Genomic DNA, 230,686 nt, shown 5'->3' on the forward strand with positions numbered 1-230,686 from the left:
TAATGGTGGGGGAGGCGCATTCTTCCTTGTATTTTTACTATTAACTTTATTTATAGGTATGCCGCTTCTTATAGCTGAATTTGTTATTGGACGTAGTACACAAAAAGAGGCAGTTACTGCATATAAAGTATTAGTGCCAAATAGCAAGTTATATCCTTGGATTGGTCGTATGGGAGTTGTTACTTGTTTTAGTGTACTATCTTTTTATAGTGTTGTAGGTGGATGGATTTTACTTTACTTATACTATAGTGTGACAGGAAGTTTCTGGAATGGAGTGACTGATTATGGGCAATTATTCGGTGAGACGATTTCAAATCCAGTAAGCGCGATTGGAGCGCAATTTATCTTTATGCTTTGTACGATTTTTGTTGTAAGTAAAGGTGTAGAGAAAGGGATAGAAAAGGCAAGTAAGTATATGATGCCGCTATTATTTATTTTATTTATTGCGATTATTGTTCGTGCGTTAACACTTGATGGTGCTATGGCTGGGGTAGAGTTCTTCTTAAAACCAGATTTTTCAAAGCTAACAGCAGATACGATTTTATATGCGATGGGACAATCGTTCTTCTCGCTAACAGTTGGTGCCTCAGTAATGGTAACGTATAGTTCCTATTTGAAGAAAGAAGAACATTTAGCGAAATCAGCAACATCTATTGTAAGTTTAACTGTTTTTGTTACAGTACTTGCAGGATTAGCGATTTTCCCGGCGATTTTCGCGTTAGGTGTTAAGCCGACTGAAGGGCCAGGGTTACTATTTATCGTCCTTCCAGCAGTATTTGCGAAAATACCATTTGGGCAATTTTTCTTCATTATGTTTTTAGTGCTATTCTTCTTTGCGACGTTAACATCTGCGATTTCCATGCTTGAAATTGTAGTAGCATCTGTTGCGAAGGGGAATGAGAAGAAGCGTCCGTCAGCATCATTGTTAATTGGTATTCTAATTTTTGCAGTTGGAATTCCGTCAGCTCTATCGTTTGGAATTATGAGTGATGTGAAAATATTTGAGAAAACATTCTTTGACTTAGTCGATTTCTCGGTAAGTAACGTATTATTACCGTTAGGGGTACTAGCCATTTCGCTATTCGTACCAAATAAAATGAGTAAAGAAATGTTAATGAAAGAATTAGAAGTTACGGAAACAAAAGGGAAAACATTATTTAATATTTGGTTCTTCTTACTTCGTTATGTTATCCCAGTAACGGTAATTATTGTATTTTTAAATGCGATAGGCGTATTTAAAATGTTTGTATAATAAAAAGACGGAGATTTCTCCGTCTTTTTATTATGTTGGAGGTGTATTTAATAAGCGATGATATGCTTTGTAGGCTGTGATGACTGCGAGGAACGATCCGATTAAAAATAACGCTGAACCGCCAAACGTAAACAACCGACCAATATACGTTTCTCTAGCTTCTTCTATTTCTTGTAGCAATTGTGTATTCATAGTTGATCACCCCGTAAACTATAGGCATTTAGTTTAGTCTATGTAGAAAGCCTATATTGTGTGAAGTGGAAATAAAAAACTCGGTATGCACCGAGTTTTTTATAATCCGATATAAGGAGATGGATCAACTGCGTTTGTCTTACCGACATTCCATTCTCCAAGGTGAAGTTCGAAGTGTAAATGTTGTCCGTATGATTGGCCAGTATTCCCCATAAAACCAAGTTGAGTGCCTTGTTTTACAGTTTGTCCATTTGATACAGAACGGCTACTCATATGAGCATATACTGTTGTGTATGTTTTTCCGTTAATACGGTGAGATAAGTACACAACATTTCCGTAACTAGATGATAATTCTGAGCGAATAACAACGCCATCTGCAGCGGCAATAATGGGAACGGTTCCTGAAGCAGCGATATCGATTCCTTTATGGTTATCTATAGAGCGCACGCCAAAACCAGAAGTTTTTGATCCAGCTGCTGGTTTAATAAATCCACCGATGTTTGTATCGTGTGGTGTTGGAGCCGCTTGAGCAGTTTGAGCAGATGTAGTAGCTTGTTTACGAGTTTCTTCTGCCTTGCGAGCTTCCTCGGCTTTACGAGCTTCTTCCGCGCGTTTTTCTTCTTCAATTGCCTTTTGAACAGCTTGACGCTGATTTTCTAAAATGCCTTTAGATTCTTCTAATCCTTCAATCTCTGAATCTACTTTTGTTACTTTCGTATGTAGATCGCTAATAAGAGTTTGTTGCTGTTGTTGGTTATTTTGTAATTCTTGTTGTTTTTGTTCTAATTTTTGCTCAGATTCTTTCAGTTGTTGTTCTTTTTTTTCAACAGCCTCTTTTTCTTTCGTCACAGCATCTTGGTCAGTTGTTTGTTTTTTCACAATATCAGTATCGTTGTTTAAAATTAAACTGACAGAGTACATATTATCAACAAGATCAGCAATGTTTGCAGAATTTGTTAATACTTCTGTAATGATATTTGTGCGAGGTTTTTCTTGCATAGATTGCAGTCGTTGTTTAATAACTTCCTGACGTGTATCTATGTTTGTTTGTAATTGCTCTATATGTTTCTTTTTCTCAATAATTACTTGTTGTGTTTTACTAATTTCTTTTTTTGTATCGTTTAACTCAGCTTCGTTTTTATTAATAGAAGTAGTTAAGTCATCGATTTTCTTTTGTAATTCTTGAATTTCTTTTTCTATTTGTTCTTTCTCAGCTGATTTATTTTGTAAGTCATTTTGTTTTCCTTCTAATTCAGATTGAATATTAGATAATTTATCTTGATTCGTTTCAGCATATACAGGTGAAAGTAACGGAGAAACAAAAATCGTTCCTGCTGCTAAAACACTAAACGCTGCAAATTTCTTTTTCATTGTTGTCTAGCTCCTTTCCCTATGAATGTTATATCTCATAAGAAGAAGAGTGTCTATCGTTGTAATCATAATGTAAAGAAAATTTTATAAAGTTGCTAAGTTTTGTCGGAATTTAGCATTTTTCAACAGTAATTGTAATGGTGATTTTATTTTTTAGTTTGCGTAACAAAGGTGTATTCTAGATTTTATCTGTGAAATAAAGGGAAAAGTTGCGGTTTTATATAGTGAAATTTAAGTTGAAAAAACACTAAAATACTAGTAGGGAATCGTTCTCATGTTAGGTTTTCTGACATGGGATTTCTTTTTGTCAAGAAAATTATTTGTGTTCAGGAAAAGTTATTTTGTTGTCAGATTTTAAATTTTGATTTATGATTTTTAACAGGGACAAAATGTATTGAATTGTCGAATAATATGTAATACTCTTAATTTCGAGTTTTATAGAGATAGAATGAGAGATAGAGTGACACATCGAAGAGGGGGTTACAACAAATATGAAAAGAATAGGACTTGCATGGCAAATATTAATTGGTCTTGCGCTAGGTATTGCAGTTGGGGCGATTTTCTTTGGCAATCCGGCAGTGGTGAGTTATTTACAACCAATTGGTGATATTTTTATCCGATTAATTAAAATGATCGTTGTACCGATTGTTGTAGCAAGTATTGTTGTTGGGGTTGCTGGTGTTGGCGATGTTAAAAAATTAGGTCGACTAGGCGGAAAAACAATTCTTTACTTTGAAATTATTACAACAATTGCAATTATTGTCGGTCTATTAATTGCGAATATTTTCCAACCAGGAAAAGGCGTAAATATGGAGCAGTTAACAAAGACAGATATTTCGAAATATACACATACGACAGAGCAAGTACAAAGTCATTCATTTGCAGATACATTTGTAAATATTGTTCCAACAAACATTGTGAAGTCATTAGCTGACGGAGATATGCTTGCTATTATCTTCTTCTCTGTATTATTTGGTTTAGGTGTAGCGGCAATTGGTGAAAGAGGAAGACCGGTTCTTCAATTTTTCCAAGGTGTAGCTGATGCAATGTTTTACGTAACAAACCAAGTTATGAAATTTGCACCATTTGGTGTGTTTGCACTAATTGGAGTTACAGTTTCTACATTTGGTCTTGCTTCATTAATTCCATTAGGGAAATTATTAATTGTAGTATACGGGGCAATGATTTTCTTCGTGGTGGTCGTATTAGGGATTACAGCGAAAATATTTGGGATTAACATTTTCCAATTCTTCAAGATTTTAAAAGACGAGCTGATCTTAGCATATTCTACAGCGAGTTCAGAAACAGTTTTACCGAAAATCATGGAGAAAATGGAGAAGTTCGGTTGTCCGAAAGCAATAACATCTTTCGTTATTCCGACAGGTTATTCATTTAACTTAGATGGATCAACTTTATATCAAGCAATTGCGGCTATTTTCTTAGCGCAAATGTACGGTATTGATTTATCTATTACACAACAAATTACATTATTACTTGTATTAATGGTTACATCAAAAGGTATCGCAGGTGTACCGGGCGTATCGTTCGTTGTATTATTAGCGACACTTGGTACAGTAGGTATTCCACCTGAAGGTTTAGCGTTTATTGCAGGTATTGACCGTATTCTAGATATGGCTCGTACAGCAGTTAACGTTGTAGGTAACTCTTTAGCAGCTGTAGTTATGTCTAAATGGGAAGGTCAATATGACGCTGAAAAAGGACAAGCCTATTTGAAAGAAATTTCTAATAAACAAGCAGCTTAATTATAATTTGAACAAGCTCTCACATAATATGTGGGGGCTTTTCTATATAGAAGGGAAGCGGACGTAATGAAACGTAAATATGGTGACGGTTCTTCGTGGAAGCGATTAATAGAAAAAGATTATACGGTTAAGCAAATAGAAGAGGGAATGCTAGGAATACTGGAAATAAAAAAGGTGAGAGAACCTAGTTGTAAAGAATATGATGATAAGGAGCTTTGTATTGCTGGTAATCAGTATACGTGGATTCAATATTTCATAGACGGGAAAAACTTTGCGATTACTGCTATGTTAGATGATCAGAAAAAATTAGTGCAATATTATATCGATGTGGCGAAAGAATATGGAATAGACGACCGTGGTTTACCATATTTTGATGATTTATATTTAGATGTAGTGTTATTACCGAATGGTAAAATGTATATATTGGATGAAGATGAGCTAGAGGATGCTTATAAAAGTGGCGATGTTACAAAAGAAGAGTATGAGTTAGCATGGTACACTACGAAATGGATCATAGCTGCAATAAAAAATAGTGAATTTTATTGGATTTCAATATTGGAAGAAGAAATCGAAAAGTTAAAATGAGTGTTGTATTCAAATTTTTGTATAATTACCAAAAAAATCTATACAAAAAATAATTGACTTTTGTTTTGTAAGCGAGTAAAGTTAGGGAAGAAATTATTATTAAAAAGTAAATATGAAACCTTCTTATAAAGAGAGGCGGAGGGACTGGCCCTACGATGCCTCGGCAGCGGACTCGATTTCAGAGTGCTGTGCCAAATCCAGCAAGCATATGCTTGAAAGATGAGAAGAGCGTTTCTTATAGATGTATAAGACCTCTTCTTGTTGGAAGAGGTCTTTTGTTATTCATTAGAAAAAGGTTGAAACTAGGGAGAGATGGTACTTTGAAAGAAACGAGAGGAAATGGTTTGGCATTATTACCACTTGGGATATTTTTGGCGCTATTTATTGGTTCTGGAATTATTACAGGTGATTTCTATAAATTGCCGATACTTGTAGCAATTTCAATTGCTGTAGGAGTCGCTTTAGCGATGAATCGTAAAGAAAGTTTTCATGTAAAAGTGGAACGATTTGCTAAAGGTGCAGGGAACCCAGATATTATGATTATGGTTCTAATTTTTGTACTGGCAGGAGCGTTTTCTGAAACAGCAAAAGGAATGGGCGGCGTTGATTCTACAGTTAACTTAGCGCTATCCATTTTACCGCAAGGATTTATCGTAGCTGGTATTTTTGTTATAGGGGCATTTATTTCATTAGCGATGGGAACTTCAATGGGAACAATTGCCGCATTAGCACCGATTGCTGTAGGTATTAGTGGGCAAACTGATATCTCAATTGCGCTTGCGATGGCTACCGTTGTTGGCGGGGCGATGTTTGGTGATAATTTATCATTTATTTCAGATACAACAATCGCAGCTGTACGTTCACAAGGAACAGAAATGAAAGATAAGTTTAAAACGAACTTTTTAATTGTATTACCAGCGGCTATTATTACAATTGTACTATTAGTAATTCTTACTTTAGGAAGCGACACGCAAGTTAAAGCGCATAGCTTTGACTGGATAAAGATTTTACCGTATGCGGGAGTACTTATTACAGCGCTACTTGGCTGGAATGTACTTATTGTATTAACTGGTGGAACTGTACTATCTGGGGTTATCGGTCTTTTAGATGGCAGTTACACGTTAGAGAGTTTCTTTAAAAGTGTAACGACTGGAATGGGCGGTATGATGGAGTTAGTATTACTTGCTATTTTAATTGGCGGTATGGTCGAATTGATTCAATATAATGGTGGCATTCAATATTTAATGAATATTTTAACGCGTAACATTCGTTCAAAAAAAGGAGCGGAGTTCGGTATCGCTGGTTTAGTAGGTATGACGAATATGTGTACAGCGAATAATACAATTTCTATTATATTTACAGGTCCGCTTGCGAAAAACATTGCAGATCAATATGAAATTGATCCTCGAAAATCAGCGAGTGTATTAGATCTTTTCTCATGCTGTGTGCAAGGATTAATTCCGTATGGTGCGCAAATGTTAACAGCAGCAGGATTTGCGGCGTTATCTCCGATTGAATTGTTACCATATGCGTTTTATCCGATTTTAGTTGGAGTATGTGGAATCAGTTCTATATTAATTGGTTTCCCGCGGTTTTCTAAAGTAGCGGAAAAGAAAGAGCATCATAAAACAGCATAATGAAAATGAATTTTATGAATCGTAACGAAAGCCGTACAGAGAATGTTCTCTGTGCGGCTTTTTATGTGCGGAAAAAGAGTGAATGATCCTATCCTACCGTATGTTTTTACAAAAGGCTGAATGCAACTCGGTCTTAAGTCTGAGTCGAAAACGGTTCTTAAGCTCGTTATGGAAAAAAGAAAAAATAGTTAAGATAAGAGTATCAAATCGAAGGGAGGCAAGCACAAGATGAAACAATTTCTAGCGTTTATCGCGGCTGGTATTTTAGCTTTAATTGCTCTTGGCAGTCTTGCTGGTATTATAGGATTCGCAATTGGAGCAGGAGTTGTGTACTGGAGCTATAGATCATTTGTGCGAGCACAATCATTTTTTGGAAAGTTAGCTTGGGGTATTGTTGGTTTAATCGGCTTGTCCATCGCCCTTTCTCATTCCCCAGCATTAATCGGTATTGCAGCATTAGTAGTTTTATACTACGGATACCGTGAGTGGAAAAAAGAAAAAGATGTAGTTGTTGATTCTGCTCCAGAAAGTTCTAAACCATATAGCAACTTTGAAGATGAGTGGAACAAGTTAATGAAAAACTAATATAAAATAAATCAAATTTATAAAGTAGAAGAGAGGAAGATTATAATGAAACAATCTTTATTCGGACGTGTACGCGATGCCATTTTAGCAGATTTTCATAATGTGTTAGATGAGAAAGAAAGAAAAAATCCAATCGCTATGTTAAACCAATATTTACGCGATAGTGAGCGTGAAATAACAAAAATTGAGAAGTTAATTCAGCGTCATAAAACATTAAAATCTAATTTTGCTCGTGAACTTGAGCAAGCGCGATATTTCGTTAATAAAAGATCAAAGCAAGCAATCATTGCTCAAGAAGCAGGTGAACTACAACTACATGAGCGTGCTTTAGAGGAAGTAGCTTATTATGAAGGGCAAGTAACTCGATTAGAAGAAATGTATGCAGGTGTTGTAGAGCAAATTGATGAGTTAGAGCGTCGTCTTTCTGAAATGAAAAATAAATTAAAAGAAATGCACGCAAAGCGTATGGAATTAATGGCACGTGAAAATATGGCGCATGCAAATCGCCGTATGAATACTGCGATGCATAAAATGGATGAAAATAATCCTTTCTTACGATTTGAAGAAATTGAGGATCATATTCGCGACTTAGAAACTCGTATGAATGAGGAACATGAACGTGACACATTTGATATGAAGATTGCAAAGCTTGAGCGTGAAATGAAGGAAAAGAATGATGTATCGTTAACGAAAGAGTTAACAAAATAATAGTAGTATATTATAAAACAGGCTTATGATATAGTGATAGGAGAAAAGGTATTGGAAAGCAATGCCTTTTCTTCTATGTATATGTGACAAGAAGGGGGGAGCTGAAATGAAGAAACATTTTTCAAAAACACAATTAATGGGGATGCTCCTCATCATATTTGGATTTGGTCTTTTTCTTGATATGATACTTGGACATTTTGAACCAGGTGGTCTCATTTTTGCATTTATTATGCTTATGTTTGGAAGGCATTATCGTAAAAAGAATCGTTATGTACGGGGAAATGTATTTTTATTTGTTGGTGGTATCGTATTTTTATTCTTCTTATTTTCATCAGCAGCATTTGTTCTTGTCGTATTCGCTTGTTTAGCTTTAATTGGTTATCAATTGATTCAACAAGGGCATAAGCAAAAGGCAATGAAGGTTGAAATTAAAGAAAAAGGGATTATAGACGAAGAAAAGCAAATATATCGTACAGAACCATATTTGAAAAATATGTTTGTAGGTAATGTACGAATGATGGATCATATTTATGAACTTGAAGATATAAATGTTCAATATGGTGCTTGCGATGTGGAAATAGATTTAACAACTGCTATGATTCCTGAAGGAGAAACTGTAATTGTTATTCGAGGTGTCGTTGGTAATATTCGTTTATATGTGCCATATGATATTGAACTTTCTTTAAATCATTCTGTTATTGTCGGACGGGTGCTCTTGCCAGGACATGAAGAGACAGGGTTTAACCGCAATGTTACATTTAGAACAGAGCAGTATAAAGAGGCTCCTCGTCGTATTAAAATTATTTCTTCGCTTGTCGTAGGCGATACGGAAGTGAGGAAAGTATAATGAAGAAACAAAAAAATATTTCGTGGATGTATATTCGTTATTCTATGTTGTCCTCTGTTAGTATCGCACTCATTTGTACAATTGTATATGTATGGAAGAGCGAGCAACAAGTGTATGATTTACTATGGAAGGAATCCATTGCTTCTGTTCCAATTGGCTTGTTTATTATGACTACAAGTTTACTTATCGGGGGAATTGTAGGATATGCAATCGGTTACTATATAGAGCAGCGTATACAAGGGTTAAATACGTTTCTATTTGAAGTAGAGCGAGGGAATTTTCCGAGCGATGTTTCGTTTACTGCAGATGATGAATTTCATGAAGTGGAACGAAAAGTAATCGGCCTTGCTCGTCGATTAGAGGAGCAAGCTGGACTTTTTCAAAAAGTAACGAATGAACGAGCTCATTGGAATGAAGAGATGAGACAAGAAGCGATTTCCCAAGAAAGGCATCGATTGGCGAGGGAGCTGCATGATTCTGTAAGTCAGCAGCTTTTTGCAATGTCGATGATGATGTCGGCTATTAATGAACAAGTAGCTGAATTTCCAGAAACGACGAAAAAGCAGTTGCAGCTCGTTGAAAATATGGTTGTAAATGCACAATCAGAAATGAGAGCATTGCTTCTTCATTTACGCCCAGTACAGTTAGAAGGTAAGAAGCTAACAGAGGGGATAGAAGAGTTATTAACAGAACTTTCTAGAAAGCAACATATGAAAATTGAATGGTTAATTGAGCCAATAGAATTGAAAAAAGGTGTAGAAGATCATTTATTCCGCATTGTACAAGAGGCGCTGTCTAATACTTTACGGCATGCGAAGGCAAAGAAAACAGAAGTGCGTCTTCGAAAAATTGATCAATATGCAATTCTAAAAATAATTGATGATGGCGTTGGATTTGAAGTGGGAGTTAATAAAGCTGGTTCATATGGTTTAAGATCAATGCAAGAGCGTGTTCATGAAATTGGAGGGACATTAAAAGTGCTTAGTTTTCCAGCTAAAGGTACGCAAATAGAAGTGAAAGTACCGATTATGATTGAGAGAGGGGGAGAATCATGATAAAAGTATTACTAGTGGATGATCATGAAATGGTTCGAATGGGTGTATCAGCATATTTATCAACACAGCCAGATATTGAAGTGGTTGGAGAAGCTGAAAATGGAAGAAAGGGTGCAGAGTTAGCTTTGCAATTAAGACCGGATATTATTTTGATGGACCTTGTCATGGATGAGATGGATGGGGTTGAAGCAACACGGGCTATTATTCAGGAATGGCCAGAAGCAAAAATTGTAGTTGTAACGAGTTTTTTAGATGATGAGAAGTTGTACCCTGTAATTGAGGCCGGAGCGACAAGTTATTTATTAAAAACATCAAGAGCGAGTGATATAGCAGACGCTGTACGAGCAACTTATGACGGAGAAACGGTATTAGAGCCAAAAGTTACTGGTAAAATGATGTCTCGTATGCGTCAGAAGAAAGAACAACCTTTGCATGAGGAGTTAACAGAAAGAGAGTCTGAAATTTTGTTATTAATTGCAGAGGGGAAAAGTAATCAAGAGATTGCAGATGAATTGTTTATTGCTCTCAAAACAGTAAAGACACATGTGAGTAATATATTAAATAAGCTTAATGTAAGTGATCGTACACAGGCGGTTATTTATGCATTTAGACATCAATTGACGAAATGATAAAGTGAAACTAATAATCAGTGGGGTTATCCCCACTGATTATTAGTTTGTAACGAATCTTTTTATTGACGTTAATAAATGTAAGCGTTATCATTGAGTTGTTAACAGTACATACAAAGGGGAGAATGTATATGTTAGTTCAAACTATATTTGGCATGGATAAGTCTAAAAACCTAGGGGATTATGTGAACGCATTACAAGCGCTTTGTGAACAATATAATGTTGAAACAGATAAAATTGCAATTGTTGAGGCGACAGAAGAGTACTATTTATTTTTAGTAAAGCAAGAAGAGTGCTATGATGTTGTCAAAGTAGAAACGGTGGATACAAATATCGACTATTATACGAAAGCTTATAAAATAAGTAGCTTTAATCATACTGCTTATCAAATGTAAAAAAACTCCCATTCGGGAGTTTTTTTAGGATGCTTTTACTTTGTGAGATTCGTTTAGTAAAGGAACTTTTTTTGCACCGCTTAGCTTAGCGATTGTAAGGCCAATAAGCGCTCCGGCTAGTGCAGGTATTAGCCAGCCAATTCCTTCATTATATAAAGGGATAAACTCAAAATATGGTGTGATAAATGAAATGGAAATACCACCTTGTTTTAATCCATCAAATACGCTTACAATTGCTGCTCCAATTAAAGCACCTACATAAACAGAGCGATACCCACCGAAATATTTATGAAGCAACGATAGTAGAACAAGTACAATTGCAATTGGATATACGACAAGTAGAATTGGAACAGAGATAGCAATAATTTTTGTTAAACCTAAGTTGGCAACTAATAATCCTAATGCGCAAATGATGCTAGCGAACGTTTTGTATGAAAATGTAGTCAATAATGTTGAGAAGTATTGACTACATGCAGATACAAGTCCAACACATGTTGTTAAGCAAGCGAGTGTAACGATAAGAGATAATAGAAGCAAACCGTATGGACCGAATAACTGTTGTACGATGACAGTAAGTAATTGTCCGCCATTTTTTGCGTATCCGAGAGAGACACTAGTTGCACCGAGCCAGCCAAGTGCACCATATACAAGTACGAGACCGGTAGCGGCAATAAGCCCTGCTTTTGCTGTTGCGATGGCAATGGATTTACGATCCTGTACACCTTTAGAACGAATGGCATTTACAACGATAATTCCAAATGCAAGTGCCGAAATGGTATCCATCGTTAAGTATCCTTCCATAAAGCCTTTGAAGATTGGAGAAGTTTGATACTCTTGCATTGCTGGTCCTGATTGCCCGAGTGGTGTAAATACACTTTTAACAAATAACAAGAAAATAGAGAGTAATAAAATAGGTGTTAAAATATTTCCGATGCGATCGACAAGTTTAGATGGATTTAAACTAAGCCAAAATACGATAGCGAAGAAAATGACCGTGTATAAAAATAGTGCTAGGCTACTAGAGCGAATTGTTTCTGGTAAGAAAGAACTAACACCCATTTCATAAGCGACATTTGCAACGCGTGGAATTCCCATAGAAGGACCGATTGCGATATATACAACTACAGTAAAGAAAATTCCGAATAATGGGTGAACATGACTTGCAAGTTGTTGCATACCATTTCCTGATAAAGAAATTGCAATAACAGTTAGTAATGGTAAACCGACTCCTGTTAGTAAAAAACCAATCATTGCCGGCCAAAAGTTTTCACCTGCATTTTGTCCAAGCATGGGAGGGAAAATTAAATTACCTGCCCCAAAAAATAAAGAAAATAGCATAAGACCCGTGAAAAAAATATGTTTTTTTGATACAGTGTTCATTGTTTTTCCTCCTTTTTAAATTCATTTGTAAGAACACAAAAAACTCGTCCCTAAAGAAAGGGACGAGTTATATTTACCCGCGATACCACCCTAATTTATACATGTAGAAATGAGTCTATATGTATACGGCTTTACAACGTACAACATGATACGTGTTCCTTGTAACGGGGGACAGCCGGTAAGAACTTACTGTAACATTCGGTTCTACTTCTCGGAGATGATTTTCGGCTACGCACTGAACGTTGGCTTTCAGCAAATCGCCAACTCTCTGGGGGACAGTCCTATAACGTACTCGTTCTCGTCAATGAATTTTTATTCAAGTATTCTGACAGTATTGTCACATGTTTTTTTTTGAAAGTCAACATTTTTTTGAAAGGTACATTTACATACAGAAATATAGAATGTGATTTTCGTTGTTGTAAAAGGAATGGAGAATTGTAAAACGGGAGTAAAATTTTGTGGAGAATTGTAAAATGTATAGAGAAAGTTGATATTTATAGGAGTAAAGAAGGGATTGTTTGAATTTACAGAGAATAATACAACAATCCACTTGCTGGAAAGAACAAACCAAAAGAGGTGACTGAAATGCTTGCGATGGGAGTATTATTTGGCATTATTGCTATAATTGGTTTTATGTGGTTATATTATTCGCGTTCGTTTAAACAAGCAGAAGTTTTACTCTTTCAAAAAGGTAGTTTGTTGACAAATCAGTCTAGATATTTAGTATGTCCGAAGTGTGGAAGTGCACAGGCCAGAAGTGGAGGATATCAAGAGTGTTGCAAAATTAGATTATGAAAGAAGGAAGCCTCACATTATTTTGTGAGGCTTCCTTCCTTACTATTTCATGGCGCTCCAAATCGTCCACCGATCTCTTTCGATAATAGGAGATACGTTTTGCAAGGCAGTCTGTACTTGTTGTAGAAGTTGAGAAAGTTCATGATCTGTTAATTCGAATAGAATAGATCGACCTGTTCGAGGTGATAAATCGTGTAGCAATGCTTCTACAGAATCATGTGTTTTTCGTACTTCCCATTGTGTTTGAGTGGGGAATACGTGAAGAAAATATTTTTGTAATTCTTGTTGTATCGTGGTGGTTTTTGGACGTCTTTTGGATTCAACTTCAATGAGTTTTGGAAAGATAGAGAAAAAATATCCACGGATGTGTTCGGGGCTTCCAGGAATTGTACAATCTTCAATGGTTCGGTCTTGTACAATAAGTACACCGTTTTTCTTTAATATACGAGAAGCTTCACGTAGAAATGTAGGAATGTCGTGTAAATGATGAATAACTGCGCGCGAAATAACAATGTCGAATGTATCATTAGGATATGGGACGTTATGTGCATCACCGTGAATGAATGAAATATTTGAAAAACCGCTACAATTTTCTTTTGCAGCTTGTAATATTTCTTTTGAAAAATCAAGTCCAACAACACTTTCTGCTCCCATAAGAGCAAGTTCTTTCGTATAAATTCCGCCACCACAGCCGATATCAATAATTTGCTTGTTTTGTATATTTGTAATACTTTTTATCATTTCTCCCCAAGAACTATGGGCGTTTCGCTGTGCGTATGTGTATTTATTATTTGCATCGTGAAAATTAATGGACATGAAAAAGACCTCCTTTCAATGCTTAGTATAGCGTATTTTATAGTGTGTCACGTTTTTGTTTTTTGTATGAAGATTATAAGGATTTCTTATTATAAAAGGAGGATTCAATTGAAAAGGAAATATGTATTGTTAATGGTTGCTATGTTACTAGCATCTTGTAGTCCAACTGAGCCCAAAAAAGAAACAGAAAAAATAGAAGAGACGGTGAATGAAGTGAAAGAAACGATAGGGGTAACCGTTATACAAAAAAAACATAAAGAGAAAAAGTTACAGGAATCAGAAGCAAAGTTAGTAATAGACATTATGGATAAAGCTGAGAAACAAGAAATAACAGGAAGCTTCGGTGAACCTGAATATGAAATACAAATTAGTAGAGATGGGAGGAAAGAAACATATTATGCATGGCTGAGAGGGGAAGATAGACGAGGGTGGATACAACATAAGAAAGCTATGTATATGCTGAATAAAAAAGATACAGAAAAGCTCTTGGCTATCTTTCCAAATGTTTCAGAACAAATAGAAGATGAGAAGCAGGTAGATCCTTTAACGGAAGTAACAAAAAAAGATTTGCAGATTACCGCGTTTCATATTAAAGCAGGAGATCAAAAAGTGAATTATATGGTACGGTATACGATTTCACAATCACTATACAACAAGTTAGAGAAGGGACAAGAGTATTATTTGCAAGTCATTTATCCGGAAAAAGTTCAAAAATTAATTGGAGCAAAAGAAAGTGAGGAAGTTTCAGGTGAAAAGGTAAAGGAAGGGTATAAACAGTATGAATTACATGCTACTGTTCCGGTGAAAGATGCTTCAGAATCACAATTAAAGTCATTAGAAACATATTATGAAAATTATGATTTGAAAATATTAAATAGTAAAAAAGAAAAAATAGGTGTTTTTCAAAATATCATTCAAATTGTTAAAGAGTATGGTGAAAAAATGAATTTGCAAAGATAAAATGAAACTTTAATTAGCCCTTACGGATTGGTATAAATGTAAATTCGTAATGGTTATATGGCCTTTCCTAGGAAATGATAATAAAGAGGGGAGGCCCCCCCTCTCTATTACTTTGCTTTTGCAGATGGCTCATTCATTGATTTTCGTGTAATAAGAAAAGAAATCATAAGAGCAGAAAGGACGATAAGAGCAATAAATACGTGATTTGGCAACAAATCTAATAATAATACGTAACTAGCGGTATAAAAAATAAGAGTTGAAGCTAAAAACGATAGAGCGCCTATTATGAGAGATTGTAAATTCATTCGTAAACACCTCCTTTTATTTATATTTTTGGCTAAAAATGGATTATATAAACATTATTTCTAACAATAGAAAAAAATATTTCATAATAGAGAAAAGAACAAGCTTTGATGAATATGATTCGTTAATGAGAGATAAAGGAGAAGGATATGAAAAATAATAAAAAAGGATTATGGGGAATTATTGTTGCAATAGGGCTATTTTTACTTTCTAAGTTAAAGTGGGTATTTGCAATTTTTAAATTAGCAAAATTTTCAACGGTATTTAGTATGTTACTATCACTTGGTGCATACGCAGCTATATATGGTTGGAAATTTGGGGTAGCGCTCATTTATTTGTTGTTTATTCATGAAATGGGCCATTTATGGGCTGCGAAAAGAAAAGGTATACCAACATCGCCAGCAATATTTATTCCATTTATGGGCGCTCTTATTGGGATGAAAGAGATGCCGAAAAATGCGAAAGATGAAGCTTACATCGCCTATATGGGGCCTCTTTTCGGATTGTTGTCATTTTTACCTGCAATTCCACTTTATATAATAACGAAAGAGCCATTTTGGGCATTAATTATTTTACTTGGAAGTATGATTAATTTCTTTAACTTGATTCCAGTTTCTCCATTAGATGGTGGGCGGATTATCTCAGTTGTAAGTACAAAAATTTGGGGAGCGGGCCTTATTGTATTGCTCGGTTATTCCATTTACTTTAAAAGTATTTTGGGAGGATTTATTTTTATTATCGGTTGTATGGAATTATATAGAGTATTAAAGCGAGATGAGCCAATAAAGGAATTAGGATATAGAATTGATGGAATGAAAGGATATGTTGCAAGGCTTAAAGAGGAGTTAATAGAAACTGGTGGAGTACATCGAAATATATATATGATGCAACATGAAATAAATGTATTAAGGCAAAAAGAACGAGAGAAAGAATTAAAAACAGGAGAACTTCAAAAGATTGAAGTGTTAGAGTATCTTTTACGAAAGTTTGAGCCACTTGATTACGTCCCATATGAAGATGAAAAAGAAACACATACCATTCATATAAGAGAAGCATTTGAAATGTCAGAAAGAAAGTTACAGGAATGGGATGCGGAAAAGAGACAACAGGAAAACTATTACAAAGTGGATATGAAAACGAAATGGACGGTATGTGCTTGTTATATCGGATTAATGGCTATACTCGGTTATACAGCTTATGAAGGATATGTTATTTTACAAGAGCATTTGCCAACGAGAAATGCATAGAAAAATATTGTCGAAATGATAGGAAGGATTTATACAGGAATTAGATTTCTACGAGAGAATGTTACAAGTATAGTACTACATTGTAATATCTTTAATAGAGAAGGAGTTCTGTATATGAAGAAATTGTTACGTGTATTCGGGATTATTATCGTGATGATCATTGCGAGCTATAGTCTTATGAAAGTGCTGCTACATTATGCGAATAAGCCTGCTGAGGTAAATACAATAGCTCAAATAGAAGATGTGCAAGAAGAGACAAAAGTGCTAGATTTTATTCGTATGACACATGAAAGCTATAATAATTTCTTAAATTATGGTAAAGCAGAGAATTATACAGACGGGGACTGGAACCAATTTAAACAATGGTTTCAACAACAAGAATCGTCTTTAAAAAATATACATACAGAAATAAAGAATGAAAAAATAAAACGAGATGTAAATAGAAGCTATGAAATTGCAAAAAAAGGTGTGGAACTTCAAAAGATTGAGTATGTAGTTTACGCACATCGTGTATACCATGACTTAGATATTATCGTAAATAAATATAGAGGTGAGACGAACATCTGGGGTTATACAGAATTTGGAGATGGGAAAGATATAAAGGTAATTGAACAAGCTATTCAGTCTAAATAATAAGCTAGCTAGAAATTCTAGTTGGCTTATTTTTTTTGTAAGTGTAATGTTCATATATTTTTCACAAAAACAATGTGTTAATAGTGATTAAAATCACAATCCGTATTATACAATTCAGTTAAACTAAAAACAGTTAAGGAAATAGAGGAGTGGGATACAATGTTAAGTGAAAAAACAATTGAAATCGTAAAGTCAACAGTACCATTATTACAAGAAAAAGGCGTTGAAATTACAACGAGATTTTATGAAATTTTATTTTCGGAACATCCGGAGTTATTGAATATTTTTAACCATACAAATCAGAAAAAAGGAAGGCAACAACAAGCGTTAGCGAATGCCGTTTATGCAGCTGCAACGTACATTGATAATTTAGAAGTTATTATTCCAGTTGTAAAACAAATTGGTCATAAGCATAGAAGTTTAGGTATTAAAGCAGAGCATTATCCAATTGTAGGTACATGTTTACTACGTGCGATTAAAGAGGTCGCAGGCGCACCTGATGAAGTGTTAAACGCATGGGGAGAAGCTTATGGTGTCATTGCTGATGCATTCATTAGCATTGAAGCAGAGATGTATGAAGAAGCGGCACATAAAGAGGGCGGATGGAAAGATTTCCGTAACTTTGTAGTTGTTAAAAAAGTGAAGGAAAGCGATGTTATTACGTCATTTTATTTAAAACCTGAAGATGGAGGGAAAGTTTCTTCATTCATCCCAGGACAATATGTAACGGTTCAAATAAAAATTGAAGGTGAAACATATACACATAATCGTCAATATAGCTTATCAGATGCCCCTGGAAAAGAATATTATCGAATTAGTGTAAAGAAAGAAAAAGGTGTAGATACACCGGACGGTAAAGTATCAAATTACTTACATGATCATGTAAAAGAAGGCGATATGTTACCGGTAAGTGCACCTGCAGGAGATTTCGTGTTAAATATGGATTCAACATTACCAGTTGTACTAATTAGTGGTGGGGTAGGTATTACACCAATGATGAGTATGCTAAATACGTTAATTGAACAAGATTCAAAACGTAATGTATGTTTTGTTCATGCAGCATTGAATAGCAATACACATGCAATGAAAGAACACGTTGAGGCAGTAGATAATGAATACGAACAAGTTAAAGCATACACTTGCTATTCGGCACCAACTGAAAAAGATCTGGAAATGAAAAACTTTGATAAAGAAGGTTTCATTGAAGCTGAATGGTTGCAAACGATTATTCCGACAACGGAAGCGGAATTTTATTTCTGTGGCCCCGTACCATTTATGAAACATATAAATGCTGCACTAACTGATTTAGTTGTGAAACAAGAGCATATTCACTATGAATTTTTCGGTCCAGCAGCAAGCTTACAATAGATATAATTTGAATAAGCAAAAAAACGAGGTATTATTTTACCTCGTTTTTTATTTGTTCTCGCAATAGTCGATTTACCGTTTCACGGCGTATACCAATGAGCTGACCAATTTCAGTTTGCGTTAATATTTCATATATAGGAATGTCACCTAAATATAGTGTGAACCATTCTTGTAAGCGATGAAGACGTTCTTTTGGAGAGACGGTCGTCAATTGATCGATACGCTGCTGCATCATTCTTAATTTTGATTGTAATTGCATAGCGATATTTGCATACGATGCAGGATTCGCTTGAAGTTGATCGTACCACTCGTTACTATTTATAGGTTCAACTTCTGTTTTCATTAAAGCAATTGCTGTACCGTGATATTCCTTCGGTGAAATTAAAGAATGATGAGGTATTGTTTCTCCTGGAACGATAATGTTGAATAGAAATGGTGTTCCATCTTCTTCTATTCTTACCACTTTTAATAAACCTGTTTTTATAAAATATAAAGGACCATCCTCGCCTTGACGGAATAGTACATCTCCTTTGTGTAGAATCAATGTTAGCCCCCCATTTAAACATTTCTATTACTTTTATTTTAGCGTATATGTATACAGACGATATGTTTTTTAACAGCAATTTCATTGACGAAATATATGCTATTACAGTAGTATACTATTTAGTGTGTAATAGTACTAGCAATGAATACGCTGTAGGGGGTTTAGTATATTGTTAGATGCGATAAAAATGACGGATATGAGAATTCCGGCGAATGCTATCATTCATGTAGAAGAGATGAAGGGTGGAGTCGTGTTATCCGTTGAAGTGGACGGCCAAATTATTTATACGATGGCTTATGATGAAGAAACAGATAGTTATGCTGAATTATATGATCGAAACGATAAGAGGGCGTGCCAAGTACATGAGGATTTTATGGGATGGTCACTTCTTCACTAAAAAGATGTCAATATGACATCTTTTTTTATTAAACCGATAGAATATACAAAGAAATGAAATATAAGGATAAAATTTGTAATAAATGATTTTGCATTGTTAGCACTTTGTAACTGCAAGTAAACTATTTTTTCGCTATCATAAAGATAACAGTCGCAGTTATAGGAGTGGTCAACGTGAAGAAAGTACATATTTCTAATTACATGCTATTATGTGTTTGTTTCATTTTATTTGTTCTCTTAGGAGGATTTTTATATTCATGTGTGTAAGAAAAAACGCATTCTAAAAAGAACACGTTATAAAAAAGAAGTAATGATTAATCTAGTTCCGAGAATAATTAATGTGATGCGTAATAAATTAATTACGGCGTTACCGCTTAATTTTGTATTAATATACGCCCCGATTTTTCCGCCAATCCATGCACCAGGAATAAGAATTAATGCGTAAATCCAGCTGACATTTCCAAGGGATATGTGAGTTGCAGAACTTACAATTGCTGATAGAAATACGATGAACATCGAAGTTGCTACAGCAATATGTGCTGGGAATGCAAAAAGTAGCATCATTGCTGGAACAAGTAAGGCACCGCCACCAATTCCGAATAAACCAGATATAAAACCAACTATAAAGGCGATAAAGATAGCGAGAAGCGGTGGGAATTGATAGTGAACAGTGTTTCCTTCGTTATCTGTAAAAGAGCGCTTAATTACAGTCATATTTGATAAAGAAAGGGGTTTTAATTTGTCTCGTAACATAAGAAGAATGGAGACAAAAATAAGGAAAATCCCAAAATATAAAGAAAATGTATCTTGGTTTAAAAATTTATTTGCCCACGAGCCGATGATACCACCAGGGCCACTCCCGATAAATAAAATAAGTCCACTTTTGTAATCTACTCGTTTATGCTTCATATAAGTAAGGGTGGAAGATAGTCCTGTAAAAACGACTGTTACCATTGAAGTTCCTACTGCAAGTTGTGGTGATAGGCTGTGTAATCCGATTAATAACGGAACAATAATAATTCCGCCGCCAAGTCCGACTAGACTTCCTACTGTCCCGGCGATTAGTCCGATGAAAAGTAACATGATGTATTCCAAAATTGCCAACTCCTCTATATAACTTATCCACCAATTATTATACACGCTTTTTCATGGGAAAAAGCTTTGTTCACAAAAAAGTCGTCTTCCTAGAAAAATAAGGAAGACGACTTTTAATTAAAAGATTAAGTGCAATAAAGAGTAAAATAAAGCAGCTAAAGAAGCTGAAATAGGAAGTGTAATAACCCAAGTAATTAACATGCGTTTTGCAGTTCCCCATTTTACACCTTTCACACGATGAGAAGCACCAACCCCTAAAATAGAAGAAGAGATAACGTGCGTCGTACTAACTGGTAAGTGAATGAATGTTGCCCCGAAAATAACAAGAGATGATGATAAATCGGCAGCTACACCATTTACAGGACGAATTTTCATAATTTGTCCACCGACAGTTTTAATAATTTTCCATCCACCGACAGAAGTACCAAGACCCATTGCAATCGCACAAGATAATTGTACCCAGAACGGGATGTCGCTAGAAGTATGGTAGCTATTAGCCATAAGAGCCATCGTAATAATTCCCATTGCTTTTTGCGCATCATTCGTACCGTGTGTATAAGCTTGTAATGCAGCAGTGAAAATCTGGAACAAACGGAAATTTTTGTTCGTCTTCGTTAGATTGAAGTTTTTAAAGACGACTTTAAAAATACTGTATACAATATAACCGATAACAAAAGCGATAATCGGTGAAATGATTAAAGCCTCAAGAATTTTTATGAAACCTTTAAAGTTTAATGAACTAAAACCAGCAGCAGCGATAGCTGCACCTGCGATCGAGCCAATGATTGCATGCGAAGAACTACTTGGAATACCGTAGTACCAAGTAATTAAATTCCATGCTATTGCCGCAAGTAAAGCAGCTAAAATTACAAGAGAACCATTTGGTAAAGCGAATGGATCAACGATATCTTTTGTAATCGTTTTTGCTACACCTGTAAATGTCATTGCACCTAAAAAGTTCATAATAGCTGCCATAACAATTGCATGTCTAGGCTTTAGAGCTTTCGTTGAAACAGCCGTTGCAATAGCGTTTGCTGTATCGTGAAATCCATTGATAAAGTCAAAAGCTAAAGCGCAAATGACTACTAAAACGGTCAGTATCAAGAGTGTATCCATGATCAAACTCCTTACGCGTTCTTCATAATAATTGTTTCTAGTACGTTTGCAACGCTTTGGCAGCTATCCGCTACTTCTTCAAGCTCTTCGTAAATCTCTTTGTATTGAATAATCTTAATCGGATCTTTTTCACGAGAGAATAAGTGTTTAATCGCATGACGGCGAATATCATCACATTGTGATTCGTAATCCTTAATCTTAATCGCATTTGTACGAATGTCGACTAATTTTTTGTTAGACATTAATTCAACAGAGTTTGCAATTTCAATCGCACATTGATTAATTGCTTCTACGAATTTAATCATGTATTCATCAGCTTCTGTAATAGAATACATTTCGAATAGACCAGCACTATGATCTAATCCGTCTAATACATCATCCATACTCATTGCAAGTTGTAGGATGTCCTCACGTTCAATAGGAGTAATAAACGCTTTGTTTAGCTCCATAATGATTTCGTGAATAAATGAGTCACCTTTTGACTCATACTCTTTCATGCGCATAGAAAACTCTTTTAAATCGCTAGCATTTTTAATTTTATACTCCACGAAAAACTGCGCGCCTTCTTTTAAATTTTCGGAAACATTCATTAACATTTCAGAAAATTTATCTTTTTTTGATTTAAAGACCATTATTAGTTACCCCCACAAAAGTAATATATGTAAAATATATTGGCTAGTCAATTCTAACAAAAAACTGTCGTTTTTTAAAACATTTTATCGAAAAGTTTACAAAAACTTAACATAACTCTTATTGTTGTATTAATAATATTAATAATCAATATTGAATATCTTACTTGTAGAATGTCCTTTTCTTGCAAAAAGTATGAATGTGAAAGAAAAGCTTTACACTACAGGAAAGACTACGTTATTATAATAAATTTAAAAGGAGGTATATTCTTCCTTTTGAAAAGAAGAGTGTAAACAAACGAAGGAAGTGAACGAATGAAATTGAAGAACACTCATTTTAAAAAAATGCAGGAGTGGTTCAATAAGAGAAAGAAACTTCGTAATTCATTAATTGTATTAGGAAGTTTACTTGCTACTCTATTTATTGCTATAAATATAATAATTTCCATTCAAGACATATCTGAATTAAAACAAGCTGTTCCGCAACCGACCTTAATTTATGATGCAAATAATGAAGTTGCGACTAAATTAGCTTCTTCTAAAACAGAAGGCGTTAAAAGGAAAGATATTCCTGACGTTATGGTTCAGGCAATTGTTGCAGTAGAAGATAAGGAATTTTTTAACCATCATGGTATTTATTACAGTGGAATTATAAGTGCAGTTTTTAAAAATATTACAGCAGGAGAAGTTGTAGCGGGGGGGAGTACAATTACACAACAACTTGCGAAAAATGTATTTCTAACACAAGACCGCACATACTCTCGAAAAATAAAGGAATATTTTTTAACAAAAAAAATAGAGCGTACGTATACGAAAGATGAAATTATTGAAATGTATATGAACCAAATTTATTTTGGTGAAGGTGCTTGGGGGATAAAAAGGGCAGCTAAATCTTACTTTGATAAAGAGGTAAAAGATTTAACAATTTCAGAAGCGGCAACGATTGCAGGATTAATTAAAGCACCATCTGCGTATTCACCTTATAAAAACTTTAACAAGTCAATTGAAAGACGTAATGTCGTATTAAGTTTAATGAAAGAGCAAGGGTATATTTCTGACGAACAGTATAATAAAGAAAAAGAGAGCGGTCTTGTATTAAAACGTGGTGTGGATGATAAATACAAGGGAAAATACTCTCAATATGTAGACTATATTGTTAGAGAAGCGATGGACAAGTACGAATTAACACAAAATGAAATTTTAGCGGGTGGTTATCGTATTTATACAGAGCTTGATCCGAAAAAACAACAGGCTGTAGAAGATGTTGTGAATAATGATAGTTATTTCAAGGATAGTGGCTCAGACCAACTGATGCAAACGGGTGTAGTTCTTATGAACCCAAAAACAGGTGGTGTACCAGCTTTAGTTGGAGGAAGAGGGCCGTATCAATTTTTACAGTTTAACCATGCAACCCAATTAAAAAGACAGCCTGGCTCAACTTTAAAGCCCCTAGCCGTATATGTACCGGCGTTAGAGCAAGGGTATGAAGTATACGATATATTGAAAGATGAACCATTTAATATTAAAGAATATAAACCACAGAATAGTGATCATACTTTTCACGGTGATGTGACAATGTATGAAGCTGTGGCAAAGTCGTACAATGTTTCGGCTGTTTGGCTATTAGAACAAATTGGATTAGATAAAGGATTGAAATCTTTAGAGCGATTTGGTATTCCATTAGTGCCAGAAGATCGTACGTATCCGATCGCTTTAGGCGGTATGCATGTGGGGACATCTCCATTTGTAATGGCTCAAGCGTATAGTACATTTGCAAATGATGGTGTCCAAGTGGAAGCTCACGCGATTAGAGAGATACAAAATGCTGAAGGAGAAACGATTGGAAAGTGGTATAAGAAAGAGACACGAGTGACAAGTGAGAAAATTTCTCAAAAGATGACATATTTATTAAAAGGTGTTGTCGAAAAGGGAACGGGCGAAAAGGCGAAAGTTAATAACGTTGATACGGCAGGTAAGACAGGTACTACTCAAATTGTAAATGGACCAAGCACTGGTGCAAAGGATTCATGGTTTGTAGGATACACACCAGATTTAGTAGGTGCGATTTGGGTAGGATATGATAAAACAGATAGCGATCATTATATTCCAGGGGGCAGTCAAATTACGACAACAATGTTCCGGGATATTATGAAAAAAGCGAATGCCAATCCAGCTCAAAAAGCATTCCAGTTATCGCTCATATCTGAGGCGGATTATAAAAAACAATTGAATACAATAGACGAGGAAAAACGAAGAAAAGAAGAAGAGAAAAGAAGGAAAGAAGAGGAACAACAACGAAAAAAAGAACAACAAGAGTGGCTGGATAAAGTGAAAGAATGGATTCCTTCATTTTGGTAAAAGAAAGAGGCGAATAACGAAATTCGCCTCTTTTTTGTATGAAAAACAAAATGAAACTCTAATTGGTGGGGACTTTTTCTATTCCTACTAGTTATTAATTCATATCTATTGAGATACACGATATTACTCGTTAAGTATAATGTTCGTACTGCCATAGGATTCGGAATCGTATGTGACGATTATTTTGCCTTTACTAATAGGTTCATAAGGTAATTCTTCTTCGTAATTACCATTATTTTCATTGTGGATAGAGAGTGTAATTTCATCAATGTCTTTATTTGCATATTGATCTTTAATCGTTTCAGCGACTTGAAGTAACGCTTCGGAATTAGAAGCTTCCGTAATAAGCATTCCTTTTATAACTTTTTTTTCATTATTTGTGGCATTGGAATAAGGGATGTTGCTTTGTTTCGTATAAAAAAGTTTGTATGGAACAGTTTTTCTCTCTGCTTTTGATATAGTGGAATATTTTAGAGTTAAAAAAAATCCTACACATAAAATAATGCATACCATAAGAGCAAACCCAATGCGTATTAGTGACATAACTCTCATTTTCATCCCTCTTTCATATCTTTGACTTCACTACTTATCATACAAAATGAGGATTAAGATAGAGTAAATTTGAGGTAAAGAAACGTAAAGAAGGAGCACTTATCCTCCCAAATAAGTGCTCCTTTTTATATAAAGAGAGATTTAATAGACAATCAAAAACCTATTACTTATAAAGGTGCTTGGTCATTCCAAAATATTATTGGAAATTGTGGTTAGTAAATTCGGAAGATGGAAAGTATAGCAGTTGTTTCGCCTGTGTTAGGGATAGAAATAGTATTTGCTGTAGGCTGTACAGAAATTGTTGTGCCAGCTGTTAAAGTAACAATCGTTGAGAAAGAAACTGCACTACCGATAACGTTAGTTGAGAAATTACGAGTAGGTGGTTGGCCGTTAAATGAAAGACCGAAGCCAAATGGTGAAGAACCTGGGAAAGTTGTAGATGCAGAGAAACTAATATCATATACACCAGTTTCTAAAACAGTTAGAGTATCAGAACCATTAAAGGAGATATTTGCTAATTCAAATGTTTCATTAAATTGTATATTGCTTCCCGGTGATACAGTTTGTGCAATTGTGTTTCCTAATACAGCTGTAGTTACAGGAATTGGAGTACCCGTTGGTCCTGTTGCGCCAGTAGCACCAGTAGCACCAGCTGGTCCTTGAATACCTTGAGGTCCTTGAGGTCCAGTAGCGCCTTGAACACCTGCTGGTCCTTGAGGTCCAGTAGCACCAGTAGCACCAGTAGCACCTGTTGCTCCTCCGCCTCCAAGGCAACCTGATCCGTATTGAACTAGGATAGTTTGGATCTCTGTTATGAGTTTAACTAATTTGTCAATCGTACAACAATCTACTTTGAATAACTTAGCGATATACAATAAATAATTAAGCAGGCTTTGTAGCTCAACGTACAATGCTCCGCATGAGAAAGATGTTGTTTTTAAAATAGTTAATAGATTAGCAATAATAGAATTTCCAATTTGTTTTTGTGCTGGAGATAAATCTAAGCAATTAAGGAATTTTTGTAGGTTATTTAAGGCAGCGATTAAGTTATCGATATTATTTTGAGAAGGGTTTTGAAAGACAGCTTGAATAGCTTGACCAAGAGCTTGAAGAAGTCTAACGAATTCTGTAAGTTTGGACTTAGAAATGTTAATATGACTACAAGCTCTGACTTCGCAACAATCATTACCATAAAATACTTTTCCTTTATTTTTATTGTTTATCTTTTCATTCCTTTCTTTCATAGAATCAATAGTCATTACTATATATTAAAATGAAATTTATACTAAATTTGTGATGGACAAACTACTATTTCTAAAAAAATAAGTAATTGACCTAACTAGCAAAAGATAAGTAAGGTATAGGGAAGGTTTTGTATAATGTAAAGAAGAAAAATTCAACATAAAAAACTGCATGCTAATTGTTGGGAATGTTGAACAATTGGCATGCAGTTCGTGGATTGATTCTTTATTTGTATTGATTTAATTTTTCAATGGCTGTTTTAGGTAAGATTGGAATTGAAATAGTGAAAGTTGTACCATCTTCATTACTAGTCATTTTTAATGTACCGTTATGATTTTGGATGATTTTCTTCGTTACTGACAAGCCCAGCCCTGTACCTGAATCTTTTGTTGAGAAGAACGGATCAAAGATATATTCTTGAATGGCTGGAGGAATACCAATCCCATTATCAGTGAAAGTAATACGAGCAAAGTTATCTAGGCGATAACTAGTGATTTGGATAGAAAGTTTTTTTTCACCTTGAGCATCGACAGCGTTTTGAAATAGGTTTAAAAAAACTTGCACAAGTTCGTGACGATCGATATGGACTAATACATCATCTAATTCGGTAGAAAAATTATAATCAATTGAAATGTTATGTAAAAAGACTTCACTAGCTAGTAACTGTTGAATATACTCACGTAAAAATGTATTAATGGGAAAGGGTTCTCTTGTAAATTCGCGTGTTTTTGAAATAGATAAAAATTTTGTAATAATACTATTTGCGCGATCTAATTCAGGAATGAGTAAGTTTTTAAATAGTTCTTTATTAGATGGAGAAACACTTTCTTGTAAAAATTGTAAATAACCTCGTACGGTTGTAAGAGGATTACGTACTTCATGTGCAATACCAGCTGCGATTCGCCCTGCTAACGAAAATTTTTCTGCATCACGTTCTGAGTTTAAATAATGAAAGACGCTAATAACTCTAAAAATCTCTCCGTTATAATCACGAATAATTCGGTTGTTTAAAATGCCATAGTTTTTGTCTAAAACTTCTTCATTATATATTTCTGTGCCAGTTCTTAATGTTTCAAGAGCTTTAATTTTCTCTTCTGGCAATTTTAGTAGTTGTTGAATGGGTTTTCCAATTATATCATTTCGTACTACACCAAAATCATCTGCGGCAATTTGATTACATAAAGTTATATTTCCTTTATTATCAACAAAGGTTACATGATGTGAAAAAGCATCAAAAATATGAACAAAGTATGTTTCAAGTTGTTCAAATAAAAATAATGAATCGCAAGTAAGTTGAAAATCAGCTTCTTTATTTTCTTTTCGTATGCCTTGAATAGAATGAGTCGTTCTCGTTTTCTTTATTTGTAAACCAATATGTGGATTTTTGTATGTGAAATGATGTGGTAATTGATTCACAAGTTCTTCATAAAAACGCACTTTATTTTCTAATTCTTCTATTCGTTTTTCATAAGATACAATATCATCGTTTGGAAGCATAAATAAATAACCCCTCAATTTAAAAATTCTTCCATCTAGTATATCATATTTTTATACGGATACTCTGAAAGAAGGGCTACTTAATGAAATTGATTAGTCGAAGTGTTTAGGAAGTGAGTAGAATGAATAGAAGGTGAAGTGAAAAAGGGAGGGATATAGTTGCTTTTCATTGGAGTAACAGGATGGGGAGATCATGCTTCTTTATATATAGATTCCTATGAAAATAGAAATAAATTACGAACATATAGTGAGCATTTTCCTATTGTAGAAGTAGATAGTTCATTTTATGCGATGCAACCCACACGAAACTATACAAAATGGGCAATGGAGACACCGAAAAATTTTTCTTTTGTCGTAAAAGCATATCAAGGGATGACGGGGCATATGAAAGGTGAAATTCCTTTTTCTACGTTTGACGAAATGTTTGATGTATATAAACAATCTATTCTTCCTTTAATAGAAGCTGGTAAATTAAAAACGATTTTATTTCAATATCCACCATGGTTTGATTGTAAAAAGAAAAATGTAGATTTTCTTCGATATACGAAAGAAAAAATGGAAGGTTTGCCATGTGCTATAGAATTTCGGAATCAAACATGGTTTTATCCGGAAATGAGAGATAAGACGCTACAGTTTTTGGAACACGAGAAATGGATTCATACCATTTGTGATGAGCCACAGGCCGGGATAGGTTCGGTACCGCTCGTATTAGAAGTAACAAATGCAGAGATGGTGTTAATACGTTTTCATGGCCGAAATGTTCATGGCTGGCTTGATAAAGGAGAAAATTGGAGAGCGGTTCGTTGTTTATATCGCTACAATAATAAAGAATTAGAAGAATGGGTAGAAAGACTAGAGCAATTAAAAAAGAAGGCAAATGACATATATGTACTATTTAACAATAATTCGGGCGGAGATGCAGCAGATAATGCGAAACAGCTTATGAAAATGATGAACATTACATATGGTGAGCCGAAGCCCGAACAATTAAATTTGTTTGAATGATAATAAACAAGAAAGGCACTGTACAAACAGGGGGAATGTACAGTGCCTTTCTATATGAAAAAGAGGGGTAACAATGTTACTGAGCGTTTGGTTGATTCATCAATTGTTGGCTTCGTAATAAATGATAATGGTTATCATTATCATTGTCAATGGTTTTCCGAAAAATAAATAAAAAACTTTTTATGAGATATTAAAAGTAGGTAGATTTCTAAAAAGTATGGGTAACGTAAAGTAGTTTTTTAGGGGATTTAGTAAATCACTGATAACGTATCAAAAAAAAGAACAGCAATTAATGCTGTTCTTTTTCAGTGACGAATTGTTGTAAATCAAAAGGAGTTATCGCTTGGATAAATTCTTTTGAGATAAGTGTTTGAACAAGAGTGCTCTCAGAAATGGAAGCACCTGTTTTCTTTTCATAAGATTGTTTTAATAAATCAAGTTTTTCAGCCGTTTCTTTCGGTAATTCAATTGTTAATGTGTTCATAATTTCTCCCCCTTACTATTAGAGTACCACTACAATATAGGAGAGACAAGGGAAGAGAATGTGAAACATAAAAAAGGTTACCATTTATAAATGGTAACCTTTTTTATGTATAAGAGTTATTAAGCAATACCGATATACTTTAAAGTTTTTGATGGAGTACTATGATCAAAGAAGTGTTGTAAAAATGCGATATCAACACCTGATTTGTATGCACAATATCCCCAAGTTTTTCGAAGTGTATGTGAGCTAATCCCTTCTAATCCAACTTCTTTTGCAGCTTTGTTTAAAATGTACCATGCATGTTGTCTCGTAATAGATTTTGTTCCTTTTTGAGACTTTAATAATGGTTCATTACGTTTCCAAGTTTTACGTTCTTTCATGTAGTCTTCGATCGCGTGCTGTAAGTCTTCATTTACAGCAAACCATTTATGTTTCTTTACTTTTTCATTGTAAAATAAAATGGAATGGCGAACATTTTCATTTTCATCGATTACATCACTAACTTTTAATTGTAAGATTTCACTTACTTTTAAGCCAGAATTCACAGCTAATACGAATAATAAGCCATCACGTTTCGAAGATTGTAAAAGTATATTTTTGATAGTTTCTAATTGTTTTTCATTTTGAATTGGTTGTCCTGCTTGTTTCATTTCACGCACTCTCCTCTTTTATATGTGTAAAGGAAAGGATTAACTTGTTTCTTACTATAAAGGGAGAGTGTGAATTTCATGTGAACTCCTAGTGAAATTAAGACAAATTATTTGACTTCTTTTACTTTTTGTAAATTAAAGTAGAATACAACACTATTAGTCGTGTTATATACACCGTAGTCGGCGTGGTGGAGGTCTAATATGTTTTTTACAATAGATAATCCGAGACCAGTACCACCAGTATGACGGCTACGAGATGCATCTAAACGGTAGAAACGATCCCAAATTTTTTCAAGACTTTCTTCTGGGATAGGGTTTCCTGTGTTTTCGATTTGTACTTTTACTGTATTTTCCATTTCTAAAACAGTGACTTGTATTTTTTCCCCATCTGGCGTATATCGAATTGCATTGCTAAGTAAGTTCACAACGACTTGTTCAATACGACTACGATTCGCTTGAACAAATATAGAAGAGTCTACATCTATGTTCACTTGTAAATGCTTTTCTTCCATGCTAAATAATAACTTTGTATAGACTTGTTGAATTAATTCACCGATCGAGAATGTCGTCATATCTAGTTTGTACGTACCTGATTCTAATTTTGCTAATTCTAACATTTCAACAATAAGTCTGTTCATATTTTCGGTTTCTTCTAAAATAACATCTGTGTAATACGTCGTATCTTTACTAACGCCATCTTTAATTCCTTCTGCGAAACTTCTAATTACACTAAGAGGTGTTTTTAATTCGTGTGATACACCAGAAATGAATTCTTTTCGCGTTTTCTCTAATTGACGTTCACGTTCAATATCTTGTTGTAATTTTGTATTGGCAACATTTAATCGATCGATTCGGTCTTTTAAGTTTACAGATAACGTATTAATACTACCGGAAAGCCCGCCAATCTCATCGTCTGCTGTTACAGGTAATTTCTCGCTAAAATCAAAATTGGCCATTTTCTTTGTAACGCGATTCATTTTAATTAATGGCTTCACAATGATTTTTGAGTAGTAGAAGGATAATAAAATAATTACGAGAAATACGATGATTAAGGCATAGACATAATAATCCTTTAAAACGAGCATCGCCTCATTAACAGGTTGTAAAGATGCTATCGCAAAAGCGTATTCTGTAATTTTTCCATTTTCCACAATAGGTTTTACAAAGATGCTATTTTTTATATTCTCTTCACCATCTAGTAGAAAATAGCTTAATTGGTGCGAGTTAGCAGTGCCATTTCTAATAATGTCTGCAAAGTATTGAACGGCTTGTAATGTTTCAAAATCATTTGCAAGACGAACATCCGCTTTGGATGGAAGCTGTAACTTAGAAACAATACCAGTAAACTCAATTTGAGTCACAGTTTTAGAGCGGCTTGTAAGTCTATTTTTAGCAGGATTGCCATTAATGGATTGAAAATCTGAGTTGATATTTTCGTTTTGCCATCGATTATAGTTTGTTGTCAATTCTAGTGGTGTTATGGTGGAATCTTGTACAAAACCGACGACGTTTATCATCCCATCTTTTTTCAATCCTAAGTTTTCGAATTTATTATATTCTTCGGGCGTTAAAACATTATTGAGTGGAATGGAATATGCTTTATTATTTTTAGGGTTAATTACATCAATGTAGAAATTATTGTCACTTTTAATAATGCCGTTCGTATTTAAAAACTGCATTTCAGCATTTGTTTTATTATGAAACTCTTGTTTTAGTTTTCGAATTTCCTCATAAGTTTTACCACTTTTTTCGTAAGTATCTACGAAATCCTCAAAAGCAGTTTGAACTGTTTTTACTTTTTTATTAATATAAAATTTCTCTAAAAATAGAGATTGTCCTAGGAAAAATAGGAGGAATATGATTGTAAATAATGTCGATGTTAATAAAAATAGTTTAAAAACGATACTTCTGTTTTTCACTGCGTCACCTCTTGTGAGAAATACTGTAAATGATTTCTTTATTATAACAAACGTTACAAAAAAGTAGAGGAGAAAATCTGTCTCTTTTGAAAGTAGTTTTTAATAAAAAGTCATATAAAAAGAACTCGACAGACGTATGACGAGTTCTTTAATGTACTATTATTGAATTGCTGCATCTAAAGCAATTTCAATCATTTCGTTAAATGTAGTTTGACGCTCTTCAGATGTTGTTTCTTCACCAGTAAAGATGTGATCGCTTACTGTTAAGACAGATAACGCATTTACACCGTATTTCGCTGCTAAAGTGTAAAGAGCAGTTGTTTCCATTTCTACTGCTAGTACACCGTAATCTCCAAGTTTTTTAACTATGTCCATGCTTTCACGATAAAATACATCTGCTGTTAAAACATTACCAACACGAACGTGTAAGCCTTTTTCAGTTCCAGCATCGTAAGCTTTCTTTAAAAGGTCAAAGTTTGCAGCTGGTGCAAAATCAAAACCTGGGAATGTTAAACGGTTCATATTAGAATCCGTACAAGCTGTCATTGCAATAATAACGTCACGTACTTTTACGTCTTTTTGAATAGCACCGCAAGTTCCAACGCGAATTAAATTTTTAACTCCATAGCTTTGGATTAATTCGTTTACATAAATAGAAATAGAAGGAACACCCATACCTGTACCTTGAACAGATACACGTTTTCCTTTATAAGTTCCAGTGAAACCTAACATACCACGCACGTTATTATAGCATGTAACGTCCTCTAGAAATGTTTCCGCAATATATTTTGCACGTAGTGGATCACCAGGTAATAGAATAGATTCAGCAATTTCGCCTTGTTTTGCTTCAATATGTACACTCATGAATAGTCCTCCTTATAATGTATTGATAGAAATCAATATCATTTGCATTATACACTACGAATCCTTTCAATTAAAATCTTTTTATTATTTGTAATATGTGCAAAACAGGAGGATTTCATAAATCATAATCTAGAATATATATGTAAGAAGTTTTGTATGAACAGAGACAATAAAAATGGTAGGTGATCTTTTGAAAAATCTTGTCATTGGACTTGTTGCTTTGCTATTTATTGTAGTAGGCGGATTTTACATAAAAAAGTATCAGGAAACTACAGAGACTGTAGGTGATGTTCAGGAAGTAAAATGGGATGTGGCATATGGAAAAGGAAATGAGAAAGTAGATATTTCATTTCAATTACTAAATAATAAAAATAACGAAGTTCGTGGTGTGAATGATGAAATTCAGGCAGTTATTGTAGACGGACAATTAAAGCATGTACAACAAATGAAACCTACATTTGCAGGGAATGGATCATATAAGGTCTCTTCCAAAATAGCGAAAGATGACAGATATACAATATTTTTATATGAAGATAAAAACAAATCTATGAAATCATTTGCGAAGAAAGACTTTGGGAGAGAAGTAGAAGAGAAAACTAAGAAAAAAGTAAGATTTCCAATTGATAGTGTGCTAACAAAAAAAATAGGTGAGTATGAAGTTTCTCTTTTATTTGGTGCATTGCATCCGAATGAACCAGCGACGTTAACATTTCAATTCCAAGCGAAAAAGGGAGAAAAGTTGAAATTACATTCAGAGAGGGGCGAAGTGGAGGCGCTTTATATTGTGGATGACGCGAGAGAAAACTTTTTATACGCAATACCTGTTGATACAGATGAGCAATTACAATATCGCATAACATTCCCTGTAGAAGGGACGTATAAAATATGGGGAGATTTCTATATAAATGGTAAGAAATATGAAAAAGAATTTATTGTACAAGTTCAAAAAAGAAAAAACAGCTAAATGCTTAGCTGTTTTTTCTTTTTCCTATTAACTTTGTTACTGAGAGCATTGTAATTGGTAAAGAATGATTCTTTCTAAATGCTAAATATTTACCGCTCCATGCTGGTTTATATTTTTCTTTAAAATGTCGTAACCCGCTGAAACTATACGTATATCGAACATTATTAAAGATGGCAGCAGCAACTCGCTCAGACCAGAAAGACTGTGTCGATAAACCTACATTTGAAAGTGGTGCCATACCAATATTAAAGGAATGGTATTCATTTTCTTTTGCCCACTGGAATAGGTGGATGAAAATTGCATCCATAATGCCGCTAGGCGCATCTGGATAATAGCGCATTAAATCAACAGACAATGATCCGTCTTGATATACGGGCATAAATGTCGTGAATGCAATGATTTTTCCATCTGCATCAGATAATGTAGCGATAGGTGCTCGGCTAATATACTCATGATCAAAGTATCCGAGTGAAAAACCTTTCTCTTTTTTTCCGCCGAGCCACGCATCTGAAACTTTTCTTAGCTCTTCAAATAATTCGTTTGAGAACGGCGGCTGATGAATAGAGAATGTATAGCCTTCTCGTTCAAAACGGTTGAAAGTCGCTCGCATACCGGCACGTTTTTTTCCTGTTATTGTAAATGTGTTCAAATCAACGACAGCTTCTTCACCGAGCTTAAAGAAGTTATAACCGAAATCATGATATAAACTCATCCATTTACTTTCGATTTGGTAGAATACACAAATGTATCCAAATCGATCAGCCTCAGCTAAAAACTCTTGTAACACAGTACGGTAGGAGGAAGGATCTCCAATTGGATCCCCTAGCACAACAAGACGTTTTCCAGTTATAGAGAAGAGAAGGAGCGCTTTCCCATCACTACTGAAGAAGAATTGTTTATCTCCTAGAAATCCTAAATGACTAAGTACATTTCCATTATGCTCATCTAAAAAGTTTTGCAATCTTTTATCATTAGCTGGTTGCCCGGGAAATTCATTTCGATAACGATTGGCAATGAGTGAACCAATCAGTAAAAATGTAGGAACGAAAAAGGCAGCTGCTAATGCACTTCGTTTCACTTGCGTAATATTACGAACAACAAAATCGGGTTTAAAAGCCTCTTTTGCACCTGCAAATAAAATACCTAAGTTCTTATATAAATATAAAGTTACAAGTAAGAATATAACAACTTTTACCATATCAGAAAGTGAGACTTCCATTTTCTCGCGTACAAATCTTTTACGAAGCATATATAATACAGCGAGTACAATTAATAAAATAAACGTTTCTTCAATATCAATCCCTTTTAGCGTATTAAAGATGGCTGCTCCGATTAAAGAAATAATCGTCATATAGTAAGAACGTTTTGTTCCATAATATATGCCTCGTGAAAGGATCAGGAGGAGAATACCGAATGTTAGTGATAAGCTAAAAGAAAATTGAATAAGATGTTTTGGAGCTAGAATATGTAAGGCGTGTGCTCTGTTTATACTTGTCGGTAGAATGGTCGATAAAATAACCATAAGTCCAGCAAATACTGTTAAAGCAGCAGAGGCCCATGAACCTAGTTTCCCTAAAAAATCACGTTGCAAAGTCCATATAACACCAGTTGTTTCTAATGCAGGCGCAATAAAAGGTTTATCTTCAAACTTTTTAATGGCCACGCCTGTCATTTCAAAAGCTGCAAAAATAAGGCCAAGGCAGAAAGGTAAAATGTAATAGACGAGGCGATACAATAACATAGCAGGTAGTAATACGCCTGTATCAATGCCGTACTGTCCGAGCCCAGTTAAAAAGACAAGATCGAATGAACCAAGTCCTCCAGGTACAAGACTAACAACACCAGCTAAAGCAGCAATTACATACACACCTAAAAACTTTTGAAATTCAATATCGATACCAAATAATATTAGTATGACGTACATAACAATACCGGCAGATACCCACTCAACTAATGAAACTAATGAGTATAAAACAGTTGGATTGTTCTCTTCTTCTCCTTCTTCTTCTTCTTGTCCTTCGGTTTGCTTTGGTTTTCTATTTTTTAGTTTAGAAAAGCCAATGTATATAGGAACGAAAAGGGCGAAGAAGATAAGAACAGGCCATAGCCACGGTTTTTCATGCAAAATAAAACTCGTGTCTAATATTCCAATAAGACCGAGGAAAGAAAGAATTGCTAGTCCGTTAATAAAAGCAGTTGTCATCCAGGCGATGCTTTTAATAAGTTTGCCATTTTCTTTTATGTATGGACGATAAAGCATTGTGCGTACACCAGCTCCAACGAGACCACCAAATCCAATGAATCCATTTAAAGTATTAGCAATCCATGAGATGCGAAAAATCTTTTGGACTGGTATATCAGCTTTTACATAACGAAGCATAACATAGTCATAAAAGAACATTGTTGATACGGCAAATGCACCAAGTGTAACTGCTAAAAAGACTCCTCCGGTTGGAATGTTTTTAATTGTATTGATTGCTTCTAAAAAAGAAATGCCTGCTAATTCTTTTTTGGCTTGAAAGAATACAATTGTTAATACAACAAATGGGAAGATAATTTTCCCGATTTGTAAGAAACGTTTCCATGAAAACGACATAAATACAACTCTCCTTGTATAAGAAAACTGAGACAATAATATTATTATGACAAACTTCAAGAAAAATAAAAAGGTAAATTCCTGTATAAGGAAGCTATTTTTTATGACGGTTATATTTAAAAGAGTATTTCGTTTGTCAGAAAATTAAGTTAAAATGAATTGAAAGAAGGAAGAGAGGGGAAGTAGATGATTATAACAGGTTATGCGGGATATGAGTTAGAGAAAGAAAAGCCTAATACATCAGAAGATTTCTTTAATAGATCTGAAGTGACATATATATTAAATGATAAAGAAAGAACCTTTTCCGTTTTATACGTACGGTATTTTGAAGAAGTTTTACAAGAAATTACTCCTTTTGAAGGAAATCCAGTATGTAAAGTAGAAGAACAAGACATATATTTACGGGATATTGTAGCGATATGTTGTTTACTGAAAGAGAATGAACTTCGCATGCAAAAACGTTTGTATTTAAATAATATAGAAGAATTCCAACAATATTTTGATACGGGAACAGTGGTGAAAGTACAAGAAATATTGGCTGAATTACATAAAAATAAAAGAGTAGAAATAGCGTGAAATGGCAAAGGAGAGGGAAAAGATGTCTAATCTAATGGTTGAAAATCAAACAGAACAAGTTTCTATGTTTTTAGAAGATGTTATTTACTTGATAACCAATTATGTAAATTATCATACGTTGCCTTCTTTATTAGAAGAGACACCAGCAGGGAATGAACAATATTATAAAGGGTTATTAGCGTCAATAAGACGTCTTCTCGTTTTTTGTGAAGAAGGACATGATGCATGTTTTGTTTTGTTAAATAGCCAGCCATTTCGAAAAACAGCAGCTGAAAAAATTCTATATAAAATTTATCATCAAGTAATTGCAGAGTTTTTTTCACCAAAGAGTGATCATTGGTATGAGAATAGTCGGTCTGCTTATACAGGGAAAAACTCCATCGTTTTTCAACAAACGCCACCTGCATCTATAGAGCAGGTGATGAAGAGTTTAGAAGGTAAATTTCAACTGATGCGTGAAGAACTAGAATATTATGAGACGGATTATCAAACAAAGATGTTACACAAATATTAATGGCGAACAAGAAGCTAAGGGGACTTAGCTTCTTTTCCTTTTGTACAGTTATATAAGGGATTTCCTTTGAATATATTTAAGGGGATAGCATTAAGGAGGTGTAACATGAGTCAGCAAGGTGTATTTACAGATTACTTTCATGAAGTAGAAAACTGGTGTGAAAGTGTTCTTCACGTATTAGATAGCCGTGCAATGGAAGTGTATGATGTCCATATGCTTGCTTATAAAATTCAAACGTTATTAGACCGTATGAAAGAGCATGAATATGATACAGATGCAGAGTTTATGTATGAAATAAGTGATGATGTAGAGCATATTCAGCATCATCTGCAGGAAGTGTTCGTGCAGGGAGAAGAGGAATATGAACTATATGAAAGAGGGGATAGTGAACGAGCTGTTCCCATTGGGGGACATACACTTCCACCATTACCTTATCCGTATAATGCGTTAGAACCGTATATTTCTAGGGAAATTATGATGTTACACCATGATAAACATCATCGCAGTTACGTGGAAGGATTAAATAAGGCAGAAAAGATGATGGAAGAAGCGAGAAAAACAAATCAATTTGATCTAATTAAGCATTGGGAAAGAGAAGCGGCTTTTCATGGATCAGGTCATTACTTACACACGATATTTTGGAATAACATGAAAAAAGGTGGTGGCGGAAGTCCAAGAGGGGCTCTTTCACAACAAATTGAACAGGATTTTGGGAGTTTTTTACGTTTTCAAAAACATTTCACAGAAGCAGCTTCTAAAGTGGAAGGATCAGGATGGGCGATTCTTGTTTGGGTGCCACGATCTGGAAGATTAGAAATTTTGCAGAGTACACTTCATCAATTATTTACACAATGGGATACGATACCGCTTCTTGTACTAGATGTATGGGAGCATGCGTATTATTTACAATACCAAAATCGAAAAGATGAATATATTAAAAACTGGTGGAATGTTGTCAATTGGCCTGATGTAGAAAAAAGATTTGAAAGTGCGAAACAAATTGAATGGACACCGTATTAGACGCAGGTTCTCTGCGTCTTTTTTATCCGCATTTAACGGGCAGTAAGACCCCACCTCAAAATTCAGCGAAAGCAAAGAAGTTAGGTGGGGGGGTCGGGCTGATAATCAGTGGGGGATGAACCAAACCCCCACTGATTAAAGTTTCACTTTATTGGAAGGAGAAGGAGATTTCGTTCATATTTTAAAAGGCCAAGCATACACTTGTACAAAAAGTGCCAAAAGGACGTGGGGGGAAATATGAGACGAATTTGTGTAATAATCACGCTTCTTATTATGTATGCAAGCGTTATGCCAATTCCTACATATGCAAAGATAAACAGTAATGTCAGTGCTCGAAATGCTGTATTAATGGAGCAACAATCAGGTCGTGTATTATACGGAAAAGCAGAACATGAGCCGCAAAAAATTGCTAGTATAACAAAAATTATGACAGCCTTGTTAGCTGCTGAATCAGGAAAAATGAAAGAAATGGTATCGGTTAGTAATGAAGCGGTGAGAGTAGAAGGATCAGCAATTTATTTAAAGCCTGGACAGAAAGTGAAGTTAGAGGATTTAGTATACGGACTCATGCTTAGATCTGGTAATGATGCAGCACAAGTAATTGCTGAAAATGTAGGGGGGAGCATAGAGGGGTTCGTATATTTAATGAATGAAAAGGCGAAACAAATTGGAATGAAAGATACGCACTTTTCAAACCCACATGGTTTGGATGGAGATGGATCCCATTATTCGTCGGCTTATGATATGGCACTTTTAACGAAGTATGCAATGGGGAACGAAACCTTTAAGAAGATTTTTGGAACAAAAACGTATAAATCAGATTCATGGGATTATCCGTGGAAAAATAAACATAAACTTGTGACGTCTTATTATGAATTCGCAACAGGAGGAAAAACAGGTTTTACAAAGAAAGCAGGACGGACACTTGTTACAACAGCATCAAAAGATGGACTAGATCTAATTGTCGTAACTTTGAGCGCTTCTAGCGATTGGGATGATCATATGAATTTATTTGATAAAGGTTTTGAACGTTTCAAGCAAACGAACGTTGTAGGACAAGGAGCTCTTGCTGAAATAACTGAAAAGAAATATGCCAATCATGTTTATACGAAAAATAGTTTTGCGGTGCCATTAACTGAGCAAGAAAGAAAGGATGTCGTATTAAAAGTTGAACTCGATAAAAGTGCAAAACTTAAGGATGGCGTAAAGGTTGGAAAGACAGAAATTTATGTTGGCAATGAGAAAGTTGGAGAACGGAATTTATTTTATAGTAAACGAAAGTTAGTAGCTACAACGGGAATGTACTGGAATAATGTGAAAGAAATTTTTTCTCATATGATAGGTGTTGGGAGCGATGGTTAATCTCGTATGGGTAGCGATGGCAGTCATAGGGATCATATATGCCATGATAAATGGAACGATGGAAGCAATAAATAAAGCTGTATTTGACGGAGCAAAAGACGCAGTAACAATTTGTATAGGCCTTATTAGTGTATTAGTATTTTGGCTCGGTTTAATGAAAATTGCAGAGGAAGCAGGGTTGTTAAAAAAGTTAGTGTCACTTTTTATGCCAATCGTAAAAAGGTTGTTTCCAGAAATACCGAAAGATCATCCGTCAATGGGATTTATTTTATCGAATATGATGGCGAACTTTTTTGGGTTAGGTAATGCAGCAACCCCTCTTGGTATTAAAGCGATGGAACAATTGAAAGAGTTAAATGGAGGGAAGGATTCGGCGAGCCGTTCTATGGTGACGTTTCTCGCATTAAATACATCAGCGATTACTTTAATTCCTACTACTGTTATTTCGATTCGAATGACGTATGAGTCAGCGAATCCTACTGAAATTGTTGGAGTAACATTCATTGCACAAGTACTTTCTATGATTGGAGCGATTTGGATTGACCGCTATTTTTACCGAAGAAGGAGTAGGAAGGGGCGGAAAAAATGAGTATTGTCAATACGATATCATTATGGGTAATCCCTTGTGTAATCGGTTTTATCCTTTTATATGGCACGATAAAGAAAGTGCCGACGTATGAATCGTTCGTTGAGGGGGGAAAAGAAGGAATTCAAATTGCAATCTCCATTTTACCGTTTATGGTTGGAATGCTTGTATCTATTTCCATATTTCGAGCTTCAGGTGCATTAGATGCAATGATATCAGTAATGAAGCCGATGTTAGATTTCATTCATGTCCCAGCAGAAATTGTTCCGCTAGCACTTATACGCCCTATTTCAGGCTCTGCTGGTTTAAGTATAACGACCGATTTAATTGCCACATATGGGCCAGACTCGTTTATTGGAAGGTTAGCTTCTACGATGCAAGGAAGTACAGATACGACTTTTTATATTTTAACAGTATACTTCGGAGCCGTTGGAATTAGAAAAATGGGAGATGCATTAAAAGTAGGACTTTTTGCCGATTTGATCGGGATTATTTGTTCCATTGTGTTTGTTTCTTTAATGTTTAAGTAATACTATTCATTTTTTATGCTATTTCGCTTATAATACGTATACGACCACTATTAAGGTGTTGCTTAATAGTGGTTTTTTTATGCGGTATTTTTGACAAAATGATGAACTTTTATTGTGAGAAATATGAAAAAGATGGACAATAATAAAAGGTAAAAACATGATTTGACCTTTATATGTTTATTATCATCGCTATGTTGTTTAAGTAAGATGAAGCGAAAAGCCGTCAAGCGTATGCGGTTGCCAAGTCTTTCTAATGTAAGGTAAGATAAATTCGAGGTGAAAAAAAGAAATGGAACGATTACAAAAAGTGATTGCGCAAGCAGGTATTGCATCGAGAAGAAAGGCTGAGGAATTAATTCAGCAAGGAAAAGTGAAAGTGAATGGAAAAATAGTGAAGGAGTTAGGAACGAAAGTAACTCCTCAAGATAAAGTAGAAGTAAATAACATCCCTCTTGAAAAAGAAGAACCTGTTTATTTTTTACTATATAAACCAACTGGCGTAATTTCAAGTGTATCAGATGATAAAGGAAGAAATGTTGTAACAGACTTTTTCCCAGAAATTACACAACGTTTATTCCCAATCGGACGCTTAGATTATGATACGTCTGGCGTATTATTAATGACAAATGATGGGGACTTCGCAAACGTATTAATGCACCCTAGATATAAAGTTGAAAAAACATATGTTGCAAAAATAAAAGGTCCACTAACAGGTGAGAAAATTCGCATGTTAGAACGCGGTGTTATGTTAGAAGACGGAAAAACAGCACCAGCGCGTGTGAAAATCATTTCTTGGGACAAGCGTAAAGAAATGGCGATTGTACAATTAACAATTCATGAAGGACGTAACCGTCAAGTACGTCGTATGTTTGAAGCGTTAGATTGTAAAGTAGTGAAACTAAAGCGTGAACGCTATGCTTTCTTAGAAGTAGGAAGTCTGCGACCTGGTGATGCAAGAGAATTGACACCGCATGAGGTGAAACAATTACGTGCATTGGCTTCTACAAAGCCTCGCTAATCGATATTGTGAAAATTTCACCAGTGGAATGCTCCGCTGGTGATTTATTAAAAATACATATATTCATCACTCGTCGAAGAGAGGGGAGACAATATGAAAAAAAATCGCTTATTATTTCGTGTTATTATTCTGCTCATTTTAAGCGGTGCTGTAGGATTTACACTTTATCAAGGGTATTTCACTAAAGAAGAGAAAATGCAAATTGGAAAAGAAGCACCTAATTTCGTTGTAACAGATTTAGAAGGAAAGAAAATTGAATTAAAAGATTTAAAGGGAAAAGGTGTATTTTTAAACTTTTGGGGAACTTGGTGTAAACCTTGCGAGAAAGAAATGCCCTATATGAATGAATTATATCCAAAGTATAAAGAAAAAGGCGTTGAAATTATTGCGTTAGATGCAGATGAAACAGATATTGCTGTTAAGAATTTTGTAAAACAATATGATCTTAAGTTCCCAGTCGCAATTGATAAAGGTGGAGAAATTATAAAAACGTATGGAGTAATACCATTACCAACAAGCTTCTTAATTGATAAAAATGGTAAGGTAATTCAAGAGATTAAAGGTGAACAAACGATAGAACAATTGGAGGAGTATTTAAAGAAAATTACTCCGTAATAAAGAAAGCCTTTACATAAGAGGTGCTTACCTATAGCACCTTCGGTTTAAAAATTCTGAGTATTGTGGTAACTTAAGGTTAGAATAAACAATAGTACACATAGATACAGGGGCGGTGAGAGTGTTGAAAGAAATTAAGTGTGAATGTGGACATGTGAATCCAATAGGAACCGTTTTTTGTGAAGCTTGCGGGAAACCATTTGAAAGCAATGAAAATGTAAAACTATTGGATATGCGCTATGAGGGGAGCGCTCGGAGATCTCTCACGCAAACAAAAACGATTGTCGATAAAATTTGGAGCTTCTTCTCTTCTGTAAAAGTGGGTGTATGGCTCATTGTAATTACTTTAGCTGCATCGGCGATTGGAACTATTTTTCCACAAGAAATGTACATAACTCCAGGGGTTGCACCCGCTGAATATTATAAGCAAGAATACGGATTTTTAGGGCAATTATACTACCAATTAGGATTTAATAATTTATACGGTTCATGGTGGTATATGATTTTAATTGCTTCAATTGGTATTTCACTTGTGATATGTAGTTTAGATCGTGTCATTCCGCTTTATAAAGCTTTAAAGAAGCAAGGGGTGAAAAGACATCCTAGCTTTTTAAAGAGACAAAGATTATACGGCACTGGTACACCGCAAGATGGTGATTTGGAAAGAGTGCAGATGAATTTAAAGAAAACGAACTATAACGTGAAAGTGGAAGACGGTAACATTTTAGCTGAAAAGGGACGGTTTTCACGCTGGGGTCCATATGTGAATCATATCGGTCTTATTATCTTTTTATTTGGTGCAATGCTTCGTTTTTTACCGAGTATGTACGTAGATGAAACACTTTGGTTACGTGATGGCGAAACGAAAGAAATACCAGGAACGGATGGTCAATATTATTTAAAAAGTGAGAAGTTTATAAAGGAAGTTTATGATAAAAGTAAGGACAAGGAAGTTTTTGATGAAGCAATTGACCGTGTAGGTGATAAAATGATTGCAAAAAACTTCCAAACGAATGCCGTATTATATAAAGCGGTAGGTGAAAAGATAGCTGGACAAAAACCGAAATTTGAAAAAGTAAAAGAAGTTAAAATTCGAGTAAATGAACCGCTGAAATTTGATCAATTTGCTGTTTATCAATTGAGTTATAGAGAAAATGAATTTAAAAGTATGTCCTTCCGTTTGCAAAATAAAGAAAATAATCAAAAGTGGGGACCAATCAAAGTTGATTTAACGAATCCTACTGAAAAATATGATTTAGGAAATGGCTATTCTTTAGAACTATTAAGCTACTTCCCTGATTTTTATTTTGATGAGAGTGGAAGACCAAATACAAAAACAAAATTACCGAACAACCCTGCATTTGTGTTTAAAATGTTTACACCTGAAACACCGGATGGTGAAGTGAGTTTTGTTGGTATTCAGCAAAATATAGAACCAGATGGGAATAACAAATATAAAATGTCGTTTGCAGGTGTGGAAATGCAAAATGCAACAGCGCTTACTGTAAGGAAAGATTTAACGCTTTGGATTCTCGGTATTGGAGGATTTATATTTATGGTTGGTGTCATTCAAGGGATGTATTGGAATCATCGCCGTATTTGGATACAACGCGTTAATGATGAATGGTGGATTGCAGGACATACAAATAAAAATTGGTTTGGTTTAAAGAAAGATATTGAAAGAGTACTAGAAGGTACAGCAATTCCGCAGCCAAGCGATAAAGTAGTCGATAAAAAAATTAGTTAAGGTGGGGAAACGATATGGTGCAAATAAGTAGTAACTTTCTCTTTACCGCATTTATTTTATATTTAATTGCCACTCTATTTTTCGGGGGAGCGATTAAAGAAAAAGGTCACAAATGGGCAAATGTAGGAATAACGATTACAATTTTAGGGTTTATTGCACAAACAGTATATTTTGTTACAAGATGGATTGCATCAGGACATGCACCAGTTAGTAACTTTTTTGAGTTCGGTACGTTTTTCGGCATGATGCTTGTCGGAGCATTTATTGTCATGTATTTTATGTACCGCGTAAGTATAATCGGACTCTTTGCATTACCAGTTGCGCTTTTATTAATTGCATATGCGAGTATGTTTCCGAGGGAAATATCTCCACTTATTCCATCTTTAAAAAGTAATTGGTTACATATTCACGTGACGACTGCAGCAGCAGGACAAGCAATCTTAGCGATTAGTTTTATAACGGGCGTTATGTATTTATTGAAAAATGTAGATCAATCAACGAGAAGCAAACGTACATTTTGGTTAGAAACGGTTGTATTCACACTTGTTTGTACAGTTGGATTTATTGGAGTAACAACGGTATTTTCTAGTATGAAATATGAAGCGAAGTTTCAATGGATTGATAAAAATGAACAACAAGTAGAGATGAAGTACAATCTTCCGGCTTTAGTGGGGCCGCATGAAGGAAAGTTATTGACAGAAAATAAATTAGAACCAAAAGCTGAAGTTCCAGCGATTGTAAATGCGAAAAAATTAAATACTGTAATTTGGTCAGTTTTAGTTGGAACTTTACTTTATATCGTATTAAGACTTGTTTTACGGAAACGAGTATCAGCGGCGCTTCAGCCGTTAGTAAAAAATACAAATAGTGATTTGTTAGATGAAATTGGATATCGTTCTATTGCAATTGGATTCCCAGTTTTCACATTAGGTGCATTAATTTTCGCCATGATTTGGGCGCAAATAGCGTGGACACGTTTTTGGGGTTGGGATCCGAAAGAGGTTTGGGCACTGATTACTTGGCTCTTTTATGCGGCGGTATTACATTTACGCTTATCAAAAGGATGGCACGGAGAGAAGTCGGCATGGTTAGCGGTAATTGGTTTTGCAATCATTATGTTTAACTTTATTGTAGTAAACTTAATTATCGCGGGTTTACATTCATACGCATAGAGAAATAAAATAGGAGAGTGTATGTCACTTTCCTATTTTATTTTTGTCAACTTTTCTTCTTTTTTGAGAAAAACATGACAAAGTAGCGGTTGATTTTGTAAAATGATGTCGAGGACATTATATACTGTTCAAAAAAAATACATAGTTTTGGAAAAAAATTGAACAAACTTTATTATTCTTGTGAAGCATAATATGGAAAGTGAAACATTTAGAAGATTGCTTAAATAAACGAGAATAGCGCAACATAATAGTGTAGAAGGGTAGGTGTGAACCGTTGTGGTAAAAGTACGCAACGGGTAAAAATGGAAAATGAATCAAGAATTTTAATTGTAGACGATGAGGATCGTATTCGTCGTTTATTGAAAATGTATTTAGAAAGAGAACAATACACAATTGAAGAAGCAGATAATGGTGATACAGCTTTAGAAATGGCGTTACAAAATGATTACGATTTAATCCTATTAGATCTTATGATGCCTGGTAAAGATGGTATTGAAGTGTGTAAAGGGGTTCGTGAGAAGAAAGCGACGCCAATTATTATGTTGACAGCGAAAGGTGAAGAAGTAAACAGAGTACAAGGGTTTGAGGTAGGAACGGATGATTATATTGTGAAACCATTTAGCCCACGTGAAGTAGTGCTTCGTGTGAAAGCGGTCTTACGCCGTTCTGTACCAACAACATTCTTTACACAAGATACAACAACAAAAGATGTTACTGTGTTCCCTCATTTAACAATTGATAATGATGCACACCGTGTTACAGCAGATGGTAATGAGGTGAACTTAACGCCGAAAGAGTACGAATTACTATTATTCTTAGCGAAAGCGCCTGATAAAGTATTTGATCGTGAGCAATTATTAAAAGAAGTATGGCAATATGAATTCTTCGGAGATTTACGTACAGTTGATACGCATGTAAAGCGTTTACGTGAGAAGTTAAGCAAAAAATCACCAGATGCTGCGAAGATGATTGTTACCGTTTGGGGCGTAGGTTACAAGTTTGAGGTTGTGAACGACTGATGCTCTGGAGAAGTGTAGTAGGGAAGTTATGGATGACCATATTACTTCTCGTTTCGTTTGTGCTTGGATTTGTTGCGATTTTACTTTCGCAGTTTTTTAGAACATATTATGTTGATATGAGTGAGGCTAGGCTTCAAAAAGTTGCAACAAGTATTACGGAGTTAATTGAAGAAGGCGCCGATGTAAAAACGATTGAAAATATCGCGTACAAATTCTCTGATCCACTTTCAAGGATTATTATTGTAGAAGATGGTAAAGAAATATCTTCTTCGCCGAAACAAGAAGGGTTAGTCACTCTTACAATGGATAATTTGAAAGAAGATAAAGAATTAGCGGCTGTTTTTACAGACAAAAAAGAAATTAAAAATAACATTAGAAAAGCTTCTAATAGTAGAAAGAATAAGAACACTGAAAATGATATTATGATTGTCGGAAAGCCAGTGCAGTCAAAAAATCAAAGTGCAGTGTTCGTATATGAATCTTTACAAGTGCCGATACAAGGCATGGAGAGAACGACTGATTTCATATTCTTATCAGCAGGGATTGCGATTATATTAACAACTTTCTTTGCATTCTTCTTATCTACGCGAATTACAGCACCACTCCGTAAAATGCGTGAAGTTGCTTTTGAGGTGGCGCGTGGAAAGTTTGATGCGAAAGCCCCTATGGTATCTCAAGATGAGATTGGTGAGCTTGCAACGGCTTTAAATCAAATGGGAAAACAGTTGAAGTTTAATATGAATGCCCTGCAGCAAGAGAAAGAACAGTTAGCTAGTATTTTAAGTAGTATGGCAGATGGGGTTATTACGTTAAATCAGGAAGGTGAAGTTGTTGTAATCAATCCGCCAGCTGAACATTTTCTGCAAGTTTGGCAAGAAGAAAAAGAAGTTGAATTAAGTAAAAAGCTACCTTCTGAGCTTGTTGAACTATTCCATCTCGTTGTAGAAAGCGAACAACAACAAGTAGTTGAAATCAATTTGCAAAAAGGTAACTATGTAGTACTTATGACGCCACTTTACAACCAAACGAAAATTCGCGGAGCGGTAGCCGTATTGCGTGATATGACGGAAGAACGCCGTCTAGAGAAGATGCGCCAAGACTTTATTGCAAACGTATCACATGAACTTCGTACACCGATGGTAATGCTTCAAGGGTATAGTGAAGCAATATTAGATGATATTGTGCAAACGAAAGAAGAAATTAATGAATTTGTTCAAATCATTTATGATGAATCCGTTCGTTTAGGTAAACTTGTAAATGAATTATTAGATTTAGCGCGTATGGAAAGTGGTAATGTAGAGTTACATATCGGTGAAGTAGATATTCATCCTTTCGTTGAAAAAATAGGCCGTAAATTCCAAGGGATTGCAAGGGATAAAGAAGTCGAATTAACGGTTGATTTCAAAAATTCAATTGAGCAATATCCGTTTGATGCAGATCGTATGGAACAAGTATTGACGAATTTAATTGATAACGCAATTCGTCATACGAATGCAGGCGGACATGTAACGCTTGTAATTGATACGAAAAATAATGGACTTATTTTTGAAGTGCAAGATTCGGGCGCTGGTATTCCAGAAGAAGATATTCCATTTTTATTTGATCGTTTCTATAAAGCTGATAAAGCAAGAACACGTGGGAAAAAAGGTGGAACAGGACTCGGACTTGCGATTGCAAAAAATATTGTGCAAGGTCATGAGGGGAAAATTGCTGTTTCAAGTGTTGTTGGAGAGGGAACTATATTCTCTGTATATTTACCAAATCGTATAATTTAGATATGTGTTTTTAAAGTTGATAACGAATAAAGTTCTACTGTTTTTTATTTTTTTGTAAAATCAATTAAATAAATTATAGTAGAACTTTTTTCTATCTTAGTCCAATGAAGAATAATAAGAGGAGTGTCGTAAAGCGATGAAACTATATACGAAAACAGGAGATAAAGGGGAAACAAGTGTGATAGGTGGCAGAGTGGATAAAGATGATATTCGAGTTGAGGCATATGGTACGATAGATGAGGCGAATTCTCATATTGGATATGCGATGACGAAGCTACAAGGTGGGTCTTTTGAAGATATTTATAATGAACTTGAAAATATTCAACATGAACTATTTGATTGCGGAGGAGACTTGGCGATAGTAGCAGGAAAAATTCCGTATAAAGTAACGATTGAAATGGTCGAAAGCTTAGAAAGAAGGATTGATTTGTATATAGAAGAAGCACCGCCTTTAGAGCGCTTTATTTTACCAGGTGGAAGCGAGCCGGCAGCTGCTATTCATATTGCACGTACGGTTGTAAGGCGGGCGGAGCGATGTATCGTGTCTTTGCAAAAAGAAGGGGAAATAAATGAAGTTGTTTTAAAGTATGTAAATAGATTATCTGATTATTTGTTTGCAGTAGCTAGAGTAATAAACGCTCGATTACAAGTAAAAGATGTGGAGTATAACCGCAGTGCAATCGTTTTTCGTGATAAAAATGAGAAGGAAGTGGAGTGATTCACTTTCTTTTTTTGTATACTTTTTTCTGTAATATACCAAAATAGAGAGGGTATAGTGGTAATTAGAAAACGGAGGATGTATATGAAAGTGTTAAAATGTGGCGTCATGTTATTGACAGTATTATTTTTATCTCAATTACATGTGTACGCAGAGGGAAATCGATGGACATGGCCTGTTGAAGGACAGATAAGTGATTATTTTGGGACAAGGCACGGAAAACACTACGGTATAGATATAGCGGCACCGATCGGCGCGCCTGTGGCAGCTATTCAAGAAGGTAAGGTAACGAAGTCTTATTATTCAAGTAGTTACGGAAATGTTGTATTTATTAAACATGGAGAATATGAGGCTGTGTATGCACATTTAAATAAGAGATATGTAGTTCAAGGGGAAGATATTTCAAAAGGAGAAATAATTGGAGAAGTAGGAAATACAGGAGAATCGAGAGGTGCACACTTACATTTAGAAGTTCATCAAGGAAGATGGACGATGGCGAAAAACAATGCGGTGAACCCATTGCTTGTTTTACATGAACAAAGAAATCAAGTCGTTTCCTCATCGTTATATGTCGTTCAAAAAGGGGATACTTTAGTTAGTATCGCACGAAAGTTTAGTATGTCAGTTAAGGAAATTAAAGAAAAAAATGGGCTTCAGCAAGAGCTCATTTATCCGAACCAACAATTATACGTAAAGTAAAAAAGAGCTAGTTATAAACTAGCTCTTTTTTTACCAAAAAATAAAGACACATATAAATCCAGAAATAGCTAAGTAGCTATATAAGTAAAATACTTTCGTTCTTGTTTTTTCGTTTGTTCGAAATAATACAATGGTTGGTTCAATTAAACCGATTGTCAAACAAAGTAAACCAAGAAGCATACAACCAATTGAAATGGAGTACAGGGCGATTTGTGGTGCTTGAAATGGAATCATCCATTTTAATAAAAATGCAATAAGTGCAGTGTAGCAAATGCTGCCGATGTATTTATTCAATGGTGCATTAGAACGAAAACCTGGAAGTTTTTTTAAGAAAGAGCGAGAAACAACTTCAGTTTGTAAAGATGTATGCTCTTCGATTATTTTTTGAGCTTCTTTTCCTTTTTGGAAAAGGGATAATATCCAGTTTCGCTCCCCTTGGAAAATAAATTGAGAAGTTGTTAAATAATGATCCATCTTCACTTTATTCCAACTCTTCCACGGATGACGCTCACATAATTTTAATTTACTTTCTGTTTTTTTATCATACTGATAAATACTGATGCCATCTTCATCGAAAGCAGCATAGTATGTCTCGCTTGAGAATGTGCCTAAATCAATTGGGCAGTAGAAAAGTAATTCTTTTTTTAAGTAAAAGTATTCTTTTCTCAAGTTTTTTTTCATTGCTTCTCGAATAGAGTGTCTCTTTTCTTTCTTCATGACATTTCCTCCATAATCCAGAAAATGTTCTTATCTTAACAATTCAACATCTTATCACTTTTAAGTATATATGACTAGGGGATTGATAGGAGAAACGCCGAATACTAAAAAATCTGGGGTGTATTGTAAAATATAATGAATAGTCTTGGTTATATAAAATTAATAACTTATTTTTAATAAGTTACACTTTTTTTGTTCACAATACAATCATGTTGTTGTATAATAAAATGGAAAATAGAATATCGGTCTATCTTCGGGGCAGGGTGAAAATCCCGACCGGCGGTGATGAACTATATGTGATTTTGTTCTAAGCCCGCGAGCCGTTAAGGCAGGATTTGGTGTGATTCCAAAGCCGACAGTATAGTCTGGATGGGAGAAGATGGAGGTTCAAGCGTTCAAAAAAGATATGGATTTGAACGTCTGTTTGATGTGCCTTAAATTCTCCCTTTGTGTAAAACACAAAGGGTTTTTTCGTTCTATGAAAAAGTAGGCATAGCAGAACCTTTCCACTTTCCATGAGATGATCGATGGAAAAGGAGAGAGAAAGATGAAACAAAAAAACAGTGTAGTGCAGATGGTGAGTGTAGCGATGCTAAGTAGTATTGCATATTTACTGATGATGTTGGATTTCCCATTCCCAGGGCTTCCGCCATTTTTAAAAATTGATTTTAGTGATGTACCAGCTCTAATTGCTGCGATTATTTTTGGGCCAGTTGCAGGGATAATTGTAGAGGCGATAAAGAATATTTTACATTACGGGATTCAAGGGAGCTTAACGGGAGTACCAGTTGGAGAAATTGCTAACTTTATTGCAGGATGTTTATTTATTGGACCAGCAGCTTTCTTATTTAGAAAGTATCGTACTGTTAAAAGTTTAACGACAGGGTTAATGCTAGGGACAATTACAATGGCACTAATTATGAGTGTATTAAATTACATCATCATATTCCCGGCTTACACTTGGTTTTTAAATTCACCAGCTATGTCTAGCGAGGCTATAAGAACAACGGTTGTAACGGCGATCTTACCATTTAATTTGATTAAAGGAATTGTTGTGACAATTGTATTTGTAGCGTTATTCTCACGCCTGAAAGTCTGGGTGTTTGCAAAAATGAAAAATGCATAAAATATAAAATGTGAAAAAAACCAATAGTAGTATGGAACTACTATTGGTTTTTTTATTAAGGAGAATGAAAATAGAAAACAAAAAATACCCCTCAAATGAATGAGGGGTATTTTTTGAAGTTAATAAAAGACTATTCGAATTTTAAAGCATCGCCGTCGAATGATTCATCAGCAACTTTGATTGAGTCAGTTGGACAACCTTCGAATGCATCCATCATATCTTCAAGTAATACATCTGGAATTTCAACGATACCTTGGTTATCATCTAATGTTACGAATGCAATACCTTCATCATCATAGTCGTAAATGTCTGGTGCAGCAGCGCCACAAGCACCACATGCGATACAAGTATCTTTATCAACGATTGTATATTTTGCCATCTTTTTTCCCTCCTGATAATATGTATGTGAAAAGTTCGCCATAAAAATTATAACCTTATTGTAAAACGGTTTTTAAAACTTTTCAACATAAAATTATAATGATAATGCTTATCAATTAGAGTGTCAACTGATTTTTGCATTATGTCATAAGATTTTCAAAATACGTAAATGTTATTTCGTTTGGTACAATAGAATATATACAAGTATATAGTACCGATATGATAAGTTTAATGAATAACGGTAGATAGTGTTATATCAAAAAGCAATTAAGTTAGATTGAAGGGTGGAAGCGGTAATGCAACTACAATATACTTTATTGTATTGTTTAAAACAATTGAATGGTGAAAGGACCGTTTCTTCTATTTATTATTTATTAAAGGGAAAACGTTCTTCGCAAACGTTACAAGATGGAAATATGTTCCGGATTTCTTTTTTGTTTGGAATATATAAATCGTTAAATAGAACTGAGTATGATCGTGAAGTTGCAAAGTTATTGCAAGCAGATTTGATTCAGGAGATACATGAAAATACATATTTGTTAACACCTAAAGGTAAAATGCAGTTATATACATGGGAGGAAGTGTATGCTTTTCCAGCGCATTTACATGGTTTGCACTATGGTGAACTAGGTGAAACATTTTGGAAAAGATTATCTTTAGTTATTCAGACTATATCTAATTTACAACAGAATAATACGAAGTTTATTCCTATTCAACAAGATACAGAAATAATGGTGTGGGTGAAACGTTTTTTAACAGGTATGCCGTATAGGCGAAGTGAATTGGCGAAAAGATTGTGGGGAGAAATACATAATCTTTTAGGTAAATGTAATGTGGTAGAAGCGACGATTGTAACATATAGATTAACAGGATATGAACGTATCGGTTGTACATTGCAGCAGTTAGCGGAAATTACGAAACAAGATATATTCAGGGTGTACTTTTTATTTTGGGGTACAATTCATTTCCTTATACAAGAAGTTCGGGATAAAGAAAATGAATTTCCATTATTAGCTGAGATTATTTCTTATCCAAATGAGAGGGCTGAATTATTTAGTTTATCAACGAAAAAAACATATAATTTTTGGAAGCAAGGGCGCTCTTTAGAAGAAATAGCGACAATTAGAAATTTAAAGGTTGCAACGATAGAAGATCATTTTGTTGAAATTGCTTTGCGAGAAAGAGATTTTTCTATCGAGATGTTTATGGAAAAAGACAAAATAGATAAAGTAACAAAAGTAATTGACACATTACAAACACGTAAGTTGCGTGAGTTGAAACAAGCGGTTGGAGAGGATATCTCTTATTTTGAAGTTCGTCTTGTATTGGCGCGGATGGAGGGTATAAATGAAACTTGAGGAATATTTATATAGGTGGTTTGGATATTCTGAATTTCGTCCAGGTCAAAAAGGAGTAATTACAGATTTATTAGAAGGAAAAGATGTTATAGCGATGCTTCCGACCGGAAGAGGGAAGTCTATGTGCTATCAACTTCCAGGGTTAATGCAAGAAGGAACAGTACTTGTGGTATCACCATTATTATCTTTGATGGAAGATCAAGTTACACAATTAAAATATGTTGTGAAAAACCGAGTGATAGCATTTAATAGTTTTCGGACATTACATGAAAAAAGAGAAGCGATGAAAAAATTAGCCTCATATAAATTTATTTTTGTTTCACCAGAAATGTTACAGTCGGAATTGTTAATAAGAGAATTGAAGAAAGTTCATATTTCATTATTTGTTGTCGATGAGGCCCATTGTATTTCGCAATGGGGTTATGATTTTAGACCGGATTATAAAAAACTAAATGTAGTCATTGAGAATATCGGATCTCCTACGGTGCTAGCATTAACGGCTACAGCGACGAAAGATGTACTCCGGGATATAGCAGAAAGTCTAGATTTGCAGAATGTGACGCAGCATGTATACTCTATTGATCGCCCAAACATTGCAATGGAAGTACAATTTGTGGAGACGATAGAGGAGAAGAAAGAAGCGCTTTTGGACCAGGTTATGTATTTGCAAGGACCAGGGATTGTATATTGTTCAAGCAGAGCGTGGACAGAACGTTTAACGGAATATTTAAGAGGAAAAGGCGTTACTGGTGTTGCTTTCTATCATGGTGGTATGGAACATGAAGAGCGTATGTTAATTCAGCAGCAATTTATGAATGACCAGTTGCAGCTAGTAATATGTACAAGTGCTTTTGGTATGGGAGTTAATAAGTCGAACACGAGGTATATTATTCATTTCCACTATCCAACTAATATAGCTTCTTATTTACAAGAAATCGGAAGAGCTGGAAGAGATGGTGAACCGAGTATAGCTATCTTACTATGTAGTCCATTAGATCACGATTTACCAATTTCAATCATTGAAGATGAATTGCCAAGTCAGTCACAAATACAATTTTTATTCTCTTTACTACAAGAAAGAATATTTCAAACAAAAGAATTACCAATAGAAGAGGTAGAAGAAATTTGTTATAATGCAGCAAGATTTAATGAACAATATTGGCGTTTCATCCGCTACCATCTAGAGCGGCTTGGAATTATACAACAGCGAAAATTAATGTTAGAGAGCTTGTCAGATGAAATTATGAACAGATTAATAGCTGAAGTAGAAATAAGGCTACGTAGTAAATATAGTGAGCTAGAAAACATGAAATCATGGATACAAGTGAAAGGATGTAGACGTGAATATTTGTTGCAACAGTTTGGTTATAGAAAAGAGGAAGAGTTGAAGAATTGCTGTGACTATTGTCATATTACAAAAACAGATTATAAAAAAAGACAAGCGCAACAATCGGATTTCGACTATAATTGGGAAACAGAGTTACAAAAGCTTTTCGGTCTAGAAAAGATGGGGGAATGATGAACATTCAAAGGCATAATATTGAAGATATGAGTCCGAAAGAAATAAGGCTAAATCTGTATATCACACAGTTCATTATTATTGGTATTGGTTGTTTACTAGCATATGTATTATTCCGAGATATAAAATCGGTGTATAGTCTGTGGAAATGGGAACCGATGTCTATACTTATAATGGGTGGCTTGTTAGCGATTGGTATTGTGTTATTAGATTATGTTGCAATGCGAGTACTTCCAGAGTCTTGGTTTGATGATGGTGGTATTAACGATAGGATGTTTCAAGGAATGTCAGTTATGCATCTACTCGTTATTACGTTCATTATCGGCTTTGCAGAAGAATTTTTATTTAGAGGTGTAGTACAGACACACTTTGGAATTGTAATAGCGAGTTTAGTATTTGCAGTGTTACATATTCGATATATAAAAAAGCCATTTTTGTTTTGTTTCGTCTGTTTCATTAGTTTTGTCTTTGGTTATGTATTTGAATGGACAGGGAATTTGTTTATAACAATCTTTGCACACTTTCTTGTAGATTTTATAATGGGACTCCAATTAAGAAAATAAATGGAAGGTGGTGGTGAACAACATGAGGAAACGAATTCCTGATTTTGAAGAGGAATTAGAAGTTGAGCGAGTGGAAGAAAAAGAAGGTTTACCGCCGCGTAGTGAAATTCATAGAAATAAAGAGAAAAAACAAAAGTTTAAAATGAATCATATTTTCGTCCGAGTTTTAACATTTCTATTCATATTACTACCAATTAGCATTTTATGGTATACAGATAAATATATTCAGGTGAAAAGTGATGGAAATAACGCTGGGAAAAGTGCATTTGAGGTCATTTTCTTTGATTCAGCTAAATCTGAGTCTGAAGCATCGTCTGAGAAAATCGTAACGCATACGGTGAAAGAGGGAGAAACTTTAGAAAGTATAGCCAAGCAATATTTTTCAGATGAAACTGGGATCGAAGTAATTAAAAAGTATAATGATTTACAAGAAGATGAAGTGAATGTAGGGCAAGAATTAAAAATTCCGATAAAAGGTAAGTCCACAAAACAAGAGAGTTAGTAAAACACTTACTATAAAAACTGAGGATTATCTTTATGAGGAGGGGAGTAAAAATATATGATATGGATTATCTTATTAAGTACTCTCATATGTATTGGTATTATATTTCTTCTTGTAATGTACAGAGAAGCAATGCGCGATACTGTATTGGAACATACTTTAATATTTGAAGAGTTTCCGGAAAGTTTTCAAAAAGTAAATGTATTTTTTATATCTGATATTCATAGAAGGCTCATTTCAAATTTGTTAATTGAACAAGTAAAAGGAAAAGTAGATCTTGTAATTATAGGTGGTGATTTAGCGGAAAAAGGTGTCCCTTTATCGCAAATCTCTGCAAATATACAAAAGTTAAGAGCGATAGCTCCTGTATACTTTGTATGGGGAAATAATGATTATGAGATTGAATATCATGAATTAGATGCGTTGTTATTAGAAAACAATGTGAAAGTTTTAGATAATACAAGAGTTGTATTTGAGTCTGAATTAGGAGAGAAAATTTGTTTGCTTGGTGTAGATGATGTTGGGGTGAAACGTGATCGTTTAGATTTAGCGTTGGCTGATTGTAAAGAAGAGGGTTTTCGCATATTAATTAGCCACAACCCTGATATAATAAATAAAATGTCTGGAAAAGAACAAATTTCACTTGTGTTAAGTGGACATACACATGGAGGGCAAATCCGATTATTCCCATCTAAAAAACATTTAAGAGGTGGTGTATATAAGCATTCAAGTGCGACTCTTTTTGTTAGTAATGGCTATGGAACAACGTTGATTCCACTTCGTTTCCGAGCGCCTGCTCAAACGCATATTATTACGTTAAGGGGAGGGAAATGATGCCAACTCTAGACGGAAAATATAACATAAAAGCTGTTTCGAATATAATTGGAATTCCGCCGAGTACGCTTCGTGCATGGGAAAGACGATATCAAATGATTGCCCCAAAGCGGAATCATGCGGGGCATCGATTATATACAGAAGAGCATATTCAAATTTTGAGATGGTTAATGGACAAGGTTTCTTCCGGCATGATGATTGGACAAGCAGTTCAATTATTAGAAGGGAATCGTTTGCAGAGTGATGTTCAAAAAGAAATACATTACGATAGAGAAGTTGTTTTAGTGGACGATTTGCTACAAGCTTTGTTAAAATTTGATGAAATTACAACTTCTGCATTGTTAAACGAGGCTTTTAGTATTTATGCAACAGAAAAAGTTATAGCAAGTATTGTTCTTCAAGTGTCAAATAAATTGTTAACGTTAAAAAATAATAATGAAGTTACAATAGTGCAATTCCAATATGTCGTATCATTTTTACAAACTCGTCTTGGGATGGTGTATCATAATGCATCATCGTTTTCTTCTATACACAAAGTAGTCGTGTTAGAAAATAATATGTTGAAAGGGTTTGTTTTCTCAACGTATTTACGATTAAAAGGATATGAGGTGATATATATTAGGTCAAGCTTAGCGGAAGAACGTATTTTGTTAGCTGTTGAGCAAATGCAACCTACATATGTAGTAGTCTCTTTTGATGATGGACGAGAACTTAAGAACGCGATGAACAATGTGAATTTGTTACAAGAAAAAAATGAGAACTTTTCTGTTGGGTTTATAGGAGAAATAAGTGCTCGAGATCAGTTGAACATTCAAACAAACCTAATTGGTGATACGAAAGAAGAATGGGATGATTGGTTAAAAATGTTAGAATAGTTGTTCGAAAAGAACCATCTATTTTCTATTTCATATAATAAAAATTATATTCATTGGTTACGTAGGGAGGGTATGAGATGAGGCTGGAACGATTAAATTACAATAAAATAAAAATTTTCTTAACATTTGATGATTTATCTGAACGAGGATTAACGAAAGAAGATTTGTGGAGAAATGCACCGAAAGTACAGCAATTATTTCGTGATATGATGCAAGAAGCAAATAAGGAATTAGGATTTGAAGCGGATGGTCCGATTGCAGTTGAAGTATTTTCTCTACAAGCGCAAGGAATGGTCGTAATTGTAACGAAAGAACATCAGGAAGTCGATACAGATGATGAGTTTCGTGACGAGTTTATTGAAATGCAAGTGACTCTAGATGAAAGCGAGCATATACTTTATGAGTTTGCCACACTAGATGACGTAATTAACCTGTCGAATCGTTTATATAACCTTGATGTAACTGGCGGAAAATTATATACGTGGGATGGGCGTTTCTATCTTTGGATGGAAGAAGAAGAGCAAATTCAATTACTGAAGGCAGATTTTATAGCTATTTTAGCGGAATATGGTAATCCGTCTACAGCAACTATTTATCGCCTAATGGAGTATGGTAAAGAATTAATGGATTCTCAAGCAATTGAACAAATACACAATTACTTTGTGAAAAAACAAAACCTTAGCTAATAAAACAAAGCTAAGGTTTTGTTTTTTATTTTATTTAAATGTATATATGTAAGTAAAATAAAAAATATTTAAATATTTAAGTATTTTACTTTTCTAAAAGCGATAAAAGGACTATAATAATAGTGAAAACGCTTGCAATAGAAGATAGTTTGTATATATTTGTTAGCGTTTTCTATTGCATTCCAAATTTAACGGTGTATACTAGGCAATGAAGGTTTACTAAACAAGTGAAATTACAGGGGGTTTACTTACTATGGTAGCCGAAAAGGGAACTCAAACAAAAGCACAACAACAAAGGGAACAACATTTTGAACTATTGAATTCAACACAAATTGTTATCAGTGAAGCGTTAGAAAAATTGGGTTATCCAAACGAAGTATATGAATTATTAAAAGAACCAGTTCGTATGATGACAGTGAAAATACCAGTTCGTATGGATGACGGGACTGTTAAAATATTTACAGGATATCGTGCACAACATAATGATGCTGTTGGTCCGACGAAAGGTGGAATTCGCTTCCATCCGAATGTAACAGAAAATGAAGTGAAAGCACTTTCAATCTGGATGAGTTTAAAATGTGGTATCGTTGATTTACCATATGGCGGAGGTAAAGGCGGAATTATCTGTGACCCACGTGAAATGTCATTCCGTGAGTTAGAAAGATTAAGCCGCGGTTATGTACGAGCAATTAGCCAAATCGTAGGACCGACGAAAGATATTCCAGCTCCAGATGTATTCACAAACTCTCAAATTATGGCGTGGATGATGGATGAGTATAGCCGTATTGATGAATTTAACTCACCAGGATTTATTACAGGTAAACCACTTGTATTAGGTGGATCACATGGACGTGAAACAGCAACGGCGAAAGGTGTAACAATTTGTATTCGCGAAGCTGCAAAAAAACGTGACATTGATATTAAAGGTGCACGTGTTGTTGTTCAAGGATTCGGGAATGCTGGTAGCTTCTTAGCTAAATTTATGCATGATGCAGGTGCGAAAGTTATTGCAATCTCAGATGCTTACGGTGCATTGCATGATCCAAATGGATTAGATATTGATTATTTATTAGACCGTCGTGATAGCTTCGGTACAGTAACAAAATTATTTAATAATACAATTTCAAACAAAGAATTGTTAGAACTTGATTGCGACATTTTAGTTCCAGCTGCAATTGAGAACCAAATTACAGAAGAAAATGCTAATAATATTAAAGCGAAAATCGTTGTTGAAGCTGCAAATGGCCCAACAACATTAGAAGCAACTAAAATTTTAACTGATCGCGGCATTTTACTTGTTCCAGACGTATTAGCAAGTGCTGGTGGTGTAACGGTATCTTACTTTGAGTGGGTACAAAATAACCAAGGTTACTACTGGACTGAAGAAGAAGTAGAACAACGTTTAGAAAAAGTAATGGTAAGATCATTTGATTCTATTTATGAAACAGCACAAGTTCGTAAAGTGAACATGCGTTTAGCAGCGTACATGGTCGGTGTTCGTAAAATGGCTGAAGCAAGTCGTTTCAGAGGTTGGGTATAATATTATAACGTGAGAAAACGTGATTCCTTTCAAGAGAATCACGTTTTTTTTTGTTGAAGTATTATGGTGAGATGTTGTATATGGAAAATGAAATGATGGAACGAGTAGAACAATTAGAAGAAAAGGTTAAGAGGTTAGAGGGAGAATTTGCGAGAACGACGAAAGCTGAGAAAACAAGTATCGTTCGGGGAAGGACTGCTGTTTTTAATATTTGGTGCGGTTGTAGTAGGGCCGATTATCGCCTTTGTAATCTCAATTCTTATTTGGTTTGCTGAAAAATAAAAAAGAAAAATAAAAAGAACGCTTGTTCTACACGAACAAACGTGCTATACTTTCCTTAGATAAACAAAACGGAAATGATTTTAAGGAGAGATAAATGATGAAAATGACAGTAGACCAAAGATTTATGATGCCAGCGGATGTTGTAGAGCGAGTGGAAGTATTAAGAAACAAACAAAGTAAGCGCGGCACATTATTACAATCAGTAAATAAATTTTTCGGTTTAGATACGAAAGAAGATTGTGTTTGGTTTTACGGTTTTTATGGAGTTGCTGTGAGTATTTTGTTATTTATGGTATTCACATCAAATATTTTCGATTTTCTCTTCGCGTAAGAAATATGCGATAAGGACATTGCTACCGAATACATATATAAAGAAGTAAAGTAATCTTCTGAAGTGGGAGTTGGTAGTAATGGCGATGTTTCCTATAGAGCGTAACTATATTGGGTATGGAAGTTCGAGACCTGGAATTCCTCTTTCTAAAGTAAGGTTTATTGTAAGTCATGATACGGGGAACCCTGGTAGCAATGCGATCGGGAATCGGGATTATTTTAATGAAATACAACCGAAAGCTTCGGCACATACATTTATAGACGATAAAACAATATTAGAAATTATCCCCATAAATGAAGTTGCCTATCATGTTCGATATGGTGTGCCAACAGATAATGACTTATATGGTTATGATGCCAATAAGGCTGCTATAGGAGTGGAACTTTGTTATGGTGGTGATGTTAACTTTTGGGAAGCATATACTCGTTTTACGTGGTATCATGCGTATTTATGTCAAAACTTTGGCTTGAATCCGAAAAAAGCTATCGTATCACATAAAACACTTGACCCAGCTAGAAAGATTGATCCTGAAAATGTATTAGGGAAACAAGGTATTAAATTTCAGCAGTTTTTAGCAGATGTCTATCGGATGTACGTTTCGTTTAGATGACAAATATATGAAAAATGAATACAATAAAGATAGGTGCCTACTGCTGTAAGTAGGTTTTTTCTTGTTTTTATAAATAGTGTATTGGTAAAAGACTAGGAGTGAGCCAGGTATGCAGAAAGAAATAGCTATCATAATTGGAGGCGGTCCGTGCGGATTAGCAGCAGCAATTTCGTTGCAAAAGGTAGGGATAAATCCGTTAGTAATTGAAAAAGGAAACATTGTAAATGCGATTTATAATTATCCAACTCATCAAACATTTTTCTCTTCTAGTGAAAAATTAGAAATTGGTGATGTAGCTTTTATTACGGAAAATCGTAAGCCTGTTCGAAATCAAGCGCTTGCGTATTATCGTGAAGTAGTAAAGCGTAAATCTGTACGTGTAAATGCTTTTGAACGAGTGGAGAACGTTCAAAAAGATGGGGAAGTTTTTCATGTTGAAACAACAAAGCGTGATGGAAGTAAAGAAATATATATAGCGAAATATGTTGTTGTAGCAACTGGATATTATGACAATCCAAATTATATGAATGTTCCAGGTGAGGAATTGAAGAAAGTAGTTCACTATTTTAAAGAGGGACATCCTTATTTTGATCGAGATGTAGTAGTTATAGGTGGAAAAAATTCGAGTGTAGATGCTGCGTTAGAGCTTGTTAAAGCTGGTGCGCGTGTAACGGTTTTATATCGCGGAAGTGAGTATTCACCAAGCATAAAGCCATGGATTTTGCCGGAGTTTGAGGCGTTAGTTCGAAATGGTACAATCCACATGCATTTCGAGGCTCATGTGAAAGAAATTACTGAACATACGTTAACGTATACAGTTGATGGCGAGGCATATACAATCCAAAATGATTTTGTATTTGCGATGACTGGTTATCATCCTGATCATAGCTTCTTAACAAAGATGGGTGTTCGGATTGATGGAGAGACAGGACGCCCAATTTATGCAGAAGATACGATGGAAACGAACGCTGAAAATATTTTCATTGCAGGTGTAATTGCTGCTGGAAATAATGCAAATGAAATATTTATTGAGAATGGTCGATTTCATGGAGATGCGATTGCACAAACCATTGCAACAAGAGAAATATAAAAAGAAGCTGTCGAAATAAACCTCGACAGCTTCTTTTTTAATCATGCATAAACATACTTTGGATTGTTTCATGAGAATTTGTATTCTCTAATGCAACTAATAATTTAATACGTGCTTTTTGAGCATTTAAACCGTATGTGAATACAATACCCATATCTTTTAATTGTTTGCCGCCACCTTCATATGAATATACATCTTGAACGATGCCGTTGAAACAGCGAGAAACTAATACGACAGGAATTCCTTTGTTTATTAATCGTTCTAGACTAGGAAGTGTTCTTGGAGGTAAATTCCCTTGTCCAAGTGCTTCAATAACAATCCCGTCTACTGGAAGATTTTCAATTGCTGCTAACAATGTATCGTCCATACCAGCGTACGCTTTTAGAACGACTACATTTTTAGAAACTTTATTTACTGAATATGTTTCGTGATGTACTAAAGCATGGTGGAATACAACACCACGTTTTGTTACCATACCAATTGGTCCATATTGTGGACTTTGGAATGTTGCTACATTACTTGTATGTGTTTTCGTTACATTTGTAGCGCAATGAATTTCGTCGTTTAATACGACTAATACGCCTTTTTCAGCAGCTTCATTACTACTAGCGACTTTTACAGCCGATAAGAAGTTATATAGACCGTCAGCGCCTAATTCATTGCTAGAGCGCATTGCACCTGTCACAACGATCGGGATAGTTGCCTGTACTGTTAAATCTAAGAAATAGGCAGTTTCTTCTAATGTATCCGTACCATGCGTAATGACTACGCCATGAATGTTGTCTTGTTTTACTCTTTCATCAATGATGACTTGTAATTGTAACATTTCGCTCGGTGTCATATGAGGAGATGGTAGATGGAACACATCTTCAACGATTAAATCAACATCGCCTTCTAAATCAGGAATAAATTTTAAAAGAGGATTTTTTTCACCTGGTTGTACGACCCCAGTTTCTTTATCTTCCTCCATTGCAATTGTTCCACCTGTGTGTAAAACTAGGATTCTTTTCAATGCTTATACCCCTTTCAAGTAAAAAAATACATTTAGAACATAACATGTTTTGAGTAAATTCGACAATGGAAATGTATAAAAGTATGCCTCGAAAATGACAATAAAATTAACTACTATATGTACGATGTATAAAATCACGAAACGAAATGTGCAAATATAGTATAGGAGGGAGCCATTACGTTGAAAAAGATGGAGAGAATTCTTATTCGTATATTAATAATACAATTCATTTGTCTTTCTGTTGTGCAATTGTTATTTATACATAAGTCATCAGTAAAATATTTATCTAAAATTGTTTATTATGAAGGTGTCATGGTAAAAAACAAAGCAGAAATCTTACAGGTGAATAGGTAGTTTTCATTTTCTTCTATGAAGGATTATGCTACAATAATTGAGGATTTAATGACGTGAAGCAAATGAGAAGAAGCAGGAGAATACCTGCTTTTCGTTTTGTTTTATAAGTGAAAAAATGAGGTGTTACAATGGATAAACGAATTTCAATTGCTATAGATGGTCCAGCAGCTGCTGGAAAAAGTACAGTTGCGAAAGTAGTAGCGAAGAAGCTTGCTTACGTTTATATTGATACAGGCGCAATGTATCGTGCGATTACATATGCAGCCCTTGAGAAAAAAGTGGACATTGAAAATGAAGAGCAGTTAATGGAAGTTGTAAAAAATGTGAAAATCGAGTTTCAGCAAGGAGAAAATACACAACTTGTATTTTTAAATGGACAAGATGTTTCGGAAGTCATTCGTACCCCAGAGGTTACGAATCGAGTATCGATTGTGGCAAAACATCGACTTGTTCGTGAAGAAATGGTACGTCGTCAACAAGAGTTAGCGGAAAAAGGCGGCGTTGTAATGGATGGCCGTGATATTGGTACACATGTGTTACCAGATGCTGAAGTGAAAATCTTTATGCTTGCTTCTGTTGAAGAAAGAGCAGAAAGAAGACATTTAGAAAATATGAATAAAGGTTTCGATTCTAATTTAGAGCAGTTAAAAGATGAAATTGCTCAGCGTGATAAATTAGATTCAGAACGCGAAATTTCTCCTCTCAAAAAGGCTGATGATGCATTGGAATTAGATACAACTTCTTTATCAATTGAAGAAGTTGTCCAAAAAATTATGAGTATTGTTTCAGGGGTGTTTGCGAAATAAAGAAAGGGGATAGCCTCTTTCTTTTTTTGTTTCTATAGAAATGTAAAGGATACGTGAATTATGAGTCTCTTTTCTTGACAAATAATCGAATTTGTAAGAAGTTAGTAAAAGAGAGAGAAAACTTTCAGAATATATTCGCTATTATATTTCAAAACATACTTTCTTCAAGATGATTTTGCTGTATACTATTTATATAGGTTTAATATATTTTCTAGTGAAATGTATGAAACCTCAGTATGTGATGATAAATTCTTAAACATGCAAATGAAAACAATTGTTTTCATTTCGTATATACATAAAAAATGCTTTGTCAATTCTGTAGGGAGGTATTTCCATGGTAGAGAAAATGAATGAAGAAGTTATGGATTCAAAAGAATTACAAGTTGGTGACGTTGTTACAGGTTCTGTAACGAAAGTTGAAGAGAAACAAGTGCTTGTAAATGTTGGATACAAAACAGATGGCGTAATTCCAATTAGTGAATTAGCTAACGTTCATATTGAAAAAGCAAGCGATGTTGTAGAATTAGATCAAACACTAGAATTAAAGGTTATTAAATTAGAAGAAGATGATCTTGTCTTATCTAAACGTGCTGTTGATGCAGAAAAAGCATGGGTAGAATTACAAGAGAAATTTACTTCAGGTCATGTGTTTGATGTTACTGTAAAAGACATTGTGAATGGTGGATTAGTTGTGGACCTTGGTGTTCGTGGTTTTATCCCAGCTTCACTTGTAGAAGTACATTATGTAGAAGATTTTACTGACTATAAAGGCAAAACATTAGCTGTGAAAATTGTTGAATTAGACCGCGAAAAAAATCGTGTAATTCTTTCACATAAAGCAGTAGTAGAATTAGAACTAGATTCTAAGAAAAAAGAAGCAATCTCTTCATTAAAAGAAGGAGACGTTGTTGAAGGAACAGTACAACGATTAACTGATTTTGGTGCTTTCGTAAATGTTGGTGGTGTGGACGGTTTAGTTCATATTTCACAAATTTCACACGAACGTGTAGAGCAACCTTCTGAAGTATTAGAGCAAGGTCAAAAGGTAAAGGTTAAGGTGTTATCTGTTGATGCTGATACACAACGTATTTCTTTATCAATTAAAGCAGCTCAACCAGGACCTTGGGAAAATGTTGCTGGCGAACTAAAAGCTGGAGATATTCGTGAAGGAGTCGTAAAACGTCTTGTTACATTCGGTGCGTTCGTTGAAGTTTTACCTGGTGTTGAAGGCCTTGTACACGTATCTCAAATTGCAAATCGTCACGTGAAAAATCCAAATGAAGTATTGGAAATGGGACAAGAAGTAAAAGTGAAAGTGCTTGAAGTCCATGTAGCAGAGAAACGTATTTCTTTAAGTATAAAAGAAGCGCTTGAGGAAAATAATGTAATTGAAGATTACAGTCAGTATGAACCAAATGCTGATTCTGCTACTTTCCAATTAAGTGATATTATTGGTGAACAACTGAAAAAATTAAAGAAATAAAGAGGGGTACAAGTGGTAAGGGCAAAACGTAAATTAGATCATATTGAATACGCTCTTTCTACTGGTCAGTCTCGTACGCATGGCTTTCATGATATTGATTTTGTGCATCAAAGCTTGCCAAATTCAAATTATGACACAATAACATGTGAAACAAAAATCGGCGAACTTGCACTAAGTTCGCCGATTTTTATCAATGCGATGACTGGTGGTGGAGGAGAGAAAACGTTACATATTAATGAGCAATTAGCATATGTAGCGAAACATCATAACCTTGCTATGGCTGTAGGTTCGCAAATGGCGGCGTTAAAAGATGAAAGTGAGGCTGCTTCTTATAAGATTATCAGAAAGGTAAATCCAAATGGTATTTTCTTTGCTAATTTAGGTAGTGAAGCAACTATCGAACAGGCAGAGCGTGCTGTTGATATGATTGAAGCGAATGCATTGCAAATTCATTTGAATGTCATACAAGAGTTAACGATGCCAGAAGGAGACCGTGACTTTACTGGTGTACTTCAGCGCATTGAGAAAATTGTTTTAAATAGTAAAGTTCCTGTCATTGTGAAAGAAGTTGGATTTGGGATGAGTAAGGAAACAATGCAACAGTTAGCGAGCGTAGGTGTAACGGCAATTGATATTGGCGGACAAGGTGGTACGAATTTTGCTGCTGTTGAAAATGAAAGAAGACAGCGAATGCTTTCTTATTTTAATAACTGGGGCATACAAACAGCTACCTCGATTATTGAAGCAACCTCTACAAAAAATAACCTCTCTTTTATTGCATCTGGGGGTATACAAACAGCGCTTGACGTAGCGAAAGCAATCGCATTAGGAGCGAATACAACTGCGTTTGCGGGTTACTTTTTACGTATTTTAATACAAGATGGTATCGAGAAGTTAGTGGATGAAATTGATCTTCTACATACAGATTTGAAATTTATTATGACTGCTCTTGGCGCGAAGACGATAGAAGAGTTACAGGCTGTACCTCTTGTTGTAAAGGGCGAAACATATCATTGGTTAACGCAGCGTGGTATTGATACGACGCATTATAGTAGAAAATAAAAAATCAACCGTTTGGTTGGTTTTTTTGTTTTCTATTCGTTTTAGTAATAGAAAGAGAGGAATGAAATTGATATTCTAGAAAAATGAAAACGTTCCTGTATGTAAATAGTATCTTGTGAAAGTTGCGACTGAAAAATGTAAATAATGTGCTATTGAATTATTGAAGGAGGTTTGATTGTGTCAAAAGAAAAGGGTGTGGATAAAAATGAAGCGTAGAAAGTTTTGTATAGGAAATGTTATTTCGATATAAATATGAAGAAATATGTAAAAGACGGTTTCGTACAATATCGAAACCGTCTTTTTGTATTCATTAGTGCTGATTCTGCTTACGAGCTTGCTCTGGTGTATCCAGTCCAGTAGCCCCTGGATATTGTAGTGATTGGTCACGGTCAGATTCAACGCGGCGTGATTCTCTTAGTTTTCGTTCTTGACGATCTTTACCCATAATAAATAGCACCTCCTTATTAAAAGTGTTGGTGTTATATGAAAAAACTATGCGTGAAGAAAGTGGATTAACTTTCATAAAAAGTTCCCATAATGGAAAACATAGGAGGTGAAATGATGGAAGGGAGTACTTTTTATTTTATAGCTTGGATAGGGTGGGTCGTCGTAACTTTTCTGATGAAAAAGGATTCTATTCGGTGGAAGGTAAGCGCTTGTATATTGATTTTTATTATTTGCTCTCCGTTACATGTAAAGATTGCTTCATTCATGGTATCAGTAAATGCAATTTTGCTTTGTATTGTCGCTTTTATAGGAATCGCGCTTTATTCTATTTGGAAAAAATTATATAGCTTACTTTCAGCACTTATTATTGCAATGTTATATACAAGTTTTCATTTGTTAGAAATATATGATCCAATTTGGATTGTGGTGGACAGGTTGTTTTTATTAAGCAGCGCTCTTGTGTATGCATCGGTTTTATTACACGAGGATCGCATATTACGATTATGTTCTCTTTATATAGGGATGTTGCAGGGGGAATTGCTAGTGACACTTATTTTTCGGAAACTACATTTCCCTTATAATTACGGAAGTTTAGCGTTTTTTGATATCGTCGCCGTTTCTACATTTTTCATGGCAATTTTATTTTGGATTGCAAAAGCATCAGTATATAAGGAACAGTTCAAGAGAAAAACACGTAAAAGAAAGGCGAGGGTAATACATGACTGAATATACACCGGCCATTTTATGCGGCGTAATAGCAGGGACAGTAACGAGAGTATTAATGCTCCGGACGGATACACGGCAATATCCGACGAGGCTCCATGGGAAAATTATTCACATTGCGATGGGGTTAATAGCAGCTGCTTTAGGAGCGATTGCGATTCCGTCCATTTTGAAAAAAGATTTTTCTGCCATTACGTTTCTTACGTTGGCAGCAACACAGTTTCGTGATGTGCGTAATATGGAAAGAAATACATTGCAACAATTAGATGGTTATGAGCTCGTACCGCGTGGAAATACATACATTGAAGGAATTGCATTAGTTTTTGAAAGTCGCAACTATTTGGCGATGTTAACGTCGTTTGTGACGACGTTTGCATATATAGGGTTTCGTTCATGGATTGCTGGAGTAATTATGGCGATCATCGCATTTTTTATTGCGAAAAAATTAATGTCTGGTAGAAGGTTACATGATCTTGTTGATATCGAGCATGTTCCGCTCCGGTTTGAAGGAGCAGGGCTATATATTGATAATATTTACATTATGAATATTGGATTACCAGCAAGACAAGAGGAAATTATGAAGTATGGGATGGGTTTTATTTTAAAGCCGAAAACAATTGATGCTATGGTGACAATCTCCAACTTAGGACAACGACAGGCTATTTTACATGATGTTTCTGTTGCTTTAGGGATTTATAGAGATTCTGGTACGCCGGCGCTTGTACCGTTAGCGAAGCGTGATTTAGAGGATGGAAGGGTCGGAATCTTTGTCTTGCCACAAGATCAAGATGCGGAGAAAGCGATAGGTGTCATAGGGAATGTGCCGACGTTAGAAAGTGCTGTTCATATGTCATCGGAAGCCCCGAAAGGAAGGGGAGATAAGGGATGATGTTAGAAAGTGTAATTTTAGCGGTTATTACAACAGCACCAGAGAAATTTGCTGGTGGTGCCCCTTTGTTTACTTGTGAATCGACAGAGGAATTAGAATTTGTTGCAAATAATTTAGAAGCAATTTTAGACGGTATTGCGCATCGCTTACAAGAGAATGTATATATTATTGTGAAACATTAGCAACGTGTGTTATAATGTGAGGTGTTTTGATACGTTGAGAAATATTCTGGAATGCAAATCCCTTCTTGCACAAAGAAGGGTTTTTTACATAATAAACAGAAGCAAGTTGAAAGGATGAAAGTATATGCCGAAACCAGTAATAGCAATAGTAGGCCGCCCGAACGTAGGGAAATCTACTATTTTCAATAGAATTGTTGGAGAGAGAGTTTCAATCGTAGAAGATATTCCAGGTGTAACGCGCGATCGTATTTATAGCGCTGGAGAATGGTTAAATCATGAATTTAACATTATTGATACAGGTGGAATTGATATTGGAGACGAGCCATTTTTGACACAAATTCGTCAACAAGCTGAAGTAGCCATCGATGAAGCAGATGTTATCATTTTTATGACAAATGGTCGTGACGGTGTAACAGCAGCTGATGAAGAAGTTGCAAAAATATTATATCGTTCAAATAAACCCGTTGTACTTGCAGTAAATAAAGTGGACAATCCGGAAATGCGCAGTGACATTTATGATTTCTATGCATTAGGATTTGGTGAGCCATTCCCAATTTCAGGTACACACGGATTAGGATTAGGTGACTTATTAGACGAAGCTGCACAGCATTTTCCAAAGATTGAAGAAGACGGATATGATGAAGATACAATTCGTTTCTCTTTAATTGGGCGTCCAAATGTAGGGAAATCATCACTTGTAAATGCTCTTCTTGGTCAAGAGCGTGTAATTGTTAGTAATGTAGCAGGAACAACTCGTGATGCTGTCGATACACCATATAGTAAAGACGGAAAAGACTATGTAATTATCGATACAGCTGGTATGCGTAAAAAAGGGAAAGTGTATGAAAGTACAGAAAAGTATAGTGTACTTCGTGCATTAAGAGCGATTGAACGTTCTGACGTTGTTTTAGTCGTTTTAGATGGTGAAGAAGGAATTATTGAACAAGATAAAAAAATCGCTGGATACGCTCATGAATCAGGACGAGCTGTCGTTATCGTTGTAAACAAATGGGACGCAGTGAAAAAAGACGAGAAAACAATGAAAGCATTTGAAGAAAACATCCGTGCTCATTTCCAATTTTTAGAGTACGCACCAATTGTGTTCTTATCTGCGAAAACGAGAAAACGTACACAAACGTTAATTCCAGTTATCGATGAGGTAAATGAGAGCCATAGTATCCGTATTCAAACGAACGTATTAAATGATGTAATTATGGATGCGGTAGCGATGAATCCAACGCCAACACATAATGGTAGTCGTCTGAAGATTTTCTATGCAACACAAGTTGCGGTAAAACCACCAACATTTGTTGTGTTTGTAAACGATCCAGAATTATTGCACTTCTCATATGAGCGTTTCTTAAAGAATCGTTTACGTGAATCATTTGGCTTTGTAGGAACGCCGATTCACATTATCGCTAGAGCAAGAGACTAATGGAGAGGATGTGATTTTATGACAAAAATCACAGTAGTTGGAGCAGGTAGCTGGGGAACAGCGTTAGCGATGGTATTAGCTGACAATGGGCATGATGTACGTATTTGGGGAAATCGTTCTGAACTTATGGATGAGATTAATACAAAACATGAGAATAGTCGATACCTTCCGGGAATTACATTGCCAAGCACAATCGTAGCCTACTCTTCTTTAGAAGAAGCATTAGTAGATGTAAATGTAGTACTTCTTGTAGTGCCAACGAAAGCGTATAGAGAAGTACTGCAAGATATGAAGAAATATGTAGCGGGTCCGACTACTTGGATTCATGCAAGTAAAGGAATTGAACCTGGTACGTCAAAACGTATTTCAGAAGTTATTGAGGAAGAAATTCCAGAGAACTTAATTAAAGACGTTGTGGTACTGTCTGGACCGAGTCATGCTGAAGAAGTTGGTTTACGTCAAGAGACGACGGTTACGTCAGCGGCGAAGCGTATGGAAGCGGCTGAGGAAGTACAAGACTTGTTTATGAATAGTTATTTCCGTGTATACACAAATCCAGATATCGTTGGAGTTGAACTTGGTGGTGCGTTAAAAAATATTATCGCATTAGCTGCGGGGATAACTGATGGACTTGGATTAGGTGATAATGCGAAAGCGGCATTAATGACACGTGGTTTAACGGAGATTGCTCGTTTAGGAAGAAAAATGGGCGGAAATCCGTTAACGTTTGCTGGTCTAACTGGTATGGGAGACTTAATTGTAACTTGTACAAGTGTTCATAGCCGAAATTGGCGTGCAGGAAATATGCTTGGAAAAGGACACTCTTTAGAAGAAGTGTTAGAAAGTATGGGTATGGTTGTAGAAGGTGTAAGAACAACGAAGGCTGCTCATGAATTAGCGGAGAAAATGGAAGTTGAAATGCCGATTACAGCAGCTTTATATGACGTGCTATTTAATGGGAATAATGTAAAAGATGCAGTAGGCTCATTGATGGGGCGTGTTCGAAAACACGAAGTGGAAGCTATACCTGACTTACTGTAAAGAAAAGCGACAGAAGTACAAATGTACTTCTGTCGCTTTTTATTTTTTGGGTCTTTTCACCATTTTTTTATTTTTGCATAGGATGAAGAGTAACTTGAGGAGAGGGTGAAAAGAATGGATAATAACATTTTTAATAACATTGAAAAAGAAGCGAAAGTGAATAAAGAAGATATTTTTAAATTAGCATCATCTGTACAAAATGCGAATTTACGTGATGAGACTGTGCTTCGTCAATTGATTCATCAAGTGGCCCTTATGGCAGGACGTGAAGTGCCGAAAGAACAAGAGGATCAAATTGTAAAAGCGATCATTAACAATAATATGCCGGCAGATTTTGGTTCGTTAAGCAAAATGTTTAAAAAATAAAATATGAGAAACAAAGAGTTTGTAGATTGCATATGATAGCCATGAAAGTATGGGAATAGAGCTGTTTTGGGCATATTTGGTCAACCGAAGCGAGAGATACACTCGCTTCGGTTTTTATGTTTTTGTAGATTAGTGGGAAGTGCTGAAAAACCTATTGATTAAATTTACATATTCGCAATTTGTAGTAAAATGTTCTTTTTGTATTTGTTTAAAGATTTTAATTTGTTAAAATAGTATAAAAATAGATTAATAAAAAGGGGTGTGTATATGTCGGAAGGGCTTATAAAAATGTGGTTTGCTTTAGGGGCAATTGGATTTATGTTTTTTGCAGTAAGTTTTATTTTGCTAAGCAGATATAAAATAAAGAATAAAATTTTGAAAGGGATTACAGCTTTGGTAGCCTACACCCTTATGGTTGTGTCAGGAATTGTTATTTTTCTTGTTGTATTTAGTGGGCCTGTACAGCAGTGAAGGGATGGTCTCGAAAATGCTACATACGGAGCAAGTTATATTAGTATGAAAAGGTGATTACTAGTGAAAAAAGTCCATATTATTTTAATATTTTGTTGTATCAGCCTTTTAACTGGATGTCTGTATCCAAAAGAAAATATGAAACAAAATGCTGTTCCTTATGAAGATCAGCTACAGATCGTTCAAAAGGCTGTTGCGACATTTAAGGAGCAAAATGGTGGGATATTGCCAATTAAGACGCGGGATATGAATACGCCTATTTATCAAAAGTATCCAATCGATTTTCAAAAGATTGCTCCGCGTTACATACAAGAAGCGCCAGGGAACGCGTATGAAAGTGGAGGAGTATATCAATACGTATTAATAGACGTTGAAACAAACCCGGCAGTAAAGTTAATTGATGTTAGGATGGCGGAACAAATTCAGGAATTATCTTTAAAGCTTCGGATGTATCGGGATGAACATCAATATCCACCTTTTAAAAAGGTAATTTCAGATGGTGTGTATGAATTAGATTTCAAAAAACTAGGATATAAAGATGTACCGCAAGTGACAAGTCCTTATTCTGGTAAAGGACTACCATTTGTAATCAACGAAAAAGGAGAACTTTTTGTTGATTATAGAATCGACTTATATGAAGCGTTGAAAAAGAATGAAGGGCAATGTAAGGAGGGAGAAGATATCCGAAATATCCTTTCAAAAGATTCTCCATTTGTACCTGCGTATTCTTTGCCGTATACGGTAAAGGATGGAGAACCAATTTTTTTAAAATCATAAGTCATGAACCTTTCTTTTAGTGAATAAGTTCTAGAAGAAAGGTTTTTTATGTTACACAACTTGCGATGCAAACAAAAGGTATTTTTTTAATAGTCATATGAAATTGGACAAAATTATATGATATATTGTCCGAACTTCTAGAATACCATTATATTATATCAGATATTATAGGCAACGTTAGAGAAGGTATTAGTTGACTATAAACGTGGAATTATTCCCAAAAATATTGAGGGAGGGAATCACTTGGAAAAGGTAGATATTTTTAAAGATATTGCGGAACGCACAGGCGGTGATATTTATTTTGGAGTTGTAGGAGCTGTTCGAACAGGGAAATCAACATTCATTAAAAAATTTATGGAACTTGTAGTTATCCCTAATATTGAGAATGAGTCTGACCGTCAAAGGGCGCAGGATGAACTGCCTCAAAGTGCTGCTGGCCGTACAATTATGACGACGGAACCGAAATTTGTTCCAAACCAAGCGGTTTCTATTGAAGTAGATGAAGGTCTTGAAGTGAATATTCGATTAGTAGATTGCGTCGGATATACGGTTCCAGGAGCAAAAGGCTATGAAGATGAGAATGGCCCACGCATGATTAATACTCCTTGGTATGAAGAGCCTATTCCATTCCATGAAGCTGCAGAAATTGGAACACGTAAAGTAATTCAAGAACATTCAACAATTGGTGTTGTAATTACAACAGATGGAACGATTGGTGAAATTCCAAGAAGAGATTATATAGAGGCAGAAGAACGCGTCGTAAATGAGCTAAAAGAAGTCGGAAAACCTTTCATTATGATCATTAACACTGTACAGCCGTATCATCCAGATACAGAGCAATTGCGCCAAAGTTTATCTGAAGAATATGATATCCCAGTCATTGCGATGAGTGTTGAAAGTTTAAGAGAAACAGATGTGTACAATGTACTTCGAGAGGCGTTATTTGAGTTCCCTGTATTAGAAGTGAATGTGAACCTTCCGAGCTGGGTAATGGTGCTAAATGAAGGACATTGGTTACGCCAAAGTTATCAAGAAGCCGTTCAAGAGACTGTGAAGGATATAAAACGTCTTCGTGATGTGGACCGTGTCGTTTGGCAGTTTAGTCAGTATGAATTTATTGATCGAGCGAGCCTAGCTGGTATTGATATGGGGCAAGGAGTAGCAGAGATTGATTTATATGCACCAGATGAATTATATGATCAAATTTTAAAAGAAGTTGTAGGGGTAGAAATCCGAGGGAAAGATCATTTATTAAAGCTTATGCTCGATTTATCTCATGCGAAAATAGAATACGATCAAGTGGCGGATGCCCTGCGTATGGTAAAGCAAACAGGATATGGTGTAGCGGCGCCTGCGTTAGCTGACATGAGCTTAGATGAGCCAGAAATTATTCGTCACGGTTCAAGGTTTGGTGTGAAATTAAAAGCTGTAGCTCCATCTATTCATATGATTAAAGTAGATGTGGAATCTACGTTTGAGCCAATCATTGGTACTGAAAAACAAAGTGAAGAATTAGTTCGTTATTTAATGCAAGATTTTGAAGATGATCCATTATCAATTTGGAATTCTGATATATTTGGACGTTCGCTAAGCTCTATTGTTCGAGAAGGCATTCAAGCGAAACTATCTTTAATGCCAGAAAATGCGAGATATAAATTAAAAGAAACGCTAGAAAGAATTATTAATGAAGGATCTGGCGGATTAATTGCGATTATATTATAAGAAAAAAATCCCTCTCATCGTAGAGGGATTTTTTTTATTTTTGCATATAAAATAGAAAAATAAACAGTCATTATCTAATATATTGTTGTAAATTGTCAAGTTTCATCAGATTTTCACATTTTAAGAGTAACAATTTCCTTAAAAATATTGAATTATAAAGGAGAATCGTATAATATAGGCGTTGATAATGATTTATCTACATCTTTGTAGTATAGAATTTGCAAAAATTGCCTACAAATGAAAGTAAGACTCATTTTATGATCATTATACAGTCTTATCTTTGGGAGGAGGTGAATGGCATGAACAAGACAGATTTAATCAATGCTGTTGCAGAAGCAAGTTCCCTTTCTAAAAAGGACGCAACAAAAGCAGTAGACGCTGTTTTTGATTCTATCTTAGAAGCTTTAAAACAAGGTGATAAAGTACAACTGATCGGATTCGGTAACTTCGAAGTTCGTGAGCGTGCGGCTCGTAAAGGTCGTAACCCACAAACAGGTGAGGAGATTGAAATCGCTGCAAGTAAAGTACCTGCATTCAAACCTGGTAAAGCGTTAAAAGATGCGGTTAAATAATCCTTACATATTAACAGGGAAGAAGAGTTTCCTTTTTGGAAACTCTTCTTTTTGCTTTTAAAAACATAAATATGCTAGAATGTGTTCGTATCACTTTTAGGTTTTCGGGAGGGCTAGCGGATGGCAAAAGTTAATTTAGAACAAATTGAGCATGCAGTACGCCTTATTTTAGAGGCAATCGGGGATGACCCAAATCGTGAGGGAGTACTTGATACACCAAAGCGTGTTGCAAAAATGTACGCAGAAGTGTTCTCAGGTATGCATGAAGATCCGAAAGAACATTTGCATAAAGTGTTCGGAGAAGATCACGAGGAGCTTGTACTAGTAAAAGATATACCGTTTTATTCGATGTGTGAGCATCATTTAGTTCCATTCTATGGAGTTGCTCACGTTGCATATATTCCGCAAGGCGGAAAAGTGACAGGGTTAAGCAAATTAGCTCGTACTGTAGATACAATTGCACGTCGTCCACAACTACAAGAACGTATTACATCAACAGTAGCGAACTCTATTATGGAAGTGCTAGAGCCGCACGGTGTAATGGTAGTAGTAGAAGCGGAACATATGTGCATGACGATGCGCGGTGTGAAAAAGCCGGGTGCAAAAACAGTAACAACCGCAGTACGTGGTGTGCTAGAAAATGATGCTGCGGCACGTAGTGAAATTTTATCTTTTATTAAAACAAAGTAAAGAAAAGTGGGAAACTGCTTTTCTTTTTTTTTTTTTTTTATAAATGATATAGTTTTAGCAAGGTAGAGTAAGAATAGAAAGATTACTTAAAAGAATGGAAGATGTTATTTCATTCGATGGAAGTTTGGAAAGAGTAGCCAAGTTTTGGTTATAGAAAATAGAATGTATGTGTTATAATAAGTTTTATGAATTAGAAAACAAGGGTGATTTTTGTGTGTGACATCTACGGAGGGTATACGGGTATAAGAGAGAAATTGATGGAGAAATTACGCCATCCTTATTTTATAAACTATATTGAAGAACCATATATTGATGAAGAGAAAATAGCATTGTTATATGGTGCTTTAAAAAGTGCAAAATTACATATAGAACAAATTGAGCATTATGTAGTAACGATTATGCTTGTTCAAATTGCGCTTGATACACATGAAAGAGTATCAAATAAGGCAGGGGAAGAAGCAAATGAATCGCATAAACGTCGTCAGTTAACAGTGCTTGCTGGTGATTACTATAGCGGGTTATATTATTACTTATTGTCTATGAATCGTGATATTGTTTTAATTCGTGCGCTTGCTGAAGGAATTAAAGAAATTAATGAACATAAAATAATGTTATATCAAAAAGCGCATAAAACGATGGATGACATAATGGAAAGTGTAGTAACGATTGATTCTGCACTCTTACAAAAAACATGTGATCATTTTCATTTACCGCATTGGAAGCCGTTTATAACGTATGTATTAGGGAAAAATCGTCTTCAAAAAGAATGTGAACTATACGCTGATAAACAACATTCACCTGTTTTTCAAGCTGTTCAAGAGATTTTGAACGATAAAGCAGACGCAGAGACAGTTATGAATGGATGGATGATGGAACTGAGAAAGAAAGAAAATCAATTTTTAGAAAATCACACAGATATAAGCAAAATAAACTCTGTGTTAAGAGATAAATCGAAGACATAAGCAATTTTACATTGGAAGAAGGTACGAGCATGCAACAATCAAAAGAAGAAAGAGTACATGACGTATTTGAGAAAATCTCTGATAAATACGATGTAATGAATTCTGTAATTAGTTTTCAAAGACATAAAGCGTGGCGTAAAGAGACGATGCGCATTATGGATGTAAAACCAGGTAGTAAAGCGCTTGATGTATGCTGTGGGACAGCGGACTGGACAATTGCGCTAGCTGGAGCGGTAGGTGAACAGGGAAAGGTTGTTGGTTTAGACTTCAGTGAAAGTATGTTATCTGTCGGTAAGCAAAAGGTAGAGGCGTTACAATTAAAACAAGTAGAACTTCTACACGGGAATGCAATGGAACTTCCGTTTGAAGATAATACATTTGATTATGTAACAATTGGGTTTGGTTTACGTAATGTACCGGATTATATGCACGTATTAAAAGAAATGACGCGTGTAGTCAAGCCAGGTGGAAAAGTAATTTGTTTAGAAACGTCTCAGCCGACAATGATTGGTTTTCGACAAGGATATATTTTATACTTTAAATATATCATGCCGTTATTTGGAAAGTTATTTGCGAAAAGTTATAAAGAATATTCATGGCTACAAGAATCTGCTAGTACATTCCCTGGTATGAAAGAATTGGCTAATATGTTCGAAAAAGCTGGACTTGAACGTGTGCAAGTGAAGCCGTTTACTTTTGGGGTAGCAGCGATGCATTTAGGTATGAAACCAGAATCAAAATAGAAAAAAGAAAAAAGAAGTTTTAGGTTAAGGTGAACAATATGAAGTTACAACTTATGTACTCTTTTTTACGATCGGATATTAATGTGATAGAAAAAGAATTAAAAAAGACAGTTGCTTCTGAACAGCCATTAGTAGAAGAGGCGGCATTACAACTTATTGAAGCTGGTGGGAAGCGAATTCGTCCTGTATTTGTGTTGCTTGCGGGGAAATTTGGGGATTATAAGTTAGACGTCATTAAGCATGTAGCTGTTGCGTTAGAACTTATACATATGGCTTCTCTTGTTCACGATGATGTTATTGATGCTGCATTTTTACGACGTGGTAGCGCAACTGTGAATGCGAAGTGGGGAGATCGTATTGCAATGTATACAGGGGACTATTTATTCGCTAAGTCACTTGAATGTATAACAAATATCGAAATTCCTGAGGCGCATCAGGCGCTATCGCATACCATTTTAGAAGTGTGTAAAGGTGAAATTGAACAAATTAAAGATAAGTATGACTATGACCAAAATTTAAGAACGTATTTAAGAAGAATAAAGCGAAAAACAGCATTATTAATTGCTGCGAGTTGCCAATTAGGAGCAATTGCTGCTGGCGCTAATCGTGATACGGTAAATCGTCTGTTTTGGTATGGATATTTCGTCGGGATGTCGTACCAAATTATTGATGATATTTTAGATTTCGTTTCCACAGAAGAGAAACTTGGGAAACCGGCTGGTGGAGATTTACTACAGGGAAATATTACGCTTCCTGCTCTATATGCTATGGAAGATGATCCAGTTCTTTGTAAGAAAATCAAATCTGTACATGAAAATACAACAGCGGATGAAATGAAAGAAATTATTGAGGCTGTAAAGAATAGTACTGCTATTGATAAAGCATTTGCGTTTAGTGAACGTTATTTACATAAAGCATTAGAAATTATAAAACCACTCCCACGTGGACAAGCGAAGTATGCATTACAAAATGTAGCAAAGTATATTGGAAAACGAAAATTTTAGTGTTTTTTCTAAAAAATAAAATAATCTCTCTATTTCAAAACTATTGCACAATTGTGATAAGGGTGTTAATATGTGTGTGGGGATATACAATTACATACATAATTCAGAAGTGGAGAGATTTTTTATGGAAAAAACATTTCTAATGGTTAAACCAGACGGTGTACAACGTGCCTTCATTGGGGAAATTGTAGCTCGTTTCGAGAAGAAGGGCTTTCAATTAGTTGGTGCAAAATTAATGCAAGTCACTCCAGAAATTGCTGGACAACACTATGCTGAGCACACAGAAAAACCTTTCTTTGGTGAATTAGTAGACTTTATTACATCTGGTCCTGTATTCGCAATGGTATGGCAAGGTGAAGGTGTAGTAGATACAGCTCGTAACATGATGGGTAAAACAAGACCACATGAAGCAGCTCCTGGAACAATTCGTGGAGATTTCGGTGTAACTGTTGCGAAAAACATTATCCACGGTTCTGATTCGTTAGAAAGTGCAGAGCGCGAGATTGCTATTTTCTTTAAAGAAGAAGAATTAGTTGACTACTCAAAATTAATGAATGAATGGATTTACTAATTATTTTGAAATAATTTGTAAACGCTTTAATAACTGTGATAATAGTAGAAAGTGCAAGGAGAATAGGGGTATTCTTCTTGCACTTTTTTTATTTCTATTAGTTACGAAGTTAGAGCTGTTATGATATATTGATATGTAAAGTAAAGGCCTATCGGAGAATAAGCGAATGGCTGATGTATTCATAACTCTTTCATATTTTTAGAGTAATGAAAGATAATATTATTGCTTAGTATAGCGAGATAAATACATATACGAAAAGAGGAATAACGTATGCGATATATTACAGCTGGTGAATCTCATGGTCCACAACTTACAACGATTATAGAAGGTGTTCCAGCCGGACTACCATTAGTAGCGGATGATATAAATGAAGAGTTAGCTAGAAGGCAAAAGGGATATGGGCGCGGTAGACGCATGCAAATTGAAACAGATCAAGTGCAGATTGTAAGTGGTGTTAGACATGGAGAGACATTAGGTTCTCCAATTGCACTTGTTGTCGAAAACCGTGATTTTGCACATTGGACAAAAATTATGGGTGCAGAGCCGTTAACGGAACAAGAAGAAAAAGAAATGAAAAGGAAAGTAACAAAACCAAGACCTGGACATGCTGATTTAAATGGTGCAATTAAATATGGTCATAGAGATATGAGAAATGTACTGGAACGTTCTTCGGCTCGCGAAACGACAGTACGTGTTGCTGCTGGTGCGGTTGCTAAAAAATTGTTAGCGGAACTTGGTATTATAGTAGCGGGCCATGTAATTGAAATTGGCGGTGTACAGGCTAAGGAGACTACGTATCGTTCAATTGAAGAATTAAAAAGTATTACAGAAGCATCACCTGTACGTTGTTTAGATGAAGAAGCTGGTAATCAAATGATAAAAGCAATTGATGATGCGAAATCAAATGGTGATTCAATCGGTGGCATCGTTGAAGTAATTGTGGAAGGAATGCCGATTGGAGTAGGAAGCTATGTGCATTATGATCGAAAACTAGATGCAAAATTAGCAGCCGCAATGATGAGCATTAATGCTTTTAAAGGTGTTGAGATTGGAATTGGTTTTGAAGCAGCGCATAGACCGGGTAGCGAAGTTCATGATGAAATTGTGTGGAATGAAGAGCATGGATATACAAGAAGAACAAATAACGCGGGTGGCTTAGAAGGCGGTATGACGACTGGAATGCCAATTGTTGTACGCGGTGTGATGAAACCGATACCTACACTATATAAACCGCTTCAAAGTGTCGATATTGATACGAAAGAGCCTTTTACAGCAAGTATTGAACGTTCAGATAGTTGTGCTGTTCCAGCAGCTAGTGTCGTTGCAGAAGCGGTTGTAGCTTGGGAATTAGCTACAGCTTTAATAGAACAATTCGGATTAGATCGTATGGACCTTATTCGTGAAAATATTGAGAGACATAATGAATATGCGAGGGGATTTTAATGGGAAACATACATATTCAAACGAAATCAAAAGAATATGATGTATATGTAGGGAAAGAATCGTTGTCAGATTTGACAACGATTGTTCAAAATATGAAGCCATCTGTATCAAATATCATGATTATTTCAGATGAAGCTGTTGCATCTTTACATTTACAGACGGTTGTAGATGCGTTGCAAATAGAGCAAAAAGTATTTTCATTCGTTGTACCGAATGGTGAAAAAGAGAAGTCCTTTGAAAATTTCTATGCGGCTCATACGTCAGCTCTTGAAAATAAATTAGATAGAAACTCTTTAATTGTTGCACTTGGAGGCGGGATGATTGGAGATTTAGCTGGTTTTGTTGCTGCGTCATTTATGCGTGGAATTCGCTTTGTTCAAGTTCCGACGACTTTATTAGCTCACGATAGCGCAGTAGGTGGGAAAGTAGCAATCAATCATCCGTTAGGTAAAAATATGATAGGTGCATTCCATCAACCAGAAGCAGTCGTATATCATACGCCGTTTTTACAGTCTCTTCCTGAAAAAGAGTGGCGCTCAGGTTATGCAGAAGTGATAAAACATGCTCTAATTGGTGATGTAAAACTATATCATTGGCTAAAAGAAGAAGTGCAAACATTAGCAGATCTTCGTGATGAGAAATTAATTCACATATTAACGAAGGCGATTCCTGTAAAGGCAAACATTGTAGCACAAGATGAAACAGAAAAAGGTGTACGTGCTCATTTGAACTTTGGACATACGTTAGGTCATGCTCTTGAAAAAGAACTAGGATACGGAAATATTACTCACGGTGACGGAGTAGCGGTTGGAATGTTATTTGCTATATTCTTAAGTGAGCAAGTGTATAAGGTTAATCTTGCTTATGAAGAGATGAAGCAGTGGTTTTTAAAGTATGGTTATCCAAAAATGCCAAGTGATTTGAATGTAGACCGTCTCGTTCAATTGATGAAACAAGATAAGAAAGCGAATGCTGGAGCAATTCATATGGTGCTTATGCAGGAATATGGGGTAGTGAATGTCGTATCTATTCCAGATGAGACTGTTCATATTGCGTTAGAGGCATTTCAAAAGGATATGGTTTAAGAGCTAGATAAGAAGTGCTTGTTTAGAGGTATCCTCGTAATAGTGACGGTTAAGATAAACGATTGCAGTGAGAGATTATAACCTTATTGTAATCGAATTGAATAAAACGACTGGGGGAAGAAAAATGAGAGTGAAAGAGCAATTGTTAACTTTGAGAGCATATGTACCTGGGAAAAATATTGAAGAAGTAAAAAGGGAATATGGGTTATCAAAAATTGTGAAATTGGCATCGAACGAAAATCCATTCGGTTGTTCAGCACGTGTAACAGAAGCATTAACTTCTTTAGCGAGTCAATACGCTCTTTATCCAGATGGGTATGCCTTTGAACTTCGAACAAAAGTAGCAAAACATCTAGGTGTTAAAGCGGAACAACTATTATTTGGTAGTGGATTAGATGAAGTCATTCAAATGATTAGCCGCGCATTACTACGCGAAGGAACAAATGTTGTAATGGCGAATCCAACATTCTCACAATACCATCACCATGCTGTTATTGAAGGAGCAGAAGTTCGTGAAGTACCACTTAAAGATGGCATTCATGATTTAGATGCGATGTTACAGCAAGTAGATGAGAAAACGAAGATCGTATGGATTTGTAACCCGAATAATCCGACAGGTACATATGTAGAGAAACAAAAATTACTTTCATTTTTAGAATCAGTTCCTAAGTCAGCGCTCGTTATTATGGACGAAGCATATTATGAATATGCGGGGGCAGAAGACTATCCGCAAACATTGCCACTTCTTGAAAAGTATGAAAATCTTATGGTTTTACGCACGTTTTCAAAAGCATATGGTTTAGCTGCTTTCCGCATTGGGTATGCGGTTGGTAATGGGCAGTTAATTGGTCAATTAGAAGTAGCAAGATTACCATTTAATACATCGACTGTAGCGCAATCTGTAGCACTCGCTGCATTAGAAGATGAAGCATTTTTACAAGAATGTGTGAAGAAGAATGAAGAAGGATTAAATCAATATTACGCATTTTGTAAGGAATATAACGTATTCTATTATCCATCTCAAACAAATTTCATTTTCTTAAAGCTCGGTATTCCTGGTAATGAGGCTTTCGAACGATTAATGAAGAAAGGTTATATTGTTCGTTCTGGTGCTGCATTTGGTATACACGATGGCATTCGTATTACTGTAGGTTTGAAAGAAGAAAATGATAAAATTATAGAACTATTGAAAGAGCTTGTAAACGAGCAAGTAAAGAAAGAAGAAACATACTCTTAAGAGTTTAGGAAGGCTCCTAATATAGGAGTCTTTTTTATTTAAAGAAAGAAGAACTGTAAAGAGTTCGTGCGGGCCAATAATTAATAAGGGAAGTTATTTGCACGGTAATGAAAGAAAACGGTACAATAGAAAGTAGTAATGCGGTATCGGTGTCATATTCGAATCGTTATGAGTGAAAGTACAAGAAGAAGTATGCCCTTTCTAAAGGTTGCGTTGTTACACCTAGTTGCTTATGATAAAGTGAAACTTTAATCAGTGAGGGGATGCTCATCCCCTCACTGATTATTAGTTGAACCAATCGGGCTTTTACGGGCAGTTGATCACCAAACTAACTTCTTTGCCTTCGCTGAATGTTGAGGTGGAGGTCTTACTGCCCGTTAATGCTTGGTAAATGAACAGAAAAGAATATTTTTTAGAGCTAAAGGAGACGTTTATGCAAAAGTTTGAACAAGCTGTTTCATATATTGAAAATGGTGAAGCAGAAAAAGGATTACAACTATTAAAAGAACAATTAAAAATTGCGAATGATGAAGAGAAGTATGATATCGCTCGCTATTATCATACACTTGGATTTACGGATGAAGCGTTATCTATTACAGAAGACTTGCGTTTATTGTATCCGGAAGAAAGTGAATTCACTGTATTTTTAGCAGAATTATATATTGATCTAGACAAAGAAGATGAAGCAATTGAAGTGCTTCATGATATTCCGGAAAATGATGATTTATATGTTCAATCGTTATTACTTGTTGCGGATTTATTCCAAATGCAAGGTTTTGATGATGTAGCAGAACAAAAACTATTAAAGGCAAAAGAAATGATGCCTGATGAGCCCGTTATTACGTTTGGATTAGCAGAATTATATAGTAGTAAAGGGGAAGAACAAAAGGCAATCGCTCATTATGAGTCGCTATTAGCGGAACATAAAGTAATGGGTGGTGTTGTCATTGCACTTCGCCTTGGAGAAACGTTAAGTGCGATTGGAAATTGGGAAGAAGCGATTTCTTATTACGAAGCAGGTTTAGAGGAACAAAAAGATATTCACTCATTATTTGGATATGCCTTCACGTTATACCAAGGTGAAGAATACCAACGAGCAATTGGTGCTTGGCAAGAACTGAAAGAATTAGATCCTGAGTATGCATCGCTTTACATGTATTTAGCGAAAAGCTATGAAAAAGAAGGGATGCTTCAAGAAAGCTATGAAACACTTCATGAAGGAATTAAAGTAGATGAGCTTTCTGTACCATTTTATGTAGAATTAGCGAACATTGCGGCGAAATTAGGAAAAATAGTGGAAGCAGAGGAAGTACTTCAAAAAGCGCTTGAGTTAGATCCAGGACATTTAGGTGCAACATTAAAATATGCGTACATCTTAAAGGAACAAGAAAAGTATGAAGAGTTAATCGCTGTTGTAGAGCGTGCAATTGATAGCGGAGAACCAGATACACAACTACTTTGGGATCTTGCATTTGCAAAAAAACAATTAGAAATGTATTCGGATGCATTAAAACACTATGAAAGTGCATATACTTCTTTTAAGAATCATCCAGACTTCTTGGAAGAGTACGGTTATTTCTTATTGGAAGAAGGTATGCGAAAAGAGGCGAAAGAAGTATTTACTCAGTTAATACAACTAGACCCGACACAAATTCATATTGAAGAATTGTTATATAATTTAGAGGATTTTTCATAAGTTGGAAGGAAACTGAATGCCGCTTCTTGAATCTAAAAAGAAAAGAGAAAGACAGAGGAGGGACTTAATTGCTATGAATACCCCTGTTTCTGTAAACGAGAAGAAGGATTTTGTAAAATGGTTTTTGAATAATTACCAACTGAAACAGCGTGAATGTGTATGGATTTTGAATTATTTAATGAGTCACGACCAATTGATGCATAAAGTCCACTTCGTAGAGCATGCAAAATATTGTCCGCGTGGCTTAGTGATGTCCGCGAATTGTGTAAAAGATACACCGTTTCACTTTTTTAAACAAAATGTTATGACAACAGATGCTGAAAAATCGTTTCATGATATTCGTTTAAATCGAGATGAGGATATTTATATTCAACTCAATTTTAAATCATCGTTTCAAAATGCCAACTATGTAGCTGTATTAGAAGAAAACCCGTATTTACCAAAGCATATTGAAGTAAATGAAAAAGATCGTTTACTTGCAGAAAGATTTTTAGAAGAAAGTGTATTTTCTTTTAGAAGGGAACGTCTTTTGAAGCAAATTGATGAAGCGCTGGATAAGCAAGATAAGGAAGCGTTTCATAAGTTAACAGCGGAGTTAAAGATGTTATAGAATTCATTTGGATTCATAAAATTTTACAAATTTCAGACTTTTTAAGAAAAACTACCTTAATATAGGTAGTTTTTCTTTTTTTACCTCTTTTAGTATGGTTTAATATATATAAAGTGAAAGTTCTGTCATTTCCGGGAGAAGGAGGGAAGTAATTTGAAATGGATTGTAAAAGATGTAGAACAGTTTGAGCAAGCAAGAGAGTATGTAGATACAGGTGTTATACCACTTTTATCAATTTCAGCAGCAAAAGAAATGAAAATGGTAGTAGAACAAGGTGAATTTATCGAATTGCTGAGTATGGAGCTGGAAAGAGAATATAAAGGAAGAGTGCTTTTGCTACCTGCATTTACGTATTTAGTAGAAAGTCAAAAAAACGAAAAAGGTCGTTTGCAAGAATGGACAAATCATTTACAAGAGCAAGGTTTTAAACATATTGCTTATGTTACAAGTGATTTTTCATGGAAAGAAGATATGCAAGAATTGCAGGGAGATTTATTTTGGTTTCCTTCATTAGCGTTAGAACAATTTAGTGATCAAGCGAAAAGAGAAGTTATTCATGCGCATATAAAAAATATAATGGTGATGTTAGAAGAAAAATGGGGGAAGTATCAATAAACAGAAAGTTCTTATTATTATGAGTAGTATGATATTGACCTGTGCATGAGCGTATTATATCATGATAGTGTCCTAGTTTTTATTTTTTATATAATTTATCACGAGGGGACAATTTCTGATAGAGGGGGGAAATTTTCGTGAGCGAGAAAGAACATCGTGTGTCAAGAAGACAGTTTTTAAATTACACCCTTACAGGGGTAGGAGGCTTTATGGCAGCGGGTATTTTAATGCCGATGACGCGATTTGCGCTTGATCCGGTGTTAAGAAAAGAAGCGGGAACGGATATGGTTGCTGTTGCGCAAGTAAAGGATATTACAACAGAGCCGAAACGTTTCGACTTTAAGGTGAAGCAGGTTGATGGTTGGTACAAGTCTGAAGAGCCAAAATCAGCGTGGGTTCATAAAGATGAAAGCGGAGACATTGTTGCGTTCTCTCCAGTATGTAAACATTTAGGATGTACAGTGAACTGGAATTCGGACAAAGCACATCCGAATCAATTCTTTTGTCCATGTCATGGGGGCCGTTACACAAAAGACGGGATAAACATTAAAGGCACGCCGCCCCTTGCTCCACTTGATGTATACGAATCTAAAGTGAAAGATGGAACGCTGTACCTAGGAAAAGCGAAGCCAAGAGGGGGTGCAAAGTAGATGCTAAATAAAATTTATGATTGGGTAGATGAAAGGTTAGATATTACACCAATATGGCGTGATATCGCTGATCATGAAGTACCTGAACATGTAAACCCGGCACATCACTTTTCTGCATTCGTTTATTGCTTTGGAGGACTTACTTTTTTCGTTACTGTAATTCAAATTTTATCTGGAATGTTTTTGACGATGTATTATGTGCCTGATATTAAAAATGCTTGGGAATCCGTTTATTATTTACAAAATGAAGTTGCATATGGACAAATTGTTCGTGGTATGCACCACTGGGGTGCTAGTCTTGTAATTGTAATGATGTTTTTACATACACTTAGGGTTTTCTTCCAGGGTGCGTATAAAAAGCCACGTGAGCTAAACTGGATTGTTGGTGTTCTTATTTTCTTTGTTATGTTAGGTCTTGGTTTTACCGGATATTTATTACCGTGGGATATGAAAGCGTTATTTGCTACGAAAGTAGGGATTCAAATTGCAGAGCAAACGCCGCTCATTGGTCCTTACATTAAAACATTACTCGCTGGTCATTCCGAAATTGTTGGCGCTCAAACATTAACTCGCTTCTTTGCTATTCACGTCTTCTTCTTACCAGCAGCACTTCTAGGTTTAATGGCCTTCCACTTCATCATGATTCGCAAACAAGGTATTTCCGGTCCGCTATAAGAGATTGCTAAATTAAAGGGGAAAGAACTAAAGGAGGGAGATTATGCATCGCGGCAAAGGGATGAAGTTTGTAGGAGATTCTCGGGTACCAGTAGCTCGAAAACCAAATATTCCAAAAGACTATTCTGAATACCCAGGGAAAACAGAAGCATTTTGGCCAAACTTCTTGTTAAAAGAATGGATGGTTGGTGCAGTTTTTTTAATCGGTTATTTATGTTTAACAGTGGCGCATCCGTCACCGCTTGAAAGAATGGCGGATCCAACTGATGCTGGGTATATACCACTTCCAGATTGGTATTTCTTATTCTTGTATCAGTTATTAAAGTATTCTTATGCTTCTGGTTCATTTACTGTAATTGGAGCATTTATTATGCCAGGGATTGCGTTTGGCGCATTACTGTTAGCTCCATTTCTTGATCGAGGGCCAGAAAGACGCCCATTAAAGCGTCCTGTAGCAACGGGATTTATGCTTTTAGCAATTGCATCCATTATCTTTTTAACTTGGGAATCTGTAGCACACCACGACTGGGAAGCTGCAAAAAAACAAGGAGCAATTGTAAAAACAGCACCAGTTGATAAAAATGATGACGGTTATAAATTAATGCAAAAAAATACTTGTTTAACATGTCACGGTGACAATTTACAGGGCGGGGCAGCAGCACCTGCACTACAAAACTTAACTTTAAAACCAGAAGAAATTGCTAAAATTGCGAAAGAGGGAAAAGGTTCAATGCCTAAAGGTGTATTTAAAGGTACAGATGAGGAACTGAAGAAGCTTTCGGAATTCGTTGCAAAGTATAATAAAAAATAATAAAAAGCTGACTACAAAAAAATGTAGTCAGCTTTTTATTTTGATGAAAGAAATTTTACTATATAATAGAGTAGAGTTTGAGGAAAGAATGACTTTGTTTGAAAGGTGTTGGACATACAGCTTGGTTTACTTGTATGCAATGTTAAGACAACGCTCCGTATTATTATTTTTATTAGTTGTTAATATATTAGGCACAATATACGGATTTATATGGTATGGAAATCAATTAAAAGAAACATCACCTATATTTTGGCCGTTTGTACCTGATAGTCCTATGGCGAGTCTCTTTTTTGTCTTTGTTTTAATTGCTCTTTTAATAAAGAGAAATTGGGGATTAATAGAGGCGTTAGCGATTGTTACTTTAATAAAATATGGTATATGGGCTGTTGTTGTAAATGGGGTTATGATTTATGTAAAAGGTCCTATTGGTCTTATTGGGTATATGTTAATGCTTTCGCATTTTGCGATGGCAGTACAAGCAGTGTTATATGCGCCGTTTTACCGCATAAAAAAATGGCACTTTGCGGTAGCGGCTATATGGACATTACATAATGATGCAATTGATTATTTATTTTGGCAAATGCCGAGATATGGAATTATGCATTTGTTTGTAGGAGAAATTGGCTATTTTACGTTCTGGCTAAGTGTCGCAGTGCTTTCTGTTACATATTATTATTGCTTACGTGAGAACCGAAAGCAGTTTTCTTTATGAACATTTAGGGGGAGAAAATGAAGAAGAATAAGAGTGGTACAAAAATATTGGATCGATTGATTACGATAGTTGTTTCATATAGCATAGCATTTTCTATATTTGCACTCGCAACAACGGCGGTGGTATACGGAAAATGGCTATATTATTTTGAAATTGATTTTTTAAACATCCCAGACTTAGCGGATATGACAAAGGCTGATATTAAAAGAAATTATGATGTGCTTATCACATATTTATCTCCATTTTATGACGGAGCATTACAGTTTCCAACATTAGATATGTCAACAAATGGCCGTATTCATTTTGTAGATGTTAAAAATATTTTAGTAAAGATTCAATATGTAATGTATGCGACAATTATGATTGCAATAGTAGGCGGCATGTATTTATTAAAAAAGAAAAATGAAAAGTTTTTACTACACGGATCGATTTTAACAATTCTCTTTCCAATCGCACTTATGTTACCGATCGCTATTAATTTTGAAAAGAGTTTTGTATTGTTCCATAAGCTTTTATTCAGTAATGATTATTGGATGTTTGATATTGAAACAGATCCGATTATATTAATGTTACCAGAAGAATTCTTTATGCATGCTGCGTGTGTTATTTTATTATTTATTTTATGCGGTAGCATAATTTGTTTCAGTTTGTATAGATATTTCGTAAAAAAGAAAAAGATTTCAAAGGAAAAATTCTCTGTTTAAAGAGAATTTTTTTGTTTGTAAAACGATAATATATTTTTCGGTCCAGTTCTGTTCTATTCTTGTCCCAATTCACATATTTTGTACTAGTAGTTATAGGGGGGACCGTGATGAAGAGAACATTAATTGGATTGATAGCATTTCTAATTATAATGTTTCCGTTACGTATATATGCTGAAGAGTGGAGTGAACTAACAGGGTTGTTAGATGACTCCTTACAATTAGTGAAGCGTAATGAAGATGAAAAAGCAGTACAAGTATTACAACATTTCTCGGAGCAGTTTGTTATAAAGGGGAATGAAAAGAAGCAAGAGGTAACGCCAGATCAAGTTAGAGTTATTTCGTTAGCGTACGACAGGGCGAAACAATCTCTCGCAGAAGAAGATAGTAAACAAGTTAAAATGGATAATGTGTTAGCCCTGCAGCTCGCTGTTGATGCACAAGTATCAAAGTATCAACCGCTTTGGATGGAAAGAGAAGGAAAAGTAATGGATGCCTTTTCTCAAATGGAAAAAGCGATGTCAAAAGGAGATACAGGACGGTTTCAACAAACGTTAAACACATTTTTACATGAATTTAATATTATTTATCCAAGCTTAATGATAGCCCTGCCAGAAAACGAAGTGCAGCGTGTAAATGCCCATTTATCTTATTTGGATGAATTTCGTAACGTTATGTTAAAAACAAAAGGCGGACAAATGCAAATAGGAATCATTAAAGGGGATTTGCAAAAAATATTTCATACAGTAAAAAAAGATGAAATTGCACCCTCACTCATTTGGTTTATGACAATTACTGGAGGTCTTATTCTCTTCACATTAACTTATGTTGGGTGGAGAAAGTATAAAGGAGAGAGAGAAAAAAGAAAAAGCAATGTACAATCTAAGAATAGATAATGGAATAAATAAAGATACGGATTGTAAGGTTTATTCATTGACAATGATGGCAGAAGAAAATAGAATGAGAAGTACTATAATTAAAACTTCAATGGAGGTTCATGATGTTTTATTTAATTTACTTCGCGATCATAATGATCATACCGTTGTATGCACAGTCAAAAGTACGTAGTGCCTATAGCAAGTATTCACAAGTTTATTCAACATCAGGTATGACAGGAGCGGAAGTGGCTCGAAAGATTTTAGATGAAAATGGATTATACAACGTAGCTGTAGAAGAAACACCAGGTCATTTATCAGACCATTATGATCCAACTGCCAAAACGGTTCGATTATCAACAGATAACTATTACGGTCATTCAGTTGCTGGTACAGCAGTTGCAGCACACGAAGTAGGACACGCAATTCAAGATGCACAAGATTATAACTTTATGCGTATTCGTCATTCGTTAGTTCCTGTGGCAAATTTTGGATCGAATATATCATGGGTATTTATTATGATTGGTATATTTGCGACAATGTCAAAACTATTGTTATTAGGAATTATTTTAATGGCAGCAGGTGTTGTGTTCCAACTTGTTACATTACCAGTTGAGTTTGATGCATCAAAGCGTGCAATGCAACAAATTGAAGCGTTAGGTATCGTATCAACAGATGAATATGGGCAAGCTCGTAAAGTATTAAATGCGGCAGCATTAACATATGTAGCAGCTGCAGCTGTAGCGGTATTTGAATTATTACGTCTCGTATTAATGTATACTGGTATGCAGCGTAGCGACGACTAAAGACTATCATTTGATAGTCTTTTTTGTATTGTAGATTGAATTATATAATGTATTGCAAATAGAAATAATAAAAGTAATGCGGAAAGGCGGTGGGGAAATGAAATATCCGAGTCATTTAGTAAAACAAGTGAAAGAACGTAGTGCTCCTTATCAGCTAGAAGGATTTTTAAGTGGACAAGGCCCTGAAAATCCAAAGTTTATGTTGCTAGGAGAAGCACCTGGTGAAACAGAAATTCATAATGGAATTCCGTTTAGCGGGAGAGCGGGAAAACAATTAATGGGTTTTTTAGAACGGATTGATGTTACAAGGGAAGAAGTATATATTACAAGCGCTGTTCGGAGTAGACCGTATAAATGGCGAGAGAAAAAAGAAAGAAATGGTGAAATCATACAGAAAAAGTATAATAGAACACCGAATCAAGGAGAAATACTCGCCCATGCCCCTTTGTTAGATTATGAATTAGAGAAAATAAACCCGAAGCTTATCGTCACGCTTGGAAATATCGGTCTTCAACGTTTAACCGGAAAAAATAAAAAAATCACAGATGTACATGGACAATTATTAAAACAGCCCGTTCAAAAATTAAAGGATATGCAAAGTGCGGCGTTTACATGGTCAGAGGAAGAATATCATATTTTCCCGACCTTTCATCCGGCTTCCATTTTTTATAATCGGAGTTTATTGGAGTTTATTTATGAAGATTTAGAGGAACTTAAAAAATATGTAATAAAAAACTAGAAAAGCTAAAGAGCTTTTCTAGTTCGGTTTATGTATGTAACGGATTTTTATTTTCATCTAATGTAAAACCTTCACCAACTACATCATGTACGTCACTTACAGCAACAAAGGCGTGAGGGTCTACAGAAGTAATAATGTTTTTTAATTTCACGATTTCATTTTTAGCGACAACGCAATACAATACGTTCCGTTCCACTTTTGTATACGATCCAACAGCTTTTAAAAAAGTTGCTCCACGCTCCATCTCAGATAAAATTTTAGCAGCAATTTCATCGTTTTTATCCGAGATAATCGTTGCTCCTTTCGCCGCATAGGCTCCTTCTTGCATAAAATCAATGACTTTCGCCCCGATAAAAACAGCAACTAACGTATACATGCCTTCGCGGTATGATAAATAGGTAAGAATAGAGACAATAATGACGATAGCATCAAACATAAACATCGTTTTCCCCATACTCCAGCCAACATATTTATGAGCAAGTCTCGCAATAATATCTACACCGCCAGTAGTCCCTCCATATTTAAATATTATGCCAAGACCGATACCAATAAATGCTCCTGCGAATAAAGCCGCAAGTGTCATATCGTTTTGTAAGTTTACATGTAAGTTGAGAACTTCGTAACGTTGGAAAATCCATAGAAATAAAGATACGCTGAAGGTGCCAATTAGTGTATAGATAAATGTCGTTCTTCCAAGTAACTTCCACCCAATAAAAAATATAGGGATATTTAAAATTAAATTTGAATAAGAAGGATCAAACTTAAATAGAAAATACAATAATAGTGTGATACCGGTAAACCCACCTTCTGCAAGGTGATTTTCAATATTGATATTCACAATACCGAAAGAAAAAATAGCGGAACCGATTAAAATGAAAATGATATTTCGAATCTTCAAATTTGATGTCATATAGAAATCCCCCTAATTATGTAGATTGCATTGCTCCGCTGAAACGGTAAAACATAATGATAAGTAATTTCTAGTTGCTAGTGAAAATAGTGAAGGCTATAAAAAATGATTGGTTTAGGCTAATCTTTTGCGAAAAGCATGCAAAAGAAGTTTCACTTTACCCCGTTCCAACGGCTGGTAGGAGATAAAGCAAGGAAGCAGGGCAAACCAGCCGTAGAAACCCGATTGGTTTAGGCTAATCTTTTGCGAAAAGCATGCAAAAGAAGTTTCACTTTACCCCGTTCCAACGGCTGGTAGGGGATAAAACAAGGAAGCAGGGCAAACCAGCCGTAGGAACCCGATTGGTTCAACTAATCTTTTGCCAAAATCGCAAAAGAAAGTTTCACTTTATTATAGTGTATCCAAAAAAGGGTAGCAAATAGGTGTTTGACGGGGAATAATATTTGTCAAATCGCGATGAATTGGCTAACATGAAAGAGGAAGGATTAGAGGTGAGTTGTATGGAAGCGAAAACGATGAAGGATATGCAGAAAGAAGTAGATGCATATATTGGTCAGTTTAAAGAAGGTTATTTCAGTCCACTTGCAATGATGGCTCGTTTAACGGAAGAAATGGGGGAGCTTGCAAGAGAGGTGAATCATTATTATGGTGAGAAGCCGAAGAAAACAACTGAAACAGAACGTAGTATTGAAGAAGAGCTTGGAGATGTATTATTTGTTATGATTTGTATGGCAAATAGTTTAAATATTGATTTAGAAACAGCACATAACATTGTAATGAATAAATTTAATACTCGTGATAAAGATCGCTGGACACGTATTGATGAGGGAGAGAAAGAATAATGAAAGAAATTAAAGTAATTATCGCTGGACCAAGAGGTCGTATGGGACATGAAGCAGTTCTTCTTATGGAGAGAACAGAACATTTTAATTTAGTAGCAGCAGTGGATTATAAGCATGGTGGAGAGAAAATCTCTGATTTACCGGGCATGCCAGCGCTAGATGCACCTATTTACACAGATCTACATACTTGTTTAGAGGAAGTAGAAGCTGATGTGTTGTTAGATTTAACAACGCCAGAAGTTGGGAAACAACACGTTACATTAGCAGTTGAGCGTGGACTTCGTTCTGTTATTGGTACAACTGGATTTACAGAAGAAGAACTAAAGCAATTAACAGAGAATGCGAAAGAAAAAGCAGTAGGAACAATTATCGCTCCAAACTTTGCCATTGGTGCAGTTCTTATGATGAAATTCTCACAAATGGCAGCGAAGTACTTCCAAGATGTTGAAGTAATTGAATTGCATCATGATCAAAAATTAGATGCACCATCTGGTACAGCGGTAAAAACAGTAGAGTTAATTCGTCAAAATCGTGAATCAAAGCAGCAAGGTCATCCGAATGAAGTAGAGCAACTAGAAGGTGCTCGTGGTGCAAATGTAGACGGCATTCACATTCATAGTGTACGTTTACCAGGACTTATTGCACACCAAGAAGTAATGTTTGGTGGGGACGGACAAATGTTAACGGTTCGCCATGATTCATTCAATCGTGCATCATTTATGTCTGGTGTAAAACTATCAATTGAGACAGTAATGAATCTAGATCATCTTGTGTACGGTTTAGAAAATATTATCGACTAAAGGGGAGACAACGGATGAAAATTGCCTTAATCGCACATGACAAAAAGAAAAATGACATGGTTTCGTTTGCATACGCATATAAACCAATTTTTGAACAACATGAGTTATTTGCAACAGGAACGACAGGGCTTCGTATCATGGAAGCGACCGGTTTAGTTGTAACGAGATATCAATCTGGTCCTCTTGGCGGCGATCAAGAAATTGGTGCAATGATTGCAAAAAATGATTTAGACATGGTAATTTTCTTCCGCGATCCATTAACAGCACAGCCGCATGAACCGGATGTGAATGCATTGCTTCGTTTATGTGATGTATATGCGATTCCACTTGCAACGAATATGGCAAGTGCTGAAATGTTAATGCACGCATTAGAGCGAGGAGATTTAGATTACCGCAAGTTAAGAAAATGAGGGGAACAATTATGAGTGGATTACATATATTAGCGTTTGGTGCTCATGCCGATGATGTTGAAATCGGCATGGCTGGTACCATTGCTAAATATACGAAGCAAGGGTATGAAGTAGGTATTTGTGATTTAACAGAAGCTGATCTTTCTTCTAATGGAACGATAGAGTTAAGAAAAGAAGAAGCTAAGGCGGCGGCTCGTATAATGGGAGTAAAAACGAGACTAAATTTAGCGATGCCAGACCGTGGTTTGTATATGAAAGAAGAGTATATACGTGAAATTGTAAAGGTGATTCGTACATATAAACCAAAACTAGTTTTTGCGCCGTATTATGAAGATCGTCACCCAGATCATGCAAATTGTGCAAAACTTGTGGAAGAAGCTATTTTTTCAGCTGGAATTCGTAAATATATGCCAGAGATCCCGCCACATCGTGTGGATTCTTTTTATCATTATATGATTAATGGTTTTCATAAACCGAATTTCTGTATAGATATTAGTGAATACGTATCGCAAAAGGTGGAAGCACTAGAAGCGTATGAAAGTCAGTTTTCAACAGGGAGTGATGGTGTGAAAACGCCGTTAACAGAAGGTTACGTTGAAACTGTAGTCGCTCGTGAGAAGATGTTTGGAAAAGAAGTTGGAGTCTTATATGCCGAAGGATTTATGAGTAAGAAACCGGTTTTATTACATGCTGATTTAATAGGGGGATGTAAATGAAATTAAAAATAGGTATTACATGTTATCCTTCTGTAGGTGGTTCTGGTGTTGTTGGAACAGAATTAGGAAAGCAATTAGCGGAACGCGGGCATGAAATTCATTTTATTACATCGGGTTTACCATTCCGGTTAAATAAAGTGTATCCAAACATTTACTTTCATGAAGTGACGGTAAATCAATACTCTGTATTTCAATATCCACCGTACGATTTAGCATTAGCGAGTAAAATGGCAGAGGTTGCACAAAGAGAAAACTTAGACATTTTACATGTGCATTACGCAATACCACATGCCATTTGTGCTTATTTAGCAAAACAAATGATTGGAGAGCGTATTAAAATTGTTACAACCTTGCATGGTACAGATATTACTGTGTTAGGTTCCGACCCTTCGTTAAATAATTTAATTCGTTTTGGTATTGAGCAATCCGATGTTGTGACGGCTGTCTCGCATTCATTAATTAACGAAACGCATGAGCTTGTAAAACCAAATAAAGACATTCAAACGGTATATAATTTTATAGACGAACGTGTATATTTCAAGCGTGATATGACTCAATTAAAGAAAGAATACGGTATAAGTGAAAGTGAAAAGATACTCATTCATATTTCAAATTTCCGTAAAGTGAAACGTGTGCAAGATGTTGTGCAGGCATTTGCTAAAATTGTTACAGAAGTAGATGCCAAGTTGCTTCTTGTTGGAGATGGACCAGAATTTTGCACGATTTTACAGTTGGTGAAAAATTTACATATTGAAGATCGCGTCTTATTCTTAGGGAAGCAAGATAATGTTGCGGAGCTACTCGCGATGAGTGATTTAATGTTGCTTCTATCAGAGAAAGAGAGTTTTGGTCTTGTTTTATTAGAAGCGATGGCGTGTGGTGTACCTTGCATCGGAACAAGGGTTGGAGGTATTCCAGAAGTCATTCAACATGGTGAAACAGGATATTTATGTGAAGTTGGCGATACGACGGGAGTGGCAAATCAAGCCATTCAGCTATTAAAGGATGAAGAACTTCACCGTAATATGGGGGAGCGAGCAAGAGCAAGTGTTTACGAGCAGTTCCGCTCTGAAAAAATCGTCTCACAATATGAAACGATTTACTACGATGTACTAAGGGATGACAAAAATGAAAAGATTTAAAAAAGCTAGTTCTATTATTGAGACTTTAAAGCAACAAGGGCATGAGGCCTACTTTGTCGGCGGAAGCGTACGAGATCTTATTATTGATAGGCCGATTGGAGATATTGATATTGCGACATCTGCTTTACCAGAAGAAGTGATGGCTATATTTCCAAGACATGTTCCTGTTGGTCTTGAGCATGGAACTGTAATTGTAGTAGAAAATGGAGAACCTTATGAGGTAACCACTTTTCGAACAGAGAGCGAATATGAAGATTTTCGAAGACCAAGCAGTGTTCAATTTGTTCGTTCGTTAGAAGAGGATTTAAAACGTCGTGATTTTACAATGAATGCAATTGCTATGACAGAAGAAGGCGAAATGGTTGATTTATTTGCTGGACAGGAAGCGATTCAAAAGAGAGAAATTGTGACAGTTGGAAATGCTGCGGATCGTTTTCAAGAAGACGCTCTACGAATGATGCGTGGTATTCGTTTCGTAAGTACGTTAGGTTTTTCTTTAGAAATGAAAACGAAACAAGCAATTGAAACATATGGACATTTACTGGAACATATAGCAATTGAGCGAATTACAGTGGAGTTTGAGAAACTGTTAACTGGCACATACTGCGTGAAGGGTTTGCAACAATTAGTAGAAACGAAGCTCTTTTCTCATCTGCCATATTTACAAATGTCAGAAGAGAGATTGTTACAAGCTACGCAGTATAAATGGGATTCTTTTGAAACAGACATTGAGGCATGGGCATTTTTCTTATATTGTATCGGGGAAGAACATCCATCTGTCTTTTTACGTCAATGGAAGTTTTCGAATAAAAAAATAAAAGATATCGTCGCAGTTTTATTAACAATCCGTACGAGAAAGGAGAAGGATTGGGATACAGTTCTTCTTTATAAAACGGGAATTCATATCGCTGAAATGGCAGAAAGAGTATATGAAGCGATGATTGAAAGCTATGATAATACATCTGTTAACCGGGTACAAACGTTGTTTCAAGCATTGCCAATCAAGAGTCGCCAAGAGATGAATGTGACTGGGAATGATTTGTTAAACTGGGCAAGTAAAAAGCCAGGTCCATGGGTTGCTGAAATGATTCAAAAGATTGAGGAAGCAATCGTACAAGGAAACGTAGTTAATGAGAAAGAGTGTATAAGGGAGTGGCTGCAAGAATGCAATCTACTATAAGAAAGCAGTTATTGCAAGTTTTTTCGGAAGCGGATGGCGAGTTTGTATCTGGCCAAACGATTAGTGATAAACTTGGTTGTTCAAGAACCGCTGTGTGGAAACATATGGAGGACCTTCGGAATGAGGGATATGAACTTGAAGCTGTGCGTCGATTAGGCTATCGAATTGCAAGTAAGCCAGACAAAGTAACCGCTAATGAAATTCAGTTAGGGTTACAAACGAAACATATCGGTAGAACAGTATATTTCGAGGAATCTGTTGAATCTACGCAGCATATTGCAGCAAAACTTGCTTATGAAGGTGCAGAAGAAGGAACGATCGTTGTGGCAGAAGAACAAACATCGGGCAGAGGTCGTTTAAGCAGGAAATGGTATTCACCGAAAGGAACAGGAATTTGGATGAGTATTATTTTACGTCCATCAATCCCGGTTCATCATGCACCACAACTTACTTTGTTAGCAGCTGTTAGCGTTGCACAAGCAATTGAAAAGTGCACGGGTGTAAACGTAGGAATAAAATGGCCAAATGATATTTTAATTCAAGGTAAAAAGGCTGTAGGAATATTAACAGAAATGCAAGCTGATCCTGATAAAATTAATGCTGTCATTATGGGGATTGGCATTAATGCGAATCAAAAGCAAGAGCATTTTGATGAGGAAATTCAGCATATTGCTACTTCTTTAGCGATTGAATCGGGTAAGCCAATTGTTCGCGCGGAACTTATGCAACAAATCTTTTTACAACTAGAAAAATTATATGAAGCGTATTTACAAAATGGTTTCCCTGTCATTAAAATCCTTTGGGAAAGTTATGCTGTGAGCATCGGGAAAGAAATTACCGCTCGAACGATGAGAGAGACAATTACAGGGATAGCAAAAGGAATTACAGAGGATGGAGTATTGCTCCTCGAGGACCATGAAGGAAAATTACATCATATTCATTCTGCGGATATCGAAATTAAGTAAAAGAAGTTCCTTTTTGGAACTTCTTTTTATTTGACGATTACTTTGCCTTCCATTCCTTTAAGAAGATGGTACCGACATATTAATTCATATGTACCAGCACTTGTAGGTTTCACAGTAATATTTTTTTCTTTTCCGGGCTCGACTACGACGTCAATTCCGAGTTTTTTTATTGTAAAGGTGTGCTCGCTTTTACCTTTGTTTTTCAAAAGTAATGTTGTGGATTGTTCGATCGGAATCGTGATGACATTAGGGTTAAAGTAATCATCATTCAGTTCAACCTCAATTACTTTCGTTGAATCGATAGGTTGTGTCACGATGTTAACTGAAGCAAATACATGGAAGGAGCTAAACGTTATCATCCCTACAATTATCACAAGAAAACCGGTAAGTCGAAATAACCATTTGTTCATAGACATTCGCAATTCTCCTTTTATAAGTATGTTTCCTCCATTAACCTGCATCATTATTTGAAGAGTTATACTATACATGTAAATTAAGCTATTTATCTTTCTATAATGGAGTGATGTATAAAAATTTCACATATCGTAATGGAATTAAAAATTATTTTTTCAAAAAAATGTAGTAATTTCTTTTTGGAGTTTGCTATAATTAGTTCGAATGTGGGCAGTATCAGAGCGAACTGCACCATGATTCGAAGCAATCCGAAAAATAATAACTTGGATTCTGCCTTGATCCAATAACGGACTGGGACAGAGGGATGAATAATGCCGACTAACACACAACCCTTCTGCCCTTTTATGGCCAGAGGGGTTTTTTTATATGATTTCGGCCATCTCCTCTCTCCTGCATAAAGGAGGAGTAGTTTTTGAAAACAAAAACAGATTTTTTGAAGATGAAAGAGCAAGGTGAGCCGATTACAATGCTAACGGCGTATGATTATCCATCTGCTAAGTTAGCAGAAGAAGCTGAAGTTGATATGATTCTAGTTGGGGATTCTCTGGGGATGGTTGTACTCGGCTATGATTCAACAGTACCTGTAACAGTAGAGGATATGATTCATCATACGAAAGCTGTACGCCGAGGGGCAAAAGAGACGTTTATTGTAACTGATATGCCATTTATGTCGTATCATGTGTCGCCTCAAGATACGATGGTGAATGCACGTCGCATCGTTCAAGAGAGCGGTGCTCATGCATTGAAGGTAGAAGGTGCAGGAGAGGTGATATCAACGATCCATTACTTGACGAATGCAGGGATTCCTGTTGTAGCGCACTTAGGCTTAACTCCTCAATCTGTAGGAGTACTAGGTGGGTATAAAGTGCAAGGAAAAGATGCTGAAAGTGCAAAAAAATTAATAGAAGATGCAAAGAGATGTGAGGAAGCTGGTGCGATAGCGCTTGTGTTAGAATGTGTGCCAATGCAGTTAGCAGAATTAATTTCGAAGCAACTAACAATTCCGACGATTGGAATTGGAGCAGGGCAAAAAGTAGATGGGCAAGTGCTCGTTTATCATGATCTTATTTCATACGGCGTAAATCGTGTTCCGAAATTTGTGAAGCAATATACGTCTGTTCAAGAAGAGATTGTGCGAGGAATTTCACAATATGTTACTGAAGTAAAGTCAGGGCAATTTCCAGAAGAAAAACATTCATTCACAATGAAAGAGGAAGAATGTTTAGCGTTATACGGAGGAAAACAATAATGAAAATCGTAACTACTGTGCAAGAGATGCAGCAAATTACAAATGAACTTCGTACAAGTGGAAAAAGTATTGGTTTTGTCCCGACAATGGGTTATTTACATGAAGGTCATGCGACTTTATTACGTCAGGCAAGAGAAGAAAATGAAATTGTAGTGTTAAGCGTGTTTGTTAATCCGCTACAGTTTGGTCCGAATGAAGATTTAGATCGATACCCTCGTGATATTGATAGAGATGAAAATGTAGCAAAAGAAAACGGTGTAGATTATTTATTTTATCCGAGCGTAGAAGAAATGTATCCAGCAGAACAAACGACAACAGTCGAAGTTATAAAGCGTACCGATGTATTATGTGGCAAACAAAGACCTGGTCATTTTGCTGGTGTTGCGACTGTACTAATGAAACTATTTAATATTACATTACCAACACGTGCTTATTTCGGTATGAAAGACGCACAGCAAGTTGCTGTCATTGAAGGATTTGTTGCTGATTTTAATATTCCGGTTACAATCGTACCAGTAGATATTGTACGGGAAGAAGATGGATTAGCAAAAAGTTCTCGTAACGTGTATTTGTCACAAGAAGAGCGTGAAGAAGCTCCTCATTTATACCGTAGTCTATGTATAGCGAAAGAAAGAATTGAGGCAGGGGAACGTAATGCAGAAATCATTACAACACTTGTGAAAGAGTATATTGAGACGCATACGAAAGGCATTGTAGATTATGCTGATTTATATGCATATCCTTCACTACAAGTAATGGATAAAATTGAAGAGCGAATCATTTTAGCAATCGCAGTTAAATTTGAAAACGTACGATTAATTGACAATATAACAGTAACGGTTAAATAAGGGGGAGCATCTATGTTTCGCACAATGATGAGAGCGAAGTTACATCGCGCAACAGTAACAGAGGCAAATTTAAATTATGTAGGTAGTATTACAATTGATGAAGATTTAATGGATGCAGTAAATATTGTAGAAAATGAAAAAGTACAAATTGTAAATAACAATAATGGTGCTCGCTTAGAGACATATGTTATTAAGGGAGAACGCGGTAGCGGTGTTGTGTGTTTAAATGGTGCAGCTGCCAGACTTGTGCAACCAGGGGATAAGGTTATTATTATTTGCTACGGTCTAGTGGCAGAAGAAAATATCCATAAACAAGAGCCTAAAATTGCAGTATTAGACGATAAGAATCAAATTATTGAAATGTTAGGTGCTGAAAAAGCAGGTACGATTTTATAAGTAAGAAGGCTATCTCTATTACGGAGATAGCTTTTTTGTGCATCTTTTCATTAAGATGAGATAAAACGTGGTATAGTAACATTATATAATTTTCTGTTTGATAGGTAAGAAATTGAGGTGTTACATATATGAGTAAGCGTTATGTCGTTGTGGATTTGGAGACGACAGGGAACTCCTGGAAGGATGGGAAAGATAAAATCACCCAAATTGCAGCTGTTGTAGTGGAAGATGGAGAGATATTAGAGATTTTTTCATCTTTTATTAATCCGAAGAGAGAGATTCCGCCATTTATTACAGAGTTAACAGGGATTGATGAGAGTATGGTTAAGCAAGCCCCGTTATTTCAAGATGTAGCCCCGATGGTTGTTGAGCTATTACAAGGTGCAGCTTTTGTTGCACATAACGTTCACTTTGATTGGAATTTTTTAACGGAAGAATTAAGGCAGGCTGGATATACAGAAATACATTGTCCAAAAGTTGATACAGTTGAGTTAGCGCAAATTCTTTTGCCGACGGCTGATAGTTATAAATTACGTGATTTAGCTAAACAACACGAACTAGAGCACGACCAACCGCATCGTGCGGATAGTGATGCTCTTGCAACAGCGGAATTGTTTTTACAATTTTTAAATGAAATTGAGAAGTTACCACTTGTCACCTTGCAATCGCTTTATGAATTGAGTGATGTTTTTCAAAGTGATATAGCGGATGTACTTTCTGAAAATATTTTAAAGAAAATGATGCATGGTAAAGAAGGGGTAGAAGGATATGAAGTGTATCGAAATATTGCGCTTCGAAAACGGAATTATTCTTTAAACCTCAGTGAAACATGTTCATTAAAATTTGATGCTTTCTTGCATAAGACCATTGATAAACTTGAGTTGAATATGCCAAAGTTTGAAAAAAGAGAAAGCCAACAGGTTATGATGAAGGAAATATATACAGCACTAAGAGATTCTAGGTTTTCACTAATTGAAGCGGGAACGGGAACAGGGAAGACTCTTGCATATTTACTTCCGAGTATTTATTTTGCAAAGAAAAAAGAAGAACCTGTCATCATAAGTACCCAAACTGTACAACTACAACAACAAATACTAGAAAAAGAAATTCCATTATTACAGAAAATAATGCCATTTTCATTTGAAGTAGCTCTTCTGAAAGGAAGAAAACATTATCTTTGTCTACATAAATTTGAATATACTTTGCAAGAGGAAGAGAAAAATTATGATATGGCGCTCACAAAGGCAAAAATTTTAGTGTGGTTATTGCAAACGGAGACGGGCGATCGTGATGAATTAAATATTCCTGAGGGCGGAAAGTTACTTTGGAACCGTATTTGTAGTGATGTACATAGTCCAGGCGGAATGCAAAGTAACTGGTTTAGTCGTTGTTTTTATCAACGAGCAAAGAATAAAGCATTATTTGCAGATATCGTTATTACAAATCATGCGTTATTATTTCAAGATTTTTCAAGTGAAGAACCACTGTTTGCTTCGTGTGAACATATTATTTTTGATGAGGCGCATCATATCGAGGAAGCGGCGAGTAGAACATTAGGTGAACAGTTCTCCTGTATGTATTTTCAGCTAGTTTTATCTCGTCTTGGTACGTTAGAAACAGATGATGTACTTTCAAAAGTATATAAAATGATGAAAAAATCTGAACAAGCCTCTCGCTCGACTTTCCGTATGGTAAGTCATAGTTTGAAGGAATTAAAATTTGATGCGGATGAGTTATTCCAAATGTTACGTGCTTTCATCTTTAAGCAAACGAAGCAGGAACAAGGGATAAGCAACATGCCACTCATTTATCGATATAGCACGGAGGTAGAGAAAGGTAAGCTATGGGATAGCATTACCGAGTTAACAAATCGTTTTGTATATGATGTAAGAAAATTATTAACTACACTTGAGAAGCAGGTTGAAATATTGCAAAGTAAATTAGAGTGGGAGATGCATGTTGTTACAGGTGAATTTATGCATTTAATTGATCTGTTGAGAAAGATGGCACAATCTTTACAATTACTCATTTTAGAAAAAAATTCATACGTGACATGGATGGAAACTGAAACGAAGGGAACAATCCATTCAACAGTTTTATATGGACAGCCTGTTCATATTGGTGAAAGATTTGCTGATGAATTTTTAACAGAGAAAAAGAGTGTTATTTTCACATCCGCAACGTTAACAGTAAACGATTCATTTGACTATATAAAAGAAGAGCTAGGTCTATATGATTTTGCTCCAAATACATTACAGGTCCCGTCACCATTCCGTTTTGAAGAACAGATGAAATTAATGGTTTCAACGGATGTCCCCTTTATTAAGCAAGCAAGTAATGAAGAATATATTGCATCTGTGTCGGCACATATTGCAAAAATAGCGAAAGCTACAGAAGGTAGAATGCTTGTTTTGTTCACTTCATATGAAATGTTGAAAGAAGCGTATACAAATTTGAAAGATGATGAGGAATTAGAAGGGTATTTATTATTAACGCAAAGTGTGAATAATAAGAGCCGAAGTCGTCTTATTCGCAAATTTCAAGAGTTCGATAAATCAATTTTGTTAGGAACAAGTAGTTTTTGGGAAGGGATAGATATACCTGGAGATGCCCTTAGTTGTCTTGTTATTGTCCGCCTTCCCTTTACTCCTCCTCATCAACCGATGATGGAAGCAAAAGGGGAATGGTTAAAAAATCAAGGAGAGGACGTATTCGCTAAGTTAGCGCTCCCACAAGCAATACTGCGTTTCAAGCAAGGATTTGGTCGTCTTATTAGAACAAGTACAGATACCGGGACGGTGTTTGTATTAGATCGTCGTTTGACAAGCGCTTCCTATGGAAAACGTTTTTTACAATCAATCCCAACTGTTCCGCTTTATGAAGGCCCTCTAGAACAATTGTTAGAACAAGTAAAGGGACGGCCAATTGAATAAAATTGGAAGAAAAAATACGCCTGAAGTACCTTTACACTTCAGGCGTAAAAAATGTGGGTAGGAGGAATTTTATTTTTCTTACTTCTTGTATACAAAATGTATTGGTTTTCGACTTGAAACCTTTTTTTGCTGTACATGTCCTGCTATAATAGATGGGTGATGAAGCAGGGGTTGTAAAGAATGTACTCTTATTGTAACCGCATTGCGTTCTTCTATAATTAGAAATTTTTGTGTAACGGAGGAGTTTTTTCATGGATAAGAAAATCGAAGTCCTATCAACGACGCGTATTAAATATTCGTCTGACTTGTATAAAATTGTTGATAGTTTGAATCGTACGTTAAAAGAGCAGGACCTCATGTTCGGATTAGCATTAGACGAAAAAGATAAAGAAACAGCTGTATTTACGATTTACAGAACGTAGTGATACAATGAAAAAGTGGATCTTTGCAATCGTTATCGTAATCGTTGCTAGTGGAATATATGGGGCGTATGTTTATAATAAAGCAATGGAAAAGAAAATCCATAAAGAGGAAAAATCTGTAGAAATTGCGAAAGAAAAGGCAAAGCTTACAAAAGTAAAATCTGTTGATTATTATAACGGAAATTCTTCATATACAGTCGTACAAGGTGCAGACGAAAAAGGAAAACAAATTATTGTTTGGGTGCCTAATAAAAAAGGGAATGTCCTTGTGAAGAAAAAGAGTGAAGGTATTTCTGAAAAAGAAGCTTTGCAAAAGTTGGCTGAACAAGCTACAGGAAAAGGCGATGAGCCGAAGCCAAAGCCAAAAGAAATTACAAAAGTAAAATTAGGTGCTCAAAACGATATTCCGTTGTGGGAAATTACATATATTGATCAGGAAGATCGTTATACGTATTATTATTTAGAGTTTCAAAATGGGGATTATGCTGGTCACTACAGCATTGAAAAATAGATGTAGGGGGAACTACAAATGAAATTAGCAAAGCGAGTAGCTGCTTTAACACCATCTGCAACTTTAGAAATTACAGCAAAGGCACAAGCATTAAAAGCAGAAGGTCATGATGTAATTGGATTAGGGGCAGGAGAACCTGACTTTAATACGCCAGAACATATTATGGATGCTGCACATAAAGCGATGTTAGAAGGACATACGAAGTATACACCAACAGGTGGATTACAAGCGTTAAAACAAGAAATTGTGAAGAAGTTTACTCGTGATCAAGGAATTGCGTATGATCCATCTGAAATTATTGTATGTAATGGTGCAAAGCATGCATTATATACGTTATTCCAAGTGTTACTTGATGAAGGAGATGAAGTTATCATCCCTACGCCATACTGGGTAAGTTATCCGGAACAAGTAAAGCTTGCTGGTGGTAAGCCAGTTTATGTAGAAGGCCTTGAAGACAATGAATACAAAATTACAGCGAAGCAGCTGCGTGAGGCAATTACAGAGAAAACGAAAGCAGTTATTATTAATTCACCGAGCAATCCAACAGGAATGATTTACAGCAAAGAAGAATTACAACAGCTTGGAGAAGTATGTTTAGAACACGATATTTTAATCGTCTCAGATGAAATTTATGAAAAGTTAATTTATGGTGGAGCAGAATATACTTCGGTTGCCCAGCTTTCTAATGCATTAAAAGAACAAACACTTATTATTAATGGTGTATCTAAATCTCATTCTATGACAGGATGGCGTATTGGATATGCAGCAGGAAATAAGCAGCTTATTAAAGCGATGACGAACTTAGCAAGTCATAGTACGTCAAACCCTACTTCAATCGCTCAATACGGCGCAATCGCGGCATATGCAGGCTCACAAGAACCTGTAGAAACAATGCGTCAAGCATTTGAAGAGAGATTAAACATTATTTATGATAAATTAATTCAAATCCCTGGCTTTACTTGCATTAAACCACAAGGTGCATTTTACTTATTCCCTAATGTAAAAGAAGCTGTAGCTTTATCAGGGTACGAAAACGTTGATGATTGGGCAAAAGCTCTATTAGAAGAGGAAAAAGTGGCTCTTGTACCAGGTACAGGATTTGGTGCTCCAAATAACGTTCGCTTATCATATGCGACATCTCTTGAACAAGTCGAGAAAGCATTAGAACGCATTCATACGTTTATGAAAAGTAAAGTGCAAGCTTAATTGTATTTTATTAATGTAATACAAAAAACCTTCCTACATAATAGGGAGGTTTTTTTGACGAATTGTGGCAAAAAGAAATAGCGAAAGGTGTGTTATACTAGAGAGCGAGGTGTTTGGTGATGAAAAAGAAAATGATGTTACAATGGTTTGAGCAGGGAAGCATTGCAATTCCAAAATTACTTATGATGCATTATAAAAAATTAGGGTTAAATGAAACTGAATTTATGGTTGTACTTCATGTACACACATTTTTAGAGTCGGGCAATTCGTTTCCAACTCCGTCAGAGATTTCAGAACGGATGACGATTAGTGAAATGAAATGTATGGAAGTCATTCAGGCATTGATTCAAAAAGGTTTTTTATCATTAGAAGGTGGACAAAAATCAGAAGCGATGATGTGTGAAAGTTATTCTTTACAACCGCTCTGGGAAAAAATATTGCATTTCTTAATGAATGAATCGATAGAGGAAGAACAAAAAGAAATAAAACAATTGCAAGTAAATTTATATACAGTATTTGAAAGGGAATTTGGAAGGCCACTTTCTCCATTTGAATGTGAGACGTTGGGAATGTGGGAAGATCAAGATCAACATCATCCGAATTTAATTCAAGCGGCCCTCAAGGAAGCTGTAATGAGTGGTAAGCTTAATTTCAGATATATTGATCGTATTTTATTTGAGTGGAAAAAGAATGGTATTAAAACAGTAGATCAAGCTCAAAATCAAGGACGAAAGTTTAGAGCAAATCAACAACGAACGCAGCAAACGACAAAACAAGAGACGAAATTTACTGGGAAAGTGCCTTTTTATAATTGGTTGGAGCAGTAATATAGGAGGAAGTATATGTTAAATAAAACGCAAATCCGCTATTGTTTAGACACAATGGCAGATATGTATCCAGAAGCACATTGTGAATTAATTCATGATAATCCGTTTGAACTAGTAATCGCGGTAGCATTATCTGCACAATGTACAGATGCACTTGTAAATAAAGTGACAAAAAATTTATTTCAAAAATATAAAACACCAGAAGATTATTTAAGTGTTTCTTTAGAAGAATTACAACAAGATATACGTTCTATTGGGTTATATAGAAATAAAGCAAAAAACATTCAAAAATTGTGCCGGATGTTGCTGGATGATTATAACGGAAAAGTTCCAGAAGACCGTGATGAGCTGACGAAATTACCAGGAGTAGGGAGAAAAACAGCAAATGTAGTTGTTTCGGTAGCGTTTGGCATTCCGGCAATTGCTGTTGATACGCATGTAGAGAGAGTAAGTAAACGATTAGCGATTTGTAGATGGAAAGATTCGGTGTTAGAAGTGGAAAAGACATTAATGAAGAAAGTTCCGATGGATGAATGGGGCGTTACACATCACCGTATGATTTTCTTTGGGCGTTATCACTGTAAAGCGCAACGACCACAATGTGAAGAGTGCCCTTTACTAGAAGTGTGTCGTGAAGGAAAGAAGAGAATGAAGGGGAAATAAAGGATGGAGCGAGTAATAGAAATACCGAAAGAATTTCGGTGTTTACCATTTTTTAAAGAAAATATAAATTCGATTACGTATCACACAGAACAGTCTTTTGAAGAAATTATACAACATAATTATTTTATATATGATATGGAAAGACAATATGAGCCATGGAACGAAATTGAAAATAGTATTCCAGTACTATTGAATGTATGGAAAAGTAAGCATGAAGACATTGCTACACTATTTCGAAACAGAAATAAGCAAGAAGCGGAAGGCCCAATGATTCTTTTTGCAGCGCATTTGTTATCAATTGTATATTGGTTAAATGAGAAACCTGTCCATAGTTTGAACGAAATGGAAGATTACACGAGTATATTGGAAGTACAACCAGTTAATTTTATAGAACGATATTCGTTCATTATAAAGAAACCGAAGAATTATCATTCGTATATTCAGTTAGCGCAATTGTATATTGAAATAGAAAAGCTATATGTAAAGAAAATGATAACAAAAAAGAAGTCCTTTTCTCGTTAAGAGAAAGGACTTCTTTTTTGTATTAAGACTCTGTTGTAATAACATTTCCGTCTGCGTGTGGTGTATCTTCACCTGTATTTTGTTGTTGCTCTTGTTGTTTCTTAGCTTCTTCTTCAGCTTTTTTTCTAGCTTCCTCTTCAGCTTTCTTTTTAGCATCTTCTTGCTGTTTATGTTGTTCTTGTTGTTTCTTAGCTTCTTCTTCAGCTTTTTTTCTAGCTTCTTCTTCAGCTTTCTTTTTAGCATCTTCTTGTTGTTTACGTTGTTGTTCTTGCTGCTGTTGCTCTTGTTGTTTACGCTGTTCTTCCTCAGCTTTTTTCTTCGCATCTTCTTGTTTTAATTTATCTTCATTAGCCTTTTTCTGAGCTTCCTCATCAGCTTTTTTCTTAGCTTCTTCTTCGGCTTTTTTCTTAGCTTCTTCTTCAGTTTTCTTCGCATCTGGAGTTCCGCCAGGCGCAGTGAAGGATGCTCCAACTGCTGAGCTTGTTCCAGTACCTTTTTTCGCTACCACAGAGAAGCTGTAAGTAACGCCTGGTTTAATACCACCAAGAGTAGCTGTCGTACCATTTATTGATAAACTACCACTTGAACCGTCAGTTGCTTTAAAGCTTGCTGCATACGCATCAACTTCTGCTGGTCCAGACCAGTTTAGTGTAACTGTGCTAGCACCATCGAAAGCGACATTAAGACCACTAGGTGCATCTACTTTAATTTGTTTAACCGCATCTTTCTTAGCACCTTTTACGTACAATTCACCATTTAATTCTTGTACGGAAGAAGGACGTTCGAAGCGTGATTTATTTGTAGCGAATTTGCTCATCATTACTTGGAACATTTGTTGCGCAATTCTAGTAGAGCGATCGCCAATGTAATTTTCTGGACCATCTTTTTCGTAACCAGTCCAAACAGCCATTGTATATTGCGGTGAATATCCAGCGAACCAGCTATCTCTGTTTGCATCAGCTGGAATACCATATTTTTTAATCACGTCTGCATCAAAGTTTTGAGTTCCTGTTTTACCTGCTACATCTATACCTGGAACGTATGCTGTTGGACCCGTACCACCAGAACCAGGTTTTACTACGTCACGAAGAACGTCAGTCACCATGTAAGCTGTGTAGTCTTGCATCGCACGTTGTTCTTTCGGTTTAAAACTTTTCTTTTTCCCATCTGGGAAGATAACTTCTTTTACGAAGTGCGGTTTATTGTAGTTCCCACCGTTACCAAAGGCTGCATATGCCCCCGCTAATTGTAATGGAGAACTATCGTTACTACCAATTGCTGTTGATTCATATGTTTTGCCGTCTTTAAATGTCATACCTAAACCTTCAGCAAACGCTTGTGACTTAGGAAGACCAACCGCTTGAGCTGTCTTTAAAGCAGGAATGTTTAATGATTTTTTCAAAGCTTCACGTAGTGAAACGTCACCTTTGTAACTATTTGTTGCATTTCGTATTTTTTTACCATCGGAATACGTATATTCTGAGTCATTTAATTGATGGTATGTAGACCATTGTAAATTCTCAATTGCTGGACCGTAGTCGAAAATTGGTTTCATTGTTGAACCAACTTGGCGTTTTAAATCAGTGGCCATATTATGACCTTTGAAAGTAGACTTACTTTCTTTACGCCCAGCTCCAATTGCTCGAACTTCTCCAGATTGTGTATCCATAAATACGAATGATCCTTGGAATTGATCGTTCGGATACTTAATAAGATTGCCATCCATAATTTTATCAGCATAATCTTGCGCATCTTGATCAAGTGTTGTATGAATCGTTAAACCATCTGAACCGATATTTACATCGGGATATTCTTTTTCAACTTCTTTTACAACAGCATCTAAAAATGCTTGATACTTCATCTCCGTTACTTCTGAAGATGGTTGAAGACCTTCAGTTACAGGGATTTTCGTTGCGTTATCCATCTCAGCTTTTGTTATATAACCATGTCGATTCATTAATGATAATACGACGTTTCGACGTTGTGTAGCTCTTTCAACGTTGTCTTTTTTTGTAGGATCATAAATATTAGGACCTTGGGGTAAACCTGCAAGCATTGCAGCTTCATGTAACTGTAAGTCTTTTAAATCTTTGTCATAATATTTTTTTGCTGCTGTTGCAATACCGTACGAACGGTTACCTAAGTTAATCTTATTTAAATACATTTCTAAAATTTCATGTTTAGAGTATTGTTGCTCTAATTTGTAAGATAGGTACCATTCTTGCACTTTTCTCTTTGCAGTTTTGTCCATCGTTAGAAAATAGTTTTTGACTACTTGTTGTGTAATCGTACTACCACCTTGAGATCCGAATCCCCCAGTGACATTTTCCATAACTGCTTTTGTAGTTCGTTTAAAATCAATTCCATTATGATCATAGAAACGTGAATCCTCAGTTGCAAGGAATGCATTTTCAACTACTTTTGGAATTTGATCATACGTAACGTGGGTTCGTTTTTCAGCACCGTATTCATAGAAAAAGTTCCCGTTCTTATCAAGAAACTTTGTTGATAAAGGGTTGACAAGTTTTGATTTGTCTAATTTTGGAGCATCCTTCACCATAACAAAGAAAGCGGACACGCCAGCTACAAGACCAACGATACCAAGAAGTAGACAACCTATAAGGAATTTTTTAAAAAAGGAGCCTTTTTTCTTTGGTTTTTTCTCTGTATTTGTTTCTTGCTTTTGATTTTTTACATGATTTCGTTCTGTACGAGAACGATAATTATCTGACATTATACTTTCTCCTACCTTTCATTCTCTCCCCAAAAGTCGAAAAAAGAGCCTTAGTGATGACTCTATCACGAAAAATAAACCGTGTCTAGTACACGGATATAATCAATCCGAGGGTGATAACCGCATGATAATAAGGATCCATGCTCTTCTATTTCTTCTTTCGTAATCGATTTTCTTCCACCTGTATTTTGACGATTCCAAAATGCAATAATATGTTTTGCATCTAATAAATAAAGTTCATCAAAAAGTGTAAATTTAATAATAACAAATGCAATTCCATTATGAGCGATTACTTGCTTCATATGTTCAATTTGATGAAGGTGGAAGTTTTGAAGTGGAAAGCTGGTTTTATTTTTTGTTTCTTTCGCTTCAAAATCGATGTATTTCCCTTTATATACACCGTTGTAATCTGTTGTAGAAGGTTGTTTAAAATACGCTTCTTTTACCACTGCAGCACTTCGAGCGGGGTAATCCACTTTTACAATTTGAAGAGGTGTAGGTTTTTTATGTACGCATGCAATATTATGGGTTAAGTAATATTCATTCGTTTCATTCAATTCCTCTTCAAGGGACATACCTCTATTACTGTAAGTATGTTTTTTAATTGGTGTTTTATGAGGTTGTGAAGCTTGATTGTACCGTTTTCCATTTGGGTAACGAATGGTCATAGTGTGTCCACTCCCAACTTGCTAAGAATTACTTACAAAGGTGATTATAACAAAAAATGAAAAAAGATGTGACCTTTTTCAAGAAAGGTATGAGGACTTCTTTATGTTTACATGGAATGATTATGAAAAAATCAAGCAATATCGTAAAAAGATGATGGTCTGTACAGAAGAGGAAAAAACAATCGTTTACAACATTAAGAGGGAAATAGAAATAGCTAATATGGACAACATTTCTCGAACAGAGTGTTATCAAGAATATTATGTAAGAAATAGTGAGATTAGGTGGGCTTTTTTAGCAAGTATGGTCTCAAGAAATGCAGGATGGAATATGACTGATTTAGAAGGGAGATATTATGCTACTGTTTTACCTCAAACAGTAAAAAAACATTTGTTTTTAACTTACGAAGAAGCAAATTGGATTATTTTTTTAGATGCATTTCCTCAGCTATTGTTATACGAAGAAAGTAAGAGGAGACAGGCGCCACTATTCTACTTGTTACAATATTTCAACGTATCAATTTTTATGGAGAAAGAATGGTTATATTTTTGGGAGAAAAAAGATATAAATAGGCTCATGATAGCACTTATTATAAATGAACAAAATAAAATTCAAAAACCAATTATTGAGAATGCGTATTTTAAAAAGCATGTATTTCATACGGTACTTTTTAAATTGCAAGAAATGCTTCATATTAGTGCCGTTATTTTTCCAACTGTCGAAGGGAATATGTATGGTTTTTCAGTTTATCAATTTGAAACGTTACAAAAGCGTATAGAACTAGGAAAGAAATTAGCGGCGTTACTGTTCCATCCGAATTACAAACGTTTATTCCATAGGTTCGCATCACAAACGATACACACAGGATCAAGAGCAGATTATGAACATTATATAAGAGAAGCGAGAAAATCTTGTACACCAGCCCTTAGAGAGGTTTATCCTGTTGTTGCACATAAGGAAAGAAGTATGAGAGATTGGTTTTGTAGAGATACGGAAATAAAAGAGCTGTTTTTGCTAAAAGAGTATAAGGGAGAAGTTGATATAACGGAATGGTATAAAAGAAAGAGGGAGCAAATCTATGCTGCTTCTATCGTAAATCGTTTTGTTAAAAGGATAGATGAGTTCATGATATAATAAAAAAGAAGTCCCGTCTTCATTTGTGAAGACGGGACTTCTTACTGTGAAGTAATCCTGCTACGAGTAAAGATTCAATCTCAAAATGTAATGAATATAAGAGATTAAGGATGTTTCAGAAATCAGCTTTTTGTAAATACCCCGCTATTTGCCGGGCAGTAAGACCCTGACTCAAAATTCAGTGAAAGCAAAGAATTTAGGTGGGGGCTGCCCATAAAAGCGCGATTGTGAGGACTGACTTAAAGTTTCACTTTATGTAGCAGGGAAGTTTGGACCATCTAACTTTGGATTACCAGTTTCGGGTTTATTTTGTTTGTTTTGTTTTTTCTTTTTTTCGTTTTTGTTCTTTGTCATTTTCATACACCTCCTTTTTGTATTGTTACCATTTCTATAAATGACATGCAGAATGATTTCTTTGACGAATAACAACTAGTTTTGTCATGTGGGCAGGAGTGCGAAATCATTCGGCGAAATTACATGACAAAGGAAAAGCAAAGAAGGAGGCGTTTTGTATATGGCGATGGTTCAGAAGGAAGATGTAATGAAAACAATGGATCAAATGTTAAGTTCTCTCGATTTGCTGGAAATGAATATAGGGATTAGAATGAATCATGCATTAAAGGATAAGAGTGAAAAAATATGCAACAAGATAGAAATAACAGAAATGCATATTGAGCATATGGAAAATAAATTAGTGCATCACGAAGAAAAAGGGAATTGGGTGAAAGCATTTCAAAACGTCGTAGTGAGTGCATAATAAGGTGGGAATAAAATGGTGTATGAAGCGTTAGTACAGTCTTCGGAAAAACTTATGCAGTATAATGATGAAGCAAATGTGAAAAAAAGAGAAATGGTTGAATACGATTTTTATAAGGATATGAAACCGTTTGTAAATATGGTAGATGAAGAATTAGCAGTGTGGAAAGAATTAGCTTATAAATGGATTAAGGCAGAAAAACCGAAGTATATACATGTACAGCAAATTGATCAAGTATACGATAATTTACAAACAAATGTGTTGCAATGCTTTGTAAATAAAGGTAAAGGTAAGCGATTCTTTGAAACGCATCAAGCCATTTCGTATACTTTGCAAAATATAATTGAGCAATGTAAGTAACAAGAGGGGAAACCCTCTTGTTTTTTATGCTTCTGTCACTGTTGTAGGTTTTGTTGCCCCGTTTATTTCTAATTCTTTTATTAACGTTCGGTAATCAGAAATGCATATTTTTCCTTCGAGATACCAATGTCTCGCAAAGTCTAATAATTCATTTACATTTTCTGTGTAATACCCCTTTTTTTGAGAAAACGCTTGTTTTAAATCCCCTAATACCATGTTGATTCCTCCCCCATGAGAATCTTCTTCTTCATTATCATAGCATGGAAGGGTTTTCTTTTTTAATTTTTTAAAAATTTAAACTTCCGACAAAAATAGACAGATACTCCGTCACACATATTATTTTACAGGTACATATTATATATGTAGAAACTTATGTGAAGGAGGAGAGAATGCATGTTTCAACAATCCAACGTATATCAGCAAGCTAATCCATATACACAGCAAAATATGTACCAATATAATACGGATACATATTTAAGGTATAATATGTATCCTTTCGAGCCTTATTATGGAAATCAAAATTATTATCAACCATTTGAAGTGTCATTTATGAATCAACAACAACCACAGCAGCCTTATATGAATCAACAACAACCTTATATGAATTCGCAATATTATATGCCGCCATCCCCTTATGGAAATCAACAAGCGATGTTTTATCCGCCAAAACAACCGTATCCGACACAGAATAAGCAAAAACAACAACAGCAACCGAGTCAGTTTTCTAGTTTTGTTTCCCAATTTAAAACATCAGATGGGAACTATGATGTAAATAAAATGATGAATACAGCCGGACAAATGATGAACGCGATGAATCAAGTGACAGGTATTGTAAAGCAAGTTGGAGGATTTTTTGGTAAGTAATTTTGGAGGATTGTCTATAAAAAGTATGGTATATGAAGTAAGGACTAGACAAATTTCCTTGTAATAAATGGGTATATATAACAAACGGCTTTCCCTCTTTTCTCATACTGTAAAGTGTAATCAGATTTTTTTTATGAGAGAGGAGAGAAAAAACTATGCATCATTGTCATCCTTGCTTTGGAGGGCATAAGCCTACAGGACCTATTTGTACAACTGCTCCTGTCATTCATCCGACGAAACAATGCGTAACACATTCTTTTTCAACAACGGTGGTACCACACATTTTCCCGACGCATACAACACACGTACATCATCAGCAAATTAAAAACCAAAACTTCTTCCCACAAACAAACTCAAATGTAAATGTTGTAGATCCAATCGATCCAGGATTTGGCGGCGGATGTGGACCATGTGGTCATGGCCATCACCATCACGGACATTTTGGGCATCAAGTATCTCCATTTGGTCCAGGACCAAATGTATCACCATTCTTACCGAATAATGTATCACCGGTAGGGCCAAATGTATCACCATTTTTACCAAACGTAGGTCCGAATATTGGACCAAACGTTGGTGGAATATTTAAAAAGTAAATGATATGTTAGAACTAGCGAAATGCTAGTTCTTTTTTTGTAATTGGAGTGTTGGTATGAAAGTGATTGCTGTAACGGGGTATAAACCGTTTGAACTTGGTATATTTAAAAATGATCATCCAGGGGTGGAATGTATAAAAAAGGCATTGCACCGAAAATTAACTACTTTTGTAGAAGAAGGTTTGGAATGGGTGATAATAAGTGGGCAATTAGGGGTAGAATTATGGGCTGCTGAAGTTGTTTTTGAAATACAAGTAGAATACCCAGATTTAAAATTAGGTATTTTTACTCCTTTTTTAGAACAAGAAGAAAATTGGAAGGAAGATAACCGTGAATATTACGAATTTATTCTCTCTCAAGCAGACCATATTGATAGTATTACGAAACGGAAGTACGAAAGCCCAGAGCAATTTAAATTAAAAAATCAATTTTTTATTGAAAAAAGTGATGCACTTTTAGCTGTATATGATGAAGAAAAACCAGGGAGTCCTAAATATATTGTAGAAGCAGCAAAGAAAAAAGGAGAAATAGAAAATTATCACAGTTATTTCATTCTTTTTTCTGATTTACAAGATATAATAGAAGAGGAACAGTGGAATAATGCTGAATAATATGTAATATAGTACGCGTATATATGATTGACAAAAAGCATTGTTTCTGAAAAAATTTAGTTAATGAAAGTTTTGGCAAAAATTTGAGGTGAAGAAAATGATTTCGGATAAAATTAAATTAACGGCAAAAGATATTTTAGAAAAAGAATTTAAAACAGGTATGAGAGGTTATCAGCAAGAAGAAGTAGACAAGTTTCTTGATATGATCATTAAAGATTATGAAGCTTTCCACAAGGAGTTTGAGCAATTAAAGCAACAAAATGCTCGTTTAAAGCGTGAACTAGAGGAACAAAAACTAGCAGCAACGCAAATTCCACAACAACCTGTACAACAACCAGTTGCACAACCTGTATATAACAGCACGAATACGGATATTTTAAAACGTCTATCTAATTTAGAAAAAGCTGTATTTGGAAGTAAGTTATACGAATAATTTCTAGTGGGAAAAAAGTTAAAGCATTTTACATAGAAAAAAACATTGCAAAATCTTTTTGTTTCCACTATACTAATGGATGTCATAACGTTTGGGTAATCGCTGCAACGCCAACGTTGTAGAGGAAAGTCCATGCTCGCACGGCCTGAGATGGCTGTAGTGTTCGTGCCTAGCCAATTCATAAGCTAGGGTATTCTGGCTGTAAGGCTGGTTTAACGGCAGGGAAAAAACCTAAGTCCTTTCGGATATGGTTTGACTACCTTTAAAGTGCCACAGTGACGAAGTCCTTGAAGAAATGATAGGAGTGGAACGAGGTAAACCCCACGAGCGAGAAACCCAAATAATGGTAGGGGAATCTTTTCCAAGGAAATGAACGATGGGAAAGGACAGGTTGTATAACCTGTAGATAGATGATTGCCACCGGAGTACGAGGCGTGGGCCGTTTGCAGTACAAAGGAACAGAACATGGCTTACAGAACGTTATGAACCAACTATGAAATAACTCAGCTCTCCTTTGTTAGAGGAGGGCTTTTTATTTGTATGAAGTTATAATGTATGAGTTAAAATGGTTAATGAGAAAATTTTTTGTAAAATGTAATGATTAATAGGATAAATAGCTATGAAATCATTGTTTGAATATACATAAGAGGTGAATGCAAATGGGAAAAGTTACTTTAATCGCAACAGCGGCAATGGGTATTGAAGCGTTAGTTGCCCGAGAAGTTCGTGATCTTGGTTATGAATGCCAAGTAGAAAACAGCAAAGTAACATTTGAAGCAGATGAAAAGGCGATTTGTCGCACGAACTTATGGTTACGTACTGCGGACCGTGTGAAAATTAAAGTTGGCGAATTCAAAGCGACAACATTTGATGAGCTGTTTGAGAAAACGAAAGCATTAAACTGGGGAGATTATATTCCAGAGAATGGTGAGTTCCCTGTTATCGGTAAATCTTTAAAATCTGAGTTATTTAGTGTGTCGGATTGCCAACGTATCGTTAAAAAGGCTGTCGTTGAAAAATTAAAAACAACATATAAACGTACAACTTGGTTTGAAGAAGATGGTCCGTTATTCCGTATTGAGATTGCGATGCTTAAGGATATTGCAACATTGACAATTGATGCGAGTGGTGTTGGACTTCATAAACGCGGATACCGTGTGGATCAAGGGGAAGCTCCTTTAAAAGAAACATTAGCTGCGTCTTTAATTAAATTAACAAACTGGAAGCCAGATCGTCCTTTCGTGGATCCTTTCTGTGGATCAGGTACCATTCCGATTGAAGCAGCATTAATTGGACAAAATATCGCACCAGGATTTAACCGTGGCTTTGCATCAGATGAGTGGGGCTGGGTAGGTAAACAAAACTGGCGTGAAGCTCGTCAAGAAGCTGAAGATTTAGCAAACTACGATCAACCGTTGCAAATCATTGGATCAGATATTGATCATCGTATGATCCGAGTTGCTCAAGATAATGCAGAAGAAGTAGGCTTAGGCGATTTAATTACATTTAAACAAATGCAAGTAAAAGATTTCACAACAAAAGAGGATTATGGCTATGTTGTAACGAATCCTCCATACGGAGAACGTTTAAGTGAAAAAGCACTTGTTGAACAATTGTACAAAGAAATGGGACAAGTATTCCGTCCATTAGATACATGGTCAGCATATGTATTAACAAGTTACGAAGCATTTGAGAAGTGCTACGGAAAAGATGCATCGAAGAAACGTAAACTGTTTAACGGATTTATCCGTACAGATTACTACCAGTACTTTGGAAAACGTCCACCGCGTAATTCATAGTATAAAACTCCTCCAGCGCGCATATACTGGCTATTATGTAATGCGTAAAGGAGGAACTAATATGGATAGTTTCCAATTATCAATGATTCAAAAGGCTATTCATCGTACGTATGATGAGCTCGGAAAAGAAGTGGATAGTCAAGGTGTGATTGTAGATGAAATACAAAAAGCACAAGAAGAATATTTGTCAGCTCTTTCACATGAAACAGCGATTGATAAACGGTATTTAAAGTCATTAATATAGAAGAAAATTTTCCTTTTTCGAAAGGAAAATTTTTTTTCGTGTATTTATATGTATGGCAACAGGGGAAAGTAGCTGCACACATATGAGTAGCGGTTACTATATCTTTTTATAGAAAAACTTTTTGGTTGGAGGCTAAGGATGTTTACTGAGAAGAGATTACCATTTGAAGTAGGAAAACAAGACAATTTTTATGATAAGTTGAATGAGTGGATTGGAGATGTGTTTTACGACATCCTTCCGGAAAAAGGCTTTGAAGAGCGTGATGAACAAATTTTTATGGCGTTTCAATTAGAGCGTGCTTTCCAAGAAAAGAAAGTTATGTTCGCAGAAGCAGGTGTAGGAACAGGGAAAACTATTGTATATCTTCTATATGCAATTTGCTATGCGCGTTATACTGGAAAACCAGCTATAATTGCTTGTGCAGATGAAACGTTAATTGAGCAGCTTGTGAAAGAAGAAGGAGACATTGCGAAATTATCTGAAGCGTTAGGCTTATCTGTAGATGTCAGACTTGCGAAATCAATGGATAATTATTTATGTTTACGTAAGCTTGAAGATGTCATGAGTGGACGAGCTCCAGAAGTAATTGAAGACGTATATTATGAATTACCACAATTCGTATTTGATCATGGTACGATGCAAAACTTTACTCACTACGGTGATCGAAAAGAATTTCCACTATTAAATGACGAAGAATGGTCAAAAGTAAATTGGGATTACTTCCAAGATTGCTTCACTTGTGATTCTCGTCATCGTTGTGGTCAAACTCTTTCACGTGAACATTATCGTAAAGCAGCAGATTTAATTATTTGTTCTCAAGATTTCTATATGGATCATATTTGGACGTACGATGCTCGAAAGCGTGAAGGACAAATTCCGTTATTACCAGAAAGTAGCTGCGTTGTATTCGATGAAGGACATCTTGTAGAATATGCAGCTCAAAAAGCTTTAACATATCGTTTAAAGCAGACGATGATGGAGCAACTTTTAACGAGATTATTACAAAACGATATTCGTGAAGAGTTTGCACATTTGGTAGAGGAAACAATTTGGCAAACAGAGCGATTCTTTGATGTGTTACAAGAAAATAAAAAGGAAATTGCCGGTTCTGATCGTTTAGAAATTACTGTGACAGAAAAAGTAACAGCTGAAGCAAAACGACTTTATGCGAAAATTGGTGAAGTCGGTGATGCGTTAGTATTTGAAAGTGAAATGCATACAGTAAACACGTATGATTTAAATATCGTTGATGAACATTTAGATGTATTAGAACATTCACTTCGTTTATTCATGCATGAGAAAAATGTAATTACATGGGGTGAAGAAGGTGATGGAGCCTTCACGTTAGTAATTATGCCACGTGCAGTTGAAGAAGTATTACAAGAGAAAGTATTCTCGAAGAAAATCCCGTATATCTTCTCATCTGCTACATTATCTAATAGCGATTCATTCGCATTTACAGCAAATAGCCTAGGGGTAAAAGATTACTTATCATTCTCAGTTGCCTCACCGTTTGATTATGAAGAGCAAATGGCAGTAAACTTACTATCGCATACGAAAGAAAATGAGTGGGAAAGAAAGTGTCAATATACGCTTGAAAATATACAGAAAACAAACGGACGTACACTTGTATTATTCCGTACAACGCAAGAACTTGCAGCGTTTAAAGAATATGTAAGTAAAGAACAAATGTCAGTTCCGTTCTTATATGAAGGGGACCAAGAAATTAGTCAGCTCGTTTCTCGTTTCCAAAATGAAGAAGAAACTGTACTTTGTGCCGTTCATTTATGGGAAGGTTTAGATATTCCTGGTTCATCATTATCACATGTGATCATTTGGTCATTACCATTCCCTCCAAACGATCCTGTGTTTGAAGCGAAGCGTAAACATGTTAATGATCCGTTCTGGGATGTAGATGTGCCATATATGATTTTACGTCTTCGTCAAGGGATTGGACGTTTAATTCGTACGAGCGAAGATAAAGGTGCTATATCAATCTTCTTATCTGATACAGAAGATGAGAAAGTGATAGAAGCGGTGAAAAAGGTACTACCAGTAGAAGGTAAAGAATTATAAGGAGAAAGCTTGGCACTTGCCAAGCTTTTTTGTATTATAAAAGGAATTTAGATTTCCGTGTCGAATTAAATTTGAGGTGGAAAAGGGAGGTTTTATACGATGACAGTAGCTACATATGAAGTAGAAAAACAATTTTTAACATATGTGAAGAAGATACAAAATTACGGAGAAGCATTAAGTTTAATGTTTTGGGACTTAAGAACAGGTGCGCCTAAAAAAGGTGTTGATCAACGTTCAGAAGTAATTGGTATGCTTTCATCCGAAGTGTTTGCTATGTCCACTTCAGATGAGATGGGAAATTATTTAACAGAGCTTGAAGCTTTAATAAGTGAAGACAAACTTTCTGATACGACGAAGAAAATGGTTGAAGAGTGCCGTAAAGAATATGATAGAAATAAAAAAATTCCACAAGCGGAATATGAAGCATATGTGAAATTAGAAGCGAAAGCGGAAAGTGTGTGGGAAGAAGCTCGCGAGAAATCTGATTTCGAAATGTTCCGTCCGTATTTAGAACAAATAGTTGAATTTAAAAAGAAATTTATTACATATTGGGGTTACGAAACATATAAATATAATACGTTATTAGATATGTATGAGCCGGGTATTACAGTAGAAGTGTTAGATCACGTATTTGGTCAACTTCGTGAGCGTATCGTTCCGCTCGTAAAAGAAATATCGGAGTCACAAAAGAGATTAAAGACAAGTGCTTTATCAGAACATTTTTCAAAAGAAAAACAAAAGAGCTTTACATTAGAGCTATTAAAGCAGTTGAATTATGACTTTGAAGCAGGTCGTCTTGATGAAACGGTACATCCATTTGAGATTACTTTAAATAGAGGGGATGTTCGTATTACGACACGCTATGATGAAAAAGATTTCCGTATGGCTGTGTTTGGAACAATTCATGAATGTGGTCATGCTGTATATGAACAAAATATTGCTGAGAAATTTGAAGGTACACCGCTATGTAGTGGAACATCTATGGGTATCCATGAGTCACAATCATTATTCTTTGAGAACTTTATCGGTCGTAATAAATCATTCTGGAAGAAAAATTATGATTTATTAAAAGAGTATAGTGATGGCCAATTCAATGATATATCAGTAGATGAGTTTTATGATGCGATTAACGAATCGAAACCATCATTCATTCGTATAGAAGCAGATGAGCTTACATATCCGCTTCATGTTATGGTTCGTTATGAACTTGAGAAAGAATTATTTGATGGTACATTACAAGTGAAGGACTTGCCAGCGGCTTGGAACGATAAGATGGAAGCATATTTAGGCATTCGTCCAGAAAACGATGCACAAGGTGTATTGCAAGATGTTCACTGGGCTGGTGGTTCATTTGGATACTTCCCATCTTATGCGCTTGGTTATATGTATGCAGCACAATTTAAGCAAAGAATGGTAAACGACATTCCGAACTTTGATGCATTGTTAGAAGAAGGAAACGTAACGCCAATTCGTGAGTGGTTAACAGAAAATATTCACCAATACGGTAAAACGAAAAAGCCACTTGAAATTTTAAAAGATGTGACAGGTGAAGGATTAAACGCAAACTATTTAGCCGATTATTTAGAAGCGAAGTATAGAGAGATTTATGAGTTATAAAAAAGGGCTGCTTACTTGCAGCTCTTTTTTAAAAGGGGGATAGAAAAATGAACTATACATATACAGTAATGACGCGAGAAGAAGCAGAAGAAATTGCGTATAACTGGCATTATGAAGGGGAATATTCCTTTTACGATATAGAGGCAGATGAAGAAGATTTAGCTGAATTTTTACATGATGAAAGTAGAGGGGATCATACATTTTCTGTGAAGGAAAATGGCACTCTCATGGGTTATTTTTCTGTTTGCAAAATAAATGATGGAACGGTTGATATAGGTCTTGGAATGAGACCTAATATAACTGGGAATGGATTTGGATTACAGTTCGTAAACGCTGGACTAGCTTTTAGTAAAGAAAAATACGGATGCAACTATATAACACTATCAGTAGCTACATTTAATGAGAGAGCGATTAAAGTGTATAAAAGGGCAGGGTTTGAAGCAGTTGGAACGTTTATACAGAAAACAAATGGTAGTTGTTTTGAGTTTTTGAAAATGAATTATATATGTAAAAATGATTAAAAAACAGAAGAATCTCCTTCTGTTTTTTTTATGCAGAAATAAATCATACTTTTTGTAATTGGAAGTTTTGTAATTTTGGAAGAGTATGTGTATGATTGAAATTTAGTAGCAAATAGCAAGTTTAGTAAGGAGAGACAGCATGAGTATAGTTAAAACGAAAAATGAAATAGAGTTAATGCATGAATCTGGAAAGTTACTTGCTTCATGTCATAGAGAAATTGCGAAAATGATGAAACCGGGTATTACGACAAAAGAAATTAATACGTTTGTTGAAGCATACTTAGAACAGTATGGTGCAGCATCTGAGCAGAAAGGGTACAACGGATATCCATATGCGATATGTGCATCTGTAAACGATGAAATGTGTCATGCGTTTCCGGCCGATGTTCCTTTAACTGAGGGTGATATTGTAACAATTGACATGGTAGTAAACTTAAATGGTGGTCTTTCAGATTCTGCTTGGACGTATAGAGTTGGAAATGTTTCTGAAGAAGCAGAAAGGTTAATGGTAGTAGCTGAGAATGCATTATATAAAGGTATTGATCAGGCGGTAATCGGTAATCATGTAGGAGATATTGGTTATGCGATTGAAAGTTATGTAGCAAGTGAAGGTTTTTCTGTCGCAAGAGACTTTACGGGACATGGAATCGGTAAAGAGATTCATGAAGAACCAGCAATTTTTCATTTTGGGAAGCAAGGACAAGGGCCTGAGTTAAAAGAAGGAATGGTAATTACGATTGAGCCAATTGTCAATGTAGGTATGCGATATTCGAAAGTAGATTTAAATGGATGGACTGCGAGAACGATGGATGGGAAATTATCAGCTCAATATGAGCATACAATTGCGATTACAGAAGATGGACCAATCATTTTAACGAAGTTATAATTGGAAATGAAAGAGTTTGCAAAAATCGAACGAAAATGATAATTTCATAAAATTTGTACGTGTTTTGTTAATAAATGCTTTTCAAAGTATAAAAAGTGCGTTATAATCCTTCTATAAAATAAATAGTTAGCTACACTCATATAATCGCGGGAATATGGCCTGCAAGTTTCTACCGAAGTACCGTAAATACTTTGACTATGAGTGAGGACGAATATATTTGCTTGGTTAGCATTCTTTTTTGCGAAACTCCAAAAGCGCGTCTCTCACTTGTAACGAGTGGTGGCGGCTTTTGGAGTTTTTTTATTGCATAAGAGGGGGAACAAACATGAAAGTATTACAAGAAAAGATTTTGAACGAAGGAAAGGTTTTATCTGGTGACGTATTAAAGGTAGATGCTTTTTTAAATCATCAAATTGATCCAGTACTTATGCAAGAAATCGGAAAAGAATTTGCTAAACGTTTTAAAGAAGAGAACATTACAAAAATCGTGACGATTGAATCTTCTGGCATCGCACCGGCAGTTATGGCTGCATTAGAGCTTGGTGTAAAAGTAATCTTTGCAAGAAAACGTAAATCGTTAACGTTACAAGATAATATGTACGTTGCAAACGTATATTCATTTACGAAGCAAGAAACGAATGAAATTTCATTATCTCGAAATCATATCGATGAAAGTGATCGCGTTTTAATTATCGATGACTTCTTAGCAAACGGTCAGGCTGCTTTAGGTTTAATGAGTCTAGTAGAGCAAGCAGGAGCAAGTATTGCAGGAATTGGTATAGTTGTTGAAAAAGCATTTCAAGATGGAGGAAAGAAGCTTCGTGAACAAGGCGTTCGTGTTGAATCACTAGCAGAAATTGCATCACTTGATAACGGCACAGTTACATTTGTACAGCATGAAACTGCGGAGGTGAAATAAACGATGAAGCAACATCCATTTAAAATCGCATCGCTCGGTATGCAGCATATGCTTGCTATGTATGCTGGGGCAATTATCGTGCCGCTTATTGTGGGCGGTGGACTTGGTTTAAATCAAAAAGAGTTAACATACTTAGTCTCAATTGATTTATTAATGTGTGGAGTTGCGACAATTTTACAGGCGTTATCAAATCGCTTTTTCGGTATTGGACTTCCAGTTGTGCTTGGTTGTACATTTACAGCGGTTGGGCCGATGATTGCAATCGGGAAACAATACGGCGTGTCTTCTATTTATGGAGCAATTATTGCTGCCGGGTTATTCGTTGTTATCTTTGCGAAATTATTTGGAAAGCTTGTAAAACTGTTTCCCCCTGTTGTAACAGGATCTGTCGTTACTGTAATTGGGGTTACACTTGTTCCGGCAGCAATTAATGATATGGCTGGAGGAGTAGGGAGTAAAGATTTCGGTAGTCTTGAAAATTTAGCATTAGCATTTGGTGTGTTACTATTTATCATTATTATGTATCGTTTCTTCGACGGGTTTATTCGTTCAATCTCTATTTTATTAGGTCTTTTATTCGGTACAATCGTTGCAGCATTTATGGGGAAAGTAAGCTTGCAAGCAGTTGGAGAAGCAGATTGGTTCCATGGTATTCAGCCATTTTACTTCGGTACACCAACATTTGAATTGACGCCAATTATTACGATGATTTTAGTTGCTTGCGTAGGGATTGTAGAAGCAACAGGTGTATACTTTGCATTATCTGATATTTGCAATAAAAAGATTGGTGAAAAAGAATTAACAAAAGGCTATCGAGCAGAAGGATTAGCGATGGTGTTAGGTGGTATTTTCAACGCGTTCCCATATACAACATACTCTCAAAACGTAGGGCTTGTTCAATTAACTGGAGTAAGAAATCGCGTTATTATTTATACTTGTGGTGGTATGTTAATCGTTCTTGGATTCATTCCAAAAATCGCAGCTATTACAACAATCATTCCGAAATCAGTACTGGGCGGTGCGATGTTAGCAATGTTCGGTATGGTAATGGCATATGGTATTAAAATGTTAAGTAGCGTTGATTTTGGTAAACAAGAAAATTTATTAATCGTTGCATGTTCTGTCGGAATCGGACTTGGAGTTACAGTCGTTCCTACTTTATTCTCACAACTTCCTGAAAATATTCGTATTTTAACAGATAACGGAATTGTACTTGGAAGTGCGTCAGCAGTACTTTTAAATATCGTATTTAATATGGTGCCGCAGCGTAAAGTGAAAGTAAAAGAAGAGCCGGTGTCTATGCAAAGTGCGGTAAGAGAAGCGTAAAAAGCAAGGTCTCATTATGAGACCTTGCTTTTCTTTTTAAGTGGCATCATTTTCCCGTACGTACCAAGACGCCAAATGTACTCAAGTGGCCCGTATTGATAACGTGAAAGCCACCAGCGGCTAATAAAGATTTGTAACGTGTAGAAACCGACGCAGAATAGTGGTCCTACCCATAATGGAGCAAGATAATCATTTTTGAACAAGAGTCCAAATACAAGTAACGTAACAATTGTATGCGAGATATAATTTGTTAACGCCATTCGACCAACGTACTGGAACGGGCGTAATATCTTTTGCCATTTTTCTGTTTGCAATAAACGCATGAGCGTGAAAATGTAGAATATGAATAATGTCTTTCCGCTGAACATTGTAAAGACCTGCATATAAATCGGTTCATAAGATGGTTTTGAAAAGAAATAACGGACCATGAAGAACCACATTGGCAATGTTAAAATGAACATAATAATTTGCCATTTTTTAAGTTTTGGATCTAACTCTTTCGTGCGTCGGAAAATATCCTTTTTCCCTGCGTATAACCCAAGTAAAAATAGCCCAACTGTTTCTGGGAGCATGAATACATTTATTTCAATTCCGTCAGCATAAAATGCATGGAAACGATTTTGTATTTGTGACACCCAGTCTGCAAGTGGCATGATAGGTAGGGAAAATCCTAACTCTGCCTTCGGAACGAATGCAATCATAATACCAGCGAGTAGCATGAAAAACTGAAAAATACTTAATAAAACGATTGCCCATATTAAAATGGTACGAGGTTCTCTCTTATAAAATAAGAATAAGAAGAATCCAGCAATTGCATAAGTGTGTAAAATGTCTCCGTCCCATAAAAGAACGTAATGTAAGAAACCAAATAATAATAAAATAAGTAAGCGACGAACAAATAAAGTTTTTGGTCGATCTGTTTTCGCTTCAGCGCGAGTCATAAAAATGTAAAAACCTAGGCCAAATAAAAACGAAAAGATCGTATAAAATTTCGTTTGAATAAACATATCGTAAAATAGACGGATATAGCTATCTAGCCCTTCATACACTCCTGAAATATCACGTGAGTCAATCCCAGCGATAACAGGCCAGTTCACAAGAAAAATACCTAGTACAGCTATTCCTCTAATAATATCGATGGAGTGTATCCTCTCGCCTTGTGAAATATTTTGTGTCATTATTTTCCTCCTTGTTAAGTAATTCCCTTTTATTATACAAAATGTAAGATGGAGGGTATAGGGTGGATTTCCATTTTTTTTAACTATTAAGTTATGTAAGATGCGATATAATAAGAGTGCACAACAAGTTTTATTCTTCTTCAAAACAGGCAGTGAAGCTCCTTCTTATAAGGGGCTTTCTTTATGAAAAGTGTTGATAATGATTCTCTTTAATGATAAAATGTATTCAAAAGTGATAATCATTATCAAAAAAGGTTGGTGCATGAGTATGGTATATGCATTAGTAGCAGGTACAGTCGCTGTATATGCAGTTATTGCAAAGTATGTTTTAAATGGAGTAGGAACAGCAAAATGAGTGATATGACATAAAATCCCTTTCATTTGTAAAAAGAATGAAAGGGATTTTTTATTTTTAATGAGAATATGCTGAAAATTTAGTATGATAGTAAAGTGAAACTGTAATCAATGAGGGATGTATCTCCCGATGATTATGAGCTCGCAAATAGTGGGAAAAAGTATATACATCTTGGATAAAGGGGAACAAGGGGATGACAAACATAGTACAGACAAACGGTATGAAAAAACTTGTTTGTTTTTATGAAGAGTGGCAAAAACACGGCGATGCAGAGAATAGTCTAAAGTTATTTGAGGTGATTCAAAAATATAAGCAAGAGCAGCTTATGATTGCGTTCTGCGGTCACTTCTCTGCAGGGAAATCAACGATGATGAATCATCTATATAAAGCGCAGTTGTTACCGACAAGTCCAATTCCAACAAGCGCTAACGTTGTCAAAATTGAAAAAGGAATGGATCGTGTTGTTGTAACGGTTAAATCTGGAGAACAGTACGAATATGACGGTGCATATTCAGCTGAAGAATTAAAACAAATTTGTAAAGACGGTGACGAGGTAATTGGTGTTCATATTTATCGGAATGATGCGCCAATTCCTGAAGGTGTTATGTTAGTTGATACACCAGGGATTGACTCAACAGATGATGCCCATCAATTAGCGACAGAATCAACGCTGCATCTAGCAGACGTAATTTTTTATATGATGGATTATAATCACGTCCAATCGGAAGTGAATTTGCAATTTGTTAAAGAATTGAAACAACGTAATAAAACGGTTTATCTCGTTGTCAATCAAATAGATAAACATAAAGAAAATGAATTATCGTTTGAGAATTATAAAGATAGTGTAAAACAATCGTTCTCTAACTGGGATATTGAAGTAGATGGAGTGTATTACACATCATTACGAATGATGAACCATCCACATAATGAAATTGGAAGTTTGGAAACGTTAATTACTTCTATTATGAAAGAAAAAGAGCGGTATGTAAGAGAGGGAATGGAGAGAGAAACAGAATATTTAATGGGGGAACATTTCTCGTTTATTCTTTCTGAAAATGAAAAAGCTCTTTTGAAATATGAGGAAGAGTTAGCATCACCGCTTTCTATTTCGGAGATAGTTGAAAAGAAAGAGGAGCTAACGGAAACGAAACGTCGCGAGGCTAGTAAAGAGTCTCATGTGAGAAACGAATTTATAAAAGGCTTACAAGCTATATTAGATAACGCGTATTTAATGCCATTTGAAATGAGAGAATTGGCAAATGCGTATTTAGAAACGAAATTAACAAAGTTTAAGGTCGGTTTACTATTTGCGAAAGGAAAGACGGAGCAAGAAAAACAGAGACGATTAGATGCTTTTTATTCTGCTTTGCAAAAGACTGTTGAAACGCAACTTGATTTTCATGTAAAAGAATTTATTGTTGCCTTCTTAAAAGAAGAAGGATTGTTTACAGAGGAAATTGGGAAAGACATATATGCTTTAGAAATTGCTTTCGGACCAGAAATGTTGGCTGAAGTCATTAAACAAGGTGCCGGTTTCACAGGTGATTACTTACTTCTTTATACAGCGGATGTAGCGAATGAACTAAAGAAACGATATTTTACAAAAGCACAGCAAATTTTTGATAAAAGTGCAGTCGTTTTAAAGCAAAAAGTGAAGGAAGCAGTTACTCGCATTGAAGAAGAGATTGAAAAATTTGCGATGTTGCAAACAGCAAAAGAAACGAAATTACAATACAGTAACAATTTGGAGACATATGAAAGTTATTTGCAAAATATTTGGCATGAGCGTGTTGCCACACCAGAAGGATTGCAAGTAGAGGAGATATTACAAAGTAAAAAACAAATTGTTAGTGAGAAATTCACACTACAAGAGCAGGCAGTTGTAAATGATAACATAGCGGCTCATGAAGAAGAAATAAAAGGAACAGCAGCTTTAAATATTCAGCGTATATTAGAGAAAGTGAAGAAAGCTGAAACGATATTAGAGCCATTGCCAGCGCTGAAACATGTACAGCAAGAGGTAATAGAAAAAAGGCGTCGTGTGGAAACGAAACAATTTACAGTAGCGTTATTCGGAGCTTTTAGTGCCGGAAAATCATCATTTGCCAATGCGTTGCTTGGGCAGAAGGTACTTCCTGTATCACCAAATCCGACGACGGCAACGATTAATCAAATTTTGCCGGTTACAGAGGAAAAACCACACGGAACAGTAATGGTTCAATTTAAATCAAAGCAGGCTCTATTAGAAGATATGAAAGCTGTTTATAAGCTGTTTCATTATGAAATTACTACGTTGGACGAAGCGTTAGCACAAATTGAAAAGGTTATGAAATATCCTTCACCAACTGGGAAGCAAAAAACAACATTTAGCTTTTTACGAGCGGTACAAAAAGGGTATGATACGGTTTCTGCTCATTTAGGAGAACAAGTACAAGTTACATTAGAAGAGTTTTCTGATTATGTAGCGAATGAAGAAAAATCGTGTTTTGTTGAGTACATGGAGCTGTATTATGATTGTGCATTAACAAGGCAAGGAGTAGCGCTTGTAGACACACCTGGAGCGGATTCTATTAACGCACGTCATACAGACGTTGCGTTCCAGTATATAAAGAACGCAGATGCTATTTTATTTGTAACATATTATAATCATGTGTTCTCTCGTGCTGACCGTGAATTTTTAATTCAGCTTGGTCGTGTAAAGGATACTTTTGCTCTTGATAAAATGTTCTTCTTAATTAATGCGGCCGATTTAGCAGAGTCTGAAGAAGAGCTTGAAATGGTAAAAGGGTATATCGCAGACCAGCTATTGCAATACGGTATTAGAAACCCGCGTTTATTTGCAATTTCAAGTTTATGTGCGCTTGAGGAGAAACAAGGAAAAAATATTGAAAAAGAGAAATACGGTATTTTACAAAACTCTGGGATTGCTAAGTTTGAGGAATCATTTACATCCTTTATGATGAGAGATTTAATGCTCGTATCTGTTCATGCTTTATATGGTGCATTGCAAGGGGCAGATCAGCTTTTATTAAATATGATAAATGGTGCAAAGCAGGGGAATGAAGAGAAAGAGAAGCAAACGAAAAAATATGAAGCAGAGCGTGATCAACTACTTCATATTATTTCATCATATAGTGTGCTTGCTGAAGAGCAGGCGATGCAAAATGAAGTGAAGGAATTGCTTTATTACGTACAACAGCGTCTGTTCCTACGTTATAACGATGTGTTTACTGAATTTATTAATCCAGCATCGCTTCGAACGGATGGAAATGTAAAAGTGCAGTTGCAACAGTGCGTTATGGAACTAGTAGCATTTATTCAACATGATTTATTACAGGAAATGCGTGCGACATCATTACGCCTTGAAAAATGGATAGATGAAGCGATGAAGCGCGCAAAGAATGAAATTGTGGTGAACTGTAAAGTAGAAAATGAGTCAATTTCTATGAATGGAACAGTGGAATATGAATATAAAGATATTACACATAAAGAACCGTTCCCTTCAGTTGAAATAAAAGATTTCAAAAAAGCATTGGCACATTTCAAAAATGAAAAAAGCTTTTTTGAAAAAAATGATAAAGCCTTCATGCAAGACGAGGCTAAAGTTGTATTGGAGCCATTCGTATCAAACTATGTAGCTGATGAAAAAGAATTATTTGTTCATCATTATAAGCAAGAATGGGATTTGAAATGGAACTTATTCCAAAAAGTGATGAAGCAAGATGTGATGAACTATTATGAAAGTATATTATTTGCATTGGCTGAAACGATTGATGTATCACTATATGAACAAAGTAAAGAACAATTGCAAAAGCAGTTAGTGGAGATTGAAAAAGAAATATATGTGATGTAGCTGTTATGAGAAAAAGATTCGTTCAATTTTCTTTTGCAGTACTGTATCTAAAGATTTGACAAATCCAGCAAATTCATCGGTAGAAATCATATGAGTAAGAACGAGTCGTCTGCCGTCTGGTGTTTCACCGCATAAGACGAATGAAGAAAATTCATATGTTTTGTTTTCTACTACTAATTTTGGATAGGAATACGTGTCGCTTTTCTTCTTCTTTCCATCAATAGAGATGACGTTGCATTTTTTCTCATTGTTGTCCATGATGAATCCCTCCTTTCTATTACTTATGGTAGACAAGGAGGGTTTAGAACAATAGAGAAAGGGGAATTTTTTATGAGTGTAGTAATAGAACCAATTCCGAAAGAAGCGATACCGAAACCTTTATTATTGCTTGCTGATCCAAGTGAGAGGCAAATTGATACATATGTACAAAGAGGCTTAACATATGTAGCTAAGCAAGAGGAGAGTGTTATCGGTGTATATGTTCTTTTGGAAACAAGGCCGAAAACGATGGAAATTATGAATATTGCGGTTGTAGAGCATTTGCAAGGAAAAGGGATTGGAAAGAAGCTATTAAGTCATGCCATAGAAACCGCTAAAGGATATGGTATGTCAAAACTTGAAGTTGGTACAGGCAATTCTAGTGTTTCACAACTTGCTTTATATCAAAAATGTGGATTTCGTATTTTTTCTATTGATTTTGATTACTTTTCGAAGCATTATGAAGAAGAGATTATTGAAAATGGGATTGTATGCCGTGATATGATTCGGCTTGCAATGGAATTGAATGAGAACGTATAACTTATTTAGGGGGAAGAGAAGATGGAAGTACATAAAGCAATTACAGCACATTCTCGTAAACAAAATGAAAGTGTAAAAGCATGTTTACAATTAGATGCGCAGCGTGAAGCAGCTATTGAAGCAGCCGTATCTCTTGCGTCAAATGGGAAAGAATTTTCGGTTGATGTCATTAATGTTGTAACAAAGCAAATTAATGATCTTGCAAAAAATGGTGTTACCTTGCAGCGTAAATATGTTACAGAAGAAATGGTTCTGGAGTATGTAAGTCGTTTGAAAGAGAAAGAAGGTCGTTAAAGATGATAGTTACAGTCGAATGGTTACGTGAGCATATAGAAGATGAGAACGTCCGTATAATCGATTGTCGTTTTGATTTAGCGAATCCTAATTGGGGTAGAGAAAAGTATGAGGAAGAACATATTCCTCATGCATTATATTTTGATTTGAATTTAGATTTATCAAGTCCTGTAACAGAACATGGCGGTCGCCATCCGTTGCCAAATATTGAGAAGTTTGCAGACAAGCTTTCGCAAGCCGGTATTGATGAACATACGACAGTAATTGCATATGACAGTGAAGCGAGTGCAAATGCTTCTCGTCTTTGGTGGTTATTAAACTATGTAGGACATGAGAAAGTATATATATTAGATGGCGGATTTCCAGCTTGGAAAGAGAATGGACTATCGATAACAACGGAAATTCCTGTTGTTAAACGAAAAGCATTCAATGCAAATGTACAAGATCATATGCTTGTAACGATGGAAACGGTCAGAGAGTATATTCATACAGGTGCAGATGTTACGTTAATTGATTCTAGAGAGCCAAAACGTTATGCTGGTGTAGAGGAACTGGTTGATCCAAAAGCAGGACATATTCCGACAGCAGTAAACTATTTTTGGAAGGATGGAATTTTACAATCAGGACAATTTAAGAATGAATCCCAGCAGCAAGAACGATTCCGAAGTCTTTCAAAAGATAAGGAAACAATTGTATATTGTGGTTCTGGTGTTACAGCATGTCCAAACATCCTTGCATTGAAATTAGCTGGATTCCAAAATGTTAAATTGTATGCAGGTAGCTGGAGTGATTGGATTTCTTACCCAGAAAATCAAATTGCAAAAGAAGAAGATTAATCACTTGCATGCAAAAATAATTTGTATTAAAATAAGGTCACAAGCAAGAGATTGCTCGAAAAACTTTATATTTTACACATTGGAAACAATGTGATAATATAACGACAAGTAAATAATACATCCTGCGGTGTACGTAACTTATTTATGTCTAAAACCGATGTTAGTTATACGGAAGCTCAATATTTAGCGACCATCATCAAGCCTTCCTTGTGGAGGAAGATGTACGGTAACTGTGAGGGCATCCACCTGCGAGTAGCGGGTTTTTGGACATTTACGAGGAGCGGCACGTGCGGGGGTCTTATTTCAACTAACATTATATAAAATTCCTACGGTGTACGTAGCTTATGCATGTCTTAAACCAATAAGTTTAATATGGAAGTTCAATATTTAAATGTAGCTAACATGCCATCTTTTTAAGAAGGAAGTTACAAACATTTGTGAGAGCATCCACCTGTGAGAGCAGGTTTATGGACATCTAGAGAGAACGGCATATGTGGGGCTAAATAAAAACCTTACGTTTATACGTAAGGTTTTTTTGTTGCATATATATCCATTAAAGTCCGATTGGTGAGGGCTAATAATCAGTGGGGGATGAAGAAAACCCCCCACTGATTAAAGTTTCACTTTATCTCGATTCACCTGTGAAGTTTCCGTAATAAATATAGCATTTTCTGTCTTCATCAATTTCTCTTGAATCTAAAGTAAACTCCATCTGCATACCGTCGCGCTGAATATATATAATATCTGAATGAAGAGATGGTAAAATTTCTTCATAGTTCCATACATCTTTACTTTCAATCAAGTTTGAACTTGTATCCTTTAGCTCTCTAATTTCAAAACCGATGTGGAAGTAAGTAGGATCTGAAGGATCGTTAGAGAAAGTTTCTTGTTGAATATATATAACTGCTGTTCCATCTGGATCTACTGAGGTTGCAGTGACAACATATGTATTTTTATCTTTTATAAAATATTCACAAGTCATGCGTGCAATGATTTCAGAATTAGAAATATTTGCATAGTTCCATAAAGCTGGATACCCTTTCGTTTCATCATTAAGTCGGTATTCTAAGCGCATTTTATCCCTCTTCTTCCTTTTTCTTCTACTTTATCATGACATCCTATATAATAGGAATAGAATTTAAAAAGGGGAGTGCGAAGGTGGCAAAAACGAAATGGCTAGTTGGTGGTGTCGTAACGTCTTTAATGACTGGCACCTTATTTGGCTGCGCACAAGATCTTCCCCCAAAACCGAATGATAAAAGTTGTTCAGATTGGGATTGGGATGATGAACTTGGGGTATGGCAGTGTGATGATAGTAGTTCAGGTTATCGTGGGCATTATTTCTATGGTGGGCGATACTATCAAAATAAATCCACTTTTAAAAATTCATCGGCGTTTAAATCGTATCAATCGTCTGCCGAATTTAAAGGTGGAATTGGAAGCGGTTCAAAGGGAGGATTTGGGGGCTAAAATATGTCGCAGTACATAAGGGATCGAAAAGAGTTTTATTCGATATATCCGGATTTCTGGTCGGATCTATATGAATGTGAGTATAGTTTATTTCATGTTTTCTCTATAACAAATGAGACTAGGAAACAATTGCAATTAGCAACTGAACGAATGGGGAAAATATTTTTTAAGACTGCTAGACTTTTGCGTAATTTAAGTGATGAACAGCTTCTTGAACTTGGATTTCCCCCCGCAAGCTTATCGTTCATTAGAATGAAAGGATTATATCCTGAATCTGTTATTTCACGATTTGATTTCGTTTTAACAGGCGATAACCAAATTAAAATGCTTGAGTTTAATAGTGATACACCTACCTTTATTATGGAATGCTTTCAAATGAATGGGGAAGTTTGTAAAAAGCTAGGTTATGATGACCCAAACTTAGGTCAAGAGCGATTGCTATCCTCTGGTGTTACAAAAGCTGTAATGGAAGCGACAAAGGGAATAGACAACCCAAATGTTGTTTTTACAGCACATCATGAGCATATTGAGGATTGGAATACGACTATGTATTTAAGTAAGTTATGCCGCGTTGAAAATAAAGTAGTACCAATGTCAGAACTTAGAATTACAAAAGATGCTTTAGTGGATAGGGATGGAGTGCAAATTGATGTTTTATATCGCCAAACATATCCAATAGAAGATTTAATTGAGGATCAAGATCCTGAAACTGGAGATTTGGTTGGTGTGGAGCTATTGCAACTTGCGAAATCTGGAAAGCTTTTTATTATAAATCCTTTGTCATCATTTTTACTTCAGCCAAAATCAATTCAGTGTCTTATTTGGGGGCTAGCGGAAGAGGATGCTTTTTATACAAATGAGGAACGACAGTGGATTAAAGAATATATGTTACCTACATATTTAGAGCCAGATTTATTTTTAGGAAAAGGTTCTTTCGTTCAAAAACCTTCATTTGGTAGAGAAGGAGATACAATTACCATTCGTGATAAGGACGAAAATATTATGATGCAAAATGTACACCAAACGTATAAAGCGTCACTGCCGATATTTCAAAAGTATACAGAACTTCCAGTCGTATCTTTGGAAACAGAGAAAGGAATGGAGAAACTGTCGTATGTGTTTGGTTCGTTTTTAATTGCAGGAAAAGCGAGTAGTATCGGTATTCGTGCAGGGGAAAAAATTACGGGTAATGAATCGTACTATTTACCAGTAGGTATAAAAAAGGAGGAAAGTACATGATTAATTTTTTATTATATTTAGCAGTAACACTTGGACTTTTATGCATTGGGCTTTTCCTAATGGAAGTGACAACGAAAGTAAAAGAATTTAAGTTAATGGCTCAAGGAAATAAGGCGGTAAGCTATGTACTTGGAGGTCGATTACTTGGGTTAGCTATTGTTTTATATTCAACAGCGGCTAATTCCATTTCACTTCTTGATATGGTTTCGTGGGGAGCAGTTGGGATTTTAGCTCAAATTATCGTCTTTTATTTAACGGAGTGGCTTACACCGCGCTTTAATATAAACAAAAGTCTTGAAGAAGATAATCAAGCAGTTGGTCTTTTTCTTATGTTTTTATCGCTTTCCATTGGGATTGTAATTGCTGGTTGTATCACTTATTAAGAACTTTACGTTTAAACGTAAAGTTTTTTATTATGTCTACGTTAGTTTGTTATACCTTTCGAAAAAATTGTAGGCTACTGTTGACATCTATTTTAAATAAGAGTAACATTTTCTATGTAATAAAAATAAGTCTCTGTTAGGTGAGGCTCCTGTATAGAGAAATGCTACTGCCCAAAAATGTCGAGAGACGCCAATGGGTCAACAGGAATGATCGAATTAAGGTTTTTCTTAACGTAGCTGGTAATGTACCTATGCTATACAGTGCTAAAACTCGGCGAGGGAGAGGTCCGTAGATTTCTAATTGTATTAGGAATCGTTTATTTGTGTATGTCAAGACCTTTACTCTTTTCGGAGTAAAGGTCTTTTTGTTACAAAGCTATGAGTAATCTCATAGTATAAACTATAAAATGAAAACAAGGAGGTGAGGAGCATGTCAAATTCTGACTCGGTTCCGTTACCCATATACTTCAAATCAAAAATATATGATGTAGGCAGGAAACGACTTGTTCCTCCCTCTATATTTATCATCATGTAGCGTTTATATGTATGTTTAAGCGCTAGACACTTTCACAGTAAAGTGGATAAATCGAGAAACAAAGCGTTTCTTCCTATGTTGTAAAGGAGGAGACGATAATATGTTATATGCAAACAAAACTGTGGGTAACACGTCATATAAATTAAGTAAAAAATCAATGAAAGAACAAACATTGCTTCAAAAAAATAAAGATTTATTAATTGAAATCGCAACGAGAGATGTAAAATCTGTATTTGCATATTTTAAAACAACAAGAGACGGATTATCTATGAAAGAGGCAGAAAAACGTATTCAAGTATACGGACGAAATGAATTAACTTCAAAAAGAGCTCGTATTGCGGAAATTATGATGAAACTAAGTGGAATGATCCCAGGCTTTTCAAAACAACATGTACGTGATGGATTACAATGTGAGAAAATTACTGTGTCTCGAGTAGAATGTTCAAGTACAACAGGTTTAAACGGTGAATTGAAAATGATGAATTTGCCAGTACAAGAGCTTGTTCCTGGAGATATGATTTTTCTTTCAGAAGGTGATACAGTACCAGCGGATGTACGTATCATTTATGCAAATGATTTATTAGTAAATGAATCTGTGCTAACAGGAAGCGATGCAAGTGTTGAGAAATTTGAAAGCTGCTATCATCTTGAGCGCAAACGATTTATTCCTTTAAAACGAATGAAAGACTATAATCCACTTGAACTTGAAAACGTATGTTTCAAAGGGACGTATATTGTTGGTGGAAATGCAAAAGCTGTAGTTGTTTCGACTGGGAAAAATACGTATTCAGGAATTCTTCATACTTGTTGTAGTAGAACATCTTAATGTGTAAATGATGCTAAATATACAAAAACAATGTATAATAGACAAAGTTGAAAAACGTAGAATGGTAATCTATTTATATAACCTTACGTGATGACGTGGGGTTATTATTTTTTTGGTAGGAGAGGAATTATGAAAAAAGTATTATTAGTTGATGGTATGGCACTATTATTTCGTGCTTTTTATGCAACAAGTGTCTACGGACAATTTATGAAACGACAAGATGGTACCCCTACAAACGGGATTCATGGTTATATGAAACATTTATTAACAGCTATGCAAGCAATTGAACCGACACATATCGTAACATGCTGGGATATGGGAAGTACGACTTTTAGAACAGAATCGTTCTCAAATTATAAAGCGAATCGTGCAGCGCCGCCTGAAGAATTAATTCCGCAATTTGATTTAGTACAAGAAATGACTGCGAAATTGTCCATTCCAGTTATCGGTATGAAAGGGTATGAAGCGGATGATTGTATCGGTACGCTTGCAAAACAATATTGTAATGAAGCGGAAGTTTACATTTTAACAGGTGATACGGACTTACTGCAACTTGTTGATAAGAGCGTTACAGTTATGCTTCTGCGCAAAGGAATTGGAAATTACGAGTATTACACACCAGAGAAGATTATGGAAGAAAAAGGTGTGGAACCGTGGCAAATCGTGCATGCAAAAGCTTTCATGGGAGATACGAGCGATAATTACCCAGGTGTAAAAGGTATCGGTGAAAAAACAGCGTATAAACTGATTCAAGAGCATGGTACAGTAGCAACTGTACTAGAAAATGTGGCATCTTTAACGAAAGCGCAACGTACGAAAATTGAAAGTGATTTAGAGAATTTAAATATTTCATTACAATTAGCGCAAATTCATTGTGAAGTTCCTATTTCATGTTCGCTAGAAGAAGGATTACACACAATGGATGAAGAAAAACTACGATTCGTTTGTGAAGAAATGAATTGGGGAAGACCTGAAATATTAATCAATATGTTGTAAATAGTTTAAAAAGAAGGATGTTGCATGAGTCGAAATTTGACTAGGTGACACCTTCTTTTTTATTTTGAAAAAAAGAATTTTAGTAGATGAAAGTATATGGAATGTAGCTTAAAATATATAAATATTTCGACAAGGTAAATTGATATAAGATGACGTAAATGGCGATTTATGTAATGAAATGAAGCAACTACAAAGCGGTTTTACGGAGATTTTTTCTTGTTCACAAAGTTGTCAGAAAATAAGCGGTATTTTCATATGAAGTTCAAATGGAATTCACAACAATCAATTATTATAAGAACAACCAGATAATGCTTTATCTTTTATCCCACTTTAATGGGCAGTAAGACCCCCCACCTCAAAATTCAGCGAAAGCAAAGAAGTTAGGTGGGGGATCAACTGCCCATAAAAGTCCGATTGGTTCAACTAATAATCAGTGGGGGATGAAGAAAAACCCCACTGATTAAAGTTTCACTTTATATAAACCATCCCCCAAGGAGGACAATAAAAAATGAGAAAAAAAGTGAGAAAATCTTTTAAACAATTATTAATTGAAAATAAACAATCACTATTAAATAATAAAGAAAATATGAAAGAAATTGAGGAACGAATTGAGAAACGACATGTCGCATATAGTGGCTCTAGCAACTAAATAGAACAAAAAAAGATAGCCGATAAAGGCTATCTTTTTTTTGTTCTATATTGAAATCACTCTATTTCTCTCTTTAATTTTTGTAAATATACAAGATATTTTCATAGTGTTTTTCTACCAATATTTTTCATTTTTCGAGGTTGAAATTGGTATATGCCAATTTTGGAGATTTGCTATTCATAATATTACAAAAAATGTTACAATACATTCAAAATTACAATATAAAATCATTTTCATATGAAAAATTGGAATGAAAAGAAAGGAGAGGAATATGAATAATGGTGTCGCTTTGAAATGATTATTATCATTTCGGTAGGAGTTGATGTAAAACGATGGAGAGGTATGAGGAGCTGGATTCAATTCGAGGAATTTCCTCATTGGTAGTAATGATCGGCCATCATTTAATGATTTTTTCAGTATTTCAAAATTACAGTTATGAAGATAATAAACCATTTGTTATGTATCTATTAAAAGAAACACCTGCTCGTCTAATTTTTAGTAGTGGTAACGAATCTGTTATTATCTTTTTTGTTTTGAGTGGATTTGTTTTGTATAAATCTATTCAAAACAACTACGATAGCTATGGATCATTCCTTTTAAAGCGTATATGCAGAATTTATATTCCATATATCGTAGCAATACTTATAGCTATTTTATGCCAAACTACAATGAGTGAATATGGAATTTCTTATTTAAGTGAATGGTTTAATCGCTCATGGACGATTGAAAGTTCTTTAAGCTTAATCGTGCAGCATATATTATTGGTTGGGAAATATAATACAGATGCATATAACGGCGTAATTTGGTCACTTGTTCATGAAATGCGAATATCAATAATTTTCCCGTTAATTTTGATGGTTTGTTTACGAAAAACGTTGAGGGATTCGTTATTGACATTGTTTAGTTTTAGTATATGTTCTGTCGTGATTTTATTATTATTTCACTCAAGTTTAACATTAACAAGCTATGCATTAACCCTGCATTACACAGTGCTGTTTTTACTAGGAGCACTAGTTGCGAAATATAAAAATAATGTAATAGTTTTTTATAGTAATCGTACTAAAAATGAGAAAGTTGCATGGTTTTTATTTGCGATTTTACTTTATATGTATGAAGGGCTTATTGGAGAAATTAAATTGCTCAATAATTTTATATTTCGAGACTACGCAGTAGCAATAAGTGCATGTTTATTTGTCATATTAAGCTTGTCAGTATCAACTTTGTCATCCTTGCTACGTAATAAATACTTATTATATTTAGGGAAGATTTCTTACAGTCTTTATTTATACCATATCATATCGTTATTTTCCCTAGTATATATGCTTCATGAAATATTTCCGTTATCTATTGTTTTAATTTTATCGCTAATTTTTTCGTTTATTCTAGCAATAATTTCTTATTTGTTTGTAGAAAAATTTGCATTCAGGATCGGAAAGTATATAACAAAGCAATCGAATTTAGAAAAGAAAGGACTATCTGCAGAAAGTGAGATGCAGGATGTCATTCAGACAAAGGCGGTGAAATAATTGAAGCAAGAAATTAGCATGAAGGATTTTCAACAGTTATTGAAAAGAAGGATAGTAACAATTATTTTGACGATGTGCTGTTTAACTGTTTCTCTAATTCTTATCTCTATGTACGTATTAAAGCCTTCATATCAATATTCAACACAAATTCTCGTTGGGAATTTAGATGAGTTTAATAAGGAAAATTCAACAAATAAAACACAGGAAAATAAACAGCTCGTAACTTCGTATGTTGATATTTTAAAAAGTCCACTTATTATTTCAACAGTCAAAAAAGCTTTGAAATTAGAGCAATCAAGTTATGAATTAGCTCAAAAGATTTCAGTGGTGAATATGGACAATTCACAAATTGTTACTGTTACAGTAAAAGATTCGGATCCTAAAATTGTAAAAGAAATTGTAAAGTCACTGGCAGAACAATCTCAAAAAAGCTTTCAACAGTATACGAATGTACAGGGAGTAAAAATATTAACTGACCCTGAGTTACAGGAAAAAGCTGAAAAGCTGTTTCCGAAATTGCAACTTATTATCCCTATCTCTTTACTTGTTAGTTTTTTTGTTGGAGTAGGTTTAGCTGTATTTCGAGATTATTTTGATGAGCGTATATACGTGGAACAAGATTTGGAGAAAATAACAACAATCCCTGTTATTGGTTACATAAATATGAAACCGAAAAGAAAAAAGAAATCTACAGAAGTTGATCCGCAATCATCTATATATCGAGGTGAACATGTCGATGTTTAAAACAAAGAAACAGCTTCCATTTGATCCGCATGATGCTGTAATGAAAGAGCAGTTTTATACGCTGTATCACGAGTTGAAAAAATCAGGGAAACAAGTGTTCACAATTAGTTCAACGAAGGATAGAGGCGTTGTTGCCTCGCTTATAGTCAATATAGGGCTAGTATTTGCAGAAATGAAAAAAAAGGTGTTACTTATCGATGTGAATTTTTCCGATCCTAAGCTACATCTACTATTACAAAGCAACCATACGAAAACAGTGAATGATATAATAAGCGATCCCTCCTGTAGTTATGAAACTTTCTCTAGTAACTTATCTAAATACTTATATTGTATTCCTGCAAAAAAAACAGTACACACCGGTACACCTTTAGTTGCTACAGATGAATTTGATGATGTAATTGCAAAATGGAAGGAAGATTTTGATTACATTTTCTTGTATTCCTCTGAAGTATTTGAGCTTCCTGCTACGCACATGATTGCAGGGAAATGCGATGGAGTGGTCTTAGCGGTTAAGAAGAGAAAAGATTCCCTACGTACCGTGCAAAAAGTGATAGCAAATATAAAGAAGAAAGAATGTGAATTAATAGGTATAGTTTTATATTCTTGAATGTGGGGGTAACGATCTATGATTCGTGAAACAAATCAAGCCAAGTTGTATACGATTCCGGCCCAAGAAAAGACCAGTATTTTGAATCGAAGTATAAAGCGCTTGTTTGATATTATATTTTCACTCATATTGTTACTAGTAACGCTGCCAATTATGTTGTTTTTTTGTATTATAATTGCTTTCGAAACAGCAGGAGCTCCAATTTATTTTCAAGAACGTTTAGGGATGAATGGGAAGAAATTTAATGTATTTAAATTAAGGTCGATGGTAAAAGATGCTGAAATAAATGGACCACAGTGGGCAGATGAAAATGATCCAAGAATTACTAAAGTTGGATCATTTATAAGAAAAACGAGAATTGATGAATTGCCGCAACTTTTCAATGTTTTAAAAGGCGATATGTCTTTTGTTGGACCTAGGCCAGAGAGAGAGTATTTTTATAAACAATTTGATGCCTATATTCCGGAATTCAAGGAACGTTTAATTGTGAAGCCAGGGTTAACAGGATGGGCACAAATAAATGGTGGGTATGATCTTGATCCGAAAGAAAAGTTGAAATGGGACATGGAGTATATTGAAATGAAAACGATTAAGATGGACATTCATATTTTATGTAAAACTGTTTTAATCGTATTGAATGGTAATGGTGCAAGATAAATATATGTAAGTAGGTTGCTTGCAAAGGAGAACAGGTATGGGTAGATCTATTTTAAATAATATTATCCATCTATTTTATAGCACGATTTTAGCTAATCTTCTTCAGGCTGTGAGTTTAATTGCTTTAGCAAATTTTTTTAATGCACAAAATTATGGGATGTTTAGTGTTGCTATAGCAGTGACGTTTGTTATGTTATTTTTTACAGATTTAGGACTTACGAATACGTTTCTTCGAGAAGGGGCAAAAGATAGAGTAGACTTAGAGATGATTTTATCGTCGTATATAAAGGTAAGGATGATTCTACTTATTTTTATTTCTATAATCGGCTATATTGCTATTCATTATATGTATGCGGATAGAAATTTGATTTATATGATGATAAACGTAATGTTTTTCATGTTAATAGGATTAACTTGGCAAAATATAGGGATTGCCTACTTTCAGCTAACGGAGCGTATGAAGTATATAGCGCTTATTAAAGTTGTATCAGCGGCAGTTGTCATTATCATTACATGTTTTTGTATTCTCGGAGAGTTACCAGTTTATATAACTGCGCGTTTATATGGATTTGGTTATATGATTGGTGGTATATGCAGCATATATGTAATGAAAAGAAAGACGAATGTGAATATGAAAGTTGTAATTCATAAAGCGTTGTTTTGGCAAGTGACACCTTTTATTATTAGTGGTTTTTTAATAATGAGTACGCCACAATTAGCACCTATTTTACTTAATTATACATTGCCATTAAGTATGGTAGGTGTTTTCGCGGTGGCGTATCGGATGCCAGCAGCATTATATCAAGTACCAGGGGTGATTGCAGGGGCATTTTATCCAGTGCTCTTTAAGCATTATAATCAGAATAAATTAGAAGAGCATACGAAATTAAACTTACTTCAAATAAAATCAATGACGATTGTGGGAATATGTATGACGATAGGTTTATATTATTTAGCTCCATACTTTATTTCTATATTTTTTCATGAGGAATGGAGAAATGCAGTAGAGCCACTCCAAATATTATCATTTCTCATTGTGCTGCAAAGTTTAAATATTGCTATAGCTGACGGCTTAACAACGAGTGGATGTCAAAATAAAAGAACTGTTGTGCAATGTATAGCATTAGTGATAGGTGGGATTATGCTTTATAGCTTTAGTAGTATTGGTGGAGTGATAGGAGCGGCTTATGCTATGGTTTTATTTGAAATTGTAGCTTTAGTTGGGTATATAGCGGTAAGTGTAGTGAAGGGGAAAATTGTATTTCAAATTGTCATACCTTATACAATTTATTTTGGCGTAACTTTTATTGGGGTGCAATATATATTGCATACATATCATTTTATTGCGCTCGTTCTTAATACGTTAATCGTAGTAGTGGGTATATTCCTATATGACTATGAGCTGAAAAAACTTCTTCTTTCGTTTATAACAAAAACACGTAAAAAGGATTATATTACGAAACAGGGGATATAGCCTATGGAAAATAATATGAAAATATCGATGAAATGGATTATGCTCTTAATATTATTTGTCATGTTAAGTAAATACAATATATATATTGGATTTTCGTTGAAGATATATATGATTTTTTTAGTCATATATTTTTGTTTAACAGTTAAAAACTTTCATATTCAAAAGCTATATTTTCATGAAGTTGTATTTTTACTATTTTATTTTATTTATTGTTTCAGTGGAATTCTTTCTATATATTTACATGCTAGTATTCGTATGATTTTTGGTGTGCTACTTGTTTTAGGGTGTTATTTTATAATGAGAAATTTAGTAGGAAATGTTGAAATAGCAACACTTGAATCATCTATTGTTTATGTAGGGATTATATTTAATATTGTAAGTCTAATACTGTATATAGTCGGTTTACAGCACTTTGGATTGTACGGTGGAGAAGAAAGAGAAATTTTTGCCGGACTCTTAGTTGATAGAGGATATCCAAGGTTAATTGGTTTGCTAGATGATCCTAACATTTTTATTTTTTATAATACAATATTTTTTATGTATTATATGACAAACCTACATAATATGACGAACATTTTAGGATTGATTTTATGTGTTACGACAAGTTTATTAACTTTCTCAAGGGGAGGGATATTAGCACTTGTGCTCGTCGTTTTTGTATATGTATGTACATCTAGTTTTGCAAAAAAAATAAAAATAATAATGAGTTTACTATTGCTTGGTGTAGTGATCTTTAGTTTATCGAATAGTGTAATGGGTGGCCAATTGGATGACATATTGAATAAACGAATTTCTGATTTTTCGCATGATAATGGAAGTGGAAGATTTACATTATGGGAAGCTGCTTTTAAATATTATGTATCCAATCCATATATCGGAATTGGTGCGTTTAATTTTTCGAATTATTATGAGTTTCAATTTAATGAAAAATTATATGTGCACAATACATTTTTAGAAATTTTGTCTGAATCGGGTACAATTGGTTTTCTTTTATATAGTGCTTTTTTATGCATATTAATGTTTAAATTAACGCAGTATACTCTGTTTCGTGAAAAACCGTATCTTTTATTGACTATGATTGGATTTTTATTTCAGATGATGTCATTGTCACTCATTATTAACGAAGCGTTCTTTTTATTTTTAGCAATGGTTGTGAAGTACATTTCAATATATGAAGGAAGGGGAAAGGTAGATGGTAAAATGTCTATCAGCACATAATAAGGCGCCTCATGTTTCTGTAATAACACCTTCTTATAATAGTATACGATTTATAGGTGAGACGATTTTATCAGTACAAAATCAATCATATGAAAATTGGGAAATGATTATCATTGATGACGCTTCAACTGACCAATCTGCTACAAAAATTAAAGAGATAATAGAAGGGGACCCGCGTATTAGGCTAATATCATTAAAAGAAAATGTTGGTGCTGCGAAAGCTCGGAATTTAGCGATTGAAGAGGCGAGAGGAAGATATATTGCTTTTTTAGATAGCGATGATATATGGTTGCCAAATAAATTGAAGATACAATTGTTATTTATGGAAGAAATGAATGCGGCCTTTTCATATGCATCGTATAGTTTAATCGATGAAAACGGTAATGAACTAAATCGAGAAGTGAATGTACCAAAATCTGTTGACTATCATCGTTTGGCAGGAAATACAATTATCGGTTGTTTAACAGTAATGATTGATCGAGAAAAAATTTTCCATATTGAAATGCCTAATGTACAGCCGGAAGATACAGCGCTATGGCTAAACTTATTACATGAAGGGCATGAAGCAAAAGGAATACAGCAAGTGTTAGCGAAGTATAGAATTGTAGAAAATTCTGTTTCGAGAAATAAAATGAGAGCGGCTTTTCGGTATTGGAAATTATTAAAGGAACAAAAACGATTGAATGCGGTACAAATTTTTTACTATTTTAGTAAGTATGCTTTTCATGCCTATAGAAAAAATAAAATCAATGTAGTTGGGAAGACGCAATTATGAATATATTGCTGATGACAGACAAATTGATAACTGGAGGAGCCGAAAGTTATTTCTGTAAATTGGAAAGCAATTTGCGTGATGAGAATTTTACAGTATACACAGCTGCAGGTGATGGGGAACTATATGAATTTCTTACTAGAAAAGAAAATTTCATATTGCTTAGTCGATGGAATCATTTGAGAAATATTTATTACTTGCGAAGAGAAATATGTGAACGAAAGATAGAACTTATTCATGCCAATAGTTTACGAATGGTCTTATATTCCTTTTTGCTTCAAAAGTTTATGAAAAAAAAGATAAAAGTCGTGTATACGAAACATAATGTAACGATATTAGAAAAGAAAATGCCAATTCTTTTTCGTTATTTCATGAATAAATATGTGAACAATATTATTACAGTAAGTGAGTTTGAAAAGAAAAATTTAATTTCAATGCATGTAGCTGCAGAAAAAATAAAGACGATTTATAATGGTGTGGATATTGAAAAGTTTTTATTCCGGCAGAAAAAGACAGAATCTACTTATCATGTAGGGATATTAGCTAGATTATCCAAAGAAAAAAACCATCAACTATTTGTGAAAATTGCAAATGTGTTGAAAAAGAGAGATGATTTTAAGTTTTATATTGCTGGTGATGGACCAGAGAAAGAGTCTATTATGGAAGAAATAGAAAAGTATGGATTGCAACAAAGTGTAAAGATGTTAGGTAATATTTCTGAACCACATGGATTTATAGGTAATATGGATGCCTTGCTTTTATTATCTTTTCGTGAAGTATTTCCAATGGTGGTAATTGAAGCGATGGCCACAGGGACACCAATTATTTCAATAGATGTCGGCGGAATCAATGAAGCGGTAATAGATGGAGAATCAGGTGTTTTAATATCTGAATATTGTGAATCTGTATTTGCAAGTGCGCTTGAGGAATTACAAGAGAATGAAGACAAGGTGAATGGTATTAGACTGAAAGCACGAGAGAAAGCAGAGAGATATTTCTCGTTAACGAAAATGATAGAAGAAACGAAAGATATATATGAATTAAACAAATGACTGTAGAAGTCGTTTGTTTTTTTTATTATAGAAACTTTTAAGATAAAACTTACATATTATATGAAAAAGGTAATATGAGGAGTGGATTTGTTTTGTCAGAGTATATTTCATCACAAGGAGATTGTGCACCTGAAAATAGTGTTCATATTGATTGTTTTGGTGCAGTTCCAAACTCAGGAAATGATAGTTCGGTAGCGATTCAACAAGCGATTGAATACTGTGTATCGAATCGAATTTCTACGGTTAGAATTACAGGGGTAAATACGTATAAAATTGTAAAACCGATTGTTATTAAATCAAATGTAAGGTTAGAGCTAGATCCTACTGTTACGTTGCAAATTGATGGAGATTTTAATGCGTTTGAACTGCAACAAAATGGGTCTATAACAGGTGGTACAGTTCAAGTTATAAATCCACTGTTTCAATCTGCAGTTATTTATGTTTCCGGTTCGCAACAAATAGAAGTTCCTAATCACTCTCTTATATCAAATATAAATATAATAAATGCAACGTCGTCATATAAAGGAAAGGCTATACACTTTTATTGTCAAAAAGCATGGGACTATATTAGTTTCTTTCAAGTTAACTTTATTCAAATTAAAAATTTTCAAACTGCAATACATTTAAAGACAGAATTTATAGATGATATAAATACACCTTGCTGGATTAATGCAAATGTATTTCAATCTATATTTATTGATGGATGTCAGTATGGGATAGAAGTAGATGGAAATAGTGATTTGCCAAATGAAAGTTCAGGTAATACATTTCATGATATTCAAGTACAATGTAGACAGCAAACGAAAAAAGTAATTCGTTGTACGGGTGCTTATAATACATTTAATTGTATGATTTGGGATACGTACCGGATGAGTAGCGAACCGATTGTCATTGAATTTTCTTCTAATTCGCATCGTAACAACCTTTTTTCGAATTTACTTTCCACAACTATTGTAGATAAAGGACAATACAATGTTTGTAAGTCTACCTATGAAGAATCTCTTCGGATTCAGTTGCCAATTACGTTAAATAAACCACATTTAATAGGGAACCAAGATGATATATTAGTAAATGCTCAGCAGAAGTATACTGTTAAGCAAGCAAGTGGAAAATTACCTTACGGGGGGAATCTTGCAAATTGTTTTAATTTAATAGATGAACAAAGTGTAAACTATATCGATGTTCCAGATAGTAATCCAGTTGTGATTGAACTAGATTTCACGAAAAATCCAATCCAAATGTTGAATTGTTTTGGCATGTATTTTGGATGGGGAGAGAGCCCGAAGAAAATTAAAATTGAATATGCATTAAGTGCAACTGGAAATTGGGTTGTTGCATCGGATGTTCCATTAAATGTAGGCGATACAATTATATCGAATATGAAGGCGAGTCAACTATATAAAGCGAGAATTACACTGAGTGGTTATGTTCAAGACCATAAACGTTTTCGAATTAATCGTATATTTGCGAGGTCTTCTATGGAAAATGGGAACGCTTGGTTAGCAACAACTGGTGGAAGAATGTTTGGAGATATTGAAATAGAAGCAAGTAAAGGTATTATTATGAAGACTGCTAGTGGAGCGAAATGGAAAGTAACGATTAATGAGGCGGGCCAACTTATTACGACTAAATTAACTTGAGATGATGCTCGGTTATAAATGCTTGGACGAGTTATTAAGTAATACGATAAAGAGAATGAAAAAGAGATTGTAATTGGGTTTCAACCAAACTACAATCTCTTTTTGTTTCATTTAATCCCACCAAACCCAAGTCCAAAGGTAATTTCGTACATTTCGAGGAGTAACCCGTATGAAGCGTTCACCGTCAAAGAAGCAATTAAAATTTGGAAGTGTTTCATCTGGATTTTCTGAAACAAAGGTGACCGTATTTTCGTTACTCGTAACAGTTACTGTAATTGGTGGGTCAGTAGGCGAGACTTGAAGTTGTAATATTTTAATTACAAGATAGGTGGTTTCCAATCCAAAAATGGATTTTATCTAAAGACTAGCACTACTAGCAGGAATATTAAAAATAACGATAGAACTATTTTCTGTATGGTTAATGTTGCATCAGTATGTTTTTAATTACTATTGTACTTAATTCTTATAGGGATGTTGTCATCTCACATAGTCTTGGTCAAAATAGGATATGTGTGTGACAAATAAAGTGAAACATGAACAAGTTGATTTGATAATAATGATTTAAATGTCTAGATAAGGGGATGAAGTATGCTTGAATTGGAAATTAGGGTGGAGCGTCTTAGAGAAGAACAAATAGGCGATATTGTAGCATTATCTTCTTATATTGGGTGGGATTATAATAAAGAAGAAATTGAGACTATTTTTGACTCAGGTATTGTATATGGTGTGTGGAATGTGAGAAAGGAACTCATTGCTAGCGCAGCAACTATATTATATGGGGAGAAATTAGTGTCTATCGGAATGGTCATTGTACATCCAAATTATAAGGGAAGTGGGATTGGAAAGGCGATAACGAATGCATGCATGAAGAGCGTATCGGCTCAAACTCCTATTATGCTTATTGCTACGGATGAAGGGAAACCTTTATATGAAAAATTGGGATTTAGAGCAGTAAGTTATGTTTCTAAATACATATGTAACTCGTACAATGTGAATAATTATTGTATGAGAAATGAAGATTATATGATGAATTATGAGGAGTGTGATTTAGAAGAAATAATAAAATTAGATGAATATGCGTTTGGAACAAATAGAAAAGTATTCTTAAAGAAAAGAATTATACAAAGTGAGCAATGCATCGTTGTAAAGGACAATAAACAAAATGTATTAGGTTACGGTTTAAGTATACAAACACCAGAAAATAAAATAATAGGTCCAGTCGTTGCTGAAGATGATGCGATGGCAATGAGGATTGTACATTATTTAGCAAGAGAGCATCATGGTAAATTAAGAATTGATGTGCCAGAGGGGAAAAACGATTTTATGAATCTATTAGAGTCTGTTGGCTTTCAAAAGGTTCATACACCACCAATTATGATGAGAAATAGTAATCAATTTTTGAAAAGAAATGGGGAACTATACAGTATTGCAGCACAAATTTTTGGATAAAAAAGAATCCTTCTGAATGAAGGATTCTTTTTTATTAATCACGATATTGATCGTGAGTCGGTTGAAATAGGTCTTCCTCAATATCTCTTACCATAGAAAAATGATCTACGTTATAATGTCCATGTAGAATTTTATTATGATGAGCAATGATTTGCTCTGCAGATAATACGTTAGAATCAGTTGTGGAATGACCATTTTTAATTAATGTAACGTCAAATCCTTGTACAGTAGCTGTTCTAACAGCGGTGTCAATGCAATGTTCTGTTTTACATCCACCGATAACGATATGGCCAATCTTCTCTTCTTTTAAAAGTTCTAGTAAAGAAGTGCCATAAAATGCGTTTGTTGCTGCTTTATTAATAAGGATTGCGGACTGAGGTACTTGAATTTCATTATGTACTTCAAATCCTTCGCCGCTACCAGAAGCAACATCGATATCTCTTACGAAAATAATAAGGGCATTTGAATCGATTGCTTTCTGTACGGCTGTATTTAGTGTAGATAGTAGTTCTGTTTTACGAAAAACTTCATTTTCTTGTTCAGTGCCATCCATTAATTCTTGCTGCGCATCGATAATTAATAGTGCTTGTTTCATTTTGTATCCCTATCCCCTTTAATATAAAATAAGTTCCCATTTACATATTCTTTTATATTGTAAGGAAACCCTCTATCGTCTACTTCAGATAGATTTACAAAGTTGTCAAAGAAATTTCATTCTCATAGCGTGTAAAAACATGTATGATAGGAGATGGAGAATTTTTGAGTAGGTGGGAATAACATGCAAACAGTAGAAGATTATCTTTCATTCTTACATACGAAAGGATTTAAACTATCAGAGGAAGCACAAGGGTTTATTATGTTCGGACAAGGATATACGGGTGCATCTGATGGAATTGTGAACGCAGCAATAGAAGCGACAATAAAACATCAATTCCAGTTTGATGGGAGTTATTTTGTTGCGTTATTAGAACGATTGAAAGAAGAAGAGATTACAGATAAAAAAAGCGCTAAGGCTTTTATGCGGAAGTTACAAGCGTAACTTCACGCGGCCTGCGCTTCTTTTTTTGTTTTGGAAGGTAATTCAACAAAAACCATGCCTAAGAAAATACATAGGCATCCGACAATAGCGGAAATAGAAAGTTGTTCGTTTGCAACGAGAACACCTGTTAAGGCGGCAAAAACGGGCTCCATTGCGAAAATAATTGCTACTCTCGTTGGAGATGTATGTTTTTGTGCTGATGTTTGAATGAAAAAAGCAATGGATGTCGCGAATAGAGAAGTTAAAAATAGGGCGAATAAAAAGGAAGAATTCGTCCATAGTGCTACTGAGAATAATTTTTCCCAATCTTCAAACAAAAAAGCGCAAATAGAAGAAAACATACCGACAGCTAATACTTGTGATGTGCTTAATAATAAAGGTGATATTTTCTTAGAGAAGAAGCCGTTAACAAGAATATGAGCAGCGAAAGCAACTGCGCAACCGAGAACGAGTATATCTCCCATGTTCAATTGAAAAGAATCACCAGCTGTTAATAAGTATAATCCTGCTGTTGCTACAGCAATGCCCATTACGATAAAAATGGTAGCTTTTTGTTTTAAAAAGATAAAAGACAAAATGGGTACCATAACGATACTAAGTCCTGTTAAGAAACCTGCTTTTGAAGAAGTTGTATAAAGTAAGCCAAATGTTTGTAACACATAGCCAACGCATAAAAAGAACCCAACGATTAATCCAGCGAGACTACTTTGTTTTATATCTTGTTTTGAAGTTTTTTTTGAGAAAATCATTTGAACGAATAATAAAATAATTCCAGCGAATAAAAAGCGAATACCATTAAAAGTAAATGGACCAACGAAAGACATAGCATTTTGAACGACGACAAACGTAGCTCCCCAAATAAAAGAGACAAATAATAAAGCAAGAGGAGCGATCCAATCTTTTTTCACACTCATACCCCCGTTAATTTTGTAAGATAGCCTTTCTAGCTAACTCATCAGCAACTTTATTTTGACTACTTGGAATCCACTTAATAAAAAAGAGATCGAAACGTTTTATGTACTGCAGTGCTTCCTCTAATAGTGGTGCAAACATTTTATTTTTTGCGTATTCTTTTTCGACAGCTCGCTCGACAAGTTGCGAATCTGTACGAAAAGAGACAATGTTATAATTATGCTCCGTGCAATATTTTAATGCTGCAAGTAAAGCGTGGTATTCTGCTTCATGATTGGACATTGTCCCAAGGGGTAATGATAATTGTACAGCTGGTTGAACCCCTTTAATAAATACGCCTGCACCAGAAGGACCAGGATTTCCTTTTGATGCACCATCAATATATACTTCAATCAAAATGAGAAACCTCCAAATGATAAGATGATCCCCTACTTATATGTCTCATTGAAGTAGGGGATAGAGTAATTAGCCAATAGTAATGCTATAACGACATGTAAATGTTTCATTCGCTTGTAAAGATTGGATTCCTTTTTTTTCCTTGAAATCTTTTGCTGGAGTTACTTCATCGGCAATTCCGTACCAAGGTTCGATACATAAGAAAGGAGCATTCTCGCCTGGTGTCCATACGCCGACAAATGGGAATCCATCAAATTCTACTTTTACAAATTTATTATGTTTATGAGAACGAATAGAGATTTCATCCGTATTCATATTTTCAAAAATAAGTGCATCATTTTTGAATAAATCGTATGTAAGTGGTAATTCAGTTGCATTTTCAGCGATTACTTGCTTTTTGCTTGAAAGGTAAGGTCCTTCTAATACGCTTGTTTCTAAACGCTCAGAACCGTTAAATGATAAATGATAATCTGTAAATGATTCGCCCTCTAATAAGGGGAAGTTGAAACCAGGGTGTGCTCCGATTGAGAAGAACATCTCTTTTGAAGCAGGGTTATGTACTTCGTATGTTACATGAACGATTTGTCCGTCTAACTCATAAGAAACGAGTAATTCGAATTCGTATGGGTATTTTTTTAATGTTTCTTCATTACTAGTTACAATATAAGTGATTTTCGTTTCACTTTGTTCTTTTATAGAGAATGTAAGATCACGCGCAAAGCCGTGTTGTGTTAAAGAATATGGTTTACCATCTACGTAGTATGTATTATCTACTAATCGGCCAACAATTGGGAATAAAATTGGTGCGCGGCGCCCCCAATAAGTAGAATCACCTTGCCATAAGTATTCTGTATTGTCTTCTTTTAAGCGAACGCTTTGTAATTCTGCACCTTTGTCAGAGATGGTAACGATCACTTTTTCGTTTTGAATTGTTGCTGTCATGAAGTGAAACCTCCTAAAACTTTCATATGTTTTATTATACGTTGTCTAAAAGAAAAAAGGTAGTTAATGATAGGAATCTATTGACGAAAGAGTGTGTATTGCGTAGAATATAATCTTGTTGCTTAAAAAACGAATAACGTGGTTCGAAACCATCCCACGTAAAAAAACTAAGGAGATTTTGTCATGAATATTAGAACTTTAGTCGGTAATGGTATTTTAGCGGCATTATATATTGCTGTTTCTATGCTTATTCAGCCATTTGGCTTTACGAATGTACAGTTTCGTATTTCAGAGATGTTTAATCATCTCGTTGTATTTAATAAGAAAGCAATTTACGGAATTGTATTAGGGGTATTTTTAACGAATCTCTTTTTCTCACCTATGATCGCTTACGATTTAGTATTTGGAGTAGGGCAATCTATTCTTGCATTAGTTGCAACGATTATTTCTATGCGATTTATTAAAGGTGTTTGGGCTCGTATGATTTTTAATACAGTTATTTTTACAATTACAATGTTTATGATTGCAATTGAACTTCATCTTGCATTTGATTTACCATTTATGTTGACTTGGATAACATGTGCAATCGGTGAATTTGTTGTCATGGCAATCGGTATGCCTGTAATGTACTGGATTAATAAACGAGTACAATTTGAAAGATTTATGTAATAGATGAAAGAGCTATTCCTATAGGGATAGCTCTTTTTGTATGTAATCACATTGAATATAATGCTGTGACTATTGATAAAATATAATAAAATAAAGTGAGGCTTTCATTAGCTGGCTACATATAAGAAGTCTTATATAAGGGGAATCTAGTATGAAATATAAAATTCATTGGTTGTATAAAACGAAGCGCGGTTTGCAGACGGAATTAACGACAGATTATATGAACATAGAAGATGTACTGCAATTTGCAGAGGATTTCGAGAAGACAGGAAGAGTGAAAGAACTATCATTTTATGATGAAATGGATGCAGAATGGTCATTAAAGGAAATGAAAAAGCTGAATAAACAAGTAGAGGAAGAGCCCCAAGAAATACTCGTTTATTTTGATGGGGGGTATGATATTCAGACGAAAGAGGCTGGAGTAGGTATATGTGTATACTATAAAAAAGGGAAAAAACAATACCGAATTCGCCGTAATGCATATATAGAAGGCATATATGATAATAATGAAGCGGAATATGCATCATTACTATATGGCGTAAATATACTCGAGGAATTAGGGATTAAGTATGAAGCAGTTACACTTCGCGGCGATTCGCAAGTTGTACTGCAGCAGTTGGCTGGAGAATGGCCTTGCTATGATGAGCATTTAAATCATTACTTAGATCAAATTGAACAAAAGGCGAAGCAAATGAAATTAAAACTAGTGTGCGAGCCGATAGCTAGAAAACAAAATAAAGAAGCACACCAATTAGCTACGCAAGCATTAGAAGGAACAGTTATAGATAGTCATAAAGAAATAACCGAATAGAGAGGTGCAAAGGTGGATAAAAAGCAACTCATTACGGAGGTAAATGACTTATTAGAAACGTATTGTGAAGGGTGTTTTTTGCGAGAACATAACCGAAAGACGAATAGTAAGTATTATGCTCATTCCTTTTGTATAAGACAATGTACAGTTGGAGAAACATTGAAAAAGTATGGGGAGCAGTTGTCATGAAAAAACATCCAGAGAAAATTCTCTGGATGTTTTTTAGTGCTTCGCTTCATTTAATTGATGCTCGCACTCGCTTAATTTCTTTTCCTCATTCATCAGAAATGGCTCATCTAAGTCTGTTGCAACAGATTTCATAATTTCAAGCTGAGAGCGAGCGGCTTCTACAGCAGTAGTCGCATGCTCTAATGTATCTGGATCCATTGAAATTGTCGCTGATCCTACCATTTTTTGTGCTGTTTCCACACGGAATTTTACTTCTTCAAAATCATTTACTTCTGATCCCATTGCTAATTCCTCCTTTGTATATTGCGCATTTCACATAGTTTTTGCTCTGGAAAACGGAAATATACAAAGGAATAACAAAGGAGGTTACCAAGTAAGGTAACCTCCTGTCATATGTTGGATTAAAGTTTTACTACGTTAGCAGCTTGAGGTCCACGGTTTCCTTCAGTGATATCGAAAGATACTTCTTGACCTTCTTCTAAAGCTTTGTAGCCTTCGCCTTGAATAGCAGAGAAATGTACGAATACATCGTCAGCGCCTTCCATTTCGATAAATCCAAAACCTTTTTCGTTGTTAAACCATTTTACTTTTCCTTGCATGTTACAATTCCTCCTAAAAAACATTTACGTTTTTCATTTAGTGAAATTCATTTGAAAAGATAATATAAACTAAAAATGCTATAATCTTGAATATTCTGCTAAATGATTAATTTAAATATACACGAATTGGGAGAATTTAGTCAAGTAAGCGATTTTATTTTTTTATATTTTTAAATAATTTTTCAGTCGAATTTTTAAATAGGTATAGGACAGGCCGAGTATGTAATAGTCTTAATTGAATGCTATACATAATGAGGTGAAAGAATGAATGAGTCTTATTTATTAGATAATGACGGAATGAGAATGAGAACGGATATACCGAATTGGGTTGCAAAAGAATTTGAAAATTTTTCAAACATTGTATTAGAACCAACTTTCCCATGTTATTTTGGTTTAACTGCTTTGAAAAAGAATGAGCTTCGTTATTCCTTTCTCTCTCATAATGATTGGAACCATTTGCCACATACAATGTTATCCTTTTTAGAGTTAATGAAAGAGCGTCCAATTGTAAGAAGAGGTTTTTTTCTTTTTGTGGAACCGGAATGTGAGGAACAATCACTCGAATATTATCGGGATTACTTTTGGAAAGTACTACAATATTTACATGAAAATGATGATCAAACATGGCCGAAGCAAATTCCTGAAGACCCAGACCATCACCTATGGGAATTTTCATTTGGTGGTGAATCGATATTTGCATTTGGAAATGCGCCAGCTTATAAACAACGAAAAACTAGGCATTTAGGGAATTCTCTCGTTATTGGATTTCAGCCACGCACTATCTTTGATGGGTTAGAAGGGGATCGTCCGAAAGGAGCATATTCAAGACAAACGGTCCGTGAGCGAGTTGAAAAGTGGGATCAGTTGCCGAAACATCCTAACATTAGTCATTATGGTGATCCCGATCATCGTGAATGGAAACAATATTTTATAGGAGACGATATAGAGCCGATAAAAGGAAAATGTCCTTTTCTTCATAAGATAGAAAAGTAAGAGCCATCATCTAGGTGGCTCTTTTGCATATTTTGGATAAAAAAGGGTATTTTAGTAGTAAATATTTTGATGAAAGCTAGTCTATTTTTTATCATTACATCATTACTTAATAGTAAAGGAAGTAGAAAGGATAGAGTGATGTTTGGAGCGATTATACAACAAATTGTATTAGGTATTTCATTAGCTGCACCAGTAGGTCCGATTAATATTGAAATGTTAAAACGAGGAATTGAACGAGGTTTTTGGCATGCGTGGGTTGTTGGAATTGGTGGAATGACTGCAGATATTTTGTTTATGCTTCTCATCTATTTCGGTTTATCTTCTCTGTTTATGTATACATATGTACAAGCTTTTATGTATTGCACAGGTTTTTTCTTGTTATTTTATTTAGGATTTCAAAGTGTAAAACAAGGAATTTCCCACTCGAATATGGAATATAAAAAAGAAGAGGTAGGTGGCCTTAAACAATCGTTTATGGCAGGTTTTTTAATTGCGATATCCAATCCATTAAACCTTGTTTTTTGGTTTGGTATATATGGAAGTACACTTAGCTCACTGCTCACGAAGGCAACGAAACAAGAAGCGTTTTTGTACAGTCTTTGTATTATCGTTGGTATTATTTTATGGAATGTAAATATCGCTTTTTCTGTCCATTTTGGCAGAACTTTATTAAAGCAAAAAGTACTAGGCTATATAACAGCCGGAGCAGGTATTATTTTAGTAGGATATTCTATCCATTTTGCATACAAAGCTTTACAGTTGTTCACATAAGATTGAAGGGGAGATTTTTATGTATCGAACCACTATTGACGGAAAAGAAATTATTATTACGTTAGCACCAAAAATCCGAAAAGAAATTACTGATAGGGATCCACTATATGAAGCGGTATTTCATACTGCGGCAAGATTACTACAAACAAAGCAACCAACGTTTGCGGTAAATCACGAAGTATTTGGACTCATTATTGGAGAGGTACAAAGAGGAGAAGTAACAGTGTTTGCAGTGGAACATATTATTCCAAAGCAAAATATATTTGGATCGAACAATTTTTTCTCGACAATAGAGCAGCAGGCAAATTTGTAAAGTGAATAGAATAAGAATAGAAAATAAAAGAAATAGTCGTAACGATTTGTTGCGGCTGTTTTTTTGGAAAAGGGGGAAGAAACATGAAGAGTGTGGGGAAAGAGTTCTTTTTACAACATGATATCGTTATTATGTATAGTATTTTATTTGGTTTCATCATTATTTTAAAAATGCAATTATTCACATGGATCGGTATGTTAGCGTGTTTGTTTGGTATTGTTTTTTATACGCTTAACGAATACATGACACACCGTTTTTTATTTCACTTAAAGCCACCTAAAAACGTATTTTTATTAAAAATGTTAAGAAGATTACACTATGATCATCACGTGTATCCAGATGATTTAAAGCTTTTATTTTTGCCTGTATGGTTTAGTATACCAAGCTTTACTATATATTTATTTATATCATACGCTATAACAAAAAGTGTTACTGTTACACTTTCATTCGGAATTGGAATGATTATCATGCTTCTCGTTTATGAATGGAAACATTATATTGCACATAAGCCAATTCGTCCTGTCACTAAGTTTGGACGATGGCTAAAAAAACAGCACATATTACACCATTATAAAAATGAAAAGTTTTGGTTTGGTGTTTCCAATCCAGTTTTCGATTTCCTATTTGGAACGCTTAAAGATGGAAAAGATGTTGAATTAAGCGAAACAGCTCGTAATTTAGAAAAAGAGAAAAAAACAGAAGTGGTGCGATAAGCACTCTTTTTTATTTTGTTATAACGAATATGAAAGGTTCACTGATACGTGATTGAAGTTCGTAAATTGTATGTTGAAAAAGTATATTAAAAACTTAGCAGAAATTGCCGAAAAATGTCTATCGAAAAATCTTTGCAGGAATGTATGGATTGTCTAAAATGAAAATAAGTTTCTGAATATTTATAAAATTTAGTTTTTAGGTATACAAGGGGGAATTGTATTTCTAGTAAGAGAGGGGATTAGAGAATGAAACGAGATGATACGTCAGCACGTAAGTTACAAAATGAGGTGAATTATACAGAGGTTGTTCAGTCAGAAGAATTCCAATTGCTATTAAAGACGAAAAAGAAGTTCATCGTTCCAATGAGTATTTTCTTTTTAAGCTTTTTTATTGCGTTACCTATTTTAACATCGTATTCAAAGGTACTCAATACATCGGCATTTGGTGATGTTACGTGGGCATGGGTTTTCGCATTCGCTCAATTTATCATGACGTGGTCATTATGTATGATTTACAGCAAAAAAGCGGAATCCTTTGATAAAATCTCACAAAATATTTTGCAAGATATGCAAAAAGGGAGGGGCTGACTTTGAATACAACCGCTTTTGCACTATTCTTAATCATCGTTCTTGGTACACTCGTTATAACCTATTTTGCATCGAAGAAAACGAAAAATGCGAGTGAGTTTTATACAGCTGGAGGGGGATTAACTGGTTGGCAAAATGGTCTGGCCATTGCGGGAGATTATATGTCTGCTGCGTCTTTTCTTGGTATAGCCGGAGCAATCGCGTTAACTGGGTTTGATGGATTCTTTTATAGTATCGGTTTCTTAGTTGCCTATTTAGTTGTATTATACTTAGTTGCAGAGCCACTTAGAAATTTAGGGAAGTACACGTTAGCTGATATGATTGCGGCACGTTTTGATGCGAAAAAAGTTCGCGGAGTTGCAGCGCTTAATACGATGACAATTTCGATTTTTTATATGATTGCACAATTAGTTGGGGCGGGTGCACTTATTAAATTATTATTAGGGATCGAATATACGACAGCTGTTTTAATCGTTGGTACATTAATGACAGTGTACGTTATTTTTGGCGGAATGACTGCGACGAGCTGGGTACAAATTGTTAAGGCTGTATTACTTATGGCTGGTACATTTATTATTTCTGTTATCGTTTTCGCAAAATTTAATTTCAGTGTGACTGAAATGTTTGCACAAATGAAAACAGCTACACCATTAAAAGATTCGTTTTTAAATCCAGGTGTAAAGTATAAAGATGGTCTTGATACGCTATCTTTAAATTTAGGACTAGTTCTTGGTACAGCTGGATTACCACATATTCTTGTTCGCTTTTTTACAGTGCGTGATGCGAAAACAGCACGTCAATCTGTTGTTTATGCTACGTGGTTAATTGGCGCATTTTATATTATGACAATTTTCTTAGGATTTGGGGCAGCCGCATTTGTAGGAAATGAGGCAATTATTAAAGCAAATCCTGCTGGTAATATGGCTGCACCTTTATTAGCGAAAGCGTTAGGTGGAGATTTCTTATTTGCTTTCGTATCAGCCATTGCTTTTGCAACGATTTTAGCTGTAGTGGCAGGGCTTGTATTAACAGCGGCATCAGCCTTTGCACATGATTTTTATAATGAAATTATTCGCAAGGGAAAATCAACGGAAAAAGAGCAAGTGTCAATGGCTCGCTATGCGTCTATTGGAGTAGCGGTATTATCCATTATACTAGCGTTATTTGCTCAAACATTGAACGTAGCATTTTTAGTTTCATTAGCATTTGCAGTAGCAGCGAGTGCAAACTTGCCAGTTATATTATTCACAATATATTGGAAGCGCTTCAATACGACAGGTGCTATCTCCGGTATGATTGTTGGTCTTGTATCAGCCATTGTTCTCGTAGCGTTAAGTCCAAATGTATGGAACCCTGTAGCTGGAAAAGCTATATTTGTTGGGGAAGCGATATTCCCGTATACGACACCTGGAATTATTTCGATTCCACTCGGGTTCCTTGCGGCATATTTAGGAACTATTTTATCTAGTAAGAAAGAAGATGCGGCGAAGTTTGATGAAATTCTCGTGAAATCTAATACTGGTCATGGGATTAGTGATGCGTCTTCGCATTAAGAAAGAGGGGCTTTTCGATATATAAGAAAAGCTCCTTTTTTTGTCATTTTCTTGTAAATAATACTGCTTTGTAAGTAGGATTTATCTTAATTTTGTGGAATGAAAATAAGCAGGGAGAAATTTGAATCATCATGGCACCAGCGCAGCTTTTGTGAAAAATAAGTTGTTATGGAAGGTGGAAGAAATGATGAAAACGAAACAGACTGATGAATTATTAGCGAAAGATGAGCAATATGTTTGGCACGGAATGCGTCCCTTTAGTCCAAATAGTACAATGGTAGGGGCAAAAGCAGAAGGGTGCTGGGTTGAGGATATACAAGGAAAAAGATACTTAGATGGTATGAGTGGTCTTTGGTGTGTGAATAGTGGATATGGCAGAAAAGAGCTTGCAGAGGCGGCATATAAGCAATTGCAAACATTATCATACTTTCCAATGTCACAATCACATGAACCGGCTATAAAGCTTGCAGAAAAATTAAATGAGTGGCTTGGAGGAGAGTATGTTATTTTCTTCTCTAATAGTGGTTCGGAAGCGAACGAAACAGCTTTTAAAATAGCAAGACAATACTATGCGCAAAAAGGTGAACCGCATCGTTATAAATTTATGTCACGTTACCGCGGGTATCATGGCAATACAATGGCTACGATGGCAGCGACGGGACAAGCACAGCGTAGATATCAATATGAGCCATTTGCTTCAGGCTTTTTACATGTAACACCGCCAGATTGTTATCGTATGCCTGGAATAGAAAGAGAGAACATTTATGATGTAGAATGTGTAAAAGAAGTAGATCGCGTTATGACATGGGAATTAAGTGAAACGATTGCAGCTTTTATTATGGAACCAATTATTACGGGCGGAGGCATTTTAATGCCGCCACAAGACTATATGAAAGCTGTTCATGAAACGTGTCAAAAACACGGTGCATTGCTCATTAGCGATGAAGTTATTTGTGGTTTCGGACGTACAGGAAAAGCATTTGGATTTATGAATTATGATGTGAAGCCAGATATTATTACGATGGCAAAAGGGATTACGAGCGCGTATTTACCATTATCAGCGACAGCTGTGAAAAAAGAAATATATGAAGCATTTAAAGGAAAGGGAGAATATGAATTCTTCCGTCATATTAATACATTTGGTGGAAATCCTGCAGCTTGTGCATTAGCTCTTAAAAACTTAGAAATTATGGAAAATGAAAATTTAATTGAGCGATCTGCACAAATGGGTTCGCTTTTATTAGAGCAATTAAAAGAAGAAATTGGAGAACATCCACTTGTAGGGGATATTAGAGGAAAAGGTCTACTAGTTGGAATTGAACTAGTAAATGATAAAGAGACGAAAGATCCAATTGATAACGACAAAATTGCAAGCGTTGTAAATGCTTGTAAAGAAAAAGGTTTAATTATAGGACGAAACGGTATGACAACAGCAGGATATAATAACGTCTTAACATTAGCACCACCGCTTGTTATTTCAAGTGAAGAAATTGCTTTTGTTGTTGGAACGTTGAAGACAGCGATGGAACGTATTTAATGAATGAAGCGAGCTGTAATATACAGCTTGCTTTTGTTTATTATGAAGAAATATGATCTTAGTCAACATTATCATATCGGATATTATGAAGATGTATATGATTTAGAAGTGACGGCGTACAAAAGAATAAATGAACCAGTTGATGAATATGGCATTATGGTGTATTCATTTAGTAATGATATGGATGAAGAAGAAGCACAAATTGTTTTTGAAAAATGGTTAAAAAAGAACGGAATTGTTTAAAGATGAAATGAAAAGGAGATTACTATCTTATAAGATAGTAATCTCCTTTTATTATAACAAGCTTATTTACTTGCTTTCATTGCTTTATCTTTTGCACCAAAAGTGTATTTTAACATTGGTGGTGTAATCATTGTAGTTAAAATAACGACAATAACGATAGCTGTAAAGTAATCTTGTGCTAGTAGACCTGAAGAAAGTCCTGTTCCAGCGATGATAAGTGCAACTTCACCACGAGAAACCATTCCAGCACCGATAATGGCAGAAGACTTAGCGTCAAATCCAGTCATTCGTGCACCGAATCCACAACCAATTAGTTTCGTTAATACAGCGATTACTGTTAATGCTAGGATGAACCAAATTTGATTGCCAATACCGTCAAATGTAATATTCATACCAATACTTACGAAGAATACTGGAACGAACATAGCGTAAGCGATTGGTTCTACTTTCTTTTCTACTTCATGTTTGTAGTTCGTTTGAGAAATCGCGATACCAGCAGCGAAAGCACCGATAATACCAGCAATTCCTAATAATTCGCCGAAATATGCGAATGAGAAACAGATGATAAGAGCCGCGCTTACGATAGACTCAGATACGCGTAGTGGTGATAACCAGCGCATAATCGCAGGAACACCTTTCCATCCGATTAAAATAATAGAAGCGAAGAATACAACTTTCTTCAAGATAATCATTGTTAAGTTAACATCGTCTGTACCTAAGAAGCTCATTGCAAATGCTAATAAAATAACGACAAGAATGTCATCAAATACAGCTGCGCCCAGCATAGTTGTACTTTCACGTGTTTTCATCTTTCCTAAATCGCGAAGTGTTTGTACGGAAATACTAACACTTGTCGCACATAGAAGTAATCCTAAAAATACTGCATTTCCTTGTTCCATTCCCATAATAAGACCAGAAACGTAACCGCCTACGAATGGAAGAATAATACCTCCAAGTGCAACAGCTAAAGAAGAATTACGATTTGCGTTTAATTCCTCTAAGTCTGTTTCAAGACCTGCCATAAACATTAAAAGAATAACTCCAACATTACTTAATTGCGTTAGAAGTTCTGAATTCTCAATCCAACCTAATACAGCTGGACCGATAACGATACCGACAATTAATTTACCCAGTACAGAAGGTTGGCCTAATCTAACACTAAGATCACCAGCAAGCTTTGTACTCAATAAAATAAGTGCAATTTGAAAGAAAAATTCGAATTCCATCGGATCCTCTCCTCATCATTTTTATTTTTATCATACGATTTCTCGGAATTTGCCTAATGAAAATATGTAAAACCCATTAAACAAAGGGTCTTATTACAAGTTCTTTTGAACTCGTAATTTGAACCTGTAATTAATATATAATATATTTTGCAAAAAATCAATGGAAAAATGGGAGCTTTTTTTAGAGAGAGGGTGTTATTAGGGATATACATATAAGAATAGTTTGTGAATTTTTATATGTATGAAATAGTATGAAGTCCTTTTTCATTACAAATAATAAAGCCTAAATGCTATTTCACGAATTATAAATGTGAAAAGGAGGTTTTATCATTTGAATTCATTAAAAAACAACTTGTCTATCGTTGCTTTAGGTGGAGTAAATGAAATAGGAAAAAATATGTATGCTATTCAATATGAAAATGATATTGTCGTTATTGATTGTGGATCTAAATTTCCAGATGAAAGTTTATTAGGAATTGATTTAATAATTCCAGACATCACATACTTACAAGAAAATAAAGAAAAAATTCGCGGGTTAGTCGTGACGCATGGGCATGAGGACCATATCGGCGGAATACCATATTTTTTAAAACAACTAAACGTACCAATTTATGCGACGAAGTTAACGTTAGGTTTAATTGAAATAAAATTAAAAGAGCATAATCTTCAAAATGATACAAAATTAATCGTCATTCACGCAGAATCAGAAATTGATCTCGGTTCTATTAAGACGACATTTTTTAAAACGAATCATAGTATTCCAGATTGTCTCGGTATTGTGTTTCATACACGAGAAGGTACTGTAGTGCATACTGGGGATTTTAAATTTGATTTAACACCAGTAAATAACCAACATCCTGATATTCATAAAATGGCTAAAATAGGTAGTGAAGGTGTACTAGCTTTACTATCGGAAAGTACAAATGCAGAACGACCAGGTTTTACTCCATCAGAGAGATCGGTAGGAGAACGGATAGAGGAAATATTTATGAAAGCAAATAGAAAAGTAATTATTTCTACATTTGCTTCTAATGTGAATCGTGTTCAGCAAATAGTTGAAGCTTGCATAAAAACAAATCGAAAATTGGCTTTGCTCGGGAGAAGTATGGTAAATGTAGTAGAAGTTGCTCTAGAGAAAGGATATTTACATATTCCAGACGGCATGTTAATTGAAGCGAGTGAGGTAAATCGTTTAGATCCAAAGCAGGTAGCGATACTTTGTACAGGAAGTCAAGGAGAACCGATGGCAGCTTTAGCGCGTTTAGCGAGTGGAAACTATAGACAAGTTGATGTTTTACCAGAAGACACGGTTATTATAGCTGCGACTCCGATTCCAGGAAATGAACGTAACGTTTCACGAATTATAGATAATTTATTTGCTTTGGGAGCAAAAGTAATTTATGGATCAGGTAGTTCTACTGGAGTCCATGTATCTGGTCATGCGTATCAAGAAGAATTGAAATTAATGCTCACTTTAATGAAACCTAAATATTTTATCCCAATTCATGGAGAGTTTAGAATGCTACATCACCATAGTTTGTTAGCAGAATCAATTGGTGTCGAAAAAGAAAATATCTTTATCGTTCGTAATGGAGATGTTGTAGATATTAGTAATGAAGTGGCCGTTCAATCTAGAAAAATACAGGCTGGAAATATATATGTAGATGGATTAGGAATTGGTGATGTTGGAAATGCCTTATTACGTGATCGAAAACAACTTTCAGAAGATGGAATGCTCGTAATAGTTATTACCTTTAATAAAGTGGATGGAGAAATTATTTCTGGTCCTGATATTATCTCTCGTGGATTTGTCTATGTTCGTGATTCAGAAGAGTTTTTGAAGGAATTAAATAAATTAGCTGTTATTACAATTAATAATTTGAAGAAAGAGAATGTGAATAGCTGGGGTATTTTGAAAAGAGAAGTAAGAGAGGCCTTAGGGAAGTTTATATATACTAATACGAAAAGAAAACCGATGATCCTTCCTATAATAATAGAGGTTTAAGAGGTAATAAAAAGAATTCTCGTAGGGGAATTCTTTTTTGTTTTGAAGACAGAATGAACATATAATGAAATAAATAGAAATGGAAGGAAATAAAAGATGTTATTAAACAAACGCTTTACAATTGGAGAAATGGCAAAAATGCATAATATAGCGGAATCTACTTTACGCTATTATGATGAGAAGGGAATTTTTCATCCGTCCATTGTGGACCCGCAAACAAATTATCGTTATTACACAATTGATCAATTTTCACTATTGGATACGATTAAGTTTTTACGTCAATTAAACATTCCATTAAAGGAAATTAAGAAATATATTGATGAAAGAAATCCAGCATACGCACTCAATTTACTGGAAAAACAACAAGAAATGATGTTGAAAAAACAAAGAGAAATTGAGTATGCTTTGGCGAAACTGGAGCATAGAATTCATTTAATTAAGGAAGCAACAAAAGCAAAAGCTGAACAAATGGTAATAAAAGAGATCCCGCAGCGAAAAATAACAGCTATTGCGGTTGCCCCGAATACGACGGATGATATGTTTGAGTACTACATTCATTCGTTGCAAAAAAATATGAGGCAAATGGATGATAGCTTATTTTCTGGAGATATTGGTGTAACAGTTGCGAAAAAAGGATTAATGCAAAATGAGTTTCAAGCATATAGCAGTGTTTTTATTCTTTTGGATTACATGCCTTTTGAAGTACAGAGTTCAGATGAAATTAAAGAAGGTATGTTTGCCTGTATATATCATCATGGGCCATATGAAGAAACTGATGAAACATATAAGAAGCTAATGAAATATATTGATCAAGAAGGATGCGAAATAAGTGGAGATGCAATTGAGATTGCATTAATTGATTGGTCTGTAACAGAAAATCCAGAGGAACAAGTAACAGAAATTCAAATTCCTATCATGAAAAAATAAAGCAATTAGTTGTAGGAATCGTATCATTACAAATTGGCATGAAACACGATAAGTAAGTCACCTATTTTTTAAATTCTCTATTGACCTTCAAGTTACTTGAAGGTTTAAACTGAGAAAAGAGAGTTGAAAAAAAGGAGCAAAATAGTATGGAAGCAACAGAAAAGTTAAGAGAAAAACCGATAAAGAGCTTATTTATTTCGTATTTAATACCAGCCGTTCTAGGAATGGTATTAATGTCAGTTAATATTGTAATTGATGCGGTTATGATTAGTAGGGGAGTTGGAGCAAACGGATTAGCAGGAGTAAACGTGGCTATTCCAGCGTTTTCAATTTTCTTTTCAATTTCATTATGGATTGGAATGGGCGGGGCAACGTTATATTCCATTGCATTAGGTGAAAATAAAATAGAAAGAGCAAGGTCTATTTTTACTCAATCCATGACAGTAGCCGTAATTATCGTAGGTGTATTAGCAGCGATTTGCTTATGGAGAATAGAAGATTTAGCATATTTATTCGGAGCAAATGAAGTAATTTTACCGTATGCGTTAGACTATTTACACGTATTATTAACATTTGGAATGATATACGTTTTAGAAAATATTTTAAGTACATTTATTCGAAATGATGGAAATCCTAATTTAGCAATGGCAGGTTTAGTTGTAACGGCTGTATTAAATATAGTGTTTGACTATATCTTTATTTTCATCTTTGGATGGGGCGTAACTGGTGCTGCTTCAGCGACTATTCTTTCGGAAGCGATTGGTTTCCTTGTATTATTAACTCACTTCCTTAGAAAGAGTAGTATTTTAAAGTGGGCGAAATTCCATTTTGAGTGGGATACAGTGAAACAAATTATGATAATAGGTTTTCCAAGTTTTACAGCTGAAAGTACGGTTGCAATTGTAACAATCGGTTTTAATATTGCGTTCGTTCAATATGCAGGGGAAGTAGGGGTTGCGTCCTATGCGATGGTTAATAGTATCCATGCGATGACATTACTACTATTCTTTGGCGTTGGAGCAGCGTTACAACCAATTGCTAGTTTCCACTACGGTGCGAATTTATCAGAAAGATTGCGCGAAGGATTGCAGTTCGCTGTGAAAATTGCAGTTGTACTTGGAGGAGTGGCAATAATTGTCGGATTATTCTTCGGGAAATATATTATTGGTTTATTTGATGTCCAATCTTCAGAGTTATTGGAATTAACATTAACGGGTATGAGCTTGTTCTTTATCCAATATGTATTTTTAGGCTATAACATTGTGTATGGAGAGTACTTCCAATCAGTGCGACAAACGACGAAATCAGTACTTATTATAATGAGCCGAGGGTTGCTATTCATTATTCCATTATTATGGATTATGCCGAAATTATTTGGGATAAACGGAATTTGGCTCGTTATGCCAGTAGCGGAAGTATTGACAGCGATTATCGTATTTACGATGAACCGTATGAAACATCCTGTGCCATTAAATATGGCGGGAAAGAAAGAAGCGATATAATGAAGAAAATCCCCTTAAGAAATGAAGGGGATTTTCTATTTTTTTAAACTAATAGCAAAAGATCCATCTGTTTCTTGAACAGACGCGAAAGCAACGTTTTTAATATTTGTAATTCCTTTTTCTTTTAGCTCTTTATATAACCACTTTTTGTCCTTATGAATTAACTTTAAGTTATCGTATTGAATTTGTGAATCAACGATAAGGGCAATTGGTAATCCGGCATATGTAACATCTATGTTTAAATCTTTCGGAGTTAATGGTACAAGTTCACGCTTTGGTAAAATACTAATAGCCCCATTTGCTTCTAAAATAGCATATTCAATTTCGTGAACACTTGGATATCCTGCCACGCGAAGGTTAGAAAGAAGTTCAGCGATTGGATATCTACTTTTTTGTAAGTTTTCAAAAATAATGTCACCGTGTTTAATTAAAATAATCGGGTGCCCCAGAATAAAACGATTCAGTTTGTTTAGTAAGCTTAATTTTGTAAGAAGCAAATGCAAACATGTAATAACGACCATACCGAGAAAAGCTTGCAAAGCACCAGAGACAGGTATAGCCTGAAAAGCTAAATAAGATAAAAAGATAATAGCACCAAAATCATGAGGCGTTAGTTGTGCTAAAGCTGATTTACCGAGCATTTTAAGTGATAGTAAAAATAAGATGAAAAAGAACGATACGTTACATAAAAAGAGAAGCAATAGAGACACTCCTTCGTGCAAAGTTGTACTTACTGTTCCCGAAAGAAATATAAATATTACATTCTAGAGGAGAAATTAGGATGAATTGGAATTTGTCTGTATACAAACAAATAAATGGATATTATCATGAAAGAAGCAAAGAACATAGGGGTATATGGATATGAAAAAGAAGAAAATAATGAAGTATATGATGGGCATTATAATGGTTTGCGCCTTTTATGTGGGATTTTTACAATATAACATTTATAAGCATGGGCAAATGAATGCGACCTATGATGCGGATTATATAATTGTATTAGGATCGAAGGTAAACGGAACGAAACCATCGTACTCATTGCAATATCGTATTGATAAAGCAGCTGACTATTTAAAATCACATGAGAAAACAATTGCAATTGTGTCTGGAGGGAAAGGAAAAGGGGAAGATATTTCAGAAGCATTAGCAATGAAAAATGGATTAATGAAACTAAAAATTGCAGAAGACCGCATTATAATGGAAGATAAGTCAACGAGTACAGATGAGAATATTACATTCTCAAAACCTTTAATTCCGGATAATATGAAAAAAGGAATGATCGTAACAAATGACTTTCATATGTTTAGAGCGAAAAAAATAGCAGCAAAGCAAGGTTTACAATTAGAAGGTCTTCCGGCCGAAACGCCGAAGCGAATTGTCATTCTATCGAATATACGAGAGTATTTAGCTATTACGCAATATTGGTTTATGAATCGAATATAGAGAAAAACAATCCCGTTTGGAAGTCCAAGCGGGATTGTTTTTGTTGGAAATCTTACAAATATGTCATGTTCATGAAAGGTAAAGCGATAGTTTCTAGAATGGATTCCTGACATAATGAAGATAACAAAAACTATTTAGAGGTGAATCGGATGAAAGGAAATCATATATTATCTTCACTATGTTACTTTAGTATCTTTTTTGCACCATTTTTACTACCAATTATCGTGTACTTCGTTGCAGAGGATGAAGTGAAATACCACGCGAAAAAAGCATTTTGGTCACATATTTTCCCGTATGCAGTTTTATTTGGTGGATTAGCAGTATCCGGCATATATGGTTTAAGCTTCAATCAATCTGATGGTGCTGGAATTGGGATCATGATCACATATGCAGTATTCATTCTTGTAGGGATTTATTACTTCATTTGGAATATCGTAAAAGGGGTTAAAGTTTTGAAAACGGCATAATAAGATACGGAATAATTTGATGGGAGTTTGTCGTTATTTGTCGGTAAGTCGATATCTGTTTTCGAATTGTCGATACATTCGAAAAATCGTTGATATAGTGCAAGGAATCGTTGATATATTGAAATAATCGTCGATATAATTTCATTTACCGTAATAATATAGATGTTAAAAAGAGCACTTCAAAAAAGAATGGCTCTTTTTGTGCTTATAAGTTGTGAATATTGGAAAAGATATGTTAATTTTTCATTATGAAGAGAAAAAGGAGTGTTTTTCATGAATGAGATCATACATAAAATGGAGCAACACGTTTCAGTACGTAAATATAAAGAAGAATCAATTCCGAAAGGTGTAGTGGAAAGTATGGTGCAAGCTGCGCAGCATGCCGCTTCCTCGCATTTTGTACAGGCGTATTCTGTTATATATGTAACCGATCAAGATTTAAAGGCTAAACTAGCAGAGTTATCCGGAAATCGTCACGTGAAAGACTGTGCAGCGTTTTTTGTTTGTTGTGCGGATTTAAAACGTCTTGAAATGGCATGTGAAAAACATGGTACAGAAATAAAACATGAAGGAGTAGAAGACTTTATCGTTGCGACGGTAGATGCTTCCCTTTTTGCGCAAAACTTAGCGCTAGCAGCAGAATCGTTAGGATACGGTATTTGTTACATTGGTGGTATTCGTAATAATCCGAGGGAAATAAGTGAATTGCTTCATTTACCAGATAAAGTATATCCTGTATTCGGAATGACAGTTGGTGTACCAGATGAAGATCACGGAGTGAAACCACGTTTACCAGTAGCGGCAATCCTTCATGAAAATGGGTATGATGAAAAGAAATATGATGAATTATTAAACGAATACGATGAAACGATGAGCTCGTATTACAAAGAAAGATCATCAAACAAGAAAAACGTAACATGGACAGAATCAATGAGTTCGTTTATGTCTAAAGAAAAAAGAATGCATATGAAAGAGTTTTTAAATGAAAAAGGACTAAATAAAAAATGAGTAAAAAGGCAAACCTGTGATGCGGGTTTGCCTTTTTTGGAGGAGAAAGATGATTGTCTTCGAATAAGTATAGGGGGAGGAGATACTATGAAAAAAGCTTTGATCTTTTTATTTGATGGATTTGCAGAATTTGAAGTAAATATAGCGAGTTTATTTTTGATAAGTAAGGAATTTGAAATAATAACAGCAACGGTAGACGGAAAAACAGTTACAGGGGAAGGTGGATTTTTGTGCCAACCACATGTTGCTATTGAGCATATTGAAGTAGCAGACTATGAAGTGCTTATCGTACCAGGAGGACATATTTTTGAGCATTTAGAAAATGAAAATTTGTTATCTATCGTGAACGAATTACATAAGCAAAATAAATGGATAGCGGGTATTTGTGCAGGAACATCTTTACTACATGCAGCAGGAGTACTTAATAAGAAGAAATTCTCAACATCATTAACACCAGATGAAAAACAGTTAGCGCATTTACATGAATGGAAATATAAACAAAATAAAGATGTAACCGTTGATGGGAAAATCATAACAGCCGTAGGGTCTGCATATGTTGAATTCGCTACTGAAATAATGAAGCAGCTCAATTTATTTAATGAAACTGAAGCGAAAGAGAACTTGCAATATTTTAAAAATGTAACAGAGATTTGTGATGAAACGTTAGTATAAATGAATAGTTTGATTGTTAATACCTAAGTTTAGAAGGTAGATACTACTTTCTGAACTTAGGTATTTTATTTGTTATCATATATATATAGAAATAAAAATTAATAATTTTTTACAAAAGTGATAGAAAATGAGAATGAAATACCAATAGTAAGTAAAGGCAGCTGCTAAAGGGGAATTGAGGAAGGAAGATGCTTATGATTTTCAATTCTGAAGAGGATTTAATTATAGCTATGAAAAAACGCGATCAAGACGCTTTGAAAGAAGTGATTGATCAATATGGAAAATTAATTTTGTACATTATTCATAAATCATTAAGTAACCCTATTGAAAAACAATATGTGGATGATTGTTATAACGATGTATTTACCATCATTTGGTTTCATATCGAACAATTTGATATGGAAAAGGGAAACTTAAAATCTTGGATGATTGGTATTACTAAATTAAAGGCATTGGAATATAAAAAGAAAGTATATAAAGAGAATACACTTGATAAAGACGTAGAAATAGATACAGATACAGGTGTCCATGATAGGTATGAAATAGAACAAGAAGAAGAGATTATGGAAATAGTCCAAGATTTAAATAAGAAAGATCGATATATCTTTTTAAAAAGGTATATTGATGGCTATTCCATTGATGATATTGCGAAAGAATTAAGAGTAACGGCGGATTATATATACAATAGAATTTCTCGTGGGAAGAAAAAACTTCAAAAACTGTGGAAAGGGAGTGTGTAATATGGATAAAAGATTATTATCTATGTTAAATGAGCTCCAATATTCAGAGGAAGAGATTACACGTTTAGAGAAAGAAGCGAATGAGTCAATAAATATAGATAAGTATTATGTGAAAAACGGGGAGTTATTGAAGAAATTAACGATGCAAATGTTGGAAGAATCCGTTCGGAAAGAGTTACAAGAAGGAGAAGAAATCGAATGTGAAATATTAGTAGAAGAGGGGAGTCTTGTAAATTCTAAAGTCATACCGAATATATTCACGGCAGGTGCTACTTTTTATTATTACATTGTTTTAACTAATACAAGGTTACAAATTATAGCGTTAGATTGTTATTTTAAAAAAATAAATAAATACAACGTACTAATAAACTCAATTCAAGCAGTTTCGCGACATAAAAAAATGAAGAATGTATATGGAATTACTATAGATAATAACTATATACAATTAGGAAGTACCGAGCATGAACAAGAATTAAAAAACGTAATTGAGAAGCTAAAACAACGTGGAGTGAAAGAAGAGAGATATAAAGATTTTGAAAAAAATTGGCTGATTTTTTTCAATGTGTTTGTAATAGCGATAGGTGGGCTTCTAGTTTTAAAATATTTAATTTGAAAATAAAAAGCGGCATAATAGCCGCTTTTTATCGTTTAAATCTATGAGTTTTTGTACAACTTAAAGCATCTATTGTCTTGAAAAGTTTACTTATAATAAATGCAAACTTTCAACAAGAAGATACATACCTGTACAACTTAAAAGGATGTACGTAAATATTTTGAAAATCCGTTGATTAAGCCATTTGAAAATAATTTGACCTATATACAAACCTAAAAATACGATTGGAATAGCATAAAAACTGGATTGCCAAATTGTTTTGTTTGTGCCAGTAAAGAGTATTTGAGTTAGTAGACTAATGAAATATATAAATAGATAAAAAGCTAAAGTAGTTGCTCTTAACTTCTCTTTTTTCGTATCAGTTCCTGTAAAGTAAAGTAACAGGGGTGGTCCTGGCATACCGATACTTGTCGTTAAAAGACCAGATAATCCGCCAACTATGAAATCTCTAGATTTTGTTGATTGAATCTTAAAATTGCATATTAGCATCAACGTTAATAGTAAGAGAAGGATGCTAATTGCTAATTTAAATGTGTTGATGTTAATGGAAATGAAAATGAAAATACCAAAAGGAACACCAACTATACTGCCGAAAATTAATCTTTTTAGTAGAATAAAATCAATGTCCATTCTTATTTTCCAGATGAGTGCTATAGAAATAATTAATGATAAAATAATATTTATTTGTATAGCTTCTTGTGGTAGAAATAGCATGAGTAAGAAAGGTGTTGCCATAATAGAAAAGCCAAAACCTGTACTTGTTTGTAAAATAGAAGCTACTAATATAATACATATGAAAGTGAATATAATCTCCAAAATAGTCCTCCTACATAATTAGGTCCAATACATATTTTAACATAAAGTGATACTTTAATCAGTGGGACTTACTGTCCTTTAAGACGGAGAAAAAGCGGAAAAATAGCCGCTTTTTATGTTGCAATTAATATTCCAATGATGATCCTGTCACTTTAAAATATTTTTTTCGTGAAGGCGTCATTACCCGGATTGCTAATAAACAGGAAAGGAAAAGAATGAGTAACGAGCTACTTATTACAGTAATTTGAACGGAAATAAATTGAGCCGATGCCCCAATTGCTAAAATGAAAAAGATTTGGATAAAACTTTTTATGGAATCAAACACGCTATCAATACGTCCTATCATATGTACAGGGATGTTATTTTGATAAAATGTGATAAAGCCAGTACCAGCAAATGATGAAGAAATGCCAAGTAAAATAAAACCGCTCGCTGCGACTATAAATGAATTTGAAAAGGCGAAAATTACATAGCCTATTGCTGTGAAAATTGTCCCTAATCCGATACAATATTGAATTGGTAATCGTTTGGCAAAGAGAGAGACAAGAAATGAACCGGAAACATAAGCAGCTCCAGTTATACTAACAAGCATACTGTATTCTATATCGGATAAAAACAGTACTTGATTTGTGAAAACAACTTCTTGTGAATCGAGTGCCATAGCGACAAGCATAGTCGCTTGAAATAAAACGAATATGAGAATAATGTAAGTTTCTGTTCGAGCAAATGAAAAAACTTGTTTCCAATCATTTCGTAATGTTTGTACGAAAGTATTTGCAACTTCTTCGTTTTGCTTTGTTTGTAATGTAATGTTTGGCAAGAAGTAAATGAGAATGGTAGAAAGTAGAAAGGAAAGTGAGTTGCAGTAAATAACAAAGGCTGCTGAGTACGTGGTGAGAAGTATTCCAGCAAGAGCTGGACCGATAATAAAAGCTCCGCTTGTACAAAAGCTACTCCAAGCGTTGAATTGCGCGCGTTCTTCAGCACGTATGAGCATTGTTTTATAAGAAAATGAAGCTGGATCGAAAAATGATGTAGCGATGCGAGTTAAAAAGATAAAAATATAAATGGCCCAAATAGAATCAAATAGTGGTATACAGCCAATAAGAGCTGCCCGAATGATATCTGTGATGAGCATAATAGACCGTTTATTTAATCGATCTACTATGCTACCAGACCATATTTTTGTAACAACGGTCGCAATTGGACCTACAATCCATAATCCTGCTACAGCAGCAGGGGAGTTTGTGCTATTTAACACCATTAAGTTTAGGGCGATAAGATACATAAAATCACCTAAACGAGAAATTCCTGTTCCCGACAATAATAATAATTTATTTTTCATGAGCGGCTGGACCTTTCTTTCATTGTTTTTTTATCCTACAGGAAATAGCGTATTCCTCTTCGGAGTTTGATTGACGAGCGGTTTTGTTTTCCCAGCGTAATAAAACTTGTGAAACTTCCCAAGTAAGCTGTTGTAATTCCTCTGGAGTTAAAAATAAATGAGATACAATATGACTGCCTGTATTTGTTCCTTCTGTGCCGCTTTCTTCAATATAGAAATGAGCAGATTTTGCCTTATAATATTTTTCAATAATCCCTCGTTTTTCCTTCGTGTCTACTAATTCAAGCAACCCTCCATCATATAAAATTTGAACGTGATAATGTACGCTACCAGTAGATTTGTTTAGTTTAGTAGCTACTTGCTTTGCAGTGAGTGCTTCGTCTTTTAAAAGGTGAAGAATTTGAATACGAGTTGCGTTGGAAATGAGCTTCTGCTGCTCAGCTGAAATAGTAAGTCTATCGTCAAACATTAGGACATCTCCTTTCTTATAATCTAAATTTATTGTACGTTCTAAAAAATTAGAACGTAAGGAAAATAAATCGCCTTTTTCCTCTGTATTTCGACATAAATAAAAATAGCATGTACATAAACATGCTATTAAGTAATAGTAGATTCTTCACTAAGTTTCCCGCAATAAAACAGGTAAAGCCATATAAAACTTACAAATATACAGCATGTAGCTAATAAACTACCAATCATTTGTGGAGAAAGGATTTCTAATAACCATCCTGTAATGAGCATAGATAACTGTATAAGTGAACCATAAATAGAGTAATGAAAGGAGAAAACTTTACCAATCATATTTTCACGCGTGTAAGTTTGAAGTAATGTCGTATCAAGTGGAACGATGATTCCTCCTGCTATGCGCATACATAGTAATGTAATGATACCGAAAATAAGTTGATCGGATAGAATGAATCCAAGAAAGAAAATGCCTTGTAGGAAGTAGGCCCAGCCAAATGCTTTTTTCATTTTTTCTTTATTATGGGATATATAAAGATTAACGAGAAAGCTTCCCATCATAAGCCCAGCCCCTTGAACCGTATATAAAATCCCAATGTTCGTGTGGAAAATTTTTTCGGCATAGATTGTTAGAAGTAGCTGATAAGCGCCGCCAATAAGCCCCCATGAAATGCCGACAAGAATTAATGCTAAAATGATTTTTGTTTGCGATATATATGTATAACCATCTTTTATATCAGTCAAAAATGCTTTTTTCTTGTTACAAGTATTATGAGAAGGGATACACATACTATAAATAAAATAGGCTGAAATAAAGTATGATAGGCTATTTACTAAAAAAGCGAACTCAATATGTAAAGATTGTGCAATTATACCGCCTAAAGAAGCACCCATAATAGACATAAAACCATTCATTGTACTAGAAAGAGAGTTAGCAGTTACGAAATGATTTTCGTGTACGATGTTTTTTAAGGTTGCTTGTTTAGCCGGTTCAAATAAGCAAGAAAGTACAGATAAACATACATTAGCAATGAAAATAATTTCAATTTTATAGCTTGCGAGTATGTATGTAAGGACTAGAATTCCCCGTGTAATATCGGTAAAAATCATAATATTCTTTTTAGAAAAACGATCTACCACTCCGCCTATAAAAGGGCTAAGAAGTAGTTGTGGTAAACCTTTACTTATAAAAGTAAGTGCGATCATAAACGGTGATTCCGTTATGCTATAGACGAATGTTAATAAAGCTACTGTATGAAACCAATCTCCAAGTACACTTAATGTTTGACCATAAAATAGTTTTTTGAAGTTTTTGTTTGTTTTTAGAAGTGTGCTATAAGAAAATGACATAAAAGATTAATCCTTATGTAATGATGCTGCTTGAACTTGTTTTTTCCATTCACTTAAATACACTTTCTTCTCCGTAGAAAGTCCAACAGGCAATTGTGCAATCAATTCTAAACTATTTCCATCAGGATCGTTAAAGTATACGGCGGCATGTGCTAATTCAGGAAAAACAATTGGTTCCATCCCAAAGTCTTTTCGTGCTGAAATTCCTTTTTGATTTAGCCAATGAATCGCATTTTCTAAATCATGTAAACTTACTTGAAAGGCGATGTGTCGTAAAGAGGGGTGATAATTCACTTTATATTCTGTGCCTTCCCAAAGACCGAGCCAACTTTCATTTTCTTTAATCCAAAAGAAAGCAATATCATCTCCTCTTTTATATAATTTTAGTCCAAGTGATTCATAAAAAGATATTGATACTTCTAAGTTACGTACAGGTAAATGTGCTTCGTAAAGACCTTTAATCATTGTAATCCTCCTTAATAAAAATGCTTCTTATTTCATACTAAACATTTTTTTATGAGTTGAAATCAGAAAAAGGAGGGACATAATTTCATACGAAAGTATGAAAAAACAGCTCAAATATGAGCTGTTTTCTTATAGTTTTTCGTTCATTTGTTAAGGATAGGATATATTAGTATCCGTATCCGCCGCCACCCCAACAGCTACATCCGATGATGATTAGAAGGATGAATAGTACGATAAGCAAAGCAAATCCACCGCCGAAACCAGCGCAACTTCCACCATAACTCATATGTTTTCCTCCTTTTGAGTAAGTTAATCTATATAATTCATGGACTACTGTATACAGTATGTTTTTTGTATGGAAAAGGAGCCAGTCTCTTGAGTAATTAGATAAACGCCTGTGTGGTCATTTTGATTGTATATTTAGCTAGGGTTATGTGAATGAATCGCTATATACTTCGCGATTAGTGCATAAAAAAATAAAAATTGTAAAAAAAGCCATTTTTATATTTTTTTATGAGAGGATTTGTACTATAATTTTACAAGTAATATTATGGGAAAAGGGAGTTTTAGTAAAGAGATGGAGATGGGGAAATTACACAAAAAAATAGAAAATAAAAAGAAAGAGCTAATTCAACTTGTTGCCAGACATGGATTGGATCATGATAAAGTTTTGTTATTTAGCCGAGATTTAGATATACTTATTAATAAGTTTATGAATGTAAAGGATAAAGTACATAAATAAATAATTTGTAGTTTTTTATATTAAGATATCCAGTGAAAAAAGGAGAGAAAAGTATTTGGAACATTTACAAGAAGAGTTATATAAACAAATAAAAGAAGAAAAAGGTATTGTTACAATTTTTTTAAAGAGTGGCGTTAGAATAGTAGGAGAAGTTGTTGCGATAGACAAATTTACCGTTTTAATGTTAGTCGATGGAAAACAACAACTTATTTACAAGCAAGCTATATCAACAATAATGAAATAAGACACTCATATTGAGTGTCTTATTTCATTATTGTTTGCAAGCTTCAACGTCAATGCCAGCAGCTAATAATTTCTTTTCTCCATCTTGCTCAATGATTTTTTGTAACTTAGATAGGAAAGAATCAAAGTTTGTATGCTTTGCTACTTGGAATGTCATTTTATGCTCAATTGGTAGCCACGTATCAATATCAGCTTCGTTATGCTGGATTTTTACCTCAAGTTTATCAAGTGCGTTAGCAACTTTTGCTTCGTACGTTTCTTTCGCTTCAAACTCCATCCATAAATCATATAATTCCGTGCCGAGAGAACCCTTTAATGTTCGTTTAATATTTAAAATGGCTTCTTGCTCATTTTTTTGTTTTTGTAATTGTAATTCATGACTATTCATTGTATCAAAAGCAGGAATATCACCAGCTTCTGCCTCGACTAAATCGTGAATAATAACCATTTTAAGTAATTTTTCAATACTTACTTTTTGATCTAAATACGGTTCAACTAAAATGGCCATTAGAGACATGCGCCACGTATGTTCGGCAACGCTTTCTTGACGTCCATTAGAAAGCCAGCTATGACGCATTTCATATTTTAATTTTTCTGCTAGTGCAATGACTTGTAAAATGTTATGTTCCATCGTGATCCTCCTCAAATTTCCATACTATAATTCTAATATGGAAATGAAATGTGTCAATTTTATGAGTATATTGCGATAAACAGATGATAAGCGTATAATAAACATTATATGTGAAAACGTATTATTAAAATAAAAAAATGTTTTATAAAAATGAAAAGGGAAGGGCAGGAATATGGGAGACGAAAATCAAGTGTTATCTAGACCACAAAGAAGAAAAAGGAAGTTTGACATTTCTAGCCCAATTGGCATTATAGTAGGTTTTGCCATAGTAATGGCGGCGATTATGCTTGGCGGGGGCGGAATAAAAGCTTTTAAAAACTTTTTAGATGTTTCATCTATTTTAATTGTTATAGGGGGAACTACAGCGACAATTGTTGTGGCATATCGATTTGGAGAAATAAAAAAATATACGAAAAGTATTTTTACTGTTTTACATAGAAGAGAAGAAGATTTAGAACAGTTAACGGATTTATTTGTTGATTTTTCAAAAAAATCTAAAAAACACGGGTTGCTTTCTTTAGAAGTTGATGGAGAGCAAGTAGATAATCCTTTTATTCAAAAAGGGATTCAACTTATGTTAAGTGGCTATGATGAAGAGGAATTAAAAGAAGTGTTAATGAAAGATGTTGAAACGGAAGTGTATGAGTTAAGAAAGGGAGCGGCATTATTAGATAAAATAGGTGATTTCGCTCCAGCTTGGGGCATGATAGGGACTTTAATTGGTCTTATTATTATGCTTCAAAACTTGCAAGACACATCGCAAATTGGTACAGGGATGGCAGTTGCGATGTTAACGACATTGTATGGATCAGTACTTGCGAATATGATTGCAATTCCTCTTGCTGAAAAAGTGTATCGTGGTATTGAAGATTTATATACAGAGAAGAAGTTTGTTATTGAAGCGATTTCAGAATTGTATCGTGGACAAATTCCTTCTAAATTAAAGTTGAAACTCGATACATACGTATACGAAACAAAGATAAAAAAAGTAAAACGAGCAGCCTAATATTGCAAGGAGTGGTATGGTGATGATAAAACGACCGCAAAAGGGATCGCCTCGTTGGATGACGACTTTTACAGATTTAACGATGTTATTATTAACTTTCTTTGTATTACTAGTTGCTACATCCAAGCAAGATACAGTAAAATTATCAAAGATGCTTGAAAAGTTTAGTGACGCGGAGCAAGTTGATGCAAAAGTAATGGAAAATACAATACCAGATATTTCACATGAAAAAAATGATGAAAAAATGGTCTCAAAAAAGCGAATGGATGACTTGTACAAAAAGTTAAAAGCATATGTAGATAATAACGGTATTAGTCAAGTAAATGTATATCGAGAAGAGACGGGAGTGAGCGTCGTTATAGTAGATAATTTAATCTTTGATACAGGTGATGCGAACGTTAAACCTGAAGCAAAAGAGATCATTAGTAAATTAGTCGGATTTTTTCAATCTGTACCAAACTCGATTGTAGTGGAAGGACATACAGATAGTAGACCAATTCATAACGACAAGTTCCCTTCCAATTGGGAATTATCTTCAGCAAGGGCAGCTAATATGATACATCACTTAATTGAAGTGTATAATGTGGAGGATAAAAGGTTAGCTGCGGTAGGATATGCAGACACAAAGCCAGTTGTACCAAATGATTCACCGCAAAATTGGGAAAAAAACCGTCGCGTCGTTATTTATATTAAAGAATAATATATTTTTATTTTAGTAATAAAATAATAAAAATACAGAAATTCTTTTAAAAAAATGTTAAATTTTATCGTTTTATTTTGTATAATGAGTGAGAATGATAAGGTGAAATATTAAGATATATTTATACATAGAAGGAGAGAAACAAATAGAATGGCACATAAAATTTTAGTTGTAGACGATGCAATGTTTATGCGAACGATGATTAAAAACCTATTAAAAAGTAATTCTGAATTTGAGGTTATCGGCGAAGCAGAGAATGGGATAGAAGCGATTCAAAAATATAAAGAACTTCAACCGGATATTGTAACATTAGATATTACTATGCCAGAAATGGACGGACTTGAAGCTTTAAAAGAAATTATGAAAATTGATTCAAGTGCAAAGGTTGTTATTTGTTCAGCAATGGGACAACAAGGTATGGTATTAGATGCAATTAAGGGTGGGGCAAAAGACTTTATTGTAAAGCCATTCCAAGCAGATCGCGTAATCGAAGCTTTAACAAAAGTAGCAAACAGCTAATATAGAAGGGGTGCCACAAGGAATCAAAACAGTGATAGCGGATAGATGTGTGGCCCCCTTTTTTCTCGCTTTAAAACACTAAATTGTTATACATAAATGAAATGTTTGTTAGACAGGTAGGGGATTAGAATGCAAACAGATCTATTAAATATATTTTTTGAAGAGTCGGAAGAACATTTACAGTCGCTAAATGAAAATGTGCTAATTTTAGAACAAAACCCTGCTGATATGGGTGTAGTAGGGGAGATATTCCGTTCAGCTCATACATTCAAAGGTATGTCTGCGAGTATGGAATTTACGGAAATGGCGGATTTAACGCATAAAATGGAAAACGTTTTAGATGAAATTCGCCATGGGAATATAGTAGTACATGCGGATATTATTGATGTGATTTTTGAGTGCATTGATAATTTAGAGAAAATGGTTGCAGATGTAAAACAAGGCGGAATGGGTAATATTGATGTAGTCTCAACGAAACATAAATTAGAAGCTTTATTGAACGGAAATATAGAAACTATTGCGGAACATGTAGAGCAAGAGTCTATAAACGAAGATGAGGCAGTTTCGCATGAAGTGCATATAACCGTTGAACAGCAAGCTATTTTAAAAGCAGTACGTGCCATTATGTGTATGGAAGCACTACAAAATATAGGTGATATACAAAAAACGATTCCTAGTATTGAAGAAATCGAAGCAGATGCTTTCGGATTTGAATTCACAGTATTTATGAATACGGATCGTAGTGTAGAAGAATTGAAACAGGTAGTGCTTCACGTTTCTGAAATTGAGAAAGTAGTAGTAAAACAAGGAGAATCTTTACAGAAAGTAGATTCGAAGGTTGCTATAGAAGAAGCTGTGCAAGTAGAAGAAATAAAACAACCAGCTGTAGTTACAAAGGCCGAGGCACCTATTGAAGTAGTGAAGCAGCCTGCAAGTGCTACACCAACTAAAAGCGCTGCAAAAACGAAAAATGCTAAAGGTGAGAATCGTTCCATTCGTGTTCATTTGGAGAAAATTGAACGATTAATGAACATGTTTGAGGAAAGTGTAATTGAACGTGGGCGTATTGATGAATTGGCACAAACGATTCAAAATAAGGAGTTAATTGAGCATTTAAATCGATTAGGAGATATTTCAAAAGATATTCAAAATGTACTATTAAATATGCGTATGGTACCGATAGAAACTGTTTTCAATCGATTCCCGCGTATGGTACGTATGTTAGCAAAAGATTTAGGGAAAAAAATCGATTTACAAATTACAGGTGAAGATACTGAAGTTGATAAAATTGTTATTGATGAAATCGGTGATCCACTCGTTCATTTAATTCGTAACGCAATTGATCATGGGATTGAAACTGTTGAACAACGTCGTGATGCAGGGAAAAATGAGACAGGTACGATTAAACTAGAAGCGTTTCATAGTGGAAATCATGTCGTTATTCAAATTACGGATGACGGAAATGGTATTCATAAAGAAAAAGTATTAGAAAAAGCAATTAACAATGGGGTTGTAACAGAATCTGAAGCAAATAAATTAACAGATCGTGAAGTGTTTGATCTCATTTTCCAACCGGGATTTAGTACTGCTGAGGTAGTATCAGATCTTTCAGGGCGCGGGGTTGGATTAGATGTTGTAAAACATACAATCCATAGTCTAGGTGGACATTTGATTATTGATTCAGAAGAAGGAAAAGGAAGTACATTTAGAATTGAACTTCCATTAACATTATCTATTATTCAATCGATGCTTGTTCAAACAAATGACACGCGCTATGCTCTACCTCTTGGTAACATTGTTGAAGCGATTCGAATTAAGAGAGAAGACATCCAATCCTTACAAGGAAAAGATGTGTTAAACTATCGTGATCAAATTATTGAAGTGAAGCATTTAAGTACTGTATTTGGTGAAAAAACAGTAGATGAGGCGTTTGAGTCATATGATAGTCAAATGGTTCCTGTGTTAATTGTTCGTAATACACATCGTAGCTATGGACTTATTGTAAACACAATTATCGGTCAAAGAGAAATAGTCTTAAAGTCATTAGGTGACTTCTTTGCAGAGAGTTCGAACTATTTCTCTGGTGCGACGATTCTCGGCGATGGACGAGTGGTCCTCATTTTAAACCCAGAAGGTTTATAATAGGAATGAAGGAAAGCTCCCCACTTGTAAACAATTGGGGAGCTTTTTGTTAACTATGCAAATATAAGAAAATTAATATATAAATGGAAATAAATGCATATTCACGATTGGTGTAGGAAGTTTGTTAAAATAGAATGAATTAAAGTGTATTCATTTGATAGAAAAACAAAAATGAGGAGGCAAGGAAAATGCCTGAGCAACATACAAAAGAGGATACGAGCACGATTATGCTAGAAAAAGAGAAGGAGCTTTTAACGCCTCAAGAATGTGATATTCTTGGCGAAATTGCAAATATATCATTTGGCTCAGCTTCGACAGTATTATCAACGATTTTAAATAGGCAAGTAAGTATAACTGCTCCTCATGTAGAGTTAGTGGATTTATATGATACAAGTGGTGTTGAAGTTCCTCATGTTGTATTAAACATTCATTTTACAAAAGGATTAGATATGGAAAACCTACTTGTCCTTCAGCAAGATGTTGCTTTATCGATTGCCGATTTAATGATGATGGGCACGGGTGAAGTGGAAGAGGGGAAAGAGCTTGGTGAATTAGAACTAAGTGCTGTACAAGAAGCGATGAACCAAATGATGGGATTTGCAGCGACGTCTATGTCGGAATTCTTCCAAGATACAGTAGACATGTCTCCGCCGACAATTAAAGTTGTAAAATTATCGGAAGAGATGGAGAAAATCTCTGAAATCGATGGGAATCATACGATTGTTAAAGTGTCGTTTGACCTTAAAATAGATAATCTTGTAAACTCTAAACTGGTACAAATTGTTTCAGTTGAACATGCGAAACAAATGATAAATAAATTAATGCAATTATCTGGTGAAGTAGAAGAGCAAGATGAACCAACAGATATAGTGGAAACTGAGATTGTAGAAGAACAAGTTGAAAAAGAGCATTTAACACAAGAAGAGAAAGATGTCCTTGGTGAAATTGCAAATATTTCAATTGGTTCCGCTTCAACAGTATTGTCAACGCTTTTAAATCAGCCAGTTACAATTAGTACACCAAATGTAGAAGCAATCAATGTTCGTCATTATGATGGAGTACCAGTCCCGTTTGTTATTTTAAATGTTGATTTTGTTGAAGGATTAAAGAATGAGAATGTATTCGTATTTACGAAAGATGTCGCTTTAACAATGGTAGATTTAATGATGATGGGAACGGGAGAGATTGATCCGGAGAAAGAGCTTAGTGAATTAGAGCTGAGCGGTATTAAAGAAATCATGAACCAAATGATGGGGCATGCTGCAACAGCGATGTCAGAAATGTTTAAAGAGAAGATGGACATGACGCCGCCAGACGTTAAATTTGTTACATTAAAAGAAGAGATGGAATATTTGGGAGAAGCGATGGAAGTGGACGAGCTTGTTCAAATTACGTTCAACCTTGAAATCGGCGACCTACTTCAATCAAAAATGTATCAAATTTTACCGATTTCTGAAGCGAAAGAAATGGTAAGACGACTGCTGTATCCAATGGTGGAAGCGGAAGAAGAGATTGCTGAGGAAGAAATGGAAGAAGAGGTTGTAGAACCGGTTGTACAACCTATTGAATTTAAAGAAGTAAAACAAATTGAGCCAGTATACATGGATACATCCATCCTAAAAAATGTAGAAATGAATGTGAAATTTGTATTTGGAAGTACAGTGAAAACGATTCAAGATATATTAAGTTTACAAGAAAATGAAGCCGTTGTATTAGATGAAGATATTGATGAACCAATTCGAATTTATGTAAATGATGTATTGGTGGCGTATGGTGAACTTGTAAATGTAGATGGATTTTTCGGAGTAAAAGTGACGAAATCACTATAAGGCGTTGAAATAGTAGATGAAAAGCATGAAGTTTTTTCTAATTTGCTGGCTATGCATATATGTGTGCTTGCTCTTCCCGTTGCAAAGTCAGGCGGAAGAGCAAATTGAGCCAGGTCAAAATATAAATGAAGTGAATGGGCAAGAAGAAATGAAAGAAGCTCAAGAACAGCCAGAACAAGTGGAAATGAAGCAAGGTAACGAGAAACAACAAGAAGTAAAAAGTGAACAAAAAACCGAAAAAAAGATAGAGACCGATCAAGGGATTATTACAATAAATAAGTCAGAATTACAGGTTGGCGAAGAAGTGCGGATTATTGTAGAGCCAAAAGAGAAAAATATTCAAAGTATAAAAGGTATGTTGCAGTTACCAAAAAACAGCGATTTGTATGAGCAAGAAAGAATAATATCTTTTGACTATGAAGAAGAAACGAAGCGATGGATTGCTAACTACAAGGTCGGGACTTTTGATTTACAAGGTGATTGGAACCTTCAGCTCGTTCAAAGTTACAAAGAAAATGAGAAAGAAGAGCTCGTAGAAAATGAAGTGAAAGTCCCACTTATTCATATAAATAATGAAACACCGACTATAGATAAAGAATTGCCGAAGTTACATAAAGTTACTATTGATGAAGCGAAAGAGAAGTTAATTGAACGGAAACAAGGCGATTCTATACGTGTGCGAGTGAAGGCGGCAGACAAAGAATCGGTTGTGAAAGAAGTTCGTGTTACATTAAAAGGAAAAGAAAATAAAGAGATTACCTTTTTATTAGATTACAATAAGCGAGATATGGATTGGCAAAAAGTATTTGAAATAACGGATGCGTTGCCAATTGGGACATACGAAATACTTGTAGAGATAGTGGATGCGGCCGCCAATAAACTGGCTGAGGAAAGTGAGTATATCGTTTCTGTTTTGGAGCAAAAAACAGAAGAGGATAAAAAGGTAGAAGAACGAGAGAATGAAGACAAATTAGAAGATAAGAAAGAAATTGCGAAGCAGGAAGACTCGAAAGTAGAAATCCCGCTTTCAGAAGAAAAACCGCCAGTTGTTCAAATGCCGAAAAAAGAAGAGAAAGTAAACGATCTTATAAAAGAACCATTGAAAGAGAACGAAAAAATTACTTATGTTATAAAAGAGCCTCTCACAGACAACAAGGAAGTAAATAATACGAAGGCTCAAAAAGGTAAAGATAATAACAATCAAGTCATTTCGAAAAAGAAAGAAAAAACAGAAGAGCCAGAAGATAAGAAAGAAGTTAAAAGTGACCATGGAATACAAGCTTCTAATGTATTTGCTATCATGTCAGGTTTATTCGTATTGTTTTTAGTTTTAAAAAGTAATAAAGAATGGGGCTAATAATTTCATAGTAGTGGAGGCGCTTAGATGGAGATTAAACGTACGACAATTGAAAATAAGACGCTACAACCATTAAAACAGCCTGCAGCAATTTCAGAACATGAAATCCAGAAAGAACGAAAGTATAGTAATCTAGTGTTTACTGGACAGTCTAAGATTATTTCGAAAAATAATGAAATAGGGATTTTACTTGCGAGTTTAGGTGATGGAAAGATTATGAAGGAAATGCTTTCTAAAGAGATGGATACAGTATTACAACTCTTTAAAAAGTTACATACGTTATCTGGAGAAGGAAAGCAAACAGAAAAAATATTTGAACAAGTAATGAGAAGCTTGCAAGGGCTTGTGAAACAGGCACATATAAAAGAGCTTCCTTTGTTAGATGGAACGTATGATTTTGCTGAAGTACAACTATCATTTGGTAGAAAGGTACATATTCCGTTATTAGATGTAAGTGCACTTATCTCTAGAGTGGAAAGTGATTCTTCAGAAGGAAATATAAATTTAATGGTAACAGTTATTACTGCGTATATAACGAAATTGTCTAACGAAACCATTTTAATTAGCGTTACAGATCGCACGGTTAAAGAGCGGGATGCAAGTGTATGGAGAGCACTTGCAGAAATGAATATGACGCAATTATCGCAGGCGTTGAAACAAACGATGCAAGAACATAAATGGTCAATGACGTTTCTTTTTCTCTTTATATGGATTGTTTGTATTATTTTAATTCGAGTTATATAAAAAAGGTCGTCACATTACATTGTGACGACCTCTTTTATATTTTTTCGTAAAAGAATGTATCAAAGCGCTGAAGATTGAAACGTTCAGGTGTTAAGATTTGTTCTGTGCTACCAACAAATAGTACACCGCCTTTTCGTAAAGAGCGGCTAAACTTTTCATATAGTTTAACTCTTGCTTCTTCTGTGAAGTAGATCATTACATTACGGCAAATAATTAGATCGTAATTTGTATCAAACGACTGCATTAACAGGTCATGTTGTTTGAACGTGACGTTTTGCTTAATGTTTTGATGCAGTGAGTACATATCATCCTCTTTTGTGAAATGACGCTCTTTCAAATCGCTCGGTAATTCTTTTAGAGATCGCTCCGTATATTGGCCGCGTTTTGCAGTCTCTAAAATATGAAAATCAAGATCCGTTGCTAATATTTCATAGCGAAATGGAGATAAATGTTTTGATAAAATTAAAGAGAGTGTATATGGTTCTTCACCTGCAGCGCAAGCGGCACTCCATACTTTTAAGTTTCCGTTATTTTGTGCTAGTAATTTTGGTAATGCTTTCGTTTCTAGCGTTTGCCAACGTTCTTTATTTCTAAAAAACTCTGAAACGTTAATTGTAATATAGTCAATAAAACTTAAAAATAAGTTTTGATCGACACGTAAAGTATTTAAAAAAGTAGTGTAGTTTTCAAAACCTTTTCTTGAAATAAAAGCATCGATTCTACGTCGCATTCTATCTTGTTTATACGCAGCGATGTCCATATTGAATTGTTGTTTAAAACTCGCGACAAAGTGATCATAATCTTGTTCAATTATCATATTTACAATGGGCACAATAATGATATTGTGCTGCCCCCTTTACATCATACGAATTTTTTGTTCAAAGCTTTTTTTCATTTGCTTTTCATGTAAGCCTGGTAGGTCATAAATGACAGCATCAATCCCGGCTTCTTTTGCAATATCAACGGGAATGACAGATGTATGTTTGTCTCCGTTATAAAAACAGAGAACTAAATCGGTATCTTCAATAATTTGTTTTACAAAAAACATATAATCTGATCGGTAAATAGAGTCGGAAGGATGATCAAAAGCAACATACTCGGCTCCGTGTGTTTTTAAATAATCAACGATTTCCTGAAATTCATCTGTTACTGCTTGTAATGGTTGTAGCGTGTAAAAGCATAAATTTTGAGCGAGTCGTTCGTTTTCGACGAAAAAACGAAGTACCTCATTTTCAATAGATTTATAACATAATATGTAAATTTTATGTTTGTGAGCATAGTCAGTTAGAAATTTTTTAATTTCTTCTTGATCTAATGCTGTTAATTGATTTGAACCACAAAGGAAAATATTCATAGAATTGTGCCACCTCATGCTAAATTGTAACATATCTTCTATAAAAAATAACTGCAAAATATTAGTGTTCAGAGTATAATTATAAATAACTAGATTTTACGATTAACTTTAGGAAGAAATAAAAAAATAAATAGGTGATATATATGCTACGTTCTATCTCGCATAATCCAATTTTATCGCATATACCGCCTGCTACTCAAATGCCGAAAGAAGCAAACGTCAGGACAGGACTTGCATTTTCGGATAATTTGCATGCAGATCCGAAAAAAGATAAATTGTTAGAACAAATGGAAGCGTTTGTTGATAATATTGGAGAAATTAAAGAAAAAATTGAAATGGAATTAACACTCGATAACGTAATGGAATACAAAAATACGGTAAAATCATTTTTGAATTTTTATGTTGATAATGTATTGCAATATAAAGATGTCATGTCTCGCCATCCACGTTATGGATATTCACAAAAAATGACGATTGTGAAGCAAGCAGAAATGGGATTGAATGAGTTAGAAGATGTTATGAATTTAATTAATACAAAAACGGGACATTTAGAAATGTTAAATCAAATTGGAGAGATCCACGGTTTAATTGTAAATTTAGTCTTGTAAAAGGGAAGGAAGCTATATGTACATACAATTATATGAAAAGCTCGTTATTATTCAAAAAGCATATGAAAACATTCAAACGCTCGGTGAACAAATATATGAGAATTTAAAAAATAAAAATGTAAATGCAGTTCAAAAGTTACAAGTTGAGCAATTGCAGTACATTGATGGTTTAAAGCAATTATCAAGCTCATTTGAAGAAATGGTTGTTCAGTTTTGTAAAGAACAGGGAGTGGAATCATTTCGCGTAAGTGCGTTATTTTCGTATTTCTCTCAAGAAGAAATTGAAAAAATGGAAACATTACAAAAAAACTTAACAGAATTAGAAGAGAATGTAAAAATGACTCTTTTAAAAAATCAATATTACTTAAACGTACTATTAAAAACTACAGAAAGTATTGTGGATTCCGTTTCTGAATATAATTTAGAACGAAACAATAATTCGCAAATCTTTATGAACGAACTATTGTAAAGGGGAAGTGAAATATTATGAGATTATCTGATTATAATACCCCGTTATCGGGTATGTTAGCGGCACAAATGGGATTACAAACGACGAAACAAAACTTATCAAACATTCATACACCGGGCTATGTACGGCAAGCAGTGAATTTCGGATCTGCTGGAGCAAGTAATGGGCATACGCCAGGGCAGCGAATTGGTTATGGTGTACAAACGTTAGGTGTGGATCGCATTACAGATGAAGTGAAGACGAGACAGTTTAACGACCAATTATCTCAGGTTGCTTACTATAATTATAAGAATTCGGTTTTATCACGAGTAGAGTCTATGGTAGGAACGACAGGCAAAAACTCACTATCTAGTTTAATGGATGGATTCTTTAATGCTTTTCGAGAAGTGGCGAAAAATCCAGATCAATCAAACTATTATGATACGCTAATTTCTGAAACTGGGAAGTTTACAAGTCAGGTAAATAAACTTGCGAAAAATTTAGATTCAGTAGAAGCACAGACGACAGAAGATATTGAAGCGCATGTCAATGAATTTAATCGTCTTGCTGACAGTTTAGCAGAAGCAAATAAAAAAATTGGACAAGCTGGTACACAAGTACCGAATCAACTTTTAGACGAACGTGACCGTATCGTTACCGAAATGTCAAAGTACGCTAATATAGAAGTATCTTATGAATCTATGAATCCTAATATCGCAAGTGTTAGAATGAATGGCGTTTTAACAGTAAATGGACAAGATACATATCCACTCCAATTAAATAAAACGAAAGAACCAATGTCTGTTGAAATTTACGGTTCGGAAATTCCTTTAACTAGTGGTGCAATAAAATCAGCAATCGATATGAAAGGACAGATTGCTAGTTATAAGAAAAATCTTGAAGACTTAATGAGTTCAGTGAAAAATCAAGTAAATACAGTGATGGGAAAAGATTTCTTCGTTGGAGATTATGCAAAAGAGTTGAAATTAAATCCGGAATTCGTGAATGATTTTTCGAAAATGAAAATATCTGCTGAAACTGCAAATAAACTGGCAGGAATTACAGATGACGATTATAAAGATGGTCTTTCATACAAAAAAGCATTGGACCAATTTATAGTTAAAGTAGCATCTGATAAAAGTGAAGTGAATGGTTATCAAAAAATTCATGGAGATTTATTAGAAGGTATTCAGCAAGAAAAGATGAGTATTGAAGGCGTGAATATGGAAGAGGAAATGGTTAATTTAATGGCCTTCCAAAAATACTTCGTAGCAAACTCTAAAGCTATTACTACAATGAATGAAGTATTTGATAGTCTGTTTTCGATTATCCGATAAATAGTAATTGATTGAAAATAAATAAGGAGGAGATAGAAATGAGAGTATCTACATTTCAAAATGCAAACTGGGCAAAGAATCAGTTAATGGATTTAAATGTGCAACAACAATATCATCGAAATCAAGTAACTTCAGGGAAGAAAAATCTTCTTATGAGTGAAGACCCACTTGCAGCAAGTAAATCATTCGCGATTCAACACTCGTTGGCGAATATTGAACAAATGCAAAAAGACATAGCGGATTCTAAAAATGTGCTAAGTCAGACAGAAAATACATTGTCAGGTATTGTGAAGTCTTTAACGAGAGCGGATCAATTAACAATACAAGCATTAAATGGACCAAATGGTGAAAAAGAATTAAAGGCAATCGGTGCCGAAATCGATCAAATTTTAAAACAAGTTGTATATTTAGCGAATACGAAAGAGCAAGGTCGTTATCTTTTTGGTGGAGATAGTGCAGAGAAACCTCCATTTGCAGATGATGGAACATACCAAGGTGGCGAAAAAGATGTAATGTGGAAGCTAAATGATGGTTATGAAATTAAAGCTTTTCGTAATGGCGAGAACTTATTAACCCCTGTTATTCAAACGTTAGTCAAGATGAAAGATGCGATGCAAAGTGGTGATCAAAAGGCATTGCAACCGATTTTAACGGAAAATAAGAAAAACTTGGATAGTGTTATTAATCGTACAACAGAAGTGGGAGCAACGATGAACACTGTAGATACGTTTAAGACCATTTTAAGTGAGCAAAATCTAGCACTTCAAGAAAACCGCAAAGAAATTGAAGATGTTGATTTAGCAGTAGCAATTTCTGACTTGGCGTATATTAATGCGACGTATGAAGCGACACTTAAAGCCGTTAGCACGATGAGTAAAACGAGTATTTTAGACTACATGTAAAGAATAAGGAGTGAGAAATATGGCAGGAACGATAACAGGTATTGGCGGTAGACAACAGATTTGGAACCTTGGAAATAATATGATCGATACTTCTAACTTCGTTGAATTAGAAATGAATGCGTTAGATATGAGAAAAACACCTTATACAAATGAAAAGAATAGCCTTTCACAAGATAAACTTTTATATACAAGTTTGAAATCAGAATTCAGTTCTTTCACGCAAACATTTAAAAATTTAGCGGCTTTTAAAGGAAATGAGAAAAAGGTAACAACATCACAAGACGGTTATATTAATGTCAAAGCTGATGGTGGGGCTATTGCAGGAACTTTTAATATGACGATTACACAGCTTGCACAGCGACATCAAATAGCTTCTAATAAAATTGACGATATAGATGCAAAGTTGAATAGAGATGAGACGTTAAAACTAGGTGGTAAAGAACTAAAAATAACATCTGATATGACATATAAAGATTTAATTAATAAAATTAATGATGGAGATTACGGCGTATCAGCTTATACACTTGGAAATAAAATTTTCATGACCTCAAAAAAAGAGGGAGAAGATGGAGTAATTAATTTTAAGGACAATACATCTACATTGTTTAAAGATATAGGGTTAGCTAATGAGGATGGTACAGCACGCAATATAATAAATAAAGCGCAAAATGCTGAATATACGATTAACGGGATTACAGGTAGCAGCTCTACCAATACAATTGAAGCCCTTCCAGGTGTGAAAATTGAATTATTAAAAGTAACTGAGCAAAAAGTAGAAGAAAGGCCAGTGGAAAATCCGGACGGAGAAAGTACAGAGGTTGATCCAAAGACAACAGAGGCGAAAGCAAAAGGGATAGAACTGAAGTTTACAGTAAGTGATTCAAACGTAACGGATGCAGCAAATGTTATTAAAAAGATGGTTGCAGATTATAATAAAGCTGTTTCTACAGTAGATATCTTTGCTGGTAAAGGTGGGGCTTTCCAAGGTCAAGCTATTATGCAAAGTGTACGCCAAGCGATGAATAATGTCGTTACATTTTCTCAAGATGGTAATTATTTATTCTCATTTGGTATTCAATTAAAGCAAGATGGAACGATGGAAGTTAATGATGAAGCATTAACGAAAGCGTTAAAAGAGAAGCCGGATGCAGCGAAGCAATTTTTCTTTAGTTCTAACGGCTTAGGAAAAATGATGGAAGAACCACTTGATAAATTATTTGGTGATAAAGGTGTAGTTGGAGAACGCGTGAAGAACATCGATTCACGTGTAAGTGATTTAGATAAAAAGATTAAAGATATTGAAGCACAAAACTTGCAAAAACAAGATGAAATCGTGAAGAAATATCAAAAGCTAGAAAGTACATTAGCGGCGCTAGATAGCCAACTAAAAACAATTAAAGCAATGACAAAACAAAAAAGTGATGATTAATGAAAGTTGAGGAAGTGATCGTATGCAAGCATGGCAACGTTATATGCAAAATGATATTATGACGAGTAATCCGATTAAAAATACAATTTTTATTTATGAAAGATGCATTGTAGAGTTTCGTAATTTAGAAGAGTTATTACATACTTTCAAACTACAAGAAGGTGATGCACTTCTTGAAAAGTTAGAACGTATTTTTGAAGAATTGAAGCTTCAATTAAACCCTGAGATTACGAAAGATTTATATGATAGTCTTTATGGTTTATATGATTGGATTAGCGTTCAAATTCAAACAATGAAAGTAACACGTGAAGCGAAAGATATTGATGCGATTGTGAAAGTGTTACAAGATTTAATTGACGGTTACCGCGGAGCACTTGAAAATGAACAATGATATTTATCGAGCATTTGTCGGCTGTTTTAATGAAATCGGTGAATTGCAAGTGTCAGATGGAGAATTTGCTGAGAAGAGCGCAATGTTAAATCGCTGGATGATGACATTGGATGAGGAAATGCGCGCGCAAGTTGCGGCAGAAGTAAGCCCATTTATTATTAAGGCAGCGCAGCATATTCGAGATAAGCAAAAGATTTTGGAAGAAATGATTATGACAAATGATGGGCGAATGAAGGCAAATTCATTTTACGGTAAATATTAATAATAAAGTGTGGAAACGGATCTCCTTTTTTAAAGGGGATCCATTCCCACGTGTAAATAAAGAGTTCCGCTGGTTGAGGTTTCATTTTATGACTGTAAAAAACAGGAGTAATCTAAATAATAAAAAAATAAGATTCGGCTAGTCGTAAATAGATTGAAATGTTATATAGATTACTACACGTGTACAGTTTTTTTATATTCTTTTTATATTTTTGTATTTTTCTAAAGACAACAATGTAAAAATGGAATAAAATATGTAAGGGTACATAATAGTTAATATTTTAATAAATACATATAAGAAATTAAATAATGAAGTGAAACTTCCATCAGTGGATTATGATGTTCAAAATGGTAAGTTAAAAAGGAAGGGTGTGGAGTATGCCAGATTTAGTGAGTGATGTAAGCCATTATATGAATTATTTAGTGACGAAACGAAATACTGTTTCTAGTAATATTGCAAATGCGAATACACCTGGCTATAAAGCACAAGATGTGACATTTGCTGAACAAATGAATAAAAGTAGTGCATTATATAAGAGCAATGCGGCGGATTTAAAAAGTAATCCAGATTTATATCAAACAAATGAAATGCACTTACCGACAGTAAATACGAAAAATACTTATGCAAAGATTCACACGAAATCAATGCAAACGAATAAAGATGGAAATAGTGTGGATGTAACGACAGAAATGCTAGATTTAATGAAAGCGAATCAATTATATGGTATTTCAATTAACGCAATTAATACACAATATGCGATTAACCAAGCAGCACGCGGACGTTAATAGTAGAAGGAGAGACAACGATGTTTCAGGCAATTAATGCAAGTGGATCAGGATTAACGACAGCGAGAAAATGGATGGAAGTTACTTCAAATAATATTGTAAATGCAAATACAACGGCAGCTCCGGGGGCAAATTTATATGAGCGCCGTAGTGTAGTACTTGAATCAAATAATAGTTTTGCCAATATGTTAGACAGTGCACCGACTAACGGAGTGAAAATAAAAAGTATTGAAGCAGACAAAACTGAGAACTTAGTGTATGATCCGACGCATCCGCATGCAAATGAAGAAGGATATGTACGTTATCCGAATGTGGATGTGACTGCTGAAATGACGAATGTAATGGTCGCTCAAAAAATGTACGAAGCAAATACAAGTGTATTAAATGCGAATAAAAAAATGCTTGATAAAGATTTAGAAATTGGCCGAGGATAAAGGGGGAATATGGGAAGATGAAAATCCAACCAATGTTACATACACAGCCATTTGGCACGATTCAGTCAATTGGTGCACCGAAAACTTCAGAAAAACCTGTAGTCGAGGGGAAGAAGTTTATTGATTTATTGGAAGATATGAATCAAACACAAAACAATGCGCAAACAGCAGTATATGATTTACTAACAAAAGGGGTAGGAGAAACACATGACGTTTTAATTCAGCAAAAGAAAGCTGAGTCTCAAATGAAAACGGCTGCTCTTGTACGTGATAACCTTATTGAAAACTATAAGTCATTAATTAATATGCAAATTTAGGAAAATGGACGGGTGTGTTTAAATGGAAAAGTTAAAAAATGTTTTCCAATCGTTAAAAACGTGGCATAAGTTAGTCATTGGTGCTGCGCTTTTAGCAATTGTAACAGGAGCACTTTTATACTTCACCTTGCCAGATAAATATGTTGTTGTATATCAAAATTTAAATGATGCAGACAAGCAAGAGATTACAGCAGAATTATCGAAGCTAGGTGTCGATTACCAATTAGCAACCGATGGTTCGATTCGTGTGCAGAAGAATGATGCTCCATGGGTTCGAAAAGAAATGAATGGAATGGGTTTACCGTTTAATTCAAAAAGCGGTGAGGAAATTTTATTAGAAAGCTCGCTCGGTTCAAGTGAGCAAGATAAAAAAATGAAGCAAATTGTCGGTACGAAAAAGCAATTAGAGCAAGATATTGTAAGGAACTTTGCGGCGATAGAAACGGCAAATGTTCAAATTACATTACCTGAAAAAGAGACAATTTTTGATGAAGAGAAAGCAAAGGGAACAGCAGCAATTACAGTTGGTGTGAAACGTGGTCAACTATTAACGGCTGATCAAGTTGCGGGTGTACAGCAAATGATTAGTGCAGCAGTTCCTGGTGTAAAAGCCGAAGAAGTGAGTGTTATAGATAGCAAAAAAGGTGTTATCTCAAAAGGAGCAGATGAAGCACATTCTAATAGTTCCTCTTCTTATGATAAAGAAGTAGAGATGCAACACCAAATTGAAGGTAAATTAAAGCAAGATATCGATGCAACGTTAATGACGATGTTTAAGCCGAATGAATATAAAGTAAATACGAAAGTATCTGTAAACTACGATGAAGTTACACGTCAGTCAGAAAAGTATGGTGATAAAGGTGTACTTCGTAGTAAACAAGAGCAAGAGGAAAGCTCTACTGCGCAAGAAGGTGCAGATACGAAGCAAGGTGCTGGTATTACAGCGAACGGTGAAGTGCCAAACTACGGTACGAACAATAATCAAAATGGAAAAATCGTCTACGATAATAAAAATGGTAACAAAATCGAAAACTATGAAATAGATAAAACAGTTGAGACGATTAAGAAACATCCAGAGTTAACGAAAACAAATGTTGTTGTATGGGTAGATAACGATACGTTAGTAAAACGAAGAATTGATATGACAACTTTCAAAGAAGCAATCGGTACAGCAGCTGGACTGCAAGCTGATCCAAATGGCAACTTTACAAATGGTCAAGTGAATGTTGTAACTGTTCAGTTTGATCAGCCGAAAGAAGAGAAGCCGAAAGAACGAGAAGAAAGTGGTATGAACTGGTGGTTAATTGGTGGTATTACAGGTGGCTTGTTAGCGATCATTGGTCTAATATGGTTCTTCTTAGCTCGCCGTAAGAGAAAGAAAGAAGAAGAGGAATATGAAGAATACTTAGCAGAAGATGAAGTTGCTGCAAGTAGTGAAAGTATTATGGAAATTCCGGAAGAGAAAATAGTACCAGAGCCAAAACCTGAACCAGAAGAACCGAAAGAACCGACGTTAGATGAACAAGTGCAGGATGCTACGAAAGAACATGTAGAAGGTACTGCAAAGGTAATTAAAAAATGGTTAAACGGACAGTAAGGGAGGAACAACGATGTTAGATGAAATCTCCTCCAAAGAAAAAGCTGCCATCCTTATTCGTACATTAGATGAAGAGGTGGCAGCAAAAGTCATTGAATATATGACAGCTGAGGAAAAAGAAGTATTACTTCGCGAAATCGCGAAGTTTCGTGTATATAAACCAGAAACGTTAGAGAATGTACTAGGGGAATTCTTATATGAACTAAATGTAAAAGAATTGAACTTAGTCACTCCAGATAAAGAGTACATTCGTCGCATATTTAAAAATATGCCAGAAGACGAACTGGAAAAATTATTGGAAGACCTTTGGTATAACAAAGATAATCCATTTGAATTCTTAAATTCACTTACAGATTTAGAGCCACTTCTTACAGTGCTTAATGATGAATCACCACAAACAATTGCAATTATCGCTTCTTACATTAAACCGCAGCTTGCTTCTCAACTAATTGAGAGATTGCCAGACCATAAGCGAGTAGAAACGGTAATGGGTATTGCGAAGCTAGAACAAGTTGACGGTGAACTCATTAATCAAATCGGTGAGCTATTAAAAGCGAAATTAAATAATATGGCATTTAGTGCAATCAATAAAACAGACGGCTTAAAAACAATCGTGAACATTTTAAATAACGTTTCACGAGGCGTTGAAAAAACAGTCTTTCAAAAGCTGGATGAAGTTGATTATGAGTTATCTGAGAGAATTAAAGAAAATATGTTTGTCTTTGAAGACTTACTCGGTCTTGAAGATCTTGCGCTTCGCCGTGTGTTAGAGGAAATTACAGATAACGGTGTCATTGCAAAAGCGCTTAAAATTGCAAAAGAAGAAATTAAAGAAAAATTATTTACATGTATGTCTTCAAACCGTAAAGAGATGATTCTGGAAGAATTAGATGGCTTAGGGCCACTTAAGATGACAGATGCTGAGAAAGCACAGCAAACAATTACAGGTGCGGTGAAAAAGCTAGAGAAAGAAGGAAGAATTATCGTTCAAAGAGGTGAAGATGATGTCCTTATTTAAGAACAGAATTCCGAAGAATTCTGTTTCTTTTTCTGAAGAAACGTATGAATTACAATTTCCAAAACCGATACAAGCTCACGTAGAAGAAATACAAGTAGATCAAGAAGAACTTCTTGCGCAGCAACAATCGTTACACGTTGAACTAAATCAACTAAGACAAGAAAAGCAAATGTTAGAACGAGAGCGTCAGCAGTTATTACATGATCAAGAACAATTTCAAATGCATGTTCAGCAGCAGATGAAAGAGATAGAATCGGCACATATGCAGTTTCAAAAAGAGCAACAAGAAACAGCATACGAATGGACAGAATTATTATGGGATCAATCTTTTCAACTAGCAGAAAAAATTGTGAATCAAGCAGTAGATGCTAGATTACTTGATGTGTTACCTATATTAACCGGCATCGTGCAAACATTGCCTACTTCGTTTGAAAAACTAGTTATTACCGTACATCCAGAAACGTTTGAACGTATTCAAGAAGAGAAGGAAAATACGAAAGAGTATTGGTTACTACAATTAGTAGAGTGGAAATATGATTTTTCCTTACAGTTCGGTGAATTTGTTCTAGAAGAAGAGAAAGAGTTCTTTGAATTTAAATTTGCACCTATATTCGCGAAACTTCGTCAGAAATGGGAAGAAGAGAAGTTATTTGAGGAGCAAAATGTATGAATCGACTGTTAATGAATGAAAACCAAAAGTGGAATACATTTATTGAAACACCGTTTTATACGAAAGTCGGTAAAGTTCATAGTGTGCAAGAGCAGTTTTTTGTAGCGAAAGGACCAAAGGCGAAAATCGGTGATGTTTGTCTCGTTGGAGAGCATAATGTCTTATGTGAAGTAATTGCAATTGAAAAAGAAAACAATATGTTACTCCCGTTCGAACAGACAGAAAAAGTATGTTACGGAGATGCAGTGACATTAATTGCAGAAGATGTTGTTATCCCTCGTGGCAATCATTTACTCGGAAAAGTGTTAAGTGCAAATGGTGAAGTGTTAAATGAAAAAGCTGAAAATATTCCGCTGCAAAAAATAAAGTTGGATGCTCCGCCTATTCATGCATTCGAGCGTGAAGAGATTACTGATGTATTTGAAACGGGAATTAAATCTATTGACTCTATGCTAACAATTGGAATTGGTCAAAAGATTGGTATTTTCGCTGGATCAGGTGTTGGGAAATCTACTTTACTCGGAATGATTGCGAAAAACGCAAAAGCGGATATAAACGTTATTAGTTTGGTAGGAGAACGTGGCCGAGAAGTAAAAGACTTTATTCGAAAAGAATTAGGCGAGGAAGGTATGAAGAAAAGCATCGTTGTCGTGGCGACATCAGATGAAAGCCACCTTATGCAACTTCGCGCAGCTAAGCTTGCAACATCTATTGCTGAATACTTCCGAGACCAAGGCAATAACGTACTACTTATGATGGACTCTGTTACTCGTTTTGCTGACGCGCGTAGAAGTGTTGATATTGCTGTTAAAGAGTTACCGATTGGTGGTAAAACACTTTTAATGGAAAGTTATATGAAGAAGCTGTTAGAGCGCTCTGGGAAAACAAAGAAGGGATCTATAACAGGTATTTATACTGTACTCGTTGATGGAGACGATTTAAACGGCCCTGTACCAGATTTAGCACGCGGTATTTTAGATGGACATATTGTATTAAAACGTGAACTTGCAACGCTCAGCCATTACCCTGCTATTTCAGTACTAGATTCAGTAAGTAGGATTATGGAAGAAATCGTATCACCAACTCATTGGCAATTGGCAAATGAAATGAGGAAAATATTATCTATTTATAAAGAAAATGAATTGTATTTCAAATTAGGAACGATTCAAGAAAATGAAGAAAATGCTTATATTTTTAAATGTAAAAATAAAGTAGAAGGTATAAATACATTTTTAAAACAAGGTCGATCTGATAGTTTCCAATTTACCGATATTGTTGAAGCGATGCACCATATAGTATAAGACCTTGCGCTCAGCAGGTCTTATTTTTTTGTTTTTTAATATTTCACAGATTTTTTTGGAAAAAAACTATATAATAGAAAAAGAGAGCGTTATAATAGGAAGGGGCTATGAAAACAGGTGGATAAGCAGCAGTACGACACGATCAAATTGCAAATAAATCAAGAAAAAGAACAGATTTTGAAAGAAGTGTATGAATTAACAGCTGAAAAAAGAAAAATAGAACAAAAAAAAGAATATGATTTATATGTTGTGAAATCGCGTAGTAAAGTCGTACAAACTGGGCAACGTATTATGGCTGGTATGCTTTCCTCACATACGTTTTCACCTGAAAGAATAGAAGAATGGAATCGGAAAATTAAAAAAACAGAAGATTTTATTCAAAAAAATGAAAGCCTTTTAGAACAAGTAAAAGAAAAAGAACGTGTCATTGATGAGATGTATCAAGAAGATTGTAGAAAGCTTGCGAAAGTACGAGAAAAGCAGGAAGAAAAAATGCTTCTTGATTTGAAAATGTGTATGAATGGATGAGGTGAATGTAGTGATACAGTCTGTATTACCGGTGCAACAAAGTTTACCTCCGCAAAAAGAAAAAGGGCTAGAAGTACAATCTAAAAGTGAAGATTCTTCATTCGATCGTGCGATGAGAATGGAAAACAAAAAGCAGCCGAAAACGGAGAAAACAAAGCAAAAAGATGCACCAGAGGATAGAAAAGAAAACATTCTTTCTAAAAAATCGGCAACGAAAGAAGAGCCAAATGTAAAGAAAGAAGAAAAAAAAGAGACAGAACAGTTATTGTTAGCTGTATCTGAGCAAATGGTTGCAATTGAGCAATTACGTGTGCAGCCAGAATTGTTATATCAATACATACAAAAAATACAAGAGCTATATAAAGAATATGGAAATATAAAACTTAACGAATTACCCGCTAATGAATTACAACAATTACAAGAACTCCTTTCTAATATGAATATCAAAAATGCTATATGTTTAGAAGATACAATGCAAATGACATTAGACAAAGTGAAGATGCCAGAGCAAATGATGCAAATATTGAACGTTGTAAAAAAAGAAGATTGTAATATTGCAAAGAAACAGGAAGAGTTCAAAGACTTAGAGGTAGATCTTCCGAAAGCTGAGAGCGATGATGTAAAGGTAGGGCTGCCAGAAGGTGATCTATTAAATGATTCGAGTTCTACAGGTGCGGAGTTATTAAATAAAGCAACGAGTAACGATCAAATAGGGAAATCAAATAGTGGCGCTGAGAAAGTTTCATTGCCTGACTTAGGAAAGAAAATGGAAGCACAAGTAGAGGCACTACAAAAGTTTGTAGTGAAACAAGAGCGTGTTTTATTTCAGTTAAATCCAGAAAAACTTGGTACATTAACAGTGTTTATGAAAAAACATGGAGATCAAATTGATGTTCATGTGGAAATGGAAAAACACGATGCGAAGAAGCGCGTTGAAATCATTTTTGATGAATTGAGACTGAAGTTAAAAGAAAAAGAAATTAATATTCAAATTAGCTATTCAGATAAAGATGAAAATCGTAAAGAACAGCGAGAACAAGAGCAAAGACAAAAGCAGCAATTAGCAAGTACGAAACGTGAGAAACAAGAATCAAAAGAATTTGCGGGATTATTGGAGGAATAAAGCGTGCCAACAGTTGGATTAAATACAACGAGTACAAATCATATTCCGTTGCAAGCAGGAGCGCAGAATAGGAACGCACCTGTTAACGGTGCACAACCGGCAGTAGGGCAAATGAATGGAGTATCAGCAGGAGAGCAAAAGACTCCTGGTGTAATGGGGAAAGATGATTTTCTGAAATTGTTTTTATCGAGTTTCCAGCACCAAGATCCATTTAATGCGATGGATATGAATCAAATGATGAACCAAACAGCGCAGTTATCTCTTATGGAACAAGTGCAGAATATGACAAAGGCAGTTGACTCTTTAAGAACGACAATGTATTCGACAGCGCTTGATGGTGGAATGAAGTTTTTAGGGAAGTACGTAAGAGGTGTTGACGGTGATGGTAAAAAAGTGACCGGTCAAGTAGAGACAGTTCGCCTCGCAGAAAATAACGAGGTACAGCTCGTTATTGATAATAAAGTTGTCTCTCTTCGTTTCGTTGAGAGAGTGTCTGATAAACCAATTGGAGAAACAAATCCAGAAGATGCGAAGAAAGATGATCAAAAAGTAACGGAAGAAGAAAAAACTACAAATTCATAAGGAGTGTCCATACGTTATGATTAAAGCGTTATATACAAGTATTACAGGAATGAATGCAACACAAAATGCATTGAGTGTAACTTCAAATAATATCGCCAATGCACAAACAGTTGGTTATAAAAAACAAAAAGCTATGTTTGATGATTTACTGTACAACAATTCAATTGGTGCGAAAGGCGACGATAGATACGCAGGGACGAACCCAAAAAGTATTGGTAACGGTGTGAAAATGAGCGGGACGGTGACGGATTATACCGATGGTACAATTACGTTAACTGGTGGTAAAACACAAGCGGCAATGGAAGGTAATGGTTTCTTCGTCGTAGGTGATTCAAAAGCTGGAAATATGGAATTTACACGTAAAGGGACATTTACAATATCTTCAGATTACTATATTACGAATACAGAAGGGCAATATGTATTCGCTTATCCAGCAGATCCATCAACTGGTAATGTTGATTTAACTGGTATCCCGGGACCATTGCAAGTTCCAATGGGATCAGCAATCGGTGGTATTCGTACGTCAAAAGGAGTCGTTGGTGGGAACATTCCAGCTGATGCAAAACAGATTACGCAAGAATTGCCTGTATACGATAATGCCGGTAATACATGGACAATGCGCGTGGAGTTTAAACAAGATGGTGAACATAATTATAAATATAAAGTATATATGCGTAACGACTCGAAAAAAGAAACAGCGTTTAACGAGGTTAATGGCGCAGGTGGTGAGGTGAAATTCGATGCGGTAGGGAAGCCGAATCCGGTAAACCCTGAAGCGAATATTCCCTTTAATGGTGGAACAGTAAAAATAGATTTTAGTAAATTAACAAACCACCCGACAGAGAAAACATTAGCAGTAACAGATGTAGATGGTAGAGCAGCAGCGACTGTAAAAGATTGCTTTATTGCTGACGGTGGATATGTGATGGTAAAATACTCGGATGGAAGTATGAAAGCTGCGGGTCAATTAGCTGTTGCAATGTTCCCGAACGAAGGCGGCTTAATGAAAACTGGTAATGGTAACTATACAGCGACGAATACAACTGGTATTTTAGCAATGGGTGTATCTGGTCAAAATGGTGCAGGAAAAGTACGTGGTGGTGCACAAGAAGGTGCAAACGTAGATTTATCTGTAGAATTCGTTGACTTAATGCTATACCAACGCGGTTTCCAAGGGAATGCGAAAGTAATTAAAATTTCAGATGAAGTATTAAATGAAGTTGTAAACTTAATTCGATAATATATAATCAAGAAAAATTGTAATGTAGTAGAAAGGGTTTTTTATTCGTATGACAAGACAAGAGCGAATTTTACAATTGCCTTTTTTCGAAAATAAACGTGAACTTGCCGAGCAAGTGTTAAAAATGGAACGAGAAGAGCATGTATATTTACCAGATCAATTTGAAATTAAGCAAGTGCCTCCCTATTCATTTGGTGAAAAACAAGCAATCATTGGCCGGATTCACGAATTTTATTTCGTAAGTGTTGGTAGCGATGGAGTTTGGAAGTATCAACTGTTTAAAGATGAGATGAAGTGCCGCGAGTTTTTTGTTACGTTGCCGGATATTGCGGATCAGCAGATAGCGTTTTGGTTCAATAACATCGAGTTACTGAAAAGATCGTAAAAAGCCCTTTAAAAGCCCTTTTTTAGATTTTGAGAGAGGACCTGGCGATGTGTGGTGGCGGTTAGTGCTTATGTGGTGCTCGACCGTTGTTTAAGGCCAGAGATAAGTAGAGTTACTAGGTTAGCTTAAGAAGATATAAGCGAAGTGTAGTTGCAAAAGTGGATCTATGAAAGGCTACTGGGATGGTTAATCGTTTTAGGGCAGACCAGTACCTTTTAGGTCGCTTAGGATGATAGATTTTTATAAAAGGAGAGGTGAGGAGGATGGCGCAGAATAAGTATCGCGTTACATTCATTTCGCCGAGTGAGGTTGAGCAGCGGACTGTAATGTCGGCGAGTAGTTTGCCGGATTTAATTCGTAAAGTAGAGAGTATTATTGCTGATCCTAACGGTTATTTTGTAAATGATAAAAAAAATAATTGCTATTTTAAAGTGATTAAAGAAAATGTTACGTTTATTCAATATGAGTTACTATTTTCGGATAAAGAGATTCATATTGAAAAATTAAAACATATAGCACCGGCAGTATTAAAAAGATTATTTGCAAAAATAAATGATTCGGAACTGTACGCTCTTGCACTACTTGATGTTGATATAGCAACGAAAGATTATGTGCTAGAACAAATGAATCCGGAGCTAAGAATAAGAGTAGAAACAGAGCTTTCGAAAAAATGGGAAGCGATGCCGACAGAAATTGTAGGGGCACAAGAAGTGTTATTAGAGGCACTTGCTTCGTTTATACAAGATTAATCGCTTTTTAAATAAAGAAATGAATCGTTCGACTATCTATATTTTTTATATAGGTAGTTGACTTTTTCGTTTTAATAAAGCTTAATAATTAGATATACGGAAATAATGAAAGGGGAGCGACACCTTTATGTCACAAGCACAAAGTATTTTATTAGAAAGCGGAACAAATGAATTAGAGATTGTTACATATACTGTTGGTGAAAACCTATTTAGTATTAACGTAATGAAAGTACGTGAAATCATTAATCCATTCCCTGTCACAACTGTGCCAGAATCTCATCATGCAGTTGAAGGTGTTGTTCAAGTACGCGGTGAAATTTTACCTGTTATTAACTTAGCGACAGCTCTTAATTTAAAATCGACAAAGCCACTTGATCAAACGAAATTTATCATTTCAGAATTAAACCAAATGAAAGTTATTTTCCGCGTGGATGAAGTGCATCGTATTCAACGTATTTCGTGGGAACAAATTGATGAGCCAGCTTCATTATCTATGGGACTAGAAGAAACGACATCTGGTATTGTAAAACTAGATGGGAAAATCATTTTATTATTAGATTACGAGAAAATTGTATGTGAAATTAGCGGTACTGGTTATGATAATAAATCACTTTCAAAATTAGAACAAAAAACAGATCGAGCTGAAAAAATTATTTATATTGCGGAAGATTCAGCAATGCTTCGTCAAATATTAGAAGAAACATTATCATCAGCTGGATATACGAAAATGAACTTCTTCAGCAATGGTGCAGAAGCGTTAGCGCAAATTGAAAAGCTAGCGAAAGAGCAAGGCGAAAAAATGTTTGAACATATTCACATGTTAATTACGGATATTGAAATGCCGAAAATGGATGGACACCATTTAACGAAAGTAATTAAAGATAGTGAAATAATGAATCGTTTACCAGTCGTTATTTTCTCTTCATTAATTACAAATGAATTATTCCATAAAGGTGAAGCTGTCGGAGCAAATGCTCAAGTAAGTAAGCCAGATATTCAAGAGTTAATCGGTTTAGTAGATAAGTTAGTGCTTTAAAAGCTTTTTTAGCTGGAATAGAAGCTTTAGCCATGTGTGGTGGCGGTCAGTGCCTAATAGAGCCTCATGCCAAGTTTAGACCAGAGATGTCGAGCAGGTTTTAGGGGAATGGAAGAAGTGGATCGCCGAGAACTTTTTAGAAGAACTGGTGAATAATTTTCTACTTTTTTTTGGAATAGGAAACTAGCCATGTGTGATAGCGGTCAGTGCTTAGTGGGGGCCCATACGATGTGAGATTTCAATTGAAGTTTTGTAGATGTTATTTATAACTCTATTCTTTTAGTGGAGAGAAGGGAACTAGCCATGTGTAGTATTGGTTAGTTCCTTTTTAGTGTTTTATACTCTGTATAGGTGGAAAGATGGAACGTTTTTTGGAGTGTTTCTGGTTGTATGTATGAAAAATCTTCATTTGAAGATTTTTGATTTAAAAATATAAGAAAACGTATCTTTGGATTATTTTAGTAATTTTTCGTGATAACACAAACTTTTTCGGTGAAATTACATTCTAAATACCATATAATAGAATTAAATATAATTAATATGCAATTATGCATATTAATTAAGAAATCCTTTTTTCTATTTCTATACTTTCTATACATTTTTATATGTTTATTATTTGACGGATAATTTCGAAATGTTATAATATGGATATGTAAAATTTGCTATTTTCTGAAAAGACATGGGAGTCAGATGAGAATTGTGAAAGGATGAGGGGGAGTGACACAGATTATGTATCACCACATAGCAATCAATGTATTAAGTCTCTTACAAAACATGTCAAATAATAAAATGAACGATATGCAACTAGAAGCGGAATTAAAAAAAATAGAAAAACAATTCCAAGTAAAGTATGAAGAACTAGTTGATTTACATAATAGAATGGTATTATTTCAAATAGATATAGAAAAACATGGCGGGATGCGAGCATATGAAAAATCAGCGATTACATGGCTGAAATCTGAACTAGAGTTGCTATATGAAGTGTATCAATTTTGCCAACGTCACGGTTTAAACATTATTAATATTTCAAAATATGTTAGTAAAAACGAACTAAATCTTTTCCCGAAAACAGAAAGTCAATTACAAAATACGTATTACAAATTAAAAAAACGTGAAATACGATTTGAAAATATTGAAAAGCAAAAACCTGGTCGAAAACGAAAATATACACCTGTAAAAGAAACAATCGTAGAAATGAAAAAAGAAAATAAGCAAGAATTAAGAGACGAAGATCATAATAAAGAAAATGAAAAAAGTCTCGTAACAGTTATATCGGGTATCGTTGATAACTTTGAAACAATTAGTCAACATAGTGAAAGAAAAGAAGATGAACTGCATCAGTTTATGGAAGGTATTTATAAGCTTTCTAGCATGGCTGCAGGGCATTTTAAAGAAGAGTCTAATAGAAGTAGTCTAGAAAGTGAATTGCGAGCGCTACAATTGGAAAATGAAAGGTTAAAACGAGAAAAAGAAGAACTCGTGCAAGATGTGAAAGACATGACGCAACATCTAATTAATTTTATTAAAAGTTCGGATGTCAATCAAATTCGTAAATTACCAACCTTCGTACAAGAATGCAAAATAGAATTAAATAAGCTAGGTTTATATAACGCACAAGACGGAAAAATGAAAATAAGGATCGACCGTAGAGGACAAGTTATGACCGTAGCGCCATAGAAGTATTGAGTGAAAAACAAAAGGGAAGTACATAGTTTATATGTATTTCCCTTTTGTTTTTATATGGAATCGTTTCAAAGAGTGAAATGACAATTATGACTGCAGTAATTTATATACCATTTGCGGAATTTGATTTGCTTGTGAAACCATACTAAGTGCAACTTCAGTTAACAATTTAAACTTTAAAAAATCACTCATCTCTTGTGCCATATCCGCATCTTCAATTCGAGAAGCGGCATCTGTTAACGCTGTACTTTGGCTATTTAAATTTTCGATATTAAATTGCAGTCGGTTAATCATAGCCCCGAGATCAGCACGGTGAAGTGATACACTTTGTAAAGCTTCTTCAATTTTACGAATCGCCGCTCTTGCTTCTTTTTCTGTTGAAATGTTGATGTCATGTTGTGTAGGGGAAGGGGGAATATGTTTCGTTACATTTACTGTATGACCAATATCATCTAACGTAACAGTCCGGTTTTGACCGTCAAATACGGATAAATCATTAAACGCAGTCGTTTCATCAATATAGCTAATTTGTTCTGCTAGAGATTGAAACTCTTTATTTAATGAATCACGGTTTTTATTTGAATTTGTACCATTTGCAGATTGAACAGCTACATCACGCATACGCTGTAAAACATTCATCACAGTTTGAAGTGCAGCTTCCGCAGTACGAAGCATCGATATCGCATCCTCATTATTTCGAATTGCCACGCGCATACCACTCGCTCTCGCATGCATACGAGTCACAATCGTAATATTAGCGGGATTATCAGAAGCGTTATTTAACTTCTTACCAGTTGTCAAATGCTCCATTGCCACATTCATACGCTTCTCATTCTCATACAACGACTGCCTAGCATTCAAACTCAAAACATTTGTACCAATACGCATAATAGACACTCCTTATCTTATAGATTTATATATGGGCTTAAAGCCAATAAACAGCTATGAAAAGAAAAAGAGACTTATGCTTATCTTCTAGTTGTGTTTTAACATGGGAGGGGATCAAGATGGGCACTGACCGCTTCTATGCACCGCAGATGCTCTCTTCCATCAAAAAAAGTAAGGTTTTACAAAAAATAAACCTCTCCGCAAGCAGAGAGGTTCATTCATAAAACTAACTCAAATGGATTATTGTAATAACTTAGAAACCATTTGTGGAGTTTGGTTTGCTTGAGAAAGCATGCTGATTCCAGCTTCGTTCAAGATTTTGAACTTAGTCATTTCAGACATTTCTTTCGCCATGTCAGCGTCTTCGATTTGAGAAGCAGAAGCTGCCATAGAGTTTTCTTGGCTCTTAAGGTTTGTTACGTTAAAGTCAAGACGATTTAATGTAGCACCAAGTGTTGCACGATTATCAGCAATTTTTGTAAGTGCTTTATCGATTGCAGCAATTGCATTACGCGCGTTAGTAGCATCACCAGCTTGGTTCACTTCACCTTCTGATACGCTATCTGCACCAATTTTAACACTACTTAATCCTAAAGATGCCAATGTTACACTACCGATTTTAACGTTAATTTGTTGCTCAGATTCATTTGAATCAAGAGTTTGAATTGTAATTTTTGTTCCTGTATTAGAGAGTGCAGTGTCTGCAGCTGCAGGTGCGCTACTAGGAGTTCCACTAGCATCAGGAGTTCCACTAGCATCAGGAGTTCCACTAGCATCAGGAGTTCCACTAGCATCAGGAGTTCCACTAGCATCAGGAGTTCCACCACCATCAGAAGTTTCAGCTAGGCTATCTGTTCCTTTCAATAAGCTTTGGTCATTGAATTTTGTGTTGTCAGCAATATACGTGATTTGTTTTGCTAATTCGCTAAATTCTTTTTGTAATGAAGCTTGGTTACCTTTTGTATTCGTACCAGTTGCAGATTGGTTTGCAAGGTCACGCATACGAAGTAAGATGTTAGATACTGAATTCATTGCTGAATCAGCTGTACGGATTAATGACATACCATCTTGTGTGTTACGAGAAGCGACGTTTAGACCGCTTTCACGTGCACGCATACGAGTTGCGATTGCAAGACCTGCTGCATCGTCAGAAGCGTTGTTGATACGTTTACCGCTTGATAAACGGTCCATAGCAGTACTCATTTTAGCTTGGTTTTGGCGCATGTACTCTTGTGTACGCATGCTATTAATGTTTGTATTAATTCTCATGTAAAAGAACCCCCATTTTTTTATATTGACTTTTCTGCAAATTGAAAAACGGTAATATGCGAAAAAATCGATTTCGAATTTATTTTAAGCCTTGCTATATCAAGTGTCAACTGAAAATTTGAATTAATAAATATAAAAAAATAACAGTTTAACAATTTAGTCGTTTTTTTATTACAATATAATTGCAAAGGATTATTGCAAACTTTACGAAAAAACTCTAATATTAGATTATCTTTGTTTACCGAAAAGGTGATATTATGGTAGTTGGAAATATAGTAAAAGAAGTACTTGCATATAAAAAAGGACAGTTTCAGCAAAAGTTAAGTAGTCCGCAGGCGTTCGTTAGTAGTAGGTTTCAAGAGAAGTTGCAAAGCGAGCCTATGAAGGAAACGAAGGCTACGACGCAGCCGGCAAAAGTAGAGGATATGAGTCAGCCGGTACAATCTACGAAAATAGAAACGCTCGTTAATAAAGGTGATTCTAGTAAAGTAGAGGAAGTAAGTAAGCCTGAAGAAAAGCCTGAAACGAAGAAAGTCGATGAAGTGCAAGTCGCGCAAAAAGAGTTTGAACGACGTTTCCCGGAAACGAAAAATGAGTCTGTTGATACGTGGGGATTAACGAAGAAGTATAATATTCGAAAAATACGTTCTTCAAATGAGGGGAAGTATGAGGATATTATAGATAGATTAAGTCGTACATACGGAATTCCGAAAACGTTAATTCAAAAAATGATTGAAGTAGAGTCTGATTTTAATCCGAAAACGGTGTCGCATGCAGGGGCGATGGGGCTTATGCAGCTTATGCCAGCGAATGTAAAAGAAATGGGTATAAAAAATCCATTTTCACCAGCCGAAAGTATTGAAGGCGGCGTGAAAGAGTTAAGTGGTTATTTAAAGAGAAATAACGGTGACTTAGTATTAGCGCTTGCTTCTTATAATGCAGGTCCTGGTAATGTGAGAAAGTACGGAGGCGTACCTCCATTTAAAGAAACGCAAGGATATATTAAAAAAATATTAAATATCGACGTTTCAAAATAAGAGATTTCATTACATAGAGAGAACATGAAATTTTCGTGAACATGATATGGGAGTTGGCTAGTTTGAAATTACAAGATGATATTCCGTTAACAATTTATTTTGAAATCGGAAATACGAAAAAGAAAATTGAAGATTTGCTTCATATTACGAAAGGTACATTGTATCGTCTTGAAAATTCAACGAAAAATACGGTGCGTCTTATGCTTGAGAATGAAGAGATTGGAACCGGGAAGATTTTGACGAAGAATGGAAAAATGTACGTTGAAATCGTTGAATTGAAAAGGTAGGGAAGGGGATTTTCATGAGCGGCGATAAATTAAGCCAAGAGCAAATTGATGCCCTGCTGAAGGCGGTAAATGAAGGCGAGGAAATGCCAGCTTTCGCACAAGAAGCAGGGAAGCAAGATAAATTTCAAGAGTATGATTTTAATAGACCGGAGAAGTTCGGTGTGGAGCATTTACGTAGTTTGCAAGCGATTGCTTCTACGTTTGGTAAACAGACGTCACAGACGTTGTCAGCGCGTATGCGTATTCCAATCGACTTAGAGCCTTCGACAGTTGAGCAAGTTCCATTTACGAGTGAGTATGTGGAGAAAATGCCGAAAGATTACTATTTATATTGCGTCATTGATCTCGGACTTCCAGAGCTTGGAGAAATTGTTATTGAGATTGATTTAGCATTTGTTATTTATATTCATGAGTGCTGGCTCGGCGGAGATAGTAAGCGTAACTTTACGATGCGTAGACCACTGACGGCATTCGAGTTTTTAACACTTGATAATATTTTTGCGCTTCTATGTAAAAATTTAGAGCAATCATTTGAAAGTGTTGTGGAAATTAAACCGACATTTGTAACGACAGAGACAGATCCGAATGCACTTAAGATTACGACAGCGAGTGATATTATTTCATTACTGAACGTAAATATGAAAACGGATTTTTGGAATACGACGGTGCGCATCGGAATTCCATTTTTATCTGTTGAAGAAATTATGGATAAGTTAACGTCTGAAAATATTGTCGAACATTCTTCGGATAAGCGTAAAAAGTATACGTCTGAAGTGGAAGTGAAAGTAAATCAAGTGTACAAACCTGTTCACGTTGCAATTGGTGAGCAGAAAATGACAATGGGTGAGATTGAACAAATTGAAGAAGGCGATATTATTCCGCTTCATACGAAAGTTTCAGATGAATTACTTGGTTTTGTAGATGGAAAACATAAATTTAATTGTTTTATTGGAAAAGATGGAACGCGTAAGGCGCTCTTATTTAAAAGTTTTGTAGAGTAGGAGGATCCATATGAAGCATGAAGTATCTCCTGTGTCATTAATGGGATTAGAAGAATTTACAGGAAAGCGAAATGAAACAAATAAAGCACATATTGATACTGTTTCAGATATTTCGATTGAACTTGGTGTAAAGCTTGGAAAGGCATCTATTACGCTTGGTGATGTGAAAGAGTTAAAAGTGGGCGATGTTCTGGAAGTAGAGAAAAACTTAGGACATAAAGTAGATGTGTATTTAAGTAATATGAAAGTCGGCATCGGGGAAGCGATTGTAATGGACGAGAAGTTCGGTATTATCATTTCTGAAATTGAAGCTGACAAGAAGCAAGCTGCGCTTATGAAAGCGCAAAGTCAAATGCAAGATAAAGAGTAGAGGAGGAGTCATATGTCGTATATGACGACCTTATTTCAAGTCGTTTTACTGTTTGGTGCGCTCGGTTACGGTGCATATTATATGACGAAAAAGACGCGCAAACAGCAGTTTTTTAAGCAAGGTGAAAATGGCCATATTCAAGTGAAGGACGGCGTGTATTTAAATCATCAAACAAGTGCCTTTTTATTTGAAGTAGACGGCAAGCAAGTGTTCACTGTTATTAGTAATAACGGTGTTCAATCTGTGCAATTAACAGGAACAGGAAATCAGTTTCAACAAGCGCTAGAAGACGCGGTGAAGAGTGAAACGAAAAAAGTAGAGGATCCATCATGAGAATAAAGAAACAGTTATCATTATTAGCCGTTATTTTCGTATTTTCTATCGTTTTTTCAATTATTTTTGTAAATCCAGCGTATGCAGCCCAAAACGGTTTTATTAATTTCGAAAATGGAAAAGAGTTTACGAGTAATTCAAGTGTACAGCTATTTGCGCTCGTTACCCTTTTATCATTATCTTCTTCTATCGTTCTATTATTTACACATTTTACTTATTTTATGATCGTTCTTGGGATTACACGTCAAGGGCTTGGGGTAATGAATTTACCACCGAACCAAGTGCTCGTTGGACTTGCCTTATTTTTATCACTCTTTACGATGCAGCCTGTACTTGGGCAACTGAAGAGCGATGTGTGGGATCCGATGACGAAAGAGAAAATAACAGTAAGTCAAGCTGCGGAGACGACAGCTCCGATTATGAAAGAATATATGTCAAAGCATACGTATAAGCATGATTTAAAGATGATGCTGAAAGTACGCGGAGAAGAGTTACCGAAGGATTTAAAGGATCTATCCTTATTTACGCTCGTACCATCCTTTACGTTAACGCAAATTCAAAAAGGATTGTTAACAGGGATGTTCATTTATTTAGCGTTTGTATTTATAGATTTGATTATTAGTACACTTTTAATGTACCTCGGGATGATGATGGTACCGCCGATGATTTTAAGTTTACCATTTAAAATACTCGTTTTCGTATATTTAGGTGGATATACAAAAATCGTCGACATTATGTTTAAAACGGTCGCCTGAAGCGTTTGATGCTATGTGATAGGAGCCATATAAATGAATACATCACCAATTATAGATATTTTTCAAACCTTTTTTTATAAAGGGGTTATGATTTTAATGCCGGTTGCCGGCGTAAGTATGATTGTCGTTATTATCATCGCTGTCATTATGGCGATGATGCAAATTCAAGAGCAAACGCTGACGTTTTTGCCGAAAATGGCGAGTATTGTACTCGTTATTATCATTTTAGGTCCGTGGATGTTTCAAGAGTTAACGACGCTTATTTTAGATTTATTTGATAAAATCCCATCGCTATTGCGTTCGTACTAAGATAGGTGGAATGAAATGAATATGGAATTATGGGCGGCGACGTTTTTTGCGTTTTGTCGCATTACTTCATTTTTATACTTTTTACCGTTTTTCTCAGGTCGATCCATTCCAGCAATGGCGAAAGTTACATTTGGACTTGCTCTTTCCATTACGGTGGCCGATCAAGTTGATGTCTCTCACATCAAGACAGTTTGGGACGTAGCAGCTTATGCAGGTACGCAAATTGTAATTGGATTATCGCTTTCAAAAATTGTAGAAATGCTATGGAATATTCCAAAAATGGCCGGGCATATTTTAGACTTTGATATCGGTTTATCACAGGCAAGTTTGTTTGATGTAAATGCAGGCTCACAGTCTACGTTACTATCAACCATTTTTGATATATTTTTTCTCATTATTTTTATTTCACTTGGCGGCATTAATTATTTCGTTGCCACGATTTTAAAGTCGTTTCAATATACAGAGGCGATTTCAAAATTGCTGACGACTAGTTTTTTAGATAGTCTACTCGCAACGTTATTATTTGCGATTACATCAGCGGTTGAAATTGCTCTTCCGCTCATGGGAAGTTTGTTCATCATTAACTTTGTTTTAATTTTAATCGCAAAAAACGCTCCGCAATTAAACGTTTTTATGAATGCGTACGTTATTAAAATTACATGTGGTATTTTGTTTATTGCGATGAGTGTACCGATGCTCGGTTATGTGTTTAAAAATATGACGGATGTATTGCTTGAGGAATATACGAAACTATTTAACTTTTTCTTAACGAAGTAGGGGGACGCGCATGGCAAAGGATAATAAAACAGAAAAGGCCACCCCGCAGAAGCGTAAAAAATCGCGTGAAGAAGGGAATATTGCCCGGAGTAAAGATTTAAATAATTTATTCTCCATTCTTGTATTAGCAGTTGTCGTTTACTTTTTCGGAGATTGGCTAGGGTTTGAGATTGCCAATTCTGTATCCGTGCTGTTTGATCAAATTGGAAAAAATACAGATTCGACCGAGTATTTTTATTTAATGGGGATTTTATTATTAAAAGTATCAGCTCCGATATTAATACTCGTATACGCTTTTCATTTATTCAATTATATGATTCAAGTTGGTTTCTTATTTTCTTCTAAAGTCATTAAGCCGAAAGCATCACGTATTAACCCGAAAAACTATTTTACAAGACTATTTAGTCGTAAAAGTTTAGTAGATATTTTGAAATCACTATTTTATATGGGATTAATCGGTTACGTTGCTTACGTGCTATTTAAAAAGAATTTAGAGAAAATCGTGAGTATGATTGGATTTAACTGGACTGCGTCACTTACTGAAATTATAAGGCAAATTAAATTTATCTTCTTAGCTATTTTAATTATATTAATCGTTCTTTCTATTATTGATTTTATTTATCAAAAGTGGGAGTACGAACAAGATATTAAGATGAAAAAAGAAGAAGTAAAACAAGAGCATAAAGATAATGAAGGGGACCCGCAAGTAAAGGGGAAACGAAAAAACTTTATGCATGCGATTTTGCAAGGAACAATTGCGAAGAAGATGGATGGCGCAACGTTTATTGTAAATAACCCGACTCATATTTCAGTCGTGCTCAGGTACAATAAACACGTTGATGCAGCACCGATTGTCGTTGCAAAAGGGGAAGATGAGCTCGCATTATATATACGAACGCTTGCCCGTGAACAAGAAATACCAATGGTGGAAAACCGTCCGCTTGCTCGTTCTTTATATTATCAAGTCGAGGAAGATGAGACGATTCCAGAAGATTTATACGTAGCTGTAATTGAAGTTATGCGCTATTTAATTCAAACGAATGAACTTGAAGTGTAATAGCGCGTTTGGAGGAGATCTCTTTGTTTAAGATAGATTCTGCAAGAACCTATTTTTCTATCTTTTTAGCAGCGTCATTCGTAGTGGCGCTCTTAATTCCACTTCCACCATTTATACTTGATATCATTATCGTTTTTCTACTAAGTATGTCAGTGCTTATTTATATGCGAGCGACAAGTATTAACGAGTGGGATGAATTAAAATCATTTCCGACCATGTTGTTATTAATCGGGATTTTCCGCGTATCGATAAACGTATCGACGACGCGAGCGATTTTGACAAACGGAAATGCTGGGCATGTTATTGAAGAGTTTGGCCAGTTCGTAATTGGCGGAAACTTATTAATTGGTATCGTTATTTTTACAGTATTAATCATATTCCAGTTTATCGTTGCAAACGGTGCATCTCGTACAGCTGAAGTTGCAGCACGTTTTACACTTGATTCTTTACCAGGGAAACAAATGTCAATCGATGCGGATTTAAACCAGCGTATTATTACGGAAAAAGATGCACAGGCGAAACGAAAGAAATTAAATATGGAAACAGAGTTTTACGGAGCGATGGATGGTGCCGGAAAGTTCATTAAAGGGGACGTTATTTTCGGGATTGTCATTTTATTCGTAAACATTATTTTCGGTTTAATTGTCGGCATGATGCAGCAAGGCATGAGCTTTGCTGAAGCAGCTCTTCACTATACACAGTTAACTGTCGGTGACGGAATCGTAAACCAAATCGGTTCGTTAATGCTTGCGATTTCAACAGGTATTATCGTAACGCGTGTATTTGACGGTTCACCGGATACGGTAACGGAAGGAATCTTTAAAGAGTTATTAGCGCATGAAGTTGTTGTCTATGCGCTTGGTGGTTTGTTTATCGCGATGGGTATTTTTACTCCGCTACCATTTCTACCATTTGCACTCGTTGGTGGAACAATTATCTTCTTAGGAATTCGAAATAAAAACCGAATAAAGAAAGAAAAAGAAGACGAGCTTCAAAAAGAAATAGAAATGATTCAAGGCGAAGACGAGCAACTGCAACAAGTGGAAGATTCATTTGGAGTATTTACAGATAAATATCCAATTATTGTAGAACTCGGGTTAGATTTAGCAGCACTTGTAAAGCAGAAAATTAACGGGGAAACAGCTCGTGATAAAGTTGTTCTTATGAGGAAATCGATTATTACCGACCTTGGTATTAACGTTCCTGGAATTAACTTTAAAGATAATACGAGTTTTAGACCAAGAGGACGTTACATTATTCGTATTAAAGGTGCGAAGGCAGCTGAAGGTGTTTTAAAATCAGGTTACTTATTAGCACTGAAAACACCGAATGTAATGGCAGATTTAGATGCAGAACCAGCGAAAGATCCAATTTTCGGTGAAGATGGATATTGGATTTTAGAGCATATGGTACAAGATGCACAGATGAAAGGCTATCAAGTATTAGAGCCGCTTAGCATATTAATTACACATTTAGATGTTGTCGTTAGACGTAATCTTCATGAGTTAATTCAGCGTCAACATGTAAAAGACTTAATTAACTCGCTTGAAAATGATAACGGCGTTTTATTAGAAGAGATTAAGAAGAAAGAAATCGACTTATCACTCGTTCAAAATGTTATTAAACAACTACTAAAGGAAGGTATTTCTATTCGTGATTTACCAACTATTATTGAAGGTATTATTGACGGAAAAGAAATTTATCAAAATCATGTTGACGGTGTAACGTCATTCGTCCGTGAATGTATTTCAAAAGTGATTTGTGAAAATGCGAAAAATCCTGACGGTAAAATTTATGCGGCGCTCTTCTCAGATTCAATCGAATTAGATGCGGATGTTGTGAACAATTCTTATCAAGGTTATTTATTAAACTGGGATTTAGATTTAGAATCGCGCGTAGTTGAGCAAGTACAACGCGTATTTAAACAAGCGAGGTTAATGGGAAGAGAACCAGTATTATTAACGCGTAGAAAAGATTTCAGATTTGCGATTGTAAGACTTCTTGAGCGCTATCAAGTAGAAGCACAAGTACTTTGTATTAGCGAATTAGCACCAGAAATTGTTGTAGATCAAATTGCCTATATTGAATAGTAGGGGGTGAAGTAATGGAAAGTACAGAAAAGAAAGAAGCGTTAATGCGAATAAAAGCAGCTTCGAAAAATGAATTGTATCGAAAGTTATTTGACCAATATGGTACAGATTATTATTACGTTGTCGATGAAAGTGTAAAACGAAATATCCCGTTTTTTTGGAAAAAGAATTATGAAATGTTAGTTGCTTTTCCAGAGGATAAACAGGAAGAAGTGAACGAAGGCACAGCTCAATTTCATGAACAATTAATGGATGTTGTGAATGACCCTTCAGAACAAATTGTGAAGGCGAACGGAATTCAATCGGTACTGCATAATTTAGAAAACGTGACGACTCCTATGTCATATGCGGCGATGCAAACAGGAAATAGTGAAGAATGGGCAAGAAAGAAAGAGAAACTATTAAAGCTGTTTGAAAAAGGTATCGTCGTTGTAAAACAGACGGAGGTAACGAAAGTAACGAAAAAGCAAAAAGCTGTGAAAAAAGTCGTTCCGGTCAAGAAAGAAGAAGTAGTTGTAAAAAAAGAACAGCAAGAATCTGTGCCATTTATTATTCAAAAAGTAATTCGCATGCTAGAGCAAAACGATGTAGAACAATACTTCATTCATGCATATGCTGAAAAGCTAAAAGTGAAGTTTGAGAATGCAACGATGATTACAGAAGAAGAAGTAATCGAATATATATTGGAAGATATGAGATCTCATTTCAATACGGAAAATGTTTTTGAAAAAGAAGTGCAAACAATTGCATTAATCGGCCCAACCGGAGTTGGAAAAACGACGACACTTGCGAAAATGGCATGGCAGTTCCACGGTAAGAACAAAACGGTCGGTTTTATTACGACAGATCATTCGCGTATTGGAACAGTACAGCAGCTGCAAGATTACGTAAAGACAATTGGTTTTGAAGTAATCGCTGTTCGTGATGAAGCTGCAATGACAAGAGCGCTTACGTATTTTAAAGAAGAAGCACGCGTCGATTATATTTTAATTGATACAGCTGGAAAAAATTATCGTGCGTCAGAAACAGTGGAAGAAATGATTGAAACGATGGGACAAGTAGAGCCAGATTATATTTGTTTAACGTTATCAGCTTCGATGAAAAGTAAAGATATGATCGAAATCATTACGAACTTTAAAGATATTCATATTGATGGTATCGTATTTACGAAATTTGATGAAACAGCAAGTAGTGGTGAGTTATTGAAAATTCCAGCAGTGTCATCTGCTCCAATTGTATTAATGACAGACGGACAAGATGTAAAGAAAAACATACATATCGCTACAGCGGAACATTTAGCGAAACAAATGTTACAAACATCATAGAAAAGAGGTGAAGAATAAGGCAACTGCCTTATTCAATCGAGTATGAACGGTCTTTATATAGGTTCTATGGGTATGATGAATTACATGCAGCGTATTAATGTTCATTCGAATAACGTTGCAAATGCCCAAACGACAGGATTTAAAGCAGAAAATATGACTTCTAAAGTATTTGATGTACAAGACACATATCGCCGCGGTGACGGGGCTGTGACAAATATCGGTTCGGTCGATTACGCTGTAGTACCAGCTGCTACGCATGTGAACTTAGTACAAGGAAATATACAAATGACAAATAGTGCTACAGATTTCTTTTTAGATGACGGTGCAGCCGGTACAACATCATTTTTCGTTACATCTAAAAATGATGAAACGTTTTTAACGAGAGATGGTAGTTTTACAATAAATAGTGATCGTTATTTGCAAACATCATCCGGTGCTTTTGTTATGGGAGAGAATAATGAACGTATTCGTATTCCTGAAGGAGCAAAGGTAGCTGTACAAGCAGATGGTACATTATATGATGAAGTAACACAAAATAATATTGCACGCCTGCAAGCCAAAACAGTAGATGCAGAAGCAAATGCTCGTCTAATGCAAAGAGAGAACAAAAGCTTTACACTAGCAGAAGGAAACATTGCTGATTTACCGAACGGAACAGGCTTAGTAAAAAACCATATGCTAGAAAATTCAAATGTAGATATGACGAAAGAGATGGCAGATCTTATGACGGATCAAAGAATGATTTCAGCATCACAACGCGTTATGACTTCATTTGATAAAATTTATGAAAAAGAAGCGAATGAAATATTGAGATAGGAGACTTCCGTTAGCGGGAGTCTTTTTATTTCAGGTTTAAATTTCAGAATTATCAATTGACTTTACGGAGCTTCTTTTTTATATTAGTAGGTATAACTATAACTACTAAAGAGGTGAGAGTATGACAACGGCATTATATTTAGAAGATGCATACAAAACGAGTTGCGAAACAGAAGTGATAAAAGTAGAAGGGAATAAAGTATTTGTAAAGAAAACAGTTTTTTATCCAACTGGTGGAGGGCAGGAATGTGATACGGGTGTCATTGTACAAGATGGGTCTGTATTTGAAGTTGAAAAAGTAAAGAAGGAGCAGGGAGAAATAGTTCACTATATAAAAGATGGAGCTCAAGTAAAATTAGGTCCAGTTAAATTAGAGATTAATTGGGAAAGACGTCATAATTTAATGCGGCATCATTCTTTACTGCATCTTATTGGAGCTATCGTTTATGAAAAATATGGAGCTCTATGCACTGGAAATCAAATTTATCCTGAGAAAGCACGTATCGATTTTAATGAGTTACAAGAGTTATCGAGCATGGAAGTAGAAGACATTGTTAAGGAAGTGAATAAACTTATTGAACAAAATAAAGAAATTTCCACTCGTTATATGAGCCGCGAAGAAGCAGAAAATGCTGTAGGAATGATTAAAACAGCAATAAACCTCCTGCCAACTACTATACAAGAAATCCGCATTGTTACAATTGAAAATTTAGACGAACAAGCTTGTGGAGGCACACATGTGAAAAATACGGGTGAAATAGGAACACTTGTTATTGATAAAGTAAAAAGTAAAGGGAAGCAAAATCGTCGCTTTGAAGTTAGAGCGATCTAGATTGTGAGGGGTACTGATGGATGAAATTATAAAGGAATTACAAAAGCTGGGTTTTTCCCAGTACGAATGTAAAGCGTATATTGGACTATTAAAACATTCCCCAGTAACTGGGTATGAAGTGAGTAAACAAACAGGAGTACCTCGTTCTATGATTTACGAGGTACTCGGTAAGTTAATGGATAAAGGAGCGGTACATATTGTACCTTCTGAACCAGTTAAATATGTACCGGTACCAGCTACCGAATTAATGAATCGAATGCGAAAAGACTTTGAAAAGTCCTTTGAATTTTTAGGTGAGAAATTAAATGGTTTAGAACAAGAGCGACAAATAGATGTAATTTCGCATATTCGCTCAAATGATCGTGTTTTGAAGGAAATTTGCAATATAATTAATAGAGCAAAGGAAGAGTTATGGATTTCTGTATGGGAAGATCAAGTGCATGAAATTGAACCATATATTCATCAAAAAGAAGAGGAAGGTGTACATATATTTTCCATCTTATTTGGTGCTCCCGATACAAAAATAGGCGCGACGTTTCACCATAATTATATGACGCCCCACGTTGTTGAAAAGAGAATGGGTGGTCATTTAACTGTTATTGCTCGTGATGGAGAGGAAGTATTAATTGCGAACTTCTCAAATGATAGCACTTCATGGGCCGTTACAACGTATGATCCAGCTTTAGTTCTCGTTGCTACAGAGTACGTACGGCACGATATTATGGTCGAAGAAATCACGAAGGAATTTGGAGCTGATAAGTTAGATACGTTATGGCGTGAAAATATAGATTTAGTACATGTCGTAACAGGAAAACGAACTTTAAAAGGAATGGAGGATGATAGAGATGAGTAAAGCTGAGGCTCATGTAGCTTTGCAAAGCGATGATACATTTCAGCAAGGAGTAAAAGATTGTTTACCAACTGTATTTGGTTATTTAAGCATCGGTATAGCAGCCGGTGTAATTGCAAAAACAGCAGGTTTTTCCATCATTGAAATTGCGTTTATGTCCACTTTAATTTATGCAGGTTCTGCTCAATTTATATTAGCTGGTATGTATGCAGCCGGTGCCCCTGCTTCAGCAATCATTTTCACCGTCTTTTTTGTTAATTTACGCCACCTTCTAATGAGTGCTGCGCTCGCGCCGTACTTTACGAAACTTCCTCTACTAAAAAACGTAATAATCGGGTCTCAAATTACAGATGAAACGTTCGGTGTTGCTGTGCAGCACGCAGCGCAAAAAGGACATTTAGGTGAAAGATGGATGATCGGTTTAAATGTTACAGCATATTTAAATTGGATTCTTGCTACTATTATCGGCGGGCTGTTTGGTGAGTGGATACCAGATCCGCATACGTATGGCATGGATTATGCATTACCGGCAATGTTTATCGGGTTATTTGTCCTTCAGCTCATAAGTAGTAAACCGAAACTAGCAATTCATCTTACTGTTGCAATTGTAGCAATTATGATTGCATACGTTTCACACTTATTTATGCCAGATAGTATAGCGGTTATTATCGCAACGTTACTAGCTGCGACGATTGGAGTTGTGATTGAAAAATGGAAATGAGATTGGACGTAATACTACTTTTATTAGCAGCAGGAGCTGTTACACTCGTGCCACGTATTTTACCTCTACTCGTATTTAGCAAACTTCAAATTCCAGACTGGGGTTTAAAATGGTTAAATTACATACCAATTGCGATATTAGCAGCACTTTTAGCCCAAGTATTATTTATGCATGAGACGATGCAGTGGGATTACCTTATCGCAGCAATCCCGACATTTCTTGTTGCAATATATACTCGTAGTTTATTAGGTACAGTATTAACGGGAGTGATTGTGATTATTTTGTTACGTTTCTTTTTCTAAAAAGGATTACGCTCATATAATAGCGAAAAGTGTAATAACATGAAAAATATAGGGGTGGTGTTATGATACTTTTAACGATAGGAGCAATTTTGTTAACGTTGTTTATTTTCTTTATTATCGGCTTTATTACGTTTATGATGTTTGTTGATAAGGCGACACCTCAAATATATTATACACCTTGTGAATCAGTGACAGTGAAAGCTAAAGGTAAAAATAAAAGGAAGAAAAGTTGAATGTTGGCTTTTCTTCCTTTTGCATTATATTTAACAATCCCGTTCATCATGGAACGAAAAAAGCTGTTGTAAAGAGGTATATTATCCTCTTTACAACAACTACATCCCCGAAAGAACTAACAAAAACAACCCAAATAGAAAACTAATAAAAGAAAGAAAACAGATACATATTGAGAACACACGATTGTTTCTCCATTCGCGCCAGAAAACGATAAACCCTAACATACAAAGGGAAAACCAAATGGGCAAGAATATAAACTCGCTAACTTTCTCTGGGAGTAACGTATAAAAAGATGTTACATATAAGATCCAATTTGTGAAAAATAAAATGTAAACGATAATAGATTGTAAGTAGGGATGCTTGGAAAATTCCCCCTTTCTTACGGTTACAATAATGATAGTTAGTGCTGAGAAAAAGGCAATGAATATGAAAATAAGTAAGAATAATGTAAGCGTCATTTAGCTCTCCTTTATAAAAGTGTTTTTTACAAGAAATGCACCTATTACATTGTATGCTTGCTTTGTAGAGTGCTCGTTATATTTTTTAGTGTACGGATTTAGAAACCCATGTTCACCATGTAGTTGTTTGATTTCTAATAAAGGATTTTTTTGTTGCTGCAACGATTGAATGAAAGAGGATACTGAAAAACTAGCTTCTTTTTCAGGGAATATAAGTAATGTAGCGCATGTAGGCTTTATGTGAACATAGTCGCGTATACGGGAACCGTAACATCCAATAATAAAATCTATTTTCGGATTGTTACTACATAGCCATGAGATGGTAGCACCGACACTAAAGCCGATAAGTCCAATTTGTGTGTAACGACTAGAAAGATGCGTAATGAATTCTTCAATTTGCTTTTTTCCATTATTAAATCCAATATGATTCATAAAAAAATGATATGCTTTTTCTTCATCACTATAATGAAATGGATGTTGTGCTTGTAGAAGATTCGGGCAGAATACATCTATATGGGATGAAGTAAAGTGGTGGATAACGTGATGCATATGGTCGTTCACACCATATATTTCATGAACAACAACGAGAGCTAATTTTTTCTTCATCGTTACAATGTACCTCTATGAAACTTAAATTCTTTCTCAACGAGGCATATACGCATATGGAAGTTTTCATACCATTGCTCACGGCCTCTTTTTTTCGCTTCTTTATGTAAGGTGTTCTGTTTCCAATTGTCAATTGCCTCAAGTGATTCCCAATAAGAAACTGTAATTCCGAGTCCTGAATGATCTCGTGCACTTTCTACGCCTAGAAATCCAGGTTGCTGCTTTGCAAGTTCCTCCATTTTGTCAGAGGCGACACTATAATCTGTCGTATCATTTGATAAATGAGAAGTGAAAATAACTGCATAATAATGACTTGTTTTTTGTGAAGTATTTTTCATATACAATCCCCCTTTTCATATAGTTTAGCATGTAATAAATAGAAAAGAAGTCATGGCTTCTTATTAATATTTCGTTTTTTTTATTATTATTTGAATGAAGTAAGAAGGTTTCTATATTGATATTTGGGATTTGATTATCATTAAATATAAAAATCTTCATATATAAATGTTTTTAAAAAAAGGAAAAAATCACATATTTTGTTAACAAAATATGTGATTTATATTAGAATAATACGTATAAGGTATATTTATATAATATGTTAATGAATTTTATTGAAGGAGGTGATCTCTTTGCACAGTAGGATCAAAGAAAATGAAAAAGTATTTGTAGTTGTTATGAGTTTATTCTTGCTATTATCTCAATTACAATTTTTAAATCCAATTGATACGGCAACGGCAGCAGTTACAGATGAAGAAGGTTTTGATAAACCAACCTATCAATCTATTCATAAAGGTGAGATGTATTCGACCGGTAATGTGAATTTAGGTATTAAAGCTACTGAAGCTCAGAAGAAAACAGCATTGTATTCAGATATAACGAATATTGCGTATACAGCACCGAATGGCTATACCCGTGAGCTCATTGATGTAGATGATGATCCAACAACTACAAATTCATCTAAGGCATATATTCCCGTTCCAGAAGATGCTGAAATTGAATGGGCCGGATTATATTGGAGTTCGACACGTTATGAATTAACACAGCAACAGTATGTAGCACCAATTAAGTTTACTACTCCAGCGGGGAAGAGCTTTCAAGTAAAGCCAAGTAATACGTATTACGGAAGTGGCTTACTTTATGGTTTTGGTATTGATGGTACTTATTATTCTAACTATGCAGATGTTACAAAGCTTTTACAGTCCTCAAATTCAAAAGGAGGAAGCTATACTTTAGCAAATATTCCTTATCCAAATACAAAACTTGCCTATAATTATGGATATTATTCTTTTGCTGGTTGGTACATGTTAGTTATTACAAAAGATAAGTCAAAAACAAGAAAAGCATTTACTGTTTATGATGGTGGATTGAAAAGAGCTACTGGATCTGGTGAAAAAGAATTTAAAGTGAAAAACTTTATTGCTTCGAAAACTGGAGATTTAGATCCGAAAGTTTCTGTTTTCGCTGTCCAAGGTGATAGATATTGGCAAGGTGATAAACTGTTTGTTCACACAGATAATGCTTGGAAAGAAATTAATGATAAGCTCAATCCAACTGGTAATATATTCAATTCCACTATTTCTGAATATGAGGAACATATGCGAGATAAGTATCCGGGTACATTTAACCCAGATTATAAAAATAATTTGGGGGTTGATGCAGATTTAATCAAGTTACCAGCAGGATATATTAAACCAGCGCAAAAGGAAATACGCTTAAAAGCTGCGACAGCTGGTGATGACTACGTATTAAACACATTAGCTTTTGCAGTAAATGCAACAGCGCCAGAGCTTGTCATAGATAAGGAAGTAGTAGATGCAAAAGAAAAGTATGAGCCAGGTGATGAAGTTACATATCGTTTAAGGGTGAGAAACATTGAACCGAATTCGAGTTCTGTTGATACAAAAATTGAAGATGTTTTAGATTCACGTCTAGAATTTGTAACAAATTCGGCGAAAATCATTTCTGGTCCGAATGCTGGAAATGAAACAGAACAAGTTGACTATGATGCAAAGACAAGAAAGTTAACAATAAGAATTGGTGAAGGAGCAAATGCTACAAAAGGTGGAATCTATACGGATAAAACACCTGAGACAACAATTGAATTTAAAGCAAAATTAGGGGGAGAAAAGGTAGAAACAGAAGTCCCTAATATCGCTGTTGTTCAAGGGGTTGATGAGTTAACAGGAAGTCAGGTTGAAGCTAACGATTCTAATAAAGTAGTAGTTAAAGTATTACCCGAACGAGAAGAGAAACCCGGGAAGTTAGTAGCTACTAAACTAGCTAAAGATATAAACGGTGGTACGCTGAAAGTTGGCGACAAACTAGAATATACAATTCATGCTAAAAATAGTGTGCCAGATTCTATCTTAAAGGCAGTTAAAATTACGGATAACCTTCCTGAAGGAGTAGAGTATGTTCCGAACACGTTAAAGATAAACGGAAAGGAACAAACGGATGTTGAAGATGAAGATTATGCACATATAAAAGATGGAACGATTTATGCTCATTTCGGCGATCTTAAAGGTGAGGAAGAGAAAGCAATCACGTTTGAAATTGTTGTAAAACCGGAGCTGGCAAATAAGAAAATAAAAAACATAGCAATAGTTGAGACCGATAGTTCGAAAGATAAGGAGAAACCAGAAGTTGAAACACCGGTTGACCCGTTGTCTGGACAACTAGAGTCGAAAAAAGAAATTATTGGTATAAAGCAAGAAAAATTTCATGTTAATGATGAATTTGAGTATCAAATTAAAGCCCGAAATAAAGTGGGAAATGGGCTTATTAAAGATATGCGTCTAATAGATAAACTTCCTGAAGGTATTGAGTATATAGCTGGTAGTATGAAATTGAATGGGAATGTATTGACAGATGCAGTTGACGAAGATGAAGGATCGTATGAGGATAATACGATTAAAGTAAACTTTGGGGACGTGCTTGATACAGAAGAAAGAATTGTAACTTTTAAAGTGAAAGTTACGCAAGACGCATTAAAAACGAAAGAAATTGAGAACATAGCGGTTGTTGAGGGGAAAACACCGGATAATGAAGATTTACCACCACAAAAACCGAATGTAAAAACAAATGTAGAAGCAAAGGAACCACAAGTAAGAAAGATGGTTTCGGATGCAGATGAAAAAGAAGTGGAAAAAGCGACATTACAAAGTATAGATGAAGAGTTTACATGGCATGTAAACTATCATTTTGGTAATGATGTTATGAACCTTGAAAAAATAGTATTGCAGGATGACTTAGAAGATATTTTAACTACCTTGCATGTAAAACTTGTAAACAGTAATGGAGAAGAAATAGAAGTTAAACCGCAAATTGATGAACAATCAAAGAAAGTAAGTATTGAGTTACCGAAGCAGGACGGAAATTATGCTTACCTTGCGAATCAATCGTATACAATGCATATTAAGTCAAAATTAAGCGCGAATGTAAATGCAGATATACTAACGAAATACAATGCGAATGATGGTATTCCAAATAAAGCAGAGTTACTGTTTGACCAGAAGAAATTCGTATCAAATGAAGTGTTTGTAGTACCGCCAGCATTAGGGAAATTTGAGATTGAAAAAGTAGATGCGAATGATGAAAATCTCAAATTGGAAGGCGCAGTATTTGAAGTGATTAGTAAAGATGGAAATATAGTATGTAAATTAACAACCGATAAAGATGGTTTGGCAACTTCTATTCCATTAATCGTTGGCAAATATACATTAAAAGAAGTACAAGCACCAAAAGGATATATGTTGATGAGAGAACCAGTAGAAATAGAAGTGAAATCTGGAATGGATTCACAAAGAATAAGAGTAGTAAATAAAAAGAGTGAATTTGTTATTCCAGAGACTGGTGGAATAGGGACAATAATTTATTATGTAATTGGTGGAATATTGATGTTTGTTACATTGTTCCTCTTTGTTAGAAAGAGAAATAATGAGAGATAGAAAAAACAAAAGTAATACAAACAATAGGGAGTGGACAACAATGAAAAGGATTTTTAGTTTATTTTTAATCTGTATGTTAGCTTTTTCAACGTTATCTAACATGGCTGTTAGTGCGGAATCTAGAAGTACAGGTACGTTAACGATTCATAAGTATGAGCAAAGTAAAGGTTCTAAAACAACTACAGAAGGCAATGGAAAAGAAGGACAAACTGTTCCAGAAGATGCAAAACCTTTAGAAGGTGTAATTTTTGAAATTAAACGGATTGAGTCATTTGAAAAAATTTCAAATGATGGAACTGTTATAAAAGAAGAAGCAAAGCCAGTAAAAAATGCTGCAATTACAAAGGTAACAAATGCAAAAGGGGAAGCTATTTTTACAGATCTTCCACTAGGACGTTATGAAGTAAAAGCTATTAAAGGTCCAGAACATATTGCTTTGGATACGACTACTTTTATTGTCGATATTCCAATGACAAGTGCAGATGGTAAAGATTTAAATTACGATGTTCATATTTACCCTAAAAATGAAACAAAACGAGGTTCAGTAGAATTCGTAAAAATAGGTGAAGCTGGTAAAGTGTTAAAAGATGCAGAGTTCCATTTGTTTAAAAAGAATAAAGATGGAACAAGCACACAAGTGAAGACACCGAGTTCATTAGTAACAGGGGAAGATGGTAAAGTTCGTGTAGATTCTCTAGAATATGGGGATTATTATTATTTTATTGAGCATAAGGCTCCAAACGGTTATATAACTAGTAAAGAAGAGCGTCCTTTCTCTATTAAGGAGTCTGGTGAAGTAGTTAAGCTAGAAGATATAAAGAACTATAAAGAACCTACGATTACTAAAAGTATAAATAACGGTTCAAAAGTAGCTGGAATAAATAAAGAGACAGATTATACGTATGATATTAAAACATTACTTCCAGAAGATATTAAATTATATAAAAAATATGTCGTAACAGATATTTTAGATGATCGTTTGGAAATAAAAGGCCAACCAATTGTTATGGTTGATGGAAAGAAAGTTGAAGATGGTAGTGTAAAAGTAGTTGTAGAAGGTCAAAAAGTAACCGCTACAATTGAAGATTTTTCAAAAATTAATGGAAAAGAGCTTCATTTGCAAATTACTGCACAAATTAAAGGAGATACTCAAGCCGGAATAGAAATTCCAAATAAAGCAGTACTAGATTTTGTAAACAAAGATGATGTTTCATCAGAAAAAGATGGAAAGCCATCTAATGAAGTAGTGGTTACACCAACTATGGGAAATATTAAAATTGAAAAAGTAGATGGCAAGAATAAGAATTTGAAATTAGAAGGTGCAAGATTCGAATTACGAGATAAAAAGGGAAATGTTGTAGTAGTAAACAAAAAGAAAATGGATGATATCACTGATGCAAATGGTATTATTACATGGAATGAAATCCCATATGGTGAATATCAAATTGTTGAAACGGTAGCACCAAAGTATAAAGATGAAGACGGTGTAGTAGAGCAATATCAAAAATTAAGAGATCCGATTGATATTAAAATTGATAAAGATCATAAAGTAATTGATTTACAAGTTGAGAACAATAAGAGCGGATGGATTATCCCAGCAACAGGTGGTATGGGGACAATTCTCTTTACAGTAGTAGGTCTTATGCTAATGGTGACAGCAATGTTTATTTTCTTTAGAAAGAAACCTGAAAAGAATTCTTAATGAATATATTTATAATATTTTAGTATGGAAAAGAGGAAAGGGATATGCTTTCCTCTTTTCCACATTTTATCCGTAGTGAAAGAGGCTGTTATGAAACGAAATATAATTTTTGGA

Annotated in this window: 254 protein-coding genes, 3 other RNA genes, 2 pseudogenes, 5 riboswitches and 1 other annotated feature (2 of these 265 cut by a window edge); of the genes and pseudogenes, 206 read left to right on the forward strand and 53 right to left on the reverse strand. The window is 35.0% G+C overall.

All coding sequences use genetic code 11. From position 1 onward, the window contains the following. Nucleotides 1–1,252: the 3' portion of a sodium-dependent transporter gene (locus Q9B79_RS14610; protein ID WP_306185335.1), read on the forward strand. It extends 104 nt beyond the left edge of the window; only the last 1,252 of its 1,356 coding nucleotides appear in the window; its start codon lies off the left edge, out of view; it ends in the stop codon at nt 1,250–1,252. A gap of 30 nt (nt 1,253–1,282) precedes the next feature. Here Q9B79_RS14610 and Q9B79_RS14615 read toward each other — a convergent pair whose 3' ends face one another. Both Q9B79_RS14615 and Q9B79_RS14620 read right to left on the reverse strand, forming a co-directional pair. Then, on the reverse strand, nt 1,283–1,444 hold the full coding sequence (locus tag Q9B79_RS14615; protein ID WP_306185337.1) for a hypothetical protein: 162 nt from the start codon (nt 1,442–1,444) through the stop codon (nt 1,283–1,285). Between the two features lie 99 nt (nt 1,445–1,543). Then, the gene (locus Q9B79_RS14620) at nt 1,544–2,815 is read right to left on the reverse strand and encodes a murein hydrolase activator EnvC family protein (protein ID WP_306185339.1); all 1,272 of its coding nucleotides are present in this window, start codon (nt 2,813–2,815) and stop codon (nt 1,544–1,546) included. Between the two features lie 491 nt (nt 2,816–3,306). Between Q9B79_RS14620 and gltP the strand changes: the two genes are divergently transcribed. The 9 genes from gltP to Q9B79_RS14665 all read left to right on the forward strand — a co-directional run bounded on the left by gltP (nt 3,307) and on the right by Q9B79_RS14665 (nt 11,019). Further along, nucleotides 3,307–4,578, forward strand: a complete 1,272-nt coding sequence (gene gltP / locus Q9B79_RS14625; protein WP_000821141.1) for a glutamate/aspartate:proton symporter GltP — start codon at nt 3,307–3,309, stop codon at nt 4,576–4,578. A 66-nt stretch (nt 4,579–4,644) separates the two neighbouring features. Next, a complete protein-coding gene (locus Q9B79_RS14630; protein ID WP_306185341.1) occupies nt 4,645–5,163 on the forward strand; it encodes a ribonuclease FAU-1 family protein in 519 nt (172 codons plus the stop codon). A 120-nt stretch (nt 5,164–5,283) separates the two neighbouring features. Then, a riboswitch (SAM riboswitch) is annotated at nt 5,284–5,389 on the forward strand. 94 nt (nt 5,390–5,483) lie between these two features. After that, complete coding sequence (locus Q9B79_RS14635; protein WP_306185343.1) at nt 5,484–6,800, forward strand: Na+/H+ antiporter NhaC family protein; 1,317 nt, start codon at nt 5,484–5,486, stop codon at nt 6,798–6,800. 228 nt (nt 6,801–7,028) lie between these two features. Continuing rightward, on the forward strand, nt 7,029–7,385 hold the full coding sequence (locus Q9B79_RS14640) for a lmo0954 family membrane protein (protein WP_306185345.1): 357 nt from the start codon (nt 7,029–7,031) through the stop codon (nt 7,383–7,385). 45 nt (nt 7,386–7,430) lie between these two features. After that, nucleotides 7,431–8,093: a PspA/IM30 family protein gene (locus Q9B79_RS14645; RefSeq protein WP_000814138.1), complete on the forward strand. Its 663-nt coding sequence runs from the start codon at nt 7,431–7,433 to the stop codon at nt 8,091–8,093. Between the two features lie 106 nt (nt 8,094–8,199). Beyond that, nucleotides 8,200–8,940 carry a cell wall-active antibiotics response protein LiaF gene (gene liaF / locus Q9B79_RS14650; protein WP_000716089.1) on the forward strand — a complete coding sequence of 247 codons (741 nt, stop codon included), beginning with the start codon at nt 8,200–8,202 and terminating at the stop codon, nt 8,938–8,940. Beyond that, nucleotides 8,940–9,995 (forward strand): sensor histidine kinase, encoded by a 1,056-nt coding sequence (locus Q9B79_RS14655; protein WP_306185347.1) that lies wholly within the window; start codon nt 8,940–8,942, stop codon nt 9,993–9,995. The genes liaF and Q9B79_RS14655 overlap by 1 nt, the downstream gene beginning before the upstream one ends. Beyond that, nucleotides 9,992–10,624 (forward strand): response regulator, encoded by a 633-nt coding sequence (locus Q9B79_RS14660; protein WP_000598703.1) that lies wholly within the window; start codon nt 9,992–9,994, stop codon nt 10,622–10,624. Before Q9B79_RS14655 ends, Q9B79_RS14660 begins: the two co-directional genes overlap by 4 nt. 56 nt (nt 10,625–10,680) lie before the next feature. Next, nucleotides 10,681–11,019: a DUF3922 domain-containing protein gene (locus Q9B79_RS14665; RefSeq protein ID WP_306186173.1), complete on the forward strand. Its 339-nt coding sequence runs from the start codon at nt 10,681–10,683 to the stop codon at nt 11,017–11,019. A gap of 24 nt (nt 11,020–11,043) precedes the next feature. Here Q9B79_RS14665 and brnQ3 read toward each other — a convergent pair whose 3' ends face one another. After that, nucleotides 11,044–12,399, reverse strand: a complete 1,356-nt coding sequence (gene brnQ3, locus Q9B79_RS14670) for a branched-chain amino acid transport system II carrier protein BrnQ3 (protein ID WP_306185350.1) — start codon at nt 12,397–12,399, stop codon at nt 11,044–11,046. Between the two features lie 55 nt (nt 12,400–12,454). Next, nucleotides 12,455–12,713 (reverse strand) — a binding site (T-box leader). A gap of 271 nt (nt 12,714–12,984) precedes the next feature. Here brnQ3 and Q9B79_RS14675 point away from each other — a divergent pair. Beyond that, on the forward strand, nt 12,985–13,194 hold the full coding sequence (locus tag Q9B79_RS14675) for a hypothetical protein (protein WP_000880630.1): 210 nt from the start codon (nt 12,985–12,987) through the stop codon (nt 13,192–13,194). A gap of 42 nt (nt 13,195–13,236) precedes the next feature. Here the strand turns inward: Q9B79_RS14675 and Q9B79_RS14680 are convergent, their stop codons facing one another. Continuing rightward, nucleotides 13,237–14,010: a class I SAM-dependent methyltransferase gene (locus tag Q9B79_RS14680; protein ID WP_306185354.1), complete on the reverse strand. Its 774-nt coding sequence runs from the start codon at nt 14,008–14,010 to the stop codon at nt 13,237–13,239. 108 nt (nt 14,011–14,118) lie between these two features. On the opposite strand from Q9B79_RS14680, the gene Q9B79_RS14685 reads away from it, so the two are divergent. Beyond that, nucleotides 14,119–14,970, forward strand: a complete 852-nt coding sequence (locus tag Q9B79_RS14685; RefSeq protein WP_306185356.1) for a YhfM domain-containing protein — start codon at nt 14,119–14,121, stop codon at nt 14,968–14,970. Between the two features lie 107 nt (nt 14,971–15,077). Here the strand turns inward: Q9B79_RS14685 and Q9B79_RS14690 are convergent, their stop codons facing one another. Next, entirely contained in the window at nt 15,078–15,275 is a 198-nt protein-coding gene (locus Q9B79_RS14690; RefSeq protein ID WP_306185358.1) for a hypothetical protein, read from the reverse strand. A 147-nt stretch (nt 15,276–15,422) separates the two neighbouring features. Between Q9B79_RS14690 and Q9B79_RS14695 the strand changes: the two genes are divergently transcribed. From Q9B79_RS14695 to hmpA, 3 genes are all read left to right on the forward strand, one after another. Continuing rightward, nucleotides 15,423–16,520 carry a site-2 protease family protein gene (locus tag Q9B79_RS14695; RefSeq protein WP_306185360.1) on the forward strand — a complete coding sequence of 366 codons (1,098 nt, stop codon included), beginning with the start codon at nt 15,423–15,425 and terminating at the stop codon, nt 16,518–16,520. A 114-nt stretch (nt 16,521–16,634) separates the two neighbouring features. After that, nucleotides 16,635–17,153, forward strand: a complete 519-nt coding sequence (locus Q9B79_RS14700; RefSeq protein ID WP_306185362.1) for a hypothetical protein — start codon at nt 16,635–16,637, stop codon at nt 17,151–17,153. Between the two features lie 159 nt (nt 17,154–17,312). After that, entirely contained in the window at nt 17,313–18,521 is a 1,209-nt protein-coding gene (gene hmpA / locus Q9B79_RS14705; RefSeq protein WP_306185364.1) for an NO-inducible flavohemoprotein, read from the forward strand. Nucleotides 18,522–18,552: 31 nt separating this feature from the next. Here the strand turns inward: hmpA and Q9B79_RS14710 are convergent, their stop codons facing one another. Then, a complete protein-coding gene (locus tag Q9B79_RS14710) occupies nt 18,553–19,065 on the reverse strand; it encodes a Crp/Fnr family transcriptional regulator (RefSeq protein WP_263701013.1) in 513 nt (170 codons plus the stop codon). A gap of 169 nt (nt 19,066–19,234) precedes the next feature. On the opposite strand from Q9B79_RS14710, the gene Q9B79_RS14715 reads away from it, so the two are divergent. After that, nucleotides 19,235–19,462 carry a hypothetical protein gene (locus Q9B79_RS14715; protein WP_000882907.1) on the forward strand — a complete coding sequence of 76 codons (228 nt, stop codon included), beginning with the start codon at nt 19,235–19,237 and terminating at the stop codon, nt 19,460–19,462. A 293-nt stretch (nt 19,463–19,755) separates the two neighbouring features. Here the strand turns inward: Q9B79_RS14715 and Q9B79_RS14720 are convergent, their stop codons facing one another. The 3 genes from Q9B79_RS14720 to Q9B79_RS14730 all read right to left on the reverse strand — a co-directional run bounded on the left by Q9B79_RS14720 (nt 19,756) and on the right by Q9B79_RS14730 (nt 22,304). Beyond that, entirely contained in the window at nt 19,756–20,556 is an 801-nt protein-coding gene (locus Q9B79_RS14720) for a sulfite exporter TauE/SafE family protein (protein ID WP_000455758.1), read from the reverse strand. Between the two features lie 117 nt (nt 20,557–20,673). Next, nucleotides 20,674–21,672, reverse strand: coding sequence for an inorganic phosphate transporter (locus tag Q9B79_RS14725; RefSeq protein ID WP_098670406.1), 999 nt, complete (start codon nt 21,670–21,672; stop codon nt 20,674–20,676). Nucleotides 21,673–21,683: 11 nt separating this feature from the next. Continuing rightward, a complete protein-coding gene (locus tag Q9B79_RS14730) occupies nt 21,684–22,304 on the reverse strand; it encodes a DUF47 domain-containing protein (RefSeq protein ID WP_000231448.1) in 621 nt (206 codons plus the stop codon). A 312-nt stretch (nt 22,305–22,616) separates the two neighbouring features. Here Q9B79_RS14730 and Q9B79_RS14735 point away from each other — a divergent pair, with 312 nt between their 5' ends. Then, nucleotides 22,617–24,659: a transglycosylase domain-containing protein gene (locus tag Q9B79_RS14735; RefSeq protein ID WP_306185372.1), complete on the forward strand. Its 2,043-nt coding sequence runs from the start codon at nt 22,617–22,619 to the stop codon at nt 24,657–24,659. 123 nt (nt 24,660–24,782) lie between these two features. Here Q9B79_RS14735 and Q9B79_RS14740 read toward each other — a convergent pair whose 3' ends face one another. The 3 genes from Q9B79_RS14740 to Q9B79_RS14750 form a co-directional block, all read right to left on the reverse strand. Next, nucleotides 24,783–25,211 (reverse strand): hypothetical protein, encoded by a 429-nt coding sequence (locus Q9B79_RS14740; protein WP_306185374.1) that lies wholly within the window; start codon nt 25,209–25,211, stop codon nt 24,783–24,785. 212 nt (nt 25,212–25,423) lie between these two features. Further along, nucleotides 25,424–26,455 carry a Gly-Xaa-Xaa repeat protein gene (locus tag Q9B79_RS14745; protein ID WP_306185376.1) on the reverse strand — a complete coding sequence of 344 codons (1,032 nt, stop codon included), beginning with the start codon at nt 26,453–26,455 and terminating at the stop codon, nt 25,424–25,426. A gap of 223 nt (nt 26,456–26,678) precedes the next feature. After that, nucleotides 26,679–27,950, reverse strand: coding sequence for an ATP-binding protein (locus Q9B79_RS14750; RefSeq protein WP_306185378.1), 1,272 nt, complete (start codon nt 27,948–27,950; stop codon nt 26,679–26,681). Nucleotides 27,951–28,109: 159 nt separating this feature from the next. Between Q9B79_RS14750 and Q9B79_RS14755 the strand changes: the two genes are divergently transcribed. After that, nucleotides 28,110–28,955 (forward strand): DUF72 domain-containing protein, encoded by an 846-nt coding sequence (locus Q9B79_RS14755; protein WP_306185380.1) that lies wholly within the window; start codon nt 28,110–28,112, stop codon nt 28,953–28,955. Between the two features lie 289 nt (nt 28,956–29,244). Here the strand turns inward: Q9B79_RS14755 and Q9B79_RS14760 are convergent, their stop codons facing one another. From Q9B79_RS14760 to deoD, 4 genes are all read right to left on the reverse strand, one after another. Continuing rightward, the gene (locus tag Q9B79_RS14760) at nt 29,245–29,439 is read right to left on the reverse strand and encodes a DUF3924 family protein (protein WP_306185382.1); all 195 of its coding nucleotides are present in this window, start codon (nt 29,437–29,439) and stop codon (nt 29,245–29,247) included. A gap of 119 nt (nt 29,440–29,558) precedes the next feature. Further along, nucleotides 29,559–30,089 carry a tyrosine-type recombinase/integrase gene (locus Q9B79_RS14765; RefSeq protein WP_000806236.1) on the reverse strand — a complete coding sequence of 177 codons (531 nt, stop codon included), beginning with the start codon at nt 30,087–30,089 and terminating at the stop codon, nt 29,559–29,561. Between the two features lie 107 nt (nt 30,090–30,196). Beyond that, on the reverse strand, nt 30,197–32,008 hold the full coding sequence (locus tag Q9B79_RS14770) for a sensor histidine kinase (RefSeq protein ID WP_306185385.1): 1,812 nt from the start codon (nt 32,006–32,008) through the stop codon (nt 30,197–30,199). A 159-nt stretch (nt 32,009–32,167) separates the two neighbouring features. After that, nucleotides 32,168–32,872, reverse strand: coding sequence for a purine-nucleoside phosphorylase (gene deoD, locus Q9B79_RS14775; RefSeq protein ID WP_306185387.1), 705 nt, complete (start codon nt 32,870–32,872; stop codon nt 32,168–32,170). 175 nt (nt 32,873–33,047) lie between these two features. Between deoD and Q9B79_RS14780 the strand changes: the two genes are divergently transcribed. Next, nucleotides 33,048–33,836, forward strand: a complete 789-nt coding sequence (locus Q9B79_RS14780; RefSeq protein WP_306185389.1) for a hypothetical protein — start codon at nt 33,048–33,050, stop codon at nt 33,834–33,836. 4 nt (nt 33,837–33,840) lie between these two features. Here Q9B79_RS14780 and mprF read toward each other — a convergent pair whose 3' ends face one another. Next, entirely contained in the window at nt 33,841–36,432 is a 2,592-nt protein-coding gene (mprF, locus tag Q9B79_RS14785) for a bifunctional lysylphosphatidylglycerol flippase/synthetase MprF (RefSeq protein WP_306185391.1), read from the reverse strand. A 186-nt stretch (nt 36,433–36,618) separates the two neighbouring features. On the opposite strand from mprF, the gene Q9B79_RS14790 reads away from it, so the two are divergent. From Q9B79_RS14790 to Q9B79_RS14855, 14 genes are all read left to right on the forward strand, one after another. After that, on the forward strand, nt 36,619–37,008 hold the full coding sequence (locus Q9B79_RS14790) for a hypothetical protein (protein WP_306185393.1): 390 nt from the start codon (nt 36,619–36,621) through the stop codon (nt 37,006–37,008). Between the two features lie 22 nt (nt 37,009–37,030). Then, nucleotides 37,031–37,522 (forward strand): YpuI family protein, encoded by a 492-nt coding sequence (locus Q9B79_RS14795; protein ID WP_306185395.1) that lies wholly within the window; start codon nt 37,031–37,033, stop codon nt 37,520–37,522. A gap of 105 nt (nt 37,523–37,627) precedes the next feature. After that, complete coding sequence (locus Q9B79_RS14800) at nt 37,628–38,542, forward strand: superoxide dismutase (protein WP_306185396.1); 915 nt, start codon at nt 37,628–37,630, stop codon at nt 38,540–38,542. Between the two features lie 237 nt (nt 38,543–38,779). Continuing rightward, complete coding sequence (dacB, locus tag Q9B79_RS14805; RefSeq protein ID WP_306185398.1) at nt 38,780–39,904, forward strand: D-alanyl-D-alanine carboxypeptidase DacB; 1,125 nt, start codon at nt 38,780–38,782, stop codon at nt 39,902–39,904. Then, the gene (gene spmA, locus Q9B79_RS14810) at nt 39,897–40,493 is read left to right on the forward strand and encodes a nucleoside recognition domain-containing protein (RefSeq protein WP_240587109.1); all 597 of its coding nucleotides are present in this window, start codon (nt 39,897–39,899) and stop codon (nt 40,491–40,493) included. Before dacB ends, spmA begins: the two co-directional genes overlap by 8 nt. After that, a complete protein-coding gene (gene spmB / locus Q9B79_RS14815; RefSeq protein WP_306185400.1) occupies nt 40,490–41,020 on the forward strand; it encodes a spore maturation protein SpmB in 531 nt (176 codons plus the stop codon). Before spmA ends, spmB begins: the two co-directional genes overlap by 4 nt. 289 nt (nt 41,021–41,309) lie before the next feature. After that, entirely contained in the window at nt 41,310–42,038 is a 729-nt protein-coding gene (rluB, locus tag Q9B79_RS14820) for a 23S rRNA pseudouridine(2605) synthase RluB (RefSeq protein WP_029440666.1), read from the forward strand. 93 nt (nt 42,039–42,131) lie between these two features. Continuing rightward, nucleotides 42,132–42,653, forward strand: a complete 522-nt coding sequence (resA, locus tag Q9B79_RS14825) for a thiol-disulfide oxidoreductase ResA (protein WP_306185403.1) — start codon at nt 42,132–42,134, stop codon at nt 42,651–42,653. A gap of 121 nt (nt 42,654–42,774) precedes the next feature. Continuing rightward, nucleotides 42,775–44,400 carry a cytochrome c biogenesis protein ResB gene (resB, locus tag Q9B79_RS14830; RefSeq protein WP_306185405.1) on the forward strand — a complete coding sequence of 542 codons (1,626 nt, stop codon included), beginning with the start codon at nt 42,775–42,777 and terminating at the stop codon, nt 44,398–44,400. A gap of 14 nt (nt 44,401–44,414) precedes the next feature. Further along, nucleotides 44,415–45,572, forward strand: coding sequence for a cytochrome c biogenesis protein ResC (gene resC / locus Q9B79_RS14835; RefSeq protein ID WP_071757513.1), 1,158 nt, complete (start codon nt 44,415–44,417; stop codon nt 45,570–45,572). 302 nt (nt 45,573–45,874) lie between these two features. Beyond that, complete coding sequence (resD, locus tag Q9B79_RS14840; RefSeq protein WP_000426862.1) at nt 45,875–46,591, forward strand: DNA-binding response regulator ResD; 717 nt, start codon at nt 45,875–45,877, stop codon at nt 46,589–46,591. Then, on the forward strand, nt 46,591–48,366 hold the full coding sequence (gene resE, locus Q9B79_RS14845) for a sensor histidine kinase ResE (protein ID WP_306185408.1): 1,776 nt from the start codon (nt 46,591–46,593) through the stop codon (nt 48,364–48,366). Before resD ends, resE begins: the two co-directional genes overlap by 1 nt. A gap of 136 nt (nt 48,367–48,502) precedes the next feature. Then, nucleotides 48,503–49,084 (forward strand): cob(I)yrinic acid a,c-diamide adenosyltransferase, encoded by a 582-nt coding sequence (locus Q9B79_RS14850; protein WP_306185410.1) that lies wholly within the window; start codon nt 48,503–48,505, stop codon nt 49,082–49,084. An 84-nt stretch (nt 49,085–49,168) separates the two neighbouring features. Beyond that, entirely contained in the window at nt 49,169–49,783 is a 615-nt protein-coding gene (locus Q9B79_RS14855; RefSeq protein WP_306185412.1) for a peptidoglycan DD-metalloendopeptidase family protein, read from the forward strand. 30 nt (nt 49,784–49,813) lie between these two features. Here the strand turns inward: Q9B79_RS14855 and Q9B79_RS14860 are convergent, their stop codons facing one another. Further along, the gene (locus tag Q9B79_RS14860) at nt 49,814–50,500 is read right to left on the reverse strand and encodes a hypothetical protein (RefSeq protein WP_078418352.1); all 687 of its coding nucleotides are present in this window, start codon (nt 50,498–50,500) and stop codon (nt 49,814–49,816) included. A 245-nt stretch (nt 50,501–50,745) separates the two neighbouring features. Beyond that, a riboswitch (FMN riboswitch) is annotated at nt 50,746–50,885 on the forward strand. Between the two features lie 162 nt (nt 50,886–51,047). Between Q9B79_RS14860 and Q9B79_RS14865 the strand changes: the two genes are divergently transcribed. Then, complete coding sequence (locus Q9B79_RS14865) at nt 51,048–51,626, forward strand: ECF transporter S component (RefSeq protein ID WP_000810851.1); 579 nt, start codon at nt 51,048–51,050, stop codon at nt 51,624–51,626. Nucleotides 51,627–51,756: 130 nt separating this feature from the next. Here the strand turns inward: Q9B79_RS14865 and Q9B79_RS14870 are convergent, their stop codons facing one another. Further along, entirely contained in the window at nt 51,757–52,005 is a 249-nt protein-coding gene (locus Q9B79_RS14870; protein ID WP_001151996.1) for a ferredoxin, read from the reverse strand. A 295-nt stretch (nt 52,006–52,300) separates the two neighbouring features. On the opposite strand from Q9B79_RS14870, the gene Q9B79_RS14875 reads away from it, so the two are divergent. The 12 genes and pseudogenes from Q9B79_RS14875 to Q9B79_RS14930 all read left to right on the forward strand — a co-directional run bounded on the left by Q9B79_RS14875 (nt 52,301) and on the right by Q9B79_RS14930 (nt 62,194). After that, nucleotides 52,301–53,362, forward strand: a complete 1,062-nt coding sequence (locus tag Q9B79_RS14875) for a YpbB family protein (protein ID WP_306185416.1) — start codon at nt 52,301–52,303, stop codon at nt 53,360–53,362. Then, entirely contained in the window at nt 53,352–54,881 is a 1,530-nt protein-coding gene (locus Q9B79_RS14880) for a RecQ family ATP-dependent DNA helicase (protein ID WP_306185418.1), read from the forward strand. Before Q9B79_RS14875 ends, Q9B79_RS14880 begins: the two co-directional genes overlap by 11 nt. Further along, a complete protein-coding gene (locus tag Q9B79_RS14885; protein WP_306186176.1) occupies nt 54,881–55,444 on the forward strand; it encodes a CPBP family intramembrane glutamic endopeptidase in 564 nt (187 codons plus the stop codon). Before Q9B79_RS14880 ends, Q9B79_RS14885 begins: the two co-directional genes overlap by 1 nt. A gap of 22 nt (nt 55,445–55,466) precedes the next feature. Continuing rightward, a complete protein-coding gene (locus Q9B79_RS14890) occupies nt 55,467–55,946 on the forward strand; it encodes a LysM peptidoglycan-binding domain-containing protein (protein WP_306185420.1) in 480 nt (159 codons plus the stop codon). A 57-nt stretch (nt 55,947–56,003) separates the two neighbouring features. Further along, a complete protein-coding gene (locus Q9B79_RS14895; RefSeq protein ID WP_306185422.1) occupies nt 56,004–56,780 on the forward strand; it encodes a metallophosphoesterase in 777 nt (258 codons plus the stop codon). Continuing rightward, nucleotides 56,780–57,655 carry a MerR family transcriptional regulator gene (locus Q9B79_RS14900; protein ID WP_306185425.1) on the forward strand — a complete coding sequence of 292 codons (876 nt, stop codon included), beginning with the start codon at nt 56,780–56,782 and terminating at the stop codon, nt 57,653–57,655. Before Q9B79_RS14895 ends, Q9B79_RS14900 begins: the two co-directional genes overlap by 1 nt. Before the next feature lie 77 nt (nt 57,656–57,732). Further along, on the forward strand, nt 57,733–58,341 hold the full coding sequence (locus tag Q9B79_RS14905) for a genetic competence negative regulator (protein ID WP_098670536.1): 609 nt from the start codon (nt 57,733–57,735) through the stop codon (nt 58,339–58,341). A gap of 253 nt (nt 58,342–58,594) precedes the next feature. Further along, nucleotides 58,595–59,881: an NAD-specific glutamate dehydrogenase gene (gudB, locus tag Q9B79_RS14910; RefSeq protein ID WP_306185427.1), complete on the forward strand. Its 1,287-nt coding sequence runs from the start codon at nt 58,595–58,597 to the stop codon at nt 59,879–59,881. An 80-nt stretch (nt 59,882–59,961) separates the two neighbouring features. Further along, a pseudogene (locus Q9B79_RS14915) lies at nt 59,962–60,163 on the forward strand (hypothetical protein). Between the two features lie 94 nt (nt 60,164–60,257). Continuing rightward, nucleotides 60,258–60,494 carry a DUF3961 domain-containing protein gene (locus tag Q9B79_RS14920; protein WP_001983018.1) on the forward strand — a complete coding sequence of 79 codons (237 nt, stop codon included), beginning with the start codon at nt 60,258–60,260 and terminating at the stop codon, nt 60,492–60,494. A 79-nt stretch (nt 60,495–60,573) separates the two neighbouring features. Then, complete coding sequence (locus tag Q9B79_RS14925) at nt 60,574–61,104, forward strand: peptidoglycan recognition protein family protein (RefSeq protein WP_098670532.1); 531 nt, start codon at nt 60,574–60,576, stop codon at nt 61,102–61,104. A 109-nt stretch (nt 61,105–61,213) separates the two neighbouring features. Beyond that, on the forward strand, nt 61,214–62,194 hold the full coding sequence (locus Q9B79_RS14930; RefSeq protein WP_306185431.1) for a YpdA family putative bacillithiol disulfide reductase: 981 nt from the start codon (nt 61,214–61,216) through the stop codon (nt 62,192–62,194). Nucleotides 62,195–62,231: 37 nt separating this feature from the next. Here the strand turns inward: Q9B79_RS14930 and ansA are convergent, their stop codons facing one another. Then, nucleotides 62,232–63,206 carry an asparaginase gene (ansA, locus tag Q9B79_RS14935; protein ID WP_306185434.1) on the reverse strand — a complete coding sequence of 325 codons (975 nt, stop codon included), beginning with the start codon at nt 63,204–63,206 and terminating at the stop codon, nt 62,232–62,234. Nucleotides 63,207–63,386: 180 nt separating this feature from the next. On the opposite strand from ansA, the gene Q9B79_RS14940 reads away from it, so the two are divergent. The 4 genes from Q9B79_RS14940 to Q9B79_RS14955 all read left to right on the forward strand — a co-directional run bounded on the left by Q9B79_RS14940 (nt 63,387) and on the right by Q9B79_RS14955 (nt 66,911). Further along, nucleotides 63,387–63,560 carry a DUF5359 family protein gene (locus Q9B79_RS14940; protein ID WP_048527016.1) on the forward strand — a complete coding sequence of 58 codons (174 nt, stop codon included), beginning with the start codon at nt 63,387–63,389 and terminating at the stop codon, nt 63,558–63,560. A gap of 128 nt (nt 63,561–63,688) precedes the next feature. Beyond that, entirely contained in the window at nt 63,689–64,366 is a 678-nt protein-coding gene (gene cmk, locus Q9B79_RS14945) for a (d)CMP kinase (RefSeq protein ID WP_306185437.1), read from the forward strand. 334 nt (nt 64,367–64,700) lie between these two features. After that, nucleotides 64,701–65,849: a 30S ribosomal protein S1 gene (gene rpsA, locus Q9B79_RS14950; protein WP_306185439.1), complete on the forward strand. Its 1,149-nt coding sequence runs from the start codon at nt 64,701–64,703 to the stop codon at nt 65,847–65,849. Nucleotides 65,850–65,861: 12 nt separating this feature from the next. Continuing rightward, nucleotides 65,862–66,911, forward strand: coding sequence for a type 2 isopentenyl-diphosphate Delta-isomerase (locus Q9B79_RS14955; protein WP_306185441.1), 1,050 nt, complete (start codon nt 65,862–65,864; stop codon nt 66,909–66,911). A 310-nt stretch (nt 66,912–67,221) separates the two neighbouring features. On the opposite strand, the gene Q9B79_RS14960 is transcribed toward Q9B79_RS14955, so the two are convergent. Further along, nucleotides 67,222–67,356, reverse strand: coding sequence for a YpzI family protein (locus Q9B79_RS14960; RefSeq protein WP_000513900.1), 135 nt, complete (start codon nt 67,354–67,356; stop codon nt 67,222–67,224). 116 nt (nt 67,357–67,472) lie between these two features. Here Q9B79_RS14960 and Q9B79_RS14965 point away from each other — a divergent pair, with 116 nt between their 5' ends. The 29 genes from Q9B79_RS14965 (at nt 67,473) to Q9B79_RS15105 (ending at nt 92,161) form a co-directional block, all read left to right on the forward strand. Then, complete coding sequence (locus Q9B79_RS14965) at nt 67,473–68,084, forward strand: YphA family membrane protein (protein WP_306185444.1); 612 nt, start codon at nt 67,473–67,475, stop codon at nt 68,082–68,084. Further along, on the forward strand, nt 68,077–68,970 hold the full coding sequence (locus Q9B79_RS14970) for a YIEGIA family protein (protein ID WP_263702101.1): 894 nt from the start codon (nt 68,077–68,079) through the stop codon (nt 68,968–68,970). The genes Q9B79_RS14965 and Q9B79_RS14970 overlap by 8 nt, the downstream gene beginning before the upstream one ends. Then, complete coding sequence (locus Q9B79_RS14975) at nt 68,967–69,152, forward strand: capping complex subunit for YIEGIA (protein ID WP_061677809.1); 186 nt, start codon at nt 68,967–68,969, stop codon at nt 69,150–69,152. The genes Q9B79_RS14970 and Q9B79_RS14975 overlap by 4 nt, the downstream gene beginning before the upstream one ends. 124 nt (nt 69,153–69,276) lie before the next feature. After that, nucleotides 69,277–70,587 (forward strand): ribosome biogenesis GTPase Der, encoded by a 1,311-nt coding sequence (der, locus tag Q9B79_RS14980; protein ID WP_098521192.1) that lies wholly within the window; start codon nt 69,277–69,279, stop codon nt 70,585–70,587. An 18-nt stretch (nt 70,588–70,605) separates the two neighbouring features. Next, nucleotides 70,606–71,628, forward strand: coding sequence for an NAD(P)H-dependent glycerol-3-phosphate dehydrogenase (locus tag Q9B79_RS14985; protein WP_029440681.1), 1,023 nt, complete (start codon nt 70,606–70,608; stop codon nt 71,626–71,628). A gap of 114 nt (nt 71,629–71,742) precedes the next feature. Beyond that, on the forward strand, nt 71,743–71,994 hold the full coding sequence (locus Q9B79_RS14990; RefSeq protein WP_000369753.1) for a stage VI sporulation protein F: 252 nt from the start codon (nt 71,743–71,745) through the stop codon (nt 71,992–71,994). A 267-nt stretch (nt 71,995–72,261) separates the two neighbouring features. Further along, entirely contained in the window at nt 72,262–72,465 is a 204-nt protein-coding gene (locus tag Q9B79_RS14995; protein WP_001288997.1) for a DUF2768 domain-containing protein, read from the forward strand. A 63-nt stretch (nt 72,466–72,528) separates the two neighbouring features. Continuing rightward, on the forward strand, nt 72,529–73,242 hold the full coding sequence (locus Q9B79_RS15000) for a hypothetical protein (protein WP_306185453.1): 714 nt from the start codon (nt 72,529–72,531) through the stop codon (nt 73,240–73,242). Nucleotides 73,243–73,485: 243 nt separating this feature from the next. Next, nucleotides 73,486–74,964, forward strand: coding sequence for a stage IV sporulation protein A (spoIVA, locus tag Q9B79_RS15005; protein ID WP_000416519.1), 1,479 nt, complete (start codon nt 73,486–73,488; stop codon nt 74,962–74,964). A gap of 299 nt (nt 74,965–75,263) precedes the next feature. Further along, entirely contained in the window at nt 75,264–75,536 is a 273-nt protein-coding gene (locus Q9B79_RS15010; protein ID WP_001043860.1) for an HU family DNA-binding protein, read from the forward strand. 120 nt (nt 75,537–75,656) lie between these two features. Continuing rightward, nucleotides 75,657–76,226, forward strand: a complete 570-nt coding sequence (gene folE, locus Q9B79_RS15015; protein WP_001151482.1) for a GTP cyclohydrolase I FolE — start codon at nt 75,657–75,659, stop codon at nt 76,224–76,226. Between the two features lie 212 nt (nt 76,227–76,438). Next, entirely contained in the window at nt 76,439–77,188 is a 750-nt protein-coding gene (locus Q9B79_RS15020) for a heptaprenyl diphosphate synthase component 1 (protein WP_306185458.1), read from the forward strand. Between the two features lie 29 nt (nt 77,189–77,217). Beyond that, on the forward strand, nt 77,218–77,931 hold the full coding sequence (menG, locus tag Q9B79_RS15025) for a 2-heptaprenyl-1,4-naphthoquinone methyltransferase (RefSeq protein WP_306185460.1): 714 nt from the start codon (nt 77,218–77,220) through the stop codon (nt 77,929–77,931). Between the two features lie 38 nt (nt 77,932–77,969). Further along, nucleotides 77,970–78,935, forward strand: coding sequence for a heptaprenyl diphosphate synthase component II (hepT, locus tag Q9B79_RS15030; RefSeq protein WP_306185462.1), 966 nt, complete (start codon nt 77,970–77,972; stop codon nt 78,933–78,935). A 124-nt stretch (nt 78,936–79,059) separates the two neighbouring features. Then, nucleotides 79,060–79,506 (forward strand): nucleoside-diphosphate kinase, encoded by a 447-nt coding sequence (gene ndk, locus Q9B79_RS15035; RefSeq protein ID WP_000415885.1) that lies wholly within the window; start codon nt 79,060–79,062, stop codon nt 79,504–79,506. A gap of 270 nt (nt 79,507–79,776) precedes the next feature. Continuing rightward, nucleotides 79,777–80,949, forward strand: a complete 1,173-nt coding sequence (gene aroC / locus Q9B79_RS15040; protein ID WP_306185465.1) for a chorismate synthase — start codon at nt 79,777–79,779, stop codon at nt 80,947–80,949. Beyond that, entirely contained in the window at nt 80,949–82,034 is a 1,086-nt protein-coding gene (gene aroB / locus Q9B79_RS15045) for a 3-dehydroquinate synthase (RefSeq protein WP_306185467.1), read from the forward strand. Before aroC ends, aroB begins: the two co-directional genes overlap by 1 nt. Nucleotides 82,035–82,158: 124 nt before the next feature. Further along, nucleotides 82,159–83,271 (forward strand): histidinol-phosphate transaminase, encoded by a 1,113-nt coding sequence (gene hisC / locus Q9B79_RS15050; RefSeq protein ID WP_306185470.1) that lies wholly within the window; start codon nt 82,159–82,161, stop codon nt 83,269–83,271. Between the two features lie 433 nt (nt 83,272–83,704). Beyond that, the gene (locus Q9B79_RS15055) at nt 83,705–84,967 is read left to right on the forward strand and encodes a tetratricopeptide repeat protein (protein WP_098670516.1); all 1,263 of its coding nucleotides are present in this window, start codon (nt 83,705–83,707) and stop codon (nt 84,965–84,967) included. Nucleotides 84,968–85,040: 73 nt separating this feature from the next. After that, nucleotides 85,041–85,577, forward strand: a complete 537-nt coding sequence (locus Q9B79_RS15060) for a ReoY family proteolytic degradation factor (RefSeq protein WP_001095922.1) — start codon at nt 85,041–85,043, stop codon at nt 85,575–85,577. A gap of 153 nt (nt 85,578–85,730) precedes the next feature. Beyond that, the gene (locus Q9B79_RS15065) at nt 85,731–86,192 is read left to right on the forward strand and encodes a YpiF family protein (protein WP_306185473.1); all 462 of its coding nucleotides are present in this window, start codon (nt 85,731–85,733) and stop codon (nt 86,190–86,192) included. 137 nt (nt 86,193–86,329) lie between these two features. Further along, entirely contained in the window at nt 86,330–86,842 is a 513-nt protein-coding gene (gene qcrA, locus Q9B79_RS15070; protein WP_001290418.1) for a menaquinol-cytochrome c reductase iron-sulfur subunit, read from the forward strand. Continuing rightward, the gene (gene qcrB / locus Q9B79_RS15075; protein ID WP_000932700.1) at nt 86,843–87,517 is read left to right on the forward strand and encodes a menaquinol-cytochrome c reductase cytochrome b subunit; all 675 of its coding nucleotides are present in this window, start codon (nt 86,843–86,845) and stop codon (nt 87,515–87,517) included. 43 nt (nt 87,518–87,560) lie between these two features. Then, the gene (gene qcrC, locus Q9B79_RS15080; RefSeq protein WP_000554603.1) at nt 87,561–88,328 is read left to right on the forward strand and encodes a menaquinol-cytochrome c reductase cytochrome b/c subunit; all 768 of its coding nucleotides are present in this window, start codon (nt 87,561–87,563) and stop codon (nt 88,326–88,328) included. A 121-nt stretch (nt 88,329–88,449) separates the two neighbouring features. Beyond that, the gene (gene lhaT / locus Q9B79_RS15085) at nt 88,450–89,040 is read left to right on the forward strand and encodes a lipoprotein heptaprenylglyceryl N-acetyltransferase LhaT (protein WP_306185478.1); all 591 of its coding nucleotides are present in this window, start codon (nt 88,450–88,452) and stop codon (nt 89,038–89,040) included. A 17-nt stretch (nt 89,041–89,057) separates the two neighbouring features. Further along, entirely contained in the window at nt 89,058–89,744 is a 687-nt protein-coding gene (gene lit, locus Q9B79_RS15090; protein ID WP_306185480.1) for a lipoprotein intramolecular transacylase Lit, read from the forward strand. 107 nt (nt 89,745–89,851) lie between these two features. Then, complete coding sequence (gene ypjB / locus Q9B79_RS15095) at nt 89,852–90,637, forward strand: sporulation protein YpjB (RefSeq protein ID WP_306185481.1); 786 nt, start codon at nt 89,852–89,854, stop codon at nt 90,635–90,637. A gap of 101 nt (nt 90,638–90,738) precedes the next feature. Further along, nucleotides 90,739–91,422 (forward strand): zinc metallopeptidase, encoded by a 684-nt coding sequence (locus tag Q9B79_RS15100; RefSeq protein WP_087958132.1) that lies wholly within the window; start codon nt 90,739–90,741, stop codon nt 91,420–91,422. Between the two features lie 97 nt (nt 91,423–91,519). Continuing rightward, on the forward strand, nt 91,520–92,161 hold the full coding sequence (locus Q9B79_RS15105; protein ID WP_306185482.1) for a uracil-DNA glycosylase: 642 nt from the start codon (nt 91,520–91,522) through the stop codon (nt 92,159–92,161). A gap of 28 nt (nt 92,162–92,189) precedes the next feature. Here Q9B79_RS15105 and Q9B79_RS15110 read toward each other — a convergent pair whose 3' ends face one another. After that, nucleotides 92,190–93,071 carry a YitT family protein gene (locus tag Q9B79_RS15110; protein WP_000203308.1) on the reverse strand — a complete coding sequence of 294 codons (882 nt, stop codon included), beginning with the start codon at nt 93,069–93,071 and terminating at the stop codon, nt 92,190–92,192. Nucleotides 93,072–93,571: 500 nt separating this feature from the next. On the opposite strand from Q9B79_RS15110, the gene Q9B79_RS15115 reads away from it, so the two are divergent. From Q9B79_RS15115 to Q9B79_RS15145, 7 genes are read left to right on the forward strand one after another with little or no spacing between them, the layout of a single operon-like run. Next, nucleotides 93,572–93,913, forward strand: coding sequence for a nucleotide pyrophosphohydrolase (locus Q9B79_RS15115; RefSeq protein ID WP_001992677.1), 342 nt, complete (start codon nt 93,572–93,574; stop codon nt 93,911–93,913). Further along, on the forward strand, nt 93,913–94,713 hold the full coding sequence (gene dapB, locus Q9B79_RS15120; protein ID WP_306185485.1) for a dihydrodipicolinate reductase: 801 nt from the start codon (nt 93,913–93,915) through the stop codon (nt 94,711–94,713). The genes Q9B79_RS15115 and dapB overlap by 1 nt, the downstream gene beginning before the upstream one ends. A 14-nt stretch (nt 94,714–94,727) precedes the next feature. After that, on the forward strand, nt 94,728–95,123 hold the full coding sequence (gene mgsA, locus Q9B79_RS15125) for a methylglyoxal synthase (protein ID WP_000684765.1): 396 nt from the start codon (nt 94,728–94,730) through the stop codon (nt 95,121–95,123). Nucleotides 95,124–95,134: 11 nt separating this feature from the next. Next, nucleotides 95,135–95,839 carry a bacillithiol biosynthesis deacetylase BshB1 gene (bshB1, locus tag Q9B79_RS15130; RefSeq protein ID WP_306185489.1) on the forward strand — a complete coding sequence of 235 codons (705 nt, stop codon included), beginning with the start codon at nt 95,135–95,137 and terminating at the stop codon, nt 95,837–95,839. After that, complete coding sequence (gene bshA / locus Q9B79_RS15135) at nt 95,836–96,981, forward strand: N-acetyl-alpha-D-glucosaminyl L-malate synthase BshA (RefSeq protein WP_087951864.1); 1,146 nt, start codon at nt 95,836–95,838, stop codon at nt 96,979–96,981. Before bshB1 ends, bshA begins: the two co-directional genes overlap by 4 nt. Next, nucleotides 96,968–98,161: a CCA tRNA nucleotidyltransferase gene (locus Q9B79_RS15140; protein ID WP_306185492.1), complete on the forward strand. Its 1,194-nt coding sequence runs from the start codon at nt 96,968–96,970 to the stop codon at nt 98,159–98,161. Before bshA ends, Q9B79_RS15140 begins: the two co-directional genes overlap by 14 nt. Next, nucleotides 98,146–99,126, forward strand: coding sequence for a biotin--[acetyl-CoA-carboxylase] ligase (locus Q9B79_RS15145; protein WP_306185494.1), 981 nt, complete (start codon nt 98,146–98,148; stop codon nt 99,124–99,126). Before Q9B79_RS15140 ends, Q9B79_RS15145 begins: the two co-directional genes overlap by 16 nt. A 26-nt stretch (nt 99,127–99,152) precedes the next feature. Here the strand turns inward: Q9B79_RS15145 and Q9B79_RS15150 are convergent, their stop codons facing one another. Then, a complete protein-coding gene (locus Q9B79_RS15150; RefSeq protein WP_306186179.1) occupies nt 99,153–99,542 on the reverse strand; it encodes a cupredoxin domain-containing protein in 390 nt (129 codons plus the stop codon). Between the two features lie 410 nt (nt 99,543–99,952). Between Q9B79_RS15150 and panB the strand changes: the two genes are divergently transcribed. From panB to Q9B79_RS15200, 10 genes are all read left to right on the forward strand, one after another. Then, entirely contained in the window at nt 99,953–100,789 is an 837-nt protein-coding gene (panB, locus tag Q9B79_RS15155) for a 3-methyl-2-oxobutanoate hydroxymethyltransferase (protein WP_306185495.1), read from the forward strand. After that, nucleotides 100,789–101,637 carry a pantoate--beta-alanine ligase gene (gene panC / locus Q9B79_RS15160; protein ID WP_306185497.1) on the forward strand — a complete coding sequence of 283 codons (849 nt, stop codon included), beginning with the start codon at nt 100,789–100,791 and terminating at the stop codon, nt 101,635–101,637. Before panB ends, panC begins: the two co-directional genes overlap by 1 nt. Nucleotides 101,638–101,649: 12 nt before the next feature. Next, nucleotides 101,650–102,033 carry an aspartate 1-decarboxylase gene (panD, locus tag Q9B79_RS15165; RefSeq protein ID WP_306185499.1) on the forward strand — a complete coding sequence of 128 codons (384 nt, stop codon included), beginning with the start codon at nt 101,650–101,652 and terminating at the stop codon, nt 102,031–102,033. A gap of 128 nt (nt 102,034–102,161) precedes the next feature. Further along, nucleotides 102,162–104,966: an ATP-dependent DNA helicase DinG gene (gene dinG / locus Q9B79_RS15170; protein WP_306185500.1), complete on the forward strand. Its 2,805-nt coding sequence runs from the start codon at nt 102,162–102,164 to the stop codon at nt 104,964–104,966. A 251-nt stretch (nt 104,967–105,217) separates the two neighbouring features. Further along, nucleotides 105,218–105,388, forward strand: a complete 171-nt coding sequence (locus tag Q9B79_RS15175) for a YpmA family protein (RefSeq protein WP_000358352.1) — start codon at nt 105,218–105,220, stop codon at nt 105,386–105,388. A gap of 7 nt (nt 105,389–105,395) precedes the next feature. Then, nucleotides 105,396–105,899: a cell wall elongation regulator TseB-like domain-containing protein gene (locus Q9B79_RS15180; protein ID WP_306185503.1), complete on the forward strand. Its 504-nt coding sequence runs from the start codon at nt 105,396–105,398 to the stop codon at nt 105,897–105,899. 18 nt (nt 105,900–105,917) lie between these two features. Next, nucleotides 105,918–107,105: an aspartate transaminase AspB gene (gene aspB / locus Q9B79_RS15185; protein WP_097817822.1), complete on the forward strand. Its 1,188-nt coding sequence runs from the start codon at nt 105,918–105,920 to the stop codon at nt 107,103–107,105. Between the two features lie 119 nt (nt 107,106–107,224). Next, nucleotides 107,225–107,932 (forward strand): DNA replication protein DnaD, encoded by a 708-nt coding sequence (gene dnaD, locus Q9B79_RS15190; protein ID WP_306185506.1) that lies wholly within the window; start codon nt 107,225–107,227, stop codon nt 107,930–107,932. 15 nt (nt 107,933–107,947) lie between these two features. Next, nucleotides 107,948–108,595, forward strand: coding sequence for an endonuclease III (gene nth / locus Q9B79_RS15195; RefSeq protein WP_306185508.1), 648 nt, complete (start codon nt 107,948–107,950; stop codon nt 108,593–108,595). A 3-nt stretch (nt 108,596–108,598) separates the two neighbouring features. Beyond that, entirely contained in the window at nt 108,599–109,117 is a 519-nt protein-coding gene (locus Q9B79_RS15200) for a YpoC family protein (protein ID WP_306185510.1), read from the forward strand. A gap of 22 nt (nt 109,118–109,139) precedes the next feature. Here the strand turns inward: Q9B79_RS15200 and Q9B79_RS15205 are convergent, their stop codons facing one another. Both Q9B79_RS15205 and recU read right to left on the reverse strand, forming a co-directional pair. Then, nucleotides 109,140–111,851: a PBP1A family penicillin-binding protein gene (locus tag Q9B79_RS15205; protein ID WP_306185512.1), complete on the reverse strand. Its 2,712-nt coding sequence runs from the start codon at nt 111,849–111,851 to the stop codon at nt 109,140–109,142. A gap of 65 nt (nt 111,852–111,916) precedes the next feature. Continuing rightward, entirely contained in the window at nt 111,917–112,519 is a 603-nt protein-coding gene (gene recU / locus Q9B79_RS15210) for a Holliday junction resolvase RecU (protein ID WP_000155592.1), read from the reverse strand. A 103-nt stretch (nt 112,520–112,622) separates the two neighbouring features. On the opposite strand from recU, the gene Q9B79_RS15215 reads away from it, so the two are divergent. After that, nucleotides 112,623–113,651, forward strand: coding sequence for a DUF2515 domain-containing protein (locus Q9B79_RS15215; protein WP_306185516.1), 1,029 nt, complete (start codon nt 112,623–112,625; stop codon nt 113,649–113,651). 252 nt (nt 113,652–113,903) lie between these two features. Here Q9B79_RS15215 and Q9B79_RS15220 read toward each other — a convergent pair whose 3' ends face one another. Continuing rightward, the gene (locus tag Q9B79_RS15220) at nt 113,904–114,080 is read right to left on the reverse strand and encodes a phage portal protein (RefSeq protein ID WP_306185518.1); all 177 of its coding nucleotides are present in this window, start codon (nt 114,078–114,080) and stop codon (nt 113,904–113,906) included. 85 nt (nt 114,081–114,165) lie between these two features. Here Q9B79_RS15220 and Q9B79_RS15225 point away from each other — a divergent pair, with 85 nt between their 5' ends. Together Q9B79_RS15225 and Q9B79_RS15230 are read left to right on the forward strand one after the other, a co-directional pair. Beyond that, a complete protein-coding gene (locus tag Q9B79_RS15225) occupies nt 114,166–114,408 on the forward strand; it encodes a hypothetical protein (protein WP_001252039.1) in 243 nt (80 codons plus the stop codon). Nucleotides 114,409–114,423: 15 nt separating this feature from the next. Further along, entirely contained in the window at nt 114,424–114,768 is a 345-nt protein-coding gene (locus Q9B79_RS15230; RefSeq protein WP_306185521.1) for a YppE family protein, read from the forward strand. A 24-nt stretch (nt 114,769–114,792) separates the two neighbouring features. On the opposite strand, the gene Q9B79_RS15235 is transcribed toward Q9B79_RS15230, so the two are convergent. Continuing rightward, on the reverse strand, nt 114,793–114,984 hold the full coding sequence (locus tag Q9B79_RS15235) for a YppF family protein (RefSeq protein WP_306185523.1): 192 nt from the start codon (nt 114,982–114,984) through the stop codon (nt 114,793–114,795). A gap of 177 nt (nt 114,985–115,161) precedes the next feature. Between Q9B79_RS15235 and Q9B79_RS15240 the strand changes: the two genes are divergently transcribed. The 13 genes from Q9B79_RS15240 to pbuX all read left to right on the forward strand — a co-directional run bounded on the left by Q9B79_RS15240 (nt 115,162) and on the right by pbuX (nt 126,657). Next, complete coding sequence (locus tag Q9B79_RS15240; protein ID WP_306185525.1) at nt 115,162–115,632, forward strand: YppG family protein; 471 nt, start codon at nt 115,162–115,164, stop codon at nt 115,630–115,632. A 155-nt stretch (nt 115,633–115,787) separates the two neighbouring features. After that, the gene (locus Q9B79_RS15245; protein ID WP_306185527.1) at nt 115,788–116,225 is read left to right on the forward strand and encodes a CotD family spore coat protein; all 438 of its coding nucleotides are present in this window, start codon (nt 115,788–115,790) and stop codon (nt 116,223–116,225) included. Between the two features lie 56 nt (nt 116,226–116,281). Beyond that, the gene (locus Q9B79_RS15250; RefSeq protein ID WP_306185529.1) at nt 116,282–116,836 is read left to right on the forward strand and encodes an SLOG family protein; all 555 of its coding nucleotides are present in this window, start codon (nt 116,282–116,284) and stop codon (nt 116,834–116,836) included. 97 nt (nt 116,837–116,933) lie between these two features. Continuing rightward, entirely contained in the window at nt 116,934–117,269 is a 336-nt protein-coding gene (gene gpsB, locus Q9B79_RS15255; RefSeq protein WP_098670489.1) for a cell division regulator GpsB, read from the forward strand. A gap of 87 nt (nt 117,270–117,356) precedes the next feature. Continuing rightward, an RNA gene (gene rnpB / locus Q9B79_RS15260) (RNase P RNA component class B) lies at nt 117,357–117,747 on the forward strand. Between the two features lie 181 nt (nt 117,748–117,928). Beyond that, on the forward strand, nt 117,929–119,068 hold the full coding sequence (locus Q9B79_RS15265) for a THUMP domain-containing class I SAM-dependent RNA methyltransferase (protein WP_000521234.1): 1,140 nt from the start codon (nt 117,929–117,931) through the stop codon (nt 119,066–119,068). A gap of 61 nt (nt 119,069–119,129) precedes the next feature. Next, nucleotides 119,130–119,312, forward strand: coding sequence for a DUF3921 domain-containing protein (locus tag Q9B79_RS15270; RefSeq protein WP_000376898.1), 183 nt, complete (start codon nt 119,130–119,132; stop codon nt 119,310–119,312). A 138-nt stretch (nt 119,313–119,450) separates the two neighbouring features. Further along, entirely contained in the window at nt 119,451–121,388 is a 1,938-nt protein-coding gene (locus Q9B79_RS15275) for an ATP-dependent DNA helicase (RefSeq protein ID WP_306185534.1), read from the forward strand. Nucleotides 121,389–121,487: 99 nt separating this feature from the next. Beyond that, nucleotides 121,488–123,005: a carboxypeptidase gene (gene ypwA, locus Q9B79_RS15280; protein ID WP_306185536.1), complete on the forward strand. Its 1,518-nt coding sequence runs from the start codon at nt 121,488–121,490 to the stop codon at nt 123,003–123,005. Between the two features lie 47 nt (nt 123,006–123,052). Beyond that, nucleotides 123,053–123,526, forward strand: coding sequence for a GNAT family N-acetyltransferase (locus tag Q9B79_RS15285; protein WP_306185538.1), 474 nt, complete (start codon nt 123,053–123,055; stop codon nt 123,524–123,526). Nucleotides 123,527–123,665: 139 nt separating this feature from the next. Then, nucleotides 123,666–124,412, forward strand: a complete 747-nt coding sequence (locus Q9B79_RS15290) for a type I methionyl aminopeptidase (RefSeq protein WP_306185540.1) — start codon at nt 123,666–123,668, stop codon at nt 124,410–124,412. Between the two features lie 116 nt (nt 124,413–124,528). Beyond that, a riboswitch (purine riboswitch) is annotated at nt 124,529–124,630 on the forward strand. Between the two features lie 107 nt (nt 124,631–124,737). Beyond that, entirely contained in the window at nt 124,738–125,331 is a 594-nt protein-coding gene (locus Q9B79_RS15295; RefSeq protein WP_306185541.1) for a xanthine phosphoribosyltransferase, read from the forward strand. 3 nt (nt 125,332–125,334) lie between these two features. Then, nucleotides 125,335–126,657 (forward strand): xanthine permease PbuX, encoded by a 1,323-nt coding sequence (pbuX, locus tag Q9B79_RS15300; protein WP_000809222.1) that lies wholly within the window; start codon nt 125,335–125,337, stop codon nt 126,655–126,657. Nucleotides 126,658–126,671: 14 nt separating this feature from the next. Here the strand turns inward: pbuX and Q9B79_RS15305 are convergent, their stop codons facing one another. After that, complete coding sequence (locus tag Q9B79_RS15305; RefSeq protein ID WP_306185544.1) at nt 126,672–127,835, reverse strand: DUF418 domain-containing protein; 1,164 nt, start codon at nt 127,833–127,835, stop codon at nt 126,672–126,674. 548 nt (nt 127,836–128,383) lie between these two features. On the opposite strand from Q9B79_RS15305, the gene Q9B79_RS15310 reads away from it, so the two are divergent. After that, the gene (locus tag Q9B79_RS15310) at nt 128,384–132,043 is read left to right on the forward strand and encodes a dynamin family protein (protein WP_306185546.1); all 3,660 of its coding nucleotides are present in this window, start codon (nt 128,384–128,386) and stop codon (nt 132,041–132,043) included. A gap of 3 nt (nt 132,044–132,046) precedes the next feature. On the opposite strand, the gene Q9B79_RS15315 is transcribed toward Q9B79_RS15310, so the two are convergent. After that, nucleotides 132,047–132,301 carry a DUF3931 domain-containing protein gene (locus Q9B79_RS15315; RefSeq protein WP_000369740.1) on the reverse strand — a complete coding sequence of 85 codons (255 nt, stop codon included), beginning with the start codon at nt 132,299–132,301 and terminating at the stop codon, nt 132,047–132,049. A gap of 72 nt (nt 132,302–132,373) precedes the next feature. Here Q9B79_RS15315 and Q9B79_RS15320 point away from each other — a divergent pair, with 72 nt between their 5' ends. The 5 genes from Q9B79_RS15320 (at nt 132,374) to ssrS (Q9B79_RS15340) (ending at nt 134,475) form a co-directional block, all read left to right on the forward strand. Beyond that, a complete protein-coding gene (locus tag Q9B79_RS15320; protein ID WP_098670550.1) occupies nt 132,374–132,841 on the forward strand; it encodes a GNAT family N-acetyltransferase in 468 nt (155 codons plus the stop codon). 21 nt (nt 132,842–132,862) lie between these two features. After that, nucleotides 132,863–133,135, forward strand: coding sequence for a YpbS family protein (locus tag Q9B79_RS15325; RefSeq protein ID WP_306185550.1), 273 nt, complete (start codon nt 132,863–132,865; stop codon nt 133,133–133,135). A gap of 2 nt (nt 133,136–133,137) precedes the next feature. After that, nucleotides 133,138–133,971 (forward strand): sulfurtransferase, encoded by an 834-nt coding sequence (locus Q9B79_RS15330; protein ID WP_306185552.1) that lies wholly within the window; start codon nt 133,138–133,140, stop codon nt 133,969–133,971. Nucleotides 133,972–134,087: 116 nt separating this feature from the next. Further along, a non-coding RNA gene (gene ssrS / locus Q9B79_RS15335) (6S RNA) lies at nt 134,088–134,270 on the forward strand. A 21-nt stretch (nt 134,271–134,291) separates the two neighbouring features. Beyond that, a non-coding RNA gene (gene ssrS / locus Q9B79_RS15340) (6S RNA) lies at nt 134,292–134,475 on the forward strand. Nucleotides 134,476–134,596: 121 nt separating this feature from the next. Here ssrS (Q9B79_RS15340) and Q9B79_RS15345 read toward each other — a convergent pair. Beyond that, complete coding sequence (locus Q9B79_RS15345; protein WP_270794574.1) at nt 134,597–135,046, reverse strand: hypothetical protein; 450 nt, start codon at nt 135,044–135,046, stop codon at nt 134,597–134,599. Nucleotides 135,047–135,129: 83 nt separating this feature from the next. On the opposite strand from Q9B79_RS15345, the gene Q9B79_RS15350 reads away from it, so the two are divergent. The 15 genes from Q9B79_RS15350 (at nt 135,130) to Q9B79_RS15420 (ending at nt 149,759) form a co-directional block, all read left to right on the forward strand. Then, on the forward strand, nt 135,130–135,441 hold the full coding sequence (locus tag Q9B79_RS15350) for a hypothetical protein (RefSeq protein WP_306185555.1): 312 nt from the start codon (nt 135,130–135,132) through the stop codon (nt 135,439–135,441). A gap of 3 nt (nt 135,442–135,444) precedes the next feature. Further along, nucleotides 135,445–136,680, forward strand: a complete 1,236-nt coding sequence (locus Q9B79_RS15355; RefSeq protein ID WP_306185557.1) for a glutathionylspermidine synthase family protein — start codon at nt 135,445–135,447, stop codon at nt 136,678–136,680. Beyond that, nucleotides 136,677–137,063: a DUF350 domain-containing protein gene (locus Q9B79_RS15360; protein ID WP_306185559.1), complete on the forward strand. Its 387-nt coding sequence runs from the start codon at nt 136,677–136,679 to the stop codon at nt 137,061–137,063. Before Q9B79_RS15355 ends, Q9B79_RS15360 begins: the two co-directional genes overlap by 4 nt. 125 nt (nt 137,064–137,188) lie before the next feature. Next, nucleotides 137,189–137,354, forward strand: a riboswitch (M-box (ykoK) riboswitch). 344 nt (nt 137,355–137,698) lie between these two features. Next, a complete protein-coding gene (locus Q9B79_RS15365; RefSeq protein WP_306185561.1) occupies nt 137,699–138,424 on the forward strand; it encodes a P-type ATPase actuator domain-containing protein in 726 nt (241 codons plus the stop codon). 129 nt (nt 138,425–138,553) lie between these two features. Next, on the forward strand, nt 138,554–139,420 hold the full coding sequence (locus Q9B79_RS15370; protein ID WP_270705612.1) for a 5'-3' exonuclease: 867 nt from the start codon (nt 138,554–138,556) through the stop codon (nt 139,418–139,420). Nucleotides 139,421–139,928: 508 nt separating this feature from the next. After that, nucleotides 139,929–140,069, forward strand: a complete 141-nt coding sequence (locus Q9B79_RS15375) for an FbpB family small basic protein (protein ID WP_048527108.1) — start codon at nt 139,929–139,931, stop codon at nt 140,067–140,069. 332 nt (nt 140,070–140,401) lie between these two features. After that, entirely contained in the window at nt 140,402–141,595 is a 1,194-nt protein-coding gene (locus tag Q9B79_RS15380) for an acyltransferase family protein (RefSeq protein ID WP_306185565.1), read from the forward strand. Continuing rightward, nucleotides 141,596–142,339, forward strand: coding sequence for a YveK family protein (locus tag Q9B79_RS15385; protein WP_306185567.1), 744 nt, complete (start codon nt 141,596–141,598; stop codon nt 142,337–142,339). Beyond that, complete coding sequence (locus Q9B79_RS15390; RefSeq protein WP_306185569.1) at nt 142,326–142,946, forward strand: CpsD/CapB family tyrosine-protein kinase; 621 nt, start codon at nt 142,326–142,328, stop codon at nt 142,944–142,946. The genes Q9B79_RS15385 and Q9B79_RS15390 overlap by 14 nt, the downstream gene beginning before the upstream one ends. An 18-nt stretch (nt 142,947–142,964) precedes the next feature. Further along, nucleotides 142,965–143,603 (forward strand): sugar transferase, encoded by a 639-nt coding sequence (locus Q9B79_RS15395; protein WP_087964799.1) that lies wholly within the window; start codon nt 142,965–142,967, stop codon nt 143,601–143,603. Between the two features lie 37 nt (nt 143,604–143,640). After that, nucleotides 143,641–145,077 carry an oligosaccharide flippase family protein gene (locus tag Q9B79_RS15400; RefSeq protein WP_306185572.1) on the forward strand — a complete coding sequence of 479 codons (1,437 nt, stop codon included), beginning with the start codon at nt 143,641–143,643 and terminating at the stop codon, nt 145,075–145,077. Nucleotides 145,078–145,080: 3 nt separating this feature from the next. Continuing rightward, on the forward strand, nt 145,081–146,295 hold the full coding sequence (locus Q9B79_RS15405) for an O-antigen ligase family protein (RefSeq protein ID WP_306185574.1): 1,215 nt from the start codon (nt 145,081–145,083) through the stop codon (nt 146,293–146,295). Further along, the gene (locus Q9B79_RS15410; protein WP_306185576.1) at nt 146,270–147,070 is read left to right on the forward strand and encodes a glycosyltransferase family 2 protein; all 801 of its coding nucleotides are present in this window, start codon (nt 146,270–146,272) and stop codon (nt 147,068–147,070) included. The genes Q9B79_RS15405 and Q9B79_RS15410 overlap by 26 nt, the downstream gene beginning before the upstream one ends. Continuing rightward, nucleotides 147,067–148,119, forward strand: a complete 1,053-nt coding sequence (locus tag Q9B79_RS15415; RefSeq protein WP_306185578.1) for a glycosyltransferase family 4 protein — start codon at nt 147,067–147,069, stop codon at nt 148,117–148,119. Before Q9B79_RS15410 ends, Q9B79_RS15415 begins: the two co-directional genes overlap by 4 nt. A 92-nt stretch (nt 148,120–148,211) precedes the next feature. Then, a complete protein-coding gene (locus Q9B79_RS15420) occupies nt 148,212–149,759 on the forward strand; it encodes a glycoside hydrolase family protein (protein ID WP_306185580.1) in 1,548 nt (515 codons plus the stop codon). A gap of 111 nt (nt 149,760–149,870) precedes the next feature. Here Q9B79_RS15420 and Q9B79_RS27000 read toward each other — a convergent pair. Further along, a pseudogene (locus Q9B79_RS27000) lies at nt 149,871–150,068 on the reverse strand (hypothetical protein); the annotation flags it as partial. Between the two features lie 279 nt (nt 150,069–150,347). Here Q9B79_RS27000 and Q9B79_RS15430 point away from each other — a divergent pair. After that, complete coding sequence (locus Q9B79_RS15430; RefSeq protein ID WP_306185583.1) at nt 150,348–151,208, forward strand: GNAT family N-acetyltransferase; 861 nt, start codon at nt 150,348–150,350, stop codon at nt 151,206–151,208. A 34-nt stretch (nt 151,209–151,242) separates the two neighbouring features. On the opposite strand, the gene Q9B79_RS15435 is transcribed toward Q9B79_RS15430, so the two are convergent. Beyond that, nucleotides 151,243–151,803, reverse strand: a complete 561-nt coding sequence (locus Q9B79_RS15435; RefSeq protein WP_306185585.1) for a cysteine hydrolase family protein — start codon at nt 151,801–151,803, stop codon at nt 151,243–151,245. A 183-nt stretch (nt 151,804–151,986) separates the two neighbouring features. Here Q9B79_RS15435 and Q9B79_RS15440 point away from each other — a divergent pair, with 183 nt between their 5' ends. Then, entirely contained in the window at nt 151,987–152,247 is a 261-nt protein-coding gene (locus Q9B79_RS15440; protein ID WP_063224108.1) for a DUF6123 family protein, read from the forward strand. A 2-nt stretch (nt 152,248–152,249) separates the two neighbouring features. Here the strand turns inward: Q9B79_RS15440 and Q9B79_RS15445 are convergent, their stop codons facing one another. The 3 genes from Q9B79_RS15445 to Q9B79_RS15455 all read right to left on the reverse strand — a co-directional run bounded on the left by Q9B79_RS15445 (nt 152,250) and on the right by Q9B79_RS15455 (nt 154,497). Beyond that, complete coding sequence (locus Q9B79_RS15445) at nt 152,250–153,155, reverse strand: DMT family transporter (protein WP_306185589.1); 906 nt, start codon at nt 153,153–153,155, stop codon at nt 152,250–152,252. A 13-nt stretch (nt 153,156–153,168) separates the two neighbouring features. Continuing rightward, entirely contained in the window at nt 153,169–153,555 is a 387-nt protein-coding gene (locus tag Q9B79_RS15450; RefSeq protein WP_071730534.1) for a reverse transcriptase-like protein, read from the reverse strand. Nucleotides 153,556–153,624: 69 nt separating this feature from the next. Next, the gene (locus tag Q9B79_RS15455; protein WP_306185591.1) at nt 153,625–154,497 is read right to left on the reverse strand and encodes an aldose 1-epimerase family protein; all 873 of its coding nucleotides are present in this window, start codon (nt 154,495–154,497) and stop codon (nt 153,625–153,627) included. Nucleotides 154,498–154,629: 132 nt separating this feature from the next. After that, a riboswitch (PreQ1 riboswitch) is annotated at nt 154,630–154,674 on the forward strand. A gap of 6 nt (nt 154,675–154,680) precedes the next feature. Here Q9B79_RS15455 and Q9B79_RS15460 point away from each other — a divergent pair. From Q9B79_RS15460 to Q9B79_RS15470, 3 genes are all read left to right on the forward strand, one after another. Next, nucleotides 154,681–155,166 carry a QueT transporter family protein gene (locus Q9B79_RS15460; protein ID WP_306185593.1) on the forward strand — a complete coding sequence of 162 codons (486 nt, stop codon included), beginning with the start codon at nt 154,681–154,683 and terminating at the stop codon, nt 155,164–155,166. 151 nt (nt 155,167–155,317) lie between these two features. Next, nucleotides 155,318–155,977 carry a ribonuclease H family protein gene (locus tag Q9B79_RS15465; RefSeq protein WP_306185595.1) on the forward strand — a complete coding sequence of 220 codons (660 nt, stop codon included), beginning with the start codon at nt 155,318–155,320 and terminating at the stop codon, nt 155,975–155,977. A 12-nt stretch (nt 155,978–155,989) separates the two neighbouring features. After that, complete coding sequence (locus Q9B79_RS15470) at nt 155,990–156,166, forward strand: zinc-finger domain-containing protein (RefSeq protein WP_000358801.1); 177 nt, start codon at nt 155,990–155,992, stop codon at nt 156,164–156,166. Between the two features lie 33 nt (nt 156,167–156,199). On the opposite strand, the gene Q9B79_RS15475 is transcribed toward Q9B79_RS15470, so the two are convergent. Together Q9B79_RS15475 and cspB are read right to left on the reverse strand one after the other, a co-directional pair. Next, nucleotides 156,200–156,448 carry a DUF2564 family protein gene (locus Q9B79_RS15475; protein ID WP_171484745.1) on the reverse strand — a complete coding sequence of 83 codons (249 nt, stop codon included), beginning with the start codon at nt 156,446–156,448 and terminating at the stop codon, nt 156,200–156,202. 119 nt (nt 156,449–156,567) lie between these two features. Next, on the reverse strand, nt 156,568–156,765 hold the full coding sequence (gene cspB / locus Q9B79_RS15480) for a cold shock-like protein CspB (protein ID WP_001161732.1): 198 nt from the start codon (nt 156,763–156,765) through the stop codon (nt 156,568–156,570). 264 nt (nt 156,766–157,029) lie between these two features. On the opposite strand from cspB, the gene Q9B79_RS15485 reads away from it, so the two are divergent. The 8 genes from Q9B79_RS15485 to Q9B79_RS15520 all read left to right on the forward strand — a co-directional run bounded on the left by Q9B79_RS15485 (nt 157,030) and on the right by Q9B79_RS15520 (nt 163,476). Further along, nucleotides 157,030–157,758: a YqcI/YcgG family protein gene (locus Q9B79_RS15485; protein ID WP_306185599.1), complete on the forward strand. Its 729-nt coding sequence runs from the start codon at nt 157,030–157,032 to the stop codon at nt 157,756–157,758. 138 nt (nt 157,759–157,896) lie between these two features. Beyond that, nucleotides 157,897–158,529, forward strand: a complete 633-nt coding sequence (locus tag Q9B79_RS15490) for a LysE family transporter (protein WP_306186181.1) — start codon at nt 157,897–157,899, stop codon at nt 158,527–158,529. 19 nt (nt 158,530–158,548) lie between these two features. Beyond that, nucleotides 158,549–158,842 (forward strand): cytoplasmic protein, encoded by a 294-nt coding sequence (locus Q9B79_RS15495; protein WP_306185601.1) that lies wholly within the window; start codon nt 158,549–158,551, stop codon nt 158,840–158,842. 83 nt (nt 158,843–158,925) lie between these two features. Beyond that, nucleotides 158,926–159,555, forward strand: coding sequence for a sterol desaturase family protein (locus Q9B79_RS15500; protein WP_306185603.1), 630 nt, complete (start codon nt 158,926–158,928; stop codon nt 159,553–159,555). A 246-nt stretch (nt 159,556–159,801) separates the two neighbouring features. Next, nucleotides 159,802–160,143 carry a DUF485 domain-containing protein gene (locus Q9B79_RS15505; protein ID WP_306185606.1) on the forward strand — a complete coding sequence of 114 codons (342 nt, stop codon included), beginning with the start codon at nt 159,802–159,804 and terminating at the stop codon, nt 160,141–160,143. Nucleotides 160,144–160,145: 2 nt separating this feature from the next. Continuing rightward, nucleotides 160,146–161,696 (forward strand): solute symporter family protein, encoded by a 1,551-nt coding sequence (locus tag Q9B79_RS15510; RefSeq protein WP_306185608.1) that lies wholly within the window; start codon nt 160,146–160,148, stop codon nt 161,694–161,696. A 187-nt stretch (nt 161,697–161,883) separates the two neighbouring features. Then, entirely contained in the window at nt 161,884–163,233 is a 1,350-nt protein-coding gene (locus Q9B79_RS15515) for an aspartate aminotransferase family protein (RefSeq protein WP_306185610.1), read from the forward strand. Between the two features lie 42 nt (nt 163,234–163,275). Then, nucleotides 163,276–163,476 (forward strand): DUF3986 family protein, encoded by a 201-nt coding sequence (locus Q9B79_RS15520; RefSeq protein ID WP_306186183.1) that lies wholly within the window; start codon nt 163,276–163,278, stop codon nt 163,474–163,476. Between the two features lie 62 nt (nt 163,477–163,538). Here the strand turns inward: Q9B79_RS15520 and Q9B79_RS15525 are convergent, their stop codons facing one another. Beyond that, nucleotides 163,539–164,702 (reverse strand): cation:proton antiporter, encoded by a 1,164-nt coding sequence (locus Q9B79_RS15525; RefSeq protein WP_306185612.1) that lies wholly within the window; start codon nt 164,700–164,702, stop codon nt 163,539–163,541. 331 nt (nt 164,703–165,033) lie between these two features. Here Q9B79_RS15525 and Q9B79_RS15530 point away from each other — a divergent pair, with 331 nt between their 5' ends. The 3 genes from Q9B79_RS15530 to Q9B79_RS15540 all read left to right on the forward strand — a co-directional run bounded on the left by Q9B79_RS15530 (nt 165,034) and on the right by Q9B79_RS15540 (nt 169,136). Beyond that, the gene (locus Q9B79_RS15530) at nt 165,034–166,707 is read left to right on the forward strand and encodes a ribonuclease J (protein ID WP_306185614.1); all 1,674 of its coding nucleotides are present in this window, start codon (nt 165,034–165,036) and stop codon (nt 166,705–166,707) included. Nucleotides 166,708–166,803: 96 nt separating this feature from the next. After that, nucleotides 166,804–167,634: a MerR family transcriptional regulator gene (locus tag Q9B79_RS15535; protein ID WP_306185616.1), complete on the forward strand. Its 831-nt coding sequence runs from the start codon at nt 166,804–166,806 to the stop codon at nt 167,632–167,634. A gap of 146 nt (nt 167,635–167,780) precedes the next feature. Then, entirely contained in the window at nt 167,781–169,136 is a 1,356-nt protein-coding gene (locus tag Q9B79_RS15540; RefSeq protein ID WP_306185618.1) for an MATE family efflux transporter, read from the forward strand. A 35-nt stretch (nt 169,137–169,171) separates the two neighbouring features. On the opposite strand, the gene Q9B79_RS15545 is transcribed toward Q9B79_RS15540, so the two are convergent. Beyond that, on the reverse strand, nt 169,172–169,837 hold the full coding sequence (locus tag Q9B79_RS15545; protein ID WP_306185620.1) for a DUF421 domain-containing protein: 666 nt from the start codon (nt 169,835–169,837) through the stop codon (nt 169,172–169,174). A 187-nt stretch (nt 169,838–170,024) separates the two neighbouring features. Here Q9B79_RS15545 and Q9B79_RS15550 point away from each other — a divergent pair, with 187 nt between their 5' ends. The 6 genes from Q9B79_RS15550 to Q9B79_RS15575 all read left to right on the forward strand — a co-directional run bounded on the left by Q9B79_RS15550 (nt 170,025) and on the right by Q9B79_RS15575 (nt 174,076). Then, entirely contained in the window at nt 170,025–170,576 is a 552-nt protein-coding gene (locus Q9B79_RS15550) for a YdcF family protein (protein WP_306186185.1), read from the forward strand. Between the two features lie 149 nt (nt 170,577–170,725). Next, nucleotides 170,726–171,043: a magnetosome magnetite crystal formation protein family gene (locus Q9B79_RS15555; RefSeq protein WP_306185622.1), complete on the forward strand. Its 318-nt coding sequence runs from the start codon at nt 170,726–170,728 to the stop codon at nt 171,041–171,043. Nucleotides 171,044–171,316: 273 nt separating this feature from the next. Then, entirely contained in the window at nt 171,317–172,051 is a 735-nt protein-coding gene (gene nfsA, locus Q9B79_RS15560; RefSeq protein WP_306185624.1) for an oxygen-insensitive NADPH nitroreductase, read from the forward strand. An 87-nt stretch (nt 172,052–172,138) separates the two neighbouring features. Then, nucleotides 172,139–172,723, forward strand: coding sequence for a DJ-1/PfpI family protein (locus Q9B79_RS15565; RefSeq protein ID WP_306185626.1), 585 nt, complete (start codon nt 172,139–172,141; stop codon nt 172,721–172,723). 188 nt (nt 172,724–172,911) lie between these two features. After that, the gene (locus tag Q9B79_RS15570) at nt 172,912–173,463 is read left to right on the forward strand and encodes a sigma-70 family RNA polymerase sigma factor (RefSeq protein WP_306185628.1); all 552 of its coding nucleotides are present in this window, start codon (nt 172,912–172,914) and stop codon (nt 173,461–173,463) included. A 1-nt stretch (nt 173,464) separates the two neighbouring features. After that, nucleotides 173,465–174,076, forward strand: coding sequence for a flagellar motor switch protein FliG (locus Q9B79_RS15575; protein WP_306185630.1), 612 nt, complete (start codon nt 173,465–173,467; stop codon nt 174,074–174,076). Between the two features lie 90 nt (nt 174,077–174,166). On the opposite strand, the gene Q9B79_RS15580 is transcribed toward Q9B79_RS15575, so the two are convergent. The 6 genes from Q9B79_RS15580 to Q9B79_RS15605 all read right to left on the reverse strand — a co-directional run bounded on the left by Q9B79_RS15580 (nt 174,167) and on the right by Q9B79_RS15605 (nt 178,800). Then, nucleotides 174,167–174,892 carry a sulfite exporter TauE/SafE family protein gene (locus Q9B79_RS15580; protein WP_306185632.1) on the reverse strand — a complete coding sequence of 242 codons (726 nt, stop codon included), beginning with the start codon at nt 174,890–174,892 and terminating at the stop codon, nt 174,167–174,169. Between the two features lie 124 nt (nt 174,893–175,016). After that, complete coding sequence (locus tag Q9B79_RS15585) at nt 175,017–176,237, reverse strand: MFS transporter (RefSeq protein WP_306185634.1); 1,221 nt, start codon at nt 176,235–176,237, stop codon at nt 175,017–175,019. A 19-nt stretch (nt 176,238–176,256) separates the two neighbouring features. Beyond that, nucleotides 176,257–176,706: an ArsR/SmtB family transcription factor gene (locus Q9B79_RS15590; RefSeq protein ID WP_306185636.1), complete on the reverse strand. Its 450-nt coding sequence runs from the start codon at nt 176,704–176,706 to the stop codon at nt 176,257–176,259. Nucleotides 176,707–176,834: 128 nt separating this feature from the next. Beyond that, nucleotides 176,835–178,049 carry an MFS transporter gene (locus tag Q9B79_RS15595; RefSeq protein WP_306185638.1) on the reverse strand — a complete coding sequence of 405 codons (1,215 nt, stop codon included), beginning with the start codon at nt 178,047–178,049 and terminating at the stop codon, nt 176,835–176,837. 6 nt (nt 178,050–178,055) lie between these two features. Continuing rightward, the gene (locus Q9B79_RS15600; protein ID WP_306185640.1) at nt 178,056–178,514 is read right to left on the reverse strand and encodes a VOC family protein; all 459 of its coding nucleotides are present in this window, start codon (nt 178,512–178,514) and stop codon (nt 178,056–178,058) included. A gap of 166 nt (nt 178,515–178,680) precedes the next feature. Next, nucleotides 178,681–178,800, reverse strand: a complete 120-nt coding sequence (locus Q9B79_RS15605) for a YjcZ family sporulation protein (RefSeq protein ID WP_000120179.1) — start codon at nt 178,798–178,800, stop codon at nt 178,681–178,683. A gap of 237 nt (nt 178,801–179,037) precedes the next feature. Between Q9B79_RS15605 and Q9B79_RS15610 the strand changes: the two genes are divergently transcribed. Both Q9B79_RS15610 and hfq read left to right on the forward strand, forming a co-directional pair. Further along, the gene (locus tag Q9B79_RS15610) at nt 179,038–179,256 is read left to right on the forward strand and encodes an aspartyl-phosphate phosphatase Spo0E family protein (RefSeq protein ID WP_306185643.1); all 219 of its coding nucleotides are present in this window, start codon (nt 179,038–179,040) and stop codon (nt 179,254–179,256) included. 55 nt (nt 179,257–179,311) lie between these two features. Continuing rightward, complete coding sequence (gene hfq, locus Q9B79_RS15615; protein WP_000400660.1) at nt 179,312–179,500, forward strand: RNA chaperone Hfq; 189 nt, start codon at nt 179,312–179,314, stop codon at nt 179,498–179,500. A gap of 27 nt (nt 179,501–179,527) precedes the next feature. Here the strand turns inward: hfq and Q9B79_RS15620 are convergent, their stop codons facing one another. Beyond that, nucleotides 179,528–180,130, reverse strand: a complete 603-nt coding sequence (locus tag Q9B79_RS15620; RefSeq protein ID WP_306185646.1) for an HD domain-containing protein — start codon at nt 180,128–180,130, stop codon at nt 179,528–179,530. A 172-nt stretch (nt 180,131–180,302) separates the two neighbouring features. Here Q9B79_RS15620 and Q9B79_RS15625 point away from each other — a divergent pair, with 172 nt between their 5' ends. From Q9B79_RS15625 to Q9B79_RS15655, 7 genes are all read left to right on the forward strand, one after another. Next, nucleotides 180,303–181,136 (forward strand): flagellar motor protein MotP, encoded by an 834-nt coding sequence (locus Q9B79_RS15625; RefSeq protein WP_306185647.1) that lies wholly within the window; start codon nt 180,303–180,305, stop codon nt 181,134–181,136. A 22-nt stretch (nt 181,137–181,158) separates the two neighbouring features. Then, nucleotides 181,159–181,836 carry an OmpA family protein gene (locus Q9B79_RS15630; protein WP_306185649.1) on the forward strand — a complete coding sequence of 226 codons (678 nt, stop codon included), beginning with the start codon at nt 181,159–181,161 and terminating at the stop codon, nt 181,834–181,836. Between the two features lie 150 nt (nt 181,837–181,986). Further along, on the forward strand, nt 181,987–182,355 hold the full coding sequence (locus Q9B79_RS15635) for a response regulator (protein WP_000940573.1): 369 nt from the start codon (nt 181,987–181,989) through the stop codon (nt 182,353–182,355). 129 nt (nt 182,356–182,484) lie between these two features. After that, nucleotides 182,485–184,497 carry a chemotaxis protein CheA gene (locus Q9B79_RS15640; protein WP_306185651.1) on the forward strand — a complete coding sequence of 671 codons (2,013 nt, stop codon included), beginning with the start codon at nt 182,485–182,487 and terminating at the stop codon, nt 184,495–184,497. Between the two features lie 188 nt (nt 184,498–184,685). Next, complete coding sequence (locus tag Q9B79_RS15645; RefSeq protein WP_306185653.1) at nt 184,686–186,326, forward strand: flagellar motor switch protein; 1,641 nt, start codon at nt 184,686–184,688, stop codon at nt 186,324–186,326. 16 nt (nt 186,327–186,342) lie between these two features. Further along, nucleotides 186,343–187,683 carry a transglycosylase gene (locus Q9B79_RS15650; protein ID WP_306185655.1) on the forward strand — a complete coding sequence of 447 codons (1,341 nt, stop codon included), beginning with the start codon at nt 186,343–186,345 and terminating at the stop codon, nt 187,681–187,683. Nucleotides 187,684–187,710: 27 nt separating this feature from the next. Further along, nucleotides 187,711–188,427, forward strand: a complete 717-nt coding sequence (locus tag Q9B79_RS15655; RefSeq protein WP_306185657.1) for a hypothetical protein — start codon at nt 187,711–187,713, stop codon at nt 188,425–188,427. 34 nt (nt 188,428–188,461) lie between these two features. Here the strand turns inward: Q9B79_RS15655 and Q9B79_RS15660 are convergent, their stop codons facing one another. Both Q9B79_RS15660 and Q9B79_RS15665 read right to left on the reverse strand, forming a co-directional pair. Then, nucleotides 188,462–189,244: a CheR family methyltransferase gene (locus Q9B79_RS15660; RefSeq protein ID WP_306185659.1), complete on the reverse strand. Its 783-nt coding sequence runs from the start codon at nt 189,242–189,244 to the stop codon at nt 188,462–188,464. Nucleotides 189,245–189,283: 39 nt separating this feature from the next. Continuing rightward, nucleotides 189,284–189,781: a flagellar motor switch protein FliG gene (locus tag Q9B79_RS15665; protein ID WP_306185661.1), complete on the reverse strand. Its 498-nt coding sequence runs from the start codon at nt 189,779–189,781 to the stop codon at nt 189,284–189,286. 143 nt (nt 189,782–189,924) lie between these two features. On the opposite strand from Q9B79_RS15665, the gene Q9B79_RS15670 reads away from it, so the two are divergent. From Q9B79_RS15670 to Q9B79_RS15775, 22 genes are all read left to right on the forward strand, one after another. Continuing rightward, a complete protein-coding gene (locus Q9B79_RS15670) occupies nt 189,925–190,389 on the forward strand; it encodes a YaaR family protein (protein WP_000946323.1) in 465 nt (154 codons plus the stop codon). Between the two features lie 16 nt (nt 190,390–190,405). After that, a complete protein-coding gene (locus tag Q9B79_RS15675; RefSeq protein WP_306185665.1) occupies nt 190,406–190,858 on the forward strand; it encodes a hypothetical protein in 453 nt (150 codons plus the stop codon). 17 nt (nt 190,859–190,875) lie between these two features. Continuing rightward, nucleotides 190,876–192,174, forward strand: coding sequence for a flagellar hook-associated protein FlgK (gene flgK / locus Q9B79_RS15680; RefSeq protein ID WP_306185667.1), 1,299 nt, complete (start codon nt 190,876–190,878; stop codon nt 192,172–192,174). 38 nt (nt 192,175–192,212) lie between these two features. Further along, nucleotides 192,213–193,076 carry a flagellar hook-associated protein 3 gene (locus Q9B79_RS15685; protein ID WP_017560802.1) on the forward strand — a complete coding sequence of 288 codons (864 nt, stop codon included), beginning with the start codon at nt 192,213–192,215 and terminating at the stop codon, nt 193,074–193,076. Nucleotides 193,077–193,095: 19 nt separating this feature from the next. Continuing rightward, a complete protein-coding gene (locus Q9B79_RS15690; RefSeq protein ID WP_306185670.1) occupies nt 193,096–194,505 on the forward strand; it encodes a flagellar hook-associated protein 2 in 1,410 nt (469 codons plus the stop codon). A 22-nt stretch (nt 194,506–194,527) separates the two neighbouring features. Continuing rightward, complete coding sequence (locus Q9B79_RS15695; RefSeq protein WP_001149522.1) at nt 194,528–194,896, forward strand: flagellar export chaperone FliS; 369 nt, start codon at nt 194,528–194,530, stop codon at nt 194,894–194,896. Then, on the forward strand, nt 194,886–195,158 hold the full coding sequence (locus tag Q9B79_RS15700) for a flagellar biosynthesis protein FlgG (protein WP_306185672.1): 273 nt from the start codon (nt 194,886–194,888) through the stop codon (nt 195,156–195,158). The genes Q9B79_RS15695 and Q9B79_RS15700 overlap by 11 nt, the downstream gene beginning before the upstream one ends. 368 nt (nt 195,159–195,526) lie before the next feature. Continuing rightward, nucleotides 195,527–195,943, forward strand: coding sequence for a flagellar basal body rod protein FlgB (gene flgB, locus Q9B79_RS15705; protein WP_372339548.1), 417 nt, complete (start codon nt 195,527–195,529; stop codon nt 195,941–195,943). A 20-nt stretch (nt 195,944–195,963) separates the two neighbouring features. Next, a complete protein-coding gene (flgC, locus tag Q9B79_RS15710; RefSeq protein WP_000484684.1) occupies nt 195,964–196,377 on the forward strand; it encodes a flagellar basal body rod protein FlgC in 414 nt (137 codons plus the stop codon). Nucleotides 196,378–196,394: 17 nt separating this feature from the next. After that, on the forward strand, nt 196,395–196,694 hold the full coding sequence (fliE, locus tag Q9B79_RS15715) for a flagellar hook-basal body complex protein FliE (RefSeq protein WP_306185677.1): 300 nt from the start codon (nt 196,395–196,397) through the stop codon (nt 196,692–196,694). A gap of 22 nt (nt 196,695–196,716) precedes the next feature. Continuing rightward, nucleotides 196,717–198,291, forward strand: a complete 1,575-nt coding sequence (fliF, locus tag Q9B79_RS15720; RefSeq protein ID WP_306185679.1) for a flagellar basal-body MS-ring/collar protein FliF — start codon at nt 196,717–196,719, stop codon at nt 198,289–198,291. A gap of 13 nt (nt 198,292–198,304) precedes the next feature. Continuing rightward, nucleotides 198,305–199,309, forward strand: a complete 1,005-nt coding sequence (fliG, locus tag Q9B79_RS15725) for a flagellar motor switch protein FliG (RefSeq protein WP_061687656.1) — start codon at nt 198,305–198,307, stop codon at nt 199,307–199,309. Next, a complete protein-coding gene (locus Q9B79_RS15730; protein WP_000051729.1) occupies nt 199,296–199,979 on the forward strand; it encodes a FliH/SctL family protein in 684 nt (227 codons plus the stop codon). The genes fliG and Q9B79_RS15730 overlap by 14 nt, the downstream gene beginning before the upstream one ends. Next, nucleotides 199,976–201,280, forward strand: a complete 1,305-nt coding sequence (locus Q9B79_RS15735; RefSeq protein WP_306185683.1) for a flagellar protein export ATPase FliI — start codon at nt 199,976–199,978, stop codon at nt 201,278–201,280. Before Q9B79_RS15730 ends, Q9B79_RS15735 begins: the two co-directional genes overlap by 4 nt. 117 nt (nt 201,281–201,397) lie before the next feature. Then, nucleotides 201,398–201,808, forward strand: coding sequence for a hypothetical protein (locus Q9B79_RS15740; protein ID WP_014893159.1), 411 nt, complete (start codon nt 201,398–201,400; stop codon nt 201,806–201,808). Continuing rightward, a complete protein-coding gene (locus tag Q9B79_RS15745) occupies nt 201,801–202,931 on the forward strand; it encodes a flagellar hook-length control protein FliK (RefSeq protein WP_306185685.1) in 1,131 nt (376 codons plus the stop codon). Before Q9B79_RS15740 ends, Q9B79_RS15745 begins: the two co-directional genes overlap by 8 nt. 3 nt (nt 202,932–202,934) lie before the next feature. Next, nucleotides 202,935–203,513 carry a flagellar hook assembly protein FlgD gene (locus Q9B79_RS15750; RefSeq protein WP_101165711.1) on the forward strand — a complete coding sequence of 193 codons (579 nt, stop codon included), beginning with the start codon at nt 202,935–202,937 and terminating at the stop codon, nt 203,511–203,513. 16 nt (nt 203,514–203,529) lie between these two features. Beyond that, nucleotides 203,530–204,753, forward strand: a complete 1,224-nt coding sequence (gene flgE / locus Q9B79_RS15755; RefSeq protein WP_306185689.1) for a flagellar hook protein FlgE — start codon at nt 203,530–203,532, stop codon at nt 204,751–204,753. Nucleotides 204,754–204,802: 49 nt separating this feature from the next. After that, nucleotides 204,803–205,138, forward strand: coding sequence for a DUF3964 family protein (locus tag Q9B79_RS15760; protein ID WP_002194244.1), 336 nt, complete (start codon nt 204,803–204,805; stop codon nt 205,136–205,138). A gap of 263 nt (nt 205,139–205,401) precedes the next feature. Further along, nucleotides 205,402–205,887, forward strand: a complete 486-nt coding sequence (locus Q9B79_RS15765) for a hypothetical protein (protein WP_000068326.1) — start codon at nt 205,402–205,404, stop codon at nt 205,885–205,887. A 127-nt stretch (nt 205,888–206,014) separates the two neighbouring features. Then, on the forward strand, nt 206,015–206,923 hold the full coding sequence (locus Q9B79_RS15770) for a chemotaxis protein (protein WP_098436195.1): 909 nt from the start codon (nt 206,015–206,017) through the stop codon (nt 206,921–206,923). Between the two features lie 729 nt (nt 206,924–207,652). Further along, nucleotides 207,653–208,600: a DNA-binding domain-containing protein gene (locus tag Q9B79_RS15775; RefSeq protein WP_306186187.1), complete on the forward strand. Its 948-nt coding sequence runs from the start codon at nt 207,653–207,655 to the stop codon at nt 208,598–208,600. Between the two features lie 93 nt (nt 208,601–208,693). Here the strand turns inward: Q9B79_RS15775 and Q9B79_RS15780 are convergent, their stop codons facing one another. Further along, entirely contained in the window at nt 208,694–209,494 is an 801-nt protein-coding gene (locus Q9B79_RS15780; protein WP_306185693.1) for a flagellin N-terminal helical domain-containing protein, read from the reverse strand. Between the two features lie 240 nt (nt 209,495–209,734). After that, complete coding sequence (locus tag Q9B79_RS15785) at nt 209,735–210,763, reverse strand: flagellin N-terminal helical domain-containing protein (protein ID WP_306185695.1); 1,029 nt, start codon at nt 210,761–210,763, stop codon at nt 209,735–209,737. A gap of 257 nt (nt 210,764–211,020) precedes the next feature. Between Q9B79_RS15785 and Q9B79_RS15790 the strand changes: the two genes are divergently transcribed. The 17 genes from Q9B79_RS15790 to Q9B79_RS15870 all read left to right on the forward strand — a co-directional run bounded on the left by Q9B79_RS15790 (nt 211,021) and on the right by Q9B79_RS15870 (nt 223,858). Then, nucleotides 211,021–211,800, forward strand: a complete 780-nt coding sequence (locus Q9B79_RS15790; RefSeq protein WP_306185697.1) for a lytic transglycosylase domain-containing protein — start codon at nt 211,021–211,023, stop codon at nt 211,798–211,800. A 62-nt stretch (nt 211,801–211,862) separates the two neighbouring features. Further along, entirely contained in the window at nt 211,863–212,087 is a 225-nt protein-coding gene (locus tag Q9B79_RS15795) for a flagellar motor switch protein FliN (RefSeq protein ID WP_000775712.1), read from the forward strand. A 14-nt stretch (nt 212,088–212,101) separates the two neighbouring features. Next, nucleotides 212,102–213,088 (forward strand): flagellar motor switch protein FliM, encoded by a 987-nt coding sequence (fliM, locus tag Q9B79_RS15800; protein WP_227585568.1) that lies wholly within the window; start codon nt 212,102–212,104, stop codon nt 213,086–213,088. Nucleotides 213,089–213,098: 10 nt separating this feature from the next. Further along, nucleotides 213,099–213,458 (forward strand): flagellar motor switch protein FliN, encoded by a 360-nt coding sequence (locus tag Q9B79_RS15805; protein WP_306185701.1) that lies wholly within the window; start codon nt 213,099–213,101, stop codon nt 213,456–213,458. 12 nt (nt 213,459–213,470) lie between these two features. Continuing rightward, complete coding sequence (locus Q9B79_RS15810) at nt 213,471–213,791, forward strand: hypothetical protein (RefSeq protein ID WP_000121176.1); 321 nt, start codon at nt 213,471–213,473, stop codon at nt 213,789–213,791. Further along, entirely contained in the window at nt 213,788–214,546 is a 759-nt protein-coding gene (locus Q9B79_RS15815; RefSeq protein WP_001220586.1) for a flagellar type III secretion system pore protein FliP, read from the forward strand. The genes Q9B79_RS15810 and Q9B79_RS15815 overlap by 4 nt, the downstream gene beginning before the upstream one ends. Before the next feature lie 33 nt (nt 214,547–214,579). Then, a complete protein-coding gene (locus Q9B79_RS15820) occupies nt 214,580–214,855 on the forward strand; it encodes a flagellar biosynthetic protein FliQ (protein ID WP_001098085.1) in 276 nt (91 codons plus the stop codon). Nucleotides 214,856–214,870: 15 nt separating this feature from the next. Next, nucleotides 214,871–215,632, forward strand: a complete 762-nt coding sequence (locus tag Q9B79_RS15825; protein WP_001055697.1) for a flagellar biosynthetic protein FliR — start codon at nt 214,871–214,873, stop codon at nt 215,630–215,632. A gap of 10 nt (nt 215,633–215,642) precedes the next feature. Next, entirely contained in the window at nt 215,643–216,689 is a 1,047-nt protein-coding gene (gene flhB, locus Q9B79_RS15830; protein ID WP_001971997.1) for a flagellar type III secretion system protein FlhB, read from the forward strand. A gap of 23 nt (nt 216,690–216,712) precedes the next feature. Beyond that, nucleotides 216,713–218,779, forward strand: a complete 2,067-nt coding sequence (gene flhA / locus Q9B79_RS15835) for a flagellar biosynthesis protein FlhA (protein WP_098667173.1) — start codon at nt 216,713–216,715, stop codon at nt 218,777–218,779. Nucleotides 218,780–218,793: 14 nt separating this feature from the next. Next, a complete protein-coding gene (gene flhF, locus Q9B79_RS15840) occupies nt 218,794–220,104 on the forward strand; it encodes a flagellar biosynthesis GTPase FlhF (RefSeq protein WP_306185702.1) in 1,311 nt (436 codons plus the stop codon). Nucleotides 220,105–220,146: 42 nt separating this feature from the next. Further along, nucleotides 220,147–220,920 carry a flagellar basal-body rod protein FlgG gene (locus Q9B79_RS15845; protein WP_306185704.1) on the forward strand — a complete coding sequence of 258 codons (774 nt, stop codon included), beginning with the start codon at nt 220,147–220,149 and terminating at the stop codon, nt 220,918–220,920. Between the two features lie 121 nt (nt 220,921–221,041). Next, nucleotides 221,042–221,752 carry an alanyl-tRNA editing protein gene (locus Q9B79_RS15850; protein WP_306185706.1) on the forward strand — a complete coding sequence of 237 codons (711 nt, stop codon included), beginning with the start codon at nt 221,042–221,044 and terminating at the stop codon, nt 221,750–221,752. Between the two features lie 16 nt (nt 221,753–221,768). Further along, nucleotides 221,769–222,605, forward strand: coding sequence for a TrmB family transcriptional regulator (locus Q9B79_RS15855; protein ID WP_306185708.1), 837 nt, complete (start codon nt 221,769–221,771; stop codon nt 222,603–222,605). After that, nucleotides 222,598–223,323, forward strand: coding sequence for an AzlC family ABC transporter permease (locus Q9B79_RS15860; RefSeq protein WP_306185710.1), 726 nt, complete (start codon nt 222,598–222,600; stop codon nt 223,321–223,323). Before Q9B79_RS15855 ends, Q9B79_RS15860 begins: the two co-directional genes overlap by 8 nt. Next, nucleotides 223,314–223,625 carry an AzlD domain-containing protein gene (locus Q9B79_RS15865; RefSeq protein WP_000425935.1) on the forward strand — a complete coding sequence of 104 codons (312 nt, stop codon included), beginning with the start codon at nt 223,314–223,316 and terminating at the stop codon, nt 223,623–223,625. Before Q9B79_RS15860 ends, Q9B79_RS15865 begins: the two co-directional genes overlap by 10 nt. 62 nt (nt 223,626–223,687) lie before the next feature. Further along, on the forward strand, nt 223,688–223,858 hold the full coding sequence (locus Q9B79_RS15870) for a DUF3951 domain-containing protein (RefSeq protein WP_001972020.1): 171 nt from the start codon (nt 223,688–223,690) through the stop codon (nt 223,856–223,858). 99 nt (nt 223,859–223,957) lie between these two features. Here the strand turns inward: Q9B79_RS15870 and Q9B79_RS15875 are convergent, their stop codons facing one another. From Q9B79_RS15875 to Q9B79_RS15885, 3 genes are read right to left on the reverse strand one after another with little or no spacing between them, the layout of a single operon-like run. Then, nucleotides 223,958–224,317, reverse strand: coding sequence for a hypothetical protein (locus tag Q9B79_RS15875; RefSeq protein WP_306185714.1), 360 nt, complete (start codon nt 224,315–224,317; stop codon nt 223,958–223,960). Next, complete coding sequence (locus Q9B79_RS15880; RefSeq protein ID WP_306185716.1) at nt 224,318–224,923, reverse strand: dienelactone hydrolase family protein; 606 nt, start codon at nt 224,921–224,923, stop codon at nt 224,318–224,320. Between the two features lie 2 nt (nt 224,924–224,925). Beyond that, entirely contained in the window at nt 224,926–225,261 is a 336-nt protein-coding gene (locus tag Q9B79_RS15885) for an antibiotic biosynthesis monooxygenase family protein (protein ID WP_306185718.1), read from the reverse strand. Between the two features lie 291 nt (nt 225,262–225,552). Between Q9B79_RS15885 and Q9B79_RS15890 the strand changes: the two genes are divergently transcribed. The 3 genes from Q9B79_RS15890 to Q9B79_RS15900 form a co-directional block, all read left to right on the forward strand. After that, nucleotides 225,553–228,870 (forward strand): isopeptide-forming domain-containing fimbrial protein, encoded by a 3,318-nt coding sequence (locus Q9B79_RS15890; protein ID WP_306185720.1) that lies wholly within the window; start codon nt 225,553–225,555, stop codon nt 228,868–228,870. A 40-nt stretch (nt 228,871–228,910) separates the two neighbouring features. Further along, entirely contained in the window at nt 228,911–230,572 is a 1,662-nt protein-coding gene (locus Q9B79_RS15895; protein WP_306185722.1) for a SpaH/EbpB family LPXTG-anchored major pilin, read from the forward strand. A 90-nt stretch (nt 230,573–230,662) separates the two neighbouring features. After that, on the forward strand, nt 230,663–230,686 hold the 5' end (the start) of the coding sequence (locus Q9B79_RS15900) for a class C sortase (RefSeq protein ID WP_306185724.1). Its footprint extends 777 nt past the window's final position; the window shows 24 of its 801 coding nt (coding positions 1–24); the start codon lies at nt 230,663–230,665; the stop codon falls past the right edge of the window.

It is taken from the genome of Bacillus sp. MHSD_36 (assembly GCF_030757775.1).
Taxonomy (GTDB): Bacteria; Bacillota; Bacilli; order Bacillales; family Bacillaceae_G; genus Bacillus_A.

Bases quoted from the DNA above. Each gene is read 5' to 3' on its own strand.
- Q9B79_RS14615 (WP_306185337.1), bottom strand. From the start codon at position 1,444: ATGAATACACAATTGCTACAAGAAATAGAAGAAGCTAGAGAAACGTAT.
- Q9B79_RS14620 (WP_306185339.1), bottom strand. From the start codon at position 2,815: ATGAAAAAGAAATTTGCAGCGTTTAGTGTTTTAGCAGCAGGAACGATT.
- gltP (WP_000821141.1), top strand. From the start codon at position 3,307: ATGAAAAGAATAGGACTTGCATGGCAAATATTAATTGGTCTTGCGCTA.
- Q9B79_RS14630 (WP_306185341.1), top strand. From the start codon at position 4,645: ATGAAACGTAAATATGGTGACGGTTCTTCGTGGAAGCGATTAATAGAA.
- Q9B79_RS14640 (WP_306185345.1), top strand. From the start codon at position 7,029: ATGAAACAATTTCTAGCGTTTATCGCGGCTGGTATTTTAGCTTTAATT.
- Q9B79_RS14645 (WP_000814138.1), top strand. From the start codon at position 7,431: ATGAAACAATCTTTATTCGGACGTGTACGCGATGCCATTTTAGCAGAT.
- liaF (WP_000716089.1), top strand. From the start codon at position 8,200: ATGAAGAAACATTTTTCAAAAACACAATTAATGGGGATGCTCCTCATC.
- Q9B79_RS14655 (WP_306185347.1), top strand. From the start codon at position 8,940: ATGAAGAAACAAAAAAATATTTCGTGGATGTATATTCGTTATTCTATG.
- Q9B79_RS14660 (WP_000598703.1), top strand. From the start codon at position 9,992: ATGATAAAAGTATTACTAGTGGATGATCATGAAATGGTTCGAATGGGT.
- brnQ3 (WP_306185350.1), bottom strand. From the start codon at position 12,399: ATGAACACTGTATCAAAAAAACATATTTTTTTCACGGGTCTTATGCTA.
- Q9B79_RS14675 (WP_000880630.1), top strand. From the start codon at position 12,985: ATGCTTGCGATGGGAGTATTATTTGGCATTATTGCTATAATTGGTTTT.
- Q9B79_RS14680 (WP_306185354.1), bottom strand. From the start codon at position 14,010: ATGTCCATTAATTTTCACGATGCAAATAATAAATACACATACGCACAG.
- Q9B79_RS14690 (WP_306185358.1), bottom strand. From the start codon at position 15,275: ATGAATTTACAATCTCTCATAATAGGCGCTCTATCGTTTTTAGCTTCA.
- Q9B79_RS14695 (WP_306185360.1), top strand. From the start codon at position 15,423: ATGAAAAATAATAAAAAAGGATTATGGGGAATTATTGTTGCAATAGGG.
- Q9B79_RS14700 (WP_306185362.1), top strand. From the start codon at position 16,635: ATGAAGAAATTGTTACGTGTATTCGGGATTATTATCGTGATGATCATT.
- hmpA (WP_306185364.1), top strand. From the start codon at position 17,313: ATGTTAAGTGAAAAAACAATTGAAATCGTAAAGTCAACAGTACCATTA.
- Q9B79_RS14725 (WP_098670406.1), bottom strand. From the start codon at position 21,672: ATGGATACACTCTTGATACTGACCGTTTTAGTAGTCATTTGCGCTTTA.
- Q9B79_RS14730 (WP_000231448.1), bottom strand. From the start codon at position 22,304: ATGGTCTTTAAATCAAAAAAAGATAAATTTTCTGAAATGTTAATGAAT.
- Q9B79_RS14735 (WP_306185372.1), top strand. From the start codon at position 22,617: ATGAAATTGAAGAACACTCATTTTAAAAAAATGCAGGAGTGGTTCAAT.
- Q9B79_RS14740 (WP_306185374.1), bottom strand. From the start codon at position 25,211: ATGAGAGTTATGTCACTAATACGCATTGGGTTTGCTCTTATGGTATGC.
- Q9B79_RS14745 (WP_306185376.1), bottom strand. From the start codon at position 26,455: ATGAAAGAAAGGAATGAAAAGATAAACAATAAAAATAAAGGAAAAGTA.
- Q9B79_RS14750 (WP_306185378.1), bottom strand. From the start codon at position 27,950: ATGCTTCCAAACGATGATATTGTATCTTATGAAAAACGAATAGAAGAA.
- Q9B79_RS14760 (WP_306185382.1), bottom strand. From the start codon at position 29,439: ATGAACACATTAACAATTGAATTACCGAAAGAAACGGCTGAAAAACTT.
- Q9B79_RS14765 (WP_000806236.1), bottom strand. From the start codon at position 30,089: ATGAAACAAGCAGGACAACCAATTCAAAATGAAAAACAATTAGAAACT.
- deoD (WP_306185387.1), bottom strand. From the start codon at position 32,872: ATGAGTGTACATATTGAAGCAAAACAAGGCGAAATTGCTGAATCTATT.
- Q9B79_RS14780 (WP_306185389.1), top strand. From the start codon at position 33,048: ATGGTAGGTGATCTTTTGAAAAATCTTGTCATTGGACTTGTTGCTTTG.
- mprF (WP_306185391.1), bottom strand. From the start codon at position 36,432: ATGTCGTTTTCATGGAAACGTTTCTTACAAATCGGGAAAATTATCTTC.
- Q9B79_RS14790 (WP_306185393.1), top strand. From the start codon at position 36,619: ATGATTATAACAGGTTATGCGGGATATGAGTTAGAGAAAGAAAAGCCT.
- Q9B79_RS14795 (WP_306185395.1), top strand. From the start codon at position 37,031: ATGTCTAATCTAATGGTTGAAAATCAAACAGAACAAGTTTCTATGTTT.
- Q9B79_RS14800 (WP_306185396.1), top strand. From the start codon at position 37,628: ATGAGTCAGCAAGGTGTATTTACAGATTACTTTCATGAAGTAGAAAAC.
- dacB (WP_306185398.1), top strand. From the start codon at position 38,780: ATGAGACGAATTTGTGTAATAATCACGCTTCTTATTATGTATGCAAGC.
- spmA (WP_240587109.1), top strand. From the start codon at position 39,897: ATGGTTAATCTCGTATGGGTAGCGATGGCAGTCATAGGGATCATATAT.
- spmB (WP_306185400.1), top strand. From the start codon at position 40,490: ATGAGTATTGTCAATACGATATCATTATGGGTAATCCCTTGTGTAATC.
- rluB (WP_029440666.1), top strand. From the start codon at position 41,310: ATGGAACGATTACAAAAAGTGATTGCGCAAGCAGGTATTGCATCGAGA.
- resA (WP_306185403.1), top strand. From the start codon at position 42,132: ATGAAAAAAAATCGCTTATTATTTCGTGTTATTATTCTGCTCATTTTA.
- resC (WP_071757513.1), top strand. From the start codon at position 44,415: ATGGTGCAAATAAGTAGTAACTTTCTCTTTACCGCATTTATTTTATAT.
- resD (WP_000426862.1), top strand. From the start codon at position 45,875: ATGGAAAATGAATCAAGAATTTTAATTGTAGACGATGAGGATCGTATT.
- resE (WP_306185408.1), top strand. From the start codon at position 46,591: ATGCTCTGGAGAAGTGTAGTAGGGAAGTTATGGATGACCATATTACTT.
- Q9B79_RS14850 (WP_306185410.1), top strand. From the start codon at position 48,503: ATGAAACTATATACGAAAACAGGAGATAAAGGGGAAACAAGTGTGATA.
- Q9B79_RS14855 (WP_306185412.1), top strand. From the start codon at position 49,169: ATGAAAGTGTTAAAATGTGGCGTCATGTTATTGACAGTATTATTTTTA.
- Q9B79_RS14860 (WP_078418352.1), bottom strand. From the start codon at position 50,500: ATGAAGAAAGAAAAGAGACACTCTATTCGAGAAGCAATGAAAAAAAAC.
- Q9B79_RS14865 (WP_000810851.1), top strand. From the start codon at position 51,048: ATGAAACAAAAAAACAGTGTAGTGCAGATGGTGAGTGTAGCGATGCTA.
- Q9B79_RS14870 (WP_001151996.1), bottom strand. From the start codon at position 52,005: ATGGCAAAATATACAATCGTTGATAAAGATACTTGTATCGCATGTGGT.
- Q9B79_RS14875 (WP_306185416.1), top strand. From the start codon at position 52,301: ATGCAACTACAATATACTTTATTGTATTGTTTAAAACAATTGAATGGT.
- Q9B79_RS14880 (WP_306185418.1), top strand. From the start codon at position 53,352: ATGAAACTTGAGGAATATTTATATAGGTGGTTTGGATATTCTGAATTT.
- Q9B79_RS14885 (WP_306186176.1), top strand. From the start codon at position 54,881: ATGAACATTCAAAGGCATAATATTGAAGATATGAGTCCGAAAGAAATA.
- Q9B79_RS14890 (WP_306185420.1), top strand. From the start codon at position 55,467: ATGAGGAAACGAATTCCTGATTTTGAAGAGGAATTAGAAGTTGAGCGA.
- Q9B79_RS14895 (WP_306185422.1), top strand. From the start codon at position 56,004: ATGATATGGATTATCTTATTAAGTACTCTCATATGTATTGGTATTATA.
- Q9B79_RS14900 (WP_306185425.1), top strand. From the start codon at position 56,780: ATGCCAACTCTAGACGGAAAATATAACATAAAAGCTGTTTCGAATATA.
- Q9B79_RS14905 (WP_098670536.1), top strand. From the start codon at position 57,733: ATGAGGCTGGAACGATTAAATTACAATAAAATAAAAATTTTCTTAACA.
- gudB (WP_306185427.1), top strand. From the start codon at position 58,595: ATGGTAGCCGAAAAGGGAACTCAAACAAAAGCACAACAACAAAGGGAA.
- Q9B79_RS14920 (WP_001983018.1), top strand. From the start codon at position 60,258: ATGATGAAAATGACAGTAGACCAAAGATTTATGATGCCAGCGGATGTT.
- Q9B79_RS14925 (WP_098670532.1), top strand. From the start codon at position 60,574: ATGGCGATGTTTCCTATAGAGCGTAACTATATTGGGTATGGAAGTTCG.
- Q9B79_RS14930 (WP_306185431.1), top strand. From the start codon at position 61,214: ATGCAGAAAGAAATAGCTATCATAATTGGAGGCGGTCCGTGCGGATTA.
- cmk (WP_306185437.1), top strand. From the start codon at position 63,689: ATGGATAAACGAATTTCAATTGCTATAGATGGTCCAGCAGCTGCTGGA.
- rpsA (WP_306185439.1), top strand. From the start codon at position 64,701: ATGGTAGAGAAAATGAATGAAGAAGTTATGGATTCAAAAGAATTACAA.
- Q9B79_RS14960 (WP_000513900.1), bottom strand. From the start codon at position 67,356: ATGGGTAAAGATCGTCAAGAACGAAAACTAAGAGAATCACGCCGCGTT.
- Q9B79_RS14965 (WP_306185444.1), top strand. From the start codon at position 67,473: ATGGAAGGGAGTACTTTTTATTTTATAGCTTGGATAGGGTGGGTCGTC.
- Q9B79_RS14970 (WP_263702101.1), top strand. From the start codon at position 68,077: ATGACTGAATATACACCGGCCATTTTATGCGGCGTAATAGCAGGGACA.
- Q9B79_RS14975 (WP_061677809.1), top strand. From the start codon at position 68,967: ATGATGTTAGAAAGTGTAATTTTAGCGGTTATTACAACAGCACCAGAG.
- der (WP_098521192.1), top strand. From the start codon at position 69,277: ATGCCGAAACCAGTAATAGCAATAGTAGGCCGCCCGAACGTAGGGAAA.
- Q9B79_RS14985 (WP_029440681.1), top strand. From the start codon at position 70,606: ATGACAAAAATCACAGTAGTTGGAGCAGGTAGCTGGGGAACAGCGTTA.
- Q9B79_RS14990 (WP_000369753.1), top strand. From the start codon at position 71,743: ATGGATAATAACATTTTTAATAACATTGAAAAAGAAGCGAAAGTGAAT.
- Q9B79_RS14995 (WP_001288997.1), top strand. From the start codon at position 72,262: ATGTCGGAAGGGCTTATAAAAATGTGGTTTGCTTTAGGGGCAATTGGA.
- Q9B79_RS15010 (WP_001043860.1), top strand. From the start codon at position 75,264: ATGAACAAGACAGATTTAATCAATGCTGTTGCAGAAGCAAGTTCCCTT.
- folE (WP_001151482.1), top strand. From the start codon at position 75,657: ATGGCAAAAGTTAATTTAGAACAAATTGAGCATGCAGTACGCCTTATT.
- menG (WP_306185460.1), top strand. From the start codon at position 77,218: ATGCAACAATCAAAAGAAGAAAGAGTACATGACGTATTTGAGAAAATC.
- hepT (WP_306185462.1), top strand. From the start codon at position 77,970: ATGAAGTTACAACTTATGTACTCTTTTTTACGATCGGATATTAATGTG.
- ndk (WP_000415885.1), top strand. From the start codon at position 79,060: ATGGAAAAAACATTTCTAATGGTTAAACCAGACGGTGTACAACGTGCC.
- aroC (WP_306185465.1), top strand. From the start codon at position 79,777: ATGCGATATATTACAGCTGGTGAATCTCATGGTCCACAACTTACAACG.
- aroB (WP_306185467.1), top strand. From the start codon at position 80,949: ATGGGAAACATACATATTCAAACGAAATCAAAAGAATATGATGTATAT.
- hisC (WP_306185470.1), top strand. From the start codon at position 82,159: ATGAGAGTGAAAGAGCAATTGTTAACTTTGAGAGCATATGTACCTGGG.
- Q9B79_RS15055 (WP_098670516.1), top strand. From the start codon at position 83,705: ATGCAAAAGTTTGAACAAGCTGTTTCATATATTGAAAATGGTGAAGCA.
- Q9B79_RS15060 (WP_001095922.1), top strand. From the start codon at position 85,041: ATGAATACCCCTGTTTCTGTAAACGAGAAGAAGGATTTTGTAAAATGG.
- qcrB (WP_000932700.1), top strand. From the start codon at position 86,843: ATGCTAAATAAAATTTATGATTGGGTAGATGAAAGGTTAGATATTACA.
- qcrC (WP_000554603.1), top strand. From the start codon at position 87,561: ATGCATCGCGGCAAAGGGATGAAGTTTGTAGGAGATTCTCGGGTACCA.
- lit (WP_306185480.1), top strand. From the start codon at position 89,058: ATGAAGAAGAATAAGAGTGGTACAAAAATATTGGATCGATTGATTACG.
- ypjB (WP_306185481.1), top strand. From the start codon at position 89,852: ATGAAGAGAACATTAATTGGATTGATAGCATTTCTAATTATAATGTTT.
- Q9B79_RS15100 (WP_087958132.1), top strand. From the start codon at position 90,739: ATGATGTTTTATTTAATTTACTTCGCGATCATAATGATCATACCGTTG.
- Q9B79_RS15105 (WP_306185482.1), top strand. From the start codon at position 91,520: ATGAAATATCCGAGTCATTTAGTAAAACAAGTGAAAGAACGTAGTGCT.
- Q9B79_RS15110 (WP_000203308.1), bottom strand. From the start codon at position 93,071: ATGACATCAAATTTGAAGATTCGAAATATCATTTTCATTTTAATCGGT.
- Q9B79_RS15115 (WP_001992677.1), top strand. From the start codon at position 93,572: ATGGAAGCGAAAACGATGAAGGATATGCAGAAAGAAGTAGATGCATAT.
- dapB (WP_306185485.1), top strand. From the start codon at position 93,913: ATGAAAGAAATTAAAGTAATTATCGCTGGACCAAGAGGTCGTATGGGA.
- mgsA (WP_000684765.1), top strand. From the start codon at position 94,728: ATGAAAATTGCCTTAATCGCACATGACAAAAAGAAAAATGACATGGTT.
- bshB1 (WP_306185489.1), top strand. From the start codon at position 95,135: ATGAGTGGATTACATATATTAGCGTTTGGTGCTCATGCCGATGATGTT.
- bshA (WP_087951864.1), top strand. From the start codon at position 95,836: ATGAAATTAAAAATAGGTATTACATGTTATCCTTCTGTAGGTGGTTCT.
- Q9B79_RS15140 (WP_306185492.1), top strand. From the start codon at position 96,968: ATGAAAAGATTTAAAAAAGCTAGTTCTATTATTGAGACTTTAAAGCAA.
- Q9B79_RS15145 (WP_306185494.1), top strand. From the start codon at position 98,146: ATGCAATCTACTATAAGAAAGCAGTTATTGCAAGTTTTTTCGGAAGCG.
- Q9B79_RS15150 (WP_306186179.1), bottom strand. From the start codon at position 99,542: ATGTCTATGAACAAATGGTTATTTCGACTTACCGGTTTTCTTGTGATA.
- panC (WP_306185497.1), top strand. From the start codon at position 100,789: ATGAAAATCGTAACTACTGTGCAAGAGATGCAGCAAATTACAAATGAA.
- panD (WP_306185499.1), top strand. From the start codon at position 101,650: ATGTTTCGCACAATGATGAGAGCGAAGTTACATCGCGCAACAGTAACA.
- dinG (WP_306185500.1), top strand. From the start codon at position 102,162: ATGAGTAAGCGTTATGTCGTTGTGGATTTGGAGACGACAGGGAACTCC.
- Q9B79_RS15175 (WP_000358352.1), top strand. From the start codon at position 105,218: ATGGATAAGAAAATCGAAGTCCTATCAACGACGCGTATTAAATATTCG.
- Q9B79_RS15180 (WP_306185503.1), top strand. From the start codon at position 105,396: ATGAAAAAGTGGATCTTTGCAATCGTTATCGTAATCGTTGCTAGTGGA.
- aspB (WP_097817822.1), top strand. From the start codon at position 105,918: ATGAAATTAGCAAAGCGAGTAGCTGCTTTAACACCATCTGCAACTTTA.
- dnaD (WP_306185506.1), top strand. From the start codon at position 107,225: ATGAAAAAGAAAATGATGTTACAATGGTTTGAGCAGGGAAGCATTGCA.
- nth (WP_306185508.1), top strand. From the start codon at position 107,948: ATGTTAAATAAAACGCAAATCCGCTATTGTTTAGACACAATGGCAGAT.
- Q9B79_RS15200 (WP_306185510.1), top strand. From the start codon at position 108,599: ATGGAGCGAGTAATAGAAATACCGAAAGAATTTCGGTGTTTACCATTT.
- Q9B79_RS15205 (WP_306185512.1), bottom strand. From the start codon at position 111,851: ATGTCAGATAATTATCGTTCTCGTACAGAACGAAATCATGTAAAAAAT.
- recU (WP_000155592.1), bottom strand. From the start codon at position 112,519: ATGACCATTCGTTACCCAAATGGAAAACGGTACAATCAAGCTTCACAA.
- Q9B79_RS15215 (WP_306185516.1), top strand. From the start codon at position 112,623: ATGTTTACATGGAATGATTATGAAAAAATCAAGCAATATCGTAAAAAG.
- Q9B79_RS15225 (WP_001252039.1), top strand. From the start codon at position 114,166: ATGGCGATGGTTCAGAAGGAAGATGTAATGAAAACAATGGATCAAATG.
- Q9B79_RS15230 (WP_306185521.1), top strand. From the start codon at position 114,424: ATGGTGTATGAAGCGTTAGTACAGTCTTCGGAAAAACTTATGCAGTAT.
- Q9B79_RS15235 (WP_306185523.1), bottom strand. From the start codon at position 114,984: ATGGTATTAGGGGATTTAAAACAAGCGTTTTCTCAAAAAAAGGGGTAT.
- Q9B79_RS15240 (WP_306185525.1), top strand. From the start codon at position 115,162: ATGTTTCAACAATCCAACGTATATCAGCAAGCTAATCCATATACACAG.
- Q9B79_RS15245 (WP_306185527.1), top strand. From the start codon at position 115,788: ATGCATCATTGTCATCCTTGCTTTGGAGGGCATAAGCCTACAGGACCT.
- Q9B79_RS15250 (WP_306185529.1), top strand. From the start codon at position 116,282: ATGAAAGTGATTGCTGTAACGGGGTATAAACCGTTTGAACTTGGTATA.
- gpsB (WP_098670489.1), top strand. From the start codon at position 116,934: ATGATTTCGGATAAAATTAAATTAACGGCAAAAGATATTTTAGAAAAA.
- Q9B79_RS15265 (WP_000521234.1), top strand. From the start codon at position 117,929: ATGGGAAAAGTTACTTTAATCGCAACAGCGGCAATGGGTATTGAAGCG.
- Q9B79_RS15270 (WP_000376898.1), top strand. From the start codon at position 119,130: ATGGATAGTTTCCAATTATCAATGATTCAAAAGGCTATTCATCGTACG.
- Q9B79_RS15275 (WP_306185534.1), top strand. From the start codon at position 119,451: ATGTTTACTGAGAAGAGATTACCATTTGAAGTAGGAAAACAAGACAAT.
- ypwA (WP_306185536.1), top strand. From the start codon at position 121,488: ATGACAGTAGCTACATATGAAGTAGAAAAACAATTTTTAACATATGTG.
- Q9B79_RS15285 (WP_306185538.1), top strand. From the start codon at position 123,053: ATGAACTATACATATACAGTAATGACGCGAGAAGAAGCAGAAGAAATT.
- Q9B79_RS15290 (WP_306185540.1), top strand. From the start codon at position 123,666: ATGAGTATAGTTAAAACGAAAAATGAAATAGAGTTAATGCATGAATCT.
- Q9B79_RS15295 (WP_306185541.1), top strand. From the start codon at position 124,738: ATGAAAGTATTACAAGAAAAGATTTTGAACGAAGGAAAGGTTTTATCT.
- pbuX (WP_000809222.1), top strand. From the start codon at position 125,335: ATGAAGCAACATCCATTTAAAATCGCATCGCTCGGTATGCAGCATATG.
- Q9B79_RS15305 (WP_306185544.1), bottom strand. From the start codon at position 127,835: ATGACACAAAATATTTCACAAGGCGAGAGGATACACTCCATCGATATT.
- Q9B79_RS15310 (WP_306185546.1), top strand. From the start codon at position 128,384: ATGACAAACATAGTACAGACAAACGGTATGAAAAAACTTGTTTGTTTT.
- Q9B79_RS15315 (WP_000369740.1), bottom strand. From the start codon at position 132,301: ATGGACAACAATGAGAAAAAATGCAACGTCATCTCTATTGATGGAAAG.
- Q9B79_RS15320 (WP_098670550.1), top strand. From the start codon at position 132,374: ATGAGTGTAGTAATAGAACCAATTCCGAAAGAAGCGATACCGAAACCT.
- Q9B79_RS15325 (WP_306185550.1), top strand. From the start codon at position 132,863: ATGGAAGTACATAAAGCAATTACAGCACATTCTCGTAAACAAAATGAA.
- Q9B79_RS15330 (WP_306185552.1), top strand. From the start codon at position 133,138: ATGATAGTTACAGTCGAATGGTTACGTGAGCATATAGAAGATGAGAAC.
- Q9B79_RS15345 (WP_270794574.1), bottom strand. From the start codon at position 135,046: ATGCGCTTAGAATACCGACTTAATGATGAAACGAAAGGGTATCCAGCT.
- Q9B79_RS15355 (WP_306185557.1), top strand. From the start codon at position 135,445: ATGTCGCAGTACATAAGGGATCGAAAAGAGTTTTATTCGATATATCCG.
- Q9B79_RS15360 (WP_306185559.1), top strand. From the start codon at position 136,677: ATGATTAATTTTTTATTATATTTAGCAGTAACACTTGGACTTTTATGC.
- Q9B79_RS15365 (WP_306185561.1), top strand. From the start codon at position 137,699: ATGTTATATGCAAACAAAACTGTGGGTAACACGTCATATAAATTAAGT.
- Q9B79_RS15370 (WP_270705612.1), top strand. From the start codon at position 138,554: ATGAAAAAAGTATTATTAGTTGATGGTATGGCACTATTATTTCGTGCT.
- Q9B79_RS15375 (WP_048527108.1), top strand. From the start codon at position 139,929: ATGAGAAAAAAAGTGAGAAAATCTTTTAAACAATTATTAATTGAAAAT.
- Q9B79_RS15380 (WP_306185565.1), top strand. From the start codon at position 140,402: ATGGAGAGGTATGAGGAGCTGGATTCAATTCGAGGAATTTCCTCATTG.
- Q9B79_RS15390 (WP_306185569.1), top strand. From the start codon at position 142,326: ATGTCGATGTTTAAAACAAAGAAACAGCTTCCATTTGATCCGCATGAT.
- Q9B79_RS15395 (WP_087964799.1), top strand. From the start codon at position 142,965: ATGATTCGTGAAACAAATCAAGCCAAGTTGTATACGATTCCGGCCCAA.
- Q9B79_RS15400 (WP_306185572.1), top strand. From the start codon at position 143,641: ATGGGTAGATCTATTTTAAATAATATTATCCATCTATTTTATAGCACG.
- Q9B79_RS15405 (WP_306185574.1), top strand. From the start codon at position 145,081: ATGGAAAATAATATGAAAATATCGATGAAATGGATTATGCTCTTAATA.
- Q9B79_RS15410 (WP_306185576.1), top strand. From the start codon at position 146,270: ATGGTAAAATGTCTATCAGCACATAATAAGGCGCCTCATGTTTCTGTA.
- Q9B79_RS15415 (WP_306185578.1), top strand. From the start codon at position 147,067: ATGAATATATTGCTGATGACAGACAAATTGATAACTGGAGGAGCCGAA.
- Q9B79_RS15430 (WP_306185583.1), top strand. From the start codon at position 150,348: ATGCTTGAATTGGAAATTAGGGTGGAGCGTCTTAGAGAAGAACAAATA.
- Q9B79_RS15435 (WP_306185585.1), bottom strand. From the start codon at position 151,803: ATGAAACAAGCACTATTAATTATCGATGCGCAGCAAGAATTAATGGAT.
- Q9B79_RS15440 (WP_063224108.1), top strand. From the start codon at position 151,987: ATGCAAACAGTAGAAGATTATCTTTCATTCTTACATACGAAAGGATTT.
- Q9B79_RS15455 (WP_306185591.1), bottom strand. From the start codon at position 154,497: ATGACAGCAACAATTCAAAACGAAAAAGTGATCGTTACCATCTCTGAC.
- Q9B79_RS15460 (WP_306185593.1), top strand. From the start codon at position 154,681: ATGAATATTAGAACTTTAGTCGGTAATGGTATTTTAGCGGCATTATAT.
- Q9B79_RS15465 (WP_306185595.1), top strand. From the start codon at position 155,318: ATGAAATATAAAATTCATTGGTTGTATAAAACGAAGCGCGGTTTGCAG.
- Q9B79_RS15475 (WP_171484745.1), bottom strand. From the start codon at position 156,448: ATGGGATCAGAAGTAAATGATTTTGAAGAAGTAAAATTCCGTGTGGAA.
- cspB (WP_001161732.1), bottom strand. From the start codon at position 156,765: ATGCAAGGAAAAGTAAAATGGTTTAACAACGAAAAAGGTTTTGGATTT.
- Q9B79_RS15485 (WP_306185599.1), top strand. From the start codon at position 157,030: ATGAATGAGTCTTATTTATTAGATAATGACGGAATGAGAATGAGAACG.
- Q9B79_RS15490 (WP_306186181.1), top strand. From the start codon at position 157,897: ATGTTTGGAGCGATTATACAACAAATTGTATTAGGTATTTCATTAGCT.
- Q9B79_RS15495 (WP_306185601.1), top strand. From the start codon at position 158,549: ATGTATCGAACCACTATTGACGGAAAAGAAATTATTATTACGTTAGCA.
- Q9B79_RS15500 (WP_306185603.1), top strand. From the start codon at position 158,926: ATGAAGAGTGTGGGGAAAGAGTTCTTTTTACAACATGATATCGTTATT.
- Q9B79_RS15505 (WP_306185606.1), top strand. From the start codon at position 159,802: ATGAAACGAGATGATACGTCAGCACGTAAGTTACAAAATGAGGTGAAT.
- Q9B79_RS15515 (WP_306185610.1), top strand. From the start codon at position 161,884: ATGAAAACGAAACAGACTGATGAATTATTAGCGAAAGATGAGCAATAT.
- Q9B79_RS15520 (WP_306186183.1), top strand. From the start codon at position 163,276: ATGAAGAAATATGATCTTAGTCAACATTATCATATCGGATATTATGAA.
- Q9B79_RS15525 (WP_306185612.1), bottom strand. From the start codon at position 164,702: ATGGAATTCGAATTTTTCTTTCAAATTGCACTTATTTTATTGAGTACA.
- Q9B79_RS15535 (WP_306185616.1), top strand. From the start codon at position 166,804: ATGTTATTAAACAAACGCTTTACAATTGGAGAAATGGCAAAAATGCAT.
- Q9B79_RS15540 (WP_306185618.1), top strand. From the start codon at position 167,781: ATGGAAGCAACAGAAAAGTTAAGAGAAAAACCGATAAAGAGCTTATTT.
- Q9B79_RS15550 (WP_306186185.1), top strand. From the start codon at position 170,025: ATGATGGGCATTATAATGGTTTGCGCCTTTTATGTGGGATTTTTACAA.
- Q9B79_RS15555 (WP_306185622.1), top strand. From the start codon at position 170,726: ATGAAAGGAAATCATATATTATCTTCACTATGTTACTTTAGTATCTTT.
- nfsA (WP_306185624.1), top strand. From the start codon at position 171,317: ATGAATGAGATCATACATAAAATGGAGCAACACGTTTCAGTACGTAAA.
- Q9B79_RS15565 (WP_306185626.1), top strand. From the start codon at position 172,139: ATGAAAAAAGCTTTGATCTTTTTATTTGATGGATTTGCAGAATTTGAA.
- Q9B79_RS15570 (WP_306185628.1), top strand. From the start codon at position 172,912: ATGCTTATGATTTTCAATTCTGAAGAGGATTTAATTATAGCTATGAAA.
- Q9B79_RS15575 (WP_306185630.1), top strand. From the start codon at position 173,465: ATGGATAAAAGATTATTATCTATGTTAAATGAGCTCCAATATTCAGAG.
- Q9B79_RS15585 (WP_306185634.1), bottom strand. From the start codon at position 176,237: ATGAAAAATAAATTATTATTATTGTCGGGAACAGGAATTTCTCGTTTA.
- Q9B79_RS15590 (WP_306185636.1), bottom strand. From the start codon at position 176,706: ATGTTTGACGATAGACTTACTATTTCAGCTGAGCAGCAGAAGCTCATT.
- Q9B79_RS15595 (WP_306185638.1), bottom strand. From the start codon at position 178,049: ATGTCATTTTCTTATAGCACACTTCTAAAAACAAACAAAAACTTCAAA.
- Q9B79_RS15600 (WP_306185640.1), bottom strand. From the start codon at position 178,514: ATGATTAAAGGTCTTTACGAAGCACATTTACCTGTACGTAACTTAGAA.
- Q9B79_RS15605 (WP_000120179.1), bottom strand. From the start codon at position 178,800: ATGAGTTATGGTGGAAGTTGCGCTGGTTTCGGCGGTGGATTTGCTTTG.
- Q9B79_RS15620 (WP_306185646.1), bottom strand. From the start codon at position 180,130: ATGGAACATAACATTTTACAAGTCATTGCACTAGCAGAAAAATTAAAA.
- Q9B79_RS15625 (WP_306185647.1), top strand. From the start codon at position 180,303: ATGGGAGACGAAAATCAAGTGTTATCTAGACCACAAAGAAGAAAAAGG.
- Q9B79_RS15630 (WP_306185649.1), top strand. From the start codon at position 181,159: ATGATAAAACGACCGCAAAAGGGATCGCCTCGTTGGATGACGACTTTT.
- Q9B79_RS15635 (WP_000940573.1), top strand. From the start codon at position 181,987: ATGGCACATAAAATTTTAGTTGTAGACGATGCAATGTTTATGCGAACG.
- Q9B79_RS15640 (WP_306185651.1), top strand. From the start codon at position 182,485: ATGCAAACAGATCTATTAAATATATTTTTTGAAGAGTCGGAAGAACAT.
- Q9B79_RS15645 (WP_306185653.1), top strand. From the start codon at position 184,686: ATGCCTGAGCAACATACAAAAGAGGATACGAGCACGATTATGCTAGAA.
- Q9B79_RS15650 (WP_306185655.1), top strand. From the start codon at position 186,343: ATGAAAAGCATGAAGTTTTTTCTAATTTGCTGGCTATGCATATATGTG.
- Q9B79_RS15655 (WP_306185657.1), top strand. From the start codon at position 187,711: ATGGAGATTAAACGTACGACAATTGAAAATAAGACGCTACAACCATTA.
- Q9B79_RS15660 (WP_306185659.1), bottom strand. From the start codon at position 189,244: ATGATAATTGAACAAGATTATGATCACTTTGTCGCGAGTTTTAAACAA.
- Q9B79_RS15665 (WP_306185661.1), bottom strand. From the start codon at position 189,781: ATGAATATTTTCCTTTGTGGTTCAAATCAATTAACAGCATTAGATCAA.
- Q9B79_RS15670 (WP_000946323.1), top strand. From the start codon at position 189,925: ATGCTACGTTCTATCTCGCATAATCCAATTTTATCGCATATACCGCCT.
- Q9B79_RS15675 (WP_306185665.1), top strand. From the start codon at position 190,406: ATGTACATACAATTATATGAAAAGCTCGTTATTATTCAAAAAGCATAT.
- flgK (WP_306185667.1), top strand. From the start codon at position 190,876: ATGAGATTATCTGATTATAATACCCCGTTATCGGGTATGTTAGCGGCA.
- Q9B79_RS15685 (WP_017560802.1), top strand. From the start codon at position 192,213: ATGAGAGTATCTACATTTCAAAATGCAAACTGGGCAAAGAATCAGTTA.
- Q9B79_RS15690 (WP_306185670.1), top strand. From the start codon at position 193,096: ATGGCAGGAACGATAACAGGTATTGGCGGTAGACAACAGATTTGGAAC.
- Q9B79_RS15695 (WP_001149522.1), top strand. From the start codon at position 194,528: ATGCAAGCATGGCAACGTTATATGCAAAATGATATTATGACGAGTAAT.
- Q9B79_RS15700 (WP_306185672.1), top strand. From the start codon at position 194,886: ATGAACAATGATATTTATCGAGCATTTGTCGGCTGTTTTAATGAAATC.
- flgC (WP_000484684.1), top strand. From the start codon at position 195,964: ATGTTTCAGGCAATTAATGCAAGTGGATCAGGATTAACGACAGCGAGA.
- fliE (WP_306185677.1), top strand. From the start codon at position 196,395: ATGAAAATCCAACCAATGTTACATACACAGCCATTTGGCACGATTCAG.
- fliF (WP_306185679.1), top strand. From the start codon at position 196,717: ATGGAAAAGTTAAAAAATGTTTTCCAATCGTTAAAAACGTGGCATAAG.
- fliG (WP_061687656.1), top strand. From the start codon at position 198,305: ATGTTAGATGAAATCTCCTCCAAAGAAAAAGCTGCCATCCTTATTCGT.
- Q9B79_RS15730 (WP_000051729.1), top strand. From the start codon at position 199,296: ATGTCCTTATTTAAGAACAGAATTCCGAAGAATTCTGTTTCTTTTTCT.
- Q9B79_RS15735 (WP_306185683.1), top strand. From the start codon at position 199,976: ATGAATCGACTGTTAATGAATGAAAACCAAAAGTGGAATACATTTATT.
- Q9B79_RS15745 (WP_306185685.1), top strand. From the start codon at position 201,801: ATGGATGAGGTGAATGTAGTGATACAGTCTGTATTACCGGTGCAACAA.
- flgE (WP_306185689.1), top strand. From the start codon at position 203,530: ATGATTAAAGCGTTATATACAAGTATTACAGGAATGAATGCAACACAA.
- Q9B79_RS15760 (WP_002194244.1), top strand. From the start codon at position 204,803: ATGACAAGACAAGAGCGAATTTTACAATTGCCTTTTTTCGAAAATAAA.
- Q9B79_RS15765 (WP_000068326.1), top strand. From the start codon at position 205,402: ATGGCGCAGAATAAGTATCGCGTTACATTCATTTCGCCGAGTGAGGTT.
- Q9B79_RS15770 (WP_098436195.1), top strand. From the start codon at position 206,015: ATGTCACAAGCACAAAGTATTTTATTAGAAAGCGGAACAAATGAATTA.
- Q9B79_RS15775 (WP_306186187.1), top strand. From the start codon at position 207,653: ATGTATCACCACATAGCAATCAATGTATTAAGTCTCTTACAAAACATG.
- Q9B79_RS15780 (WP_306185693.1), bottom strand. From the start codon at position 209,494: ATGCGTATTGGTACAAATGTTTTGAGTTTGAATGCTAGGCAGTCGTTG.
- Q9B79_RS15785 (WP_306185695.1), bottom strand. From the start codon at position 210,763: ATGAGAATTAATACAAACATTAATAGCATGCGTACACAAGAGTACATG.
- Q9B79_RS15790 (WP_306185697.1), top strand. From the start codon at position 211,021: ATGGTAGTTGGAAATATAGTAAAAGAAGTACTTGCATATAAAAAAGGA.
- fliM (WP_227585568.1), top strand. From the start codon at position 212,102: ATGAGCGGCGATAAATTAAGCCAAGAGCAAATTGATGCCCTGCTGAAG.
- Q9B79_RS15805 (WP_306185701.1), top strand. From the start codon at position 213,099: ATGAAGCATGAAGTATCTCCTGTGTCATTAATGGGATTAGAAGAATTT.
- Q9B79_RS15810 (WP_000121176.1), top strand. From the start codon at position 213,471: ATGTCGTATATGACGACCTTATTTCAAGTCGTTTTACTGTTTGGTGCG.
- Q9B79_RS15815 (WP_001220586.1), top strand. From the start codon at position 213,788: ATGAGAATAAAGAAACAGTTATCATTATTAGCCGTTATTTTCGTATTT.
- Q9B79_RS15820 (WP_001098085.1), top strand. From the start codon at position 214,580: ATGAATACATCACCAATTATAGATATTTTTCAAACCTTTTTTTATAAA.
- Q9B79_RS15825 (WP_001055697.1), top strand. From the start codon at position 214,871: ATGAATATGGAATTATGGGCGGCGACGTTTTTTGCGTTTTGTCGCATT.
- flhB (WP_001971997.1), top strand. From the start codon at position 215,643: ATGGCAAAGGATAATAAAACAGAAAAGGCCACCCCGCAGAAGCGTAAA.
- flhF (WP_306185702.1), top strand. From the start codon at position 218,794: ATGGAAAGTACAGAAAAGAAAGAAGCGTTAATGCGAATAAAAGCAGCT.
- Q9B79_RS15845 (WP_306185704.1), top strand. From the start codon at position 220,147: ATGAACGGTCTTTATATAGGTTCTATGGGTATGATGAATTACATGCAG.
- Q9B79_RS15850 (WP_306185706.1), top strand. From the start codon at position 221,042: ATGACAACGGCATTATATTTAGAAGATGCATACAAAACGAGTTGCGAA.
- Q9B79_RS15855 (WP_306185708.1), top strand. From the start codon at position 221,769: ATGGATGAAATTATAAAGGAATTACAAAAGCTGGGTTTTTCCCAGTAC.
- Q9B79_RS15860 (WP_306185710.1), top strand. From the start codon at position 222,598: ATGAGTAAAGCTGAGGCTCATGTAGCTTTGCAAAGCGATGATACATTT.
- Q9B79_RS15865 (WP_000425935.1), top strand. From the start codon at position 223,314: ATGGAAATGAGATTGGACGTAATACTACTTTTATTAGCAGCAGGAGCT.
- Q9B79_RS15870 (WP_001972020.1), top strand. From the start codon at position 223,688: ATGATACTTTTAACGATAGGAGCAATTTTGTTAACGTTGTTTATTTTC.
- Q9B79_RS15875 (WP_306185714.1), bottom strand. From the start codon at position 224,317: ATGACGCTTACATTATTCTTACTTATTTTCATATTCATTGCCTTTTTC.
- Q9B79_RS15880 (WP_306185716.1), bottom strand. From the start codon at position 224,923: ATGAAGAAAAAATTAGCTCTCGTTGTTGTTCATGAAATATATGGTGTG.
- Q9B79_RS15885 (WP_306185718.1), bottom strand. From the start codon at position 225,261: ATGAAAAATACTTCACAAAAAACAAGTCATTATTATGCAGTTATTTTC.
- Q9B79_RS15895 (WP_306185722.1), top strand. From the start codon at position 228,911: ATGAAAAGGATTTTTAGTTTATTTTTAATCTGTATGTTAGCTTTTTCA.